Annotated in this window: 198 protein-coding genes, 5 tRNA genes, 3 rRNA genes, 1 pseudogene and 1 riboswitch (2 of these 208 only partly in view); of the genes and pseudogenes, 102 read left to right on the top strand and 105 right to left on the bottom strand. The window is 48.4% G+C overall.

The features are described 5' to 3' along the window. On the top strand, positions 1-1,121 hold the 3' portion of the coding sequence (locus CYJ98_RS01290) for a DUF2868 domain-containing protein (protein WP_101756133.1). Its footprint begins 220 nt before the window's first position; 1,121 of the gene's 1,341 nt are visible here — the last part of the coding sequence; its start codon lies off the left edge, out of view; it ends in the stop codon at positions 1,119-1,121. 73 nt (positions 1,122-1,194) lie between these two features. Here the strand turns inward: CYJ98_RS01290 and CYJ98_RS01285 are convergent, their stop codons facing one another. The 3 genes from CYJ98_RS01285 to grpE form a co-directional block, all read right to left on the bottom strand. After that, positions 1,195-1,413, bottom strand: a complete 219-nt coding sequence (locus CYJ98_RS01285) for a hypothetical protein (RefSeq protein WP_101756132.1) — start codon at positions 1,411-1,413, stop codon at positions 1,195-1,197. Between the two features lie 267 nt (positions 1,414-1,680). After that, a complete protein-coding gene (gene dnaK / locus CYJ98_RS01280) occupies positions 1,681-3,609 on the bottom strand; it encodes a molecular chaperone DnaK (RefSeq protein WP_101756131.1) in 1,929 nt (642 codons plus the stop codon). A gap of 300 nt (positions 3,610-3,909) precedes the next feature. Then, positions 3,910-4,470 (bottom strand): nucleotide exchange factor GrpE, encoded by a 561-nt coding sequence (grpE, locus tag CYJ98_RS01275; RefSeq protein WP_070735055.1) that lies wholly within the window; start codon positions 4,468-4,470, stop codon positions 3,910-3,912. A 150-nt stretch (positions 4,471-4,620) separates the two neighbouring features. On the opposite strand from grpE, the gene cysE reads away from it, so the two are divergent. Beyond that, the gene (gene cysE, locus CYJ98_RS01270) at positions 4,621-5,439 is read left to right on the top strand and encodes a serine O-acetyltransferase (protein WP_049331061.1); all 819 of its coding nucleotides are present in this window, start codon (positions 4,621-4,623) and stop codon (positions 5,437-5,439) included. 267 nt (positions 5,440-5,706) lie between these two features. Beyond that, positions 5,707-6,120, top strand: a complete 414-nt coding sequence (locus CYJ98_RS01265) for a hypothetical protein (RefSeq protein ID WP_049331062.1) — start codon at positions 5,707-5,709, stop codon at positions 6,118-6,120. Between the two features lie 273 nt (positions 6,121-6,393). Here the strand turns inward: CYJ98_RS01265 and CYJ98_RS01260 are convergent, their stop codons facing one another. Next, positions 6,394-6,984 (bottom strand): tyrosine-protein phosphatase, encoded by a 591-nt coding sequence (locus tag CYJ98_RS01260; protein ID WP_101756130.1) that lies wholly within the window; start codon positions 6,982-6,984, stop codon positions 6,394-6,396. 125 nt (positions 6,985-7,109) lie between these two features. On the opposite strand from CYJ98_RS01260, the gene mnmC reads away from it, so the two are divergent. Further along, positions 7,110-8,720, top strand: a complete 1,611-nt coding sequence (gene mnmC, locus CYJ98_RS01255) for an FAD-dependent 5-carboxymethylaminomethyl-2-thiouridine(34) oxidoreductase MnmC (RefSeq protein ID WP_101756129.1) — start codon at positions 7,110-7,112, stop codon at positions 8,718-8,720. A gap of 77 nt (positions 8,721-8,797) precedes the next feature. On the opposite strand, the gene CYJ98_RS01250 is transcribed toward mnmC, so the two are convergent. Together CYJ98_RS01250 and CYJ98_RS01245 are read right to left on the bottom strand one after the other, a co-directional pair. Continuing rightward, on the bottom strand, positions 8,798-11,170 hold the full coding sequence (locus CYJ98_RS01250) for a TonB-dependent hemoglobin/transferrin/lactoferrin family receptor (RefSeq protein WP_101756128.1): 2,373 nt from the start codon (positions 11,168-11,170) through the stop codon (positions 8,798-8,800). A gap of 171 nt (positions 11,171-11,341) precedes the next feature. Continuing rightward, positions 11,342-11,965: a biliverdin-producing heme oxygenase gene (locus CYJ98_RS01245; protein WP_003747519.1), complete on the bottom strand. Its 624-nt coding sequence runs from the start codon at positions 11,963-11,965 to the stop codon at positions 11,342-11,344. A gap of 396 nt (positions 11,966-12,361) precedes the next feature. On the opposite strand from CYJ98_RS01245, the gene CYJ98_RS01240 reads away from it, so the two are divergent. Genes CYJ98_RS01240 through CYJ98_RS01230 form a run of 3 tightly spaced genes read left to right on the top strand, consistent with a single transcriptional unit; the run spans position 12,362 to position 15,848 of the window. Further along, a complete protein-coding gene (locus tag CYJ98_RS01240; protein ID WP_084824337.1) occupies positions 12,362-13,672 on the top strand; it encodes a paraquat-inducible protein A in 1,311 nt (436 codons plus the stop codon). Beyond that, positions 13,669-15,330 carry an intermembrane transport protein PqiB gene (pqiB, locus tag CYJ98_RS01235; protein WP_101756127.1) on the top strand — a complete coding sequence of 554 codons (1,662 nt, stop codon included), beginning with the start codon at positions 13,669-13,671 and terminating at the stop codon, positions 15,328-15,330. Before CYJ98_RS01240 ends, pqiB begins: the two co-directional genes overlap by 4 nt. Further along, the gene (locus CYJ98_RS01230; RefSeq protein ID WP_004520659.1) at positions 15,330-15,848 is read left to right on the top strand and encodes a PqiC family protein; all 519 of its coding nucleotides are present in this window, start codon (positions 15,330-15,332) and stop codon (positions 15,846-15,848) included. The genes pqiB and CYJ98_RS01230 overlap by 1 nt, the downstream gene beginning before the upstream one ends. A gap of 55 nt (positions 15,849-15,903) precedes the next feature. Here CYJ98_RS01230 and CYJ98_RS01225 read toward each other — a convergent pair whose 3' ends face one another. After that, a complete protein-coding gene (locus tag CYJ98_RS01225) occupies positions 15,904-16,614 on the bottom strand; it encodes a GrxB family glutaredoxin (protein ID WP_101756126.1) in 711 nt (236 codons plus the stop codon). Between the two features lie 88 nt (positions 16,615-16,702). On the opposite strand from CYJ98_RS01225, the gene CYJ98_RS01220 reads away from it, so the two are divergent. The 4 genes from CYJ98_RS01220 (at position 16,703) to putA (ending at position 25,724) form a co-directional block, all read left to right on the top strand. Continuing rightward, the gene (locus CYJ98_RS01220; RefSeq protein WP_101756125.1) at positions 16,703-18,916 is read left to right on the top strand and encodes a RelA/SpoT family protein; all 2,214 of its coding nucleotides are present in this window, start codon (positions 16,703-16,705) and stop codon (positions 18,914-18,916) included. 198 nt (positions 18,917-19,114) lie between these two features. Further along, entirely contained in the window at positions 19,115-19,909 is a 795-nt protein-coding gene (locus tag CYJ98_RS01215; protein ID WP_036493807.1) for a formate/nitrite transporter family protein, read from the top strand. Between the two features lie 452 nt (positions 19,910-20,361). Next, positions 20,362-21,888, top strand: coding sequence for a sodium/proline symporter PutP (putP, locus tag CYJ98_RS01210; protein WP_101756123.1), 1,527 nt, complete (start codon positions 20,362-20,364; stop codon positions 21,886-21,888). A 230-nt stretch (positions 21,889-22,118) separates the two neighbouring features. Further along, positions 22,119-25,724 (top strand): bifunctional proline dehydrogenase/L-glutamate gamma-semialdehyde dehydrogenase PutA, encoded by a 3,606-nt coding sequence (putA, locus tag CYJ98_RS01205; protein ID WP_101756122.1) that lies wholly within the window; start codon positions 22,119-22,121, stop codon positions 25,722-25,724. A 57-nt stretch (positions 25,725-25,781) separates the two neighbouring features. Here the strand turns inward: putA and nth are convergent, their stop codons facing one another. The 4 genes from nth to CYJ98_RS01185 all read right to left on the bottom strand — a co-directional run bounded on the left by nth (position 25,782) and on the right by CYJ98_RS01185 (position 30,054). Beyond that, the gene (gene nth, locus CYJ98_RS01200) at positions 25,782-26,411 is read right to left on the bottom strand and encodes an endonuclease III (protein ID WP_101756121.1); all 630 of its coding nucleotides are present in this window, start codon (positions 26,409-26,411) and stop codon (positions 25,782-25,784) included. 136 nt (positions 26,412-26,547) lie between these two features. After that, on the bottom strand, positions 26,548-27,927 hold the full coding sequence (gene nhaC / locus CYJ98_RS01195; protein WP_070607613.1) for a Na+/H+ antiporter NhaC: 1,380 nt from the start codon (positions 27,925-27,927) through the stop codon (positions 26,548-26,550). A gap of 180 nt (positions 27,928-28,107) precedes the next feature. Then, on the bottom strand, positions 28,108-28,731 hold the full coding sequence (locus CYJ98_RS01190; RefSeq protein WP_101756120.1) for an alpha/beta fold hydrolase: 624 nt from the start codon (positions 28,729-28,731) through the stop codon (positions 28,108-28,110). A gap of 99 nt (positions 28,732-28,830) precedes the next feature. Then, entirely contained in the window at positions 28,831-30,054 is a 1,224-nt protein-coding gene (locus CYJ98_RS01185) for a sugar MFS transporter (protein WP_101756119.1), read from the bottom strand. A gap of 274 nt (positions 30,055-30,328) precedes the next feature. Here CYJ98_RS01185 and CYJ98_RS01180 point away from each other — a divergent pair, with 274 nt between their 5' ends. Next, positions 30,329-30,742, top strand: a complete 414-nt coding sequence (locus tag CYJ98_RS01180; protein WP_101756118.1) for a YqaA family protein — start codon at positions 30,329-30,331, stop codon at positions 30,740-30,742. A 66-nt stretch (positions 30,743-30,808) separates the two neighbouring features. Here CYJ98_RS01180 and CYJ98_RS01175 read toward each other — a convergent pair whose 3' ends face one another. The 4 genes from CYJ98_RS01175 to CYJ98_RS01160 all read right to left on the bottom strand — a co-directional run bounded on the left by CYJ98_RS01175 (position 30,809) and on the right by CYJ98_RS01160 (position 34,611). Further along, entirely contained in the window at positions 30,809-32,002 is a 1,194-nt protein-coding gene (locus tag CYJ98_RS01175; protein WP_070588069.1) for an amino acid aminotransferase, read from the bottom strand. Between the two features lie 98 nt (positions 32,003-32,100). Further along, the gene (locus CYJ98_RS01170; RefSeq protein ID WP_049352777.1) at positions 32,101-32,751 is read right to left on the bottom strand and encodes an HAD family hydrolase; all 651 of its coding nucleotides are present in this window, start codon (positions 32,749-32,751) and stop codon (positions 32,101-32,103) included. A 69-nt stretch (positions 32,752-32,820) separates the two neighbouring features. Beyond that, positions 32,821-33,765, bottom strand: a complete 945-nt coding sequence (locus CYJ98_RS01165) for a cation diffusion facilitator family transporter (protein WP_101756117.1) — start codon at positions 33,763-33,765, stop codon at positions 32,821-32,823. Between the two features lie 15 nt (positions 33,766-33,780). Beyond that, positions 33,781-34,611 (bottom strand): ferritin-like domain-containing protein, encoded by an 831-nt coding sequence (locus CYJ98_RS01160; protein ID WP_101756116.1) that lies wholly within the window; start codon positions 34,609-34,611, stop codon positions 33,781-33,783. A gap of 289 nt (positions 34,612-34,900) precedes the next feature. On the opposite strand from CYJ98_RS01160, the gene lolA reads away from it, so the two are divergent. Continuing rightward, positions 34,901-35,521: an outer membrane lipoprotein chaperone LolA gene (gene lolA, locus CYJ98_RS01155; RefSeq protein WP_003682545.1), complete on the top strand. Its 621-nt coding sequence runs from the start codon at positions 34,901-34,903 to the stop codon at positions 35,519-35,521. Between the two features lie 76 nt (positions 35,522-35,597). Here the strand turns inward: lolA and glmM are convergent, their stop codons facing one another. Together glmM and CYJ98_RS01145 are read right to left on the bottom strand one after the other, a co-directional pair. Further along, positions 35,598-36,935, bottom strand: coding sequence for a phosphoglucosamine mutase (glmM, locus tag CYJ98_RS01150; RefSeq protein WP_101756115.1), 1,338 nt, complete (start codon positions 36,933-36,935; stop codon positions 35,598-35,600). Positions 36,936-37,151: 216 nt separating this feature from the next. Next, positions 37,152-38,018 carry a c-type cytochrome gene (locus CYJ98_RS01145; RefSeq protein ID WP_101756114.1) on the bottom strand — a complete coding sequence of 289 codons (867 nt, stop codon included), beginning with the start codon at positions 38,016-38,018 and terminating at the stop codon, positions 37,152-37,154. Positions 38,019-38,303: 285 nt separating this feature from the next. Between CYJ98_RS01145 and CYJ98_RS01140 the strand changes: the two genes are divergently transcribed. Beyond that, positions 38,304-38,379, top strand: a tRNA-Arg gene (locus tag CYJ98_RS01140). A 91-nt stretch (positions 38,380-38,470) separates the two neighbouring features. Here CYJ98_RS01140 and CYJ98_RS01135 read toward each other — a convergent pair. Together CYJ98_RS01135 and CYJ98_RS01130 are read right to left on the bottom strand one after the other, a co-directional pair. After that, positions 38,471-39,664: an aromatic amino acid transaminase gene (locus CYJ98_RS01135; protein WP_101756113.1), complete on the bottom strand. Its 1,194-nt coding sequence runs from the start codon at positions 39,662-39,664 to the stop codon at positions 38,471-38,473. 110 nt (positions 39,665-39,774) lie between these two features. Then, positions 39,775-40,548 carry a FadR/GntR family transcriptional regulator gene (locus CYJ98_RS01130; protein WP_101756112.1) on the bottom strand — a complete coding sequence of 258 codons (774 nt, stop codon included), beginning with the start codon at positions 40,546-40,548 and terminating at the stop codon, positions 39,775-39,777. A 339-nt stretch (positions 40,549-40,887) separates the two neighbouring features. Between CYJ98_RS01130 and CYJ98_RS01125 the strand changes: the two genes are divergently transcribed. Further along, the gene (locus CYJ98_RS01125) at positions 40,888-42,873 is read left to right on the top strand and encodes a TonB-dependent copper receptor (protein WP_101756111.1); all 1,986 of its coding nucleotides are present in this window, start codon (positions 40,888-40,890) and stop codon (positions 42,871-42,873) included. A 127-nt stretch (positions 42,874-43,000) separates the two neighbouring features. On the opposite strand, the gene CYJ98_RS01120 is transcribed toward CYJ98_RS01125, so the two are convergent. From CYJ98_RS01120 to CYJ98_RS01105, 4 genes are all read right to left on the bottom strand, one after another. Beyond that, positions 43,001-44,338, bottom strand: a complete 1,338-nt coding sequence (locus tag CYJ98_RS01120) for a sodium-dependent transporter (RefSeq protein ID WP_101756110.1) — start codon at positions 44,336-44,338, stop codon at positions 43,001-43,003. A gap of 267 nt (positions 44,339-44,605) precedes the next feature. Beyond that, positions 44,606-45,511, bottom strand: a complete 906-nt coding sequence (locus tag CYJ98_RS01115; RefSeq protein WP_101756109.1) for a metal ABC transporter solute-binding protein, Zn/Mn family — start codon at positions 45,509-45,511, stop codon at positions 44,606-44,608. A 79-nt stretch (positions 45,512-45,590) separates the two neighbouring features. After that, entirely contained in the window at positions 45,591-46,466 is an 876-nt protein-coding gene (locus tag CYJ98_RS01110; protein WP_003685375.1) for a metal ABC transporter permease, read from the bottom strand. A gap of 76 nt (positions 46,467-46,542) precedes the next feature. After that, positions 46,543-47,268 (bottom strand): metal ABC transporter ATP-binding protein, encoded by a 726-nt coding sequence (locus CYJ98_RS01105; protein ID WP_180947886.1) that lies wholly within the window; start codon positions 47,266-47,268, stop codon positions 46,543-46,545. A gap of 270 nt (positions 47,269-47,538) precedes the next feature. On the opposite strand from CYJ98_RS01105, the gene CYJ98_RS01100 reads away from it, so the two are divergent. Next, positions 47,539-47,835 carry a DUF2288 domain-containing protein gene (locus tag CYJ98_RS01100; protein WP_101756107.1) on the top strand — a complete coding sequence of 99 codons (297 nt, stop codon included), beginning with the start codon at positions 47,539-47,541 and terminating at the stop codon, positions 47,833-47,835. Between the two features lie 66 nt (positions 47,836-47,901). Here the strand turns inward: CYJ98_RS01100 and apaG are convergent, their stop codons facing one another. The 12 genes from apaG to CYJ98_RS01040 form a co-directional block, all read right to left on the bottom strand. Then, entirely contained in the window at positions 47,902-48,270 is a 369-nt protein-coding gene (gene apaG / locus CYJ98_RS01095; protein ID WP_003682575.1) for a Co2+/Mg2+ efflux protein ApaG, read from the bottom strand. A gap of 96 nt (positions 48,271-48,366) precedes the next feature. Beyond that, complete coding sequence (locus CYJ98_RS01090) at positions 48,367-48,855, bottom strand: phosphatidylglycerophosphatase A (RefSeq protein WP_063068949.1); 489 nt, start codon at positions 48,853-48,855, stop codon at positions 48,367-48,369. Continuing rightward, complete coding sequence (gene thiL, locus CYJ98_RS01085; protein ID WP_101756106.1) at positions 48,848-49,804, bottom strand: thiamine-phosphate kinase; 957 nt, start codon at positions 49,802-49,804, stop codon at positions 48,848-48,850. Before thiL ends, CYJ98_RS01090 begins: the two co-directional genes overlap by 8 nt. A 187-nt stretch (positions 49,805-49,991) precedes the next feature. Then, positions 49,992-50,711, bottom strand: coding sequence for an SDR family oxidoreductase (locus CYJ98_RS01080; RefSeq protein WP_003747583.1), 720 nt, complete (start codon positions 50,709-50,711; stop codon positions 49,992-49,994). A gap of 95 nt (positions 50,712-50,806) precedes the next feature. After that, complete coding sequence (hpnE, locus tag CYJ98_RS01075; RefSeq protein ID WP_101756105.1) at positions 50,807-52,114, bottom strand: hydroxysqualene dehydroxylase HpnE; 1,308 nt, start codon at positions 52,112-52,114, stop codon at positions 50,807-50,809. Further along, positions 52,111-52,959, bottom strand: coding sequence for a presqualene diphosphate synthase HpnD (gene hpnD / locus CYJ98_RS01070; RefSeq protein ID WP_101756104.1), 849 nt, complete (start codon positions 52,957-52,959; stop codon positions 52,111-52,113). The genes hpnE and hpnD overlap by 4 nt, the downstream gene beginning before the upstream one ends. A gap of 433 nt (positions 52,960-53,392) precedes the next feature. Next, entirely contained in the window at positions 53,393-53,680 is a 288-nt protein-coding gene (locus CYJ98_RS01065) for a ComEA family DNA-binding protein (RefSeq protein ID WP_004520163.1), read from the bottom strand. A gap of 379 nt (positions 53,681-54,059) precedes the next feature. Then, a 5S ribosomal RNA gene (gene rrf / locus CYJ98_RS01060) occupies positions 54,060-54,173 on the bottom strand. A 95-nt stretch (positions 54,174-54,268) separates the two neighbouring features. Continuing rightward, a 23S ribosomal RNA gene (locus CYJ98_RS01055) occupies positions 54,269-57,157 on the bottom strand. Between the two features lie 348 nt (positions 57,158-57,505). Next, a tRNA-Ala gene (locus CYJ98_RS01050) sits at positions 57,506-57,581 on the bottom strand. A 5-nt stretch (positions 57,582-57,586) separates the two neighbouring features. Continuing rightward, positions 57,587-57,663 (bottom strand) — tRNA-Ile (locus CYJ98_RS01045). Positions 57,664-57,768: 105 nt separating this feature from the next. After that, positions 57,769-59,309 (bottom strand): 16S ribosomal RNA (locus tag CYJ98_RS01040). The 16S, 23S and 5S rRNA genes sit together here with 2 tRNA genes alongside, the layout of an rRNA operon. A gap of 526 nt (positions 59,310-59,835) precedes the next feature. Between CYJ98_RS01040 and CYJ98_RS01035 the strand changes: the two genes are divergently transcribed. Both CYJ98_RS01035 and coaBC read left to right on the top strand, forming a co-directional pair. Then, positions 59,836-61,065, top strand: a complete 1,230-nt coding sequence (locus tag CYJ98_RS01035; RefSeq protein ID WP_101755939.1) for a tetratricopeptide repeat protein — start codon at positions 59,836-59,838, stop codon at positions 61,063-61,065. A 45-nt stretch (positions 61,066-61,110) separates the two neighbouring features. Further along, positions 61,111-62,289, top strand: a complete 1,179-nt coding sequence (gene coaBC, locus CYJ98_RS01030; protein WP_162817331.1) for a bifunctional phosphopantothenoylcysteine decarboxylase/phosphopantothenate--cysteine ligase CoaBC — start codon at positions 61,111-61,113, stop codon at positions 62,287-62,289. 64 nt (positions 62,290-62,353) lie between these two features. Here coaBC and era read toward each other — a convergent pair whose 3' ends face one another. Further along, positions 62,354-63,283 (bottom strand): GTPase Era, encoded by a 930-nt coding sequence (era, locus tag CYJ98_RS01025; RefSeq protein ID WP_036493257.1) that lies wholly within the window; start codon positions 63,281-63,283, stop codon positions 62,354-62,356. A 64-nt stretch (positions 63,284-63,347) separates the two neighbouring features. Then, a complete protein-coding gene (gene rnc / locus CYJ98_RS01020; protein WP_003683027.1) occupies positions 63,348-64,067 on the bottom strand; it encodes a ribonuclease III in 720 nt (239 codons plus the stop codon). A 254-nt stretch (positions 64,068-64,321) separates the two neighbouring features. Between rnc and CYJ98_RS01015 the strand changes: the two genes are divergently transcribed. From CYJ98_RS01015 to nusB, 3 genes are all read left to right on the top strand, one after another. Continuing rightward, on the top strand, positions 64,322-64,645 hold the full coding sequence (locus CYJ98_RS01015) for a DUF2185 domain-containing protein (protein ID WP_003748560.1): 324 nt from the start codon (positions 64,322-64,324) through the stop codon (positions 64,643-64,645). A gap of 93 nt (positions 64,646-64,738) precedes the next feature. Next, entirely contained in the window at positions 64,739-65,218 is a 480-nt protein-coding gene (ribH, locus tag CYJ98_RS01010) for a 6,7-dimethyl-8-ribityllumazine synthase (protein WP_036493252.1), read from the top strand. A 121-nt stretch (positions 65,219-65,339) separates the two neighbouring features. Then, a complete protein-coding gene (gene nusB, locus CYJ98_RS01005) occupies positions 65,340-65,768 on the top strand; it encodes a transcription antitermination factor NusB (RefSeq protein ID WP_049350952.1) in 429 nt (142 codons plus the stop codon). Positions 65,769-65,876: 108 nt separating this feature from the next. Here nusB and CYJ98_RS01000 read toward each other — a convergent pair whose 3' ends face one another. Continuing rightward, positions 65,877-66,305, bottom strand: a complete 429-nt coding sequence (locus tag CYJ98_RS01000; protein ID WP_101755937.1) for a type IV pilin protein — start codon at positions 66,303-66,305, stop codon at positions 65,877-65,879. A 287-nt stretch (positions 66,306-66,592) separates the two neighbouring features. On the opposite strand from CYJ98_RS01000, the gene CYJ98_RS00995 reads away from it, so the two are divergent. The 10 genes from CYJ98_RS00995 to nagZ all read left to right on the top strand — a co-directional run bounded on the left by CYJ98_RS00995 (position 66,593) and on the right by nagZ (position 80,946). Continuing rightward, a complete protein-coding gene (locus tag CYJ98_RS00995) occupies positions 66,593-67,774 on the top strand; it encodes an efflux RND transporter periplasmic adaptor subunit (RefSeq protein WP_101755936.1) in 1,182 nt (393 codons plus the stop codon). An 81-nt stretch (positions 67,775-67,855) separates the two neighbouring features. Continuing rightward, positions 67,856-69,793, top strand: coding sequence for a MacB family efflux pump subunit (locus tag CYJ98_RS00990; RefSeq protein WP_101755935.1), 1,938 nt, complete (start codon positions 67,856-67,858; stop codon positions 69,791-69,793). Between the two features lie 63 nt (positions 69,794-69,856). Further along, a complete protein-coding gene (locus CYJ98_RS00985; RefSeq protein WP_101755934.1) occupies positions 69,857-71,239 on the top strand; it encodes a TolC family protein in 1,383 nt (460 codons plus the stop codon). A 112-nt stretch (positions 71,240-71,351) separates the two neighbouring features. Beyond that, on the top strand, positions 71,352-72,218 hold the full coding sequence (locus CYJ98_RS00980; RefSeq protein WP_070646300.1) for a DUF808 domain-containing protein: 867 nt from the start codon (positions 71,352-71,354) through the stop codon (positions 72,216-72,218). A 55-nt stretch (positions 72,219-72,273) separates the two neighbouring features. Beyond that, the gene (gene lnt / locus CYJ98_RS00975) at positions 72,274-73,821 is read left to right on the top strand and encodes an apolipoprotein N-acyltransferase (protein ID WP_101755933.1); all 1,548 of its coding nucleotides are present in this window, start codon (positions 72,274-72,276) and stop codon (positions 73,819-73,821) included. A 277-nt stretch (positions 73,822-74,098) separates the two neighbouring features. Then, the gene (gene rpoH / locus CYJ98_RS00970; RefSeq protein WP_101755932.1) at positions 74,099-74,962 is read left to right on the top strand and encodes an RNA polymerase sigma factor RpoH; all 864 of its coding nucleotides are present in this window, start codon (positions 74,099-74,101) and stop codon (positions 74,960-74,962) included. A 149-nt stretch (positions 74,963-75,111) separates the two neighbouring features. Further along, on the top strand, positions 75,112-76,365 hold the full coding sequence (hemA, locus tag CYJ98_RS00965; protein ID WP_036493228.1) for a glutamyl-tRNA reductase: 1,254 nt from the start codon (positions 75,112-75,114) through the stop codon (positions 76,363-76,365). A 245-nt stretch (positions 76,366-76,610) separates the two neighbouring features. Next, positions 76,611-78,110: a DegQ family serine endoprotease gene (locus tag CYJ98_RS00960; protein WP_101755931.1), complete on the top strand. Its 1,500-nt coding sequence runs from the start codon at positions 76,611-76,613 to the stop codon at positions 78,108-78,110. Positions 78,111-78,242: 132 nt separating this feature from the next. Continuing rightward, positions 78,243-79,763, top strand: coding sequence for a Na+/H+ antiporter NhaC family protein (locus CYJ98_RS00955; RefSeq protein ID WP_101755930.1), 1,521 nt, complete (start codon positions 78,243-78,245; stop codon positions 79,761-79,763). Positions 79,764-79,860: 97 nt separating this feature from the next. Beyond that, positions 79,861-80,946, top strand: coding sequence for a beta-N-acetylhexosaminidase (gene nagZ / locus CYJ98_RS00950; RefSeq protein WP_101755929.1), 1,086 nt, complete (start codon positions 79,861-79,863; stop codon positions 80,944-80,946). 75 nt (positions 80,947-81,021) lie between these two features. On the opposite strand, the gene CYJ98_RS00945 is transcribed toward nagZ, so the two are convergent. Beyond that, entirely contained in the window at positions 81,022-81,768 is a 747-nt protein-coding gene (locus tag CYJ98_RS00945) for an amino acid ABC transporter permease (protein ID WP_070459299.1), read from the bottom strand. Between the two features lie 327 nt (positions 81,769-82,095). Here CYJ98_RS00945 and yegQ point away from each other — a divergent pair, with 327 nt between their 5' ends. After that, the gene (yegQ, locus tag CYJ98_RS00940) at positions 82,096-83,451 is read left to right on the top strand and encodes a tRNA 5-hydroxyuridine modification protein YegQ (protein ID WP_101755928.1); all 1,356 of its coding nucleotides are present in this window, start codon (positions 82,096-82,098) and stop codon (positions 83,449-83,451) included. Positions 83,452-83,513: 62 nt separating this feature from the next. Here yegQ and hemC read toward each other — a convergent pair whose 3' ends face one another. After that, positions 83,514-84,449: a hydroxymethylbilane synthase gene (gene hemC, locus CYJ98_RS00935; RefSeq protein WP_101755949.1), complete on the bottom strand. Its 936-nt coding sequence runs from the start codon at positions 84,447-84,449 to the stop codon at positions 83,514-83,516. 118 nt (positions 84,450-84,567) lie between these two features. Between hemC and ybeY the strand changes: the two genes are divergently transcribed. The 5 genes from ybeY to CYJ98_RS00910 all read left to right on the top strand — a co-directional run bounded on the left by ybeY (position 84,568) and on the right by CYJ98_RS00910 (position 88,447). Next, positions 84,568-85,083 carry an rRNA maturation RNase YbeY gene (gene ybeY, locus CYJ98_RS00930; RefSeq protein ID WP_070826620.1) on the top strand — a complete coding sequence of 172 codons (516 nt, stop codon included), beginning with the start codon at positions 84,568-84,570 and terminating at the stop codon, positions 85,081-85,083. Position 85,084: 1 nt separating this feature from the next. Then, positions 85,085-85,927 (top strand): HlyC/CorC family transporter, encoded by an 843-nt coding sequence (locus CYJ98_RS00925; protein WP_070843481.1) that lies wholly within the window; start codon positions 85,085-85,087, stop codon positions 85,925-85,927. Then, entirely contained in the window at positions 85,924-86,661 is a 738-nt protein-coding gene (locus CYJ98_RS00920; RefSeq protein ID WP_070583450.1) for a methionine ABC transporter ATP-binding protein, read from the top strand. The genes CYJ98_RS00925 and CYJ98_RS00920 overlap by 4 nt, the downstream gene beginning before the upstream one ends. A 1-nt stretch (position 86,662) precedes the next feature. After that, the gene (locus tag CYJ98_RS00915) at positions 86,663-87,349 is read left to right on the top strand and encodes a methionine ABC transporter permease (RefSeq protein ID WP_101755927.1); all 687 of its coding nucleotides are present in this window, start codon (positions 86,663-86,665) and stop codon (positions 87,347-87,349) included. A gap of 186 nt (positions 87,350-87,535) precedes the next feature. Beyond that, positions 87,536-88,447, top strand: a complete 912-nt coding sequence (locus CYJ98_RS00910; RefSeq protein WP_101755926.1) for a MetQ/NlpA family ABC transporter substrate-binding protein — start codon at positions 87,536-87,538, stop codon at positions 88,445-88,447. Between the two features lie 591 nt (positions 88,448-89,038). Here the strand turns inward: CYJ98_RS00910 and CYJ98_RS00905 are convergent. From CYJ98_RS00905 to CYJ98_RS00860, 10 genes are all read right to left on the bottom strand, one after another. Then, complete coding sequence (locus CYJ98_RS00905) at positions 89,039-90,064, bottom strand: FAD:protein FMN transferase (protein ID WP_101755925.1); 1,026 nt, start codon at positions 90,062-90,064, stop codon at positions 89,039-89,041. 118 nt (positions 90,065-90,182) lie between these two features. Continuing rightward, positions 90,183-90,677: a nitrous oxide reductase accessory protein NosL gene (locus CYJ98_RS00900; protein WP_004519674.1), complete on the bottom strand. Its 495-nt coding sequence runs from the start codon at positions 90,675-90,677 to the stop codon at positions 90,183-90,185. Beyond that, on the bottom strand, positions 90,674-91,504 hold the full coding sequence (locus CYJ98_RS00895; protein ID WP_004519673.1) for an ABC transporter permease: 831 nt from the start codon (positions 91,502-91,504) through the stop codon (positions 90,674-90,676). Before CYJ98_RS00895 ends, CYJ98_RS00900 begins: the two co-directional genes overlap by 4 nt. Continuing rightward, the gene (locus CYJ98_RS00890) at positions 91,501-92,400 is read right to left on the bottom strand and encodes an ABC transporter ATP-binding protein (RefSeq protein ID WP_004519672.1); all 900 of its coding nucleotides are present in this window, start codon (positions 92,398-92,400) and stop codon (positions 91,501-91,503) included. The genes CYJ98_RS00895 and CYJ98_RS00890 overlap by 4 nt, the downstream gene beginning before the upstream one ends. A 56-nt stretch (positions 92,401-92,456) precedes the next feature. Then, on the bottom strand, positions 92,457-93,836 hold the full coding sequence (locus tag CYJ98_RS00885; protein WP_419150074.1) for a nitrous oxide reductase family maturation protein NosD: 1,380 nt from the start codon (positions 93,834-93,836) through the stop codon (positions 92,457-92,459). A 198-nt stretch (positions 93,837-94,034) separates the two neighbouring features. After that, positions 94,035-96,002, bottom strand: a complete 1,968-nt coding sequence (gene nosZ / locus CYJ98_RS00880) for a TAT-dependent nitrous-oxide reductase (RefSeq protein WP_036493194.1) — start codon at positions 96,000-96,002, stop codon at positions 94,035-94,037. 108 nt (positions 96,003-96,110) lie between these two features. Continuing rightward, positions 96,111-98,387 (bottom strand): NosR/NirI family protein, encoded by a 2,277-nt coding sequence (locus CYJ98_RS00875; protein ID WP_101755948.1) that lies wholly within the window; start codon positions 98,385-98,387, stop codon positions 96,111-96,113. Positions 98,388-98,872: 485 nt separating this feature from the next. After that, positions 98,873-99,934, bottom strand: coding sequence for a trimeric porin PorB (gene porB, locus CYJ98_RS00870; RefSeq protein ID WP_101755923.1), 1,062 nt, complete (start codon positions 99,932-99,934; stop codon positions 98,873-98,875). 313 nt (positions 99,935-100,247) lie between these two features. After that, positions 100,248-101,093, bottom strand: coding sequence for a tRNA pseudouridine(38-40) synthase TruA (gene truA / locus CYJ98_RS00865; RefSeq protein ID WP_101755922.1), 846 nt, complete (start codon positions 101,091-101,093; stop codon positions 100,248-100,250). Between the two features lie 231 nt (positions 101,094-101,324). Further along, on the bottom strand, positions 101,325-103,244 hold the full coding sequence (locus CYJ98_RS00860; RefSeq protein ID WP_101755921.1) for a FimV/HubP family polar landmark protein: 1,920 nt from the start codon (positions 103,242-103,244) through the stop codon (positions 101,325-101,327). 353 nt (positions 103,245-103,597) lie between these two features. Here CYJ98_RS00860 and CYJ98_RS00855 point away from each other — a divergent pair, with 353 nt between their 5' ends. From CYJ98_RS00855 to dtd, 6 genes are all read left to right on the top strand, one after another. Then, on the top strand, positions 103,598-104,131 hold the full coding sequence (locus CYJ98_RS00855) for a septation protein A (RefSeq protein ID WP_101755920.1): 534 nt from the start codon (positions 103,598-103,600) through the stop codon (positions 104,129-104,131). Further along, positions 104,131-104,421, top strand: coding sequence for a YciI family protein (locus tag CYJ98_RS00850; protein ID WP_101755919.1), 291 nt, complete (start codon positions 104,131-104,133; stop codon positions 104,419-104,421). Before CYJ98_RS00855 ends, CYJ98_RS00850 begins: the two co-directional genes overlap by 1 nt. Beyond that, positions 104,418-104,690 carry a BolA family protein gene (locus tag CYJ98_RS00845; protein WP_070460214.1) on the top strand — a complete coding sequence of 91 codons (273 nt, stop codon included), beginning with the start codon at positions 104,418-104,420 and terminating at the stop codon, positions 104,688-104,690. The genes CYJ98_RS00850 and CYJ98_RS00845 overlap by 4 nt, the downstream gene beginning before the upstream one ends. Before the next feature lie 70 nt (positions 104,691-104,760). After that, complete coding sequence (locus tag CYJ98_RS00840) at positions 104,761-105,633, top strand: peptidylprolyl isomerase (protein ID WP_101755918.1); 873 nt, start codon at positions 104,761-104,763, stop codon at positions 105,631-105,633. A gap of 43 nt (positions 105,634-105,676) precedes the next feature. Then, the gene (locus CYJ98_RS00835; protein WP_101755917.1) at positions 105,677-106,441 is read left to right on the top strand and encodes a peptidyl-prolyl cis-trans isomerase; all 765 of its coding nucleotides are present in this window, start codon (positions 105,677-105,679) and stop codon (positions 106,439-106,441) included. 99 nt (positions 106,442-106,540) lie between these two features. After that, on the top strand, positions 106,541-107,002 hold the full coding sequence (dtd, locus tag CYJ98_RS00830; protein ID WP_101755947.1) for a D-aminoacyl-tRNA deacylase: 462 nt from the start codon (positions 106,541-106,543) through the stop codon (positions 107,000-107,002). Positions 107,003-107,061: 59 nt separating this feature from the next. Here dtd and CYJ98_RS00825 read toward each other — a convergent pair whose 3' ends face one another. The 14 genes from CYJ98_RS00825 to hisC all read right to left on the bottom strand — a co-directional run bounded on the left by CYJ98_RS00825 (position 107,062) and on the right by hisC (position 117,570). Then, positions 107,062-107,580, bottom strand: a complete 519-nt coding sequence (locus CYJ98_RS00825; protein WP_101755916.1) for a gluconokinase, GntK/IdnK-type — start codon at positions 107,578-107,580, stop codon at positions 107,062-107,064. Positions 107,581-107,671: 91 nt separating this feature from the next. Then, a complete protein-coding gene (locus CYJ98_RS00820) occupies positions 107,672-109,057 on the bottom strand; it encodes a GntP family permease (RefSeq protein ID WP_070814810.1) in 1,386 nt (461 codons plus the stop codon). Positions 109,058-109,629: 572 nt separating this feature from the next. Then, positions 109,630-110,406, bottom strand: coding sequence for a twin-arginine translocase subunit TatC (tatC, locus tag CYJ98_RS00815; protein ID WP_039862097.1), 777 nt, complete (start codon positions 110,404-110,406; stop codon positions 109,630-109,632). Between the two features lie 15 nt (positions 110,407-110,421). Then, positions 110,422-111,084 carry a Sec-independent protein translocase protein TatB gene (tatB, locus tag CYJ98_RS00810; protein ID WP_101755915.1) on the bottom strand — a complete coding sequence of 221 codons (663 nt, stop codon included), beginning with the start codon at positions 111,082-111,084 and terminating at the stop codon, positions 110,422-110,424. Between the two features lie 3 nt (positions 111,085-111,087). Further along, positions 111,088-111,291 (bottom strand): Sec-independent protein translocase subunit TatA, encoded by a 204-nt coding sequence (tatA, locus tag CYJ98_RS00805; RefSeq protein WP_003679438.1) that lies wholly within the window; start codon positions 111,289-111,291, stop codon positions 111,088-111,090. Between the two features lie 35 nt (positions 111,292-111,326). Then, the gene (locus CYJ98_RS00800; protein ID WP_049329536.1) at positions 111,327-111,650 is read right to left on the bottom strand and encodes a histidine triad nucleotide-binding protein; all 324 of its coding nucleotides are present in this window, start codon (positions 111,648-111,650) and stop codon (positions 111,327-111,329) included. 117 nt (positions 111,651-111,767) lie between these two features. Continuing rightward, a complete protein-coding gene (locus CYJ98_RS00795) occupies positions 111,768-112,091 on the bottom strand; it encodes a phosphoribosyl-ATP diphosphatase (protein WP_101755914.1) in 324 nt (107 codons plus the stop codon). Between the two features lie 32 nt (positions 112,092-112,123). Further along, positions 112,124-112,531, bottom strand: coding sequence for a phosphoribosyl-AMP cyclohydrolase (gene hisI, locus CYJ98_RS00790; protein WP_419150073.1), 408 nt, complete (start codon positions 112,529-112,531; stop codon positions 112,124-112,126). 44 nt (positions 112,532-112,575) lie between these two features. Continuing rightward, complete coding sequence (hisF, locus tag CYJ98_RS00785) at positions 112,576-113,343, bottom strand: imidazole glycerol phosphate synthase subunit HisF (protein ID WP_003748652.1); 768 nt, start codon at positions 113,341-113,343, stop codon at positions 112,576-112,578. A gap of 40 nt (positions 113,344-113,383) precedes the next feature. Then, positions 113,384-113,701: a hypothetical protein gene (locus CYJ98_RS00780; RefSeq protein ID WP_036493171.1), complete on the bottom strand. Its 318-nt coding sequence runs from the start codon at positions 113,699-113,701 to the stop codon at positions 113,384-113,386. A gap of 168 nt (positions 113,702-113,869) precedes the next feature. After that, a complete protein-coding gene (hisA, locus tag CYJ98_RS00775) occupies positions 113,870-114,607 on the bottom strand; it encodes a 1-(5-phosphoribosyl)-5-[(5-phosphoribosylamino)methylideneamino]imidazole-4-carboxamide isomerase (protein ID WP_101755913.1) in 738 nt (245 codons plus the stop codon). An 88-nt stretch (positions 114,608-114,695) separates the two neighbouring features. Further along, positions 114,696-115,340: an imidazole glycerol phosphate synthase subunit HisH gene (gene hisH / locus CYJ98_RS00770; protein ID WP_101755912.1), complete on the bottom strand. Its 645-nt coding sequence runs from the start codon at positions 115,338-115,340 to the stop codon at positions 114,696-114,698. 168 nt (positions 115,341-115,508) lie between these two features. Beyond that, on the bottom strand, positions 115,509-116,465 hold the full coding sequence (hisB, locus tag CYJ98_RS00765) for an imidazoleglycerol-phosphate dehydratase HisB (RefSeq protein ID WP_101755911.1): 957 nt from the start codon (positions 116,463-116,465) through the stop codon (positions 115,509-115,511). Between the two features lie 19 nt (positions 116,466-116,484). After that, a complete protein-coding gene (gene hisC, locus CYJ98_RS00760) occupies positions 116,485-117,570 on the bottom strand; it encodes a histidinol-phosphate transaminase (RefSeq protein ID WP_101755910.1) in 1,086 nt (361 codons plus the stop codon). A gap of 217 nt (positions 117,571-117,787) precedes the next feature. Here hisC and CYJ98_RS00755 point away from each other — a divergent pair, with 217 nt between their 5' ends. The 9 genes from CYJ98_RS00755 to rplS all read left to right on the top strand — a co-directional run bounded on the left by CYJ98_RS00755 (position 117,788) and on the right by rplS (position 126,695). After that, positions 117,788-118,144 carry a DUF2069 domain-containing protein gene (locus tag CYJ98_RS00755; RefSeq protein WP_101755909.1) on the top strand — a complete coding sequence of 119 codons (357 nt, stop codon included), beginning with the start codon at positions 117,788-117,790 and terminating at the stop codon, positions 118,142-118,144. Beyond that, entirely contained in the window at positions 118,141-119,973 is a 1,833-nt protein-coding gene (locus CYJ98_RS00750; RefSeq protein ID WP_101755908.1) for a PglL family O-oligosaccharyltransferase, read from the top strand. Before CYJ98_RS00755 ends, CYJ98_RS00750 begins: the two co-directional genes overlap by 4 nt. 207 nt (positions 119,974-120,180) lie before the next feature. Beyond that, positions 120,181-120,858, top strand: coding sequence for a two-component system response regulator MisR (misR, locus tag CYJ98_RS00745; protein WP_003748666.1), 678 nt, complete (start codon positions 120,181-120,183; stop codon positions 120,856-120,858). Positions 120,859-120,873: 15 nt separating this feature from the next. Next, positions 120,874-122,271 carry a HAMP domain-containing sensor histidine kinase gene (locus tag CYJ98_RS00740; protein ID WP_036493156.1) on the top strand — a complete coding sequence of 466 codons (1,398 nt, stop codon included), beginning with the start codon at positions 120,874-120,876 and terminating at the stop codon, positions 122,269-122,271. A 55-nt stretch (positions 122,272-122,326) separates the two neighbouring features. Beyond that, positions 122,327-124,717: a bifunctional acetate--CoA ligase family protein/GNAT family N-acetyltransferase gene (locus tag CYJ98_RS00735; RefSeq protein ID WP_101755907.1), complete on the top strand. Its 2,391-nt coding sequence runs from the start codon at positions 122,327-122,329 to the stop codon at positions 124,715-124,717. Positions 124,718-124,792: 75 nt separating this feature from the next. Continuing rightward, entirely contained in the window at positions 124,793-125,041 is a 249-nt protein-coding gene (gene rpsP / locus CYJ98_RS00730) for a 30S ribosomal protein S16 (protein ID WP_003684452.1), read from the top strand. A 15-nt stretch (positions 125,042-125,056) separates the two neighbouring features. Beyond that, a complete protein-coding gene (rimM, locus tag CYJ98_RS00725) occupies positions 125,057-125,566 on the top strand; it encodes a ribosome maturation factor RimM (RefSeq protein ID WP_003748672.1) in 510 nt (169 codons plus the stop codon). Next, on the top strand, positions 125,566-126,315 hold the full coding sequence (gene trmD / locus CYJ98_RS00720) for a tRNA (guanosine(37)-N1)-methyltransferase TrmD (protein WP_101755906.1): 750 nt from the start codon (positions 125,566-125,568) through the stop codon (positions 126,313-126,315). Before rimM ends, trmD begins: the two co-directional genes overlap by 1 nt. Positions 126,316-126,329: 14 nt before the next feature. Further along, the gene (rplS, locus tag CYJ98_RS00715) at positions 126,330-126,695 is read left to right on the top strand and encodes a 50S ribosomal protein L19 (protein ID WP_003679470.1); all 366 of its coding nucleotides are present in this window, start codon (positions 126,330-126,332) and stop codon (positions 126,693-126,695) included. A gap of 207 nt (positions 126,696-126,902) precedes the next feature. Here the strand turns inward: rplS and CYJ98_RS00710 are convergent, their stop codons facing one another. Then, on the bottom strand, positions 126,903-128,312 hold the full coding sequence (locus tag CYJ98_RS00710) for a PepSY-associated TM helix domain-containing protein (protein WP_101755905.1): 1,410 nt from the start codon (positions 128,310-128,312) through the stop codon (positions 126,903-126,905). Between the two features lie 345 nt (positions 128,313-128,657). Between CYJ98_RS00710 and greA the strand changes: the two genes are divergently transcribed. Next, positions 128,658-129,134, top strand: a complete 477-nt coding sequence (greA, locus tag CYJ98_RS00705) for a transcription elongation factor GreA (RefSeq protein WP_101755904.1) — start codon at positions 128,658-128,660, stop codon at positions 129,132-129,134. Between the two features lie 98 nt (positions 129,135-129,232). After that, a pseudogene (locus tag CYJ98_RS00700) lies at positions 129,233-129,661 on the top strand (DUF4149 domain-containing protein). Between the two features lie 136 nt (positions 129,662-129,797). Here the strand turns inward: CYJ98_RS00700 and CYJ98_RS00695 are convergent. Continuing rightward, positions 129,798-130,559, bottom strand: a complete 762-nt coding sequence (locus CYJ98_RS00695; protein ID WP_063069187.1) for an OmpA family protein — start codon at positions 130,557-130,559, stop codon at positions 129,798-129,800. Between the two features lie 442 nt (positions 130,560-131,001). On the opposite strand from CYJ98_RS00695, the gene CYJ98_RS00690 reads away from it, so the two are divergent. Beyond that, positions 131,002-131,952 (top strand): CysB family HTH-type transcriptional regulator, encoded by a 951-nt coding sequence (locus CYJ98_RS00690; RefSeq protein WP_101755945.1) that lies wholly within the window; start codon positions 131,002-131,004, stop codon positions 131,950-131,952. Between the two features lie 86 nt (positions 131,953-132,038). On the opposite strand, the gene fnr is transcribed toward CYJ98_RS00690, so the two are convergent. Further along, the gene (fnr, locus tag CYJ98_RS00685) at positions 132,039-132,773 is read right to left on the bottom strand and encodes a fumarate/nitrate reduction transcriptional regulator Fnr (protein WP_039862092.1); all 735 of its coding nucleotides are present in this window, start codon (positions 132,771-132,773) and stop codon (positions 132,039-132,041) included. A 162-nt stretch (positions 132,774-132,935) separates the two neighbouring features. Between fnr and hemN the strand changes: the two genes are divergently transcribed. The 4 genes from hemN (at position 132,936) to CYJ98_RS00665 (ending at position 136,703) form a co-directional block, all read left to right on the top strand. Continuing rightward, positions 132,936-134,357 carry an oxygen-independent coproporphyrinogen III oxidase gene (hemN, locus tag CYJ98_RS00680; protein WP_101755903.1) on the top strand — a complete coding sequence of 474 codons (1,422 nt, stop codon included), beginning with the start codon at positions 132,936-132,938 and terminating at the stop codon, positions 134,355-134,357. 131 nt (positions 134,358-134,488) lie between these two features. Next, a complete protein-coding gene (locus tag CYJ98_RS00675; protein WP_049331146.1) occupies positions 134,489-134,821 on the top strand; it encodes a hypothetical protein in 333 nt (110 codons plus the stop codon). A 611-nt stretch (positions 134,822-135,432) separates the two neighbouring features. Continuing rightward, positions 135,433-135,678 (top strand): DUF1289 domain-containing protein, encoded by a 246-nt coding sequence (locus CYJ98_RS00670; RefSeq protein ID WP_101755901.1) that lies wholly within the window; start codon positions 135,433-135,435, stop codon positions 135,676-135,678. A 38-nt stretch (positions 135,679-135,716) separates the two neighbouring features. Then, the gene (locus CYJ98_RS00665; RefSeq protein WP_101755900.1) at positions 135,717-136,703 is read left to right on the top strand and encodes a TraB/GumN family protein; all 987 of its coding nucleotides are present in this window, start codon (positions 135,717-135,719) and stop codon (positions 136,701-136,703) included. Positions 136,704-136,802: 99 nt separating this feature from the next. Here the strand turns inward: CYJ98_RS00665 and argF are convergent, their stop codons facing one another. From argF to CYJ98_RS00630, 7 genes are all read right to left on the bottom strand, one after another. Continuing rightward, entirely contained in the window at positions 136,803-137,798 is a 996-nt protein-coding gene (gene argF / locus CYJ98_RS00660; protein ID WP_101755899.1) for an ornithine carbamoyltransferase, read from the bottom strand. Positions 137,799-137,932: 134 nt separating this feature from the next. After that, complete coding sequence (locus CYJ98_RS00655) at positions 137,933-138,688, bottom strand: methylated-DNA--[protein]-cysteine S-methyltransferase (protein ID WP_101755898.1); 756 nt, start codon at positions 138,686-138,688, stop codon at positions 137,933-137,935. A 98-nt stretch (positions 138,689-138,786) separates the two neighbouring features. Next, positions 138,787-139,920, bottom strand: coding sequence for a succinyl-diaminopimelate desuccinylase (gene dapE / locus CYJ98_RS00650; protein ID WP_101755897.1), 1,134 nt, complete (start codon positions 139,918-139,920; stop codon positions 138,787-138,789). A gap of 112 nt (positions 139,921-140,032) precedes the next feature. Next, a complete protein-coding gene (locus CYJ98_RS00645; protein ID WP_101755896.1) occupies positions 140,033-140,653 on the bottom strand; it encodes a glucose-6-phosphate 1-dehydrogenase family protein in 621 nt (206 codons plus the stop codon). Positions 140,654-140,687: 34 nt separating this feature from the next. After that, positions 140,688-141,197, bottom strand: coding sequence for a hemerythrin domain-containing protein (locus CYJ98_RS00640; protein ID WP_101755895.1), 510 nt, complete (start codon positions 141,195-141,197; stop codon positions 140,688-140,690). Between the two features lie 92 nt (positions 141,198-141,289). Next, positions 141,290-141,868, bottom strand: a complete 579-nt coding sequence (gene azu, locus CYJ98_RS00635; protein WP_003748712.1) for an azurin — start codon at positions 141,866-141,868, stop codon at positions 141,290-141,292. Positions 141,869-142,158: 290 nt separating this feature from the next. Next, on the bottom strand, positions 142,159-142,581 hold the full coding sequence (locus CYJ98_RS00630) for a DciA family protein (protein ID WP_101755894.1): 423 nt from the start codon (positions 142,579-142,581) through the stop codon (positions 142,159-142,161). 153 nt (positions 142,582-142,734) lie between these two features. Here CYJ98_RS00630 and secA point away from each other — a divergent pair, with 153 nt between their 5' ends. The 3 genes from secA (at position 142,735) to CYJ98_RS00615 (ending at position 147,276) form a co-directional block, all read left to right on the top strand. Then, the gene (secA, locus tag CYJ98_RS00625; protein ID WP_101755893.1) at positions 142,735-145,488 is read left to right on the top strand and encodes a preprotein translocase subunit SecA; all 2,754 of its coding nucleotides are present in this window, start codon (positions 142,735-142,737) and stop codon (positions 145,486-145,488) included. 132 nt (positions 145,489-145,620) lie between these two features. Continuing rightward, positions 145,621-146,721, top strand: coding sequence for a chorismate synthase (aroC, locus tag CYJ98_RS00620; RefSeq protein ID WP_101755892.1), 1,101 nt, complete (start codon positions 145,621-145,623; stop codon positions 146,719-146,721). A gap of 117 nt (positions 146,722-146,838) precedes the next feature. Continuing rightward, the gene (locus CYJ98_RS00615; protein ID WP_101755891.1) at positions 146,839-147,276 is read left to right on the top strand and encodes a ProQ/FINO family protein; all 438 of its coding nucleotides are present in this window, start codon (positions 146,839-146,841) and stop codon (positions 147,274-147,276) included. Positions 147,277-147,618: 342 nt separating this feature from the next. Here CYJ98_RS00615 and CYJ98_RS00610 read toward each other — a convergent pair whose 3' ends face one another. Then, entirely contained in the window at positions 147,619-149,193 is a 1,575-nt protein-coding gene (locus tag CYJ98_RS00610) for an inorganic phosphate transporter (protein ID WP_101755890.1), read from the bottom strand. Between the two features lie 153 nt (positions 149,194-149,346). Between CYJ98_RS00610 and CYJ98_RS00605 the strand changes: the two genes are divergently transcribed. Further along, positions 149,347-150,450 carry an anhydro-N-acetylmuramic acid kinase gene (locus tag CYJ98_RS00605; RefSeq protein ID WP_101755889.1) on the top strand — a complete coding sequence of 368 codons (1,104 nt, stop codon included), beginning with the start codon at positions 149,347-149,349 and terminating at the stop codon, positions 150,448-150,450. A 63-nt stretch (positions 150,451-150,513) separates the two neighbouring features. Here the strand turns inward: CYJ98_RS00605 and CYJ98_RS00600 are convergent, their stop codons facing one another. The 9 genes from CYJ98_RS00600 to rlmD all read right to left on the bottom strand — a co-directional run bounded on the left by CYJ98_RS00600 (position 150,514) and on the right by rlmD (position 159,150). Then, a complete protein-coding gene (locus CYJ98_RS00600) occupies positions 150,514-152,073 on the bottom strand; it encodes a TerC family protein (RefSeq protein ID WP_101755888.1) in 1,560 nt (519 codons plus the stop codon). Between the two features lie 260 nt (positions 152,074-152,333). Next, positions 152,334-153,125 carry a fimb protein gene (locus tag CYJ98_RS00595; RefSeq protein WP_101755887.1) on the bottom strand — a complete coding sequence of 264 codons (792 nt, stop codon included), beginning with the start codon at positions 153,123-153,125 and terminating at the stop codon, positions 152,334-152,336. 206 nt (positions 153,126-153,331) lie between these two features. After that, positions 153,332-153,407 (bottom strand) — tRNA-Asn (locus CYJ98_RS00590). 101 nt (positions 153,408-153,508) lie between these two features. Next, on the bottom strand, positions 153,509-153,868 hold the full coding sequence (locus CYJ98_RS00585; protein WP_003679682.1) for a roadblock/LC7 domain-containing protein: 360 nt from the start codon (positions 153,866-153,868) through the stop codon (positions 153,509-153,511). A 39-nt stretch (positions 153,869-153,907) separates the two neighbouring features. Beyond that, a complete protein-coding gene (locus tag CYJ98_RS00580; protein WP_003679679.1) occupies positions 153,908-154,549 on the bottom strand; it encodes a hypothetical protein in 642 nt (213 codons plus the stop codon). A gap of 1 nt (position 154,550) precedes the next feature. Beyond that, positions 154,551-155,087: a GTP-binding protein gene (locus CYJ98_RS00575; RefSeq protein ID WP_003748733.1), complete on the bottom strand. Its 537-nt coding sequence runs from the start codon at positions 155,085-155,087 to the stop codon at positions 154,551-154,553. A gap of 10 nt (positions 155,088-155,097) precedes the next feature. Continuing rightward, the gene (locus CYJ98_RS00570; RefSeq protein ID WP_101755886.1) at positions 155,098-156,201 is read right to left on the bottom strand and encodes a response regulator transcription factor; all 1,104 of its coding nucleotides are present in this window, start codon (positions 156,199-156,201) and stop codon (positions 155,098-155,100) included. A gap of 23 nt (positions 156,202-156,224) precedes the next feature. Beyond that, positions 156,225-157,700: a 23S rRNA methyltransferase gene (locus CYJ98_RS00565; protein WP_101755885.1), complete on the bottom strand. Its 1,476-nt coding sequence runs from the start codon at positions 157,698-157,700 to the stop codon at positions 156,225-156,227. Positions 157,701-157,824: 124 nt separating this feature from the next. Further along, positions 157,825-159,150, bottom strand: coding sequence for a 23S rRNA (uracil(1939)-C(5))-methyltransferase RlmD (gene rlmD / locus CYJ98_RS00560; protein WP_101755884.1), 1,326 nt, complete (start codon positions 159,148-159,150; stop codon positions 157,825-157,827). 139 nt (positions 159,151-159,289) lie between these two features. Between rlmD and CYJ98_RS00555 the strand changes: the two genes are divergently transcribed. Next, positions 159,290-160,351, top strand: coding sequence for a L,D-transpeptidase (locus CYJ98_RS00555; protein WP_101755883.1), 1,062 nt, complete (start codon positions 159,290-159,292; stop codon positions 160,349-160,351). A gap of 95 nt (positions 160,352-160,446) precedes the next feature. On the opposite strand, the gene queC is transcribed toward CYJ98_RS00555, so the two are convergent. Further along, positions 160,447-161,106, bottom strand: a complete 660-nt coding sequence (gene queC / locus CYJ98_RS00550; protein ID WP_101755882.1) for a 7-cyano-7-deazaguanine synthase QueC — start codon at positions 161,104-161,106, stop codon at positions 160,447-160,449. Between the two features lie 3 nt (positions 161,107-161,109). Continuing rightward, a riboswitch (PreQ1 riboswitch) is annotated at positions 161,110-161,155 on the bottom strand. A 71-nt stretch (positions 161,156-161,226) separates the two neighbouring features. Between queC and CYJ98_RS00545 the strand changes: the two genes are divergently transcribed. After that, entirely contained in the window at positions 161,227-161,826 is a 600-nt protein-coding gene (locus CYJ98_RS00545) for a CDP-alcohol phosphatidyltransferase family protein (RefSeq protein ID WP_101755881.1), read from the top strand. A 141-nt stretch (positions 161,827-161,967) separates the two neighbouring features. On the opposite strand, the gene CYJ98_RS00540 is transcribed toward CYJ98_RS00545, so the two are convergent. Continuing rightward, entirely contained in the window at positions 161,968-163,614 is a 1,647-nt protein-coding gene (locus tag CYJ98_RS00540; RefSeq protein WP_419150076.1) for a Pycsar system effector family protein, read from the bottom strand. Between the two features lie 381 nt (positions 163,615-163,995). Continuing rightward, the gene (locus CYJ98_RS00535; RefSeq protein WP_004519602.1) at positions 163,996-164,280 is read right to left on the bottom strand and encodes a PepSY domain-containing protein; all 285 of its coding nucleotides are present in this window, start codon (positions 164,278-164,280) and stop codon (positions 163,996-163,998) included. A 231-nt stretch (positions 164,281-164,511) separates the two neighbouring features. Between CYJ98_RS00535 and CYJ98_RS00530 the strand changes: the two genes are divergently transcribed. The 11 genes from CYJ98_RS00530 (at position 164,512) to ubiT (ending at position 175,082) form a co-directional block, all read left to right on the top strand. Then, entirely contained in the window at positions 164,512-165,282 is a 771-nt protein-coding gene (locus tag CYJ98_RS00530) for a PP2C family protein-serine/threonine phosphatase (protein WP_101755879.1), read from the top strand. Positions 165,283-165,438: 156 nt separating this feature from the next. After that, entirely contained in the window at positions 165,439-167,181 is a 1,743-nt protein-coding gene (locus CYJ98_RS00525; RefSeq protein ID WP_101755878.1) for a bifunctional alpha/beta hydrolase/class I SAM-dependent methyltransferase, read from the top strand. Between the two features lie 456 nt (positions 167,182-167,637). Then, positions 167,638-168,225 carry a hypothetical protein gene (locus tag CYJ98_RS00520; RefSeq protein WP_101755877.1) on the top strand — a complete coding sequence of 196 codons (588 nt, stop codon included), beginning with the start codon at positions 167,638-167,640 and terminating at the stop codon, positions 168,223-168,225. Between the two features lie 4 nt (positions 168,226-168,229). After that, entirely contained in the window at positions 168,230-169,516 is a 1,287-nt protein-coding gene (locus CYJ98_RS00515; RefSeq protein WP_101755876.1) for a phosphatase PAP2/dual specificity phosphatase family protein, read from the top strand. Positions 169,517-169,518: 2 nt separating this feature from the next. Then, on the top strand, positions 169,519-169,893 hold the full coding sequence (locus tag CYJ98_RS00510) for a hypothetical protein (RefSeq protein ID WP_101755875.1): 375 nt from the start codon (positions 169,519-169,521) through the stop codon (positions 169,891-169,893). A gap of 63 nt (positions 169,894-169,956) precedes the next feature. Further along, positions 169,957-170,664, top strand: coding sequence for a lysophospholipid acyltransferase family protein (locus tag CYJ98_RS00505; protein ID WP_101755874.1), 708 nt, complete (start codon positions 169,957-169,959; stop codon positions 170,662-170,664). After that, positions 170,661-171,650: a phosphatidate cytidylyltransferase gene (locus tag CYJ98_RS00500; RefSeq protein WP_101755873.1), complete on the top strand. Its 990-nt coding sequence runs from the start codon at positions 170,661-170,663 to the stop codon at positions 171,648-171,650. The genes CYJ98_RS00505 and CYJ98_RS00500 overlap by 4 nt, the downstream gene beginning before the upstream one ends. Positions 171,651-171,758: 108 nt before the next feature. After that, entirely contained in the window at positions 171,759-172,379 is a 621-nt protein-coding gene (locus tag CYJ98_RS00495) for a DUF2238 domain-containing protein (RefSeq protein WP_101755872.1), read from the top strand. A 334-nt stretch (positions 172,380-172,713) separates the two neighbouring features. Then, on the top strand, positions 172,714-173,721 hold the full coding sequence (gene ubiU / locus CYJ98_RS00490; RefSeq protein ID WP_003748766.1) for a ubiquinone anaerobic biosynthesis protein UbiU: 1,008 nt from the start codon (positions 172,714-172,716) through the stop codon (positions 173,719-173,721). Positions 173,722-173,731: 10 nt separating this feature from the next. Continuing rightward, positions 173,732-174,649 (top strand): U32 family peptidase, encoded by a 918-nt coding sequence (locus tag CYJ98_RS00485; protein ID WP_101755871.1) that lies wholly within the window; start codon positions 173,732-173,734, stop codon positions 174,647-174,649. Continuing rightward, the gene (gene ubiT, locus CYJ98_RS00480) at positions 174,636-175,082 is read left to right on the top strand and encodes a ubiquinone anaerobic biosynthesis accessory factor UbiT (RefSeq protein ID WP_101755870.1); all 447 of its coding nucleotides are present in this window, start codon (positions 174,636-174,638) and stop codon (positions 175,080-175,082) included. The genes CYJ98_RS00485 and ubiT overlap by 14 nt, the downstream gene beginning before the upstream one ends. Before the next feature lie 150 nt (positions 175,083-175,232). Here ubiT and ccoP read toward each other — a convergent pair whose 3' ends face one another. Genes ccoP through ccoN form a run of 4 tightly spaced genes read right to left on the bottom strand, consistent with a single transcriptional unit; the run spans position 175,233 to position 178,850 of the window. After that, positions 175,233-176,579 carry a cytochrome-c oxidase, cbb3-type subunit III gene (ccoP, locus tag CYJ98_RS00475; protein WP_101755869.1) on the bottom strand — a complete coding sequence of 449 codons (1,347 nt, stop codon included), beginning with the start codon at positions 176,577-176,579 and terminating at the stop codon, positions 175,233-175,235. Next, positions 176,579-176,776, bottom strand: coding sequence for a cbb3-type cytochrome oxidase subunit 3 (locus CYJ98_RS00470; RefSeq protein WP_003748776.1), 198 nt, complete (start codon positions 176,774-176,776; stop codon positions 176,579-176,581). The genes ccoP and CYJ98_RS00470 overlap by 1 nt, the downstream gene beginning before the upstream one ends. Positions 176,777-176,780: 4 nt before the next feature. Next, positions 176,781-177,392: a cytochrome-c oxidase, cbb3-type subunit II gene (ccoO, locus tag CYJ98_RS00465; protein WP_003748778.1), complete on the bottom strand. Its 612-nt coding sequence runs from the start codon at positions 177,390-177,392 to the stop codon at positions 176,781-176,783. A 24-nt stretch (positions 177,393-177,416) separates the two neighbouring features. Then, entirely contained in the window at positions 177,417-178,850 is a 1,434-nt protein-coding gene (gene ccoN, locus CYJ98_RS00460; RefSeq protein ID WP_180947883.1) for a cytochrome-c oxidase, cbb3-type subunit I, read from the bottom strand. A 332-nt stretch (positions 178,851-179,182) separates the two neighbouring features. Between ccoN and CYJ98_RS00455 the strand changes: the two genes are divergently transcribed. From CYJ98_RS00455 to CYJ98_RS00430, 6 genes are all read left to right on the top strand, one after another. Continuing rightward, positions 179,183-180,934, top strand: coding sequence for a M61 family metallopeptidase (locus tag CYJ98_RS00455; protein ID WP_101755867.1), 1,752 nt, complete (start codon positions 179,183-179,185; stop codon positions 180,932-180,934). A 78-nt stretch (positions 180,935-181,012) separates the two neighbouring features. Continuing rightward, entirely contained in the window at positions 181,013-181,453 is a 441-nt protein-coding gene (locus CYJ98_RS00450; RefSeq protein WP_101755866.1) for a TIGR01244 family sulfur transferase, read from the top strand. A gap of 422 nt (positions 181,454-181,875) precedes the next feature. After that, entirely contained in the window at positions 181,876-182,172 is a 297-nt protein-coding gene (locus tag CYJ98_RS00445; protein ID WP_003680870.1) for a helix-turn-helix domain-containing protein, read from the top strand. Between the two features lie 19 nt (positions 182,173-182,191). Beyond that, complete coding sequence (gene glnD, locus CYJ98_RS00440) at positions 182,192-184,750, top strand: [protein-PII] uridylyltransferase (protein WP_101755865.1); 2,559 nt, start codon at positions 182,192-182,194, stop codon at positions 184,748-184,750. Positions 184,751-185,540: 790 nt separating this feature from the next. Continuing rightward, positions 185,541-186,026, top strand: coding sequence for a pilin (locus tag CYJ98_RS00435; RefSeq protein ID WP_101755864.1), 486 nt, complete (start codon positions 185,541-185,543; stop codon positions 186,024-186,026). A gap of 96 nt (positions 186,027-186,122) precedes the next feature. Further along, the gene (locus CYJ98_RS00430) at positions 186,123-186,596 is read left to right on the top strand and encodes a pilin (RefSeq protein WP_101755863.1); all 474 of its coding nucleotides are present in this window, start codon (positions 186,123-186,125) and stop codon (positions 186,594-186,596) included. Between the two features lie 337 nt (positions 186,597-186,933). On the opposite strand, the gene CYJ98_RS00425 is transcribed toward CYJ98_RS00430, so the two are convergent. From CYJ98_RS00425 to CYJ98_RS00410, 4 genes are all read right to left on the bottom strand, one after another. Next, on the bottom strand, positions 186,934-188,460 hold the full coding sequence (locus tag CYJ98_RS00425) for a DHA2 family efflux MFS transporter permease subunit (protein WP_101755862.1): 1,527 nt from the start codon (positions 188,458-188,460) through the stop codon (positions 186,934-186,936). 101 nt (positions 188,461-188,561) lie between these two features. Next, positions 188,562-189,752 carry an efflux RND transporter periplasmic adaptor subunit gene (locus CYJ98_RS00420; protein ID WP_101755861.1) on the bottom strand — a complete coding sequence of 397 codons (1,191 nt, stop codon included), beginning with the start codon at positions 189,750-189,752 and terminating at the stop codon, positions 188,562-188,564. A 221-nt stretch (positions 189,753-189,973) separates the two neighbouring features. After that, a complete protein-coding gene (locus CYJ98_RS00415) occupies positions 189,974-191,380 on the bottom strand; it encodes an efflux transporter outer membrane subunit (RefSeq protein ID WP_101755860.1) in 1,407 nt (468 codons plus the stop codon). A gap of 49 nt (positions 191,381-191,429) precedes the next feature. Continuing rightward, positions 191,430-191,924, bottom strand: a complete 495-nt coding sequence (locus tag CYJ98_RS00410) for a MarR family transcriptional regulator (RefSeq protein ID WP_003748495.1) — start codon at positions 191,922-191,924, stop codon at positions 191,430-191,432. Between the two features lie 297 nt (positions 191,925-192,221). On the opposite strand from CYJ98_RS00410, the gene CYJ98_RS00405 reads away from it, so the two are divergent. Further along, the gene (locus tag CYJ98_RS00405; RefSeq protein WP_101755944.1) at positions 192,222-193,103 is read left to right on the top strand and encodes a prephenate dehydrogenase; all 882 of its coding nucleotides are present in this window, start codon (positions 192,222-192,224) and stop codon (positions 193,101-193,103) included. 108 nt (positions 193,104-193,211) lie between these two features. Here CYJ98_RS00405 and hisD read toward each other — a convergent pair whose 3' ends face one another. The 4 genes from hisD to CYJ98_RS00385 form a co-directional block, all read right to left on the bottom strand. Continuing rightward, entirely contained in the window at positions 193,212-194,504 is a 1,293-nt protein-coding gene (gene hisD, locus CYJ98_RS00400) for a histidinol dehydrogenase (RefSeq protein ID WP_101755859.1), read from the bottom strand. A gap of 71 nt (positions 194,505-194,575) precedes the next feature. Beyond that, positions 194,576-195,301 (bottom strand): oxygen-insensitive NADPH nitroreductase, encoded by a 726-nt coding sequence (gene nfsA / locus CYJ98_RS00395; protein WP_101755858.1) that lies wholly within the window; start codon positions 195,299-195,301, stop codon positions 194,576-194,578. Positions 195,302-195,349: 48 nt separating this feature from the next. Beyond that, entirely contained in the window at positions 195,350-196,003 is a 654-nt protein-coding gene (gene hisG / locus CYJ98_RS00390; RefSeq protein WP_101755857.1) for an ATP phosphoribosyltransferase, read from the bottom strand. Positions 196,004-196,084: 81 nt separating this feature from the next. Continuing rightward, complete coding sequence (locus CYJ98_RS00385) at positions 196,085-196,747, bottom strand: SCO family protein (protein ID WP_003680035.1); 663 nt, start codon at positions 196,745-196,747, stop codon at positions 196,085-196,087. A gap of 284 nt (positions 196,748-197,031) precedes the next feature. On the opposite strand from CYJ98_RS00385, the gene CYJ98_RS00380 reads away from it, so the two are divergent. From CYJ98_RS00380 to porB (CYJ98_RS00355), 6 genes are all read left to right on the top strand, one after another. Further along, positions 197,032-197,116, top strand: a tRNA-Leu gene (locus CYJ98_RS00380). Positions 197,117-197,505: 389 nt separating this feature from the next. Further along, positions 197,506-199,233 carry a biosynthetic-type acetolactate synthase large subunit gene (gene ilvB / locus CYJ98_RS00375; RefSeq protein WP_004521033.1) on the top strand — a complete coding sequence of 576 codons (1,728 nt, stop codon included), beginning with the start codon at positions 197,506-197,508 and terminating at the stop codon, positions 199,231-199,233. Between the two features lie 10 nt (positions 199,234-199,243). Continuing rightward, on the top strand, positions 199,244-199,735 hold the full coding sequence (ilvN, locus tag CYJ98_RS00370) for an acetolactate synthase small subunit (RefSeq protein WP_003748480.1): 492 nt from the start codon (positions 199,244-199,246) through the stop codon (positions 199,733-199,735). A 66-nt stretch (positions 199,736-199,801) separates the two neighbouring features. Then, positions 199,802-200,095, top strand: coding sequence for a putative quinol monooxygenase (locus CYJ98_RS00365; RefSeq protein ID WP_101755856.1), 294 nt, complete (start codon positions 199,802-199,804; stop codon positions 200,093-200,095). Between the two features lie 61 nt (positions 200,096-200,156). Continuing rightward, positions 200,157-201,170 carry a ketol-acid reductoisomerase gene (gene ilvC / locus CYJ98_RS00360; RefSeq protein ID WP_049349091.1) on the top strand — a complete coding sequence of 338 codons (1,014 nt, stop codon included), beginning with the start codon at positions 200,157-200,159 and terminating at the stop codon, positions 201,168-201,170. A 388-nt stretch (positions 201,171-201,558) separates the two neighbouring features. Then, the gene (gene porB / locus CYJ98_RS00355; protein ID WP_101755855.1) at positions 201,559-202,686 is read left to right on the top strand and encodes a trimeric porin PorB; all 1,128 of its coding nucleotides are present in this window, start codon (positions 201,559-201,561) and stop codon (positions 202,684-202,686) included. A 179-nt stretch (positions 202,687-202,865) separates the two neighbouring features. Here the strand turns inward: porB (CYJ98_RS00355) and pepN are convergent, their stop codons facing one another. From pepN to CYJ98_RS00340, 3 genes are all read right to left on the bottom strand, one after another. Continuing rightward, positions 202,866-205,487, bottom strand: a complete 2,622-nt coding sequence (gene pepN, locus CYJ98_RS00350) for an aminopeptidase N (RefSeq protein WP_101755854.1) — start codon at positions 205,485-205,487, stop codon at positions 202,866-202,868. Between the two features lie 155 nt (positions 205,488-205,642). Beyond that, the gene (locus tag CYJ98_RS00345; RefSeq protein WP_317869991.1) at positions 205,643-215,875 is read right to left on the bottom strand and encodes a YadA-like family protein; all 10,233 of its coding nucleotides are present in this window, start codon (positions 215,873-215,875) and stop codon (positions 205,643-205,645) included. 572 nt (positions 215,876-216,447) lie between these two features. Further along, a complete protein-coding gene (locus CYJ98_RS00340; protein ID WP_036491940.1) occupies positions 216,448-217,068 on the bottom strand; it encodes an L-threonylcarbamoyladenylate synthase in 621 nt (206 codons plus the stop codon). Positions 217,069-217,286: 218 nt separating this feature from the next. On the opposite strand from CYJ98_RS00340, the gene dusA reads away from it, so the two are divergent. From dusA to nqrM, 13 genes are all read left to right on the top strand, one after another. Next, on the top strand, positions 217,287-218,291 hold the full coding sequence (gene dusA / locus CYJ98_RS00335; RefSeq protein WP_101755850.1) for a tRNA dihydrouridine(20/20a) synthase DusA: 1,005 nt from the start codon (positions 217,287-217,289) through the stop codon (positions 218,289-218,291). Between the two features lie 213 nt (positions 218,292-218,504). Beyond that, on the top strand, positions 218,505-218,987 hold the full coding sequence (locus tag CYJ98_RS00330; RefSeq protein WP_003684427.1) for an Lrp/AsnC family transcriptional regulator: 483 nt from the start codon (positions 218,505-218,507) through the stop codon (positions 218,985-218,987). Positions 218,988-219,104: 117 nt separating this feature from the next. Further along, complete coding sequence (locus CYJ98_RS00325; protein WP_101755849.1) at positions 219,105-219,701, top strand: DUF1415 domain-containing protein; 597 nt, start codon at positions 219,105-219,107, stop codon at positions 219,699-219,701. Between the two features lie 14 nt (positions 219,702-219,715). Further along, on the top strand, positions 219,716-220,075 hold the full coding sequence (locus CYJ98_RS00320; protein WP_101755848.1) for a YbaN family protein: 360 nt from the start codon (positions 219,716-219,718) through the stop codon (positions 220,073-220,075). A 442-nt stretch (positions 220,076-220,517) separates the two neighbouring features. Next, on the top strand, positions 220,518-221,936 hold the full coding sequence (locus tag CYJ98_RS00315; protein WP_101755847.1) for a sodium:proton antiporter: 1,419 nt from the start codon (positions 220,518-220,520) through the stop codon (positions 221,934-221,936). Positions 221,937-222,273: 337 nt separating this feature from the next. Next, positions 222,274-223,617 carry a Na(+)-translocating NADH-quinone reductase subunit A gene (locus tag CYJ98_RS00310; protein WP_101755846.1) on the top strand — a complete coding sequence of 448 codons (1,344 nt, stop codon included), beginning with the start codon at positions 222,274-222,276 and terminating at the stop codon, positions 223,615-223,617. A gap of 2 nt (positions 223,618-223,619) precedes the next feature. Then, positions 223,620-224,852, top strand: coding sequence for an NADH:ubiquinone reductase (Na(+)-transporting) subunit B (locus CYJ98_RS00305; RefSeq protein ID WP_101755845.1), 1,233 nt, complete (start codon positions 223,620-223,622; stop codon positions 224,850-224,852). Beyond that, positions 224,845-225,621: a Na(+)-translocating NADH-quinone reductase subunit C gene (locus CYJ98_RS00300; RefSeq protein WP_101755844.1), complete on the top strand. Its 777-nt coding sequence runs from the start codon at positions 224,845-224,847 to the stop codon at positions 225,619-225,621. Before CYJ98_RS00305 ends, CYJ98_RS00300 begins: the two co-directional genes overlap by 8 nt. Next, entirely contained in the window at positions 225,621-226,247 is a 627-nt protein-coding gene (locus CYJ98_RS00295; RefSeq protein WP_049352534.1) for an NADH:ubiquinone reductase (Na(+)-transporting) subunit D, read from the top strand. The genes CYJ98_RS00300 and CYJ98_RS00295 overlap by 1 nt, the downstream gene beginning before the upstream one ends. A 3-nt stretch (positions 226,248-226,250) precedes the next feature. After that, complete coding sequence (gene nqrE / locus CYJ98_RS00290) at positions 226,251-226,844, top strand: NADH:ubiquinone reductase (Na(+)-transporting) subunit E (protein ID WP_101755843.1); 594 nt, start codon at positions 226,251-226,253, stop codon at positions 226,842-226,844. A 13-nt stretch (positions 226,845-226,857) separates the two neighbouring features. Further along, positions 226,858-228,075: an NADH:ubiquinone reductase (Na(+)-transporting) subunit F gene (gene nqrF, locus CYJ98_RS00285; RefSeq protein ID WP_004519569.1), complete on the top strand. Its 1,218-nt coding sequence runs from the start codon at positions 226,858-226,860 to the stop codon at positions 228,073-228,075. Positions 228,076-228,207: 132 nt separating this feature from the next. Then, complete coding sequence (locus CYJ98_RS00280) at positions 228,208-229,278, top strand: FAD:protein FMN transferase (RefSeq protein WP_101755842.1); 1,071 nt, start codon at positions 228,208-228,210, stop codon at positions 229,276-229,278. Positions 229,279-229,295: 17 nt separating this feature from the next. Next, positions 229,296-229,517: a (Na+)-NQR maturation NqrM gene (gene nqrM / locus CYJ98_RS00275; RefSeq protein ID WP_036492997.1), complete on the top strand. Its 222-nt coding sequence runs from the start codon at positions 229,296-229,298 to the stop codon at positions 229,515-229,517. 228 nt (positions 229,518-229,745) lie between these two features. On the opposite strand, the gene rpmG is transcribed toward nqrM, so the two are convergent. The 3 genes from rpmG to brnQ all read right to left on the bottom strand — a co-directional run. Next, complete coding sequence (gene rpmG, locus CYJ98_RS00270) at positions 229,746-229,901, bottom strand: 50S ribosomal protein L33 (RefSeq protein ID WP_003684373.1); 156 nt, start codon at positions 229,899-229,901, stop codon at positions 229,746-229,748. A 30-nt stretch (positions 229,902-229,931) separates the two neighbouring features. Then, positions 229,932-230,165: a 50S ribosomal protein L28 gene (gene rpmB, locus CYJ98_RS00265; protein ID WP_002216391.1), complete on the bottom strand. Its 234-nt coding sequence runs from the start codon at positions 230,163-230,165 to the stop codon at positions 229,932-229,934. Positions 230,166-230,415: 250 nt separating this feature from the next. Next, positions 230,416-230,686 carry the end of a branched-chain amino acid transport system II carrier protein gene (brnQ, locus tag CYJ98_RS00260; RefSeq protein ID WP_101755841.1) on the bottom strand. It continues 1,058 nt past the right edge of the window, so 271 of the gene's 1,329 nt are visible here — the last part of the coding sequence; its start codon lies off the right edge, out of view — the gene reads right to left on this strand; it ends in the stop codon at positions 230,416-230,418.

The following is a 230,686-nucleotide window of genomic DNA, read 5'->3' as shown; positions in this document are numbered from 1 at the left end:
TTGCGGCGACGTTGTTGTTTACGGTTGGTTTTTCCAGCACTTATCTTTTGATGGACAATCAGGGGCTGAACTTTTTTCTGGTATTGGCCGGGATTTTGGGCATGAATACAGTCATGCTGCTGGTGTGGCTGGCGACTTTATTCCTGCGTTTGAAAAATGTGCACTTTATCAGCAGTCCGGCAACTTGGCTCCGAGGTAAAGACCCGGTCAATCAGGCAATTTTGCGGCTTTATGTGGATGAATGGCGCAAACCGCAAACGCGTTGGCTGATTGGTGCAACTTCACACGGCCTGTGGCTTTGTACGCTGTCGGGAATATTGGTTTCTGTTTTGCTGCTGCTTTTGGTGCGTCAATATACGTTCAACTGGGAAAGTACGCTTTTAAGCAATACGGCATTGGTGAAAACGGTTGAGGCTTTGTCATGGCTGCCGGAACGTTTGGGCTTTCCTGTTCCTGACAGTCAGGCTGTGATTGCAGGCCGCCTGAACAATCATATCGAAGATGCACGCGCTTGGGCAGGCTTACTCATCGGCAGCATTGTCTGCTATGGCATTCTGCCGCGTTTGATTGCTTGGCTGGCTTGCAAGATTACTTTAAAAACCCTTCGCGAACGTTTGGATTTGAATCAGCCCTACTATCAAAACATCCTCCGCACATGGCAAACGAAGATTGTTGATGCCGATGATTTTCAGGAAAACATCGTTCCCGTTTCATCTAAAATTACGCTGAATAATGCGCCCAAATGGGCTGTTACACTGGAAACGGAATGGCCTGAGCCGCTTTGGTTTTCCGGCGTTCTGGCGCAAGAGTGGATAAACAAAGGCGTGGCCGCCGGCAGAAAAGATTTGGAACAATTAGAAGCCGAATTGAAACAAACTCCGGCGCAACTTCTCATCGGCGTACGCACGCAAACTGTTCCCGACCGCGGCATTTTGCGTCAAATCAGCCGCTTGGCCGAAGCTACGGACGGTGGCGTTATCATTCAACTTTTGAATCAAGACAGTTTCTCTGAAGATTTGGATACCAAACTGGATTATTGGCGCGATGCGCTGGCAGAAAGAAACATTGCCTGGCTGGAGCCGACCCGTTTGGCACAAGAAAAACGGCAAAGCGCTATTTGACAGATAAACCGAAGGCCGTCTGAAAACTGATGTTTGGGTTTCAGACGGCCTTATTTATTGTTGAGGGTTCATCTTAATGATGTTCGTGGCGATGCTCTTGATGCTGTTTGGGCTTGGCTGCGTGGTGTTTGGCTTTAGGTGCAGGTTTTTTCATTTTTTGCGGTTTGGCTTTTTTGTACATACGCTCTTGTTTCGGATGCATTTCATGTTTGCCGTGTGCAGAAGCGACTGGAGCCAATACCAAACCGGCAGCTGCAACCATCAAAGAGGTCATTTGAATCAGTTTTTTCATATTTATCTTCTTTCAAGTGGTTGATTTGAGGTAAAAATAAGAATTTATTCGCACTCAAGCGATGGACAAATATTAATGGCTTTGACTGTCAGCTGCTGTCAGCATTCGGCGAAATCTGTTCAAAATTCGGCAATAGAAGTATGGCGACACGATGATGTAGCATGGTTCTGAAAGTTTGCCGTCAATTTCGACAAAGCGTCTTTACACATTTCCCAAACGACAAAAAGCGCGAACCTTTCGATTCGCGCTTTTTTCAGACGGCATCAATTATTTTTTGTCGTCTTTTACTTCTTCAAAGTCGGCATCTACAACGTCGTCGTCTTTCTTAGCGGAAGACTCGGTTTGTGCGCCCTCGCCTGCTTGTGCTTCGGCTTGCGCTTGAGCGTAAACCATTTCGCCCAGTTTTTGGCTGGCTACACCCAAAGCTTCGGCTTTGGCATCGATAGCGGCTTTGTCGTCGCCTTTAACTGCTTCTTCAGCTTCTTTCAACGCAGCTTCGATTTTTTCTTTCTCAGCAGCGTCGAGTTTATCGCCGTAGTCAGCCAGAGATTTTTTCACAGAGTGAATCAGGGCTTCGGCTTGGTTGCGGGAAGCGACCAATTCAGTCAGTTTTTTATCTTCTTCAGCGTTGGCCTCGGCATCTTTTACCATGCGTTCGATTTCCTCTTCGCTCAAACCTGAAGAACCTTGGATGGTGATATTGGCTGCTTTGCCGGTGCCTTTGTCTTTGGCAGAAACGTGCAAGATACCGTTGGCGTCGATGTCGAAAGTAACTTCAATTTGTGGCATACCGCGTGGTGCAGGTGCGATGTCGGTCAAGTTGAACTGACCCAAAGATTTGTTGGCAGAAGCACGTTCGCGTTCGCCTTGCAGTACATGGATGGTTACTGCGCTTTGGTTGTCTTCGGCAGTAGAGAACACTTGAGACGCTTTAGTCGGAATAGTAGTGTTCTTTTGAATCAGCTTGGTCATCACGCCGCCCATGGTTTCGATACCCAAAGACAGAGGAGTTACGTCCAGCAGCAATACGTCGCTACGGCCGCCGCTCAATACTTCGCCTTGAATCGCCGCACCTACGGCAACAGCTTCGTCAGGGTTCACGTCTTTACGAGGCTCTTTACCGAAGAAGGCTTTAACGGCTTCTTGTACTTTCGGCATACGGCTTTGACCACCGACCAAAATTACGTCGTCGATGTCGCTGGTGCTCAAGCCGGCATCTTTCAATGCGATTTTGCAAGGCTCGATAGAACGTTGGATCAAATCTTCAACCAGGCTTTCGAATTTGGCACGGGTAATTTTCATGGCCAAGTGTTTAGGACCGGTTGCGTCCATAGTGATGTATGGCAGGTTGATTTCAGTTTGCTGACCGCTGGACAATTCGATTTTGGCTTTTTCAGCAGCTTCTTTCAGGCGTTGCAGAGCCATGACGTCTTGTTTCAAATCAATGCCTTGTTCTTTTTTGAACTCGTCAATGATGTAGTCGATCAAGCGTTGGTCGAAGTCTTCACCGCCCAAGAAGGTGTCGCCGTTGGTTGCCAATACTTCGAATTGTTTGTCGCCGTCGATGTTGGCAATTTCGATGATGGAAATATCGAAAGTACCGCCACCCAAGTCATACACGGCAATTTTACGGTCTTTGCTGTCGCCTTTGTCCATACCGAATGCCAAAGCGGCAGCAGTTGGTTCGTTGATGATACGTTTTACTTCCAAACCTGCGATGCGACCTGCGTCTTTGGTCGCTTGACGTTGGCTGTCATTGAAGTAGGCCGGAACGGTAATCACGGCTTCGGTGACTTTTTCGCCCAAGTAAGCTTCGGCTGCTTCTTTCATTTTACGCAAAACTTCTGCGGAAATTTGAGGAGGAGACAGCTCTTTGCCTTGCGCTTTCACCCATGCATCGCCGTTGTTGGCTTTGATGATTTCAAAAGGCATGGATTCGATGTCGCGTTGTACTTCTTTGTCTTCAAATTTGTGGCCGATCAAACGTTTGGCCGCATAAATAGTGTTTTTAGCGTTTGTTACCGCTTGGCGTTTTGCAGGCGCGCCGACGAGGATTTCGCCGCCGTCCAAATAAGCGATAACGGAAGGAGTGGTGCGTGCACCTTCTGCATTTTCGATCACTTTGGTTTGACCATTTTCAGAAATGGCCAAACAAGAGTTGGTTGTACCTAAGTCAATACCGATTACTTTTGCCATATTATGTTGCTCCTAATAAACTTTTCTAAATTAATAATCCTGTGGAACATTTCGTTCCGATGGCTTGTAAATAAGGTTGCTTCATTTTTTTTCAAGGCTTAATTTGAATTTTTTTTCAAATTAAATTCAAGTACTTGATTTATTTATCCACAAGCCGCTTATTCTTTTTTCAGACGGCCGGTTTTAATTTTCCGATTCCGGTTTATCGGAATGATTTTCCAATAGCGAAATATCGGGCTTTGAAACCGGATAAGGCCGTCTGAAAATTTTATGCCTGATAAACTTTATCAAGCGGTGCCTTCAATCTTCTTTTTTCGCCACAACAACCATCGCAGGACGCAGCACGCGGTCGGATAATGTGTAGCCTTTTTTCATCACACTGACGATGGTATTCGGCTCTTGCTCGCTGACGACTGCCTGCATCGCTTGATGTTGGTGCGGATCGAGTTTGTCACCCGGCTGTGGGTTGATTTCTTTAATGTGTGTGGCATCAAATGCTTTTTGCAGCTCGTTCAAAGTCATTTGCACGCCCATTTTCAGTGCATCGAAATTGCCGCTTTGGTCCAGCAGCGCCATTTCGAGATAATCTTTAACCGGCAACATTTCTGCTGCAAATTTTTGTCCGGCGAATTTATGGGTGTCGGCGATTTCCTGCTGATGGCGGCGACGCAGGTTTTGCTCATTTGCCAAACCGCGCAGCTCGCTGTCTTTGAGCTGACCTTCCAACTCGGCGACACGCGCCTGAAGCTCTTCGTAAGTCGGTTCTGCTTGTTCGGTTTCAACGGTTTCGGCAGTTTCTACGGCTGCCGCTTCTTCTGCTTCGTGTTGATGTTGTTCGTTATGCTCCGTCATTTCTGACATCCTTTTAGCGTGTTGATATTCGATGCTTCATATATAAGGCCGTCTGAAAAAACTTCAAGCATTTGAATACCGATTATCAAATGCCTTGTTAAAAGACGTTGGAAAACGGTAAGATAGCCATCTGATTTTATTCTTCAGACGGCCTCAAACATGAAAAAAGACCATTTGAATTCAACCGATTTTAATCTGTGGCACACCATCCGCGAAGAAACCGAAGCGGCCGCCGCGGCCGAACCGATGCTGGCAAGCTTCCTGCACCAAACCGTGTTACGCCACGATTCGCTCGATTCGGTACTTGCCTACCATCTTTCCAGCAAACTCGGCAGCCCGATTATGGACGTGCGCGCGCTGTTTGAAATTTATCAGCAGGCTTTGAGCGTGGACACCCGCATCAGCAAATGTGTCGAGGCCGACTTAAAAGCCATTTACGAGCGCGACCCGGCTTGTGATGAATATTCGCTGCCGCTGTTGTATTTCAAAGGTTTCCACGCCGTACAGGCACACCGCATCAACCACTGGCTCTATCAAAACGGCCGCAAAACGCTGGCGTATTTCCTGCAAAACCGCATGTCGGAAGTCTTCGGTGTTGACATTCACCCTGCCGCCCGTTTCGGTCACGGTTTGATGCTCGACCATGCCACCGGTTTTGTGGCTGGCGAAACCGCCGTCTTGGGCAACAACATTTCCATCCTCCACGGTGTAACACTGGGCGGTTCGGGCAAAGAAAGCGGCGACCGCCATCCGAAAATCGGCGACGGCGTGATGATTGGTGCGAACGCTTCGATTTTGGGCAACATCCGCATCGGCAAAAATGCCAAAATCGGTGCAGGCAGCGTGGTGGTTGCCGACGTACCGTCTTCGATTACCGTTGTCGGCGTACCGGCCAAACCGGTCGGCCGCTCTTCCAAAACTCCGTCTGCCGATATGGATCAAAGCATTCAATTATCATCTACGGATTTTGTGATTTAAACCGTCTGCCATTTAAAAGGCCGTCTGAAAAAACAAATCTTTCAGACGGCCTTTTAATGGTTTAAAAATTCATGGAAATGATGAAGTGGTAATCTGATTTTATAGAGAAAAATAATTCTTTGCTGGGAGAAGATAAAGAAAATGGAAGAAATTCTCGTATTGAAGGGGTTTTACGAACAGGCAAAGTCATATGTTTTGAGATACTATGTCCATAAAACTAGTTGCTCAATAAAAGTGGTATAAATAAGGCAAAAAGGCGGTTTGATTATGATAGATTATTTTTTGATTGGGATAAAATCGATGATGAAAAGCTCGGTTTTGACTTTTGCTATTTACTTTGTGTCCTTCCTTCTTTTACTGATTCTATGGCGCCGTTATATCATTGTGCGTCAAAGTGGTGGAAACTTTTTTGCCCCATTTCATATTGCTAAGGGAAGATTTTATATCCATAATGCTTATGTTTTTAGAAAGCGAATTATACCACTGAATAATATTAAAAAGATTGAGGTCCATTTTATTCCAAGTGTTAAATTGAATGGAGCTAGATATTTTTTGAGTATCCAACAAAAGAACGGAAAAGCTCTGGCCTTTTTCTTTGGCCAATCAAAAGAGAATGATAAGCTTGTCAGAAATCTAAAAAATGAAACGAAAAACTATCATATCAAAGTCATCATTCACTGACAATTCCAAATATTGGAGAGGGATAAAGATGGATAGGCTACAAATAATCAGAAATAATCAGCATTTAAAAAGATTACTTTTAGATGAGTGTGATATTTACTTTTATGATCACATTAGAGAGGTGCAGTTTTCTAACAACGATGAGGAATATTCTCTAGCTTGTCAGGCCTTTGCCCAGGACGGTAGTGGGGGAGAAATTGGCTTTATAGGGAGTGAAGGCCAAGTTGGTCGGGATGAAAACAGGCTTGAACTTCTATGTTTTGAATCTTGGCGTCAACCGCGTTTGCGCAAGGCTTCCAAATGCGTTTTAACCTGCTTGACTTTCTCTTCGGTAAACAGCTTGGCAATGTTTTTCCAAATGCTGTGATAACCGTAAGGACCATGTTGCATTTCGGCTTTTGCTTCTTCCACCGGCCAGCCTTGATAGATGATGCGGTACATTCCGGCAATCAAACCAGTGCGGTCCGCGCCGTGATAACAATGGATAAGTACCGCGCCATTTTGCTGTTGTTTTTCAATCAGGTATAGGATTTCCGCAATCTCTTTCGGCTTAATGCTCCATGACAGCAACGGACGGTTTAGCAAGGTTAAACCATACGCCTTCAAATGGTCGTCATCGTTGCGGTCGAAAAAGCGCAAGTTGATCACGCTTTGAATGCCCAGTTTGACGATGGCTTCCCCATCTTCGGCAACAGGCTGCTCGCTGCGGTAAAGCTTGTCGTCGATACGATAAAGGTTGGCATCGTGTTTGACGGGCGTTGCCCAGCGTTCGGACTGAACGGCTTTGCTGCCGTTATCCGTCGGTGCGGACGAACAAGCGATGGGCAAGCCGGAAGCGAGAAGGCACAATAAAAGACGGCGCATAAAATTCCTGTATGAAAATCAATTGAAAATCAAAATATCATGCGATTCTATCAAAACCCGTTCGGATATTCTATCCGCGCAAACCGCGTTACAATAAAGCCTCTTTTTTCAGACGGCCTTTCATCATGACCTGCCTTGCTTGGAACACCACGCCTTCCCTTGCTGCCCTTTGCCACGCTATCGAACAACATACCGCGCCGCTTTATTTGATTGTCTGTCTGCCTGAAAACCATATTCCCGATTTTCCGCTGTCAAATCATCCCTCCGAGCTTGAAGGCCGTCTGAACAACCGTCTCGCTCAAGCCATGAAATGTCTTCAGTTCAACAGCGTCAATGTTTTAGAAAACCTATTGCCTGATGTGCATCTCTGGCTGGTGCCGCCACACCGCGCCGACCGCTTACACGAACATTTCCATCATATCGAATGGCAAACCGAAGCCATACCCCAATCCGCCCCAACTCCCCTAAAACCTTGGTTCAGACGGCCTGAACATCAAGCCGCGCCCGAACACGTCCTGATTATCGGCGCAGGCATTGCCGGCGCGGCAACCGCGCGTAAACTGGCTGAACACGGCGTACGCGTTACGGTTTTGGAAGCAGGCAAAGCGGCGCAGGCAGGCAGCGGCAACCGCCAAGGCTTGCTCTACGCCAAAATATCGCCACACGATACCGAACAAACCGAGCTGTTGCTGACAGGCTACGGCTACACGCGCCGATTGTTGGAAGACTTGCTGCCTGATTCCGACGTATGGGGCGGCGACGGCGTATTGCATTTAAATTTTGACGGCAGCGAACGCAAACGCAATCAGGCCTTGGGTTTGCAACACCAGCATAAACACCTCTACCGCAGCGTATCTGCCGAAGAGGCTGCATCCATCGCAGGCATAGACGTATTTTCAGACGGCCTTTACTGGCCGCAAGGCGTATGGCTGAATCCGCCCGCCGTCGTACATACATTATTAAATCATCCACTGATCGAGTTGCACGAACACTCGCCACTGACCGCCGTATCGCATGATGGCACACAATGGACGGCACACACGCCGGACACGCATTTCAACGCCAGCCATATTGTTTACTGCATGGGCGCGCACAGCCCGACTGCCGCCGACACCAACGTCTCCGCCCTGCCTTTCCGCCAAATCCGCGGACAAACCGGCGTTGTATCCGCCAGCCCGTTTTCACAAAAACTGCGTTGCGCCATTTCCGGCGAAAGCTACATCAGCCCGAGCTGGCAAGGCCGCCACTGCTACGGCGCGACATTTGTGCTCAACAGCAACGATGAAACTTGGTATCCGCACGAAGAAACCGAAAACCGCGCCGCTCTGCAACAGCTCAATCCCCCATTGGCACAATCCCTATTTGAGCAAGATTCGTTTTCAGACGGCCTTCAAGACACACAAGGCCATGCCGCCCTACGTTGCGACAGCCTAGACCACTTGCCCGTTGTCGGCGCACTCGGCGACATCGCCGCCATGCAGTCCGCCTACGCCAAACTGGCATTGGACAAAAACTACCGCCTCGACAATATCCCCTGCCCTTACCTGCCCAATGCCTACATCAATACGGCACACGGCACGCGCGGACTGGCGACAGCCCCCATCTGCGCCGCCACCATTGCGGCCGAAATACTCGGCTTGCCCCATCCGCTATCGCAAAGGCTGAGAACCACGCTACACCCCAACCGCGCCATCATCCGCGCGATTGTTCGGCAGCAGCCGTTGTTATCCGTTTAAAGATTTCGTTTTAAATAAAAAAGGCCGTCTGAAAGTCATCAAAACTTTCAGACGGCCTTTAGCTATCCGTTAACTGCTTAGAATTTCCATTCCAGCGATACAGCGTAATTGCGGCCTGGGGCGCGATAGCGGTCTAAGCCTTTGCCATCGCGGTCAACCCCGTTGGTGGTGCTGTAGCTGTACAGGCCGCGCAGGGAGTCCCAAGTGGTGTATTTGCGGTTGAACATATTGTACACACCGGCACGCAAAGTCAGGTTTTTAGCCGGTTTGTAGAAGCCGTACATATCAAACACATAAGCCGATTTGTTCAGCCATGGATAATCTACTACTTTTTCTTGCAAAGGCGTACCCCAACCGGTGTTTTCAAACACGGTGTACTGCGCATCTTTGGCTTTTTTCGCACCCAAATAAGTCAGGCGGGAGAATACACCCCATTTTTCGCTCGGGCTCTCGTAATCGACACCGGCAATCACTTTCAGAGGCTGAGTGGACAACAGGCTGTTGTTGCCAGACAGTTTGCTCTTCGCGTAGCCGACAGAACCAAACAGTTTCCAGCCTTCAGGTACGAAAGAAACCACTTGTCCCAAATTCAGACGGCCTGTCAGCTCAAGACCACGGATTCGGGCCTTGTCGATGTTTTGCATCTGCCATTCCAGTTTTTCGGAATAAGGATTGCTACAAATACCATAGTAGTAATTCATCTGAGTACAGCCGACATCGCCACTGGTGGTCAGCTTCTGCTCTTCAGACAAGAAGTTGCGGTAATTGCTTTGATACAGGTTGGCATCCAAAGTACCTTTTTCGCTGCGGCCTTGCAGAGAAAGGGTATGGGTGGTGCTGCGCTCGGCTTTCAGGTTCGGATTAGGCAACCAGGTACCTGAGCCGTGGTTGTAAGTGAAATACACTTCAGACGCATTCGGCACGCGGAAACCGGAAGTTACATCGTAACCCAAACGCCATGTCTGACTCAGCTGTGCAGCCAAGCCGACAAAACCGCTCCAGCCTTTATAAGTGTTGGCTGCAGGTGGTGTTTTGTCACAAGCATGACACTCGGCATTCAGTTGCTGCGGCGTCATTTTGGTGTAGTCGTAACGGATACCTGCGCGGCTGCTGAACACGTCGTTCCATTGGATTTGGTCAGACAGCGAGAAACCGTAGTTGTTGGTTTTCACCGGATGCTGAATCGTGCTGGTCGTGCGCAAAATACGGCCGCTGAAGTAGTAATCGTCGCGGTTTAAGTTTTCAAACTCACGTTGGCTGGCAAATGTTTTAAACGACAGGCGGTGTTGCCCGCCCAGTTGCAACGGCTGGCTGTCCATACGCAGCGTAATGCGTTTGAAGGTTGTATCCATGCTGCGGTTGTAGATTTCGTCCAAATCCTTCTGGTTGTAGTTGCGCGTCCAGGTGGAATAATCCATCGGGAACGAGCCTTTGTAGTTAACTGCCGCCACTTTGGTTTTCTGATAATCGAAGTCCGCTTTCAACAACGACAACCAATTCGAATCGGGCGTCCACTCGTAAAACAGGTTGGCATTGCGCCGTCTGTTGACATCGTCGGCTTCGCGCCAAGAAGAAGCGGTCAGGTTATAAGACTCTTCAGTCGTGTAATTGTGGCCCTGCTGACCGTTGAGCGATGCGCCGATACGGTGGTTGTCGTTGATTTGATAAGCAATCTTACCCAAGAAGCTGTGGTATTTATGTTTGGACGGATCAGGAATACCGCGCGCAGAACCACGGATATTCGCTCCGCTTCCGGCACCCTCTACCGGATAGCCACGCTCGCCCGCGCTTTCGGTCTCATGGCCGCGACGTTGCGAATACAGCAAAGCGGCATCCACGCGGTCGTTGCTCACGCCGAAACCGAGTGTATTTGTCCATTCGCGGTTGCGGCTGCTGTAACCGTTTTTCATCATCACGCCGAACTGACGCTCAGGCAACAGCAAATCATGACCTTGCAGGGTTTGGTAATTCACGCCGCCACCCAAGGCACCGCTACCGGTATTAAAAGAGTCTGCGCCCTTCACGATTTCAATGTTGCGCACGAGTTCAGGGTCGATAGACAGACGCGAACTGTTGAAGTTGCCATAACGGGCATACAGTGAGTTTTCTTCCGAATCAGGCAGGCTCACGCCGTCAATGCTGACACCGACACGGTTGCCTTCCACGCCGCGCACAGCAAAGCCTTTTTGATGGCGGCCACTGTCGCTCAGGCCGACGTCGGTGGAATAACGTACCAAGTCTTTGTTGTCGCGTACCATTTCTTGTTGGATACGGCCAAGGTTGACACGTTCCACGGCTGCAGGCGCATTGCGCTGGCCTTTAACGCGGACTTCTTTTATCTCTGCTTTAACGGGTGTGGTTTCAGTTGCAGCTTCATCCGCTGCCAAGACTGGATTGCCGAAAATACTGCCGACCAGCGCGGCAATAGGGAGCATTTGTAATGGTTTCATATTATCAACTCAAGGTGTAATGGATTGTTCATCCATCAGTTAATGCATAATAAATTTTCTGATAATCATTAATATTTAATAAGACAGCAACCCGTACAAATAAATCTGTGTCGTGTAATTAAAGGTCTCTGCAAACATCCATGTCGAGACCTTGTTTTTTTTTCATTATTTTTAGTGTCTGTGCGGCGTCATGCCTTCGGGGGCTTCTGTGCCTTCCGGCAAACCGAAGGTTTCACGCAGAATCACTTTATAGAAGGCAAATGCTTCCTGCGCGCCTTGAATGGCTTCTGCTTCTGCTTCCGGAGTTAAGTTCAGGGCATTCAGGTGCTCGACGAAGGCGCGCCAGTGTTTGCCGCGGCCGTTGGGATGCGGGGCCAGGTGGCGTGCGCCGTGTTCGCCGTTGTATTCGAGTTTTTGAGCGTGTTTGAACAAGAAAGCGGCACCCAAATTTGAACCTTCGGCGCAATAGAGCCAGCCGATGGCTTTATTGCCTGTTTCATGCGGCAATTCTTTGTCGAATTTGTAAGGCTCTTCGCCCAAGTCTTTTAGGTCTTGGGTTACGGCATCGTAACGCGCCATGTATTCGAGTTCGGGAATGGCTTTGTTCAATTCGGCATCTTTATAGATGTGATCGACAGCTTTGTGGAAAACTGATTGGAGTTTCAAAAATTTGATGTAGTTTTCTTTGCTGACGAAAGGCTGGACAAACATAACCAAGTTATCAACGCTGTCGTGTGTAACTGTGGTTTGCTCTTTCAAGCGTTTGGCGAAAGTCAGCTCTTGTGTTTCACTCATGATGTTTCCTTTGAATAGGGGGCAAACGGCTTCAGACGGCCTCTATTGTTTTGAAATGCCGTCTTCTTTGAAAAAATCGTTTTAAAAATAAAGAATGTAACTTTTTAAATGCTTCCGGCTCAGTGTTGGCGTGCCTTTTGCAATTCAATAAGTCTCATCATTTTTTATAATTAGAATATATATCATTTTTATTTCAATGGCAATAAACTCAATTGGGTCTTATTAATAAAATCTAACGGCCCATAGCCAGCGTCTTCTGAAACCTTTGCTGCCTTTTCAGACGGCCTTCTTATGAAGCAGCCGCCATTCAACCAAATATCTGCTAAATTTGTGCTATCCTGCTGTTTTCATTTATAATGCGACACTCTTTGCACCTTCTTTACCCCCTGCCGAACCATGAAACGGATTCCTGCCTACCATCGCTGGTGGCGCTACAAGTCTTATCTTCCTGATGCGACGCTGCCTGCACATACGGTGGAATGCCCCGATTGCGGCTGCCGTATGGATATTCCGCGCCTGCGTCAGGGGCAGGAAGCGCATTGTCCGGTATGCAACCATGAAATCGTAGAGGTGGAAAACAATCCGTATATCGCGCCGATCGCCTATGCGCTGACAACCTTGATTCTGATGGCGTTTGCGTACAATATGGTGTATATCCGCGTCGATTTGTTCGGCGTGACATCGATTTTGTCGTTGCCGCAAATGATGCGGCTTTTGATTTCGCTGGATTATGGTTTTCTGGCGGAAGTGATGTTTATCCTTACTTTCGGTGCGCCTTTACTGTTTTTACTGCTCTGCCTGTATGTTTATACGGCTTTGATACGCGAAAAGGCCTACCCTGCGCTGCGCTTTGCGACGCGTGTATTGGTGCGGCTGCGTCATTGGATTATGGTGGATGTGTTTTTCATCTCCACTTTGGTGGCGTATATCAAGCTCTCGTCCGTTGCTACGGTAGAGTTCGGCTCGGCGTTTTATCTGATGTTTCCGCTGTCGGTCATGCTGATTCGGACTTCGGTATCGATTCCGCAGCATTGGGTTTATTATAAGATTCACCGTTTAACCGGCGGCCATGCGGTTCAGACGGCCTCTGAAGACAAAATCTGTTGCAGCCGCTGCCTGTATTTCCGCAATAAAGACGAGCAGCCTTGCGGCGTATGCGGCGCAGACTTATACCGCCGCCGCCCGAAAAGCCTGAGCATTTCGCTGGCGTTTTTAGTGGCGGCGTTTATCCTGTATTTCCCTGCCAACATCCTGCCGATTATGATTTCGTCCAACCCGACGGCTTTGGAGATCAATACGATTTTCAACGGCATTGTTTATATGTGGGACGAAGGCGACCGGTTGATTGCCGTGATTATCTTTAGTGCCAGTATTATGCTGCCGGTTTTGAAGATTATTGCGATGGCGGTTTTGATTTATTCCGCATACTTCAAACCTGTGATGAGCGCGGACAAAATGTCGGTTTTGTATCGGATTACCGAATCCATCGGCCGCTGGTCGATGATTGATATTTTTGTGATTATTCTTTTGATGAGTTCGTTCCACACCAATATGGCACGCGTCGTGCCGGGTGGTGCAGCGATTTACTTCTGCCTGGTCGTTATTTTGACCATGCTTTCTGCCTATTATTTCGATCCCCGTCTGATTTGGGACAAGCAACAGCAGCTTTCAGACGGCCTTGATTCTGACCAGACCTTAACACAATGAAAAAACACGATTCTTCACCCAATTATCACGCACCGGCGCGTGTCAAGAAAACCAATGTCTTCACGTCTGTCGTGTGGCTGATTCCGCTGATTGCGCTGATTGCCGGCGGCTGGCTTTTGGTTAAAGACATCCGCAACCGCGGCCCTGTCGTTACACTGTTGATGGACAGCGCGGAAGGCATCGAAGTCAACAACACCGTTATTAAAGTGTTGAATGTCGATGTCGGACGCGTTACCCGCATCAAATTGCGCGACGACCAAAAAGGCGTGGAAGTCACTGCGCAGCTCAGCGCCGATGCCAAAGACCTTATCCGCAGCGATACCCAATTTTGGGTGGTCAAACCGCGTATCGACCAAAGCGGCGTTACCGGCTTGGGCACTTTGCTTTCCGGTTCATATATTGCATTTACACCGGGCAAAAGCCAAGAAACCCAAGATGTGTTTGTCGTGCAGGACATTCCACCGATTGCCGCCATCGGCCAAAGCGGCCTGCGCCTGAATTTGATCGGCAAAAACGACCGCATCCTCAACGTCAGCAGCCCTGTTTTGTATGAAAACTTTATGGTCGGTCAAGTAGAAAGCGCGCATTTCGACCCGTCCGACCAAAGCGTGCATTACACCATTTTCATCCAAAGCCCCAACGACAAACTGATTAATTCGGAAAGCCGTTTCTGGTTGGAGAACGGCATCAATATCGAAACCACAGGCAGCGGCGTCAAACTCAACTCCGCCCCTCTGCCTGCCCTGCTGTCGGGCGCGATTTCGTTTGATTCGCCGAAAACCAAAAACAGTAAAAACGTCAAAAGCGAAGACAGCTTCACGCTTTATGACAGCCGCAGCGAAGTTGCCAACCTGCCTGACGAGCGCTCGCTGTATTACACTGCGTTTTTCAAACAATCCGTACGCGGACTGACTGCCGGTTCGCCCGTCGAATATAAAGGGCTTAATGTCGGCGTGGTTTCCGATGTTCCTTATTTCGACCGCAACGACAGCCTGCATTTGTTTGAAAACGGCTGGATTCCCGTGCGCATCCGCATTGAGCCTTCCCGTTTGGAAATCAATGCCGACGAGCAAAGCAAAGAGCATTGGAAACAACAATTTCAGACGGCCTTAAACAAAGGTCTGACTGCCACCATCTCCAGCAACAACCTGCTGACCGGCAGCAAAATGATTGAGTTGAACGATCAGCCTTCCGCCTCGCCCAAGCTGCGACCGCATACCGTTTATGCCGGCGATACCGTTATCGCAACCCAAGGCGGCGGTTTGGACGATTTGCAGGCAAAAGTGGCCGACTTGTTAGACAAGTTCAACAATCTGCCATTGGATAAAACCGTTGCCGGCTTGAACGGCTCACTTGCCGAACTCAAGTCCACACTCAAATCCGCCAATGCCGCTTTAAGCTCTATTGACAAACTGGTCGGCAAACCGCAAACGCAAAACATTCCGAACGAGCTGAACCAAACCCTGAAAGAGTTGCGTCAAACCCTGCAAGGTGTATCGCCGCAATCGCCTATCTACGGCGATGTACAAAATACGCTGCAAAGTTTGGACAAGACCCTCAGAGACGTTCAACCCGTGATTAATACTTTGAAAGAAAAACCCAATGCGCTGATTTTCAACAGCAGCAGCAAAGACCCTATCCCGAAAGGAAGCCGATAATGCGCCTCTTCCCGATTGCCGCCGCCCTGACGCTTGCCGCCTGCGGCACCGCGCAAAGCACACAATATTTCGTCCTACCCGACAGCCAATACATCCGTCCGGCTGCACAAGGCAACGAAATCGCGGTTAAAGTCAATCTTGCCGAACCGCTTGCCAACGGCGGCCTTGTTTACCAAACCGACGCCTATCATGTGAATCTGGCGAAAAACCACCTTTGGGCAGCACCACTCGATGGCGCGTTGGCAGCAAACCTCAGCAACAAGCTCAACCGCCTCAATCCGCATCGCACCTTTGTGCCTGCTTCACGCAGCCAAAGCAGCCAAACCCTGAAAGTCTATATCGAAGCCTTCCAAGGCAGCTATCAGGGGCAGACCACCATCAGCGGTTATGCACAATGGCCGGACGGACGCAGCAAACCGTTTAACGCCATTACGCCGCAACAAGGCGACGGCTATACCGCCATGCTTGAATCATTGGAAAACGGTTTGTCACAGGTTGCCGATACGATTGCCTATTAAACCAAAGGCCGTCTGAAAAACTTTCAGACGGCCTTTTTTATGTTTCAAACATTCATTACAACGCGCGGTCAAAATACAAAGCCACGCCGGAACGCTCGCTCATCGCCAACAAATAATCCATCAATTTTTGCGGCCATTGAATACCGCGCACAACGGTCAGGTTGCGCAAAATAGGGAACGTCAGGATATCTTCCAAACTAATTTCTCCACCCAAGCCCTCGCCTTCGCACACCAGCGCTTCCAGTTCTGCCAAGTCTTGATGCAGACGCTCCAGATATTGTGCCGTTTTATTCAGATTAGTCTCGAAATTGCCGATACTTTTCTCTTTTTTGTCGATAAAGTATTTTTTCGCTTCATCGGTCTCAAATTCGGGCAGGCCGATTTTAACCATGCGCGGCTGTACCAATTTGTTATTGTATTCGCCCACTTTATCCAACCAAGCCTGAACCTCGGGACGAACCTCTTCTTTCAGACGGCCTTGATCGATGTAACGGACAATATCCAAACTCTCACCCATAAACGAACCGTCTTCTTTTTGCAAAATCGGCACTTGTTTTGAGCCAATCATGCCAATCGGCGTAGCTTCGTCATCGTTTGCTAAAACGACCTCTTCCACCGCTACATCGCGCAAGCCGAAAATCATCCGCGCACGGACGCAAAACGGGCAATGGTCGTAAATATACAGTTTCATCGAAATGCTCCTTAAAATTTCAAAACGGTTAACCATAACACCCAAGGCCGTCTGAAACAAGGTGTTCTGAAACATAGTGCCACATTCGCATACAAATCTAGGGCTGCCGGCAATAAACTGTTACAATGGCAACGTTTTTATCAAAAAGAAAAAAACGCACGCCATGACCACTATTCGCCAAACGCCCCAAACATCGAGTGCAACGCTGGAAGGCCTCCTCGCTTGGTTCGACGGCTATGTTGCCGCGCTGCCCGATTCCGATAAAAACCTGATTCAGACGGCCTTTGACTTAGCTAAAGAACATTACCCCGCCGATGCACTAACGACTTACGGCGAGCCATTGCTGGAACATTTTCTCGGCTCGATGCAAATCGTCAGCGAACTCGACCTCTTGCCTGATGCCGTGGCCGCTACGATTTTGTCCGACATCGGCAAATACGTTCCCACTTGGCACGAATTGGTTACCGAACGCTGCAACAGCACCGTTTGCGAACTGGTCAAAGGTGTGGACGAAGTGCAGAAACTGACCCAATTCGCCCGCGTGGACAGCCTTGCCACACCGGAAGAACGCAGCCAACAGGCCGAAACCATGCGTAAAATGCTGTTGGCGATGGTTACCGACATCCGCGTCGTCCTGATCAAACTGGCCATGCGTACGCGCACCCTGCAATTCTTAAGCAACGTTCCCGACAATCCTGAAAAACGCGCCGTTGCCAAAGAAACCCTCGACATTTTTGCCCCGCTCGCCAACCGCTTGGGCGTGTGGCAACTCAAATGGCAGCTCGAAGATTTGGGCTTCCGCCATCAAGAGCCGGAAAAATACCGTGAAATCGCCCTGCTTTTGGACGAAAAACGCACCGAGCGCCTCGAATACATCGAAAATTTCCTCAATATCCTGCGTACGGAACTGAAAAAATACAATATTCATTTTGAAGTTGCCGGAAGACCGAAGCACATCTACTCCATTTACAAAAAAATGGTGAAGAAAAAGCTCACTTTCGATGGCTTGTTCGACATCCGTGCCGTACGGATTTTGGTGGACACCATTCCCGAGTGTTACACCACGTTGGGCATTGTCCACAGCCTCTGGCAGCCGATTCCGGGCGAGTTTGACGACTATATCGCCAACCCGAAAGGCAACGGCTATAAAAGTTTGCATACCGTCATCGTCGGCCCGGAAGACAAAGGCGTGGAAGTCCAAATCCGCACCTTCGACATGCACCAATTCAACGAATTCGGTGTCGCCGCCCACTGGCGTTATAAAGAAGGCGGCAAGGGCGATTCCGCCTACGAACAGAAAATCGCCTGGTTGCGCCAACTCTTAGACTGGCGTGAAAACATGGCCGAAAGCGGCAAAGAAGACCTTGCTGCAGCCTTTAAAACTGAGCTGTTCAACGATACGATTTATGTTTTGACCCCTCACGGCAAAGTCCTCTCCCTGCCTACGGGCGCCACCCCCATCGACTTTGCCTATGCCCTGCACAGCAGCGTGGGCGACCGTTGCCGCGGCGCAAAAGTCGAAGGACAAATCGTACCGCTGTCAACGCCTTTGGAAAACGGTCAACGCGTTGAAATCATTACCGCCAAAGAGGGAAATCCTTCCGTCAACTGGCTCTACGAAGGCTGGGTCAAATCCAACCGCGCCATCAGCAAAATCCGTGCCTACATCCGCCAGCAAAATGCGGATACCGTGCGCGAAGAAGGCCGCGCCCAGTTGGACAAACAGTTGTCAAAAATCTTCCCCAAACCTAATCTGCAAGCATTGGCGGAAAAACTCGGCTTCAAAAAAACTGACGAACTCTATACGGCCATCGGTCAGGGCGAAGTTTCCAACCGCGCCATCCACAAAGCCTGCGGCGCACTGAATGAGCCGCCTCCTGTGCCGATTGATGAAACCAATATCGTTAAGCAGTCCAAAATCAAAAAAGGCGGCAAAAACGGCATTTTGATTGACGGCGAAGACGGCCTGATGACCACGCTTGCCAAATGCTGCAAACCGGCACCTCCTGACGATATTGTGGGCTTTGTTACGCGCGACCGCGGTATTTCCGTCCACCGCAATACCTGCCCTTCTTTCCGCCACCTTGCCGAGCAGGCTCCGGAAAAAGTGTTGAATGCAAGCTGGGCAGCCTTGCAAGAAGGACAAGTATTTGCCGTCGATGTCGAAATCCGCGCTCAAGACCGCTCCGGTTTGCTGCGCGACGTTTCGGATGCGCTGGCGCGTCATAAACTCAACGTTACCGCGGTGCAAACCCAATCGCGCGATTTGGAAGCCAGTATGCGCTTTACCCTTGAAGTCCGCCAAGTCAACGACCTGCCGCGCGTATTAGCCAGCTTGGGCGACATCAAAGGCGTTTTAAGCGTAACGCGCTTATAATTCCCATTCCCCCATCTAAAGGCCGTCTGAAAGTATTGCTTTCAGACGGCCTTTCACACATCGGCTGCCAATATATAACCTACGCTTCTATCCTTACAATCAGCCGTTATTTCCTGTCCGCCATATTCTCAGGCAAACTCGCCATCTGCATGATAAAGAAAGATATTTTTATTCTTATATTAACCTTAAGGAAACTTCATGGACACACGAGACCTGTTCCCTCATGAAATTTTGCAGGACGCCATCGGCAAAAGTTGCGCCAAATCTGAATTCAGCATCAAGATGTTGGTGATTTTGAGTTTCTTGGGCGGCGGTTATGTCGGCTTCGGCTATCTTGCCTGCCTGCGCGTCATCAGCGGCATTCCAGCCGAATGGAACGGCCTGGCCGCCCTTTTGGGCGCATCCGTGTTCCCTATCGCACTGATTTGTATCTTAATCGGCGGCGGCGAGTTGGCAACAGGCAATATGATGATTATGGCTTTGGGCAGATTGACCGGCCGCGTCAGCACCCACAAACTGGTACGCAACTGGCTCATTGTCAGCTTGGGCAATCTAGCAGGCGCCGTTGCCATGGCCTATTTTCTCGGCCACTACGTCGGCCTTGCCGAAGGGCCGGCCACAGCGAAAACCATTGCTATTGCCGAAGCTAAAGTCAATATGGACTTCGGCCGCGCATTCGTTTCTGCCATCGCATGTAACTGGATGGTGTGTATGGGCATCTGGTTTTACTTCGGCGCACGCCATACTTCAGGACGAATCTTAGCCATGTGGTTCCCTGTTATGATCTTCGTATTAATCGGCTTTCAACACTTTGTTGCCAATATGTTCATCATTCCTGCCGGCATTTGGGCGGGCGCAAACGTCAGCTGGGGTCAATTTTTCTACAACATGATTCCCGTTTTCTTAGGCAACGTCCTGGGCGGGTCATCCTTTGTCGCAGCCTCTTATCTCTTTGCTTACAAACACTTACTAAAAGACGATTTTTCTATTTAATGTAGCCTTTTTTTCTAAAAACCCCGTATTTGCCCGACACAGATACGGGGTTTCTGCACAAGGCCGTCTGAAAGTCCAAGTCGTTTAATTACTTTTTCTCTTTAATCCCCAAAAAACATCAGGAAAGATAGTTTCACACACTTTCCTTCGTCATCATCGGTAAAAATTTATATATTTTTATGTTTTTAAATGACTTAGCCAAAAGGCGGCATCAATTTCGAATAAAGGCTGAGTTCTTCGCTTTGCAAAAGCGACTTTTTACGGTATGCTGGTTTAAATTATTTACAATTTAATGCATTAAAATTTCGTATTTTATTGTATTTGAAAATAATTTATCCTGTCTCTCTCGCAAAAAACAGGATTTTTAAGCTGTATTTTTATTAGAAAAAAGTTTGGGTATGAATTGCTTGCAATTTCAAACCCGTTTTAAAAGTTAGATGAGGAATAAGTACATGAATCCCATGTATATCACTTTCGCGATCTATTTGGTCGCCGTATTACTGATCGGCCTCGCCGCCTATTTTTCAACACGAAACTTCGACGACTACATTCTCGGTGGCCGCAGCTTAGGTCCGTTCGTGACTGCGATGTCTGCCGGTGCTTCCGATATGTCAGGTTGGCTTTTGATGGGTTTGCCCGGTGCCATTTACCTGAGCGGTTTGAATGAAGCTTGGATTGCCATTGGTCTGATTGTGGGTGCATACCTCAACTGGCTCTTGGTTGCAGGCCGTCTGCGCGTACATACCGAATACGCCAACAACGCGCTGACGCTTCCTGATTACTTCTTTCACCGCTTCGGTGCCGGCGGTCACTTGATGAAAGTGGTTTCTGCACTGATTATCTTGTTCTTCTTCACTATTTACTGTGCTTCAGGCATCGTAGCCGGTGCTACCCTGTTCCAAAGCCTGTTCCACGGTATGTCTTACACTCAAGCCATGTGGCTGGGTGCCGGCGCGACCATCGCCTACACTTTCTTGGGCGGTTTCTTGGCAGTAAGCTGGACCGATACCCTGCAAGCTTCTTTGATGATTTTTGCATTGGTACTGACTCCTGTCATGGTGTACTTGGGTTTGGGCGGTGCAGATCAAATGAACGCTGCCATCCAACAAGTTGCCGCTTCTACCGGTAAAGAATACGGCAGCCTGTTTGCCGGTACTACTTTCATCGGCATTATCTCTACCGCCGCTTGGGGCTTGGGCTATTTCGGCCAACCGCACATCTTGGCCCGTTTCATGGCTGCTGAAAGCGCTAAATCTTTGGTTTCTGCACGCCGTATCGGTATGACTTGGATGATTCTGTGTATGGCCGGTGCCGTGGCTGTCGGCTACTTCGGTATCGCTTACTTCGGTGCCAACCCTGCCCACGTTGATGAAATGAACGGCAACCACGAACGTATCTTCATCGCTTTGGCCACCCTGCTTTTCAACCCTTGGATTGCCGGTATCATCTTGAGCGCGATTCTCGCCGCCGTAATGTCCACCCTGTCCTGCCAATTGTTGGTTTGCTCCAGCGCGATTACCGAAGACTTCTACAAAGGCTTCCTGCGTAAAAAAGCACAACAAGCCGAGTTGGTATGGATTGGCCGTCTGATGGTTTTGGCGATTGCCGTGATTTCCATCCTGATTGCTTCTGATCCTAACAGCAAAGTATTGGGCTTGGTGGCTTATGCATGGGCAGGTTTTGGTGCCGCATTCGGTCCGGTTGTTATCCTGTCTGTACTGTGGAAACGCATTACTGCCTACGGCGCACTCTCCGGCATGATTGCAGGTGCACTGACTGTAGTAGTTTGGGCCGAGTGGATCAAAAAACCTGCTTTGGCCGCACAAGAAACAGGTTTCGCTACTGTCTATGAAATCGTTCCTGGCTTTGTCATTTGCACACTCGTGATTGTTTTGGTGTCCCTGATCGACAAAAAACCTTCACGCGAATTGCAAGAACGCTTTGAAAAAGCAGACGCAGAATACCGCGCCTCTAAATAAGACGTTTTCAGACGGCCTGCATGATTCAGTGCAGGCCGTCTGTCTGTGTTATGAAATAAACTGTTTCAAAATAATCTGAGCCTTGTCAGAAAAAACAGCAATTTATGCGGATGCATCTTGTATCCGCATCATAATTTTATTACGATATTACTATCCTTCAGAATGCTTGTTTTAGCAGTCTTAATTCAGGCCGTCTGAAACCATGAAAAAACCTTTGGAGAACATAAATAATGTTTAACTTCGCTTTTCCAACACAAACTCCTCTGCGTCAAGCTGTAACTGATGCCTACCGCCGTGATGAAATCGAGGCCGTTCAGGATATGTTGCAACGTGCACAGATGACCGACGAAGAACGCAATGCCGCCTCCGAGCTTGCCCGTCGTTTGGTTACCCAAGTCCGTGCCAGCCGTACCAAAGCCAGCGGTGTAGATGCTTTGATGCACGAATTCTCTCTCTCCAGTGAAGAAGGTGTTGCACTGATGTGTCTGGCTGAAGCCCTGCTGCGCATTCCGGACAATGCCACCCGTGACCGCCTGATTGCCGACAAAATCTCTGAAGGCAACTGGAAAAGCCACTTGAACAACAGCCCTTCCCTCTTCGTTAACGCGGCCGCATGGGGTCTGCTGATTACCGGCAAACTGACCGCGACAAACGACAAACAGATGAGTTCCGCATTGAGCCGTCTGATCAGCAAAGGCGGCGCCCCTCTGATCCGTCAAGGTGTGAACTACGCCATGCGCCTGCTGGGCAAACAATTCGTAACCGGTCAAACCATTGAAGAAGCGCTGCAAAACGGTAAAGAGCGTGAGAAAATGGGTTACCGCTTCTCTTTCGATATGTTGGGTGAAGCCGCATACACCGAAGAGGATGCCAACCGCTACTACAACGACTACGTTCAAGCCATTCACGCCATCGGTAAAGATGCCGCAGGCCAAGGCGTTTACGAAGGCAACGGTATTTCCGTCAAACTTTCCGCCATCCACCCTCGCTACTCACGCGCCCAACATGAACGCGTTATGAGCGAACTGTTGCCACGCCTGAAAGAATTGTTCCTTTTGGGTAAAAAATACGATATCGGTATCAACATCGACGCCGAAGAAGCCAACCGCCTCGAATTGTCTTTGGACTTGATGGAAGCTTTGGTTTCCGATCCTGACTTGGCCGGCTACAAAGGTATCGGTTTTGTTGTTCAAGCCTACCAAAAACGTTGCCCGTTCGTTATCGACTATCTGATCGACCTGGCTCGCCGCAACAACCAAAAACTGATGATCCGTTTGGTTAAAGGCGCATACTGGGACAGCGAAGTGAAATGGGCTCAAGTAGACGGCATGGAAGGCTATCCGACTTACACCCGTAAAGTCCACACCGACATCTCCTATCTCGCCTGCGCACGCAAACTCTTAGATGCGCAAGATGCAGTGTTCCCACAATTTGCTACCCACAACGCCTACACTTTGGGCGCGATCTACCAAATGGGTAAAGGCAAAGACTTCGAACACCAATGTCTGCACGGCATGGGCGAAACCCTGTACGACCAAGTGGTTGGCCCGCAAAACTTAGGCCGTCGCGTACGCGTGTATGCCCCGGTCGGCACACACGAAACCCTGCTTGCCTACTTGGTACGCCGTCTGTTGGAAAACGGTGCAAACTCTTCTTTCGTGAACCAAATCGTTGACGAAAACATCAGCATCGACCGCCTGATTAAGAGCCCGTTCGACACCATCGCCGAACAAGGCATCCACCTGCATCCGGCATTGCCTCTGCCGCGCGATTTGTATGGCAAAGGCCGTCTGAACTCCCAAGGCGTCGATTTCAGCAACGAAAACGTATTGCAAAATCTGCAAGAAAAACTCAACCAAGCTTCTTCCGAAGACTTCCACGCCGCGTCTATCGTCAATGGCGAAGCGCGTAATGTAGGCGAAGCTCAACCCGTCCGCAATCCTGCAGACCACAACGATGTTGTCGGCACTGTCAGCTTTGCCGATGCGGCATTGGCTCAAGAAGCTATTGGTGCAGCCGTTGCTGCCCTGCCGGAGTGGAGCGCCAAACCTGCTTCAGAACGCGCCGACTGCCTGCGCCGTTTTGCCGATTTGTTGGAACAACACACGCCTGCATTGATGATGTTGGCCGTCCGCGAAGCCGGTAAAACCCTGAACAACGCCGTTGCCGAAGTACGTGAAGCCGTTGACTTCTGCCGCTACTATGCCAACGAAGCTGAAAACACCCTGCCTAAAGATGCCAAAGCTGTCGGCGCAATCGTTGCCATCAGCCCATGGAACTTCCCATTGGCCATCTTTACCGGCGAAGTAGTTTCTGCATTGGCAGCCGGTAACACTGTTATCGCCAAACCTGCCGAACAAACCAGCCTGATTGCTACTTACGCCGTTTCCTTGATGCATCAAGCCGGTATTCCGACTTCTGCGCTGCAACTCGTACTTGGCGCAGGCGATGTCGGCTCTGCCCTGACCGGCGATGCCCGCATCGGCGGCGTGATCTTTACCGGTTCTACCGAAGTAGCGCGCCTGATCAACAAAGCCCTGTCCAAACGCGACGACAGCCCTGTCCTGATTGCCGAGACCGGCGGTCAAAACGCGATGATCGTGGACTCTACCGCCCTGCCGGAACAAGTCTGCCTCGACGTATTGAACTCTGCCTTCGACAGCGCGGGCCAACGTTGTTCCGCCCTGCGTATCTTGTGTGTTCAAGAAGATGTTGCCGATAAAATGGTCAACATCATCAAAGGCGCAATGGACGAATTGGTTGTCGGCAAACCGACCCAACTGACCACAGACATCGGCCCTGTCATCGATGCTGAAGCCCAACAAAACCTGTTGGCCCACATCAACAAAATGAAAGGCGTAGCTAAGGCTTACCACGAAATCAAAACTGCCGCCGACGTTGATGACAACAACTCTACCTTCGTTCGTCCAATCCTGTTTGAATTGAACAACCTGAACGAATTGCAACGCGAAGTGTTCGGTCCTGTACTGCACGTTGTCCGCTACCGTGCCAGCGAATTGGATCAGCTCATCGACCAAATCAACGCCAAAGGCTATGCTTTGACCAGCGGTGTACACAGCCGTATCGAAGGCACTGTCGACCATATCCGCGACCGTATCGAAGCCGGTAACATCTACGTTAACCGAAACATCGTTGGTGCTGTTGTCGGCGTACAACCTTTCGGCGGTCATGGCTTGTCCGGTACCGGTCCAAAAGCAGGCGGTTCATTCTATCTGCAACGCCTGGTTCGTACTCCTGAATGGGTTGCCCCAACCCTCAGCCGAATCGGCCAAGCAGACGAAGACGCACTCAAACGTTTGGAAACCCTGGTTCACAAACTGCCGTTTAACGCAGAAGAGAAAAAAGCCGCAGCCGCAGCTTTGGGTCACGCACGCGTCCGTACCCTGCGCAAAGCCGAAACCGTATTGGTCGGCCCGACCGGCGAACGCAACTCATTGAGCTGGCGCTCTCCAGAACGTGTTTGGGTACATGGCGGCAATCTGCTGCAAGCCTTCTCTGCCCTGACCGAGCTGGCAGCCGCAGGCATCCAAACCGTTGTTGAGCCAAACAGCCCACTGGCTTCCTACTCAGCCGATTTGGACGGTTTGTTGCAAGTCAACAGCAAACCCGAAAACGCAGGCATCAGCCATGTTGCCGCTATCGAGCCTTTGAGCAGCGAGCGCAAACAAGAGTTGGCCGGCCGCGACGGTGCGCTCATCCGCATCCTGCCTTCTGAACAAGGTCTGGATATCCTGCAAGTATTTGAAGAAATCTCTTGCAGTATCAATACTACCGCTGCCGGTGGTAACGCTAGCCTGATGGCAGTTGCCGACTAATCGTAGCCAAATCAAAGGCCGTCTGAAATTCAGACGGCCTTTTTTATGTTTTTTTATTTACATTTTTGCCGGATATTCGCACAAATCGTTAATCAAACATTTACTGCATTGCGGTTTCAAAGCCTTACACGTATAGCGGCCATGCAAAATCAACCAGTGATGGGCATCCATAAAAAATTCTTTGGGAATAAAGCGCATCAGCTTGTCTTCAACTTCACGCACATCCTTGCCCGGCGCGATTTTGGTGCGGTTGGCCACACGGAAAATATGGGTATCGACCGCCATAACAGGTTGCCCGAATGCAGTATTCAACACCACATTGGCTGTTTTACGGCCAACACCGGGCAAAGATTCCAAAGCCTCTCGGTCGGCAGGTACTTCACCGTTATATTTCTCCAGCAAAATACGGCAAGTCTGCATGATGTGTTTGGACTTGGTTTTGTAGAGGCCTATGGTTTTGGTGTATTCCATCACGCCGTCCAGCCCCAAATCCAACATAGCTTGCGGCGTATTGGCAACGGGAAAGAGTTTGGCAGTCGCTTTGTTCACGCCGACATCAGTTGCTTGTGCAGACAATAAAACGGCGATAAGCAGCTCAAATGGCGAGCTGAAATTCAACTCGGTAGTCGGATGAGGATTGGCAGCGCGGAAACGCTCGAAAATTTCTTGGCGGATTTGTTTGTTCATTGTTTGGATTATTTTTTTATTGGCGCAGCAATTATAGTGAAATCATGTTGATACGGCTACTTTAAGTAAACAAGGCCGTCTGAAGTTGTTTTCAGACGGCCTTGTTTTATAAAAGCATTGCTATTTTAAATGCTGTTTACTTCTTACTCAAAGTCAGTCCTGTCCAGCCAAACACCAGCGTCAGAGCCAAGCTCAAGTAGCAGAAGAAGGCGTAAGGCAGATATTCCCAAACAGGCACACCCAAGGCATGGCTGATGAATACGCCGCAGACGCTCCAAGGCACCAACGGGTTGATGACCGTACCCGCATCTTCCAGCGTACGGGCAAGGTTGCGCGAATGCAGGCCGAGTTTGTCATATACCGGCTTAAAGGTTTCGCCGGAAAGCAGGATACTTAAATATTGTTCGCCAATCAGGAAGTTGACGCCGACCGATGTCATGGCCACGCTGAAAGTAGCGCGTCCGGCATTGGTCAGGAACGCACGAATGGCCTCCAGCAAAGACGGAATCACACCAATGCTGAACAACAGGCCGCCCAAGCTCATGCCGAGTATCACGATGGTTTGCGTAAAGAACATGCTTTCTAAGCCACCGCGAGAAATCAAACGGGCAATGTCTTTAAATGCTTCGCCTTCGAGTTTGTATCCGCCGTAAAACCACGCGCCCAGCTGTTTCAAATCAGGCGTACTATGGAAGTAAGTCACAATCAGCGCCACCACAACGGTAAACAACATGGCCACAATGGCATTGACGCGCATCAGGGCGAGGACAACCAATAAAGCAAACGGAATCAGCGAGTAGGCATGCACCAAACCGGTTGCTTCCAATTGCGCGCGGAAAGCCTCGACGCTATTCATGTCATGCGCGGCAACATTGGGCAAGAGCCACAACATCAATGCCGCACTGATCAACCACGCAGGCACAGTGGTGTACATCATATTTTTGATGTGTTCGAACAAATCAATGCCGACAATCGAAGCGGAAATACCGGTCGTATCGGAAAGTGGCGACATTTTATCGCCAAAGAACGCACCCGACACAATCGCACCTGCCGTCATCGCCATATCGGCATGAAACGCAGCAGCCATACCCATAAATGCCACGCCGACAGTCGCACAAGTCGTCAAACTACTGCCGATGGAAATACCGATGATCGAGCAAAGCGCAAACGCCGAGAAATAAAAATAAGTCGGCGAAATCAATCCGAAACCGTAATACATCAGCGTCGGAATCGCACCACTCATCATTAGCGCGCTGACCATCAGGCCGATAAAGAAAAACAGATAAATCGCGCCCATGCCCTGCCCGACCGCGCCGATCATACCGTTTTGCATGTCTTGATATTTCAAGCCACGCATCAAACCGTACAAAAGCAAGACCACGATCGCCGTCACAATCGACATATGCGGCAGCCATTCAAGCGAAATAATCGTATAACCCATTGCCGCCACCAAAGCCAAGGCCACAGCGATGGCCTCAAAGCGCGGCATATTAAGTAAGGATTTGAAAGCAAACATTGTTCTTTGCCTTTTTAATAAGTATTTAACAGATTTTAGCATAACAGGCCGTCTGAAAAACCGGTTTCAGACGGCCTGTTGATTATTTTACGAAAACAACGCTCACAAATCCTTGCCATTTTCTTTAAAATAAACGAATTATTTAAAATAAAATATTTTTTAATTAAAATAAATGGAATTTTATTGCTTTTTAAAACGTCCATCATGTAAAAATGCCACTACTTGTTCGACCGTTTTACGGTTGAACAGCATACCGCTATGGCTGACAGGTAAAACGACATGATCGCGCATATTCGGACAATGCGTTTCGCTGACCAAAACCGTACCATCATGTTCGCCATGCAAACCTAAAACACGGCCCAGACCATACGGTTTGTTACCGGCGATACTGCCCAGCTCAACACCCTCTGGCAACTCAGGCATACTGCCGTCCAATGCCCCTTTGTAAGAGCCGCCCAATACCGGCTTTTGCAAACCCAAATTGAGCACACGTTGCGCGGCACGGCTGCCTTGATGCGGCGTACCCATGGTAACGATACGGCCGCTGACTTTATCCGGATATGCCGCTGCAAAATTGCGTAAGACCAGCCCGCCCAAACTATGGCCGACAAAGTGCAGCGTTTCATCAGCATGGTTCTCATCAATCCATCGCGCCAAGTCCTCAACATGCCGATTCATTGAGTGCAACACACTGCAATAATCGAACAGCACAACTTCAAAACCTTCTTGTTCCAGCAAATACGCCAGAGGTTTCATTACCCATGAATGCATGTGCAAGCCATGCAGCAAAATGATTTTGGCCATTTTTTCCTCCTGTCATTTAAATCATTATGCCACAAAGTAAAAAGGCCGTCTGAAAACCTGATTTCCAAGTTTTCAGACAACCTTCTGTTCAAACCATGCTTACTCGTCGGCTTTATAACCTTTGAGGGCAAAGAAGACGATGTAGAGGTAGCACACGGCAGGTGCAACATAAGAAATCATCATACCGAAATCATCAGCAATCTTACCTTGCAATAAAGGAATCAGCGCGCCACCAACGATGGCTGTACAAAGAATACCTGAAGCAGAATTGGTGAATTTACCAAGATTTTTGGTTGCCAGCGAGAAGATGGTCGGGAACATAATGGAGTTGAAAAAACCGATGGCAATCAGCGCCCACATGGCGACGTCGGCATTACCTTTACCAACCATGATGGCAATGACGAGCAAAGCAGTAGCAACTGAGGCATTAAAGGCAAGGTAGCGGTTTGGCGCGACTCGAGTCATAACTGCCGAACCGAGGAAGCGTCCGAACATTGCACCACCCCAGTAGTACGTCAGCATATCTGCACCTTCAGAATGACTCAATCCTTTCAGGAAGCCCAAAATATTGACCATGAAAGCGCCGATGGATACTTCCGCGCCAACGTAGCAGAAAATGCCGGCCATACCGAAAACAAGGTGTTTGTATTGCCACACGCTGTGTTTGCCGTCGTGATTATATTCGCTTTCCTCAACAGCAATTTTGCGTGCATCAGGCAGGCGAATCATTTTCACGAAGACGGCAAGGAGGATCAACAATCCCGCCAAACCTAAATAAGGGATTTGGACGGAAGCAATTTGCTCGGCTTTGCTAGCTTTCTGAGCCGCATCTGTAAAAATGAGAAGTGCACCGATTTTCGGAGCAATAGTCGTACCCAATGAATTGAATGCCTGCACCAAAGTCAGCGTTGCAGATTCTTTGCCCGGTTTCGCCAGCAGGGTCACATACGGATTACCCGAAACCTGCAACAGGGTTACGCCCGAAGCAAGAATGAAGAGCGCGCCCAAGAAAGTAGGATAAGATTGGCTGTCTGCGGCAGGATAAAACAACAAGCATCCGACGGCGGTCAGCAAGAAGCCGCTGATGACGCCATTTTTATAGCCGATTTTACCAACGAGAAAACCCATCGGAATCGACATGATGGCATAGGCGGTAAAGAAGCAGAACTGAACCAGCATCGCCTGAAAATTGGTTAGCGTGAAAATTTTCTGCAGATGCGGAATCAAAATATCGTTCATGCAGGTAATGAAACCCATCATGAAAAAGAGTGTGGTTAGGACAACCAGCGCAGGAGTATGATTTTGTTGTGAATGCGCAGACATGATTTGCCTTTCGTTTTGTTAAGATTTGCTGGAAAAATGAGCTTAAATCAGTTCATTAAACTTAACACCCATTAACAGCCGCCCGTATCATACTGATAATCCGTCACTTTGAAAACTATTTTCTAACAGCCGACTACATTATCCTTCAGTCGTTTAATTTTAAAAATTTCAATAATATTGGATTTATCTTTTATTAGATTAAAAAATAAAGGCATAATCCTCTTATTAAGCCTGTTATTTCTTTTTTACAATATCACTTGATGTAACTCAAAACATGCCCCCTCTTTACGCTTACCTTGCCCTGATTGCTTCTGCCTTCACTTCAGCCACACTACTTCCGGGTACATCCGAGGCAGCATACGCCGCATTTGTGTACCAATACCCTCAACATGCCCTCAGTGCATGTTTGTGTGCCGGTTTGGCAAATGGCTTGGGCAGTATGGTTTCGTATTACATGGGCAGAATGTTTCCGGCCAAGAAAAGGCCGTCTGAAAAAGTATTGGCGCGTATACAAAGATGGGGAATTTGGCCGCTATTATTTGCATGGTTGCCGATTATCGGCGATGCCCTCCCCCTTGCCGCAGGCTGGCTCAAGCTTAATGCCTTGCATTGCGCCATCATTCTGATTACAGGCAAACTGCTGCGCTATGCCATGATTTATTGGGGGATGAACATAGTTGCCGGATAAGTTTCGACAGTCAAAAATAAAGGCCGTCTGAACAATTCAGACGGCCTTTTGCCTTTAATTCGACAATTACAAAACTTTCACAATGCTCTCGCACAAATAATCGATGTTGTCATCAGTAATGCCGGCAACATTAATGCGGCCGGAACGGACGGCATAAATGGCAAACTCGTTTTTCAAACGGTCAACTTGTTCGGGAGTCAAGCCGCTGAAAGAGAACATGCCGTTTTGTTCGATAATGAAATCAAAGTCTTGGGTTGCACCTTTGGCTTTGAGCAACTCGACAAATTTTTGACGCATGGCTTTGATGCGGCCGCGCATTTCATCGAGTTCGGCAATCCATTGTGCTTTCAAATCATCATTTTTCAACACCAGCGCAATGGTGTTCGCGCCGTGTGAAGCCGGGTTGGAATACAAGGTACGGATGATGGTTTTGACTTGGCTGTGGGCGCGGGCTGCTGTTTCTTCATCTTCGGCCACCAAAGTGAACGCGCCGACGCGCTCGTTGTACATACCGAAGTTTTTGGAATAGGAACTGGCAATCAGCAATTCTGTATTGTGTTTCAAGAACACGCGCAAGCCGTAGGCATCTTCTTCCAAACCATTGCCGAAGCCTTGGTAAGCAAAGTCAAACAGCGGCAACCAGCCTTTTTCGGCAGAAAGTTTTGCCAAAGTTTCCCATTGTTCGGGCGTAGGGTCGATACCGGTAGGGTTGTGGCAGCAGCCGTGCAGCAGGACGATGTCGCCTTTTTGCGCTTGGCTCAAGTCTTCAATCATGCCGTCCCAATCCAAACCGTGTTTGGCGGCATCATAGTAACGATAAGGTTTATCTTGGATACCGACCGCTTTGGCGATGGCGTTGTGGTTTGGCCAAGTCGGATTGGAAATCCAGATGGTTTGCGCGTTCAACTGACGCTTGGCAAACTCGGCCGCAATGCGCAATGCACCTGTACCGCCAAGGCTTTGTGCTGTTTTTGCGCGACGGCTGGCAATGATTTCGTGGTCTTTGCCAAACAGCAGAATTTGGGTTTGTTCGTTGTAATCGGCAACGCCGTCGATGGTCAGGTAGTTTTTAGTTGTTTCGCTTTCCAACAGGCGTTTTTCAGCCTCTTTGACGGCTTTGACAATAGGCGTCGCGCCGGATGCGTCTTTGTACACGCCGATACCGAGATTGACTTTCTCCGGACGGGTTTCGGCTTTAAACGCCTCGCCCAAACCTAAAATCGGATCAGCAGGAGCAGCTTCGATATGCTTGAAGAACATGATTTTTCTCTTTACAAGTGTAAAACGGTTGAAAAAATACAAACTTAGTACGATTTTACGCCGTTTCAGGCCGTCTGAAAACGGATTATTACAGGGTTTTAACGCAAGATTGCCAACAAATCCAAAGGCGTGGCAATACGGAAATCGGCAAGCCAGTTTTCAGTTTGGTCTTCGGCAGAAATATAGCCCCAATCGGCAAGCACGGTCGTCATGCCTGCATTCTTGCCTGCCTGCATATCACGCTCTGCATCACCGACATAAAAACATCGCTGCGCCTCAACGCCAATCTGTTCGCACGCATAAAACATAGGCTTCACGCTGGGCTTGGGTTCATCGCAAGTATCGCCGCTGACAATGACGGCAGGAGGCACGGTAAACCCGAGCTTAGGCACGAGGACATCGGTAAAACGCATGGGCTTATTGGTGATAATGCCCCATTGGATACCGCGTTGGACTAAGGCTTCAAGCATTTCGTTTACGCCGTCGAACAAGATGGTTTGATCGGCATAACAGCGGCTATATTCATCCAAAAACTCTTTGCGCCATTGCATATAGTCCGGATGGTCGGGCGTAATGCCTGCACCAAGCTTGAGCAAACCGCTCGCACCGTGGCTGGCCTGCGGACGGATTTCATCCATGCTTTTTTCTGGCAAACCGTGTCGGCGCAATACCGTGTTGAGCGCGCCACCCAAATCAAGTGCGGTATCGGCAAGCGTGCCGTCAAGGTCGAATAATACGGCTTGGGTCATAAGTGTTCCTTTGATGATTTTAGAAGGCCGTCTGAACAATCCAACAAGTTTCAGACGGCCTGAATATGGTTAATGGTGATGATGTTCGTGCATTTCCTGCAAACACAACACTTCATCTTTATGCGGATGCTGTTCGCTTTCAATCTGAATCGTACAATGCCCGATGTTGTGATGCGCCAATCCATGTTCGATACGGTAGGCGATTTGTTCGGACTCTGCAACCGTCATGTTGCCATCTACGACAATATGGCAGGACAAAACGTGGATATTGCTGGTAATCGTCCAAACATGCAAGTCGTGAACGGACTTTACGCCCTCCGTATTGCGGATCACGCTGAGCAACTCATCGGTATGGATGTTTTCCGGCGCGCCTTCCATCAAAATGTGCAAAGTCTGTTTAAACAGCTTCCAGCCACTGCGCCCTACCAAAGCCGCCACCAATACGCTGGCAACCGTATCCGCCCATTGCCAACCATACGCCATCATCAGTACCGCTGCGACAATCGCCCCTATCGAGCCGAATAAATCGCTGATTACGTGCAGATACGCGCTGCGCATATTGACGTTTTCTTCGGTATCGCCATTTTTCAACATATAAACGGCGACGCCGATGTTGACCAGCAAACCGATGATACTGACCACCAACATGCCGCCCGTCAAAATTTCCGGCGGATAAAACAATCGTTTAACTGCTTCATAAAAAATCATCGCCGCAATCAACACCAGCGACAATCCGTTAAACATCGCCGTAAAAATTTCAAAACGCTTGTAACCGAATGTCTTTTGCAGCGTGGTCTGTTTCTCGCCAAGTTTGAATGCCCACAATGCTACGCCCAGCGAAAACGCATCGCTGAACATATGCCCCGCATCGGAAAGTAGGGCCAAAGAGTTGGTCAGCCAACCGCCGACCGCTTCAACCAGCATAAATCCGGCAATGACGAAAAAGGAAATACGCAATACCTGCTTATTAGCGGTATGCGTGTGCGCGTGCGAATGATCGTGATGATGTGCCATAATGATTTTACCGTTTCAGACGGCCTTTTTATCCTGTTTCAAACTTTTCTCAAAATCTTCCAACATATCCAGCTCAAAACGGCTGAATCCTGCGCGTTCCCGTGCTTCGATATTGACGTAGCCGCGGAAGATAAACATATCGTAACGCGCAATCAGGCTGCGGAACAAGGCAACCGGTTCCAAACCGCGCTCACGGCAAAGATGCTGATACCAATGATTGCCGATGGCGACATGCCCTACTTCATCGCGATAAATAATATCCAACACATCGCAGGTTTCCACATCGCCACGCTGCGCCACTTTTGCACGAATACCCGGCGTGACATCCAAACCGCGCGCTTCCAATACCCGCGGCACCAAAGCCATGCGCAATAAAGGATCGTAAGCGGTTTTATACGCCATATCCCACAAATGCCCATGCGCTTCAAAATCGCCGTAATCGTAGCCCAAGCTGTTCAGACGGCCACACATCAAGCCGAAGTGAAACACTTCTTCTTTCGCCACCCTTACCCAATCGCGTACAAACTGAAACGGCATATTGCGAAAACGATACGCTGCATCCAAAGCCAGATTAATCGCATTAAATTCAATGTGCGCAATCGCGTGCAACATCGCCGCATAGCCTTCGACCGTATTCATCTTGCGCGGCGTAACTTCCGAAGGCGCAACCAAACGCGGACGGGGCGGATGTCCGGCAAAACGACAATCCACAGGTTTTGACTCATCAACCGTCAAACCTTCCGCCTCGCCCAACTGCGCAAACAAGGCCTGCGTCAATCTTCCCTTTTCATCCGGATTGTCCGACAACAAAGCCTGTTCCAATAAAGGATAAGGATTTAGATACATACAAAATCATTGTTTTAAAAAGACAAATATTATAACCGTTTTAAAAAGCAAACAGAAAGACTATAATTTCAAGCTTTCCGTAAAATGACATTAAATACCACACCAAGCCCTTATGCGTTTCATTAAAAAAACGTCAAAACCAAATGCAGGCCGTCTGAAGAAATGAAATTATTTCAGATACTTGCTTGGATTTTTCATATTTACACAAATTAAACCCTCCATTCAGCCCCTTGCCTGTTACACCATAACGTCTATACTGAACCCATCTCTCCGAACAAGGAACCAAAACATGAAAACTACCCGACTGTTCACCCTGACCGCTGCCGCGCTGCTTTCTTCAGCCATCGGCTTTGCACAAGCCGGCGCAGTGGACGCTCTGAAAAAATTCAATAATGACGCCGACGGTATCAGCGGCAACTTCAGCCAAACCGTTCACAGCAAAAAGAAAACCCAAACCACACACGGTACATTCAAAATCCTGCGCCCTGGTTTGTTCAAATGGGAATACACCAAACCCTACAAACAAACCATCGTCGGCGACGGCAAAACCATTTGGCTCTATGACGTAGATTTGGCGCAAGTAACCAAGTCCTCACAAGACCAAACCATCGGCGACAGCCCTGCCGCCATCCTCTCCAATAAAACCGCATTGGACAGCAGCTACACGCTGAAAGAAGACGGTTCAGCCAACGGTATTGACTACGTTTTGGCTACGCCTAAGAAAAACAACGCCGGCTATCAATACATCCGCATCGGCTTCAAAGGCGACAACCTCGCCGCCATGCAGCTGAAAGACAGCTTCGGCAACCAAACCAGTATCAGCTTCAGCGGTTTGAACACCAAGCCTAACCTTTCCAGCGGTATGTTCAAATTCACGCCTCCTAAAGGCGTTGATGTCTTGAGCAACTAAGCTTCTAATAAAACACAAAGGCCGTCTGAACAACAGACGGCCTTTTATTTAGTTCAATTCAACATCAAACATACTGTTACTTTTGACCTTGAATGGCAGCGGCAATTTTTTCTGCGCCTTTTTTCGCCCAGTCTGCCTGCTTGGCTTCCACCATCACGCGTACGACAGGCTCGGTACCGGATGCACGCAAGACTACGCGGCCTTTGCCTTCGAGTTCTTTTTCCACTTCAGCCAAAGCCTCTTTGGAAGCGTCCTGCCAGTTTTGGCCTTTTTTGATGCGGACGTTGATCATGGTTTGCGGATACGGCTGCCAATCGGCGCAAACAGTGGCAAGGTCTTGATTCAAGGTTTGCAATGCCGCCAAAACTTGCAGCGCGGAAATGATGCCGTCGCCGGTATTGTGTTTGTCCATACACAAAATATGACCGCTGGCTTCGCCGCCAATCGACCAACCGCGTTGGTGGAGCTGTTCCAACACATAGCGGTCGCCCACTTTGGCGCGGCAGAAATCAACGCCCTGCTCTTTCAAAGCAATTTCCATCGCCATATTGGTCATCACTGTACCCACTACGCCGCCGATTTCCACGCCTTCGTGTGCGCGTGCTTTGGCAATCACATAAATCAGGCTGTCGCCGTCATACACTTTGCCATTGCGGTCAACCATCATCAAACGATCACCATCGCCATCCAAGGCAATGCCGTAATCAGCTTCATTTTGCAACACAGCCGCTTGCAAAGCTTTCGGATGGGTCGCACCACATTTCTCATTGATGTTGTAACCGTTTGGCTCATCACCGATACTGACCACTTGCGCGCCCAACTCGTGGAATACTTTAGGCGCAACTGCATAGCCTGCACCATTGGCGGTATCGACCACCAATTTCAGACCGCGCAAGTCTAAATGACTTGGGAAAGTGGATTTACAGAACTCGATATAGCGGTCATCCGCACCATTAATCCGGCGCGCGCGGCCAAGACGGCTGGACGGCTGGGTTTTCATTTCCTCATCGATTTTGGCTTCGATTTCCAACTCAATTTCATCGCTCAACTTCACACCGCCTTCGGCAAAGAATTTAATGCCGTTATCGGAATAAACATTGTGGGAAGCAGAAATCATCACACCGGCAGACAAACGCAAAGCACGGGTCAAATACGCCACGCCCGGAGTCGGCAGAGGGCCTGTTTGAATAACATTAACACCGGCGGCGGTAAAACCGGCAATCAGCGCAGCTTCCAGCATATAGCCTGAAATACGCGTGTCTTTACCGATCAAGACGGTCGGTTTGATTTCGCCTTCGTGCTGCACCAAAACCTGACCTGCCGCATAGCCTAATTTCAGGACAAAATCAGGATTGATAGGAAACTGACCGACTTCGCCACGCACACCGTCAGTACCGAAATATTTTTTTGCCATGAGATAACTCCGTGATTGTTTTGTCGTATGTGAATATTGTTGAACTTCTTTAAAAGAATCTTGATTGTATTCGAAAGCCGTCTGAATCTTTCAGACGACCCTTGATCATGAGAATAATTTACTACTTCAGTATTATAGCAAGATCCGGATTTCCTGCACAAAAAAAGCACATCCTTTTGCAGAATGCGCTTCCTATTCGAGATTCAAAATCAAATCTTAGAATTTAGCACCAGACTGATTAGCCATGTAATCAACTGCAGCTTTCACTTCATCATCGCTCAGGCTACCGTTACCACCTTTGGCAGGCATTGCGTTAAAGCCTTCGAGTGCGTGTTTGTGTAGGGTGTCTTTACCTTGTTTGATACGAGGAGCCCAGTCTTCTTTTTTACCTACATGGGGAACACCTGGAACTGCGCCGCCGTGACATGCTTGGCAGTTGGCTTCGTAAACTTTTTTGCCGTCTGCACCGCCGGCTGCTGGAGCTGCCACACCTTTGTTATCTGCTTTGGCCGCATCTGCTTTAGGGGCTTCTGCAGGAGCTGCACCTTCAGCCGCCGGAGCTGAAGCGGCTTCACCGGAAGCGGCTGCATCGGCAGGAGCTGCGGCATCAGGATCAGGGAAAGTACCGCCGGCTTTGTTGGCCATGTAAGTAATGGCGCGTTTCAATTCTTGATCGGTCAAATCAGCCGCACCGCCTTTGGCAGGCATTGCGTTGAAACCGTTCAAAGCGTGTTGGAACAAGGTATCAAAGCCTTGGGCGATACGAGGAGCCCAATCGCCTTTGTTTTCAAATTTAGGCGCATTAGGAACGATGCTGTCCGCCGCGTGACATTGGATACAGATTTTGTTGAAAATCTGGTCGCCTTGACGTTCGCCGACAGGAATACCGTCGCCCATTTTGAGTTGGCCGACTGGCTGGATACGGGTTTGAGTCGCAGCTTCGGTTGTTTCGGCAACATCGCCGAATGAACCGCTTCCCGCCAGTTTGATCAGGAAGTAAATCACTGCAATGACAATAACGATACCGCTCACAAGGGTGAACAATGCAGAGCCTTGGGCTTTGTGGTCGCGGAGTTGTTTCATTTGGTAGGCCTCGCCGTTAGGTTAGGTTGTGCTGTAAGTTATAGTTTATGTGTTAAACGCAGTTAACAATATTTTGCTGGATTATACTGAATTCGCAAAGGCTTTCCAATCCATCTTGAGAAAAAGATACGCAAAAATCCTCAAAAGGCCATCTGAATTCTGCTAAGCCTTTGTAGTTAATTGATTATTCCAGCCATACAAAAAAGTGACCGCCAATGCCACTTTCAGACACTTTCAAGATAAACTTTGCCAATAAAGCCAATATGCGTTAACCTTACGGCTTCCGCACCCATAGCTCAGTTGGAAGAGTGTCAGTTTCCGAAGCTGGAGGTCACAGGTTCGATCCCTGTTGGGTGCGCCAATTATAAAGAGGCCGTCTGAAAGATGAAAATTTTTCAGACGGCCTTTTGATTTACTTCAAATAAAACTACATTCAATTTCAGATTGAACGGCTATTGCAACACTTTGGCAAATGCTTCGGCCACATAATCGATATTCGATGCATTCAATCCTGCCACACACATCCTGCCCGAATCCAGCAGATAAACGGCAAACTCGTCGCGCAGGCGGTGTACCTGCTCTACGGTCAGGCCTGTATAGCTGAACATGCCGCGCTGTTTGATGAAATAACTGAAATCGCGATTAGGGATTTTGGCCGTCAAAACATCATAAAGTTTCTGACGCATGGCACGGATGCGGTCGCGCATGGCATAAACCTCGTGTTCCCACAAAGCACGCAAATCATCGCTGTTCATCACATCAGACGCAATATATGCACCATGCGCGGCAGGGCTGGAATAAATGCGGCGGACGGTAAATTTCAACTGTCCGAACACCAGCTCTGCTTCTTCCTTATTGGGACACACTACGCTCAAACCACCGACGCGCTCGCCGTACAGCGACAGGTTCTTCGAGAAAGAGTTGCTGACAAACAAAGGCAAACCAATTTCGACCGCTTTGCGGATTGCATAGGCATCGCTGTCTAAATCTTCGCCGAAACCTTGATAGGCAATATCCATAAACGGAATCAGCTTGTGCGTTTTAATGATGTCCAACACTTCATCCCATTGCGCTTGCGACATATCTACGCCGGTCGGGTTTTGACAGCATGGATGTAAAATCAAGACGCTGTTTTCCGGCAATGTTTTGAAAAACGCAGTCATCTCTTCAAATTTCACGCCAACGGTTTTAGAGTTGTAATAAGGATACGTCCCCACTTCAAAACCTGCCCCTTCAAAAATGCCTTTATGGTTGTCCCAAGTCGGATCGCTGACATAGGCTTTTGCATCGGGGAACCAACGGTGCAAAAAGTCGGCACCGACTTTCAATGCCCCCGATCCGCCTAAAGTCTGTACGGTCGCAACGCGCCCTTCTGCCAATACCGGATTATCCTTGCCAAACAACAAACGCTGAACGGCACTCCGATAAGTGTCCAAACCTTCCATTGGCAGATAAGGAGATGGGCGCGGTACAGCCGCACGCTCTGCTTCTGCCCGGCGGACAGATTCCAAAACCGGCATTTTGCCTTCGTCATCAAAATAAATACCTATGCTCAAATTGACTTTTTCAGGACGCTCGTCGCGTTTGAAAGTTTCAACCAAACTCAAAATCGGGTCGCCCGGATAATACTCGACATGACAGTACATGGTGCTTCCTTTGTTTTCAGACAGAATTGATGAAGATTGTGGCACTAAAAGGTCTTATTTGCAAAATCAGGCCGTCTGAAAAATTCAGACGGCCTGATTATTTTTAAACACTACCAATCTACCCGTTTCAAATCATTTTGCGCCAATACGTCCGCATGCTCACTGCGGCTTTGATATTCCCTGTCCTGCAAAATGCGGCGGGCGACATAATTTAAATGCAGTTTGGCCGCTTCCGCCGCCTCGGCCGGTTTTGCCTGGGCAATGGCTTCAAAAATAGCGCGGTGCTGTGCAATCAGTGTCGGGCGCGGGTCTTCGGTTTGATGGATATAGATAATGCCGCTGCGTGTTTGCTGATAAAGCATTTTCAACAGGCTGCTGGAAAGGTGGCTGAACAGGATATTGTGTGCGGCATCGGCAATGGTTTGATGGAAGCTGACGTCTGCTTCGGCTTGATGCTCCAAATTTCCGCTTTCACAGGCCGTTTCAAACTTCTGCCGCCAGAAATCAATGCGTTTCAAATCGGTGTCAGTCCGTCTTTCGGCAGCTAGTGCCGCCATACAGCCCTCAACGTGACAGCTGAAATCGAAAACGTCTGTTTCCCAATTGGTATGTTTGCCGAGCAACTCCTGCCAGCTTTGTAAAAAATCCTGCTGCGGCTTGACGGAAACATAATAGCCATCGCCCTGCCGCGCTTCCAAAACCTGCTTGGCAATCAAGATATTCAATGCCACCCTGACTGACGGACGCGATACGCCGAATTCTTCCGCAAGCGTACGTTCGGGAGGCAATTTACTGCCTTCTTCATAAATGCCGGTCGCGATACGTTCTTCCAAAACGGCTAAGACCTGATCGCTGATTTTTTGCGGACGAACCAATTTCGTCATGTTGTATTCCTGATGATTGAAGGACAGTTGTATTCAAACGGCCATAAATTGGATTGACCAATTGGCCGCCCATTCTAATCAATCCCCTATTTTTTCGTCAAGAAATGCCATTCTCTCCATCGCAAGCAGTTTAATTCAAACACATTCATTTTTATCAAGTAACCTCACCAATGCCTTCAAATCAATATTTTGGTATGACCAATCTTAATAAACAACCTATGCGCCCAAAATCTGAAAATATTGATTTAGATTAAAATCCCACTGCTTCTATTTAACTAGACTTTATATATAATACTTAGGTATTAGTTAACATAATTCCTAATAATAGAGAGAAACGATATGAAATACCCACCATTACTTATCTTACCCATTGCCTTAGCCGTATCCCAAGCATGGGCAGATACCGATCCTACACCTGAAGAAACGGTTACCCTTTCCCCTGTCACCGTCACCGTCACCGGCACACAACAAGAAAAAGCCAATCGCGTTACTTTCAACCCCAAAGCTGCTTTGCAACCCCTCCCTGCCGGAGACGGGGCAGACCTTTTACAATCCGTGCCCAACATGAGCATCATCCGCAAAGGCGGCAGCTCGGGCGATCCGCTGTTCCGTGGCTTGGGCGGCTCGCGCCTCTCCGTCAATGCCGACGATCAGTTTATTTATGGTGGTTGCGGTATGCGCATGGACCCGCCGACTGCCTATATTCACCCAAATTCATTTGACAAAGTCGTGGTCACCAAAGGCCCGCAAACCGTTACCCAAGGCATGGGTTTGGTCAGCGGCTCGGTGCAATTTATCCGTAAAGATCCTGATTTCACTGAAAAACCTTACAACATCAACGCAACCCTGACGGCAGGCAGCAACGACCGTCTTGACGGCTCGCTGGAAGCCGAGTTCGGCGGCAAATACGGCTATGTCCGTACCAATATCTCCCATAACAAAGCCGACGATTACAAAGACGGCGACGGCAACCGCATTCACTCCAACTTCAAACGCGACAGCCAAATGTTGCAACTGGGTGTTACCCCGACAGAAAATACCACCATTGCCGGCACATACGAGCGCAGCAGAGCCAAGGTTGCCTACGCCGACCGCATGATGGACGGCAGCAAATTCGACCGTGATGCGTGGAATATCCGTTTTACCCAACGCAACCTCACACCATGGTTCAGCGAGTTGGAACTGCGCTACGGTAAAAGCGAAATCGACCACGTGATGGACACATACAGCCTGCGTACCATCTACAATCCTGCCGGCAAGCAGATTAAAAATGCCAACAACCCTAAACGCAATACCGATACAGGCCGTCTGAAAGCCACTTTCGACTGGGACAAGCTCAACCTGCAAACCGGTTTGGATTATTTGGATGACGTCCACGTCGCGCGTCATGAGCGTGGTGGCGACGGCTACAGCCACAAGCCTTATATGCCCAACCAAAGTTTCAAACAATGGGGTATTTTCACCGAAGCTTCTTGGCAGCAAACCGACAATCAACGCTGGGTAGCAGGTTTGCGCCATGACCAAGTCAAAGCGCATTATGATACCGCGCGCGTTACCGACCCCGTTTTGAAACATCAAAAATTCAATTTGAACTCAGGCTTCCTGCGCTGGGAAAGAAATACGGACAACGGCCTAAAATACTATGCCGGCTTCGGTATTGCCGAACGCGCACCTGACTATTGGGAACGCCTGCGCTCTGAAAACAAAGCCATCCGCGCAGAGCAAAACCGCCAAATCGATGCTGGTGTAATCTGGAAACGTCCTAACCTCCACGCATCTGTATCCGTATTCGGCAGCAACATCAAAGACTTCATCATGATGGAGCGCCAAGGCATGATGAATTTCAACGTACGCAACATAAACGCTTCTCGCTTTGGCGGCGAAGCCGAAGTCAAATGGACATTTGCGCCTAACTGGGAAGTCGGCACCAGCCTCGCCTACACCCACGGCAAAAACCGTACCGACGGTAAACCTTTGGCACAAACTCCGCCGCTCGAGTGGAACAACACCCTCGCCTTTGACAACGGCAAATTCAGCGCGGGCGCATTATGGCGCGTCGTAGCCAAACAAAACCGTTACAGCAAAGGCCAAGGCAATATCGTCGGTCAAGACATCGGTGCCTCTTCAGGCTTTGGCGTACTCTCGCTCAACGCCGGTTGGAAATTCAGCAAATACGCCACATTGCAAGGCGGCGTGGACAACGTATTCAACAAAACCTATGCTGAATTCGTCAGCCGCGGCGGCGACCCGTCTGCCGGTACTCAAACCATGCGCGTGAACGAACCCGGCCGTACTGCATGGTTGAGACTGCAAGCGAAGTTCTAATCAGCCTCGCGCGTATATAAAAAGGCCGTCTGAAAAATTTTCAGACGGCCTTAATATTTTTAAGGATGTTTTTAAACAAACAGTCCGGCGAAGCAATGCAACGCCAGACTGTTTGCTCACTATCAGATTAAATCAAACCCAAAGAGTTGATGAACACCACAATAATCGCAATCGGCGCAAGATAGCGAAGCGCACCCAGCCACAGGTAAAGCAACTGTTTCGGAATGGTGCTACCCATGCCCGCATCACGTAAAACAGACTGTTTGTCCTGAACCCATGACGTAAACACAGCAACGCTCAATGCGCCAATCGGCATGATGACGGCGGAAATAATGAAGTCCCACAAATCAAAAATGGTTTTGCCGAAAATTTTAAACTCGCCCCAAACGCCAAATGACAGCGCCGAAGGGATACCGACTATGAAAATCGCAATGCCGGTTACCCAAGCGTGGCTGCTGCGCTTTTTCTCGTCTTGACGGATGGTTGCCGCGATCACGGTTTCCAGCATGGAAAACGCGGAAGTCAGCGTCGCAAAGACAACCAACAGCATAAACACGGCAAACAAATATGTACCCATCGGCATTTTCATGAATACCGCAGGCAATACGACAAAAATCAAACCTGGGCCCTGACCGGGTTCAAAACCGAAAGCAAATACCGCAGGGAAAATCACCAATCCGGCCAGCAGCGACACAAACAGGTTCATCCACATAATCATATGGCCGGAACGGAACATATCCTGATCCTTACCCAAATACGAGGCATAGGTAATCATCGCGGACACGCCGATACTCAAAGCAAAAAACGCCTGCCCCAAAGCAGTCAGCATCGTACCCGGTTTCAAATACGACCAATCCGGTTTTAACAAGAATGCCACGCCCTCCATTGCGCCGGGCAAGGTCAGCGAACGGATAGCCAGCGCGATAAAGAGGATAAACAAACCCGGCATCAACACGCGGTTTGCCTTTTCAATGCCGTCTGAAACGCCGCCTTTGACCACCCAAATGGTAATCAGCATGAACAAGCCTTGGTAAAACAGCGAACCAAACGGCGAAGAAATCGTTTTGCCGAACAAAGCTTCAAAGTCTGCACCGGCATGAATTTCGCCGGTAAAGCTGTGTACGACGTAGTTCAATACCCAACCGCCGACCACGCTGTAAAACGACAGCAAAATAAAACACGCGGCCACACCCATGCGGCCGACCCACGGCCACTGCGAACCCGGGCGCAATGCTTTGAAGGAATCGATGGCGTTTTTACCGCCCGTACGGCCGATGTAAAACTCGGCCAATTGAACCGGCAAGGCTACCAAAATAGTGAAAATCAAAAACAAAAGAAAAAATACGGCGCCGCCGTTGGTACCGGCTGTATAAGGGAATTTCCAAATTGCACCCAAACCGATGGCCGAGCCTGCCGCAGCAAGCACAAAGCCGATTTTAGATGACCAAGATGAATGGTTGCTCATGATGTAATATTAAGAAACGTGAAGATGCCGAATTGTAACAGGGTGAAGTCAAGCCGTGAGTGGCTGGCAGACAGTCGATAAGTAATTCGCACGGATGGTGCGTACTTACCAAGCAAATTAGCATGAATTTTTGATAATTAAACTTTCAATAGCATAAATTTTATTTTTATATTCTAAATTTGACGGTTTATTTTAAAAATAAGCATATAAAAGGCCGTCTGAAACCTTGTTTTTAAGGTTTCAGACGACCTTTATCCTTAAGCCGCTTTATTTTTTCATGGCATCGGTCATAACTTTGACATTGTAGCGGTACATGCCGATGTAGCTGTTGGCCGGTGCGCCACCCAATGCATCAGAATACAGGCGGCCGCTGACATTGACGCCGGTTTCTTTGGCAATACGGTCAATCATGCGCGTGTCTTTGATGTTTTCAGTAAAGACGGCTTTAATACCCTCGCGTTTGATTTGGCGGATAATGGAAGCCACTTGTTTGGCAGACGGCTCGGCTTCGCTGCTCACGCCTTGAGGGGCGATAAATTCAATATTGTAGCGTTTGCCCATGTAAGAGAACGCATCGTGTCCGGTCAAGACTTTTCGCTTGGCGGCAGGTACGGCATTAAAGGCAGCCTGCGCATCACTGTGCAGTTTTTTCAGCTGCATTTGATAGTTGCCCAAACGTTGCTGATAGTAGGTTTTGCCTTCAGGGTCGGCTTGAATCAGCGCATTGGCAACGTTTTGCGCATAAGTACCCATCAGGACGGGGTCGGTCCAAACGTGCGGGTCAAACTCGCCGTGATCGTGATGATGGCCTTCGTGATCGTGGTCATGATGATGGCCGCCCTCTTCTGATTTCAAAGCCTGAATGCCTTTGGTCGCTTCGGCGAAAGGAACTTTACTCTGTTTGACTGCACGCTGTACATCGGCGGCTTCCAAGCCCAAACCGTTGAGCAATACCAATTTGGCACTGCGGATTTTTTTGATGTCGCCACTGGTCATGTGGTAGGCATGGCTGTCTTGGTTAGGGCCCACCAAGCTTTGAACGGCCACACGGTCGCCACCAATCTGTTTGGCCACGTCGCCCAAAATACTGAAGCTGGTGACAACAGGCAGCGGAGCGGCATAAGCTGCACCAGTCAATAATGCGGCAACGATGCCGAGTTTCCAATGTTTCATATTCTCTCCAGTGATATAACGTAACATTAACATCATCATAAAACAGACCGCCTGATTATTCAAGCGGCCGTCTGAAAAATCATGCCGTGCGGTGTTTCTTGCGGCGCAGCCATTTTGCCAAAATGCCGCCTTCCCAACCGAACACAACGGAAATCAGGTAAAGCGTGCCGCAGCATAAAATAATCGCCGGGCCGGACGGGATTTCGATATGGTAGGAAAACAACAGTCCTGCCAAGCCGCAAAGCAAAGCCAATGCGACAGACAAAATCATCAGCCAACCCATGCTTTTTGCCCACAGTCTGGCGGTAATCGCCGGCAACATCATCAATCCTACCGACATCAGCGTACCCAATGCCTGAAAACCGGCAACAAGATTCATCACGACCAGCACCAAAAACAATACATGCCAAAAGCCGCCCTTACCGCCAACAGCCTTGAGGAACAAAGGGTCTATGCTTTCCAACACCAGCGGACGGAACATCACAGCCATCAGCAAAATAGTCACACTCGCAGAAACGGCAATCAGCTGCAAAGCCGGAATATCCACCGCCAACACCGAGCCAAACAGCAAATGCAGCAAATCGACGCTGCTGCCGTTTTTGCTGACCAAAACCACACCGATGGCAAGGCTGCTCAAATAAAATGCGGCAAAGTTCGCATCTTCTTTCAATGAAGTAAACCGGCTGACCAAACCTGCCAGCAAAGCCATCAGCAAACCGGCCGCAAAACCGCCGACACTCATCGCAGGCAAACTCAAACCGGCAAACATATAGCCAATGGCCGCACCGGGCAAAACCGCATGGCTCAAGGCATCGCCCACCAAACTCATGCGGCGCATCACCAAAAACACACCGACAGGCGCCGCGCTCAATGCCAGGCAGAAAATCGACGCCAAGGCATAGCGCATAAAGTCAAATTCGGCAAACGGCGCGACGACCAAATCATATAAATCCATGTTTTATCGCTTTTTTATTAATCTCTGAAAGCCTTAGGCCGTCTGAAAAACACTTACTTTCAGACGGCCTTGTCCATTAAACCGCGCACCAATCGGCCGCTTCCTGTTTCTGCATCATTCGGTTTGCCTGTGCCAAAAATTCATCGGTCAACACATTTTCCGTCGCACCGGCAGTCACTTTTTCACGCGCCAAAAGCAGCGTGTTGGCAAAATATGCCCGCACCTGCTCGTAATCATGCAACACGGCAATCACTGCCTGACCGTCCTGATGGCACTGGCGCAAAACTTCCAACAGCGCATAAGTCGTCCGCGCATCCACCGCGTTAAACGGCTCATCCAGCAGCAAAAATTTGGCATTCTGCACCAGCATCCGCGCAAACAATACGCGTTGAAACTGACCATTGGACAAGTGCGCGATTTGGCGCGTGGCAAAATCCTGCATTTCCACGCGTTCCAAAGCCGCCATCACACGCTTTTTCTGCGCCGCGTTCACACGCCCGAAAAAGCCGATTTCATACCACAGCCCCATCGCCGCCAGTTCAAACACCGTCATCGGCTGGCTGCGGTCAATGTCCGACTGCTGCGGCAGATAGGCAATGTCCTTGCGCGCCATATTTTCATAGCGCACGCTGCCCGTGTCCGTCTTCTGCAAGCCCATAATGGCTTTGAGCAAAGTCGATTTACCCGCGCCGTTCGGCCCGAAAATCGTCCACATCTTGCCATCTTCAAACACCATATCCACATGGTGCACTACCGGCCTGCGCTGATAGCTGACCGTCAGATTTTCCACCACGATACTCATGGCGACACCGCCCAAAAATATACAGCCCACAACGCCGCCAATGCGACAAGCGCAATCAGCAGCCTTTGCAGCAATCCGGTCAACAATACAGAATTCATAAGCCTAAAACCGCCCTTGCCCGAATACGGACTACAGGCCGTCTGAAAGAAAATTAAAACATTAAAATGATACTGTATAACGTTAACCCTGTAAATTTCTTTCGTTTTCAGACGGCATCGGGCAAAAGGCCGAATATCGGTTACAATCCATTTTTTATTTTATGATTGTCCTATGTCTATTCCACTCTTAAACGAAAAACTCAATACCGAAACCGCCCGCATTTCATGGGAAGAGCTGCAACCCCACTTCGCACGCGGTGCCGCCGTCTATGTTGCGCCCGATTTGGATTTGATTGCCGTCGCCCACCATGTTGCCGAAGATGAAGCCGCGCCATTGAAACAATGGATGGAACAAGGCAAATTCGGTGCCATCAGCGATGATATGGCGCGCACATTTTTAGCGGATAAGCAAGAAATGTGGGCGGTTGTCGTGGCGCCGTGGGTATTGGTACAGCCTTGCAAAGACTGATGAGGCCGTCTGAAAAAACAAAACCGGAACATTTCCCATGTTCCGGTTTTTCATTTTTCAGACGGCCTATTGCAAAGTAAAGCCTGCTTTGAATTCAAGCTTCGGCACCCCGATAACGAAACGTTTGCCGATGCTGTCTTCAAACTCATACGCGCCTTCGATGCTGCCCCAAGGCGTGCTGATTTGCGAACCACTGTTGTACTCATAGGCTTCGCCCGGGTACAAAACAGGTTGCTCTTCAATCAGGCCGGCATGACCAACCTGCTCTGTCTCACCGTGTCCGTCGGTGATTTCCCAAAAACGCTGACGCAAAGTAATGATTTCATCACTGCGGTTGCAGATGGTAATCAGATAATTGAAGGCATAGCGGTCGCGATAGACGTCGCTCTGACCGGCCATATAACGCGGCTCCACGTTAATCTCGATTTCATTCATAATTGTTTACCCCGTATGGTATTTATTTTATTTCAATCCGGATAATTCCGGCGTGCCCGCCCTATTTTTGCAAAGGGTCGAAACACTTAAAGCGCATCACGCGATCCAATAAAACAGGCCCAAGACCATCAAGGTCATCGCAGCCGCAATCAAATCATCAAGCATAATGCCCAAACCTCCATGAATCCGCCGGTCAAACCATTTGATCGGCCATGGTTTCAACGCATCAAACAAGCGGAAAATAACAAAAGCCGCCAGCCACCAGCTCCATTTAAAAGGAATCAGCGACAGCACCAGCAGCATCGCGACAATTTCATCCCAGACGATACCGCCGTAATCCTGAATACCCAGTTCCCTCTCGGTATAACCGCAAATGCGGATACCCCAGAAAAACAAGGCGATACACAATAAAAGCAATATCCAGCCGTCTATGCCCAACAGGCACAATACAAAAGCCAGAGGTAATGCTGCCAGCGTTCCGGCCGTACCCGGCGCAACCGGCGACAAGCCGCTGCCGAAACCGAATCCTAAAAAACACAATGGTTTGTGCAACAGCCAAGAAAAAGTAGGTTTACGTTCAGCCAAAATGATCAAATCCTAAAGAAGTCAGTTCCAATACGCCGCCTTTGGCATCCAAAATATTCAGACGGCCTGAGTCAGTAATTTTACCAATTCGGGCAACCGGTACGCCACTTTGTTCCGCTGCCTGACAAACGCGTTCACTGTCTTTTGGAGCAGCAGTAAAAATCAGTTCATAATCATCGCCGCCGGCCAATACTGCCGACAACCATTGTTCGCGCGACAAAACGTTTTTCAATTCAGGCAACGACGGCACACAATCGGCAAATATTTCTGCACCGACAGCAGAGGCTTTTAAAATATGCCCCACATCTTGAGCCAGGCCGTCTGAAACATCTTGCGCGGCATGGGCAAACGGCAACAATGCCTGACCCAATGAAACGCGCGGCTCCGGACGGAGCAATTTATCATCGCAAACTGCCATGATTTCAGACGGCAATTGATAATGCCCAAGATGTTTGTTCAACGCAGCAGCAGCCAAACCCAACCGACCCGATACCCAAATATCGTCGCCGACTTCGGCCGCATCACGCCGCAGGGCACGCCCTGTCGGAACTTCACCTACTATCGTTACATTAAAGACCAAATCACCTTTAGTGGTATCGCCACCAATCAACACCGTATCAAAACGCGCGGCCAAAGCAAAAAAGCTATCGCAAAAACGTTTGAGCCAGTCTTGATTCAATTCAGGCAAGGCAGCACTGAGCAACACCCAACGTGGCTTGGCACCCATTGCGGCCATATCGGACAAATTTACTGCAAGCATTTTCCATGCCAAATCTTCGGGCAAAACATCTTCAAAAAAATGTCTACCCTTAACCAACATATCAGCGCTAAAACATAAATCAAATCCGTTACTTGGGCGAATAATAGCGGCATCATCGCCTATGCCCAAAATCAAACCTTCCGATTTTTGTCGCTGCAAATATTGTCTGATAAAGTCAAATTCCGTCATATTTATCCAATATAACTATAACTTAGATTACTATATCTAATTTTGTGCCAGCCTAATGTTTGCCTGCTAAAACGTCAAACATCAAACTTCCATATTATTTAGATATAAAACTCAATAAGTTAAAGGCCGTCTGAAAATACAGATTTCAGACGGCCTCATGTTCTCAAACCACTCTGAGCAGGTAGATTTACAGATAGACGATTTCGCCTGTCCGCCCCCTGCTCTCTCGACTTGCCCACCAAATAAATTGCGGCAGGACATCTTCGTAGTTTTTACGTTCGCTTTTCGATTCGCCCGGATGGGATTTGATACGTTGCGGCGAATTGATGGCCCCCGGCACCAAAACATTGGCACGCAGATTGTCAAAACGTTCCCACTCGTCCGCGGCCACTTTACACAAATAATTAAGCGCGGCTTTAGAAGCTCCGAAACCGCCCCAATAGGCTTGCGGTTTTTCGCCGTGGCTTTCGCCGACAAAAATCACAGAAGCGTCTTCGGATTGCTTCAACAATGGGAACAGCGCACGGGTCAGGCCCATAGGCGCAACGGTATTGATACGGTATTGGTTGACCCATTCCGATACGGTTTGGAAATCCAATGGCGACAAGGCATAGAAATAGCTGGCGCAATGCACCACGCCATCCAATTTTCCGCCGGTAGCTTCATCAATGGTTTCCGCAAACTGTTTAAATTCTTTTTCCTCAGCGCTCATCAAATCAAAGCAGATGGCAAACGGCTCTGGGCTGCCCGCAGCCACAATGGCATCATATACTTTTTCCAAACGCTTTTGATGACGCGCCACCAAAATGACAGTCGCTCCGGCCGCCGCATAGGCTTTGGCAACCTGCTCGCCCAAGCCTTGGGATGCGCCGGTAACCAAGATGGTTTTGTCCGCTAATGTCGTCATGACTTTTCCTTGAACTTTATGGTTTCGGATATTGTATCGGCTTGGTAAGTTTTGTAAAGTCAAAAAGGCCGTCTGAACATTCAGACGGCCTCAGTTTATTCAAACCGCAAATCCAGCATAAGCTTTTCAGCCGCGGCAAAACCTGACTGAACCGCCGCTTCCAATGTTGCAGGATAGCGCGGATGGAGGTAGTCGCCGGCCGGATAAATACGGCGATGGTGCAGCCATGAGAAATCAGGTTGTACAAAATCAACCGTTGCCGCCGTAGTCGCGCGTTTTTCCGTAATAATGCGTACGGCTTCGGGTTTATCCAAATCCGGACAAACCCGCTTAATGTCCGCATGAATTTTCTCGGCTAAATCTTTATCCTTCCAAGCCTCGGTGTAATCGGAAACGCTGATGACAACCGCGACTTCATTATCCGGCAAACCCAATGCCCCCCGATGCAGCACCCATTGCGCCGTACCATCGTCAAGACCGGTTAAAGGCGCAGGTAGTTTGACTGTTTGGGCATAACGCAAATAAACCGTAGTAATCGCATGGTAATGCAACGATTGATAGGCCGTCTGAATATAGTCAGGCGTATCTTCAGGCAAAAGCGCGTCAACATGATATGGCGCAACAGCCAAAACAACCGCATCAAATACTTCGCCATTGATTTCAATTCGTCCATCAATATGATGGTTTAAATGGGAAACACGAGTTTCAAGATGTATCTTTGCACCATGCTTGTGCAGAAAATCCAAAGCCGGTTCGGCTACGATCCGCCCTAAATCCTGCTTAGGCAAAAGATAATCACTGTTCGCCTTTTCAGACCACACACCATCATTCAATACATTACATAAAATGCGCAACGATGCCTGTTCTAACGGTGTATTTAAAGCACTCCAAACCAAAGGTTGCCAAAATTGGCCAAGCAGGCTGCGCGGAACATTTCGTGTTCTCAACCACTTTGCAACCGTCAAATCGGTTTTATGATGAGCTGCCCAACGTCGCAATGCCGACATATCCGACAGCAATTTGATTTTCAATGAAAAAGAAAGATTTTTCACACGTAGGATGCCGACAAGCAAATGCCAAGGCGCAGGCAGAGAGGCCGTCTGAAACTGTAATCCTTCATGGATGTACCATTGCAAAGGCTGGCGTAAAAAGGCTGACTCGGGTTGAACGCCAATATGTTGCATCAAAGTTTGAACACCATGATACGCGCCCAACAAGATATGCTGCCCATTATCCAAAAAGCTGAATCCATCATTTTTCCCGGCTAAGGCACGCGCTCTACCGCCAGCCTGTCTCCCAGCCTCAAACAAAGCAATATCAGCTCGATGAATCAGAGAAACCGCCGCAGACAGACCTGCCCAACCGGCACCAATCACAGCAATTTTTGGACGCTGAGTATTCATGGTTTAAATCCAAACAGCCAAGTTTTCAAAGCAATACGTTTTTTACGGGGAGAAGGAATCGCAATTTTGTAAGTCAACACATTTTGCACACCATCGCGGTCGATTTCATTTAACAACGCATAATAAATAGCCGCCATAATCAGACCGACTTTTTGCGATTTCTTATCCGCAGCCGGCAAAAGCAACATAGCCTCACGATAAGTTTCACGCGCCCTATCCACTTGAAACTGCATTAATTTCGCAAAATTGTCTGTCGGTTTGCACTGCATAATGACGTTGGCAGGCACATCAAATTTCTGCATTTCCTCTATCGGCAGATAAATTCTTCCCTGCCGCGCATCTTCGCCCACATCACGAATAATGTTCGTCAACTGCAAAGCCAAGCCCATTTTGTCCGCATATTCCAAAGTTTGGGGATTTGAAAAACCTAAAATCCGTGCAATAAGACACCCCACTACTCCAGCAACACGATGACAATACAGTTTTAATTCATCAAAACTACCATAACGAGCCTGCTCCAAATCCATCTGCATGCCATCAATCAAAGCTTCAAATTCATTCTTCGGCAAATCAAAACTTGCCCGAATATCTTTTAAAGCTTGATGAACGGGATGCTCAGGCATCTCATTGTTGAATACTTTCTCCAAATCACTGCGCCACCAGTTCAACGTTATCTGAGCTACATTTAGATCGGTACAACCATCAACCACATCATCTAGTTCGCGACAAAAAGCATATAAAACAGTGATCGCATTCCGTTTTTCTACCGATAAAAAACGAAAGCCGGATAAAAAACTGGAATGGCTTTCTGCAGCCTTTTGGTGACAATAATCCAAAGCAAGCACTGTGTATCCTAAAAATATCGTTATAAATAATTAGCAGGGATTTTATCTGTATTTAAAAAAGTACGCCAATATCAAAAACTCATCTTACAACAAGGCCGTCTGAAAGCTAATTTTAAGTATCTTTCAGACGGCCTAATATCTTACGTCGCCAAGATCGAAACCAGCAGTATCACCACCAACAGCTGTATCAAAGAGTACCCCCTCTGCACAGTTGCTCCATTCCGTTTGCCAACAAATGTTTTTAAGTACATATCTTTAATTCCCTTTATCTTTTATATCCCTATCCAACAAGAGGCACCTTATCCGTTTATCCCTTTACCCAATATAAAGCCCCCAGTGGTCCAAGCTCTCATTGCCACCCCCAAACAAAGCCGCCCCGTGGCCCAACCGGCAAACGGTTCGGCCGCAGGGCGGCATATAGGCAGAGTCCGGCTTATTTTTTCACGGCAGGCTGTGCAGCCTTAGGCGCGGCAGAAGAAACCGTCGCCTCCGCCTTCAACTTGTTCAGCACCGCATCACCGATGCCCTTCACGTTTTTCAGCTCCTCCACCGATTTGAACGCACCGTTCTTCTGACGGTATTCCACAATCGCTTTCGCCTTAGCCGGGCCGATACCCGGCAATGCCTCCAGCTCGGCAGAAGAGGCCGTATTGACATTCACGGCAGCCAAAGAGAATGCCGTACACACGGCGGCAAAGACACCAAATAAAAATTTCTTCATCAGGGTTTTCCTATAACGTGTTGGATTGAATCAACCGGGCCGGCTGCAGGACGGTTTTACTTCCCCGCAGACACTGCCACACGACAGTAGAACACGGCCCTACTCCATATAAATGCATACGACATAATAACGCAAATACCGTTTAATTTCAAATATTCCAAACGGTTAACCGTAACTTTCGGTACTTTTGTGCAAGAATAACAACAGGGTAAATATTTCCGATTCCAATACCAAGATGCACGACTACTCCATAAACACCGGCACATCACTACCCCAATGTTTGGTCCCAACACCTGTTACCCCAATTCTGCCGCCAAACCGACAGAAACGACAGGCATGTAAAAAGCCCCCGACATCAGTCGGGGGCTTCGGAATGGGTGTTTGGCGGTGACCTACTTTCACATGGAAGAACCACACTATCATCGGCGCTGAGTCGTTTCACGGTCCTGTTCGGGATGGGAAGGCGTGGGACCAACTCGCTATGGCCGCCAAACTTAAACTGTTACAAATCGGTAAAGCCTTAATCAGTATAAATGGTGATGACTGAATCAGTCAGTAAGCTTTTATCTTTGAAGTTCTTCAAATGATAGAGTCAAGCCTCACGAGCAATTAGTATGGGTTAGCTTCACGCGTTACCGCGCTTCCACACCCCACCTATCAACGTCCTGGTCTCGAACGACTCTTTAGTGTGGTTAAACCACAAGGGAAGTCTCATCTTCAGGCGAGTTTCGCGCTTAGATGCTTTCAGCGCTTATCTCTTCCGAACTTAGCTACCCGGCTATGCAACTGGCGTTACAACCGGTACACCAGAGGTTCGTCCACTCCGGTCCTCTCGTACTAGGAGCAGCCCCCGTCAAACTTCCAACGCCCACTGCAGATAGGGACCAAACTGTCTCACGACGTTTTAAACCCAGCTCACGTACCACTTTAAATGGCGAACAGCCATACCCTTGGGACCGACTACAGCCCCAGGATGTGATGAGCCGACATCGAGGTGCCAAACTCCGCCGTCGATATGAACTCTTGGGCGGAATCAGCCTGTTATCCCCGGAGTACCTTTTATCCGTTGAGCGATGGCCCTTCCATACAGAACCACCGGATCACTATGTCCTGCTTTCGCACCTGCTCGACTTGTCGGTCTCGCAGTTAAGCTACCTTTTGCCATTGCACTATCAGTCCGATTTCCGACCGGACCTAGGTAACCTTCGAACTCCTCCGTTACTCTTTGGGAGGAGACCGCCCCAGTCAAACTGCCTACCATGCACGGTCCCCGACCCGGATTACGGGTCTGGGTTAGAACCTCAAAGACACCAGGGTGGTATTTCAAGGACGGCTCCACAGAGACTGGCGTCTCTGCTTCAAAGCCTCCCACCTATCCTACACAAGTGACTTCAAAGTCCAATGCAAAGCTACAGTAAAGGTTCACGGGGTCTTTCCGTCTAGCAGCGGGTAGATTGCATCTTCACAACCACTTCAACTTCGCTGAGTCTCGGGAGGAGACAGTGTGGCCATCGTTACGCCATTCGTGCGGGTCGGAACTTACCCGACAAGGAATTTCGCTACCTTAGGACCGTTATAGTTACGGCCGCCGTTTACTGGGGCTTCGATCCGATGCTTGCACATCTTCAATTAACCTTCCAGCACCGGGCAGGCGTCACACCCTATACGTCCACTTTCGTGTTAGCAGAGTGCTGTGTTTTTAATAAACAGTCGCAGCCACCTATTCTCTGCGACCCTCCAGGGCTTACGGAGCAAGTCCTTAACCTTAGAGGGCATACCTTCTCCCGAAGTTACGGTATCAATTTGCCGAGTTCCTTCTCCCGAGTTCTCTCAAGCGCCTTAGAATTCTCATCCTGCCCACCTGTGTCGGTTTGCGGTACGGTTCAATTCAAACTGAAGCTTAGTGGCTTTTCCTGGAAGCGTGGTATCGGTTACTTCATGTCCGTAGACACTCGTCGTCACTTCTCGGTGTTAAGAAGACCCGGATTTGCCTAAGTCTTCCACCTACCGGCTTAAACAAGCTATTCCAACAGCTTGCTAACCTAACCTTCTCCGTCCCCACATCGCATTTGAATCAAGTACAGGAATATTAACCTGTTTCCCATCGACTACGCATTTCTGCCTCGCCTTAGGGGCCGACTCACCCTACGCCGATGAACGTTGCGTAGGAAACCTTGGGCTTTCGGCGAGCGGGCTTTTCACCCGCTTTATCGCTACTCATGTCAACATTCGCACTTCTGATACCTCCAGCACACTTTACAATGCACCTTCATCGGCCTACAGAACGCTCCCCTACCATGCCAGTAAACTGGCATCCGCAGCTTCGGTTATAGATTTGAGCCCCGTTACATCTTCCGCGCAGGACGACTCGACCAGTGAGCTATTACGCTTTCTTTAAATGATGGCTGCTTCTAAGCCAACATCCTGGCTGTCTGGGCCTTCCCACTTCGTTTACCACTTAATCTATCATTTGGGACCTTAGCTGGCGGTCTGGGTTGTTTCCCTCTTGACAACGGACGTTAGCACCCGCTGTCTGTCTCCCGAGGAACCACTTGATGGTATTCTTAGTTTGCCATGGGTTGGTAAGTTGCAATAACCCCCTAGCCATAACAGTGCTTTACCCCCATCAGTGTCTTGCTCGAGGCACTACCTAAATAGTTTTCGGGGAGAACCAGCTATCTCCGAGTTTGTTTAGCCTTTCACCCCTATCCACAGCTCATCCCCGCATTTTGCAACATGCGTGGGTTCGGTCCTCCAGTACCTGTTACGGCACCTTCAACCTGGCCATGGATAGATCACTCGGTTTCGGGTCTACACCCAGCAACTGTTCGCCCTATTAAGACTCGGTTTCCCTACGCCTCCCCTATTCGGTTAAGCTCGCTACTGAATGTAAGTCGTTGACCCATTATACAAAAGGTACGCAGTCACACCACAAGGGTGCTCCCACTGTTTGTATGCATCAGGTTTCAGGTTCTATTTCACTCCCCTCCCGGGGTTCTTTTCGCCTTTCCCTCACGGTACTGGTTCACTATCGGTCGATGATGAGTATTTAGCCTTGGAGGATGGTCCCCCCATATTCAGACAGGATTTCACGTGTCCCGCCCTACTTTTCGTACGCTTAGTACCACTGTTGAGATTTCGAATACGGGACTATCACCCACTATGGTCAAGCTTCCCAGCTTGTTCTTCTATCTCGACAGTTATTACGTACAGGCTCCTCCGCGTTCGCTCGCCACTACTTGCGGAATCTCGGTTGATTTCTTTTCCTCCGGGTACTTAGATGGTTCAGTTCTCCGGGTTCGCTTCGCTTATCCTATGTATTCAGATAAGGATACCTCCTAAGAGGTGGGTTTCCCCATTCGGACATCGCGGGATCATAGCTTTATTGCCAGCTCCCCCACGCTTTTCGCAGGCTTACACGTCCTTCGTCGCCTATCATCGCCAAGGCATCCACCTGATGCACTTATTCACTTGACTCTATCATTTCAAGAACCTCTTTGACTTCGTTTGCCTACCCGTTGACTAGGGAAGCAAACTTGAAATTCCTACTTTGATAAAGCTTACTACTTTGTTGTGTCTTAATCCTGCCTTTTGTGTTTCAGGATTAAGTCGATACAATCATCACCCAAATACTGTGTTTGTTTTCTTTTCTCTTGCGAGAGATTTTTTATCCTTTGCAAAGAACAAAAAATCAAAACAAACTCATTGTCTTTGTTTGTTGATTTCGGCTTTCCAATTTGTTAAAGATCGATGCGTCGATATTTCACTTCGCAAATCAAAATAAGCTGCTAAGTATAGCAGGCTTCCTTTGATTTGTAAAGTTCTTGGTGGAGGCAAACGGGATCGAACCGATGACCCCCTGCTTGCAAAGCAGGTGCTCTACCAACTGAGCTATGCCCCCGTTCTTGGTGGGTCTGGGAGGACTTGAACCTCCGACCCCACGCTTATCAAGCGTGTGCTCTAACCAGCTGAGCTACAAACCCGGATTCTCTTCTTAAGCGAATCTTGTCTTCACTCAAGCTTTTCTCTTCCGCATCTTTTACAGTTTACCGATAAGTGTGAATGCATCAGACCTCTTCTTTCTCTAGAAAGGAGGTGATCCAGCCGCAGGTTCCCCTACGGCTACCTTGTTACGACTTCACCCCAGTCATGAAGCATACCGTGGTAAGCGGGCTCCTTGCGGTTACCCTACCTACTTCTGGTATCCCCCACTCCCATGGTGTGACGGGCGGTGTGTACAAGACCCGGGAACGTATTCACCGCAGTATGCTGACCTGCGATTACTAGCGATTCCGACTTCATGCACTCGAGTTGCAGAGTGCAATCCGGACTACGATCGGTTTTGTGAGATTGGCTCCACCTCGCGGCTTGGCTACCCTCTGTACCGACCATTGTATGACGTGTGAAGCCCTGGTCATAAGGGCCATGAGGACTTGACGTCATCCCCACCTTCCTCCGGCTTGTCACCGGCAGTCTCATTAGAGTGCCCAACTAAATGATGGCAACTAATGACAAGGGTTGCGCTCGTTGCGGGACTTAACCCAACATCTCACGACACGAGCTGACGACAGCCATGCAGCACCTGTGTTACGGTTCCCGAAGGCACTCCTCCGTCTCTGGAGGATTCCGTACATGTCAAGACCAGGTAAGGTTCTTCGCGTTGCATCGAATTAATCCACATCATCCACCGCTTGTGCGGGTCCCCGTCAATTCCTTTGAGTTTTAATCTTGCGACCGTACTCCCCAGGCGGTCAATTTCACGCGTTAGCTACGCTACTAAGCAATCAAGTTGCCCAACAGCTAATTGACATCGTTTAGGGCGTGGACTACCAGGGTATCTAATCCTGTTTGCTACCCACGCTTTCGAGCATGAACGTCAGTGTTATCCCAGGAGGCTGCCTTCGCCATCGGTATTCCTCCACATCTCTACGCATTTCACTGCTACACGTGGAATTCTACCTCCCTCTGACACACTCTAGTCACCCAGTTCAGAACGCAGTTCCCAGGTTGAGCCCGGGGATTTCACATCCTGCTTAAGTAACCGTCTGCGCTCGCTTTACGCCCAGTAATTCCGATTAACGCTCGCACCCTACGTATTACCGCGGCTGCTGGCACGTAGTTAGCCGGTGCTTATTCTTCAGGTACCGTCATCAGCTGTCGGTATTAGCAACAGCCTTTTCTTCCCTGACAAAAGTCCTTTACAACCCGAAGGCCTTCTTCAGACACGCGGCATGGCTGGATCAGGCTTGCGCCCATTGTCCAAAATTCCCCACTGCTGCCTCCCGTAGGAGTCTGGGCCGTGTCTCAGTCCCAGTGTGGCGGATCATCCTCTCAGACCCGCTACTGATCGTCGCCTTGGTAGGCCTTTACCCCACCAACTAGCTAATCAGATATCGGCCGCTCGAATAACGCAAGGCCCGAAGGTCCCCTGCTTTCCTCCTCAGAGAATATGCGGTATTAGCTAATCTTTCGATTAGTTATCCCCCATTACTCGGTACGTTCCGATATATTACTCACCCGTTCGCCACTCGCCACCCAAGAAGCAAGCTTCTCTGTGCTGCCGTCCGACTTGCATGTGTAAAGCATGCCGCCAGCGTTCAATCTGAGCCAGGATCAAACTCTTATGTTCAATCTCTAACTTATAACTTCTGGTCTGCTTCAAAGAAACCGACAGGACAATGTCTAAAACATTATCTTGTCTGTCTTTTAAACAGTGTGAGGCCTAATGCACTCACACTTATCGGTAATCTGTTTTTTAAAGAGCGAATCGAATTATACAGTACATTTAGCAAATGTCAACTAAAATTATCGAAAATTCTAACTAACTGTGTTATACTGTCTGCTTCGTTTTCTTCACCGCGTCAGCAGCGAAGAACCGAACTATACGCCTCCCAACAAAACCAGTCAACACCCGATTTTAAAAAAATTAAAAAATTTTTCACAACTATCTGTATTTAAATAATTTAAAATTTATTGGATTTTATCGTTCGATAGATAAAACAGATACCCAAAGATAAATAGTCCTGCGGCTTTACTCTTAATTGCCACATTCAAACACTCTATATCTCTATTATTACTGGCGCTTTAGCCCTATCTACTCTTACAATCTATACTTTCTCCAATAAAACAATCATAAATTTAGAATAGTCCCTATTATGAGTAACGAAAAGATTCAACAAAAATTTGAACAAGCATATCACTCTTTTATCGAAGAGGAAAATTACGAGGAAGCGCTAAAACGTGCCGAGATTCTTTGCCTTCTCAATCCGCAATCTGCAGAATTTCATCATAAAGTTGCTTATGCCTATCTGAAGCAATTGAAATGGGAAAAAGCCATTGAGGCTGAAATGAAAACGTTAGAGCTGGATAGCACCTATATTCCTGCTTTGGATTTACTTGCCCATGCTTATGGCGCTCTAGATAATTGGGAAAAAACCGGATTTTACGGTCATCAGGCTTTGGTTCTAAAAGATAAAGCCATCCCAGACCTAGAACATGAAATCATTCCAACACCAGCTCCAAAAAACGGCAAACGGATTATCTCCTTTTCTTTATTTGGCAATAATTCCAAATATATTGAGCCTGCCGTATTAAATACCCAGCTTGCGCCTGTGCTTTTCCCTGGTTGGACATGTCGTTTTTATGTCGACGATTCTGTATCGGCTGAAGCTATTCAACGATTTAGAAATAACGGTGCAGAAGTGATTAAGGTTGGCGCTCCATTGGACAACTGGCCGGGTACGATGTGGCGCTTTCTTGCCATCAATGATCCCGAGGTTGAATACGTTATTTTCCGTGATGCAGATTCTATTATTTGTTATCGTGATGCAGCGGCCGTATCCGAATGGATAAAAAGTGGCACCCTATTCCACACTATTCGCGACTCAGGCTCGCATACTGCCCTGATTCTTGCGGGTATGTGGGGGGCTAAAGCGGGTGCAGTCCCAGATATGCAGGAAAGAATTCAAAACTTTGTCGACGAAGGCTACCCTTCCAGACATTTTGCCGACCAAGATTTTCTAGAAAAAGAATTGTGGGCCTATATCCGTCAGAATCTGTTTGCACATGACAGATTATTTGATTTCTGTAATGCACACGAAATTCCCGGAGAGTTCTACTCTAATTATCAAATCGCTTTCAGCGAAGGGGTTACCAGCTTTAACGCAACGACTGATTATGAAGATGGCAGTCTGGCAAGATGGACGCTGTACTCCAGCGCTTCACCTTTGGTCAATCCGGACTACTCGCTCAATGTTGTTCCTGAATTTAAAGTCTGCAGTTATGTGACTGAAGTGAAAAACGGGGTGGTTTCAGCATTTTTGCCGAAGAGATATGGTAATGCGATTAAAGCAAAGCTGGCCAGAATCAACATCGAACAAATCTAATTTGATTTGATTCCTAATATATCTCATTTAATGAACCCGTTATTTATGAGCAAACACATTCTCCTCGGCATTACCGGCGGTATTGCGGCGTATAAATCTTGCGAACTGGTCAGACTACTGAAAAAGCAAGGACATTCTGTATCAGTGGTGATGACAGATTCTGCGACAGAATTTGTCTCCCCGCTGACTTTCCAAGCTTTAACCGGCAATCCTGTTTTATCGGATACCTATTCAGGTGCTTCCAATAATGGCATGGCGCACATCAATCTGACGCGAGAAGCCGACGCATTTCTTATTGCGCCTGCAACTGCCAATACGATTGCCAAAATTGCCAACGGATTGGCCGACAACCTGCTGACTACTTTGGCTGCAGCCAGAAAATGTCCTTTGGCCGTTGCGCCTGCAATGAATGTCGAAATGTGGAACAACCCTGCCAACCTGCGCAATATTGAGCAGCTGGTTTCAGACGGCATTACCGTGTTTGACCCAAACAGCGGCGAACAGGCTTGCGGTGAAACAGGCACTGGCAGGATGGTCGAAGCGGTCGATCTGGCTGATTTGCTAGAGGATTTATGGACACCCAAGCTGCTGAGCGGCAAAAAAGTTCTGATTACAGCCGGCGCAACGTTTGAAGCCATCGATCCTGTCCGCGGTATTACCAATATTTCCAGCGGACAAATGGGCATGGCTTTAGCACGTGCATGCCGTGCTGCCGGAGCGAAAGTCACGCTGATTTACGGTCAAATTCAGACGGCCTTACCCGCAGGCTTGGCTCATTCCGAACAGGCTGTCAGCGCAGAAGCCATGTATCAGGCAGTTCACCGCCATATCCATGAACAAGATGTTTTTATTTCCGTTTCAGCCGTTGCAGACTATAAAGTCAAAAACAGCAGCAACGAGAAACTGAAGAAAAACGGCAATCACCCCCCGGTTATCGAACTGACGGAAAATCCGGATATTCTTGCATCCGTTGCCACCCTGCCTTCTCCACCATTCTGCGTCGGCTTTGCTGCGGAAAGCCATCAGGTTTTGGAATTTGCCCGGGCAAAACGTTTGCGCAAAAACGTACCGATGCTGGTGGCCAACCAAGTCTCCGTTTCCATGGCCAAGCCAACCAACCAAATTACCATTATTGATGACCTTGCCGAAACCTCATTTCCGGAAACATCCAAACGCGAAGCCGCGGATGAAATCGTCAAACGCTTGGCTGAATTGTTGTCTTGATAAAACAAAAAAACAAAAGGCCGTCTGAAAATTTTTCAGACGGCCTTTGTTCAAACACATTAAATCACAAACCCAATTCGCGCAGAAAACGAATATCGTCTGCCCAACCGGATTTCACTTTCACCCAAATCTTCAAAAAGACTTTGGTATCAAACAATTTTTCCATATCAAGGCGGGCTTCAGTAGAAATTTTCTTCAACTTCTCCCCACCCTTGCCAATCAAAATCGCCTTTTGGCTGTCTTTATCGACCAACACCGCGATATAAATGCGGAACAATCCGCTTTCCTCTTCCTCAAACTGCTCCACTTCAACATTCATCGCATACGGCAACTCTTCGCCCAAATAACGGAACAGTTTTTCACGCACAATTTCCATCGCCAGGAATCGGCTGGATTTGTCCGTGACCATATCTTCCGGATACATCGGGATACTTTCCGGCAGATACGGCTTGAGCAGCTCCAGCAGATTGGCAATACGCAAACCATGTTTCGCGCTGACTGCCTCGCTGGCGGCAAACTCAAACTCTTGGCGCACTTCATTGATAAACGCCTCAAGTGCAAATTTGTCTTTGGCTTTATCTTTGTCGATTTTATTGACCACCAATACCACGGGCGTATGCTTAGGCAACTGCTTCAACACCACGCGGTCGGCATCGGTAAAGCGCATGGCTTCCACCACAAAAACCACTACGTCCACGCCGCTCAACGCTTCGGTTACGTTTTGATTAAGACGGTCATTCAAGGCATTGCGGTGATTGGTTTGAAAACCCGGCGTATCGACAAACACAAATTGCGCCGTGTCGTCGGTGTAAATACCGGTTACACGGTTGCGCGTGGTTTGTGCTTTTTTACTGGTAATACTGATTTTCTGACCGATTAAATGGTTCATCAGCGTGGATTTGCCGACATTCGGGCGACCCACGATGGCCACAAAGCCGCAACGATAATCCGTCGGGTGTTGCGACTCGTTTTGCAAAAAGGTTTCGATATCCATTTATATATGACTTTCTTGATTGTTTCAGACGGCCTTTGCATTTTCTCAAAGGCCGTCTGAAATATTATTTTTTAGCTTTTTTCAAAGGAAACTTCTGTTCCAACCACTCCAAGGCTTCACATGCCGCTTTTTGCTCGGCTACTTTCCGGCTGCTGCCGCGTGCATTGCAGATGAAACCAAGTTCGCCCAAATCGCAGGAAATCACAAACATCGCATCAGCCGTCTGCTCCGCCTGCTCTTCGATTCGGTATTTCGGCAGGGCAAAGCGGCGTGCCTGCAAGGCTTCCTGCAAAGCGGTTTTACTGTCTTTCTTGCCGATATTCAAATCCGCACGCTTCACGCGTTCCGCAAACAAATGGCGAACCACTTTTTCCGCCGCAGAAAAATCAGCATCAAAGCTGACCGCCGCAAACATTGCTTCCATCGCGTCGGCCAAAATCGAAGGCCGTCTGAAACCGCCGCTCTTCAACTCGCCGGCACCCAAATACAAACCGTCGCCGACATTCATTTCCAACGCGATTTCAGCTAACACGCCTTCATTTACCAAAGCCGCGCGCATCCGCGACAACTCGCCTTCCGACAATTTCGGAAACGCGTCAAACAACATCCGCGCCACAGAATAGTTCAAAATCGAATCGCCGACAAATTCAAAACGCTCATTGTGTTTGGCATTGTAGCTGCGGTGGGTCAAAGCCTGCTGAAGCAGCTCCATATTGCGGAACTCATAGCCCAGACGCTTTTGAATCGCTCGATGCGCCTGCTGTTTGAGCAAATCAGGTTTCATTCCATACTTTCAAAAAAACAGCCGGAAAGCACGCCTCATCCGCAGTGAAACAAAATAAAAAGGCTACACCGGCAACTTTTTTATTTTGGCTCATTGTTTCTTGCGTCCCTCAAGCCGATAAACAATCAAAAGCCGTCATGTTCAAACCTGACGGCACTTGCCGACATTGTACCATCAAACCGCCCCTGCACACATCCGTGCGGAAAAGCGGCGAATCGTGTAAAATCATGCCAAATCATCTCTTTGTCAACTCCATGAACAAATTTGCCCAAGCATTGGCCGCAGCGCTCGACCGCTGCATCGTTACCAACACCGTCGCCGAACAAGGCGAGCCCGTCGGCTTCCTCTACCGCGAAGCCCCCGTGTTTGAAAACGACAGCGGCTGGCGTATTTTCAGCGGCGACGAAACCGACGAATACACCGACAATCCCGACAATTTCAGCATTGTCAGCCTCTCCGCCATTACCGCAGACAATCCCGACATCGCGCCCCTGCTAACTCAGGCAGAAGGCAGCGCGTGGGAATTGAACGAAGACGGCGAGTTCCAAGCCGTTGCCGATTGGCAGCCGCAAGAATAATCCATCCCCATTTCGTTTCAGACGGCCTTCTTTATAACAAGGCCGTCTGAAACCGAGCCGAATCCCTATTTCACAAATATTGAAGGAATCATCATGAACATTATCGAACCACGCCTCGATGGCACCAACCTGCGCATCGGCATCGTTCAAGCCCGCTTCACCAACGAAATCGGCAGCGAAATGGTCAAAGTTTGCTGCCGCACCCTAAAAGAATTGGGCGTATCCGAAGACAACATCACGCTTGCCACCGTTCCCGGCGCGCTTGAAGTGCCTATCGCGCTGATGAACCTCGCTTCATCCGAACAATTCGATGCCCTGATTGCCATCGGCGTTGTCATTCGTGGCGAAACCTACCACTTTGAATTGGTATCCAATGAGTCCGGTGCAGGTGTCAGCCGCGTTGCCCTTGACTACAACATCCCTATCGCCAACGCCATCCTGACGACTGAAAACGACGAACAAGCCGTTGCACGTATCGAAGAAAAAGCCTCCGATGCAGCCAAAGTTGCCGTAGAATGTGCCAACTTGGTCAACCATCTTTTGTCAGAACAATACGAAGACGACGAAGAATAAACTTCTCCCCGTATTGAATACCGCATATTTTCAGACGGCCTCTCAATCATGATATTGAGGCCGTCTGAATCATTCAATATTCAGCCGACAACCATCGGCACTCTCTTCACAAGGAATACCCATGAAAAGCCCACGCCGCCGCGCACGCGAGCTTGCCGTACAAGCCATTTATCAAGCAGGCATCAACAAAACCGCCGCTCCTGAAATCGCTAAAAACATCCACGAACTGTCCCAAACATCCAATATGGATGAAGAGCTGTTCAACAAACTGTTTTTCGGCGCACAAACCCATGCCGAAGAATACATGGAAAAAATCAGCCCCCTGCTCGACCGCGACGAAAAAGACCTCAGCCCTATCGAACGCGCCGTTTTGCTGGTTGCCTGCCATGAGCTGAGCACTATGCCTGAGACCCCCTATCCTGTCATCATCAACGAAGCCATCGAAGTTACTAAAACTTTCGGCGGTACCGATGGCCATAAATTCGTCAACGGCATCCTCGACCAACTGGCTTCCCGTATCCGCCCTGACGAACCGCGCCGCAAAGGCTAAGATTGACTTCACATCAGGTCAAAATTACTGATCTTTGCCCTGTTTAGGCTCATCTGCTTATACAGCCAAACCATCAAAAAGGCCGTCTGAAATTCAGACGGCCTTTGTTTATTTCTCATCTGTGAGCGTTTCATAGCCGGGACAGTTTTGTTTATTGCTGTTTTTTGCCCAGGTAATACCGCTGTCGTTGTAATAAACGGTACAGGTTTCATTAGCGTTGGTTTCTTTATTGGGTTCAGCCTTCAAAATATAACCTGAATCGGAAGGATTAGGCATAGAAGCCGTACCTTCGGAAAAACTAATATTGAAATATTGATTCTGCTGTAAATTTTCATCAGAAAACCCTTCAAATGTACTTTTTTGAGTGTAGTAGCGTTCGAGCTGTTGGGCGTTATGCAGCATCTGCGTGCGGACGGCGGCAAGGCGCGTTTGGCGGATGTAGTTTTGATAAGACGGATATGCGATGGTAGCAAGAATGGCTGCAATCACAATGACTATCAGCAGCTCGATAAGCGTGAAGCCTTGTTGATGTTTCATTGTATTTATGTCGTGAATAATTAGAATAAGACGTGGATATTATAGTATTTCTTGCGGCTTAAATGTTCAGATTCGGAGGGAGTTTGGGAATTTATGTAAATGAGGTGCAAGTTCTGAAAAATGTTTCCAGCCCTTTATTTTCTATTTCAATAAGTTAAACTTCAATTTAAACCGACCGTCTCTTGGTTGGCCTTGGTCTTTACAGTAAAATCCAGTTGTTTTTTTGTTTCTATCAATACATTTGTTGCTTGTCTGCGACGTTATTTTATTGAATTGGTTCCTTTTATATGTCTAAAGTTTTCAAGTGGGCGGCCGGTACGGCTGTTATCGTGGCTGCGGCTTTCGGCGGCTGGTCTTTGATGAAGCCTGAGCCTCAGTCTTCTTTTATTACGGAAGTGGTCAAACGCGGCGATATCCGTCAAACCGTATCGGCAACCGGCGAAATCTCGCCTTCCAATTTGGTATCCGTAGGCGCGGAAGCTTCGGGTCAGATTAAAAAATTGTATGTGAAACTGGGCCAACAAGTGAAAAAAGGCGATTTGATTGCAGAAATCGACTCAACCAATCAGCTCAATACCTTAAATACCGAAAAATCCAAACTGGAAACTTATCAGGCAAAATTGGTTTCTGCCGAAATTGCGCTTTCCAGTGCGGAGAAAAAATATAAACGCGAACTTGCCTTATGGAAAGAACAGGCCACTTCCAAAGAAGATTTGGAATCTGCACAAGACTCTTTAGCCGCAGCCAAAGCCAATGTCGCCGAACTGAAGGCCTCCATCAAACAATCCAAAATCTCCATCAATACAGCCGAATCCGAACTGGGACACACGCGGATTACCGCCACCATGGACGGCACCGTAGTCGCCATTCCTGTTGAGGAAGGCCAATCCGTCAATGCGGCGCAATCTACGCCGACCATTATCCAACTGGCCAATCTGGAAACCATGTTAAACAAAATGCAGATTGCCGAAGGCGATATTACTAAAGTCAAAGCCGGTCAGGATATTTCGTTCACCATTTTGTCCGAACCGGACACCCCGATTAAAGCGAAATTGGACAGCGTCGACCCCGGCCTGACCACCATGTCTTTGGGCAGCTACACCAGCAGCACGGACACGACTTCCAATGCGATTTACTACTATGCCCGCGCCTTGGTGCCAAATTCCGACGGCAAACTTTCCATCGGCATGACCACTCAAAACACGATTGAAATCAACGGCGTGAAAAACGTCTTACTGGTACCGACACTGACTGTGAAAAAGCATAACGGCAAATCCTATGTCAGCATTTTGGGCGCAGACAATAAAGCGGTAGAACGCGAAGTAACCGTCGGTTTGAAAGACAGCATGAATACCGAAATCAAAAGCGGCTTGAAAGAAGGCGAAAAAGTGATCGTTTCTGAAATGAGCGCAGATGAAAAGAATAAGAGCAGCGAACGCGCGATGATGGGTGGCGGCCCTCCTCGCTGATTGATTAAGGCCGTCTGAAAGGTTTGGCTGTGTTTCAGACGGCCTTAGTTCCTGTATTTCTATTTTTCGCCCGGAAAGATTATGAATTTAATCGAATGTAAGAATATCAACCGTTTTTTCGGTAGCGGTGAAAACCGTGTGCACGTATTGAAAGATGTCAGCCTTTCTATTGAGAAAGGCGACTTTGTGGCAATTATCGGCCAGTCCGGCTCAGGCAAATCGACGCTGATGAATATCTTGGGCTGTCTGGATACCGCTACCTCCGGCTCTTATCAAATCGACGGCATCGAAACATCGAAAATGCAGCCGGATGAGCTGGCGGCTTTGCGCCGTGAGCGTTTCGGCTTTATTTTCCAGCGTTACAACCTGTTAAGCTCGCTGACTGCCCGAGACAACGTCGCCCTGCCTGCCGTATATATGGGCATGGACAGCAAAGAGCGCGCGGAACGTGCGGAAAAACTGTTGGGCGATTTGGGCTTACAAAATAAAGAAGGCAACAAACCCAGCGAACTTTCCGGCGGTCAGCAACAACGCGTTTCGATTGCCCGCGCGTTGATGAACGGCGGCGAAATCATTTTTGCCGACGAGCCGACCGGCGCATTGGATACCGCCAGCGGTAAAAACGTGATGGAAATCATCCACAAGCTGCACGAAGACGGGCATACCGTTATTATGGTCACCCACGATCCGGGCATTGCGGCAAACGCAAACCGCGTCATCGAAATCCGCGACGGTCAGATTATTTCAGACACGTCTAAAAATCCGGATATTCCGCCAAGCAAAGTGGAGAGGATTAAAGAAAAAGCTTCCTGGTCGTTTTATTACGATCAATTTATGGAAGCATTCAAAATGTCTGTGCAGGCAATTATGGCGCACAAAATGCGTTCGCTGCTGACCATGCTGGGGATTATCATCGGTATCGCTTCGGTGGTATCGGTAGTGGCCTTGGGTAATGGCTCGCAACAAAAAATCTTGGAAGACATCAACTCGATGGGCACAAACACCATCAGCATCTTCCCCGGCCGTGGTTTTGGTGACCGCCGCAGCGGACGAATCAAGACACTGACGATTAATGACGCAAAAGCCATCAGCCAACAAAGCTACGTCGCCTCCGCCACCCCTCAAACCAACTCCAGCGGCACCTTGACCTACCGCAACACCGACCTGACTGCCTCGCTTTACGGCGTAGGCGAACAATATTTCGACGTGCGCGGTTTGAAATTGGAAGAAGGCCGTCTGTTTGATGATGACGATGTAAAAAACGATGCCCAAGTCGTCGTTATCGACCAAAACACCAAAACCAAACTCTTCGGCGAAGGCGTCAATCCTTTAGGCAAAACCATCCTCTTCAAAAAACGCCCGCTAACCGTCATCGGCATTATGAAAAAGGATGACAACTCATTCGGCAATTCCGACTCACTGATGCTTTGGTCGCCTTATACAACGGTTATGCACCAAATTACCGGCGAAAGCCATACCAATTCCATCGTTGTCAAAATCAAAGACGATGCCAACACGCAAGTTGCCGAAAAAAGCCTGACCGAGTTGCTGAAAGCACGCCACGGTACAGAAGACTTCTTTATGAACAACAGCGACAGCATCAAAGAAATGGTTGAAAGCACGACCGGCACCATGACGCTGCTGATTTCTTCCATCGCAGTCATCTCTTTGGTGGTCGGCGGCATCGGCGTGATGAACATCATGTTGGTTTCCGTTACCGAGCGCACCAAAGAAATCGGCGTGCGCATGGCAATCGGCGCGCGGCGCAACAATATTTTGCAGCAGTTTCTGATTGAAGCCGTTTTAATCTGCATCATCGGCGGCCTGTCGGGCGTATTGTTGTCCGCAAGCATCAGCCTGGTGTTCAACTATTTTGTCACCGATTTCCCGATGAGCATTTCCATGGCTTCCGTCATCGGCGCAGTCGTCTGCTCCACCGCCATCGGCGTCGCATTCGGCTTTATGCCTGCCAACAAGGCTTCCAAGCTCAACCCGATTGATGCCTTAGCTCAAGATTGATTATGTTTCAGACGGCCTATTATCTTGGGGCCGTCTGAAATGCTGTTCCCCGAAAGATTTTTTATGAAGACGAAACCTTTTTCCCAAGTAGCCTTATCATTGGCTGTTGCCCTTGCCCTAAGTGCGTGCGCCGCACCTAAAGCCAATCCGAATCTAACACTGGAAGCAACCGGCCAAGTCATGAGCGCAGCGGAAACTGCCGAACGCTACGATGTAAACGGCAACTGGTGGGAAATCTACCAAAGCCCGCAGCTTAATGCGCTGATGGAGCAGGCGCTGGCGAACAATATCGATTTGAAACAGGCGGCCATCAGCGTCAACAAGGCTTTGTACCAAGCCAATATTTTGGGTGCGGATTTGGTACCTTCGTTCAGCGGCTCGTTGGGTGCGAATGCTTCTAAAAACCTGAAAACCGGCAGCCACGGCAATACCTTCAGCAGCCAGCTTGGCTTAAGCTACGAATTGGATTTGTGGCGCAAACTCAGCGCCACTGCCGATGCGCAGGTATGGGAATACCAAGCCACACATGAGGACATGGCCAACACACGCCTGACTTTGATTAATAATGTTGCCGATGCCTATTTCAATATCGCCTACCTGAACGAAGCCATTGAGTTGGCGCAAAAATCGCTGAAGCAATATCAGGAAATCAACCGCATTGCGAATGCCAAGTTCCGCTACGGTCGTGCCGACTCAAGCCAGCCGACCCAAGCCAAACAGTCATTGCTGAGCGCGGAAAACAGCCTGTTGTCTTTGCAAAACAATTTGGATACGCAAAAACAGGTTTTGCGTAATTTGTTGAATTTAAGGCCGTCTGAAAACATGGCCGCCGATCCGGCACAATTCCGCCTACTGCCGGTCAAAGGTGTGAACTTGGACGTACCGATTACCGTTTTGGCCAACCGCCCCGATCTGCGCGCCGCCGAATACCGCCTGCAAGCGTCGCAACAATCGGTCAACGCGCAAAAACGCAGTTGGTATCCGTCGATTACTTTGGGCGCAAGTTTGAGTACGTCTTCCGATAAAGCGAAAAGTACGTTCAATATCCCCATGTTGGGCGGCTCGGCCACCATCAATCTGCCTTTCCTTAACTGGCAGACCATGAAATGGAAAGACAAAACCGTACAAGCGGAGATGGACAGTGCCAAGCTGAATTTTGAAAAAGCCCTGACCACCGCGCTTAACGAGGTCAACACCAACTACCTTGCCTACAAAAACGCGCAGGCCAGTCTTGCCAATCAGGAACAACGTTATCAGTTGGACAAGAAAAACAGCCATTACTATCAAGTACGCTACCAACACGGTAAAAACGAGTTGAAAGACTGGCTGGAGGCTTTGAATTCAGAATACAGCTCGGCTCAAAACCTGCTGAACCAACGCTATGAAGCCTTAAAATACGAAAATATGGTGTATAAAGCCATGGCGGGACGTTATACGCCGAAATAGCATTTTCAGACGGCCTTTGGTTAATTTCCGTCAAAGGCCGTCTGAAAAACATTCAAGCAACTGAATTTTCATATATAATCGCGCGTTTATTTGATTTTATCCGGACAACATTATGGCCTTCGCCTCTCTCTTTACGCTTTTGGACGACATCACCGCCGTTTTGGACGACGTAGCGATGATGACCAAAGTCGCCGCCAAAAAAACTGCCGGCGTGGTTGGTGACGATTTGGCGCTCAACGCCAATCAGGTAACCGGCGTATCCGCCGAGCGCGAATTGCCGATTATTTGGGCGGTGGCAAAAGGCTCTCTGGTCAACAAGCTGATTCTGGTGCCGCTTGCGCTGTTGCTTTCCGCTTTCCTGCCTGCGCTGATTACGCCCTTGCTGATGATCGGCGGTGTTTATTTGTGTTTTGAAGGCGTGGAAAAACTGTTGCACAAATTTCTGCACCGCAATGAACACGAAGACGGACACGATGCCGAGCCTGAAGTCACAGACGAAAAAACAAAAGTAAAAGGCGCGGTCCGTACAGATTTCATCCTCTCCGCCGAAATCATCATTATCGCGCTGGGTGTTGTTGAAAAATATGACCTGATGACGCGTTCTTTGGTTATGGCTGCCATCGGTGTCGGCATGACTGCATTGGTCTATGGTTTGGTCGGCATCATCGTCAAACTTGACGACCTCGGTATGATGTTGATGCGCCAAAAAAGCGCCGCCGTACAAGGCATCGGACGCGGTTTGATTTCATTTATGCCTTGGTTTATGCGTGGCTTGAGCATTGTCGGCACGCTGGCGATGTTCTTGGTCGGCGGCGGACTAATCGCCCACAACCTTGGCTTTTTGCACGATTTCCTCCACGCGCAGCATTGGGACAGCGGCATGATGGAACATATCGCCAATCTGGTGGTCGGAGTAGCCGCCGGTGCCTTAGCTTGCGCAATCGTCCTGCCTGCAATGAAATTGTTTCAAAAAGATTGATTTTGTTTCCCTGCCGTCTGAAAACTTTTCAGACGGCCTCAATACCATTTAAAGCATGAATATTTTCCGTAAACTCGAACAATACTGGCAACACCCGCTGCTGTACTGGCCGCTGGTTATCTTGATTGCCGCCGCAACGCCGTTCACTTTCGCCCCGTATTATCATTTCTGGCTGATGCCGCTGTTGTTTGGCGCACTGATACGCCTGATTGAATTGCGGCCGCGCTTTGCCGTCATGACTGCCTATCTGTTCGGATTAATCGGTTATACAGCGCAGTTTTATTGGATACACACTGCCTTGCATGATGTTTCGGGGCTGCCGGATTCATACGCCATCCCCCTCACCTTCCTGCTGCCGGCATTTCTTGCGCTTTATCCGGCCATCTGTTTTTGGGTGTGGAGAAAATGCAACCTGGCTCGCTGGGCCAAAACCGGCCTCCTGCTGCCGATTTTGTGGACGCTGGCAGAATTTGCCCGCGAACGCTTCCTGACCGGATTCGGCTGGGGCGCCATCGGTTATTCCCAAATCATCAAAGACAGCCCGTTGGCAGGCTTCGCGCCGTTGGGCGGCATTCATATGGTTACGCTGGCAACCGCTTTCCTCAGCGCATGGCTGGTGTTGCTGATTGACAACCACGGCCGTCTGAAACACCGCCTTCTGGCCTTATTCCTTATCGTTGCGCTCTGCTCCGTCGGCTACATTTCCCAACAAACCGAATACACCCGCCCCGACGGCAGCACCAGCACCGTCGCCCTGATTCAAGGCAATATCGAACAAAATCTGAAATGGAAAGAAGAGCAAATCATTCCGACCATTCAGAAATACTACGAACAAATCAGCAAAACCAGTGCCGACATCGTCATCCTGCCTGAAACCGCCCTGCCGCTGATGCGCCAGGACCTGCCCGAAGGCATCTTGGAACAATTCGCCGAACAGGCACAAAGCAACGGCAGCGCATTGGCCATCGGCATCAGCCAATATACGCCCGACGGCAACGGCTACGAAAATGCCGTCATCAATTTGAGCGACTATCACAACAGCACTTCCGACACCATCCCCTACTACGCCAAGAACCACCTCGTTCCATTTGGTGAATACAAGCCATTGCCCATCATTACCGAGCGCCTCTATAAAATGATGGATATGCCTTTGGCTGACTTCCAAAAAGGCGGCGACAACCAAGCGCCTTTGACAATGAAAGATCAAAAAGTCGCCTTCAATATCTGCTATGAAGACGGTTTCGGCGACGAACTCATCGCAACAGCCAAACGCTCCACCCTGCTTGCCAACATCAGCAATATGGCGTGGTACGGCAAATCCAATGCCATGTACCAGCAGCTTCAACAGTCCCAAGCACGCGCAATGGAGCTGGGCCGCTACATGGTTCGCGCCACCAATACCGGCGCAACCGCCATTATTTCCCCTAAAGGCACGATTGTTGCCGAAGCCCAGCCGGATACAGAAACCGTCCTCGAAGGCCACGTCAAAGGCTACATCGGCGAAACGCCTTACATGAAAGCAGGCGGCTCAACCTGGCTTATCAGTATTTTGGCCACCATCAGCGTATTCCTTATCCTGATTGGCCGGAAGAAACCAGAATAAAATTTTTAAGGCCTTGTTATACAAGGTCTTTTTTATTGCTAAAACTATTTACATACAGAAATGTTTGTAATATACTTAGCCAAAACCTAGCAAATCACTCAAATTTTCTAAGACAATCAACCCTTGCGATTTAAGCAGTAAAAACTATTGAATCTATCGTTAATTTACAGAAAAAATCCAACCCATAACAAAACAAACCACAGGCAGTGTTATACTGCTTGTCACACAATAAACAAAAAGCCGTCTTCAGACGGCTCAATCAAGGAGAGCATCCTTTATGAATAAAGCTTTTGCATTACCCGTTATCCACAGCGGCAACGGTAGCCTCGAGCAATACATTCATACAGTCAACAGCATTCCCATGCTGACTGCCGAAGAAGAAACGCAACTGGCCGAACGTCAACAAAAAGGCGACCTCAACGCCGCCAAACAGCTTATTCTGTCCCATCTTCGCGTCGTCGTATCCATTGCACGCGGTTACGACGGCTACGGCCTCAACCAAGCCGACCTGATTCAAGAAGGCAATATCGGCCTGATGAAAGCCGTCAAACGCTACGAACCAAGTCGCGGCGCGCGCCTGTTTTCGTTTGCCGTGCATTGGATTAAAGCCGAAATCCACGAATTCATTTTGCGCAACTGGCGTTTGGTCCGCGTTGCCACAACCAAATCGCAGCGCAAACTGTTCTTCAACCTGCGCAGCATGCGTAAAAACCTGAATGCCTTGTCTCCAAAAGAAGCGCAAGAAATCGCCGACGATTTGGGCGTCAAATTGTCCGAAGTCTTGGAAATGGAACAACGCATGACCGGCCACGACATCGGCATCATGGCAGAAAACAACGATGACGAGGACAACTTCGCCCCTATCGACTGGTTGGCCGACCACGATGCAGAGCCTAGCCGTCAGTTGTCCAAACAAGCCCACTACGCCCTGCAAACCGAAGGTCTGCAAAACGCCTTGGCGCAACTGGACGACCGCAGCCGCCGTATCGTTGAAAGCCGCTGGTTGCAAGACGATGGCGGTTTGACCCTGCACGAATTGGCTGCCGAATACGGCGTATCTGCCGAACGCATCCGCCAAATCGAAGCCAAAGCCATGCAAAAACTGCGCGGTTTCTTGGCAGAAGAAGCAGAAGCCGTTTAAGCCTTTCTTGATAAAAAGGCCGTCTGAATCTTTTCAGACGGCCTTTTCGATGGCAAACCTCATCGTATCTTATCCCCCCAACACATTCATTTTAAAGCCCACTTAAGCTATAATAGCCACCACACACACTACCCGGTCATACCATAACCATGCAACTTACCGTCGTCGGACTCAACCACCAAACCGCGCCCTTGAGCATACGCGAAAAACTGGCATTTGCTGCTGCAAATTTGCCGGATGCCGTATCCAACCTCGCGCGCAGCGAGGCGGCGGAAGAAGCAGTCATTCTTTCTACCTGCAACCGTACCGAGCTTTATTGCGTCGGCGAATCCGAAAAAATCATCAACTGGTTGGCAAAATATCACAATCTGCCTGTCGAAGAAATCCGCCCCTACCTCTATACCCTAGATAACAACGAAACCGTCCGCCACGCCTTCCGCGTCGCCTGCGGCTTGGATTCCATGGTCTTGGGCGAACCGCAAATTCTCGGTCAAATCAAAGATGCCGTCCGCGTTGCGCAAGAACAAGAAAGCATCAATACCCACTTAAACGCCCTGTTTCAAAAAACCTTTGCCGTTGCCAAAGAAGTGCGCACCGATACCGCTGTCGGCGAAAACTCCGTCTCCATGGCTTCCGCATCGGTCAAAATGGCAGAACAAATCTTCCCTTCCATTTCCGACCTTAACGTCCTCTTTATCGGCGCAGGCGAAATGATCGAGCTGGTGGCCACTTATTTTGCCGCCAAAAATCCCAAGCTCATCACCGTTGCCAACCGTACACACCAGCGTGCGCAGGAATTGTGCGACAAACTCAGCGTCAACGCCGAAGCCTGCCTGCTGAATGAATTGCCCGATATTCTTCATGATTACGACGTGGTTGTTTCTTCCACCGCCAGCCAACTGCCCCTCGTCGGCAAAGGCATGGTCGAACGCGCATTGAAAAAGCGCCACAACATGCCTGTTTTCCTGCTGGATTTGGCCGTTCCGCGCGACATTGAAGCCGAAGTCGGCGAATTGGAAGACGCATATCTCTATACCGTGGACGACATGATGGATATTGTCCAAAGCGGTAAAGACGCGCGCAAAAAGGCAGCGGCGGCGGCTGAAAGCATGGTGGAAGAAAAGGTCAGCGAATTTATCCGCCAGCAGAAAAACCGCCAAAGCGTTCCGCTTATCCGTGCCTTACGCGACGAAGGCGAACGCGCACGCCGCCAAGTGCTGGAAAATGCCATGAAACAACTGGCAAAAGGAGTGTCCGCCGAAGATGTCCTCGAACGCCTCTCCATTCAGTTGACCAACAAACTGCTCCACTCTCCGACACGCACGCTCAATAAAGCGGGCTCGGACAACAGCGAATTAATCGATGCCGTAGCGCAGATCTACCATTTGGATCAACATGACTGACCACAATTTAAAGGCCGTCTGAAAGAAGCGAACCGACCGACAGGTCATATTCCAAAGCTTTCAGACGGCCTTCAAACAATAAAATCCCAATTATCATTTTTTCATTTAAAATGAAATGCTTGAAAAAAAACCGTTAAAGTGTAAAAATCCTACCTTATACATTTAAACAGCATTCAAACAATAAAACTGCCTGCCGGCTCAAACGCATGCCGACAATACGATAGGCACCGGCAAAAGGAACTTTCGTGAATATTAAAACAAACACATATCTGGCCCTTGCTGTCCTCTCAGCATCCCTTCTTTCAGGTTGCGACAAAGTCAGCACCTTTTTCGGTAAAGAAGAAAGCAAAGAACTCGTCCAACGCATAGAAACCAATACCGATGACGGTAAGGTCGGTATGCTGTTGCCCGATTTCGCCCAATTGGTACAAAACGAAGGACAGGCCGTCGTCAATATTCAAGCAACTCCGGCAAAACGCACTACAACACCGGATGACGACCACAGCATGGATCTGAGCCAATTCCCCGACAACGACCCGTTTTACGAGTTCTTCAAACGCCTCGTTCCCAATATGCCCGACATGCCTCAAGAAGAGGCCGAAAGCGATGATTTGAATTTCGGCTCCGGCTTCATCATCAGCAAAGACGGCTATATCCTGACCAATACCCACGTGGTTGCCGGCATGGGCAACATCAAAGTCCTGCTCAACGACAAACGCGAATACACGGCCAAACTGGTCGGCTCAGACGCCCAATCCGACGTTGCCCTCTTAAAAATCGAGCCGCAAGAAGACTTGCCGGTTGTCAAAATCGGCAATCCGAAAGATTTGAAACCGGGCGAATGGGTAGCCGCCATCGGCGCGCCTTTCGGCTTTGACAACAGCGTAACTTCAGGCATCGTCTCCGCCAAAGGCCGCAGCCTGCCGAATGAAAACTACACGCCGTTCATCCAAACCGACGTTGCCATCAACCCCGGCAATTCAGGCGGCCCGTTATTCAACCTCCGCGGCCAAGTAGTCGGCATCAACTCGCAAATTTACAGCCGCAGCGGCGGTTTCATGGGTATTTCGTTTGCCATTCCGATTGATGTTGCCATGAATGTGGCCGACCAATTGAAAGCCAACGGCAAAGTCCAACGCGGCCAATTGGGCGTGGTTATCCAAGAAGTTTCTTACGATTTGGCCAAATCTTTCGGTTTGGACAAAGCAAGCGGCGCGTTGATTGCCAAAATCATGCCGAACAGCGCAGCGCAACAAGCCGGTTTGCAAGTTGGCGATATTGTCCGCAGCGTAAACGGAGAAGAAGTCCGCGCTTCCAGCGATTTGCCGGTCATGGTCGGCTCGATGATGCCGGGTAAAGAAGTTACTTTGAGCATTTGGCGCGGCGGCAAACAAACCGATGTCAAAGTCAAACTTGGCAGCGCAGCCGAACAAACGGAAACATCGGCCAAAGAAACCGAACAGCCGCAACACGAAGGCGGCCATGACGGCTTTGCCGTTGAAAACGCAGGCCTGACTTTGCAGGTTGAAAACGCAGACGGCAAACAACGCTTGATCGTTCTGCGCGTTAGCGGTGCGGCCGAACGTGCCGGCCTCAAACGCGGCGACGAAATCATTGCCGTCAGCCAAATCAGCGTCAATGACGAATCCACCTTCCGCAGCGCCTTGGAAAGCGCAGGCAAAAACGTACCGCTTCTGGTGCAACGCGACGGCAATACCTTGTTCCTCGCACTCAATCTGCAATAGCAAGATTTTCAGACGGCATGATGATGCGTTAAATGATAAAATACCCATCTGTCAGAGGCGGTGGGTATTTTGTTATCCGTCTTCCAGTTTAGGCCGTCTGAAAATATTTCACCGCTTATATACAATATAATTATGCAACTTATTAATTATTCGAATTCTATTTTATCCATTGTTCCGGCAGCCATCGCGCTTGCCCTGGCCATTGCTACGCGCCGTGTATTGCTGTCCTTGGGTGTCGGCATTATCGTCGGCTCATTCCTGCTGGTAGGCGGTAATCCACTTGATGCCTTGATTCACTTAAAAGACATGGCTGTCAGCCTGACTTGGTCGGATGGCGATTGGTCTTTGGGCAAACCAAAAATCCTGCTCTTTTTGGTGCTTTTGGGGATTTTCACTTCCCTGCTGACACATTCCGGCAGTAACCAAGCATTTGCCGATTGGGCAAAACAGCACATCAAAGGCCGTCGCGGTGCGAAGCTGCTGACCGCCTGTCTGGTATTCGTTACCTTTATTGACGACTATTTCCACAGTCTTGCCGTCGGTGCGATTGCCCGCCCTGTAACCGACAAATTCAAAGTTTCCCGCGCCAAACTGGCTTATATCCTAGACTCCACTGCCGCACCGATGTGCGTTTTGATGCCGGTATCAAGCTGGGGCGCATCGATTATCGCTACTTTGGCCGGCCTTTTGGTAACTTACAACATTACAGACTACACGCCAATGGGCGCATTCGTGGCCATGAGCCTGATGAATTACTACGCCGTCTTCGCATTGATTATGGTGTTTGTCGTGGCTTGGTTCTCCTTCGATATCGGCTCCATGGCCAGTTTGGAACGCGCCGCTTTAAATGAAATTCATGATGAAACCGTTGAAACAGGCCATCCCAACGGCCGTGTATTTGCACTGATTGTGCCGGTTTTGGTACTGATCGTCGCCACGGTTTCCGCCATGATTTACACTGGCGCGCAAGCTTCTGAAACCTTCTCTTTACTCAGCGCATTTGAAAATACCGATGTAAACACTTCCCTCGTGTTCGGCGGCACTTGCGGCGTCTTGGCCGTCATCCTCTGCACCATCGGTACCATCAAAACCAGCGATTATCCTAAAGCCATTTGGCAGGGCATCATCTCTATGCGAGGCGCCATTACCATCTTGATTTTGGCATGGATCATCAGCACCGTTGTCAGCGAGATGCACACCGGCGAATACCTCTCCACATTGGTGGCAGACAATATCCACGCAGGCTTCCTGCCCGTGATTTTGTTTATGCTCGCAGGCGTGATGGCCTTCGCTACCGGCACAAGCTGGGGCACATTCGGCATCATGTTACCGATTGCCGCCGCCATGGCCGTCAAAGTCGAACCTTCGCTGATTATCCCTTGCATGTCTGCCGTAATGGCCGGTGCTGTATTTGGCGACCACTGCTCGCCAATTTCCGACACCACTATCCTCTCTTCTACCGGCGCACACTGTAACCACATCGACCACGTTACCTCGCAATTCCCTTACGCGCTGACCGTTGCCGCCTCTGCTGCCTCAGGCTACCTTGCACTGGGCATGACCGGTTCTGCGCCTTTAGGTTTTGTGGTAACCGGCATCGTGATGGTTGTGTTGATTTTGATCTTAAAAGACAAGAAAAAAGCAACTACCTAATTCAAAACCAATATTCAGACGGCCTGAGATATTCCTATACTCTCAGGCCGTCTGAACATAACGATTATCCAATAGATACATTATTCAGGACAAAACAATGAATACGCCTCATCTTCCACGCGGCCCAGTCATGGCCGACGTCGCCGCCTATCATCTGACCGAAGAAGAAAAACAACGCCTGCTCGACCCTGCCGTCGGTGGCGTTATTTTGTTCCGCCGCAACTTTGAAAATGTCTCCCAGCTCAAAGCTTTAGTTCAAGAAATCAAAGCCGTCCGTACACCTGAACTCATCATCGCCGTCGACCACGAAGGCGGACGGGTTCAACGTTTTATTGACGGCTTCACCCGCCTGCCGGCCATGAACGTATTGGGCGAAATTTGGGATAACGAAGGCGAAGAAGCCGCCTGTACCCAAGCAGAACAAGTCGGCTGGGTTTTGGCAACCGAACTCTCCGCCTGCGGTATCGACCTATCCTTTACGCCTGTATTGGATTTGGACTGGGGTCAATGCGCCGTCATCGGCAACCGCAGCTTCCACCGCGATGCCAACATCGTGACCCAGCTTGCCCTTGCCCTGCAAAAAGGCCTGAACAAAGGCGGCATGAAATCTTGCGGCAAACACTTCCCCGGCCACGGCTTTGTTGAAGGCGACAGCCATCACGTCCTGCCTTGCGACGAACGCAGCCGCGAAGAGCTAGAAGCCGCAGACCTTATCCCCTTCCGAGCATTGAGCCAAGCAGGCATGGCCGCAGTCATGCCTGCCCACGTCGTATACCCGCAAACCGACAGCCAACCTGCCGGCTTCTCCGAAAAATGGCTGAAACAAATCCTGCGCCAAGAAATCGGATTTAACGGCGTTATCTTTTCAGACGACCTGACCATGGAAGGCGCATGCGGTGTCGGCAGTATTAAAGAACGCGCCCGCCTTTCTTTTGAAGCAGGCTGCGATATTGTACTGGTGTGCAACCGCCCTGATTTGGTAGATGAATTGCGAGACGGTTTCCACGCACCGGCAAACGCCGACTTGGCAGCACGTTGGCAATACATGGCCAACACATTGACCGTACAAGAAGCTGCCGATATCATGGCAACCGAAGCATTCCAAGCCGCCCAACAAGCAACTGCCAAACTGGCAACACCAAAAGACATCGCAGGCGGTGTCAAAGTCGGCGAAGCATTCTGATTCAAGGCTGTCTGAAACATTGACGGCAAATAAAAAAGGAAGACTTGAAAAAGTCTTCCTTTTTTGTCTTCCTAATTAATGAAGTTTTACGTTATAGCGACGTTCCAAACGTAAGAATACCCATCCTAATACACTTGTCAATACAAGATAAATCAATGCAACCGTATAAAGTGGCTCTTGGAATATCGAATACTGACCTGTGATTGCTTTTTGAACAGACATAAGTTCAGGAACTGCAATAACAGACAGCAAAGAACTATCTTTCAAAAGTGTGATAAATTCACCTGCAAGTGGCGGCAACATACGGCGAAGAGCCTGAGGCAAAATCACATAACGCATCGCCTGGGTATAGGTCAGACCCAAAGAACGCGCAGCTTCCATTTGGCCTTTATCAATCGACTGGATACCGGCACGGAAAATCTCACAAACATATGCACCCGAGTTGGCAATCAAAGCCATTACACCTGCGATCAATGGACCATAAGAGCGACGAAAATTAATTGCAGATTCTCCGCTGATTAATGCACCATCGGTAGGATGTACAAAAAATGGGAAAATAACAAAAGCCCAAATAATAACTTGAGCAAGCAATGGCGTACCGCGGAACAACGCAACATACACAAAAGAAATCTTACGCAACACCCAAGCCAAGGCACGTATCGGCGCACCGGCTTTTTCCGGATTAACCAAACGAGCCAATGCCAGCAGCAAACCTAAAATCGAACCGCCAATCGTTGCAACCACTGTAATTCCCAGCGTTGCTAATACGCCGTAAAAAAACATCCAGCGGTATTCATAAATAATGTCAAAACGAAAATCCATAAACCTTCCGTCGGTCAAAATCGGTAACTAATCCGAATATTTTTTAAAATTAAGCTTGATATTTTACAAGAAAATACATTGCTTGAACGGTTTTTTGTTAAATTATTCCGCCAAACTCTGCTTTTTTTACATTTCCAATGAATTGCAGCCCCTTTTCTCCTTTGCCCATACAGGACATTTTCCGTATAAAAAACAAAGCGCAAACCCGACACAAAATTGACCGAAACACAAAAACAGCGGATAATCCGCCCATTCTTCAAACATCTTTCAGACGGCCTTCCCTCTTTCCTTGAGGGCCGTCTGAAAACATTTTAAAAAGCATAAAACATGAAAGCACCCGAACTCTTATTGCCTGCAGGTGGCCTCGAACGTATGCGCGCCGCCTACGACTACGGCGCAGACGCCGTTTACGCCGGCAGCCCGCGTTACTCCCTGCGCGCCCGCAACAACGAATTTGCCAAACTCGACGTTCTCGAGCAAGGCATTAAAGAAGCGCACGAGCGCAACAAAAAATTCTTCCTGACCGTCAATACGCTACCGCACAACTCCAAACTCAAAACCTTCGTTTCCGATATGGAGCCCTTGATTGCCATGAAACCTGACGCGCTGATTATGGCGGATCCGGGTTTGATCATGACCGTGCGCGAAAAATGGCCGGAAATGCCGATCCACCTATCCGTTCAAGCAAACACCACCAACTACTGGGGCGTAAAATTCTGGCAAAACATCGGTGTCGAACGCATTATTCTGTCGCGCGAATTGAGCATGGAAGAAATCGCCGAAATCCGCCAAGAATGCCCCGACATCGAACTCGAAGTCTTCATTCACGGCGCATTGTGTATCGCCTACTCCGGCCGCTGCCTGCTCTCCGGCTACTTCAACCACCGCGATCCCAACCAAGGCACCTGCACCAACTCCTGCCGTTGGGATTACAAGGTTCACAACGCCACTGAAAGCGATGCAGGCGATGCCCAGCTTCTGCAAGGTTTCAACTTTGAAAAAGCCCAAGAAGAAGCCAACCAAAACTTTGAAGGCATCAATGGTCAAAAACGCCACCCATACGCTGACAAAGTTTTCCTGATTGAAGAGTCCAACCGCCCGGGCGAAATGATGCCGATTATGGAAGACGAGCACGGCACCTACATCATGAACTCCAAAGACCTTCGCGGCATTGAAGTGGTTGAAAAACTGGCCAAAATCGGCGTAGACAGCCTCAAAGTCGAAGGCCGCACCAAATCACTTTATTATGTTGCACGCGTGGCCCAGTCCTACCGCAAAGCGATTGACGATGCCGTTGCAGGCCGTCCGTTTGACTACGGCTTGTTGAGCGAACTCGAAGGCCTTGCCAACCGTGGCTACACCAGCGGCTTCCTCGAGCGCCACCAAACTCAGGATTACCAAAACTACCTGACCGGCCACTCCATCGCCAAACAAAGCCAATATGTCGGCCACGTTACCGAAATCGATGAAAACGGCTGGGCGACCATCGAAGTCAAAAACCGCTTTGCCATCGGCGATTCACTCGAAATCATCCACCCGAGCGGCAACCAAACCATCAAATTGGAACAAATGACCCGCAAAGGCCAGCCTGTCGATGTTGCCCCAGGCAACGGCATTCAGGTCAAAATCCCTAACATGCAGGGCAAAGAAAAAGCTTTGGTTGCGCGGATTATGAATCCTTAAGCATCAACAAAATAAAGGCCGTCTGAAAGTTTCAGACGGCCTTTTAAATGATCTATGTTGTTTTAAGCCTGTTCTTGCAATACGGCGGCAATCAATTCTTCCGCACCATCATCCGCCAGTTTTTTGGCGACTGCACGACCCAAGGCATCGGCGTATTCGGCTGGGGCTTGCGCGTCCGCCTGCAAAATAACCGAACCGTCAGGATGGCCGACCAAGCCGCGCAAGGTCAGCAAGCCGTTTTCTTCAGTACAATATGCGGCCAGCGGCACTTGGCAGCTTCCGCCCAAAGCGCGCGCCAAAGCGCGTTCGGCCGTAACGCAGGCGTGTGTGGTATCGTGGCTCAAAGGCTTTAAGATTTCGTACAAATCTTCGCGATGCGCTGCAATTTCAATACCCAATGCGCCTTGTCCGGCGGCAGGCAGGCTGTCGGATTCTGTCAAAATCATGCGGATGCGTTCGTCCAATTCCAGACGCTGTAAACCGGCGGCGGCCAAAATAATCGCGTCGTATTCGCCGTTATCGAGTTTGGACAAACGGGTTTGCACATTGCCGCGCAAAGGTTTGATAACCAAATGTGGATAGCGCGCGCGCAACTGGGCTTCGCGACGCAGGCTGGATGTACCGACGACGGCGCCTTTGGGCATTTCTTCCAAACGCGCGTATTGGTTGGACACAAACGCGTCAAACGGATTGGCGCGTTCGCCGATGGCCGCAAGCGCGAAACCTTCAGGCAAATCCATCGGCACATCTTTAATCGAGTGCACGGCCAAGTCGGCCCGACCGTCATACAAAGCCTGTTCCAACTCTTTGACAAACAAGCCTTTACCGCCAACCTTTGACAAAGTTCTGTCCAAAATCTGGTCGCCGCGCGTGGTCATGCCCAAAATCTCGACTTCGCAATCGGGATACAGGGCTTTCAGACGGCCTTGGATATGTTTTGCCTGCCACATGGCAAGCAGGCTTTCGCGACTGGCGATAACGAGTTTTTTCGGGTTCATAATGGTTGCCTGAAAGATGGAAAACGGCATGAAGTCTATCATATTTTGGGCGGTTTTTCAGACGGCATGAGGGGGAATATGTTATATTTACATCTAAAAACCAAATTTTCGGGACAACATGAAACGCGCCAAACAATATCCTTTTTTATCCTTACAGCGGCAACGTTTTCATCTGAACTTTGAAAACGCTTCTTCCGCCGCCAACCTTCCTTCAGAGAACGACTTCTACCGCTGGGCGTGGTCTGCCTTGAAAAACGAATACCGCCGCGCAGACATCAGCCTGATTCTTCTGGACGAAGAAGAAGCCCGCGCCTACAACCGTGACTACCGCGGCAAAGATTACGCCACCAATGTATTGAGTTTCGCGCTCAACGAAGGCGAAATCCTGCCCGACCAGTTTTCAGACGGCCTGTATGGCGATTTGGTGATTTGCCCGCAAGTGGTTTTGAAAGAAGCCGCCGAACAAGGCAAAACACCCGAGCAGCATTTTGCCCACCTGACCATACACGGTACTTTACACCTGATGGGCTACGACCACATTGAAGACGATGAAGCCGAAATAATGGAAGCCGAAGAAATCCGCCTGATGCTGGCAGCAGGCTTCCCCAACCCCTACCAAGAGGACGAATATTAAAATGGACGGTACGCAGTCGAAACCCAAGTTTTTCGAACGCCTGATCTCCCGACTTGCCGGCGAGCCCGACTCCGCCGAAGACGTATTGACCCTACTGCGCCAAGCGCACGAACAGGAAGTTTTTGATGCCGACACACTGACCCGGCTGGAAAAAGTATTGGACTTTGCCGAGCTGGAAGTGCGCGATGCCATGATTACGCGCAGCCGCATGAACGTATTGAAAGAAAACGACAGCATCGAGCGCATCACAGCCTACATCATCGAAACCGCCCATTCACGTTTCCCCGTCATCGGCGAAGACAAAGACGAAGTTTTGGGCATTTTGCATGCCAAAGACCTGCTCAAATATATGTTTAACCCCGAGCAGTTCCACCTGAAATCCGTCTTGCGCCCTGCCGTTTTCGTTCCCGAAGGCAAGTCACTGGCCTCCCTTTTAAAAGAGTTCCGCGAACAGCGCAACCACATGGCGATTGTCATCGATGAATACGGCGGCACATCCGGCCTGGTAACCTTTGAAGACATCATCGAGCAAATCGTCGGCGACATCGAAGACGAGTTTGACGAAGACGACAGCGCCGACAATATCCACGCCGTTTCTTCCGAACGCTGGCGCATCCACGCCGCAACCGAAATCGAAGACATCAACGCCTTTTTCGGCACGGAATATAGCAGCGAAGAAGCCGACACCATCGGTGGCCTGGTCATTCAAGAATTGGGGCACCTGCCCGTACGCGGCGAAAAAGTCATCATCGGCAGCCTGCAATTTACCGTCGCACGCGCCGACAACCGCCGTCTGCACACCCTGATGGCCACACGAATTAAAGAAAACACGGATAAACCATGATTATTCTGGATCACGTCTCCAAACACTATCAAACACGCGACAAAAAAGACTTTGTCGCTGTCGAGCCGACCAGCCTCGAAATCAAACAGGGTGAAATCTTTGGCCTGATGGGCTACTCCGGTGCAGGCAAATCCACCCTACTGCGTCTGATTAACTTATTGGAACGTCCGGATACAGGTACCGTCAGCGTATACGGCCAAGAGCTGACCGCGCTCAACGCCACGCAACTGCGCCACGCCAGACAAAACATCGGCATGGTATTCCAACAGTTCAACCTATTGAGCAACCGTACCGTTGCCGAAAACGTCGCTTTTCCTTTAGAAATTGCCAAATGGCCGTCTAAAAAAATCCAAGCGCGTGTTGAAGAATGTTTGGAAATCGTCGACTTGCAAGACCGCGCCAACCATTACCCGTCCCAACTTTCCGGCGGTCAAAAACAACGTGTCGGCATTGCCCGTGCGCTGGCGCCGCAACCTCAAGTCATCCTCGCCGACGAACCCACTTCCGCCCTCGACCCAGCCACTACGCGCAGCGTTTTGAAGTGTTTGGAAGACATCAACCGACGTTTCAACGTAACCATCGTCATCGTTACCCACGAAATGAGCGTTATCCGCCGCCTGTGCGACCGTGCCGCCCTCTTGGACAAAGGCCGTCTGCTGGAAATCGTTGAAGTACACGGCAACCAAATCCATGCCCAATCCGAAATCGGGCAAGAGCTGATTCGAGAGGACTAATATGGCAGATTTAACATTTGAAAGTGCTGTTGCGACCATCGTCAGCATGAAGGGCGAAATTATCCAAGCCTTGGGCGAAACCTTTATTATGGTCGGCCTATCGACTACTTTCGCCGTTATCTTCGGTACGGTTTTGGGCGTATTGCTGTTTGTGACATCAAGTCATCAGTTGCACTACAACAAACAGCTGAATTTGTTTTTAGACAACCTGGTCAACCTGATGCGTGCATTCCCTTTCGTCATCCTGATGATTGCCATGATTCCTGTTACACGCGCCATCATCGGCACGACCATCGGCCCGGTTGCCGCCTCATTGGTATTGAGCGTATCCGGCCTGTTCTACTTCGCCCGCCTGGTCGAGCAAAACCTGCGCGAAGTACCCAGAGGCGTGATTGAAGCGGCCTCCGCAATGGGTGCTTCCCCCATGAGCATCATCTGCAAAGTGCTTTTGAATGAAGCACGCGCTGGTATGGTTTCCAGCATTACAGTATTGGCTATCGGCCTTCTGTCATACAGCGCGGCGGCAGGTATGATCGGCGGTGGCGGTTTGGGTGACCTTGCCATCCGTTACGGCTACTACCGCTATCAAATGGAAGTCATCATCTTCATCGTCGCCATCCTGGTTTTACTCGTTATCCTTATTCAAGGTATCGGCAACAGATTGGCACGCAAACTGGATAAACGTTAAGCAAACAGGCCGTCTGAAATGGACTTACTATTTTTCAGACGGCCTGTTATCTATTTAGGGCATATATTCCAAATAAATTTACAAAAAACGTCCTCATATTTCCAAAATAGATTTACAATTCCTCTTTTTTAACGGCGGCAGCTTGAGGCCGTCTGAAACCGTTTTATCATCCATCAGGAGCAAAATATGAAAACCAACACATTCTTCAAAACCCTTTCAGCCGCTGCGCTGGCCATCGTACTGGCTGCCTGCGGCGGTCAAAAAGACAGTACGCCTGCTGCTTCTGCCACATCTTCTGCCGACAACGGTACAGAGAAAAAAGAAATCGTCTTCGGTACAACCGTCGGCGATTTCGGCGATATGGTAAAAGACCAAATCCAACCGGCTTTGGAGAAAAAAGGCTATAAAGTCAAACTGATCGAGTTCACCGACTATGTACGCCCCAACCTTGCTTTGGCTGAAGGCGAGTTGGACATCAACATCTTCCAACACAAACCTTATCTGGATGACTTCAAAAAGGAACACAAGTTGGACATCGTTGAAGCCTTCCAAGTACCGACCGCACCTTTGGGCCTGTATCCTGGCAAATTGAAATCTTTGGACGAAGTGAAAGACGGCGTCAGCGTTTCTGCACCTAACGACCCATCTAACTTTGCCCGTGCATTGGTTATGTTGAACGAATTGGGCTGGATTAAACTGAAAGCCGACGTTGATCCGCTGACTGCTTCTAAAAACGATATTGCCGAGAATCCTAAAAACATCCAAATCGTAGAACTCGAAGCCGCCCAACTGCCGCGCAGCCGTGCCGACGTTGACTTTGCCGTCGTTAACGGCAACTACGCCATGAGCAGCGGCATGAAACTGACTGAAGCCCTGTTCCAAGAGCCAAGCTTTGCCTACGTTAACTGGTCTGCCGTCCGCACTGCCGACAAAGACAGCCAATGGCTGAAAGATGTAACCGAAGCCTACAACTCTGACGAGTTCAAAGCTTACTCACAAAAACGCTTTGCCGGTTACAAATATCCTGCTGCATGGGGTGAAAACGCAGCTGCAAGCGCTCAAGCCGAAGCTGCTTCTACTGCTTCTGCAACCAAATAAGTAACTTTTTGAAAAAAGGCCGTCTGAACCTTCAGACGGCCTTTTTCTATTGCTTATCTCTTCTCAAAGCTCAAAACAAGTTTTTTGATTAACGCCAAATACTTACATAATTCCCTTTTTAAACCAAATCAATATGTTGTAAAAAAGTTCAATAAGAAATCATGTTTTTATTCAATAGAATCAATCACTAAATGAATTATTCTACTTTTTTATAATATTCACTAGTAATGTTCCGCTTATCCTGATATTATACCGCTCATCTAAAGACATCCGGTTGTCCGCATTACAGACCGTTCATCTGAATTGCTTCAAACCACTTTGTCGGATTTTCCCATATTATGTTGTGTTTCTCCGTATCGAAGGGGTTTGAGCGGTCGAAATACCGTTTTGCTTAGATATTAAAGCTTCGTGCTTTGAAATGAGTGAATTTTTGTTTTAAGTGTCGTAATCTCTTGCTAATTACTCCCAGCTGCAAGAGTTTCAGGGTTGCCCCCTTGGGCAGCCCTTCTTTTTTATCTTCTATTTTTTCAGCAATCAAGCCTTCCCTGCCCTATACACATAGTCAAAACTGCAGGCAAGGCCGCCCTTCCCTCAGTCTCCAATCTTCTTCAATTCATTATTCGGCATCACCAGCCAAACCTGTGCCTTTTTAACTTGAGCCGCAGTACGGATGGCCGCCTCATCCATAATGGAGAATGCGGTAGAAAAGGCATCGGCAACCGCCGCACTCTCCGCCATGACACTCATGCTTTTATAACGCGGCTGGCTTCCGCCTGTGCGCGGGTCAAACAGATGGGTAAATTTGCCTGCCTCGTCCATTACCGTGCCATAGCCGCCCGATGTGGCAAACGCTTGATTTTTCATGGCAATGGTGGTCAAGATTTGGTCTTCTTGGTCGGGATTGCGAATGCTGACATTCCACTCGCGCTGGTTGGCATTATCAAAGCCGTAAATCTCTCCCATATCAATCAATGCCTGGGTAACGCCTTGCTGCTTTAATAACTCGACTACTTTATCAGTGATATAGCCCTGCGCAATGCCGTTGAGCGACAAGCCCATGCCTTTTTGGGCAAAACGGATTTCTTTGGTATCAAAATCGACTTTGTTGAAATCCACTAATTTAAGCGTGTCTTTGATACTGCGCTCAGATGGTGGCGTTTCGGTTTTTGGGTTTCGCCTGAAATGATCGGCATACAGATTCCACAATGGCTGAATGCTAGGATCAAATGCACCTTGCGTCAGCTGATGGATATCTCGGCTGATACTGAGCAGCTGTAAAAAATCGGATGGCGGATTTTTCAGACGGCCTTCTCGGTTTAAACGGCTGATTAGGCTGTCGTCCCGATACAGGCTGAAGATTTTTTCCAACCGTAAAACTTCCGCCAATACTTTGTTGACCAATATTTCCGCCTGCCTGCGCCCAATACCGAACAAACGCAATTCTGCACCCGAGCCTAATGCAATCCCTTTCCAGATAACAGGCTGCCCTTCTTGATTCGGGCCGGCTGAATGAGTCGGCCGATTGGTTTTTCGGCTGATGGCAAAGGGAATGCCGGCACCGGCGGCAAGTGTGGTGGCGATGGCAATGAAGCGGCGACGCGTTAAAGGGGTGGACATAAAGTATTCCTTAGATTTTTTATCTTTATATTGAAAGCCGCATTCATTAAATCATCAATCGACAGCTTCCAACACAAAGGCCGTCTGAAACTGTTTCAGACGGCCTTTATTGGTTGTTTTATTTGAAAATGTATTCGTCGGGCATCTCTGCAAAACCGACTACTCTGCCGCCTTTTTCTTTGGCGAATTTTTCAGCCTGAGCCTTGTCGGCAAACGGAAGCGCATCTTCCGCACCCATGCCGCCGATAAAGCTGCTTTCAATAACGTAATAGGCCTTTTTCGCATCTATCCATTCAGTGTCGGCATTGGGTTTTTCCCAATCTTTGACTTTACCCATATCGGTAACATAGATGGCATGAATGCCTTTAGGCTCTTCGGGCAGTTTGGTGTAACCGAACATCTGCTTGATAGTGGAAAACCAAACCGGTTTGTCAGGTTTGCCGTTCAAGAAGATTTGCGCTTTAGGGCCGTTGTGTTCAGTCAAATTCATGCTGCAGTAATGACCGACTGCGCTGTCGCTGATTTGTTGGGGCGCAGGCGGAGGGCTGTTATCCTGCTTGCTGCAGGCTGCTAATGCGATGAGTGTGAAGGTTGTCAATAATATTTTTCTCATATTTGTCGCTTTCCGAAAATCCAGGCGGCTAAAATCAAAGGAATGATAACCCATAATACCTGAGCCGTCAGCAAAATAGGCATACTCAGGCTGATTTGTTCGCTCAAACCTGCCATGCCGGCATACATGGCTGTATTTTCGTAACCCGTCAGGTTCAGCAGACGGTAAATGTCTGCGGGGTTGAACAAAAGAACGGTTTCCACTACAGGCGCGGTAATGACTTGTTCGGTATCGGCAACCAAAACACCCAAAAGCGCCATATCGAAAATAACGACAAAAAACAGCCATACGCCGATGGCGATACCGGCGGCTGTACCGCGTTCTTTAACTTTTGCGCTGATCAAATAGCCCATGGACAAAAAGGCTGCGCCAAGAATCACGCTGGCAGCAATCAAAAGGGCGAAAGGTTGCCATGCGGCAATATCAAAACCGCCGTTGGCAAGCTGAAGGGTAATACCTGCCAATCCGTAGCCTGCGGTGGTAGCAAGGGCAAGAATGATGAGGTGGCCGATAAATTTACCGGCAAGGATTTGGTTGCGCGAGATGGGGTAACTTAGCAACAACGCCATTGTACCGCGCTCGATTTCGCCGATCAGTGCATCATAAGAGAGCAACATCGCAATCAGCGGGATCAAGAAGATAGACAGGCTGGACAGACTGACTACAGTTACCGTCAAGGGATCAACCTTGACCGAACCGGTAGGCGAGCTGCCGAGAAAGCCTAATGACAGTGCCAATGCGGCAAGCAAAAGTGCGGCGGCAAGAACCCAACGGTTGCGCAGGCTGTCTCGGACTTCTTTGCCGGTAATAATCCAAACGGGGTTCATACGTCTTCCCTCTTCAAGAATTGCGCGTACATATCATCAAGTGTTGGCGTGTGGATATCGATGTAGGCAAGACTGCCCAAATCACCCAATTCGCTCAAAAGTCCCATACGCTCTTCGGCTTTACATTGCGCTTTATACGACAGGCCGTCTGAAAGCGGATGCCAACGCTCGCTCAACGGGCGCGCTTCTTTCAAGCGGACGTTGACGGTCAGCGGTAGACCGCTTTGAACATGCAACTCATCCATGCTGCCGTCAGCAACTTTCACGCCGTTTTTCATAACGATGATGCGGTCGGCGTGGCCGTCAAGCTCGGCCAGTGCATGGGTGCTGAGCAATACGGTTGCGCCGCGCCCATTGAGTTCGCGCACAACTTCGTAAAACATTTGACGTGAAGCCGGATCAAGGCCGGTAGTTGGCTCGTCAAACAATAAAACTTTAGGCTCGCCCAACAAGGCTTGTGCCAAAGCGAGGCGTTGACGCATACCTTTAGAGTAAGTGCCGACACGGCGGCGTGCGGCCTGGGAAATGCCGACACGCTCGAGCAATTCGCGGTTTTTACTCAGGGGCTGTTTTTTTAGTTTGGCATAGAAATCCATGGTTTCGATACCGGTCAATGAAGGGTGCAATGCAACCGTTTCAGGCAGGTAACCGATTTGGCTGCGACGCTGCGCCCCTGCTTTACTGCCGGTCGGCTCTCCCAAAAGCATCACTTCGCCCTCGGTCGGCGTAATCAGGCCGAGTATCAGCTTCATAATGGTAGATTTGCCTGCACCGTTGTGTCCTGCCATGCCGACGCTCTCGCCAGCCTTGAGAACCAGATCGACTTGGTTGACGGCCTTTTGGCTGCCAAACTGCTTGGTCACGTTTCTTAATTCAACGTGGTTGGTACTGCTCATGGATATTCCTCTAGTGAATGTTTCAGACGGCCTTTGATATTGGGCCGTCTGAAAGGTTACATATTGGCATTTCCGCCTGTCAACGCACCGTTTTCGGCATTACCCCATTCGGATTGGTGCGTTTTTGCTTCATGCAGCAATTCGTCCTTCATGGCTTCGTATTTGGTTGTCGTTTTATTGCGGACAGGGTTCATCAAAGGCTTGCTGTCAATTACGCCGCCGGGCAGGATGGCGGGAAATTGAGATTGCGCCCATTTGACAATGCTGATGGCAGGGCTGTTCATCAATAACCGGGCGACGGGTGCGCGCCAGATGATTTGGTCGATAATCCCATTGGGACGGTAGGCACTGTCGCCGAAGCCGTCGCCGTCAAGGTCAAAGGCGCTGTTATCGCTCCAATAGTTGCCGCGACCACCCTCGCCCCAATCAAGGAAACGGGTGCTGACGTATTTGACTTGGCTTTCGTTGTTGATAAACGAATTATTGAACAGGCTTGTGCCTTCAATGGCCGCGGTAAAGTGAATACCGATTTGACAGTTTTCAAAATGGTTGTCGAAAATTTTATTGTAGTTGGCATTGTAGGCAAACACGCATTTGCCTGCCTTGTTGATCACATTATCGTGAATTTCGGAATAATTGACGTAGTTGAGCATAATGCCTTGGTCGCGGCTGCCAACGGCAATGTTGCCATACACTTTCAGGCGTTCGGAAAACATCAGCACATAACCCATATTGTTGCCGACGGAGATATTGTTGCTGACTTCGCTGTCATTGGTGTACATATAATGGACGGCAAAGCGCAAGTCGCTAAAGCGGTTGCCTTTGTAGGTATTATGAGTACTGGTATTTGAAAAAATACCGTCACGGCCTTTGGAAATATCGTTATCGACCACTTGCGCACCGGGCGCATTCCAGACGGTTACGCCGTTGCCGCGTTCGTTGACGCGCAGGTTTGCATCGCCGATGATTTTATTTTCCCGCACCATGGATTCTGCCGCACCGTGAATATACACGCCGACGGAATTGTCAATGATGTTGTTATGCTCCACCAGCGCGCGCGTTGCCGTCTCTTCTAAATAGATACCGGCATCCATTGCCGGCAAACTCATACCGGAATGGGAAACAGTCAGATTGCGCAAAGTTACATCAGGCGCATGAACGGCAACCGTCCTCCCGCTCCGGTCGCCGACAATCTTGGCGGAACGGTCGGCAGGGCCTTCGATGGTAATGGGTTTGTCGATATAGAGTTTGGTTTTGTATGTACCGGAGGCAAGCTTGAGCGTATCGCCGGCTTGGGCGCGCGCCAAAGCATCATTGAGATTGTCTTGTGTGGATACGTTGATGACTGCGGCAAAGGCCGTCTGAACCATGCTGCCAAGCAGCAATACGAGTGCGGCACGTTGCCATTTGGAACGATGGATTTGTGTGTGCGTCATAATCATATCTCTATTTCAGACGGCCTGCTTGCCGCATGATAAACCGATGCGGAAACAGGTATTTTGGTGTTATAGCAAAGCTGTCTGATGATGGCTTTCATTTTGTGGCCATATCGGCCGACAAACAACTTTGCTATAAAGGCCGTCTGAAAGAATGTTTTTTCAGACGGCCTGAAGAATTAAATCATCAAACCGAAATTATTTTGGTTTAACAATCATTTGGCCAGACATTTCCATGTGCAATGCGTGGCAGAACCATTGGCAGTAGTACCAGTGTACACCTGGACGGACAGCTTTGAAGGTTACAGAAGATGTAGCTTGCGGGCCAATCTCCATAGCAATGCCATAACCTTCCAAAGTAAAGCCGTGAGTCAAGTCTTCAATGGTCTCAACGTTGGTTACATATACGGTAACTTCGTCGCCTTGATTCACTTCAAATTGAGGAACGCTGTAAGCAGGCGCAACGGCAGTCATGTACACGCGTACTTTGTTGCCTTCACGTACGACTTTGGCAGCTTTTTCAAGCTCAACACCGTCTTTTTGAGCTTGTTCCAAAGCTTCTTGCCAGAACCATGGGTCTTTGCGGTCCCAAGTTTTACTTGGGTTTACTTTAGACGCGGCAACCAAGCACAAGTCGTGTGGTTCGGCAAAAGTCGGATTGTCATGCACCAGACGCATTTCGTCGCCGGAGATGTCGATCAATTGGTCACACTCAGGTTTCAAAGGACCGGCATTCAAGAAGCGGTCTTTAGAGAACTTGTTCAAAGATACCAACCATTTACCGTCGGCTTCTTTGGTTTCGCCCATGGTAGTGTGGTTGTGGCCAGGTTGATAGTGAACGTCGAGTTTTTGTTTGATCGGATCGATTTTCTCGCCTTTATAGGCTTTAATCGCATCGTCGATGTTCCATTTCACCATTTGGCTGTCGATAAACAATGTGGTATAGGCATTGCCGCGACCGTCAAATGCAGTGTGTAATGGGCCAAGACCCAGTTGAGGCTCGGCTACGACAACATCGCGCTCTTTGATTTTACCTGCAAACAAGTCATCCAGTTTGCTGACATCCAATACGGTAACGGTTGGAGACAGTTTACCGTTGAGCATGATGTATTTGCCGTCAGGGCTTGCATTACAGCCGTGAGGAGAGTTAGGAACCGGGATGTAACGAGTGTATGGAGAGTTGGCTTCCGCACGACCGTCCAACATTTTCACGCCGTTAACTTCTTTGAAGTCGCCTTTTTTGATGCCTTCTTCGATGGCGGCCAGGTTAAATACCACACACCAGTCTTGCTCGTTAGAAGAAGCACCTTGTACAGTCAGAGCGCGTTCAGAGTTATAGCAGGTAGAGAAAGAGTATTTACCTTGGTAGTCGGCATCGCCATTATCCAAGTTACCGTCTACCAATACTTGCCATGCGATGTCCATGGTTTCGCCGTCAACTGCAGTATAAACGGCATTCCAAGTTTTAGGATCATCCCATTTGCCTACGCCGTCAACAGGAACGATATGCTCGCCGTTGGCAAATACGTAGCCAGTTTTCGGATAGCGTTGAGGACGCAGACCGTGAACACCTGAAACGTTTGGAATTTCAACGATTTTATCGGTTTTCATCACATCCAAGCGGATACGGCAAACGCGGTTATTTGCTTTATCGTTGGCATATGCATAGCGGCCGTCGTAAGTTTGATCGGTAAAAGACAAGTGCGGGTGGTGCAAGTCGCCGTTAGGGTAGCAGCGCAGACCGCTGTCTTGCAGGAATTTACGGGTTTCCGGCGTAATTTTTTCATTCAAAATACGCAGGCTCTCGTTGGTACGACCCCAACCAGTAGCGCTATCCATATTGAATACAGGGATACGCATCAACTCACGCATAGAAGGTACGCCGATCAAGCGCATTTCGCCTGATTGACCGCCTGACAAGAAACCGTAGTATTGGTCAAGTTCGCCCGGACCGACTTCGGAAGTTTGTTTGCCCGGCTCGGCAGAATGAGCAGCGGCTTTTTCGGCAGGTGCAGCACCGGAAGCAGCAGCTTTATCACCCTCGCCGTTAGAGCAACCGGCCAAGCCCAACAAACCGGCACCGGCAATACCTGCACCGGAAGCAGCGGCAGTACCTAAGAATGAACGACGGCTTAAGCCGTTTTGTTCTAATTTTTCGTCTGACATACGACACTCCTTGGATAAAATCTGGCGGCCGATTTTTCAGACGGCCTGCCGATGAAAAATTTTCTAAGTCGGGCTGCCGATACAGCCCTCTTTTTTATTGATAAATTACTACTTGTCGACACTGATTGCCGATTCTTTTTTAACAAACTGGACGACTTGTTCTTGAGCATTTTGCGTCGCTGCCGCATCATGCTGTTCAGCTTTTGCCGCCGCTTGTTTTTGTTTTTTCTTATTCGTTGCCACTACTTGAGGACAACGCGTATCGTGATGATACATTACCTGACAATGCAGACATTGGATACATTCGTTCGGATGAATGTCGCCTTCAGGTGCGATTGCCTGTACGGGACATTCGTGTGTACAAATCTGGCATGGGTTACCGCACATTTTATAACGGCGCAGCCAATCAAACACACGGAAGCGGCCCGGCAATGCAATACCTGCACCCAAAGGACACAGATAACGGCAGAAGAAACGTTCGATGAACAAGCCTGCAATCAGCAAAGCGGCGGCGAACATAACAAACCACCATTCACGCATGAATTTCAAAATAATCGCAGTTTTGAAAGGTTCAACTTCTGCAAATTTTTCAGCAGTGCCCAAGTCGTACAGGGAAATAGCCAGCAAACCGAAGAAGATAACATATTTAATGGCTGTCAGGCGCGTATGCAACAGATGTGGCACAGTAATTTGTTTTACGCCCAGTTTTTTAGCAAGGCGATTGGTCAACTCCTGCAATGAACCGAAAGGACACAGCCAGCCACAGAACGTACCCCTGTTCCACAACAGCATAGTTGCCGCTGTAAAGAGCCACAGAATGAACACCAGCGGATCCATCAGGAAGAATTCCCAGTGGAATTCAGTCAAAATTGCGGAGAACAAGGTTAATGTATTGACAACCGATAATTGCGCTTGCGCATACCAACCAATATAAACCAGGGTAAATGTCAGGAAGCAGAGGCGGAAACGGTCATACCATTTTTCGTAACGTACAATCCAGTCTTGGAACAAGAATACCAACAGGAGAATTGTCAAAGCAATACCGACAACAATAATTTGACCTTGTTTGGCTTTCCAAACTTGTTTCCAAAGTTGGTTGGAAACACCATCATCACCGGCAGTCGCATCTTCGGCAATACCCGTACTTTCAGGTGCTGAAGCTGCAGCCGCAACTTGCTCAACCGGCGCGCTGATTTCAACAGGTGGTGCTTTTGGATCATCGACATAGTAGCCTTTTGGCAATTCGTAATCCAAATCTGCAGTTACGAAAGCTTTATCGTTAACGCTCAACACACGTTGAATCATCAGTTGTAAACGCCATGGCTCGGCAGCATCAAATTCCACACCTTCAGGGATAGTAAACCAAGAAACCTCTTTAAATGCAGGCGCACCTTCCGCTGCCAAAGCAACTACACGCTCATGTTGTGCATCGGTAAAACGGAAGCTGGTATCGCCCTGAATCATTTCGATACGGTCGAAGATACCGCCACGCACATAGCCTGAGCCTTTCCAAGAGTATCGGCCTTCACCGGCAACCATAATTGCCTGTTGACCTGGTTGCAAACGTTTTTGCAGATTATTCCAACCGGCTTCACCTAAAAGGCTTTTACCGATAGAAGGTTGGCTGACCAAAGCAACATATAAATCAACGAATGTATCGTTACCATCTCCCTGCTCTGCATGATCTGCAACACCGGCTTTACCGCCTTTTTCAAACAGTTTGTTGATATCGTCAACAGAAATATGCAGATGACCAACAGCTTTTTGTTCTAACAACGCATTCCAAGACTGAATGTCTTGTTTATCAGGATTCACAGCACGACGGGGACGGGTTTGAACCGCAGGCTCATTTGCAGCCTGCTCACCAGAAGCGGCAGCAGCACCGGCTTGAGTCGCTTTATCCGTACCCAAATGATATTGATGAATAACCGATTTGACAGAACGCTGAATACTGTCATTAATCACCATCAACGTTACAGTCGCACCGCTGATGATATCAGCAGGAGCCACACCTGGCTGAGGAGGATTTTTAATAAAATTTAAGCCAATATATTTATCAATGAATTTATCGACACGGGATTGCGGAATACCAATCAGCATAATTGGTTCATGGTGTTCAACCAATTTTGCTCCCGCAATAGTGCCATCATTGGCCAATGCGACCATCGTATCAATCGGCTTACTCGAATAACCACGCGTATTGACCACATCAGTCGTGATATAAACCAAGCCAAGCTGCTCTTCGCCTTTATATACACGAGCAACCAAAGGCTTACCTTCAGGTTTGCCGTAACGATCAGCACCAGGAAAAATTTCAGAAGGCTGAATTTTTGCCAAGAAATCAGGCAAGCGCTCTGCGTAAGCAGGTAGGCTTACTATCATCATAGAAAATACAGCAAACAGCACAAGGATTCGTTTCCAAATGCCACTTAAGCACTTCATTTCAAGACAGGACATGGCTATTCCCGATATATCGATACTCTAAACACTTATATTATATGAATCATCTATCGGCAATAATTTGATTAAAATCAAATTTACAAATCTTAAAACCAAATTCTACATGCTAATAATACTTTAGAACTATAAAAATAAATCTTTTATTAGTAGACATGAAATATAGGAAAATCAACTTAATTCAATAACCATCTTTATATTGTTAACTTATTTATAATAATACTCAAAACAATTTCCAAAATTTTGTTTGGCATATATTTAATAGAATATAACCCGGTTTAGATTCCCATAGGCCGTCTGAAAAAATATCGAAAATACTTTAATCTGCTCCTGCAATAACAAAATACACTCCCTACGAAAACAAAAAGAGCCTGTATAAAACAGGCTCTTTTTCAGACTAATCTTAAATCAGATTAGAATTTGTGACGCAGGCCAACAGTACCAGCAGTTTTCTCGTATTTAGCATCGCCTTTGCCTTCTTTCAACCAGCCGGCAGACAACAGGGCAGAAGTGCGTTTAGAGAAGTCGTAGTCAGCACCAACGATAACTTGGTTGTACGCGCTGTTCTCTTGTTTCACGCCTTCTTCTTTAGCTTTGAAGCCGTGAGCGTAAGAAACACGAGGAGTTACGTTGCCGAAGCGGTAAGCAGCAGTTGCACCAACTTCAGTACGTTCGTTTTTCTTAGCACCAGCTACGTCAGCTTTAAAGCCTTCGTATTGGCCTACAACAGCAACCATCAGGTTGTTAGCATCGTAACCAGCAGTCAGACGGTGAGCTTGGTGATCTTTGTAAGTACCGGCAGCCAAAGTAGTGTTGTGGTTGAATGCATCCAGGTAACCAGAAGTCAAGTCAGCACGTTTAGCATAAGAACCAGCGTAGCGACCGAAGAAACCAGAATTTTCGTAGTTCAAGCCCAAGTCGTAAGATTCACGGCTTTTCACAGCGTGATCGTATTTGTCGCTAGGGTTAGCATTGTCGCGAGGTTGGTATTGTACGCTTGCACTGAAACCACCAAACACAGGAGTGTCGTAACGTACAGATACTTTACGAGTATCTACACGTTTGATTTTACCCAATTGCAGAGCGTCTGCGTTAGCATTACTAGATTCCCAAGGGTCGAAGCTGTCGCTGCTGTTTTTCAGAGAAGTATCCAATTTACCAGCACGAACTTTACCGAAACCGCCTTCCAAGCCCAAGAAAGATTCACGGGTCGCGAAACCAGAATCACCACCGGCGATAGAAGTGTTTTGTTCAACTTGCCAAATAGCATTCAAGTTGCTACCCAAGTGTTCGTGGCCTTTGAAGCCGATGCGAGAACCGTAGTCAGCAATCTCAGTAGCAGTTTTAGAAGTAGTCTTACCTTCTTTTACTTTAGAAATTTCAACGCCGGCTTTAACTTGACCGTACAGAGTCACATCAGCCATAGCTGCAACAGGCAGAGCTGCCAAAGTCAGAGCAATCAGAGATTTTTTCATTGCTGTATTCCTTTTCTATTGTGAAGAAATAACTTAAGCAGACCGGACAATCCGCTTAGGCTTACTTTATCGCTGGAATCAGCGATTCCATGACTGTTACTATAATTGCTCCTCTCTAAAAAAACAAACTTTATTCGACCAACCTCCGCTACCGCAGAAACCAAATAAAGGTGGAGATAACCCAAATAATGGAAATTTATTATTTAAAATCAATGATAAATTTCTTTAAAACCAAGATTTGCATTTTTACAACACTTTATCAATTTACACATCAATCACGCTATTTTGTTGCTTTTATACCAACAGTCCGCAGTCAGGTCGTCTGAAAACCATTACCCAAAACACTCATCCACTCAGGCAGAGGCAGTCTTACCACCCCAAACTCATCAGGATAATCAACGCCTGTCAAATATAAACCGTCAGACATAAAGGTCGGAGGCGCTTTCAATCTGCTTCTTGCATGAAAGATTGACTGAAATTCATCCACACTTATTCTGCCACTTCCTACATATACCAATGCGCCCATAATATTGCGCACCATATGATGCAAGAATGCATTTCCATGCAAATCAAGGCACAAATAACGAGGAGTCCCACTAATACTTGACCTATACAGCGTTTTTATAGGCGATTTTGCCTGGCACTCTGCCGCACGAAAGCTGGAGAAGTCATGTTCACCCTCCAATAAAGCAGCAGCCTGCCTCATCAGATTTAAATCTAATTTCAAATGCGTCCACCCCACCCTGCCGACCAACAACGGAGAGCGAACTGGAGATGACTCCAGCAAGTAACGGTAATGCCGGCCATAAGCATCAAATCGGGCATTGAAATGCGGTGCAACTTTTTGCGCAAGTAATACAGCCACACCGTCAGGCAAATGCGCATTGACTCCACGCACCCACGCCTGCTCCGGACGGCCTACAGATGTATCAAAGTGTACGACCTGAGCTGTCGCATGCACACCCGTATCCGTCCTTCCTGCAACAATCGTATTAATCTGCTCTCCTGCTATTGAAGTTAATGCCTGCTCTAAGGCCGTCTGAACAGTCGGCAGGTCTCCGGCCTGTTTTTGCCAACCATAAAAACGGCTCCCGTCATAAGAGAGGGTTAAAGCCCAACGCTGAATGGAACTTCCTGTTGTATTCGTTTGTTCGGTCATTTCTTATACTTCTTATAAATGGATATTGTTGTCCACGCTCAAATAACAAATATTAAAAGGCGTGATCATCACACGCCTCTCATCATATATTTCAGACGGCCTTTATCTTCGTCCACCATAGAACTGCCATGCAATACTGTCATATCTAAAAATGGATTCGGCCCAAATCTCATCTTTTAATTTACCATAAAAAAGATGCCGTCTGAAACGGCATCTTCATTTGACTGACACTTATGCGCCAAGTTCTTTCATCAGTTTTTGGGCTTTATATAGAATATCGCCTTCAGCTTCTTCAATCAGCCCTTGCAATGTTTCGCGAGCTGCCTCAGGATCACCGATCTCGATATACATCTTGGCCAAATCATATTTAGCCTCGAGCGGAGCAGTCATACCGACTGATTCTGAAACAAAGCCTCTTTCGCTATTGCTTTTATCGGCAGCTACTGAAACATCTTCAGCTTCCCATTCCAATGCACCTTCTTCAATCACAAACTCTGAAGCAGCTTCTTCTTTCTCTGCTTCTTCTTTGGTTTCTTGAATTTGCACGTCCTGATCTTGCTTGACATCGAATGGCGGCACATGGTCGTCTGAATTTTCAGGCGTTTCTACTGTAAACTCTAGCGGCTCTTCATTTCGCTCAGGCATAACAACAGATACCGGCTGATACGGATTCTCCGGCTCAGGCTCGTACACGCTTTCTGTTGATTCGATATTGTCCCAATCCGCATGACGACGTTGCTCTGTTTCTGCATCATGCGTTACCGCACTGGAAAGAATGCCTGCCTGACTATGGTCAATCTTGCCTAAGTCAAGTTTGACATCGTCAACATTGGAAGATTCTTCTACTTCATTGATAACGACATCATCTTCAAAATCATCTTCGACAAGCAAACCTTCTTGAGTTTTTTCAGACGGCGTTACTTTGCTTGCGGCAACCGCAGCGGTGGCTGAAGCAGCAACACTTTTCTGTACAGGCTTTTCTTCATCCTTACGGCTTGCAGACGCGGCTTTCGGCTCGTCTTTACGTTTACCGGCAGCTCTCAACAACAACCAAGCAGCAATAAGGGCTGCGCCGCCTGCCAACAACCATTTCCACAAATTACCATCTGATTCACTCTCTGACGGCTCTGCAGCAGAATCAGTCGTAGCAACAGGTTCCGAAGCCAATACATTCTCTTGATTATCGGAAGCCATAACATCTTGAACATCGGAAGCAGGAGCTGCTGATGCCGCATTTTCATTGACAGCCGCAGATGCTGCTTGCTCTGTTTGCGCAGCTGAAGCTTGTTTCACTTCTTCCTGTTGCGGAGGGTTTGCGCCGGCATCTTTAACCTGGGCTTCAGTTTGAGCCTCAGGCTGAACAACAGGTTTTTCTGTTTTAGCCTCTGTTGCATTAGCGGTTTCATTGGCTTTTTCTGTTGCCGTATTAGTTTTAACAGGAGCAGAAGCAGCCAAACGTTGCAATTCGCTACGGTTTGGAATATTCAGCACCTTACCTGCCAACATACGGTTGGCATTGTTATCAATAAACACATCCGGATTAGCATTAACCAACGCTTGAATGGTTTGATCCAAGGTCATACCTTGCGGACGGATGCTGGACGCAATGGCAATCAGGGTTTCACCCGTACGTACCAAATGCTGTCTGCCTGAACGTACGGCCGTATCGTTTTTAGCAGAGGCCGTCTGAACTTGTTTTTTCTCAGCCTTACGTTGCGCATCTTTACGCACTTGAGCTACCTGATTGCCTGATGCTTTATTGTTTTTTGTTGCAGGCTGTTGGGCATTGCGCGTCGGCTCGGAGGATTGAGATTCAGCAGCCGGACGAGTACGAACAGATGCAGCATCTTTAGAATCATATCCGGCCGGATCGATAATAGCGGTGTATTCACGCGATTGCGCACCGACACCTACTTGGAAAACCAAAACAGGATCTTTAATGGCTTTGGAAGAACGAATCGTAACGACTGCCTTATCGCCTGATTTGCGTACTGCCGCGCGCAAATTGCCATTTGAAATAGTGGCCTTACCGCCATTAAGCAGAGCCTGAGCTTCCTCGCCAGTCACAGTGATACTGCCTGTAAAAGGCTCACCCAAATGAGATTGAACGTTCAAGCCACCCAAACCTGCAGAGGCACTGAGCGATGTCATTAAAGCAATAGAAGCTGTAATTAATTTAATATTGTGATGTTTTTTCAAAACTGATCCCCTGTTCGGAAATTATGGTACTGACCAATGTGCGCGCATTTAACCATATATTTACTAGATATTACGTCATGATATATTTTTAACCCATTCCTGCCAAGCAATAGAGGTTATTCAGCCTAAAATTCCTTAGCAAATCTATTACTTTTGCATGCTTGTGTTTCTTTTTTACAAATTTCGCCAACCCAAAACAAATATTTCATATGGATATATGTGGTATTAAAGTCATAGGGAAAGGTGCAAAAAAACACATCTCCCTGTATGATTAGCATTTACTCAATTAGTTTCATCATTAACATATGAAGGTTTTGAGCGACTTATTCGCCGTATTCTTATTTTTCATTACATACATCATCACCAAAGACATGATTACCGCAACGGCTGTTGCGGTTGTAGTCGGCATAGCCCAAGCTGCGCTGACCTTTTGGAAACACCGCAAGCTGGACACCATGCAATGGATCAGCCTGATCTTGATTGTCTTTTTTGGCGGTGCAACGATTTTACTGAAAGATAACCGCTTCATCATGTGGAAACCGACCGTTCTGTTTTGGATCGGCGCGATCGTCATGCTGTTCAGCCATCTTGCCGGTAAAAACGGGCTTAAAGCCGTCATGGGCAAAGAAATGCAACTCCCTGATTTTGTATGGACACGCCTGACTTATGCATGGATTGGCTTCCTAATTTTTATGGGTGCGGCCAACCTCTTTGTCTTTACGTATTTTCCAGACCAATGGGTCAATTACAAACTGTTCGGCACATTGGGTTTCACAATCATTTTTTCCATCGCACAGGGTATGTATCTGATGCGTTTCCAGCCTAAGGAGGATCAATAATGGAATATTTTACGCTTTTGGCCACTGATGCCGAAGATGTCCACGAAGCACGCATGGCAGCCCGCCCTGCTCATTTGGCACGCTTGGAAGAATTGAAAGCGCAAGGCCGTCTGCTGACTGCCGGCCCCAATCCTCTACCAGACAATCCGGAACGCGTTTCCGGCAGCCTGATCGTGGCTCAATTTGAATCTTTGGACGCTGCACAAGAATGGGCTGAACAAGACCCTTACGTCGATGCCGGCGTATACGCAGAAGTATTGATTAAACCCTTTAAAGCCGTGTTCAAATGAGCAATATGCGTCAAATTATCGAGGAACGCCTGCAGGCGCTTGAGCCTGAGTTCTTCGATTTTGAAGATGAAAGCCATCTGCACGCCGGCCATGCCGGTAATAAAGGTGGAGGGCATTACGCCATAGTAGTGGTCAGCAACGCATTTGAGAACATTGGCCGACTCCAGCGGCAACGTATGATTAAGCAGCTTTTACAAGACCTGTTTTCAGACGGCCTGATTCATGCACTCAGTATCAAAGCGGCCACGCCGGACGAATACTTCCATTAAGATTACTACTCTTAAACTTTGATTTCTAATCATTAATTTATTTCCAATCATTATTTAAAAGAGAAATACGATGAAAAAAACCTACTTTGCTTCAGCCTTGATGCTTGCCCTGACTACCGGCACCCTGTTTGCCCAAACTTTGGTGACCGTCAACGGTCAAGCCATCGACAGCAGCGTTATCGATGACCAAGTTGCTTCCGTACGCGCCAGCAACCCGAACGTTCAAGACACTCCTGAATTGCGTCAAATGCTGACTGAACGCCAAGTTATCAGCACTGTTGTTACCCAAGAAGCTAAAAAATTAAAACTGGATCAAAGCGCTGAATTCAAAACTGCATTGGAGCAAGCGCGTGCCGATGCCGCCAAGCAAGGCGCAGATAAAAAAGCCACATTCAAAACCGAATGGGCAGTTTTCGAAAATGATTTGTTAGGCCAAGCTTTCGCGGCGCATATCGTCCGTCAATATCCTGTCCAAGAAAAAGATGTCAAAGCCGCTTACAACGACTTCAGCAACTTCTATAAAGGTACTCAGGAAGTCCAACTGGGCGAAATCTTAACCGACAGCAGCAGCAATGCCCAAAAAGCCATTGCCGATTTGGACGCGAAAAAAAGCTTTGTTTCGGTATTGAACCAATACTCAATTGACGAAGCGGCCAAAAAAGCCGGCGGCATCCCTAAAGCTTATGTTCCGCTTAAAGATTTGCAAGAATCAGCTCCTCCGCTTTACGCTGCTGTCAAAGACCTGAAAAAAGGTGCGCACACTAAAACGCCGCTGCAAAACGGTAATTTGTATGCCGTTTTCTATGTCAATGACCGTCGTAACGTTACCGTGCCTTCTTACGAAACCGCTAAAAACGAGATTGGCAGCGACTTACAGGCAGCCCGTGTTGATGCGGCCATTCAATCATTGCTGAAAAAAGCCAGCATCAAAGTCAACAAATAATATAACGTGCCCGCCGTGATAGCGGCGGGCAAAAGGAACTCACATGAACATCAAGCCCAAAACTGCCGTTTTGGCTATCCTCGCCCTGTCGACGATCGGTTTGGCAACCGCCAAAGCACCTGATATCGATCCCGCCCGCATCGACAGCATGGTTGCCGAAGTATTGAGACAGGCCGACCAGCATCCCAACCAAACTGCCAAACCCGATGGTCAGGCAATCCGCAAAGATGTGGTTACACGCTTGCAGACTTTGGAAATATTGAAAAATGAAGCCTTCAAAGCTGGTTTGGACAAAGATGCGGAAGTACAGAATCAGTTCAAAAACGTTGAAGCTGAGTTCTATGCCAACCAATACGCTGCTTATCTAGAACGTCAAACCGCAGTTGACGATGCCGAGTTGCGCCGTTTCTACGACCAGCAAACACGCATTATCAAGCTGCAACAAGTCAGCTTTGCCTCAGCCGACGAAGTACGCGCCGCGCAAGAACTGCTGCTAAAAGGCTTGTCATTCGAAGAGCTGATGAAGCGCTATCCTAACCCAGAACAAGAATTTGACGGCTTCATTTCTCCGCAACAGCTCCCTCCCCAACTGGCCGTTGCTTTTGCCGACATGAACCGGGGCGATGTAACGCACGAGCCGATTCAAATGGAAAACCGTTTTTATCTGTTTAAACTCAGTGCAGTAGAGCATGATCCGAATGCCGAACCTTTCGAGCTGGTACGCAACCAAATTGCCCAAGCTGTCAAACGGCAAAAAGTTAATAATCAGATCGAACGCATCTTAAAAGAAAACGGCATTAATCCGTAAATTGATTCAATGGTTTCAGGCCGTCTGAAACCATACTCCAACCCAAAGGGCGTGTCTTTTACGCTCTTTTTCACAAACTTCTTTATATCCAAAAACATCATGCGCGCCGTTATCCAAAAAGTTACCCAAGCCAAAGTTGACGTTTTGTCCGAAAACTCCCGCGAAACCTGCGGCAAAATCGACAACGGATTTATGATATTGCTCAGCGTTACCCATACCGATACAGAAGCAGACGCCAAATACATTGCGGACAAAACCGCCAACCTGCGTATCTTTGAAGACGAAAACGGCAAATTAAATTTATCGCTCAAAGATGTCGGCGGCTCGATATTATTGGTTTCCCAATTTACTCTTTACGCCGATGCGCGCAGCGGCCGCCGTCCGTCCTTCTCCAATGCTGCCCCTGCCGAACAAGCGGATAAACTCTATCAATATACTGCGCAACTTTTACGCGAACATGGACTGACTGTCGAAACCGGCAGATTCCAAACCCATATGCAGGTATCCCTTTGCAATGACGGGCCGGTTACCTTATTGCTTGATTCGCAAAAAACATTCTAAATCTCATCAAAAAAGGCCGTCTGAAAGATTTCAGACGGCCTTTTCATTTCTGTTCATTATTAAATCAAGCCTTGCGCTTTTACCCAATTCACAATATCTGCCTCAACGGCTTCAGGCGTACCCGGATTGTCGATTTTGACACCGTACTCATCCGCACCCAGCTCTTCCAAAATCTCCAGCTGCGAATCCAGCATTCCGGCTTTCATATAATGCCCCTGGCGCGACAGCATACGTTCGAGATTGATTGCTTGAGGCGGAGTCAGATGAATAAAAGCCACCTTCCCTTCCGCACAACGCAGAATATCTCGATAGTGATGCTTGAGTGCGGAACAAGTAACGATGGAATATTTTTCCCCGTTTTTTGCCTGCTCCGTCATCCAGTCACGCAAATTGCCCAGCCAAGGATAGCGGTCTTCGTCCGTCAACGGAATACCGGCACCCATCTTGTCGCGGTTGGCTTGGGTATGGAAATCATCGCCTTCGGCATAGGGACATTGATCAAGATATTTTTGCAATGAGAGTGCGGCCGTGGTTTTACCGCAACCGCACACGCCCATCATGACAAAATGTGTCGTCATTTTTCTACTCCTTGTTTATCTGGATTTTAACGGTATTTGAAAACAGGCGGATTGTGTTATCTCAAAAACACTATCCGCCGGCCGTTTTCGATTAAACCAAGATAAACAATACTGACGATAAAGCAAAACCGATGAGTGCGATAAGTGTTTGGTTGACCGTCCATGTCTTCAAGGTCGTCGGTACATCCATATCCAACAGACGGCCGACAAGCCAGAAGCCTGAGTCGTTAAAGTGGCTGCACCCAACGGAACCAGCCGCCGTCGCCAATACCACGCAAGTAATCTGCCAATCGCTGAAACCTGCCGCCGCAACGGCCGGTGCCATCAATGCGGCAGCGGTAGTCAATGCAACGGTCGCAGAACCTTGCGCAATACGCAAAGCCAAAGCCACCAAGAAACAGCCCAGTAAAACAGGAATACCCAAGTCAGCCATGCTGTCGGCCAAAGCCTTACCGATACCAGAGGCACGCAATACACCGCCGAACATACCGCCTGCGCCGGTAATCAAAATAACCGAGCAAACCGGGCCCAATGCGCCATCAATGGTTTTCTCCAAAGCGCTGGCTTTTTCGCCACGTTTGCTACCCAATACATACAGGGCCACCAAAACAGAAATCAGCAAAGCAATCGGTGTCGAACCGAGCATTCGCGCAAACTGCACCCAGCCTTCATCCGCACTGACCATTTTCTCGCTGATCAGAGTAGACAAACCAGTATTCAAGAAAATCAACAACATAGGAATCAGCATAATGCCGATGACTGTAGATGCTTTTGCAGGCGCTTTCGGTTGGTCGTTATCTTGCGTACCGCCGCTGAGCAGATCAGGAACGGGCACATGAATGCTGCGACCCAAAACTTTACCCAATAAATAGCCGCTGAAATACCAAGTAATCAAGGTAACCGGCAAACCCAAAATCAGCAGTTGACCAATATTTGCACCATAAAATTCAGAAGCGGCAATCGGGCCGGGATGAGGCGGAAGGAAGACGTGCATGACCGAAAATGCGCCAATAGATGCCAACGCATAGGGCAAAACAGTTTGCTTCATGCGGCGTGCTGTTGCAAACACAATCGGCAACATCACCACCAAACCGGCATCAAAGAAAATCGGAAAACCGAAAATCAAAGAAGCCACGCCTAAGGCAAACGGCGCACGTTTTTCACCAAAAATCCGAATTAGCGCATCCGCCAAAGATTGGGCACCGCCGGAAGTTTCCACTAAACGGCCGAGCATTGCGCCCAAACCTACCAGCAACGCTACGCTGCCGAGCGTGCCGCCAAAGTTTTTGACCAACACATCATTGACGATACTGCCCATAGGCAGGCCTGTTACGATAGCAGTCAGCAGGCTGACCAATACCAACGTCAGCAAGGCATGAACGCGCAGTTTTACAATCAAAATCAAGATCAGCAAAATCGCTGCGGCGGCGATACCGAGCAAGGTACCGGCACTCAACGTTTGAGTCCATCCATCCATTTTGAAGCCTTTCTCTGTAAGAAAAATACAAATTTATTAATGTTTTCTAACATATATGAATACGATAACACATTTACCCATGAAATCGTACGGCTAAATCCGGCCAAAATATAAGCACCTATTTTTCCAAACCCTTTTTGTAAGATGCTTGAAAATAAGGAGGACAAAGAAAAACAAGAACAATAAAAAGGCCGTCTGAAAAGTAGTTAATTTTCAGACGGCCTGACATCATACTTTTTAATAAAATAGAAACGAATATTTTTTCAATTACCTAAAATCAAGTATTTTCGGCTTATGCCTTGGTACAAATTACCCCATTTTCCAAACGTAATTCCGGCAGTTTGGTATTGAAATCATCTTCAGAGCAACAGACCATTGAGGCATGAGGGACTGTTACGCATTACTGCTTCGATTTCGGCAAAATCCTCGGTCGAAATTTTTAGTCACATTAAAAGATTTAGCGCTGTAACGTTTTTGCACGATTTACCGAACATCCATCATGCTTTTTCTTAAAAACTGAAAGTGCCATGATACAAAGGCCGTCTGAAAAATTCTTCAGACGGCCTTGATTCTTAAACTTCTGCCGGTGGTTGCGGTGTATCCTCATCTTCCTGCTGCGTTTTCGCTTTGGCAAAACGGCTGAACCAAATACCGGCTTCGTAGAGCAGAATCAGCGGAACGGCAAGCAGGGTTTGGGAAATTACGTCAGGCGGAGTGATGATTGCGGCCACGATAAACGCACCCACAATAACATACGGACGGGCGTTCTTAAGCTGAGCGGTCGAAACAATGCCCATTTTTGCAAGCAACACCACAACAACAGGAACTTCAAACGTCGTACCGAATGCGACAAACATGCCCAAAATAAAGGACAGGTATTTGTCGATATCAGTCGCCATATTGACACCGACAGGGGTTACACCGGCCAAGAATTTGAAAATAACGGGAAACACCAGAAAATAGGCAAACGCCATACCGACGAAGAAAAGCGTTACGCTGGACAACACCAGCGGCGTAATCAAACGCTTTTCGTTTTGGTATAAAGCCGGGGCGACAAACGCCCAGACTTGATACAGCGTGTGCGGCAACGACAGCAGAAACGCCGCCATCAAGGTAACCTTGACCGGCACAAAAAACGGCGCGATCACATCGGTCGCAATCATGCTGGTATCTTTAGGCAGATTGGCCATTAATGGTTCGGCAACAAAGGTATAGAGCTGCTGGGCAAACGGCATCATGCCCAAGAAGCAGACGACGATGCCGATGACGATCCACATCATGCGGCGACGCAGCTCGAGAAGATGCTCGATAAGCGGTTGGACGGGTTGTTCGTGTTGAGGTTCGGACACCGGTTGACTCACTTTTTACTTACGGACGCGCAGTTTGGGCTTGGCGTGGAATTTCGGGCGCATATCGCGTTTGCGGCTCATCGCCTGCTTACGCAAAGAAGTCGTATGCAGCGGAGGAACATCGGCAACAGGAGATTCAATATAGCTGACTTCAACCGCAGGAGCTGGGGAAACTGAAGCCGTCAAATACTCACGCCAAGCACGGTCTTGCTCGGACTCGGCATTTTTAGTCCCGACAGGCTCTTGAGTTTGCGCTGCCCCACCCTCTTCAGGAACTTGGGCCGCACTTTCATTTTCAGTGCTGCTTGGCGCCAAATCAGGCAGAGGATTGCCAAACTCATCCACACCGAAATCAGCAGGCGTTTTCTGTTCGGGCAGGCGTTCCCACGGCTTGAGGCCGTCTGAAATATCGCTCAGATTTTTTTGTGCATCGTTGCCCAAGTCTTTGATACCGTCGCGAAACTCAGATGCGGCGGTTTCAAATTCCTGCTTTACCTTGCGCAATTCGTCCAACTCAGCCTGAGTGTTGAGTTCCTGCTTGACGTTATTGACGAATCCTTGCAATTTACCGACCAAACGCCCGGCTGTGCGCGCGGCTTGCGGCAGACGTTCGGGGCCAAGCACTATCAGGGCGACAACGCCGACCAGCAGCAATTCGCCCAAACCGAAATCAAACATGGATTATGCTTTGTCTTCGTCTTTTTTGTGTTCGATGACTTCGTCTTTTTTGGCATCTTTGCCGTCAGTACCTTCGTTCAGGCCTTGTTTGAAGTCATGTACCGCACCGCCGAGGTCTTTGCCGACGTTGCGCAATTTTTTGGTACCGAATACCAAAACGACGATAATCAGTACGATAATCCAGTGCCAGAGAGAGAAGCTACCCATGATAAATCCTTGAATTTGTTAAAAATAGATAATAGTTATGCGGGCGTACCCATGATATGGATATGCAGGTGGAAGACTTCCTGTCCACCGCCTTTACCTGTGTTGATCAGGGTTTTAAAACCGTCGGTCAAACCTGCCTCATGGGCAATTTGAGGAACTTTCAACATCATTTTCCCCAACAGGGTTTGATGTTCGGCAGTGGCGTGTGCCAGTGAATCGAAGTGTACTTTCGGAATCAGCAGCAGATGCACCGGCGCGGCAGGACGGATGTCTTTGAAACAAAGCATCTCATCGTCTTCGTAAACAGTTTGTGCCGGAATATCTTTGGTTGCTATTTTGCAGAAAATACAATTATCCATAATGGCTCCAATGGCCGTCTGAAAACGGGCGTAACGGGTTTCGCTAAACAAAGTGAAATCGTTTTCCCCCAAGAGACGGATTCTGAAACAGGTCAAATACGGGATTGTAATATAAATTCAAGATTCTTTGCGAGAAGCTTTTTCCACTAATCCCGACAAACCTTGACGGCGCGCAAGCTCGTTTACTACATCTTCAGCGCGCAATCCGTGATGCGCCAATAAAACCATGGTGTGAAACCACAAATCCGCCACTTCGTAAACCATATGCTCGCCGCCGCCATCTTTAGAGGCCATCAAGGTTTCACCCGCTTCCTCGATGACTTTTTTCAAAATCTTGTCTTCGCCTTTGTGCAACAGTTGGGCAACGTAAGAAGCATCGGGATCGCCGCCTTTGCGCGAATCGATGACGTTTTGAATTTGGGTAAGGATAGTATCGGTCATGGTCGGTTTCTCTTATTTTCTTTCAGACGGCCTTAAGAATGTTTATGTCCGTAAATCGCTTCTTCGTCTTTCAACACGGCATCAACTGCCTGCCATGCGCCCTCTTGCCAAACTTTGTAAAAACAGCTTTCGCGCCCTGTATGACAGGCAATGCCGCCGTTTTGTTCAATCAGCATGACCACAGCGTCGCCATCGCAATCCAGGCGCAATTCATGTACTTTTTGTGTATGCCCTGACTCTTCGCCTTTCATCCATTGTTTTTGGCGGGAACGGCTGTAATAGTGGGCAAAACCGGTTTCTACGGTTTTTTGCAGGGCTTCGGCGTTCATCCAGGCAACCATCAGCACACGGCGTGTCTGCCAATCTTGGGCAATCGCGCAAACCAAACCTTTTTCATCAAATTTTACGGCATTCAGCAGCGTTTCGTTTATATTCGACATTCGCGTTTTTCTCCCATATTTTTCAGACGGCCTTTGGGTAGCAATCACAAACGCACTTCAATTCCTGCTTCGCGCATGGCCAGTTTTGCTTCGCGGATACTCGCTTCGCCAAAGTGGAAAATACTGGCGGCCAATACCGCATCGGCTTTCCCTTCTTTAATGCCGTCCACCAAGTGTTGAACCGAACCGACGCCGCCAGAAGCAATGACCGGAATATCGACCGCTTCGCTGACCGCGCGTGTCAAAGGCAGGTTGAAACCTTGTTTGGTACCGTCTCGGTCCATACTGGTCAGCAAAATCTCGCCTGCACCGCGCCGCTGCATTTCGACAGCCCATTCCACCGCATCCAAACCGGTCGGATTACGTCCTCCGTGGGTAAAGATTTCCCAACGGGTGTTTTCAGGGTTGACCGCTTTGGCATCCACGGCAACAACAATCGCTTGCGAACCAAAAAAACCGGCCGCTTCGTTTACCAAATCAGGATTGGTTACAGCGGCCGTATTGATGCTGGCCTTATCGGCACCGGCATTAAGCAGACGACGGATATCGGCAACCGTACGCACACCGCCGCCAACCGTCAATGGAATAAAAACTTGTGATGCAACTGCCTCAATAACGTGCAAAATAGTGTCGCGATTGTCGCTGGAGGCAGTGATGTCCAAAAAGGTCAACTCATCCGCGCCTTCATCGTTGTAGCGTTTGGCAACATCAACCGGATTGCCTGCATCGCGCAAACCCAAAAAGTTGACGCCTTTTACCACGCGGCCGTCTTTTACATCCAGACAAGGAATAATTCGTTTTGCCAATGCCATACCCAATACCTCTTATCTGTTATCAGGCCGTCTGAAACCGTCAGGCCAAAAATTTGCCCAACCAATCCGGCAAATGTTGCAACAGTTGAAAATAACCGATACCGGCCATCATCGCCAACACGCAGGAAATAATAAAATTGCTGTCGATACGGCCGACAATGGCGAAAATCAAACCGGCAAATGCCCATATTATCCCGTTGAAAATCATCCAATAGGTATCGATAATCGGCAAATCAAACGCCGTCAGCTGCCGCAATATCACTGCAATCAGTGTAAACCACAAACTTTCACTTAGCGGATATACTTCGCGATCGGATGACCAGATAATCCAAAAACCCAAAACAAACGCTTCAAGCATATTAATCCCTTAATAAAATATCGATTGGGTTATTTTTATAATTATTTTAAACAGATACAAACCCATGCATGACCTATACAGGCAATCCCTTTGAGTGCATTTTTGTGTGCTGCGTCAGCCGCTGCGTTTTAATGGCCTGAAAGGTCTTATCCGCACAATCCGACACACTTAAGCCAAAGAATCGGCCAGTTTTTGTGCCTGTGCGAAATCAATACTTCCCTCATAAATTGCGCGGCCGGTAATCGCACCGCTCACACCCTCTTTTTCAACGGCACACAATGCGTGGATATCGTCCAAATTCGTCAAGCCGCCGGAAGCGATAATCGGGATATTCACTGATTGAGCCAATTTGACGGTAGCCTCGATATTCACGCCGCTCATCATGCCGTCGCGACCGATATCGGTATAAATAATGCTGTTGACGCCATCGTCTTCAAAACGCTTGGCCAAATCGACAACATGATGCTCCGTTACCGTTGCCCAACCGTCTATCGCCACCATACCGTCTTTGGCATCCAAGCCGACGATAATCTGACCTGGAAATGCCTTACATGCTTCGCACACAAATTTAGGTTTTTTTACCGCGGCCGTACCGATAATCACATCAGTCAGACCCAAATCCAAATACTTTTCAATGGTGCCCAAATCACGGATACCGCCGCCAAGCTGTACCGGAATATCTTTAGCCACGGCGGCCAAAATTTCTTTAATCGCCGGAAAATTTTGAGGAACGCCTGCAAATGCGCCGTTTAAATCAACCAAATGCAAACGGCGTGCGCCTTGATTGCGCCAATGCAACGCCATCTCTGCCGGCGAATCGGAAAACACCGTCGCCTGCTCCATCAAGCCTTGTTTTAAGCGAACACAGCGTCCTTCTTTCAAATCGATGGCAGGTATCAACAGCATTTTTTCTCCTCTATTCAGTTTCAGTATATTTCAATTTCAGTATATTTTACACAAATTAGCGATTTTTAGTAGATTTATGTTAAAAGCCTCAAATCTGCCAATTTAAAAAATTACGCAGCAGCAACAATCCTGCCTGATGGCTTTTCTCCGTGTGGAACTGTGTGGCAAACACATTGTCCTTACCGACAATGCAGGCAAATTCATTCGGATATTCGCTGACGCCTAAAACAATCTCTTCATTTTTCGGTGCAAAATAATAGCTGTGAACAAAATAAAAATACTCGTTCTGCCCAATGTCTTGAAATAAAGGATGAGGACGGGTTTGGCGCACTGTATTCCACCCCATATGCGGCACTTTCAGACGGCCTCCTTGCTCATCGGTTTGATTGGGCAAAAACCGTTTTACTTGCCCTTCAAACCAACCCAAACCATCTGTATCGCCTTCTTCGCTGTGTTCAAACAATAATTGCGCACCTACGCAAATGCCAAAAAACGGCTTGTTTTTCAGGCCGTCTGAAACCGCCTCACCCAAACCGCTTGCCTTCAGCGCCGACATACAGTCCGGCATGGCACCCTGCCCCGGAAAGATTACCTTATCCGCCGCCATCACTTCTTCAGGCCGCGAAGTCAGATAAACCTCGGCATTTTGATTAGACAAAACCTGCGCCGCCTGAACAGATTTCAATACTGAGTGCAGGTTTCCCATTCCATAATCAACAATCGCTACTTTCATTGCTTCTCCTCAGGCCGTCTGAAAACATTTAATGATTAATATAATAATAAGAATGATTGTAGCAAAAGATGGTTTAAAACAAAATATTGTCGATATACAAGACAAATAATAAAGGCCGTCTGAAATCCCGATCGGTTTCAGACGGCCTTTATTCATTCACACGATGCTTTATTCTTCAGATGCGGCTTCTGCTTCTTCCTGAACAGACTCTTCGCTCAGCGTGCCTTTGGTAGAAGGCGTTTGACCCATCATGCGCGGATCGTATTCAACCGCCATGCGCAATGCGCGGCCGAAGGCTTTGAAAACAGTCTCGGCTTGATGATGTGCATTACGACCGCTCAAGTTATCGATGTGCAAAGTCATCATGCTGTGGTTCACAAGCCCATGGAAAAATTCTTCAAATAAATCAACATCAAAACGACCGATCAGGGCGCGGGTAAAGTCGATGTTGTATACCAAGCCGGGGCGGCCGGAAAGGTCGATGACTACACGGCTCAACGCTTCATCCAGCGGAACATAGGCATGGCCATAGCGGGTAATGCCGGCTTTATTGCCAAGCGCTTGTTTCAGTGCCTGACCCAATACGATACCGATGTCTTCAACCGTGTGATGGTCGTCAATGTGCAAATCGCCTTTGCAGGTAATATCCAAGTCAATTAAACCATGACGCGCTACTTGGGCAAGCATGTGTTCAAGGAAAGGAACGCCGGTATCCAAGCGGCATTTGCCGGTACCGTCAAGATTGAGGCTGACGGTAATTTGGGTTTCGCTGGTATTACGGGTAACGGTAACAAAACGGCCTTCGGTTGAAACACCAGCTTCGGCTGCTTCGACAGTTTGTTTTTCCAAACGCGCCGCTTCAACCGCTGCTGCTTTTTCTTGGTCTTTGCTGTGATCACGGTTCAACCAGCCTTTGCGTTTGTGCATGCCGGATTCCAACTTCGCAGCCAGGCTCGGACGAATGCCGCGAGCAGACTCATCGCCTGCTTGTTGTTCCAAACGGCGTTTGAGCTGAGACAAAGAGGCGGAGTTTTCATAACCGCATGCGCGTGCAAGCTTGGTCAATGAGCCGGCTTCTTCAACCAGTAACAAAAAATTGGTCAAATGCAATTGAGCTTTATTCATAATGGTAGTTTCCTTGAAATCAAAGATTGGGGTAAAGGTTTTTAATAACAGCCAAGACGGCATCATTTTGCGCTGCCGAGCCTATGGTTATGCGGACACACTGATCCAAAAGCGGATGGCTGCCATGCAGTTTTTTAATCAGTATGCGGTTTTGCTTCAATGTTTCAAACAGCCCGTTCGCATCAGGAACGCAAACGGTAATAAAGTTGGCTTCGCTCGGAAAAACTTCCAAACGGTTTAATTTCAACAATTCATTCATCACGCGCGAACGCTCATTTTTTAATGTATCAATGTTTTGCTGAATGATTTGATGATGTTTCAATGAGAATTTTGCCGCCGCCAAGCTTAATTGATTCATGTTGTAAGGCGGAAGAATTTTAGCCAGTTCACCCATAATGCTTGGACTTGCCGCCGCATATCCCATCCGCAAGCCTGCAAAACCGATTTTACTGATGGTGCGCATTACGACCAGATTTTCGACTTCGCCCGCCCACGGAAGGAAACTGTCATGATGAAACGCGCCATATGCCTCATCGACAACCACAATGCCGGTAGCCGCACGAATGACCTCCTCTACTTCTTCTCGTTTAAAGCACACGCCGGTAGGATTATTGGGATAGGCAATAAAAATTAATGACGGCTGATGTTGCTCGATAGCGGACAAAACGGCAGGGAGATTTAAAGTGAAATCCGTATTTAAGGGAACGCTGACATATTCCATGCCATAAAGCGCGGCATTATGACGATACATAACGAAACTTGGCTCAATACCCAATACACGCGCATTTGGTTTGGCAACCAGCATAGTCAAAAATTGGATAAGCTCGTCGGAGCCGTTACCCAACGCGATTTCCGCCTTATCGGGAATACCGAAAACCTCCCTCAATTCTTCATAAATACCGCTCTTGGCAGCATGGGGATACAAATGAATCGGTGCCTGCTTTGCCAAATCCGCCCATTCTGACAATAAAGATTCATACCCGGCGAAAGGATGATGCGGACACTCCATGGCGTCCAACTTAATAAAACCTTCCGGAAAATCGGCAACCTGATAGGCTGTCATTACTTTAATATCATCACGGATAACATCAGCAACGCGATTCATGGTTTTCTATCCTCCTGAGATAAAGTGTTTATAATAGTAGCACAATCTTTACTAGATATATATATTAATAAGACTATAAAACAAGATAAAGTTTCATTTGTTTGAAGAAAAACAATAAATCCTTTCTTCAGCATCTTTAAGCAATATTCTTGGCTTCTCCCGCCTTTTTAGCGGTATAATTTTGAGTTTTCCAGTACGGCTTTACGCCCTCAATATTGTGAACAATACACGCTCCCCATTACCGTATCTTGTAACTTCCATAAGCCTTATCCTGCTGATTCTGCTTTCCTTGTCATGGGAATTGTGGATCGCACCATTGCGCGAAGGCGGCTCATGGCTGGCACTGAAAGCCCTGCCGCTGTGCCTGCCGTTGACCGGTATTTTGAAAAAACGCATCTACACTTATCAATACAGCTCCATGCTGATTCTGATTTACTTTGCCGAAGCCTGTATGCGCCTGGCAGACACAGCCGTCGCCAGCCGGATTTGCGCCGCCGTTTCCGTATTATTGTGCATTACTTTTTTCCTTGGCTGCCTTGCATTTATCAAACAACAAAAACACACATCAAAATGACCTACCACACACTTTCAGACGGCCTGACCCAATCTTCAGTAAAACCCTTTTGGCCTTTATGGCTCAGTTTTCTTTGGATTTGCGCCGTCCCTTTTCTTTCACTCTACCGAGTCGGCCCATTGCCCAGCTTTTATCTGGAAGCCATCTCACTGAGCGGCTCATTGGTACTGACATTGATTAGCGCACACAAAGGCCTGCTGAATATCCGTCTTCCAGCACTCAGTCTCGGTTTGTTTGCCATGGCTGCATTTTGGTCGCTCCAAGCGCGCTTCATGCATTCCACCTACCCCGGTATGAGCGACATCACTGCCTGGACCTTTGTCATTTTGGCACTGGGCGCATGGTCGGTTCGCGGCTGGGTAGCAGCTTATGGACAAGAACGCATCGTCAGCATCTTTGCTTGGTCTTTATTGATAGGGGCAACCATACAGGCCGCTATCGTCTGGCTGCAATTTAAAGGCTGGTCCAACGTAGAATGGTTGGACGGCATCATTGCCCGAAGCAACGGCACCGTAAACGGCCAACTCGGCCAACGCAACCATTTGGGACATTATTTAATGTGGGGCATTTTGGCGGCATCCTACTTATGGACGGAGCGCAAAATGTCCAATGCAGCAGGTTTTCTGTTCGTATTGGCTTTGACTGCGACCCTCGGCCTTGTCAACTCGCGCACCATCTTAGGCTACATTGCCGCCCTATTCCTGATTACGCCGTTATGGTTTTGGCGTACCCATTTCCAACACAAACGCGCACTGTGCATTTTTCTCCTGACCGCCATCCTGGCCGCCGCTTTCCAATTCGGTATGGGCAGCCTGTTGGACTTGTTTGGCAACGTCAAATACGAAACCGCTGTCGAACGCGCAGGCACCAGCGGTTTTGAAGGTTCCATGCGCCAAATCGAATGGAGCAAGGCATGGATTGCCTTTCAATCCGCACCTTGGTTCGGCCATGGCTGGAACAGTTTTGCCCAACAAACCTTCCTGATCAATGCCCAACAACAATACTTCCCCAACAACATCCTCGGCGTACTATTTACCCATTCGCACAATATCGTCATGCAGTTATTGTCCGAAATGGGCATTGCCGGCACCTTGCTCGCAGCCTTAACCCTGCTTACAGCTGTGTGGCGACTATCGGGACGCAACCAAACACCGGCCTCGCTGTTTTTACTGACTGCCGCCGCCGTCAGCCTCTGTCACAGCATGCTCGAATATCCACTTTGGTATATCTACTTCCTTACCGTATTCAGCCTAATTCTGTCTCTGACACCTTCTTATCCGAAAGATGTTTCAGACGGCCCTTTATCTAGCCGAATCAGACAATGGGCAGGCGGTATAGCCGCTTTATCGATTTTAATCGGCATGGCAAACCTCAGCTGGGAATATCAAAATCTGACCCAATATAGCCGTGTAGGGAAAACCGATGATCAGCAAACAGTTCAAAATAAAATCGACGGCTTGCGGCAGCTCTCCAAAGAAAGCCCCATGCTTGCCTATTACGCCGATTTAAGTTTGAGCAAACGTGCCGACCCGACCGATGCCTACATCCGCCCGTGGGCAGAAGAAGCCGCACTCAAAGCCCTGACCTACCGCCCCTACTCCAGCGCCTATCAAGTCGGCCTCTACCTCTACCGACAAGGCAAAAAAGAAGAAGGTGCGCAATGGATGCAGGCAATGCAATATTATTATCCTTATATGATGTATTTCTACGCCGACAAAATACGCAGTCACCCGGCATTCGCTCCCTTGCTGCCCAAACTTTTGTCCGATTGCAAAGATTTCATCAACGCACCGAAACACCAAACCGCCCAATCATGCGACAAACCCTGAACAAAACACGCCCAATTGTCAGTTTGTCCTTACAGGCCGTCTGAAAATGTAAAGAGCAGCGAGTTTCTATGCAAAAAAGCGCAAAAGCACAGAAAATTACGCTATCAACAAAAGCAGATTGCATGTTAAGATTGAACACAACTCTATTTTAAGCGCCGCACCGCCTATTTAGTACCGCGGCGCATACAATCACGAAAAGGAAATTCCATGAGTCGCGTATTACTCGTAGATGACGATGCTCTCTTGACCGAATTGCTGACCGAATACCTGACTGCCGAAGGCCTCAACGTTCATAGCGTTCCCGACGGCGAAGCCGGCGTTCAAGAAATTCTGACCGGACAATACGATGTCGTCGTATTAGACTCCATGATGCCTAAAATGAACGGTTTGGACGTACTGAAAAACGTACGCACCCAAAGCACCGTACCCATCATCATGCTGACCGCGAAAGGCGACGACATCGACCGCATCATCGGTCTGGAAATGGGTGCGGACGATTACGTACCGAAACCATGCACACCGCGCGAACTCTTGGCCCGCATCAACGCCATCCTGCGCCGTGCGCAACACAGCAACGAACAAAACAACGCGCCTAACAGCATTTCCGTCAGCGACGTCGTTTTGTACCCGGCCAAACGCCAAGCCAGCATCAAAGACACTCCGCTCGAGTTGACCAGCACCGAATTCAACCTGCTCGAAGTTTTAATGCGCCACGCCGGACAAGTCGTCAGCAAAGAGACCCTGTCTATTGAGGCACTCGACCGCAAACTGGCTAAATTTGACCGCAGCATCGACGTACATATCTCCAGCATCCGCCACAAATTGGGCGATGCCTCCTTGATTCAAACCGTACGCGGCTTAGGCTACCTGTTTGTTAAAAACTAAAGATTAAACAGATCAATGAAACTGTTTCAACGCATCTTCGCCACATTTTGCGCAGTCATCGTCTGCGCAATCTTTGTGGCGAGTTTTTCATTTTGGCTGGTACAAAACACCCTCGCCGAAAACCAATTCAACCAACGCCGCACCATCGAAACCACATTGATGAGCAGCATCATCTCCGCGTTTAACTCGCGCGGAGACAGCGGTGCGCGCGAAATTCTTTCGGAATGGAAAAACAATCCGGTTTCCAATGCCGTTTATGTGATTACCGGCGACGATAAAAAAGATATTTTAGGCCGCAATATCGACAGCCTGTCCATCGAACGCGCCCGCATCTTTGCCATCAACAACCCCGAATCCGATTTAGCCCACATCGAATACGACCGTTTCGGCGAAGAATACCTCTTCTTCATTAAAGGCTGGGACAATCATCAAGCCCAACGCCTCCCTAGCCCGCTCTTCATTCCCGGCCTGCCGCTCTCGCCTATTTGGCACGAATTTATCATTCTGTCTTTCATCATCATCGTCGGCCTCTTGATGGCATATATCCTTGCCAACAACATCACCAAGCCCATTAAAATTCTTGGCGGCGGCATGGACAGAGTAGCCAACGGCGAACTCGAAACCCGCATTTCCCAACAAGTTGATGACCGTGACGACGAATTGTCCCACCTTGCCGTACAGTTCGACAAAATGGCCGAAAAGCTTGAAAAACTTGTGGCCAAAGAGCGTCATTTGCTCCACCACGTTTCTCATGAAATGCGCTCGCCGCTGGCGCGTATGCAGGCGATTGTCGGCCTGATTCAATCTCAGCCGCAAAAGCAAGAGCAATACCTCAAGCGGCTTGAAGGCGAGCTGGTGCGCATGGATACTTTGGTAGGTGAATTATTGACCCTCTCCCGCCTGGAGACCTCCAACATTCCTTTGGAAAAAGAAAACCTCAAACTCGTTCCGTTCCTGACCAACTTGATTGAGGACAACCAAAGCATTGCCCACCAAAACAATCAAAGCGTTACCCTGAGCATTGACCCTAAAATCCCTGAAAATGCCGTGATCAGTGCCAACGAAGGCTATCTGTACCGCGCCTTTGACAACGTTATCCGCAACGCCATCAACTACAGCCCGGAAGGCAGTACCATTCAGGCCCATATCGGACAAGACGGCAAACACTGGATTATCGATGTTACCGACAACGGCCCGGGGGTCGATGAAATGCAGCTTCCGCATATTTTTACCGCCTTTTATCGTGCCGACTCCAGCGCACACAAGCCCGGTACCGGCTTGGGACTTGCCTTGACGCAACACATCATGGAGCAGCACTGCGGCAAAATCATTGCTGAAAATATCAAACCCAACGGCCTGAGGATGCGTTTCATCCTTCCCAAAAAGAAAGCCGGAGACAAAAAAGAAGCCTAAAAATAAGGCCGTCTGAAACTTTTCAGACGGCCCAAAACACAAATAAGGAACCATCATGAATGCAACCGTCCAAACCGGCTACTTCTTCATGCCCGAACACATCATCCTTGTCGGCGCCAGCGAACGTCCGCACAGCCTTGGTGAACGCATTTTCAGCCACCTGCTCGGTTCCTCATATCAAGGCAAAATCACGCCCGTCAATCTCCGCCACAGCAGCGTCGCCGGCCTCCCTTCCTACTCCAGCCTCAGCAAAATTCCAGGCCAGGCCGACTTAGTTGTCGCCGTCATCCCGCACGACCATTACGACACACTGTTCAAAGCCTGCCGCAAAAAAGGCCTGCGCCACATTATCCTGATCCAAGATTGGGAAAACCTGCCGCCCGAATCCTGCAAAAACGCCCGTTCCATCATTCAAAAATATCACGGCGACGAATTAAACATTAGCGTATGTAACAGCGCAGGCGTCCAACTTCCCTCACTCAATCTCAATATCGGCACCCAAGCCGACTATCCGGCCGGCCATATCGCATTACTTACCGGCCACAGCACTGTCAGCCGCAACATCAACCACCTGCTGAACACAATGCATCAAGGCGTATCGCGCCACATCAGCCTCAACTACAACCTAAGCCCCACCACCTCCGCCGACTGGCTCAACCGCTTCGGCCACAACCGCCATACCAAAGTTGCCGTCATCCACTACAATCCGGCCGAAAACCAACGCGAGCTGTTCAGCGCCATCCGACACTTTACACGCCACACCCCGCTTATCCTGTTGTCCACACACCATACCAACGACACAGACAAAGCCGTCCTACACAGCCTCAGCCGCCATTGCAACTTCCTGCCGGTATTCAATATCAACGAACTCGAAGCAGCCTTAAAAGCCCATCTTTCCGGCATTCCCGTCATTACCCATCCCACTATTTTGTCCGATACGCCGATAGAATGGCTGCGCAGCACCGCCGATGCCTGCCAATTGACCCTCAACCTCCCAACCGACGCACCATCCATCCAACAAGGCTGCATCGGCAGCGACCCCACGCCCGCACGCATCCACCGCCTGGCACTCGAACAATTGCAAAATCCGCACACCCAAGCCCTGCTCGGCATTATTTCGCCGGACACACCAGATGCGTACGGCATTCATCAAACACTGAATAACTTAGCACAAAAAACCAGCAAGCCCATTCTCATCAGCCATCGTTTTTCAGACGGCCTGACCCGGTTCAACACCCCGGAAGAAGCCTTGCTGACACTTTATTTCCGCAATCAAACCGCCTGTTTGCAACAAGCGCAAAACACCCCCGCCCCGGCCAAAACAGGCCGTCTGAAAACGCCTAAAAACAAAAGTATCGATAAAGCCATTGCATCCGGTCAAACCGAGCTGATGGCAGAGGCCCTGTACCTGCCTCCGTGCCAAACCCAAAAGCATAATGCCGTTCAATTCCGATTCAGCCGTCATCCCATTTACGGCAATATCCTTACCGCCCATTACAACGGCCAAACCCAAGCCGCATTACCGCTCTTTACCACGCTCGATATCCAGCGTTTAAGCCAATTTGCAAAACTTGACAATACTTCCGTTCTCAATCAATTCCTGCATTCCCTAAACACGCTTATCCACAACAATCAGCATATCGGCGACATCATCCTCAACTACAACGGCAGCCAATACAGCAGCACCATCATTCCCGAAATTGTGGAAAAACCAGCCGCGCCGACAACCAAAATCCCCAAAAAAGCCGTCCAAACCTTAGAACAGGCCGCCGCCAAAATGCAAAGTGCCGCCGCCTACCTCCAACAAAAAAATCCGGCCGCAGCCGAGTTTCTACGCAACACCGGCGAAGCCGCGTCCGAACTGCTGCATCCTAAAACCGAAACGCCCGAAATACAAAACGTACTCGCCCCCTACCCGAACCAAACCGACACATTCACTCTACCCGACGGCAACACCCTGCACATTCGCGCACTAGAGCCTGAAGATGCCGAAGCCAAACAAAAATTTGTCCGTCAATTACCCGCGGCCGACCGCTATACGCGCTTCATGACCCACACCAACGAATTGCCGCAGCCCACACTCGCACGGCTGACCCGCCCCGATTTCCATAACGAATGCGCATGGGCCGCCTTCGCTTCAGACGGCCGTATCATCGCAGTCAGCCGTTACAGCCGCATCAATCGCAACGAATGCGAGTTCGGCATTACATTGGCTGCCGAAGCCCGCAAAACCGGCTTGGCCGGCAAAATGATGAGCCTCATTATCCAAACTGCCACACAACAAGGTTATCAAACCATGAATGCGGAAATCCTCAAAGAAAACACACCGATGCTCAAACTCGCTGAAAAATCAGGATTTACCGTTGCCCCGTCGGAAACCGACCGCGGACTGTATCAAGCAAGCCTCGATCTGAACGCATGGCAAAACAGCAACAAAAACAAATAAAAACTTGCATAACCCGTGTGAAATATCCTAAAATTAGCGGTTTCTATATATCCGCATTTTTCAAAAGGACTCAAAATGGTAGTTATCCGTTTGGCTCGCGGCGGCTCAAAACACCGCCCTTTCTTCAACGTAGTCGTAACTGACTCTCGCAACCGTCGTGACGGTCGCTTCATCGAGCGCGTAGGTTTCTACAACCCCGTTGCCAACGAAAAACAAGAACGTGTACGTTTCGACGCTGACCGCATCAACCACTGGGTCGCTCAAGGCGCGAAGGTTAGCGATGCAGTTGCCAAACTGATTAAAGAGCAAAAAATCGCTGCTTAATCAGCTGAAACGACCATGACAGACACTCAAAAACGGGTAGCCATGGGCTACATCAAAGGCGTATTCGGCATTAAAGGCTGGCTTAAAATTGCCGCCAATACCGAATACACCGACAGCCTGCTGGACTACCCCGAGTGGCAGTTGTGCAAGGATGGCAAAACCCTGAATGTCACGCTTGAGGCAGGTAAAATTGTCAATGGCGAACTTCAGGTCAAATTTGAAGGTATAGACGATCGCGATCAAGCATTTGCCTTGCGCGGCTATACCATCGAAATTCCCAGAGAGTCATTCGCCCCTACTGAGGAAGACGAATACTACTGGGCAGATTTAGTCGGCATGACCGTCATCAACAAAGAAAACATCGTCCTCGGCAAAGTCAGCAACCTGATGGAAACCGGTGCCAATGATGTTTTGATGATTAAAGGCGAACACGGGCAAATCCTGATTCCCTTCGTCTCCAACTATATCGAATCTGTCGATACCGACAGCAAAACCATTATCGCCGACTGGGGTTTGGACTACTGATGCTGATTCAAGCCATCACCATTTTTCCAGAGATGTTCGACAGCATTGTCGAATATGGCGTTACAGGCAGGGCAAGAAAACAAAACCTTTGGCAGTTTCAAGCCATTAATCCCCGAAAATTTGCCGACAACAAACTTGGCTATATCGATGATCGCCCCTTCGGAGGCGGCCCGGGAATGATTATGATGGCGCCGCCGCTTCAAGCGGCAATTGAAGAAGCTAAAACAAACTCGCAAAAACCTGCCAAAGTAATTTATCTCAGTCCGCAAGGTCAGCCGCTGACACACAAAAAGGCTGCAGAACTTGCCAAACTGCCCCATCTTATCCTTCTATGCGGACGCTATGAAGGCATAGATGAAAGACTGTTGCAACGCAGTGTGGACGAAGAAATCAGCATTGGCGACTTTGTTGTTTCGGGCGGTGAATTACCCGCCATGATGTTGATGGATGCCGTCTTAAGATTGGTACCGGGTGTATTGGGCGATATACAGTCAGCCGAACAAGACTCATTTTCAGACGGCCTTTTAGACTGTCCTCATTACACCAAACCCGTAGAATTCCAAGGCATGATGGTTCCTAAGGTCTTACGCTCAGGAAATCATGGCTTGATTGCTGAGTGGCGATTAAAACAATCGCTGCGACGCACTTTAGAGCGCCGACCCGATTTACTGGAAAAGCGCAGTTTAATCCCAAAGGAATCCCGCCTCTTAAAAGAAATCTTGCAAGAGCAACAGGAAATCCAATCATAACTTAGGAAAAACAAATGAACTTGATTCAACAATTAGAGCAAGAAGAAATCGCTCGCTTGAACAAAGAAATCCCTGAATTCGCTCCAGGCGACACCGTTGTCGTATCTGTACGCGTGGTTGAGGGTTCTCGCAGCCGTCTGCAAGCATACGAAGGTGTGGTTATCGCCCGCCGCAACCGTGGCCTGAACAGCAACTTCATCGTTCGCAAAATCTCTAGCGGCGAAGGTGTAGAACGTACTTTCCAACTGTACTCTCCTACCGTAGAAAAAATCGAAGTTAAACGCCGTGGTGACGTACGTCGCGCTAAACTGTACTACTTGCGTGGCCTGACCGGTAAAGCAGCCCGTATTAAAGAAAAATTGCCTGCTCGCAAAGGCTAATCAATTTTATCAAAAACCCACTTCAATGAAGTGGGTTTTTTGTTTTTATACAAGATCTCCTCGTCTTTCTTACACAATCCTGTAAGCCAATCACAATTCCCATCTCACGCATAAACTTAAACAGAATCATAACCCCCTACTTTTGACCTTTATAAAAAAGGCCGTCTGAAATAAAAGATTCAGACGGCCTTGAATTACATCAGACAGTTATTTAAACCATCCCGCCAATGCCGGGATACGCGACAACAACAGTGTATCCAAAATCCAAATAACAGCGATTGCGGCAATGGCTGTTGGAAAAATCACAGCCAAAATCAGCAGTGGCACAGCCATTGCCCACCATACCGGCAATTTGATTTTCTGTGCAGGAGGAATTAAACCTCGCGCTTCCGAAGGACGGCGTTTCCACCACATCACACAGCCGCTGACACAGATAAAAATAATCGCCAGGCAAAACACAACATTCGCCAACACGCTCCACCAACCCAGCGTACCCATATGCAAAGCAATGCTTGCCGCCATGAACTTGCCAAACCAGTTGTAATCGTCAAAATGAATATCAGCCAGGATTTTGCCACTGTATTGATCAATGTGTACCGTACGGTCGGCGGTCGGACTAACCATATCGTAGCTCATTGAGTCTTGCGACAGCGTCCATACGCCGGTTTCGCCTTTAGGCAGGTTCAACTGATAGCGGCCTTTAAAGCCAATTTCGCGTGCAAAGCGGTCAACCGTTTCCAAAGTCATCGGTTCACTTGGATTAATGCCGTTTTCGCCCAGTGTCGTACCGGAAACCGGCATAGGCGTCAGCTCTAAAATCCACGGCACTTCTTTGGATTTGCCATCATTCAACACATCACCATGGGTTAGCACGGAAGATACCGGGTTAGGCTCCACACCCCATTTGCCGGCTGGGAATTGACTCCATGCCTGCACAGCCTTACCACCCCAAATACCTGCCCAAGCAATACCAGACAAACAGAACAGCAGCAAAATCAAAGAAACCCAAGAGCCAAATGCACCGTGTAGGTTGCGCCACCAAGAACGACCTTTGCCTGCTTTAGGCAAAAAAACAGCCTTCAGACTACGCTGTTTTACCCACCACAAATAAATACCGGTCACAATCATGATGATGGTTAGCGACGCAGCGGTTTCCAACAGGTAGTCCCCTGTCGCCCCAATCATAATATCGCCGTGGATTTCATCCATCGTGTGATACCAGCCTTGACCGCGCGGCATCGTGTTCACGACTTTTGCCGTATAGGGATCAACAGCAACCATAGTGGCTTTATCGTCATTGTTCACGCGGAATACGGCAACCATATCATCTGCGCGCGGCGCAATATATTGCACCACAGAGGCAGTTTCCGGATTCACAAACTGTCTGGCAGCTTCAGCCTGAGCCGACAAAGGCTGAACCACTGCCTGCGGCGTAACATGTATGCGTTCGCCCTCTTTACCGGTGATATTGGCAAATAGCAGCATTCCCAACCCTGTAACAGCGAGCAGGGTTAAAAACGGCGCAACCAAAAGTCCGGCATAAAAATGCCATCGCCAAACAGTCAAATAACGGCGGCTAGCCTGTTGTTCATTTTGGGAAGTTGGTTTTGTTTCCATATATTCTCTTTATATAGTTAAAGCAGACTAATTATTACGAATTAGCATCAGACATTTTAATCAAAAACATTCATTTAAGAAACCGTTTTTCCGATGAGGCTTTGAAATACTTCAATATTTAGTTTTCAGGCCGTCTGAAAAAACAAAATAGAACAGAAAACAACACTTTACTGAAAATCCGTTTTAATCATTGCGGTTTCGGCAGAATTTGGTAGAATACAGGCATTACTTATTTATTCATCAAGCCGCCAAGCTTTGGCGGCTTGTATTTTTATTTCCAATCCGGCTACCGCGCGTGGCCGGATAAAATTTTAAAAGCATCATCATGCTTTCATGGAGAACTCAATGCAAAAAATCCCTTTGACCGTCCGTGGTGCAGAATTGTTGAAACAAGAACTTCAACACCTCAAAAGCGTAGCACGCCCAGAAGTCATTGAAGCCATCGCCGAAGCACGTTCGCACGGCGACTTGTCTGAAAACGCAGAATACGAAGCCGCCAAAGAGCGTCAAGGCTTTATCGAAGGCCGCATCGCCGAGTTGGAACACAAACTCTCTATGGCGCACATCATCAACCCTGCCGAAATCCACGCCGAAGGCAAAATCGTATTCGGCACAACTGTGACACTGGAAGATTTGGAAACTGAAGAACAAGTTACCTACCAAATCGTCGGTGAAGATGAAGCAGACATCAAAGAACGCAAAATCTACGTTGGCTCCCCCATTGCCCGTGCCCTAATCGGCAAAGAAGAAGGCGATATTGCAGAAGTTCAAGCACCCGGTGGCGTGCGTGAATATGACATCATTGCCGTGCAATATATTTAAATAAACAAAAGGCCGTCTGAAAACATTTTCAGACGGCCTTTTGCTGTACCTAAAAACACCATAATTAAAGAAAATAAAATCTTCCCAGGAGAAGCATAATGAATCTACTATACAAAATTATCCAAACCGCTGCCGCCATGTGGCTTGGTATGCAGCTGACAGCAGGCTATGTTACTGCCCTGATCCTGTTCCGCCTCCTGCCCAAAATGCAGGCAGGAGAAATTGCCGGCATTTTGTTTGCTATTACAGCGATATGTGGTCTAGTTATTTTTGGCGCAGCCTATGCCTTTTTCAGAAAACAGCTGGCCTCACTTTCTTGGTGGATCTTAGTACTTTAGCTACTCTTAGCCTGCAACCATCTTTTGGTTACGCCGGTTATCGAGGCACACAAGTACGGGCTGGATAACTGGCTGCTGTCCCTAGTAGGCGGAACATTCGGTGTTTGGCACGGCTTATCCAGTATCATCTTTTTGATTTGCACAATACTCGCCGCTGTTTGCGTATGGAAATGGCCCAAGCCAAACTAAGCTGTTTTAATAAAAGGCCGTCTGAAAATAAATCTTTCAGACGGCCTTTTATTTTGAATCATGAATTTCCTGATTATTCAAATATAAGCCATAAAAAAAATGCCCTGCATATTGCAGGGCATTTTTCACAAACCAATTAAGGTTTAGCGTAACCGTGAACGCCATTGTAAGGAGCTGGGATCCAACCTTCATCAGTAGCAGGCAATTCGCCTTGACCTTCGATAGTTTGACCTGGAGCAACTTGACGAGTAACAACGCTGCGGATTTTAACATCAACGCGACGGTCAGGTTCGATACAAGCGATAAGAGCAGCACGTTTCTTAGCTTTAGAAACTTTTTTGCCCAGTTTAGCAACTTCAGCTTCACAAGTAGCAGTCATTTGAGCTTGAGATTCGCCCAGACCTACTGCAGAGATTTTGCTAGAAGCAACGCCACGGCCTACCAAGTAGTTAGCAACTACGTTGGCACGACGCTCAGACAGAGCTTGGTTGTATTGTTCAGAACCCATGAAGTCGGTATGACCTTCAACACGTACGGTTTGTACGCTTTCGTTGCTCAGGCGTTGGGCCAAAGCGTTGAGGTTTTCTTGAGCTTCAGGACGGAGGTTGTCTTTGTCGAAGCCGAACAGAGTTTTAGAAGACAGGGAAACAGTTTCATCAACATACTCAGGAGCTTGTTGTACAGGAGCAACTGCTTCGCGGTCACCACATTCAACACGGCCTTGGGTAGCTTTGTCGAAGTAGCTGTTTTTCCAGCATTCGCCGTAGTTGTTACGGACGATTTCTTGAGATTGGCTGCTTACGGTGTAACCGTGTTTGGTATGCGCTTCGCTGGCCATAGCGGTGCCAGAGGCAACCAAGGCAACGAACAATGCGCTTAATTTCAGCTGTTTGGTCATTTTATTCCCTCATCAAATTGTTATGCGGCGGACTAGGAAAGCAACCGCTGCAAAGTACCAATATACAGGCCGCAGTATCAAAACAGCGGCAAATCGGATATATCAGGTTGCACTATAAAGAAGCGCAAGGCAAACTGTCAATACTCGATGCCTTCAAACAATTATGAAGTGCCTGCTTCCTAGTAGTTAATCATGCCGAAAAATCAATCTTGTGTCATTAATTTAGGGCAAAATCAGCCAATTCACCCGCTCCAAGTTGTACAAAAACAACAAAACTTCATCCCCCTTTCATTCACAGATTTCCTGTTTTCATATCATTAAAAGATATTTTCATTAAAAACAAGCGTTTTCAAAACTCAGGGCAAAACCGGGCAAAATATGTTAAATTACAGACCGTTTGTCGCACAAAATCCACAATAACAACGTATCCGATACTGCTACCATGAAACTGCAACAATTACGTTACGCCCTTGAAGTTTACCGGCACAATCTGAATGTCTCCGAGGCTGCCGATGCGCTTTTTACATCCCAACCCGGCATTTCCAAACAAATCCGCCTGCTTGAAGAAGAATTGGGTATCCAAATTTTTATCCGCAGCGGCAAGCGTGTGGTTTCCGTTTCGCAACCGGGCAAAGCCGTGTTAGAAATTTCGGAACGAATTTTGCGCGATGTACAAAACATTAAAAATATCGGCAGCGAGTTTACCGATCATGACAGCGGCTCGCTGACCATCGCGACAACGCATACCCAGGCGCGTTATGCCTTGCCCAAAATCGTTGCGGAATTTGTCAAAAACTACCCCAAGGTCAATTTGACCATCAAACAAGGCAGCCCTTCTGCCATTGCGCAAATGGTCAGCAGCGGCGAAGCTGATTTGGCAATTATTACCGAACAGATTGATGATCATCCTGAGTTGGGCAAACTGCCCTGCTATGAATGGAACCATGCCGTCATTGTTCCGCATGACCACCCTCTTTTGGACTGCCGCAATCCTTTAAGCCTTGAAGATTTGGCTTCTTTTCCGCTGGTTACTTACGAATTTGCTTTTAATTCCGGCAGCAGCATTGCGCGTACATTTAATAAAGCGCATATTGAGCAACCTGATGTTGCCTTATCGGCTGCCGATACAGATGTATTGAAGACGTATGTCCGCTTAGGTTTGGGCGTTGGGTTAATGGCGAAAATGGCGTACGATCCCGCAGTCGATCAAGATTTACAGCTGATTGATGCGGCACACTTATTTGAACCGTCACCCACTTGGATAGCCTTACGCACCGATACCTACCTGCGCGGTTACGCGTATGACTTTATCCAGATGTTTGCACCGAAACTGACCAGAGAAGTAGTCAACCGCATTCTGTACACGCCGGTTGTTGAAGATTTTTCAATTTAATATCTGACTATCACTTGCGTAACTTAACAATTATTCTTTAATTCTTGTTAAAAAGGCCGTCTGAAATATTTCAGACGGCCTAAGATTCAGATAGCGTGCGAACAACCGGAAACCATTTTCTTCAAGGTTGTCGCATCTAAGATTTTGATGTGCTTGTGTTCAACCGAAATCAAGCCTTCATGATGGAATTTAGACAAGGTGCGGCTGACTGTTTCCAGTTTCAGCCCCAAATAGCTGCCGATTTCCTCACGCGACATCCGCAAAATAAAATCATTAGCGGCAAAACCTCGTGAATAGAGACGCTGGGACAAGTTGAGCAAGAATGCCGCCAATCGCTCTTCAGCGCGCATATTGCCCAAAAGCAACATAACGCCCTGATCTCGAACAATTTCGCGACTCATTAAGCGGAAAAAGTGAGAACGAAGACTGGGAATATCCTGTCCAAGTTCTTCAATATGTGTAAACGGAAGCTCGCATACCTCGCTGTCTTCCAAAGCCACAGCATCACAGCTGTGAATATGGGAACAAATCCCATCCATACCGATCAGCTCGCCCGACATAAAAAAGCCGGTTACCTGATCTCGTCCATCTTGGCTGGCGACTGTTGTCTTAAAGAAGCCCGCACGGATGGCAAACAAAGAGGTAAACGGCTCGCCGGCACGGAACAGGTATTCACCTTTTTTCAGACGGCGGCTTTGACGAATAACCGCGTCTAATTGTGAAAATTCGTTAGGCATCAGTCCGACAGGCAAACACAGCTCGCGTAAAGAACATGTGGAACACAAGGTTTTCATTTGATGTGTTGCATTGTGTGTAGCCATAACGCACCTTTAATTTGCTTAGTTCTCTCAATCCCTGATTAAGCCGAATAACTATTGACCCATGTCAAAGTCGGCATATCATTATGAGGCATTCTACCAAACTATCGAAATTTTGACTAAAATTTTCCCTAATTTCCTTACTTCATACTACAAGCCCCGACCATGAAAATCATCCCCATCTCAAATAACACCAACACAAACAATGAATTACCGGAATTCGACCGCGAATTGATTGCCAGTTTGCCATCAAGCGGTCCACGTTATACATCCTATCCGACCGCCGACCGCTTCCATGAAGGCTTTAAAGAAGCCGAATATATCCAAGCTTTAAACCTGCGCAACATGGGCGCGCTCAACAAACCCCTTTCACTCTACATCCACATTCCCTTCTGCAATACCATCTGCTATTACTGCGGCTGCAATAAAATCATTACCAAAGACAAAAGCCGTGCCGATGCCTATATCCAGTATCTGGAAAAAGAAATGGAATTGCTGGCACCGCATTTAGGCGGAAGACACCAGCTCGCGCAGCTCCACTTCGGTGGCGGCACGCCCACATTCCTGAGCGACGACCAACTCGAACGCGTCTTCGAAATGATCCGCAAATACTTCCAGCTCATCCCCAACGGCGAATACTCCATCGAAATCGACCCGCGCAAAGTCAGCCGCGAAACCGTCCTCAAGTTGGGCAAACTCGGTTTCAACCGCATGAGTGTAGGCATTCAAGACTTTGACCCTAAAGTGCAGGCAGCCGTCAACCGTATCCAAAGCTACGAAGAAACCAAAGAAGTGATTGATGCCGCGCGTGAAGCCGGGTTTAAATCAGTCAGCGTCGATTTGATTTACGGCCTGCCGCACCAAAACACCGAAAGCATCAAAACCACCATCGATACGGTCTTATCCCTCGATCCCGACCGCCTTGCCCTTTACCACTACGCCCACCTGCCGCATATCTTCAAACCGCAACGCCGTATCGACACCAATGTTGTCCCCGGCAGCGAAGAAAAACTCGATATGCTGCAATATTGCGTCCAAACCCTGACTGAGCGCGGCTACGTTTTCATCGGTATGGACCACTTTGCCAAACCTGATGATGAACTCTCCATCGCCCTCAAAGAAGGCTTCCTGCAACGCAACTTCCAAGGCTACTCGACCTATGCCGACTGCGACTTGGTGGCGATCGGCGTCTCCTCTATCGGCAAAATCGGCAGCACCTACTCCCAAAACGAGCGCGACATCGATGCCTATTACGCCGCACTCGATGCCGGATATCTACCGATTATGCGCGGCTACCAGCTTAATCAAGACGACATTCTGCGCCGCAACATCATTCAGGATTTGATGTGCCGCTTCTCGCTTGATTATCAAATTTACGAAAGCGTGTTCGGCATTCCGTTTAGCCGCTATTTTGTAGCGGAACTGGAAGATATGAAACAACTGGAAACCCTCGGTCTGGTCCGCCTCAAACCGCACGGCCTGACCGTTACGCCGAAGGGCCGTTTCCTGATCCGCAACATCGCCATGGTGTTCGACTACCATTTGCGCCATAAAGAAACCAAAGCCAAATACTCGCAAACCGTATAAACAGAAATGGGAAAGGTCGTCTGAAAATTTTCAGACGACCTTTGTTTTTATTTTCAATACTTTCGGGTAACATAAAACCATATTTTCCGCTTTATCAGAATTCAAAGTTAATTTGTATAGGCGCGTATCCTATGGTTACCGAACAGCAAAACGATATCCTCAGCATCAATCAAGTACAGCTTCTCCTTGCTGAAAAACGCACGGCACTTGCTATCATGCGTACAGGTATTGCCGTTTTCGCACTCCCTTTGTCTATTTTCAGTGCGCTGATTGCGACATCGAAATGGTACGAGGCCGTTGATGTTTGGCCTTTGCTCGTACTGGTCAGTCTGATGAACATCAGCTTGATTATTTTCTCGGTCTATCTGATTACCCGCTCGCTCCGTAGAATGCACCAATATGACCGGCTGATTGCCGATATCAAATACAACAATCAGTCTTTGCGCAAACTGATTAAGTCATAAAATGCAGATAGTTGGGGCTACACATAGGTCGTCTGAAAATCAAAAAATAGCAGAACTCCAAATATGTATTAAAACATGATTCTGCCAAACATACCGTAATTGTTCTTGGAGATGTTACTAAACACTTTGCTCCCCCATTTGAATCGATACGATACCATTGCAGTACAAGATATAAAATGAATAACAAATATAAAGAATGGATAAAAATCTTACTCCTCCCTCATTTAATAACAGCCATTTTCTTAGGGCCGGCAATAATTGTTTTTTGGTCAGGTGGATTTGTCGGTCTCTATTCTGTTATAAACGTGTTCAGTGAATTAGGTTTGCTTAAATATTATATTTATATTGGAATTCCTTTAATTTTTATAATGTTCTTACTTGGGTTTTATTGGAAAAATCTGACGATAGGGAAGATACTGACTTCTTCTGCGATATATTTATGGTTTCTCTTAGGTTTTTTATGCCTAGGTTGGCAGATATAAACTTATTGAAATGATCAACTCAATTGGATATTAGGAACCCTGCTGGATACACCGATCGTGTTTAGATAAATACGAATGCAGTCTGCAATTTTGGTTTGTCCGGTCTCTTGTCTCAAACACTTTTAAAATATGGAACAACCTGATTTTTTCCCCATCCCCAGTCCCTGTATAGGTGTCTGCGAAGCCAATGCCAAAGGTTATTGCAAAGGCTGCCTGCGCAGCCGGGAAGAGCGCTTGTACTGGCTCCAGATGACCGACAGCCAAAAGCATCAAGTCATGCACCTTCTATCCCTCAGGAAAGCCAAAATCCGCAACCGCAAAACAGAAAAGCCCGACACGGGCGAACATCCGGTTCAAAACCTGCTCGATTTCTAAATTGCCCTTGCCTACCGCACACCACAATAAGGAAAAACATGAAAAAACTGCTTGCCTGCCTACTTGTGCCATTGACCGCCCTCGCCTTGGGTGCCTGCAAACCCTCCGCAACTTCATCCGACAACAAACCTGCCGAACTCAACTGGCAACAGCCTAAACTGACCAGCAATGTTTGGAAAATCAGCAAAGAAGGCCAACCAGACTCCTATCTGCTCGGCACCATCCACATGGGGCAAACCAATCAAACCTTGTCTCCCGATGCCCTCAAACTATTGCAATCCACCGACCAACTGACCACAGAAGTTGACGCATTGCCGGACAGCAGTCCGGAAACAAAAAGAATGTATCAAAAATACTTCAAAGAAGTCATGAGTACCGAACCGCTTAGCCGCAAGCTTGGCAAAACAGATTTCCGTCTTTTACAAGAAATCTATTCAAAAAATGAAGAAAGCCGACCCATTGCCCAAATTGCCGACAAACTCCATCCGTGGGCGGCATTAGTCTTTGTCGGCAGTTCATTTCCCCAAGGATATAGCGCAGAAACCGGTGCAGATATGTTGCTGACCAACGCAGCAGTCAATATCAACAAACCGCGTGGTTCATTAGAAAGCTTGGACGAAGTTTCCGCAATCTTCAAAGCACAGCCTGAAGAGACCATGCTCAACTTTCTGAAAGCCAGCATTAAAACCAATAAAGAAGAAACCGAAGATATCAAAAAACTCCATCAAGCCTATTCAGACGGCCGCTTTGAAGAACTCATTCCACTTTTGGAAGAAACCGAACAGCGCACCCTCAAACTTGTTGATACCAAGTACGCCAAAGCCATGTCCGATTGGCTGAAAAACGACCTCCTGATCCGCCGCAACCAGGCATGGCTGCCTGAAATCCGCAAGCAATCCGCCAAACAAAGCACCCTCTTTGCTGTCGGCATTGCCCATTTACCCAGCGAAAAAGGCTTAATCGAACTATTGCGCCAAGAAGGCTATCAAGTAACGCCCGAACCCAAAGTCCTGATTTGGCAATAAACCCCAATCAAACAACAAGGCCGTCTGAAAATCTTTCTTTCAGACGGCCTTTATTTAATCTCTATTAAATGAAGCAGTAAGCAGTGTTGAGCGCAAAACTCAATCGCCCAATGCCGCTACCATCACCGCTTTAATCGTATGCATCCGGTTTTCTGCCTGATCAAACACAATACTGGCTTCGCTTTCAAAGACTTCTTCCGTTACTTCCACACCATTCAGGCCGAATGTCTCATAAATCCATTCGCCGACTTTGGTTTCGCGATTATGGAAAGCAGGCAGGCAATGCATAAACTTGACTTGCGGATTTTCCGCCGCCGCCATCAATTCAGGCGTAACGCGGTAATTTTTCAGCAAATCGATACGTTCCTGCCAAGCCTCTTTAGGTTCGCCCATGCTGACCCACACATCGGTATGGATAAAATCCACGCCTTTCACGGCTTCCTGAGCATTCTCCGTCAACAGAATCCGTCCGCCGGTCTCTTTGGCAACAGCCTGCACCGTCTCGATAATGTTTTCAGACGGCCACAGGCTTTTCGGTGCACCAATACGCACGTCCATGCCCAGTTTTGCAGCCAACACCAGCAACGAATTGGCCATGTTGTAACGCGCATCACCGACGTAGGCAAACGCAATTTGGTTCAAAGGTTTGTTGCTATGCTCACGCATCGTCAGCGCATCAGCTAGCATTTGAGTCGGGTGGAACTCGTTGGTCAAACCATTGAATACAGGTACGCCTGCATACTTGGCCAGCTCTTCCACCACATCCTGTCCAAAGCCGCGATATTCGATACCGTCAAACATCCGCCCCAAAACACGCGCCGTATCCTTAATGCTTTCCTTATGCCCGATTTGGCTGGCAGACGGCTCCAGATAAGTTACCCCTGCACCTTGATCACGTGCGGCCACTTCAAACGCGCAACGGGTGCGGGTTGATGTTTTCTCGAAAATCAGAGCAATGTTTTTCCCCTTCATCCGCTGCACTTCGCGCCCTGCTTTTTTAGCAGCCTTCAATTCGGCTGCAAGGTCGAGATAGGTGGTAATTTCTTCCGGCGTAAAATCCAAAAGTTTTAAAAAATGGCGGTTTTTCAGGCTCATGTCTTATTTCTCTTTTTCTAGCGTGGGCATTGCCCAACATTTTTCTCCATGCAGATTTTTCCGGGTTTCCCCGACCTTCTGCTACTCAATTTTTCAGCGTGCGAAGCCTGCCCCTAATGCAGCCTCTTATCCTCTCAAAACAAGGCCGTCTGAACCTCGCCTCGCTCCAAGGCAAGCAACGATTGTTTGCGGTTCAAACCGCCTGCGTAGCCGGTCAGCTTACCGTCGCTACCGATAACGCGGTGGCAGGGAATCAAGATAGACACCTTGTTCTGCCCGTTTGCAGCGGCAACGGCACGAATGGCTTTAGGATTACCCAACTGTTGCGCCTGCTCCTTGTAGCTGCGCGTTTCGCCGTAAGGAATGGTCAGCAGTGCATTCCATACCTGCTGCTGAAAGGCTGTACCTATCGTTTCCAAAGGTGTCGCAAAAACTTTCAGACGGCCTTGGAAGTATAAATCCAATTCTTGGCGTAAAAGTTGCGTTTGCTCATTTTCTTGAAAAATAAACTGCCCGCGTAAAGCTTTTTGGACAGCCATGATTTCCTGTTCCATATGTTTCTGCCCGACAAATTCCAGCAAACACAAACCCCTGCTGCCGAACACCGCCAGCATCTCGCCCAAAGGCGTGACAATGGCGGCAGCGGTCAGTTCGTTCGGACTGTCGGGATAAATCGCTTCCAACAGACGGATGGCTCGGCGGATACGGACATATTCTTCGGGCGTGCAGCCGATACGGTCGATAAAATCCTGCTCGAACTGCTTGGCTTCGTGTTCCGTCAAACATTCATACATCAGGGTTTCGAGGTCGGTGGGAAAATCGGTTTCCAGTCGCTCGCGGATTTCATTCCACTTTAATGGAAGCTCGTTTAAAGAAGGCAGAGTAATCATATTTTGCCTTGTTCAATTATCGATAACTTAAGAGAAAACCGAAAGAGCAAAAGAATCGTATCGCCCTATCGTTTTTCAAAGCCTACGGTACGGCCTTTTCACTTCAACAGGCGTTTCAATATACCTTCATACACCGCCGACAACTTCGGAATATCGTCCAGCCGCACGTTTTCATTGATTTGGTGGATGGTCGCGTTAGACGGGCCTAACTCGATGAGTTCTTTGGCAATGGCTTTGATGAAGCGTCCGTCCGAAGTGCCGCCGGTGGTGGACAATTCGGCCTCAACACCACAAATCTCGGCAATGGCTTCGCGTGCCACGTCGGTCAGTTTTCCTGCCTGAGTTAAAAACGGCTGACCTGAGCAAGACCACTGCAAATCGTATTGCACGCCGTGCTTGTCCAAAATGGCGTGGACGCGTTGTTTCAGCTCTTCTTCGGTGGACTCGGTAGAGAAACGGAAATTGAATTTGACGTTCAGCTCGCCCGGAATGACGTTGGTCGCGCCTGTGCCGCCGTTGATATTGGAAATCTGGAAACTGGTCGGCGGGAAGTATTCGTTGCCTTCGTCCCAGACTTCCTGCGTTAACTCTAACAAGGCCGGTGCAAAAGTATGGACGGGATTGATTGCCAAATGCGGATAGGCAATATGGCCTTGCTTGCCTTTGACAGTCAGATTGCCCGACAGCGAGCCGCGCCGGCCGTTTTTAATCATATCGCCCAATTTGTCCACGGCGGTCGGTTCGCCGACGATGCAGTAGTCGATAAGCTCGTCGCGCGCTTTCAACACATCGACGACTTTGGTCGTGCCGTCCAGCGCGTCGCCCTCTTCGTCGGAAGTAATCAGAAGCACAATGCTGCCTTGATGATCGGGATATTCGGCAACGAAGCGTTCGCAGGCGGTAACGAAACAGGCGATGCTGGTTTTCATATCCGCCGCGCCGCGCCCGTATAATCTTCCGTTGCGCTCGGTCGGCTCGAACGGGGGCGAATCCCATTTTTCAACAGGGCCTGTCGGTACAACGTCGGTATGCCCTGCAAAACAGACGACGGGGGCTTTCGTGCCGCGTCGAAACCAGATGTTTTTGGTGTCGCCGAAATGGAGTTCTTCAGCCGCAAAACCGATTTTGTGCAGGCGTTCGGCAAGCAGTTTTTGGCAATCCCGGTCGTCGGGGGTAACGGATGGGCGGGAAATCAGCTCTTTGGCAAGCTCTAGGGATTGAGTTTCGGTCATATTTGTTCACTTTGAGAAACAGACCGTCTGAAACGTTCTGAATATAATTTTCAGACGGCCTTGAGTTTATTTGAAGATACTGAATAGGCAGTCTGCCTTTCGGTATTCTGAGTTATTTTCCATGGCAAGCTTCATAAAGCGGCAGTAATTCTTCCACTGTTTCCGCTATCCATTTCGCAACATCCTGCTTGCCCAAATCATCGCGTTCGATGTGCTTCCCGATACAGAAGAAATCTTTGTCGTCTCGAAGCTTTCTATCGCCGTCGCTTTGTTGGGCGACGGTGCGGTAGTCGTCATATTCGCTTTCCGCACCGTGCCACATATCGAATGAAGCGTATTTTTCAGTGTCAAAATTATCCAGCCAGCGGTTGTAATCAGGCAGCGCAATGGGGGAGACATCGGCTTTATAGCAATGCCAGTCCAAGCTGACGCTCAAACGGCGGCGGTTGAGCAAAATCGATAAAATCGCTGCGGAATTTTTATATTGTTCGTATTTAAAATAGGCAAAAAAATGAGCGCGTACCTGCCAGCCGTTACACCAGCGTTCGATATGCGGCGGCGCAAACGGTGCACCCAATTCGGCGGCAACCTGCTGGATTAGCTGCTGCCATACCTGCCAGTTTTCTTTATAGTCTGCCTTGATTTGCGGAATGCTTTCAGGCTGGTATTTTTTAAGCTGGGAAAACTGGAAAAAAGGGATATTGAACAAATCGCAACTTTTTGGGGTCAGCATAGTGTATTCCTTAAGACGATTGTTTCAGACAACCTTATTTGCGGCGACGTGCGGCCATAATTTCACCGATTTCGGTCAGTTTTTCTTTGGGGATAAAGGTTTTGCCCATATCAAACAGCGGCTCTTCAATCGCCAGATGAACATCATATCCCGCGACAAAGCGTTTGAACGTTTCCGCATCGGGGACATAGGCGTTGTCCGCTTCAAGCTTGGCAAATTCAGCCGCTACGCCGTCCCAGTTGTTGTGCAGACTGATATGTTGGCGCAAAAGCTCGTCAACGCTTTCTTGAGCTTGCGGCGCATATTGCAATAGAAGCGGGAAGAAATTTTCCTCTTCGTCTTCATGGTGCAACGGCGCGGCAACATTAAAATATTGGGCAATCTGGCGGATGGTTTGCAAAACGATTTGATTGCAGCCGTTTTCGGCAATATAGTCCGACAACATGGCAACCTGGCTGCAGAAACGGCGCACTTTGCCATGACAGGCGTACAGCATTTCAATGGGTTCGGCAAAAGTAACGCTTTTGGTTTCAAACGGATTCATGGTTTTGAGGTTTTATTCTTAAATTAATGTTTCCAGATTATAACAAAACAGCCTGCGCAAGGCAGGCTGTCTGTTTTTAAGCTTAATGCGGATTAGTCAACCAAAGTAACTTTACCATTCATCAAAGCACCGTGACCTGGGAAGGTACAAGCGAATTTGTATTCGCCGCCAGCCAATTTAGCAGGATCCAGAGTCAGGGAAGCTTCTTCGCCGCCGCCAACCAGTTTGGTGTGGGCAACAACGCGTGCGTCGTCAGGTTTAACGTAGTCAGTTGCAGCAGCACCGGCACCGTCTTTGAAAATACCGTCCATGTCTTCGGCTTTACCGATGACGATGTTGTGACCCATGCTTTCTTTAGGTTGGGTACCAGTGTGTTTCAAAGTGATGGTGAATTCTTTACAAGCTTTGCTTACTTGGATTTCTTTAGTGTTGAACTGCATAGCGTCGTTGGCTTCAACAGTAGTTGCGCAGTTGCCGGCAGCAGGAGCGGCGGCAGCATCGGCTGGAGCAGCTTCAGAGGCAGGAGCGGCATCGGCAGGTGCAGTAGTTTCTGCAGGAGCAGCTTCAGAAGCAGCGGAAGCAGCAGGTGCTTCAGCAGGTTTTGCAGCTTCTTGAGAGCATGCAGCCAAGCCGATAACGGCAGCGGAAATCAGAGCCAGATAAGCTTTCATTGATGTATCTCCTAATGATGAGAGTCTTGTTAAGTTCTATTAATAGAACCCGCGCGAATATATTAACAAAGGCAAATGCCAAACTTAAACTTATTCACGCAGAGCGATAAGAAATTCAGGCGTTATTTTGCTACAAACTTCACACGAAATCAAAGTTTCAGGCCAAGTTTACATCAGTTTACCTAAAAGAAAACAGTTACTGTTTAGGTCGTATTTCTTTAGTATTAGATGCTATCGGTCAAATGAAATAAGTTTTAACATTTATTAACCATAATCTCATTCGGCATAATTTAGCGGCTGTGCTTGCGTACCAATTCTGCCAATGCCGCTGCCAATTCGGGATGCTTACCTTCCAATTTGGCCGCAGCCGCATCGAAGCTGTCCAAAGCAGCCTCGCTCAATCGCAAGCTGTTGGTTTTCGGCTGAGGAGGAGGTTTGGGGACCACCCTGACCACCACTTCCCGTATTCCGTCATGCAATGCTTGCAACTTGGGCAACATGGCAGGCAGGATCATTTTCAAACGCGAAGCAGCCATATTGTTGGCAGCCAGCAAAACCAGTCTTCCGTCTTCAATACAGGCCGTCTGAAAATGCGGATGCAGGTTGGCCGGCAAAACCGTTTTGATTTTTGCATCCAATTTCCGCCATTGTTGCGATTGTTGCAACAAGCCCGCCAGTAAATGATCGCGCTTGCCTAATTGTGCTAAATCCATAGTTTCAGACGGCCTCTCAGTAAATTAACCAAACAATTACAATTGAAATACAGCAAAACCGCCTTTATTTCAAACAGCATTACCGCGTTATACAAGCGCTTGTGTTAAAATCCCAATTTCGCCCACTATTATATCAAGGCGCAGGAATTATTCATGCTGACAAACATTGCTAAGAAAATCTTCGGCAGCCGCAACGACCGCCTGCTGAAACAATATCGTAAATCCGTTGCTAAAATCAATGCACTCGAAGAACAGATGAAAGCGTTGAGCGACGCAGATTTACAGGCCAAAACCGCCGAATTCAAACAACGCCTCGCTGACGGACAAACGCTAGATGATATTTTGGTTGAAGCCTTTGCCGTCTGCCGCGAGGCATCCCGCCGCGTATTGGGCATGCGCCACTTCGATGTACAACTGATCGGCGGTATGGTCCTGCACAACGGCAAAATCGCCGAAATGCGTACCGGTGAAGGTAAAACATTGGTGGCCACCCTTGCCGTTTACCTGAATGCATTATCAGGAAAAGGTGTACACGTCGTTACCGTCAATGACTACCTCGCCTCCCGTGACGCAGGCATTATGGAGCCGTTGTACAATTTCTTAGGCTTGAGCGTCGGCGTGATTATAGCCGATTTGCAACCTTTCGAACGCCAAACCGCTTACGGTGCCGACATTACTTACGGCACCAACAACGAATTCGGTTTCGACTACCTGCGCGACAATATGGTTACCGACCAATACGACAAAGTTCAGCGCGAATTGAACTTTGCCGTTGTCGACGAAGTGGACTCTATTCTGATCGACGAAGCGCGTACGCCGCTGATTATTTCCGGCCAGGCAGATGACAACATCCAGCTCTACCGCGTAATGGATGCCGTTCCGGCCCACCTTATCCGCCAAGAAACCGAAGAAGGCGAAGGCGATTACTGGGTGGACGAAAAAGCACACCAAGTTATTCTGAGTGAAGCCGGTCACGAACACGCCGAGCAAATCCTGACCCAAATGGGCTTATTGCAGGAAAACGATTCGCTCTACTCTGCCGCCAATATTTCCCTGATGCACCATCTCATGGCGGCATTACGTGCGCACACCCTGTTCCACAAAGACCAACACTACGTCATTCAAGACGGTGAAATCGTGATTGTGGACGAATTCACAGGCCGTCTGATGGCCGGCCGCCGTTGGTCCGAAGGCTTGCACCAAGCCGTTGAAGCCAAAGAAGGCGTAGAAATCAAACGCGAAAACCAAACGCTTGCATCTATTACCTTCCAAAACTACTTCCGCCTGTACAGCAAACTGTCCGGTATGACCGGTACGGCCGACACCGAAGCCTTCGAGTTCCAAAGCATTTACAACCTCGAAACCGTCATCATCCCGACCAACCGTCCTGTCCAACGTAAAGACTTCAACGACCAAATCTTCCGCTCAGCCGAAGAAAAATTTGAAGCTGTTGTCAAAGATATCGCCGAATGCCATAAAAACGGCCAACCGGTTTTGGTCGGTACAACCAGCATCGAAAACTCCGAACTGGTTTCCCGCTTGTTACACGAAGCAGGTCTGCCGCATAACGTTCTGAACGCCAAAGAACACGAGCGCGAGGCATTGATTGTGGCCCAAGCCGGTAAAGTCGGCGCAATTACCGTTGCCACCAACATGGCCGGCCGCGGTACCGATATTGTCTTGGGCGGCAACCTCAAACATCAAATCGAAGCCATCCATGCCGATGAAACCCTGAGCGAACAGCAAAAACAAGCGCAAATTTCTACCCTTGAAAGCGGTTGGCAAGCCGAACACGACCAAGTTGTGGCCGCAGGCGGTTTGCACATTATCGGTACAGAACGCCATGAAAGCCGCCGTATCGACAACCAGTTACGCGGTCGTGCCGGCCGTCAGGGCGACCCCGGCTCCAGCCGTTTCTATCTGTCGTTTGAAGACCCATTGCTACGCCTCTTTGCACTCGACCGTGCCGCCGCCATCCTCAACCGCCTGGCACCTGAGCGCGGCGTTGCCATCGAACACGGCCTGCTAACCCGTCAAATCGAAGGCGCGCAACGTAAAGTCGAAGGCCGCAACTTCGATATGCGTAAACAGGTTTTGGAATACGATGACGTTGCCAATGACCAACGTAAAGTGATTTACCATCAACGTAACGAAATCCTGACGACTAAAGATGTCAGCGATTTGACCCGCGAAATCCGCGCCGACGTTGTCAGCGACTTGGTTGATTACCACATCCCGCCTGACAGCATGGAAGAACAATGGGACATTCCGGCACTGGAGCACCAACTTGCCGCCGATTTCCGCCTGCATGTCGATATTAAAGGCTGGCTGAAAGAAGACAGCACTTTGGACAACCAAGACATTAAAGAACGCCTCATCAAGCGTATCGAAGACGAATATGCCGAAAAAATCGAATTGGTCGGCAAACAGGCTATGTCTGACTTCGAACGCAATGTTATGCTGCAAGTTATCGACAACCAATGGCGCGAGCACCTCGCCGCTATGGACTACTTGCGCCAAGGTATCCATCTGCGCAGCTATGCTCAGAAAAATCCAAAACAGGAATACAAACGCGAAGCTTTCGCCATGTTTGAAAACCTGTGGCGCGGTATCAAACAAAACATTGCCGCTTTGCTGACTGCCGTTCAAATTGAGCGCAACAATGAATACGACCACACTGCCGCACAAAGCGTCAGCGATGTTCAAACCGTCCACTCCGATGCGCCTGATATGGAAGAATTGCTCGGTCAATCGCAAACCGATTTGGTTACCGAAGCGTTCGACCCAGACGGCACAGACTTCAGCCCTGAAGCGCTTGCACAAAACGGCCTGATTGTTCACCGCAACGATCCTTGCCCTTGCGGCAGCGGCCTGAAATACAAACAGTGCCACGGTAAATTGAACTAAGCAGTCATCTCAAAAGGCCGTCTGAACGGTGAAACGAGAATCTTTAATTTCGTTCTCACATCTGTTCAGACGGCCTGAGAATTATCCAAATAAGCAAAAAATTTCCAAACCCAATTTCAAAAGAGTATCCCTATGGCAGGCAATACCTTCGGACAAATCTTTACCGTTACCACTTTCGGCGAAAGCCACGGCGCAGGCTTGGGCTGCATCATTGACGGCTGCCCGCCTGGATTAGAATTGAGCGAAGCGGATATCCAATTTGACCTTGACCGCCGCAAACCCGGCACCAGCCGCCACGTTACCCAACGCCGCGAAGCCGACCAAGTCGAAATCCTCTCCGGTGTATTCGAAGGCAAAACCACCGGTACTCCCATCGCCCTCCTGATCCGCAATACCGACCAACGCAGCAAAGACTATGGCAATATCGCCACCAGCTTCCGCCCCGGACATGCCGATTACACCTACTGGCACAAATACGGTACACGCGACTATCGCGGCGGCGGTAGAAGTTCCGCCCGCGAAACCGCTGCCCGCGTTGCCGCCGGAGCAGTTGCAAAAAAATGGCTGAAAGAAAAATTCGGTACTGAAATTACCGCCTACGTTACCCAAGTCGGCGAAAAAGAAATCCAGTTTGAAGGCTACGAATATATTTCCCAAAATCCTTTTTTTGCAGCAAACCAAAGCCAGATTGAGGACTTGGAAAACTATATGGACAGCGTGCGCAAATCATTGGATTCTGTCGGCGCAAAACTTCATATCGAAGCAGCCAACGTCCCTGTCGGCTTGGGCGAACCGGTTTTTAACCGCCTCGATGCAGAAATTGCCTATGCCATGATGGGCATTAATGCCGTCAAAGGTGTAGAAATCGGCGCAGGTTTTGATAGCATAACGCAGCGCGGCAGCGAGCATGGCGACGAGCTCACGCCTCAAGGCTTCCTGTCCAACCACTCAGGCGGCATCTTGGGCGGCATCAGCACCGGACAAAACATTCATGTGAATATTGCCATCAAACCGACCAGTTCCATCGCCACACCGCGCCACAGCATTGATATAGAGGGCAACCCTGTCGAACTTGCCACACACGGCCGCCACGACCCCTGCGTCGGTTTACGCGCTGCTCCGATTGCAGAAGCCATGCTGGCATTGGTATTGATTGACCACGCCTTACGCCATCGTGCGCAAAATGCCGATGTACAGGTCAATACACCGGACATCGCCAAACTAGGAAAATAACCGTTTATTTCTGAATATTCTCAGAAAAATTTAGCCAAATCACAGTCTTTATACTACAATAGCACCTTATTGCCGTATGACGAAAATACGGATTTATATTAGAGGAATACAACCGCAATGGCACAAGAAACCGCTTTGGGCGCTGCGCTGAAATCTGCCGTCCAAACCATGAGCAAGAAAAAACAGACAGACATGATTGCCGACCACATTTACGGCAAATATGATGTATTCAAACGATTCAAACCGTTGGCCGTCGGTATCGACCAAGACTTGGTTGCCGCCCTGCCCCAATATGACCCTGCACTGATTGCACGCGTACTGGCCAACCACTGCCGCCGTCCGCGCTATCTGAAAGCCTTGGCTCGCGGCGGCAAACGTTTTGACTTGAACAACCGCTTCAAAGGCGAAGTCAGCACAGAAGAACAAACCATCGCCCAACAGCACCCAGCCGTTCAACAGGCATTAGCTGCACAAGCCGAACGCCAAGCCGCTAAAGCCGCCGCTGAAGCAGAAGCGGCTCCTGCTCAAGCTGAGAGCAACGAAGCTGCTGAATAATGTTCAGACGGCCGTAAAGGCTTACACTAAATAGAAAACCCCAATTCAATACGACACTTAAACGTCGATGAATTGGGGCTTTTTTATTGCCTTAACCTGATAGTGGGCTGATTAAAAATAGCTTTGTTTGCCCTAACTAAGCCAAGTTTTGAAACCAAAATCTTTTCTTAAGATATTCCCAATAAGGTATTTCTCTATTACCTTGATTATTCTTGTATCAGTTCAAACATTGAACAGCATGATTTATGCATCGTGAAAACAAATTAAAATTTATCCCTTACAAAATTAAGCAAAGGCCGTTTGAAATATCTTTCAGACGGCCTTTTTAAATCAAATAGTCAGTTAAAATACGGCTTGCAAAACCAAATAGCTGACAACAGACAAAACGGCAGCAGCAGGCAAGGTAATTACCCAAGCAAGGCCGATCGGTTTCATCAATTTCCAGTTGGCATTGCGGTTAACCAAGCCGATACCCAAAACTGCACCCACCAAGATATGGGTACTGGAAACAGGTAAGCCCATAAATGATGCGGCCATCACGACGGCGGCGGCAGAAAGCTCTGCTGAGAAGCCTGACGCAGGGTGCATTTCTGCCAAGCTGGTGCCTACGGTTTTAATCACTTCTTTGCCGACAAACCACAAGCCGACGATCAAAGCGATACCGAAAGTCAACATGGCAATCGGCGGCACGGCGTTTTGAGCGGTAATGCTGTTGGTACGCAACACATCCATAATCGCGGCAAACGGACCAATCGCATTGGCAATATCGTTCGCACCATGGCTGAATGCGAAACCGCAAGCGGTAAATACCTGCATCCATGAGAACATTTGGAAGGTTGATTTATCCAAATCTTTGCGTTTCAAACTTTTGGCGAATACAAACGTACCCATCCAAATAGCCGCACCGATCATGAAAATGGTCAGGAAGCTGTTGACATTGCTCATGCCCAAATGCAGATTTTTCAGACCTTTGAAAATCAACATGGCCGCAATCATCATACCGCCGACAGAAGCAATGAACGGCACCCAAGAATGCAGGGCTTTGTAAGAATCCACTTCGCCCTTACGGCTGTCAAAGCGGTACAGGCCGCGATAATACTCAGACTGCAACTCTTCGGGATCAAAGTCCGGCTCATCATAAATTTGGGCATCGTGCGCCATTTTGGTGGCGTATTCGACTTTTTCAGATTCACTCAAGGCTTCAAAAAACAGGCGATGCTCTTCTTTATAAGCTTTCTTCTCCAACTTGATGCCTTTGAGCGTATTATCGGCCCAAGAGTTGTAGTCCAAAACGTTTTTCTTAATTCGTGAAAACAACAGATAGGAAACGATGCCGCCCAATACCGGAGACAAAATCCAAGACAAGGCAATTTCGCCCAACTTGTCCCATTGAATCAACGCAACAGAATCCACACCGTTCAATGCCGCCATACACAAAGCACTACCGACGATACCGCCGATAATGGCATGCGTCGTCGAGACAGGAAGGCCTTTGTGCGAGGCAAAAAGCAGCCACAATGCCGCAGCCAAAAGCGCAGACATCATAATAAAGACAAATTGCATCGGATCCAGATGCATGCCGTTCAAATCGACAATACCCTTACGGATGGTATCTGTTACCTCGCCACCGGCAATCACTGCGCCGCTGACTTCAAATACTGCCGCAATCAGCAAAGCTTGCGGAATAGTCAATGTGCCGGAGCCGACACTTGTACCGAAAGAGTTGGCAATATCGTTACCACCCACATTAAACGCCATGAAGACGCCGAAAAAGGTAGCAAGGATAAACAGGCCGGAGTGGTTGTAGTGGGTATAACCCAGGCCCCAATAAATAAAATAGCCGACCATGCTCACAAGCATAGCGGCAAAAACCGTATTAATCAGCTTCAAGTTCGCACTCGACTGAGTTTGAGCCATGGAAAGTTTCCTTTTGGAAAACATGTTGAGTCGCGTTATTTTAACCTTTTTGTAATCTTTCTTGCACCAACTATTTACATTAAATGCCGAAATTCCCGTAAAAACGTCAAAAGGCGTTAAAATGCCGTTTTACCTTCTCTTTCTGTAACCGAAATGCAACCCCAATACTATATCGGCATCATGTCCGGAACCAGCATGGACGGTGCCGATGCCGTACTGATTCAAATGCAGGGCAAGCAATGGCAACGAGCCGTTGCCCACAGCTTTCTACCCTATTCAGACGGCCTGCGCCAAGAATTGTTGGCACTACAAGACATAGGCGAAAATGAATTGCACAGAAGCAATATCCTGGCGCAAATACTCAGTCGCCTATACGCCCAAACCGTCCAACAACTATTGGCAGAACAAAACCTGTCGGCTAAAGACATTGCCGCAATCGGCTGTCACGGACAAACCATCCGCCATGCACCTGAACACGGTTACAGCATTCAACTGGTCAACCTCTCGCTTTTAGCCGAACTGACCGGCATTTTCACGGTCGGCGACTTCCGCAGCCGCGACCTTGCCTGCAACGGTCAAGGTGCACCCCTCGTCCCCGCTTTTCACGAAGCGCTATTTCAAGATGCGAATGAAACCCGAGCCGTACTCAACATTGGAGGCATTTCCAATATCAGCATCCTCCCGCCCGACAGCCCTTCTTTCGGCTTCGATACCGGCCCCGGCAATATGCTGATGGATGCATGGATGCAACATATCTGGCAGCAGCCTTACGACAAAAACGGGGAAAAAGCCGCACAAGGCAAAATCCTCCCCGACCTGCTCGCTAACCTGCTCGACCATCCTTACTTCAGCCGCCCTTATCCCAAAAGTACAGGCCGAGAGTTGTTTTCCCTAAGCTGGCTTCAAGGCCGTCTGAAAGGTAATGAAAAGCCGGAAGATGTGATACGTACATTGGTCTTTTATACTGCACAAACCATTTTTGATGCGACCAAACAAGCTGCCCCGGCGATTCATCATCTTTATATCTGTGGTGGCGGCATCCGCAATCCGGTGTTAATGCATGACTTAGAAACCCTGTTTTCTCCCGACACCAAATTGCACAGCACAGCCAAGCTCCATCTTGACCCGCAATGGGTCGAAGCTGCCGCTTTTGCCTGGCTTGCCGCCTGTTGGTGCAATCAAGTTCCAAGCAATCCCCACCATGCAACCGGCGCACATTCACACCGAATCTTAGGCTCGGGACATTACGGCAACTAAAATTGAATCAATAAAAAGGCCGTCTGAACATTTTCAGACGGCCTTTACTATATTAGCTTTTACTTATTCTTCTTCCGGCAAACGATTGATTTTTACACGGGTAATCCGTTGTCCGTCCTTCTCAACCACTTCAAAACGCCAGCCATGGTAATCGATGAAATCGCCCACATCAGGAATACTTTGCAATTCTTCCATGATCAAGCCGGCAACGGTATGGAAGTCCGCGTCTTCCTCTTGAGCAGGCAGATTTAATTGTGAAGCCAATTCCACATACTCCAATGCACCATCCACAGACAGTGTTTCATCCTGACTGGCTGGAGCAGCTTCTTCTTCCTCACGCTCAAACTCTTCGGGAAACTCACCGGCAATGGTTTCCAACAAATCTTTCATGGTTACCATACCCAGCACCGCGCCAAACTCGTCCACCACCAACGCATAATCCGCGCTGCTTTGACGGAACAATTCTATAGCATTCAATGCCGTCGTACTGTCCGGCAAAATCAATGGTTGGCGCAAGGCCGTCTGAATATTGATTTCTCCCGATTCAAGCAGCTGGTTCAGCAAATCTTTTTTACTGATATATCCCAAAGGCTCATCTACACCTGCCTTACCGACAACCAACAAACGGCTATACGGCGTATTTTTCAGCTGCGCATTTTGCTCTTCCCGACTTTGGGAAATATCCAATTTCTCGATTTCCCGACGCGGAATCATCACGCCCATAATCGGACGCTCCGCCAAAGTCAGCACGCTGCGAATCATGGATTTTTCGTTTTCTTCAAAATGCTCGTCATCGCCGCCATTATCGCCTGCTTTTGCCAAAATGCTTTCGCGGATACCCATCATGCCCAACACATTTTCAGCGGTGCGCTTACGCCAAGAAGTGCTGATGTAGTCATTTTTGCGGGCATTCTTTTGCGAAACCTGATTAAACAGTTCGATCAAAATCGAGAAGCCGATCGCCGCATACAAATAGCCTTTCGGAATATGGAAATGGAAGGCTTCCGCAATCAGGCTAAAACCGATCATCAACAAGAAACCCAGACACAACATCACAACGGTCGGATGCTTGTCCACAAAGGCAGTCAACAGTTTGCTGGCGGAAATCATCACCGTCATCGCCACAACAACCGCACCCATTGCCACCACAATATGATCCACCATCGCCACTGCCGTAATAACAGAATCGATAGAGAAAACCGCATCCAAAATCAAGATTTGCGCCACAACGCCCCAAAAAGCAGAATGCTTCTTCTGCCCTTCAGCAACAGCAAATTGATTATGGCCTTCAAGGCGTTCGTGCAGCTCGGTAGTCGCTTTATAAAGCAGGAAAATACCGCCGGCAAACATAATCATGTCTTTGCCGGAAATCTCCAGACCGCCCAACTCAAACAAAGGACGCGTCAGCGTCATGATGTGCGCCATAAAGCCCAGCATGAAAATCCGAATAACAACGGCCAAACCCAAGCCCGTTATCCGCGCCCTATCCCGTTGCGACGGTTTGACCTTGTTTGCCAAAATCGCTACGAAAACAAGGTTATCAATACCTAAAACAACTTCCAAAACCAGAAGCGTGGCAAAGCCTATCCAAGTATGCGGCTCGGCCAACCAACTGAAATCCATAATGATTGCGTTCCTTTAAAATACAAAAAGGCAGCCGTTCCGCTTAAAACGGACAGACTGCCAAAGTTCGGACATAAATAAAGGGAAAGAAGCGATATAACAACTACTCTGCTCTGCGTCTTTCATAAAAAATTTATGCCTCGATCAACAATAATGGCAAACAGTTTATCAGTTTGACGAAAGAAAGGCAAAGTCTGACAGCATATTTTCTTTTAAAAACAGCCTATACCATCACTTACCAGCTTTCAGACGGCCTTTTCTTACTTGATAAAACCATCAATCGGCGCATAACCCAAGAAATCTGCCTGATCATTCAATATCACAATCCATTCTTTACTTCGCGCACTGGTAAACGGCAAGAAATACAACTCTTTCCCATCATTTATCAGCGAAGCCTGTTCCAAAATTGAGTCCTCATTCATACCACGGGCTTTTACCAAAATAAACAACGGTTTCATTGCCTTACGGATTTTCTCACGCTCTTGCTGCGAATCTGGCAACCACCAAGAAGGCCTCATACTCGGTTCAATACCTTTCAAAGACAAATCAAGACTTTGGTTAACCTCATCCAGACTCGTTGCTTCACGCAACCCAACACGGCGCACGCCAAACCAAGATAAATCCTGCAAATCCTTCGGGGCATGGCGCAAATCATCTACATCAATTTCTGCAGCAGTTACCACATTTATCCTATCGGTTTCGAATGCGGTAACCACCGGACGCGCCAAAGATACACTATATAAACCATAAATCAAAGCAGCCAGCTGAATCATGCCGATTAAGGAAAAATCAATAACCCTCTCTTTAAGTTTCTTGCTCGGACTGGCAAGAATCAAAGTCAGCAACGGGCCACAAACAATATCTACTGAAATGACCAGTTTATATAAAGCCAATCCGCTCGTTAGCTCGGCATACGGATAAGGATACCAAACTCCGAATACCAACAAAGCGGCCAATCCTGCCAAAATCAGACTAATCAACAAATGCCATGCCACATTTTTTAATGCAAACCGAAGGCGTGATGAAGAATGTAATGTATGTGCGCTTTCCATAGATAACAATAAGATATTATTTTCTCTATAAATATTATGTACAGCTTAAAAAAATAAATGAGATATTTAAATATATTGGCAGGTCGTCTGAAAATTGGAGCATTAAGTACAACCATCTCACCAAGCATTTCAATATCTGAAAAAGACTAACAAATGAATAATAGATAAAAATAAAAACCACCATACAAGATGGTGGTTTTCAAATCTGGCTCCCCGACCTGGGCTCGAACCAGGGACCTGCGGATTAACAGTCCGTCGCTCTACCGACTGAGCTATCGGGGAATTAAAGATGGAATTGTATAGAAAATATCAGAAGCCTGTCAAGCAACAATCTATATAAAAATAAAAATATTTTTATATTTTTTTAATTTATAAAGAAATTTTTATAATATTTCAGCAATTTGTTTGGCTGCACGTTTCGCATCCAACAAAATCAAGCCCAATTTACCGCTTTCTTTTGCCATCAATGCCAACACTGCATTTTCACCTGCTTGACTCAACAGAATATAGCCATTTTTACCTTTAACCATTACCTGATCCAACTCACCGCAAGCCAACTCATGTACGGAACGATTGCCCAATGCCAAAAGCGTTGCCGACATCGCACCTACACGGTCTGCATTCAAGTGGGAAGGCAGCATGGTTGCGATCGGCAGGCCGTCTGTAGAAATAACTGCAGAAGCAGTGATATCCGCAGAGGTATTGTTCAAATCGCTTAATACAGAGATTAATAGTTGTTGCATAGTCGCTCCATTCTAAAATAAATATCGGTCAGGCAAAAATCAACGGCTGCCGTATCGGTGGTACAGCACTTTAACCAAAGTAACAAAAGCCTCTTTATTTAAGTCAGGCATTCCGCCAATTACCAAAATCAGCTTGGTCATGCCAATATACAGAGGGAAAAAGGTCAATTCACTTTGGCCTGAAGGATCACAAATACCCCATGCGCTATTATTGATATGCAGGTTATTGCGAATCAAAAGACGGTGATTGTCTTCCATTTTGGCCACTTCGCTCGCCAAAAGGCCCAACTCTTCCGCAGCCTCATGATGGAAATTGGCATTGGCAAAATACAAACCGTTTTCATCAGCCAATAAAGCTTTGCCAGAATTAGACAACTGTTCCAACAATGTAGGCAATTGCTCGTCAGTCAAATGGATGTCGTCTGTGCTGATTTCCTCATCACCATACAAAAATTCCAAGCGTTGGAGGCGATACAGTAGGTTCAAAGCGGTATTGATGTCGCTGGTATCCGCCCACGCCAAGATTTTTTCGCTGCTGATGGTTTCAGACGGCTCTGCACGCAACAGACCATACAATAAAGTTCTGCTGGCACTGGGCGTATCACTTGAAACAGCATAATACGCACCCGCCGGTGTAATCTTAGGATATAAATTTGCTTGTAAAGAGAGTGTCGCTTCCATCTTATACCTCTAATCCGGGGTCAATTGAGAACAACATGGCAGTAACCAATTGTTTTACATCGTCTTCTCGACGCGCATCAATCTCAAAAACCGGTACATTAAAATTATTCTGTGCTAAATATTTTTGATAAACATCCACGCTTGGTAAGGATCGGATATCCATCTTTGTTACCCCTACAACCAGAGGCGCTTTTTTCAGCAACTCCCGGAATGCATCCAAGAAGAATTGCAAGTCTTTCAATGGATTGCTTCTTGTATTATCCAAAAGAAGCACCAAGCCCATACTGCCTTGGCTCAGAATTTCCCACATGAAATTAAAACGCTCCTGACCAGGCGTACCATAAAGGTGAACCTTAGTTTCCTCATCCAAATGAATGACACCGTAGTCCATTGCCACAGTCGTGTACCCCTTGCGGACAAGTGTCATATCGGATGCGGATGCATCGGTTTGAACCGGCGGTTCATCAGATAAAGCTGAAATTGCAGTGGTTTTACCTACGCCAACAGGACCGGTAAAGATAATTTTATTTTCTTTCATGACGTGTCCTTTACGATTTGCCCAGCAACTTACGCATCAGGCGTTGCAACAGGCCGCGAGGTTGTTCTTTAGACGGACCGGCAATTTTTTGAGCCTCTTTGCTCATTGCTGTTTCAGGTACATCTTTGCTATTCACATCAATCTGTTCATTCAACGAAGGCGCATTGTGCGCATCAGTTGCAAACTCTGTATCTGTCGCCAAAAAGCCTGTCATATATGTTGCCGATAAATAATTCAAAATATCAGGCATTTCTAAAGGCATGACTTTATAGAGGATGTTCAGATTAACAGATGTTTTCGTCAAAAATGCCGACAAACGCATAGATTCCGGAACATGTGCCAAACGGGTTAAGTTTGGCCAACGCTTGAGTGTAAAGACAGTTTGCGGCGTCATCGGATAAATCAGACGGCCTGATGCAGTCCAAATAGCCATTTGCCACAAGCATGACATAATAGTGACTTTGGCTTTTTCTTTCCATTGAGGATTATCAGGAACAGCCTTACACACGACAGCCAAGTTATCGTTCTTACACAATTTCTCCAACTCATTGGCACCAACTGTCAACAGTACACGCTGAATACTAGGAAACACGATTAATATCGGCTTACCTTCATGCAAAACAGCAACATCTTGATGTCCTTGACTGGCAAATTTCAGCGCACCCAACAAGCCTTTATTTGGATTAAATCTGCGAATGGTTGCTTTTCTTGTACCATCAGAATTGGATTGTCTTTTATTCTCTTCAGCCGCTTGTTGCTCAGACGGCTCAAAAACATTGCCACCTTGAGCCAGGCTGCGCAAAACAGGAAACAAGGTATCAAATTTGACCGGCTTAGCCAAATAAGGAGTCGTTACTGTCGGCAACTCGGAAGAAAACATAGCCACAGGTACTTCCGGATAAGTTTTCTTCGACTCTTTCCAAGCTTCTACACCTACCGGAGTATCGGTATCAACCAATACCAAATCCGGTTTTTCATCAGAATCAGGGGAAACGATGACGTAATTCGTCGTATTGTGCATTTTAAATGCCATACGGAATACCGCCTGCTGTTGCTCACCCATCTCCTGTAACATAACCCGTATGGTTTTAATTTTTGGTAAATGATTATTCATCACTCGTACTTTCTACGATTATCTTATTTTTTTGAATATTGGTTCATTCGTTGCAAGAGACGGCTCATTGCCAAGACAACCTCTTCAGGCAGGCTGACAACACGCTCACGCAACAAGCGCAGAAATTGTTCCAAACGTCCCCAATCTTCAACGCGTTCGTACAAATCAAACAAGATAATGTACAACTGCGATTCTTGAGGATACTGCAAAACAGCCTGTTCCAAAGTACCGATGGCCAAATCTAACTGACCGTAGGCCAACAAAGATTCCACTTCTTTCAGAGCTTCATCAGCAGGTGAAGAGCTGGCGCTGATAACCGAAGAGTCTTTTTGAACCAACTCACGATATTTGGCTTTCATCTGCAAAGAACTTGGCTGAATATAACCGCGCTTTAAGCCAATCTCTTTAATTTGCTGCTCAGACGGCCCTTTTTCCAAATCATCAAAAATTTCGTGATAACCAAGGCTATAACCCCAACCAAGCATACGTTCTTTTACTTGACGGCCATATTGACCCAAAGAGTGGTAAAGCTTCCACAGATGCTTGGCAAACTGCCCTACTTCTTCATTCTGATAATCCAGACGCAAGGCATCGATAATGAGACCAGCAGGCTTCGCAGAAGTTTGGATTGCTTTGTTGTATTGATGCAAAGCAGCCTCGTAGCTGATCTTGTCTTTCAGGATTTTTGCACTACGTTCCGGTTTGGCAAAACCAATAACCGCGCCCATCTCTTCAGGGCTGATTTCGCCAAAGTCTTTCTTGCCTAATACGATAGGCGCACGTTTGCCCATACCTGGCACGACAATGCGTTCAGCCGAATCGTTCTCAAAGGCAATATGCTCGTCGGAAGAAACTTCCAAACCGCTTTGCTCGCCAATTTGACGGTCCACTTCCTGCATATTCCAACCGAGATGATGCTCGGCGAAAACACGCAGGCGTAGGTTGGTAGAATCCAAAGCCAGACCGGCTTTCAGGTATTCGGCTACGCTGTCTTCAGAAAGGGAAGCACTATGGCGCTCAAGCGTATCCGCCAGCATATCGATATTGCCAACTCGCAGATTCAAACCAATTAATTCATGAACCAGCTTTTCCGGAGCACCGTCTTCCAAAGTATTGAGATAACCGGCCAAAGACTCTGCAGCCTTACTCTCATAGCCGAACTGTTTATAAACCTGATATTCGGTCAACGGATCGACTTCTTGTGCGGAGACAGAAGCTGTTGCATCGTTTGAGCCACTTCCACCCCATTCCCAGTCTTGATTATCCGCATTGGAAACTGTCTGGTTGACCTTCTCAATCCAGTCGTTTCCATCCTCAGAGGAGGCTGTATGAGCAGCAGATGTACGGCCGCTTTTTGATGCATGTGCGCTTTGTTTGTCTGAATTGTTACTTTGTTTATGACGAACAAAAAACAACACCAGCAAAAAAAGCACCAGCAAAAAAATAGTTAAAAGTTGATAGTTCAAGAACACCTCCCGGTCTTGTGCTGCAAACTGCATTTATTAACATCTGTTGCTTTACACGCAACTTCAACGTTATTCATTCCCCAAACGAATGATGATAACATGAATGCACTCATTTTTACATTAAAAACCCTACTCACATAAAGGACTTGATACCAATTTACAACTCGAACACACCGATGGATTCAACATGCGAGGTTTGTGCAAACATATTCATGATTCCCGCCGCCTTAAACTTATAGCCCTTATCAACCAAGACACCGGCATCTCGTGCAAATGTTGATGGATTGCATGAAACATATACTATCTTTTTGGGAAAAAACGGCTTATGTAGCGATTTGACAACAGCATAAGCCCCACTTCTCGGCGGATCCAGTAGCATCTTGTCAAATTGCCCCCATGACTCAACAGTCTTTTCATCGGTATCGAACAAGTCGGCAACAGAAAACGTCATATTCTCGGCACAATGATTTAGGTGGGCATTTTCCTTTGCCCTATCTACCAAATAATCAGCGCCTTCAATACCGACAACCGATGCGCCACTTTTTGCCAGCGGCAAACTGAAATTGCCCAAACCGCAAAACAGATCGGCAATCCGCTCCCCTTTTTGAGGATTTAAAAGCCTGACAGCCCTTGCCACCATCACTTCGTTCAGCTGCGCATTAATCTGCGTAAAATCACCGGGTTTGTAAGGCATTTCCACATCGAATTGAGCAAAAGTATAGTTCAGGGCAGGCACGTTCTCAGGGTAAAACGGCAAGGACTCGGCATGATCCTGCAGCCATATTTGCCATGCCTTTTCAGCACCTGACAATATCTTATCAAACCAATTACGCAATTCGCTTAATATTTGCCCAAACGGTTGATTTACGAAACGAATGTTGAGCACCGTCACATTTTTCCCGCAATAAAACTCAACAAATTTCACTTTTACACCATCATCATGCAGCTTTTGCAGCAAATTACGGACATCAGGCAATCTATCGGACACATGTTTAGGCAAAATATGGCAATGGCGGATATTGACGACATCATGGCTTTTTTTGGCCTGAAAACCGAGTTTCAGACGGCCTTGTTTATCCACCGAAACACTCAAACGCGCCCTATCGCGATAATACCAGGAGTAACCATATAAAGGAGGCAAAATTATCTCTGGCTTGACCTTACCTATCCGTTCCAACTGCTCTTCCAAAATCCGTTGCTTTAATGCAACTTGCGCTCCGAAAGAAACATATTGAAGCGAACAGCCGCCACATGTATCAAAATAGCAACATGCGGGCTCGACACGTTCGGAAGAAGCCTTCAAAACCTTTTCAACTTGAGCCTCTGCAAACTGCTTTTTCTCTTTATGAGTGGTAAACGTTACACGCTCCCTAGGCAGTGCACCGCCAATAAATACAGTCTTCCCATCGACTCTGGCAACACCCCTGCTCTCATAATCCAAAGAAAAAACTTCCGCCTCTTGATACTGTTCTTTCACACCCATACCGTTTCCGTCACTCAGCAGTTGCCCGACCGTTTGACTGTCTTCTAATACCGAAAGCGCATATTTTCTCACAAAAACACAGAGTTTCAGGTATCATGCGCCAAAAACTTTCATTTCAAACCCTACAAAAAAAGACGACATGAAAAAAATACTGTTCGGCCTGACAGCCGCCCTTTTAACTTCAGCCGCTGCTGCAAACACACTTATTCCAGACGTCTCCCCCGCCTCTTCCGGACAACACGTCGTTATCAATATTACGCAACAGCGTTTGTTCCTCTACGACAACGGTAAACTGAGCAAAATTTATCCTGTTGCCGTCGGCAAAGCCATGACCCAAACCAATCTGGGCGAACATAAAATCGGCGCAAAAGCCTACAACCCGGTTTGGCATATCCCTAAATCTATTCAAAAAGAACGCAATGACGGCGTAAAAAGCGTACCGGCCGGCCCAAACAATCCGCTGGGCCCGGTATTTGTCCGTCTTGGCGACCCTAAATTGAGCCTTGGCATTCACGGCACCAATGCCCCTGCCAGTGTACCCGGCGTCCGCAGCCATGGTTGCGTGCGCATGAAATCGCCTGATGCATTGGAATTCGCCAAAACCATCGCAACAGGTTCCCCTGCCTCCGTTATCTACCAAATGGCAAGCCTGAACGAAGATGCCAACCAAAACTTATGGCTGGCTGCCTATCGTGACCCATACGACAAGAAAAACCTTGATACGGCTACCCTGAAAAAAAGCATTGCCGCCTGGGCAAAAGCGCACGGTAAAACTATTCCTGCCGCGCGTGTGGATGCAATCCTGAAAGGACGCACCGGCGCAGCAAACTGTCTGACTTGCGCCAAAGGTGTAAAACTCAAATCTCCTTTGAAGTCTTTGGCATGGACCAGTGGCACGGATGCTTACAGCAAACCTAAAGTCATGCCGAAACCGGCTCCTGCTAAAGATGTGGTATTGCCTCAAGGCACTGAAATCGAAGTCGATGCTACCGACGATGCAAACAAGGTAGCGTCTGAACCGAAACAAAGCGTTCGTCCGACTCCGGTGAAACCGGTAAAACCTGCTATCAAACCGGCAACCACTCCGACTGATACTCCTGCTTCTGCACCTAAAGCCGCTTCCGAACCGGCTACTGCTCCTGCCTCTGCTCCTGTGAAAGATGCTCCGGCAAGCAGCGAACCGGCAGATTTGCTGTTCTAAGCAGAACAAAATACATAGCCAAAGGCCGTCTGAAATGAATTTTTCAGACGGCCTTTTCGTACAACTGGATATTGGAAATATATGCCCCTCTTAATTCAGACGGCCTTTTTACTTTCCAAATATTCCGACAAACCGCGCTCGCGCAAAATACAGCTTGGGCATTCATGACAACCACCAACCACGCCGTTATAACAGGTATGCGTATGCTCGCAAATATAATCCAACACACCCATTTCATCCGCCAATGCCCAAGTTTGCGCTTTGGTTAAATACATCAAGGGCGTGTGGATTTGAAAAGCGTAATCCATGGCCAGATTCAATGTAACATTCATCGACTTAACGAACACATCGCGGCAGTCAGGATAACCGGAAAAGTCAGTTTCGCACACGCCGGCAATGATATGGCGTATTCCCTGCCCTTTGGCGTAAATGGCGGCGTAAAGCAAAAACAAAGCATTGCGTCCATCTACAAATGTATTGGGCAGGCCGTCTGAAGCTGTTTCAATGGATGCCGTATCATCCATCAAGGCATTGTGTGTAATCTGTTGCATCAGGCTCAAATCGAGTACTGTCTGCTTCACGCCTAAATCTTGGGCAATCCAACGCGCGCGCTCCAATTCGATGGCGTGGCGTTGCCCATATTGAAAAGTGATGGCCTGCACATTTTCACGGCCATATGTTTGAATTGCCTGAATCAGGCAGGTTGTTGAATCCTGCCCGCCCGAAAAAATAACGAGGGCCTGCTGTTTTTCCATAGTAAATTCCTAGTTTTGTTAACGCGGGAGGTTTGCGAACCGCGTAATTCGAAGATTGACGGATTATAACGGATTTCGTCTATAATCACGGCACTTCATCGTCTTTTATATAGCATAATTATGAGTATCTACGCCCTGAAACCAAAATTTCAAAACCTGTTGCGTCCCATTGTTAAGCGACTGTATCAAAAAGGCATTACTGCCAATCAGGTTACCCTGTTTGCCTGCGTCGTTTCCATTTTGATCGGTTTGCTTTTAGCATTGTTTGCAGATATATCCACATTATTCTGGCTTTTGCCGATCTGGTTGTTCATCCGTATGGCGCTGAATGCGATGGACGGTATGCTGGCACGGGAGTTCGGCCAGCAATCGGCATTAGGCGGTTATTTGAATGAAATCACCGATATTGCCGCCGATGCTGCTTTGTATCTGCCTTTTGCCTTTATCGCGCCTTTCGGCGGCGTGCAAATTGCCCTGTTTATTTGGCTGGCGGCAATGACCGAGTTTTGCGGCGTTTTGGGACAAGTCCACGGCAACGGCCGTCGTTATGACGGGCCATTCGGCAAAAGCGACCGCGCATTCTTTATCGGCGCATTGGCAGTATGGTATGCAATCGCCGGCAGCTTCCATCCGACTTTCTATATCCTTATGTGGCTGGCCTGCGCGGCATTGGTTTATACCTGCTACAAACGTGTCATCAATGGCTTGAAGGCCGTCTGAAACTTGTCCACGTTCTTGGGTTAATCACCGTTGATTAGAGTATTCAAACCCATCAACCTGTTTTACTGAAAACAAAAAAGGCCGTCTGAAACCATAAAGTTTATGGTTTCAGACGGCCTTTTATTCAGTAGCCAAGATAACTTACTGTTTACCCAGTTGGCTGTAATCTACCAACATATACTTGGCAGTAATTTTCTGCGAAGCATTACCTTCGTCACCCATCAGAATCATTTGAGGCTTGCCGTTAACGATAATCGAATCGACGGCTTCAACGTTGGTGATGTGTTGCAGATTAGGCAGGGAGATTTTTTGCGGTTCATCGGTCGGATTACCGCTCCAAGTCCACAGTTGTGAGAATTTCTGTCCATTCTCATCCTTCACTTCATTGGCAATCACGTAGGTTTTCAACACAGGATCATAGTTGAGGGAACGGATACCGCCGCCATCAATATCAATCACCGCCACTTCATCAAACTCAGGTTTGGCATTGCGCTCAAACACATCTTTCGGATTGCTGATAAACGCAACAAAAGCCATGTTGTTGAACTCAGGATCACGGAACCCCAAAACAAGACGTTTTTTCACCGGATCAAACGCCATGCCCTCAATATTGATTTCGTCAAAAGAAACTTCTGCCTTGGTTCGCTCGCGAATCAAATCATGCAGCTTGTGATCGGTTTCCAAAACCTGCGTCAGATTGTCGTAGCTGGTCAGCCCCAACACGTTGCCGTCTTGGATTTTAAAGCGCATCAAGTGTTCGCGGTCAGGCGAGCGGTTGCCTTTACGGGTGCGCGAATGTGAAGTCAGCGCGTAGATAAAACCTTCCTCGTCGCGCGCCAAAGCCTCCAAGTCGCTGAGACGACGTTTGAAACCGGTAATCACGCGTGTATCCAATGCCTCGTCTTCCACAAACCTGCCGGTTTTATCAATGCTGATGATACTGAATGCATGGTTGGGTTCGTCTTCCGCAATCAGCAACTTACCATCCGGAAGCTGTTGTACGGCAGAAGGCTCAAATACGCCGTTAAACATATTGATACCCAGCGAACGCAGCTCTGCCGCGTTGTTGGCCGGAGGCATCAGCAATGACGGCAATGTTTTCACGCCGATAAACGCCACCAGTGAAGCCAGCAAGCCCCAGCGGAATACCGCGTAAGATAAGTTAATGTATTTGAACTGTTTATCCGCCAACAAACCAAGCCAGTAAAGATGGTCGCTCATCTTTTCATAGATTTGTTTACGGTCACCCATAATCTCCTGCATCATTTCCCAATATTGATCTTTTTGCAGCTTCACACGGTCTTCATAAATCAAAATATTGGGCTGGCTGCCGCCAAAAAAGCGCGTTTCGGTGCTGCTGAGGCGGGTTTTCAAATCCCGCAGTTTCGAACGGCCGCGGACAAAATCCTTCAACCATGTACGCGCCGCCTGCATTTTGCCGATACGTTCCGGCGAGGCAGAAAGCAATGCAAACACGATAGACGCGGCGGCAGTAATCATAAACGTACTGGCTGGAATCAAAAATTCGGGCGACGATGAAAAAATAAACGCACCCGAAATCATCAGAGCAGAAACAATAAAACCATTCAGCGAAATCATAATGTTCGCTTTGGTTGCCGCCAGCGCCAACAATTCCATCTCCGAGCGTACAGCGTTACGGAACATGGTTTCCACGCCCTTATTCGTACCCAACAGATCAGACGCATTCAAATCCTCAGCTTTATTTTTTTTCTTCTTCGCCTTATCTTTTTTACGTTTGGCCTTCTTCTCACTTTTTTCAGACGGCATCTCAGGATGTTCAACCACTTCCTGACCTTCTACTGCTTCCTGAATTTCTACCGCGTCAGCCACAACCTCAACTTCGTTTTCAACAACACCGTTTTGATTGTGATCCCAAAAATCAACATCCTGTTGGGATTCGGTAGCTGCACTATCGTTTAGAGGTTTTTCTTGGTCGCCCATCTGCTTCGGCCGACCATCTTCCTTCCAATCATTCAAACTCATATCATGACTCCCAACATCAAACACTTTGAATTAAATGGAAAATAAAAAGCATATTTAGTTCATTTATTTCAGATAATTTACATGCCATTTACATTCTTTAAATGCCTAAATAGCAAACTGTCGCAGGACCAAAAGCCCTGCGACAATCCACTTTATATCGAAATATTAATAATCGATGCGTTCTTTAATAATTTTCAAATCAGGGTAAGACAAAACAATGTCGTACTCACGACCATCTTTAAAAGCCTCGATATCCAATACAGGCTGGCCACGACGGCTATCGGCTTCAACATCGTGAACTTGATAGCCGCGTTGTTCCAAAATTTTTACGGCTTTAGCACGATTTTGCTCGAAGTTTTTATCGCTGTAGATTTTGTGTTCGATATAATCACTGGCACCGGCAGTAGCGGCAGACAAAGCAACGATGGCGGTCAATAAAAATTTTTTCATGTTTGATTTCCTTTTTAAATGTGTATTCGGGTTTCGATGGATGTATTAAAACATGACAAAATTAGCAGTTAATTAGTGCTTGGTTAAACGCAGTAAAGGCCGTCTGAAAACTGTTCAGACGGTCTTTAACCTTAATCATCAAATTTCAAACGTATTGCTCAAGTGTAAATCCGGAGGGTTAGAAACGATGAAAAGCCTGCAGCGAATATTCACCCAACAAATGGATAAATCATGAACAAATTTTGCGAAATTACCTTTTGCCAACAAATCGGCAGCAACAAACAACACAACCAAGATGCCCTTTTTAACGGCGAACAAGTGTTTCAATATAAACTCAAAACCGCTGAAACACGTCTTGAAACCCGTCCACACTTTATCATCGGGATAGCTGACGGCATTTCCAATAGCAACCATCCCGAAAAAGCCAGCAAATTAGCCATGCACCTATTAAGCCGTACAGCCAAACTCAGCCGTCAAACCATCAATCATATACAAGCCGCTTTATCTAAAGAGTTGGCGGAAGATTATTTTGGTTCCTCAACCACTTTTGTTGCCACAGAAATCGACCAAACCACCGGCAAAACCAAAATCATCAGCGTAGGCGACAGTCGCGCCTATTTGATTGATACACAAGGAAAATGGAAGCAACTGACCCAAGATCACTCGATACTCTCCGAATTGCTGGATGGTTTGTCGGATAAAAAAGAAGAAGAGTTCGCCACCATATATGGCGGCGTTTCTTCTTATCTAGCAGCGGATTATTCCGAATTCCAAGACAGAATGTGTCATATCGAACTTACGCTTAAAGCAGGAGAAAGCCTGCTGCTTTGTTCAGACGGCCTAAGTGATGCTCTTTCAGAAAAAATAAGAGAAAAAATTTGGCAACAATATGATAACGATAAGTCCCGTCTGACTGTGTTTCGTAAATTAATTGCAAAACAAAGAGTTTATGATGATATGTCGGTAGTAGTTTGTAAGGCTATCCAAACACCCTCTATCTAACCTTTTAACAATCACTGTCATCAGTTTTAAGTAAAATTTGAAACCATCTTTTACCATTTCTCTCCATCATTGCATTCGTCCGTCTATCGGATAGTCATTGCATTTATCCAATATGTCATGATACTGTTCAAAAAATATGACTATTAGGAGTTTCTCATGTCCGAACAGCAAAAATTCTTTTCTACCCAAGATGGGACTTCGCTTTTCTACCGCTATCGCCCTGCTGCTGATGGTTCTTCCGACAAAGCCATTGTGCTGTTCCATCGCGGGCATGAGCACTCCGGCCGGATGATGTTTGTGGCGGATGAGCTGGGTTTCAACGATTTTTCCTATTTCGCTTGGGACGCGCGCGGTCATGGTTACAGCCCCGGTGAACGCGGCGATAGTCCAAGTATCGGCACTTCGGTTTCAGACGTAGATGATTTTATCCGACACATTCAAAGCGAATACGGCATCAAACCTGAAAACATTTGCGTGATTGCGCAAAGTGTCGGAGCGGTATTGGTTTCTACTTGGTTGCACGATTACGCGCCGAAAATTCGTTGCGCCGTATTGGCTTCGCCTGCGTTCAAAGTCAAACTCTATGTTCCGTTTGCACGTACCGGTTTGAAAATTATGCAAAAATGGCGTGGCAATTTCTTTGTCAACAGCTACGTCAAAGCCCACTATCTGACCCACAATGTCGAACGTCAAAAAAGCTACGACAATGATCCGCTTATTGCCCGCGCTATTTCTGTGCGCATCCTGCTGGGTTTATATGAAGCGGCCGAACGCGTCGTTGCCGATGCACAAGCGATTACTACGCCTGTACAACTGTTGATTTCAGGCAGCGACTGGGTTGTTCATCACAAACCGCAACATGATTTCTACAATCGCTTAGGCAGCCATATTAAAGAACGCCATATCCTGCCCGGTTTCTACCACGACACCTTAGGCGAGCAAAACCGTGAAATCGCGTTTGTTGAAATGCGCCGTTTTATCCGCGAGCGTTTCAATCAGCCTTTGCAACAAGTCGATCTGACTCAAGCACACTTATTTGGAGACAGTCGTCGCGAAGCTGACGAACTGGCTACGCCTTTGCCTATTTGTACGCCTCGTAGCGCATTTTGGGCAACATATCGCGCCTCGCTCAAACTGGGTTCGCGCTGGAGTGAAGGTTTGAGAATCGGTCAAGAAACAGGTTTTGATTCGGGTAGCACGCTGGATTACGTCTACCGCAATCAACCGCAAGGCAGCAACGCTTTCGGTGTATGGGTGGACAAATACTATCTCAACGCCATCGGCTGGCGCGGCATCCGCCAACGCAAAGTTAATATCGGCAAAGCCATTCAGACGGCTTCAGCCAAACTGCGTGAAGCAGGCAAACCGGTACACGTTTTGGATATCGCGTCCGGTCATGGCCGCTATGTATTGGACGCACTGACTGCCGACACATTGCCTGATTCCGTACGCCTGCGTGATTACAGTCCGATTAATGTTGAAGCTGGCCGCAAGCTGATTGCAGAACGCGGCTTGCAAGACACGGTTACCTTTAACGAGGTCAATGCCTACGACCGCGCCAATTATCACGATTTACAGCCGCGCCCTACCCTAGGCATCGTCTCCGGCTTGCACGAATTGTTTGCCGACAATGATTTGATTTTGAACTCGCTCTACGGCTTCGGCGAAGCCATTGAAACCGGCGGCTACCTGATCTATACCGGCCAACCTTGGCATCCACAGCTCGAAATGATTGCCCGCGCCCTGACCAGCCACAAAGCAGGCAGCCCAAACTGGGTAATGCGCCGCCGCAGTCAACAGGAAATGGATCAGCTGGTTGAAAAGGCTGGTTTTGAAAAAATACATCAATGGATAGACGAAGACGGTATTTTCACCGTGAGTTTGGCAGTGAAGAAATAAAAAGAGCAGTTTATCAATTACCGTTGTTTCGCACACAGAAGAATTTTTTTGGATTTCTTCGTGTGCAAAATGGCGGTTGAAATATGCAAAAATTTTTAGTTTTGTCTGGCAATCGATAAAACAACGAAAGGTCGTCTGAAACTTTATGTCTGTTTTCAGACGGCCTCAATAAAGCTTAAACCGTTCATCTAAAATTAACAGCTAATACGAATAGGTCCGCAGTTTTTAAAGATAAAACAGTTACATATATCACTAATACCCTACCACATTTACGTGACGTTCAAATTTATAGCGATATTCAGTTTTTTACCATTGTCACATTATGATAAACAACATAGTCTGCAGGAGTACCAGTAGTAGATAAGAATTTCATCTAGTATGACTCCTAGCCATTCAAAGAAATTCTCGGGAAAAGTGATTACGCTTGTATAAATTTTAATAAATTGAAACTTCATAATGAAAAAACTACTTGCATTACTACTTGTTTCTACCTTTTCATCCGTCTGCTATGCCGATGCGGTTGACTGGACACTTTTGCTGCAATCTATGAAGAAGGGTTGTACGTTTGATTCTGAAGCCTTGCCTTATGGAAAGTCCGACATCGGCAAACTGCCTGCCAAATACCACGCATCCGTTGCCCGAAGCCACAGCAAGCAGACAGCGTCAGATGGTGAGGCATTCACTATTGAATTGAAAAATTCTGTTGCTTTTGGGCAGCCCTTATCAGCTTTGATCATTGAATCTAATGAAGGATACGGCTACGTCAAAATGAAATTTGCCCGAAATGCCGATGTATCTAAGCTTATCCCCTTATTCACAATACCAACCAATAAACAACGCGGTATGTTGGCCGTCGGCATGGCGAAGAATTTTTGTGCCAAAGATGCAAATGGGACGTTGACTGAATACCAATCTTCACAGCATCACTGGCGAGCCGTTTCAACAGATGGTCCGTGGCAGGAATTCCGCTACCATCCAAAAGAAAACGCTTTATCCTGCCTTCGCTCCGATCAATACGGCGATGAATTGAGATGTCCAAAATAAGTCCATGAAACCCACCCTCAAAACCTCCCTGCTCAAGCTGATTTTAGTCGGTATCCTGTTTTACACCAGCTACGGCCTATCCAATCATTATGCGGCATCGCTGGACTATGTGCCTGAAATCGCTTTTGCATGGGAGAGCAATATTCCGTTTTGGGCATGGACGATTGTGCCTTATTGGTCGCTGAACCTGATGTATGCCGCGGCATTTTTTCTTTGCCGTGATACACATGAACAAAACCGATATGTTGCGCACCTTGTAGCCGCCCAACTGATTGCGACTGCTTGCTTTGTGCTGTTTCCGCTGCGTTTCGGATGGCCCAAACCGCCCGCCGATGGGCTGTCAGGCTGGCTGTTTGATTCATTGGCTGCATTTGATTTGCCGTACAACCAAGCGCCATCTTTGCATATCGCGCTGGCGATTATCGTAGGTGCATTTTATTGGACGCGCTTTCCAAAAATCCGCCTGCCGCTTTTCTTATGGCAAAGCCTGATTGCCTTGTCGGTACTGACGACTTATCAACATCATTTTATTGACGTGCCGACCGGAGCATTGCTTGGCTGGCTGGTATTGTGGGCTTTCCCGCGTCAGATAACTTCGCCGTTAAGACTGGGCTCAAATGATGTACGCTCAAGAAAGATTGCGCTTCTGTATTTGCTTGGTGCGTGTTTGACTGCGTTACCTGCGCTGCTGGGTAGTGTGTGGCTGTGGTTGATATGGATTAGCGTGTCTTTACTGATGGTGGCTTTTGCCTATTTGACTGGAAATGCGGCCTTCTTCCAAAAACAGGCTAACGGTAAATTATCGGCGGCAGCGACGGTTTTGCTGTTGCCTTATCTGGTGGGCGTACGGCTAAACATGGCGTATTGGTTACGCGGTAAGGTGAAAACGGCACCAGTCCGCAATGATGTATGGATTGGCAGCGTTTTGGGGATTTCAAACCATTTGCCTGCCGTATTGGATATATGCGCCGAATATCCCTGCCGTAGCTATCCAAGAGAATATCGCGTCCTGCCTTTACTGGATATGGTAACGCCGTCTGAAAACGATTTGGTTCAGACGGCCTTGATATTGGAAACCTTACGCCAAAAACACGGTAAAGTGCTGGTATGCTGCGCTTTAGGTTATGGAAGAAGTGCCGCAGTGGTGCTGACGTGGCTGCTGGTCTATGGTGACTGCAAAAACTTGGAGCAAGCGAAGACCGAACTCAAACAGGCTCGGCCGCAAATAGTACTATCGCCGGCCACCGCCCAAGCAGTCGAAGCTGCAGCAAACCGTTTAAAACAAGGATAATGATGGACAACACAACCAATAGCCGTATTACTGCCCACCTGCTCTCTACCGCACATTATGTTGCCGCCTGCAATGCCTTGCTGCTCGCCTTGTCGGCAAAATATGGCGGCGCATGGTTTGTAGTGCAACTTGTCTTGGCAGCAGTTTTGCTGTACTGCCATATCCGCATTCACTTCGACCGTTGCGTGTTCCAAGACTTTGCCGACAACCACTACGCTCCTGAAGACTTCGACCACGCCTTACAGCAAAACGGTTTGCGTCAAACTTCAGGCAGCCGTACTTTGACCCAACGGATAAACGGCGCACTTTCCTTATGGCGCAAAAGCTTATACCTGACCGCCGCACAATTTTTAATTTTGCTTATCCAAAGCATTTGATTATTTTTGCTGATTTACCCAAACCAAATCTAGAGCGGTATCTCATTTCAAAAGGCAGAAACAATGAAAAACTTCCTCAAAAAACAACTTGCCTGGCTGACCGACCAAGCCTTATGTCTGTCGGTCTCTTTTCTTACGGGCGTACGCCCTAAAAGCCCGCGCGAGCTGACATTCAATCAGCACCAAAAAGTCTATTACGCCAATCACGGCAGCCATGGCGATTTTGTATTGGTGTGGATTTCTCTGCCCCGCCGCTGGCGCTTGTCCACGCGCCCTGTAGCCGGTTCGGATTACTGGCTGACGAGCAAACTCAAACGCTTCATCATTCAAAATGTTTTCAATGCCTTACTGATTCCGCGCCATAGCGATAATCCGCAAGCGATTACCGAACAGATGAAAGACGCGCTGAACGCAGGCGACTCTTTGATTATTTTCCCTGAAGGCACGCGCAACACTGACGATAACACCATCCTGCTGCCGTTCAAGTCCGGCATTTATCATCTGGCAAAAAGCAAACCCAATACCGAATTTGTGCCGATTTGGATCGACAACATCAGCCGCGTACTGCCCAAAGGCAAAATCCTGCCTATCCCGCTTTTGTGTGAAGTCCATATCGGACAGCCGCTTACTTTGCAGGAAAACGAAGACAAAGACAGCTTTTTGACACGTAGCCGTGAAGCGCTGCTGGCACTCAGGCCGTCTGAAAACGACCGCAGCGAGCTTCGCCAAAATGAACCTGAAGTTCAGCAAAACAAAGGAGGACAAGCATGAGCCTTTCTACGACTTCCCAACAAATCATTGTCGAACAAGCCGCCGCTCATCTGACTCCGCAAGCCAGCTATATTTTTGTCGGCGTATTTGCCGTATTGTGTTTTGCCAGCATCATCGGACAATGGCTCAAGCGCAAAAATGGCGCAGATAATGCCACCATTGCCAACCTCAACGCCCGTATTTACGCATGGTGGCTGATGACGCTGGTGTTGCTGGGCGCGTTTTGGTTCGGCAAAATCGGGACGGTTATACTGTTCTTCCTGATTTCATTTGCCGCACTGCGCGAATTTATGACCCTCGTCTATCGCCGCCGCAGCGACTATTACAGCATGGTGGTCTGCTTTTACCTGCTGCTGCCGGTGCAATACTATTTCGTCTATGACGGCTGGTACGGCATGTTCAGTATTTTTATTCCAGTTTACGGCTTTTTGATACTGCCGATTATTGCCAGCCTCAGCGGCCAAACCGCGCATTTTTTAGAACGCGCCGCCAAAACACAATGGATGGCGATGATTTGCATCTTCTGCCTGTCTCATGTTCCGGCGCTGATGTTTCTAGACTTGGACGGCTTCGATAACGGTAACAATATCCTGTTGCTGATCTTCCTGATTGGGGTGGTACAAGTATCGGATGTGTTGCAATACGTTTGGGGCAAACTGATTGGCGGTGCAAAAATCATGCCTTCGCTTTCCCCGTCCAAAACCATTTCCGGTACAGTCGGCGGTATTTTATCAGCCACAGCCATTGCCGCTCTGATGGCGCCGATTACGCCGTTCTCCCACAGCCAAGCAGCCGCTATCGGCTTTATTGTCTGCCTGATGGGTTTCTTTGGCGGCCTGGTTATGTCTGCCATCAAACGCGATTACGGTGTCAAAGACTGGGGCAATATGATACGCGGCCACGGAGGTATGCTTGACCGTGTGGATTCGATTTGTTTTGCTGCACCCGTGTTTTTCCACATCACCCGTTATTTTTGGAACGGCTAAACTTCAGGCCGTCTGAAAGCTGTTTTTCAGACGGCCTTGAATGTCTAAAACTGCAGCCCTGCCAATCCGTTATACAATACGCAACCATTATTACTACATACACACAACATGAATAAACCCTCTCCAATCTTTCCCATTTTTCTTGCTGCAATTATCTTCACCCTCATTGTTTGGTCAGGTATCAATCCCCATGACCGCGCAGTCTGGTACGCCGAAATCATCCCCGTAGCATCCGTATTCTTCCTTCTTGTTGCTACCTACCGCATTTTCCGCTTCAGCAACTTGGCCTACTTATTCATGAGTTTTTGGCTGATTATGCATTCCATCGGTGCATACTACACTTTTGCAGATGTACCGTTTGAATCCATCAACCACTTTGTCGAACCGATTTTGGGCGAAAACCGCAATCATTACGACCGTATTGCCCATTACATCATCGGCTTTTATGCCTATCCGATGGCCGAATGGCTGCTGCGCCGCAAGCTGTGTAATCTGCCGCTGGCTTTGTTTTTCGGCCTGTTCTTCATTATGAGCGTGGCTGCCGCCTATGAAATCATCGAATGGCAATATGCCGTTATCGACGGCGGAGAGGCCGGACTGGAGTTCTTGGGTTCTCAAGGCGATATTTGGGACGCGCAAAAAGACATGCTTGCCGATACTTTGGGCGCGTTAACCTCGCTGTTTATTTTTGTGTTTACCCGACCCGATAAGCGTTTGGGCCTCTCTTAAATATATCCCTTTAAAGCGAAAGGCCGTCTGAAACCAGATTTTCAGACGGCCTTTTTTCATTTTTCTATCGCCATTATTGTAAAAATTAATAAATGCGATAGTTAAAAACATAAGCCGATTTTGAAACAAAATTCGTCATCAAAATTTTTAAGCACATGAAATATATAAAAAACAACGTCTGTTAAGATTTTGTAAACAATATGCCTACGTCAATCTGAATTTTTCGATTTGATTTAAATCAGCATATCTTGTGCCATTAATCCATAAAATATCCGGAATTCTACAAAATATTGATTAACCCGATAGAGGTTATCATCAAGACGAGGAACACAAAATGCAGAAAATTCCAGAATTGGTCTGCCCCGCCGGCAATCTGCCTGCACTGAAAACCGCTGTGGACAACGGTGCGGACACGGTTTACATGGGTTTGAAAGATGCGACCAATGCACGAAACTTTCCGGGACTGAATTTCGATATGAAATCTGCGCGGGAAGGCGTAGCTTACGCCCATGCGCGCGGGCGCAATGTACTGATGGCCATCAATACGTTCGCACAAGCCGGTCAAGTGGAGCGTTGGCACGCTGCTGTGGATACGGCGGCGGATTTGGGTGCCGATGCGATTATTGTTGCCGACCCCGCCATTATGGCGTATGCGGCAGACAAACATCCGAATTTACGCCTGCATATGTCAGTACAAGGCTCGGCCACCAATTACGAAGCCATCAATATGATGAAAGAGCTGTTCGGCATCCGTCGTGCCGTTTTGCCGCGCGTGCTGACCATCGATCAGGTCAAACATGTAATTGACAATACTGATGTGGAAATTGAAGTCTTTGGCTTCGGCAGTTTGTGTGTGATGGTGGAAGGCCGTTGCATCTTGTCGAGCTATGCAACAGGCGAATCGCCCAATATGCAAGGTGTCTGCTCTCCGGCAAAATCCGTCCGCTGGGAACAACTGCCCGACCGCATGAACGTACGTCTAAACCAGGTATTGATAGACCAATACAAACCCAATGAACCGGCAGGTTATCCAACCTTGTGCAAAGGCCGCTTTGAAGTCAATGATGAAACCTACTATGCTTTGGAAGAACCGACCAGCCTGAATGTTTTGGAAATGTTGCCCGAACTCATCAAAATCGGTGTGTCCGCCATCAAAATCGAGGGACGCCAACGCAGTCCGATGTATACGGCACAAGTAACCAAATCCCTGCGCCAAGCACTGGATGCAGCCGCAGCCGACCCGTCGCATTTCAAAGTCAATCCGTCCTGGAACAATGCCTTGAGCAAAGTTTCGGAAGGTCATCAGACAACTTTGGGTGCATACAACCGCCCATGGAAATAAGGGGAAGAAAATGAATTCATTGAAATTGTCGCTGGGCCCTATTTTATTTTTCTGGCAAAAAGAAGCACTGCTGGAATTTTACGTTTCCATGCTGGATACGCCGTTGGACACTGTTTATTTGGGTGAAGTAGTCTGCTCACGCCGTCAGAAAATGCGCTTTGCCGACTGGTTCGGACTGGCTGAAGACTTGGCGGAAAGCGGTAAGGAGATTATTCTTTCTTCACAAGTCCTGCTCGAAAGCGAATCCGATCTGAAACGCCTGCGCAAAATTACGGAGCAGGGAAAGTTTAAAGTTGAAGCCAACGACATGGGTGCGGTCAAATTGGCACGCGAACACGGCATCCCGTTTGTTGCCGGCGCAAGCCTGAATATCTACAACGAAACTACTTTGGACGTATTCCGAAAATTAGGGGCATTCCGCTGGATTGCACCGTCCGAGCTGAGCCGCGATAAGGTTGCCGAAATCATCAAGGCTTCAGACGGCATTGAAACCGAACTCTTCGCTTGGGGCAAAATGCCACTTGCCTATTCATCACGTTGCTTTACCGCCCGCCATTACAATTTGAATAAAGACAGTTGCGAGTTCCGCTGCCTCGACCACGAGCACGGTATGGCCATGAATACGCGCGAAGGCCAGCCGTTTCTCACCATAAACGGCATCCAAACCATGTCTTACGGCTGCCAAAACCTACTGCCCCACCATGAAGACTTAAATAAAATCGGCGTGAATATGCTCAGACTGTCGCCACAAATGCACGGCATGGCTGAAATTATCCAAATTCACCGCGATGTATTGGACGGAAAAGCCACATGGGAAGATGTCCGCCCCGAGTTGGAACGACTGACTACCGGAACACTGGTTGACGGCTATTGGCGCAGTCAGCCCGGTATTGAAACCGTGAAGGAGGCATATTATGGCGCTGCCTGAAATCATATTACCCAAATGGATGACAAAAATCGGTACCAAACTTCCCGGCAAACCTCCACGCTTTGTTTTGGTCTCCGTATTGAATACCATGCTGAAAAAAGGTTTACTGCCTGCCGATATGGAACTTTTTGTCGGAAGAAAATTCGAAATCGAAGTTTTGGATGCCGGTATCAAAGTACGGTTTAGTGCCGATACGGAAAAATTCCTGGACGACAACTTCAGCGGCGCCCCCGATCTGAGGCTGGCGGCCAACGGTATAGACTTCATGCGCATGATGATGCGCGAGGAAGATCCCGATACCTTATTTTTCAACCGTAAATTGCAAATCGAAGGCGATACGGAACTGGGGCTAATTACCAAAAACTTACTCGACAGCGTCGAGTGGCCTTTCAGCGAATGGTTCCTGAAACGCAGTACGTCCACTTTGGATTGATTAATTTTGGTTGAACCAAGAACAAAGGTCGTCTGAATGTTTCAGACGGCCTTATATATTTTGCCTCTTTGATATGTCTTTTCTTATTGGTTTTATCAAATATAAAAAAGCGTACCTTGTTAGGTACGCTTTTTTCAATCCGACTCAAAATTAGAATTTTGCACCGGACTCATTTGCCATAAAGTCTACAGCCGCTTTAACCTCATCGTCACTCAAGCTGCTGTTGCCGCCTTTGGCAGGCATTGAATTAAAACCTTCAAGCGCGTGTTTGTGCAAAGTGTCTTTACCTTGCTTAATTCGAGGAGCCCAGTCGTCTTTTTTACCGACAACAGGTGCGCCCGGAATCATACCGCCATGACATGTTTTACAGTTGGCTTCAAAAACAGCTTTGCCGTCTACCTTAACCGGAGCCGCTTCTGCTTTTTCAGCAGGTTTGGCTTCAGCAGCCGGAGCAGCTTTAGCATCTGAAGCAGCTTTATCGGCAGCAGGAGCCGAAGCGGCTGCCGGAGCAGAAGCATCGGCAGGTTGAGCTGCCGGAGCAGGCTCGGCTTTTTTAGCAGGAGCTTTTTTACCGTCTTTGTTGGACAAACCCCAAACATAGGCGGTCATGATGTGCAGCTTGTCTTTATCAAGGAAGTGACCCCAAGCAGGCATTTGGCTGCTGCGGCCGTTGGTAATGGTTTCGGTAATCGCTTTTTGAGTACCGCCCCACAACCATACATCGTCGGTCAGATTTGGGCCGAGGCCTTGGATACCTTGACCTTTGTCGCCGTGACAAGTGAAACAGTTGGCAGGTGGGCCGCTAAACAGGACTTTACCGCGTTCGGCGCGTTCCTCATCGTATTGGCCTTTAGGTTTAGAAAGGGACATCACATAATGTGTTACGTTTTTCACGCCTTCTTCACCCAAAGCAGGACCCCAGGCCGGCATAGAGGCAGTACGGCCTTTTTCGATGGTTTCCTGAATCTTTTCAGGTTCGCCGCCCCACAACCAATCGTCGTCGGTCAAATTCGGGAAGCCTTTTGAGCCTTTGGCATCTGAGCCGTGACATTGGATACAGTAGGTATTGAAAAGGTTTTGTGCAATAGCACGGGCTTCAGGATCTTTAGCCACTTTCTCAATCGGCATATTGGAAAATTTAGCATACACTTTACCGTATTGCTGATTGGCTTTGGCAACTTCTTCTTCATATTGACCATGGCTGCTCCAGCCCCACAGGCCTTTGTAATCGCCGATACCTGGATACATAATCAGGTAGCCGACGCCAAACAGCCATGTGCAGACATAAAGCCAAAACCACCAACGTGGCAGAGGGTTGTTGTACTCCGAAATACCGTCCCACTCATGGCCTGTGGTTTTTACTTCTTCGCCTTTTTTAGGGCGTTTCACAACGTTTTGCGAAAGCAGAAGCCAAGCCAGGCCGATGAAGCTGAGCACGACGATAACGGCAATATATATACTCCAGAAACTACTGGTAAATTGGGATGTTGTGTTCATTATTTTGCTCCGTGATCACGGACTGACTGAGCTTGATCGTCCTTTTCAGACGGCCTTTGTTCGTCATTATCGAAAATACTGCTGGCAGCATCGTCATAGTTTTTCTTATTGCGTCTATTGAACACAATATAGAGGACTAAAATAAAGCTGATGAATACCCAAACAGTAAAGAGCGAGCGAGCCCAGTTAGCGTCCATGATGTTACCTTACGTTTTTCAATGCCAAGCCCAAGCCTTGCAGGTAGGCGATAACAGCGTCCAGCTCTGATTTGTTGGCCAGCATTTCAGGTGCTTTGGCAATTTCTTCATCGCTGTAAGGTGTACCCACTTTACGCAGGGCTTTCATATGCGCCACAGTTGCCTCGGCATCGACTTTATTGCGTGCGAGCCATGGGAATGCAGGCATATTGGACTCCGGCACAACGTCGCGCGGGTTCAGCAGGTGGATGCGGTGCCATTCATCGGAATAACGGCCGCCGACACGAGCCAAATCCGGACCGGTACGTTTAGAACCCCATTGGAACGGATGGTCATAAACAGACTCACCGGCAACAGAGTAATGACCGTAACGTTCAGTTTCTGCACGGAATGGACGAATCATTTGAGAGTGGCAGTTGTAGCAGCCTTCGCGCACATAAATATCGCGACCGGCCACTTGCAGGGCGTTATATGGTTTCACGCCGGGTGCAGGTTCGGTAACTGCCTTGGTGAAGAACAGCGGAACAGCCTCGATCAGAAGGCCGACGCTGACTACAAGCAGGGTGAATACAATCAGTACACCGACTTTTTCTTCAGCTAATTGTTGTAATTTCATTTTGGTAGCCTATCTTTCTTGTCATTAGTGGTGTTGAGTTTGAGAAACCGCAGGAATCTCAGCATCAACTGCTTTACCACTGATAGCAGTACGGTAAACGTTATATGCCATGATGCACATACCGCTCAGGTACAGAAGACCGCCGGTGAAACGAATCATGTAGTAAGGCATGGTACGTTTTACGGATTCAACGAAGGAATAAGTCAGCGTGCCGTCGTCATTCAGAGAACCCCACATCAGACCTTGCATTACGCCGGCAATCCACATTGCAGCGATATACAGAACCACGCCGATGGTCGCGATCCAGAAATGCGCCTCAACCAATTTGGTGCTGTACATTTCATTTTTGCCGAACAAGCGGGGAATCATATAGTAAACGGAACCGATGGTTACAAAGCCTACCCAGCCCAATGCGCCGGCGTGAACGTGTGCAACAGTCCAGTCGGTATAGTGGCTCAGAGCGTTAACGGTTTTGATAGACATCATCGGGCCTTCGAAGGTAGACATACCGTAGAAAGACAGAGAAACGATCAAGAATTTCAAAATCGGGTCGGTACGCAGTTTGTCCCATGCGCCGGACAGAGTCATGATACCGTTGATCATACCGCCCCAAGAAGGCGCAAACAGGATCAAAGACAATACCATACCCAAAGATTGAGTCCAGTCAGGCAATGCAGTGTAGTGCAAGTGGTGAGAACCAGCCCACATATAAGTGAAAATCAAAGCCCAGAAGTGGACGACGGACAAGCGGTAAGAGTAAATCGGACGGCCTGCTTGTTTAGGGACGAAATAGTACATCATACCCAAGAAGCCGGCTGTCAGGAAAAAGCCCACCGCATTGTGGCCGTACCACCATTGAACCATCGCATCAATCGCACCTGCGTAAACCGGGTAAGATTTCATCAACCCGGCAGGGATGCTGATATTATTGACGATGTGCAACAGCGCAACGGCCAAGATAAAGCCGCCGTAGAACCAGTTGGCAACGTAAATATGTTTGATTTTACGTTTGGCAATCGTACCGAAGAATACGATGGCGTAGGCAACCCACACCAGCGTAATCAAAATGTCGATAGGCCATTCCAACTCAGCGTATTCTTTACCTTGGGTGTAACCCATAGGTAAGCTGATGACCGCAGCCACGATGACAGCCTGCCAACCCCAGAAGGTAAATGCAGGCAGCCAACCACCAAACAGACGGGTATTACATGTACGTTGAACAACGTAGTATGATGTACCGATCAAACCGCAACCGCCGAATGCAAAAATAACCGCATTGGTGTGCAGAGGACGCAGGCGGCCGAAGTGGAACCAAGGTCCGATATTGGATAAATCGAGGGCAGGAGCAAAAAGCTGGGCAGCGACGATAACGCCGACCAACATGCCCACAATACCCCAAACTACAGTCATGATGGCGAACTGGCGCACCACTTTGTAGTTATAAGTTTGTGTGTCCATGGAAGTCTCCATAAATTATGGGTATAAAAAATTTTTATCTCACCCCAACCCCTGCATTTACGAAAAGCGCAATACGGCCAAGGCTCAAATTTTTCTAAATTTAACATAGACACCACAACATGCCAAGCAAAATTACATTCCATATTGCATAAAATATTTAGCAAGACATAAATTCATTTCTTTTATAATCAATAAATTATTAAAACATACGCATTAAATCGGACAGGGTATTTTTTCAAGCCCCCTTTTTCATACAGTTTTATTGATATAGATTAAGCCTTCCCTTTAAAACCCCTTCTTCTTAATAAACTTTAGCAAATTAACTAATAGCTATGATTAATTACGAAATTACTCCCAACTTTCTGTCTCATGAATGGCACATCACCTTATCATTCACTCAAACCAATGATTCAGAAACAGAAATCAGCTTACCCAACTGGGTTCCCGGCAGCTACCTCATCCGTGACTTTGCCCGCCACATCACACACATCAGCGCGCGCTGCAACGGCAAAGCCCAGCCACTGACACAAACCAGCAAAAACCATTGGCAAACCCCTGCCCTCAGTGGAGCGTGGGAAATTTACTACACTGTTTACGCATTCGACTTATCCGTTCGCGGCTCGTTCCTCAGCACCGAGCGCGGCTTTTTCGACGGCGCGTGTCTATTCTTAAAAGTCCACGGACAAGAACAACAACCACACCAAGTCGAATTTTCCACCCTGCCGCACACATGGCAGATAGCCACCACCCTGCCCCAAACCTCGGCGACCACTTTTCAGACGGCCTCATACGCCGAGCTTATCGACCACCCGGTTGAAACAGGCATCATCGAATTTCTCGAATTTGAAGCACAAGGCATTCCCCACCGTATTGCATTAAGCGGCATCTATCCCGATTTTGACCGCGCCCGCTTCCTCGCCGATATTCAAAAAATCTGCGAAACCGAGTTGGCGATGTTCCCCTCCCCTGCCCCGTTTACCGAATACCTTTTCTTACTACATCTAGGCGACAACCTCTACGGCGGGCTGGAACACATCAGCAGCACCGCCCTACTCGCCGACCGCCACAGCCTGCCACCCTATAATATGGGCGAGGCCGACAAAGTCTATACCGAACTGCTCGGCCTCTTTTCCCACGAATACTTCCACGCATGGAACGTCAAATCCATCAAACCGGCCGTATTCGCACCTTACAACCTCGACCAAGAAAACTACACCGAGCAACTTTGGGCATTTGAAGGCATTACGTCCTATTACGACGACCTCTTTCTTGCCAGAAGCAAAACCATCAGCCCCGAAGCCTACCTTACCCTGCTTGCACAAAGCATCACACGCGTCCAGCAGACGCAAGGCCGTCTGAAACAAACACTTGCCCAATCCAGTTTCAGCGCATGGGACAAGTTCTACAAACAAGACGAAAACAGCCCCAACGCCATCGTCAGCTATTATCAAAAAGGCGCACTGGCCGCACTTTGCCTCGACCTTATCATCCGTGAAAAAAGCCAAGGCAAATACACCCTCGACAGCGTGATGCAGCAACACTATCGCGACTGGTGCAACACCCATCAAGGCATACCTGAAAAACACTGGCAAACCCGTTGCCAAGAAATAACCGGTTTAGATTTAGAAACCTTCTTTCAGACGGCCTTATACAGCACCGAAGACCTTCCGCTTGCAGAATGCCTGCAAAGCGTAGGTGTCAAACTCGACTTTATCCCCCTACCCCGCCAACACGGAGGAGCATTTGCAAGCGAACCCCAATCGGTTGCTCCAGCCAACGATTTGGGTGCACGTTTTAAACAAAACAGCGACCATGCCGTCCTGACTCATGTATTTAATGGCGGCAGTGCAGAAAATGCCGGACTCTGCCCGCAAGACAAAATCATCGCCTTGGGCGGCTACGCCTGCAACGACCTTGCAGCACAGTGGGACAAACTGCCTATCGGTACGCGCACCACCATCCATTTCTTCCGCCAAGGCCTGTTGCGCGAGACCAGCATCACCGTCCAAGCAGCAGAAGCCAATACCGCCCTGCTGCACATTACCGATCGCCAAAAACTCGAAAACTGGTTGTACAATCATTAAATAAAACTTCAAACGGCCTGCTAATTCACAGACCGTCTGAAATCAACATATCCATTTAATATAAAGAAAGGAAAAACTATGCCCATCCGTAAACTGACCGACTCCCTCTATATCGCCCCCCAATTGACCGAAGCCGATGTCCAAGAAGCCGTACGTCTCGGCATCCAAACCGTCATCTGCAACCGCCCGGACGGCGAAGAAGAAAACCAACCGGTTTTTGCAGAAGTACAAAACTGGTTTAAAGAGGCCGGCATCAACCAATTCTCACACCAGCCCGTTGTCGCGCCTCAAATCAACGCAGCCGATGTCGCAGCCTTTCAAAATCTGTTGCAACAATCTCCGACTCCTATCCTTGCCTTTTGCCGTACCGGCACCCGTTGCTCCCTGCTTTGGGGTTATCATCAAGTGCAACACGGCGCATCCGTAGCCGAAGTGGTTGCCGCAGCCGAACAGGCAGGCGTTAACCTCAGCAACTTTGAAGCCCGCCTGCAAGAAGCCAAAGATAAAGGTTTGGCTTAATACCTAATTTATATATTAACTAGTAGCCCTTAAGGCCATCAGGCCGTCTGAAACCGATTATTCAGACGGCCTGATGGCCTTAGCTTATTTTTAATTTATTTCCACTATCTTGAAGATATATTTTCTAAATTAAAACAGAATTGACCTGTGTCAATACCCCAATCCTATTTTCATTTATAATGCCTTCCAATGATTCAGGGCCATGCCCGAATCCTCCAGTTTCCTCGATAAGAGCCAGCTCTCTTATTAAATGATTTTTCTTTCCTCTTGATGTGTGTGTGTTTGGGTGTGGCTGAGTGCCACCCCCTTTTTTTATACCTACCCTCTTGAAGGCCGTCTGAAACTTTCAGACGGCCTTTCCTTTCCCCTAGCAAAAATAGTATAAAATCCCCTTATCGTTCAAACCACAAACCCAAAACACCATGGTCAACAAACTCACTCCCCCTCCCAGCCTGCCCGATCCGCAAGACCTCCGCGCCGTTATCGCCTACAACATGCGCCTCTACCGCGTCAACCACGGCTGGTCGCAAGAAGAACTCGCACGCCAATGCGGACTCGACCGCACCTACGTCTCCGCCGTCGAGCGCAAACGCTGGAACATCGCCCTTTCCAACATCGAAAAAATCGCATCCGCACTCAAAATCGCCCCTTACAAACTTCTCCTTCCACCGCAAGAAATGCTCCGTCAAATGACCGAGCCTGCCGACACCCAAGCCTAATTCACAACCAGATACCATCATGACCGCCGCCCAACAAGCCATCCAAACCTACCGGCAGCAAAAAGCCGCAGCAGAAGCCGCCTACCGCCAAAACAACCGCCCTACCGCTTACTTCCGCGACCATATCGCCGCTGCCGAAACCCTGCTACAAACCCTCTGGCAAATCCACTTTCCCGACAGCAACGACATCAGTCTGATTGCCATCGGCGGCTTTGGGCGTTGCGAACTCTATCCTCATTCCGACTGGGACTTAGCGATTATTTCCACCGCACCATTTTCAGACGGCCTGCAACAGCAAACCGCCCAATTTATCCAAACCCTTTGGGACGCACGCCTCAATCCCGCCATCAAAAGCGGCAGCATAGAAGAAATCCTCCAAAGCACCCAAAACGACATTACCGGCGAAACCGCCTTTCTTGAAGCACGCCATCTACAAGGCAATCCCAACCTTACCGCCCAACTTCTAAACAAACTCAACACACGCCGCGACACAGCCGCCTTCATCGAAGCCAAACTCCTCGAAATGGAGCAACGCCACACCAAATCCCAAGGCACAGGCGCACAACTCGAACCCAACATTAAAACCTGTCCCGGCGGCCTACGCGACATCCACACCCTGATTTGGACAGCCAAAGCACAAGGCATAGACAGCAACCCCACCGCCCTCGTTACCGCCGGCGTCCTCACACGCACCGAAGCCGGCATGCTGGCCCACGGCTACCGCCGCCTCGCCAACATCCGCATTCACCTCCACCTTAGCGCCGACCGCCCCGAAGACAGGCTGCTTTTCGACTACCAGTCCCAAGTCGCCGAAAGCTTAGGTTATACCCAACCCGACATCCGCGGCAGAAGCGAAGCCCTGATGCACACCTTCTACCGCGCCACCAAAGCCATCAAACAACTCAACGGCATCCTCATTCCGATTCTCAAAAACCATCAAACCCCCGGCCGCCTCCAGCACATCCACCCCATCGACAGCCACTACAAACGCATCGGCCACCAAATCGCTGCCAACGACCTTGCCCTGTTCGAGCAAAACCCCGAACACATCTTCACCATCATCCAAACCATGCAGGAGCAAAACATCACCACCATCGAGCCGCAAACCCTGCGCGCATGGTGGGCGGCCACACGAAAAATCAACGCCCGTTTCACCCAAAATCCAGAAAACCGCCGCCGCTTCATCCAATTCTTCAAACACGGCACCGGCCTCACCCAAACCCTCCGTTTTCTCAACCTCTACGGCGTATTGGGCCGCTATCTCCCCGCATGGGAAAAAATCACCGGCCTGCTCCAACACGACCTCTTCCATATTTACCCCGTAGACGACCACATCCTGACCGTCGTCCGCAATATGCGCCGTCTCGCCATCGAAACCCACAGCCACGAAATGCCCGAGGCCAGCGCCATCATGCAGGCCTACCCACGACCGCACATCCTCTACACCGCCGCTCTGTTGCACGACATCGCCAAAGGCCGCGGCGGCGATCACGCCAAAGAAGGCATCAAAGACGCCCAACAATTCGCCGCCGACCACTACTACACCGACGAAGAAAGCCACCTCCTCGCATGGCTGGTTGAAAACCACCTACTCATGTCCACCGTTGCCCAAAAAGAAGACATCCAAGACCCGCACGTCCTCCAAGCCTTCTGCCGCCGTATTCCCACACGCGAATACCTCGACGCACTCTACCTGCTTACCATTGCCGACATCCGCGGCACCAACCCAAAACTTTGGAACACATGGCGCGCCAGCCTGCTCCAAACCCTCTACCACAGCACCGCCGCCGTTTTAAACAGCAAAAACCACGATCCCGAACGCCTCCCCAACCGACGCGAACAAGCCGCGGCCGACCAACTCACGCGCGCAGCCGTTCCCCTCAAAAATCAACAAAAACTCCGCCGCATCCTCGGCAGCGCATACTACGTCCGCCATCAAACGCGGGAAATCCTCTGGCACACCGCAAACCTCGCCTACGACACCCAAAGTCCGGCCGTCCGCAGCCGCATCCTCCCCCAAAGCAACAGCCTTCAAGTCATGGTCTTCATGCCCAACGGCGACCGCCTCTTCGCACGTCTCTGCCGCATCTTCAGCAGCCACCGTTTCGACATCCAAGCCGCCCGCGCCTTCATCACCGAGCACGACTACATCCTCGACACCTTTATCCTCCAACTTCCCGACAATCTCCCGCCAGAAGAATATCCCGACCGCCAAAGCGCACTCGAAGCCGAGCTCAACAGCTTCATCCACGGCAATACCACCGTCCAAAAACAAAGCGGCCGCCCGCACATCAGCCGCCGCATCCGCCACATCCCCATTCCGCCTACCGTGATCATCACCCCCGAAGAAGATTATCCCGGCTGGCACACCATAGACATCATCGCCGTCAACCGCCCCCACCTCCTCGCCGACATCGCCGAGACCTTCTTCGCACACAACATCAGCCTGCGCTACGCCAAAATCACTACCTTGGATCAGCGCATCGAAGACAGCTTCATTACCTACAGCCCGTCCCTCCAAGACCCGCAAACCCAAAATACCCTAAAACAAGCATTGATCGAAGTCCTGACCCCATAAAGGCCGTCTGAACATCTTAAAAATACAGGGTGAGCATTTTTTGCCCACCCTAATCGCATTCAATATATAAACATCCTGAATATACCCTTCTAAAACACTCAAGAAATCCAAAGCCTTAAAAATCAAAACCAGACTGCTCCCTGATATAAAACTACATTACAAAATCATAACCCAAATAAATATAATTCCAAATACAAAATTTCATTCATCTATTACACCAAACCCCTTTTCAAATCCCCTCCTTCCAAACCATTTCCCCATCAATATTCACACAAAATACATACCCAAAATAAAACCCATAAAAAACAAAAGAATAAAATCACAAAAAATCAGACCGACCGATTAAGCCATAAAAACACCGCCCGTCCAAACCAATTAACATATTATTGAATCAACCTAAAATTCTGACAAAAAACGTCACACACCCAAACTTGTCTCCCTTCCCTGTCACAAAAAACACAAAACTGACAAAAAACGTCAACCGCCCTATTTTCTAAAATCCTGAAACTTTCAAACAAAACCTCACAAAACTTAAAAATTGAAAAATAAACCCAATAAAAACAACAAATAAAAAATAAAAAATAAAATTTTCAGCTCATTTTCCACACTTGGCACACCGACTGCTTGAAACAACACGTCCGATAAGGCCCAAGCCTCAAAGCAGCAAGCCCGACGGAAGCTGTATATTCCTTCTTACTTTATGGTTTACTCATAATACATAGTGCCAAGCACATTACGGACTTTTTACTTAAACATAATTATTCACACTTTCAAACTGGAGTTTTAATCAATGAAAGCAATCCAAAAAGGTTTTACCCTGATCGAATTGATGATCGTCATCGCCATCTTGGGCATTTTGGCCGTAATCGCTCTGCCTGCATACCAAGACTACACCATCCGCGCCAAAATTTCAGAAGGTTTGAGCTTAGCCGAACCTGCTAAATTGGCAGTAGCAGAAACTTCTGCGGCTTTAGGTGGCTTGGGCCAGATTACTGCTACTAATACTGGTTACACCTTCCCTGCAGGTGGTACTAAATACGTTTCAAGCATCGCTATTGAAGCAGCTACCGGTAAAATTACAGTAACAACTCAAAAGACTGGTGCCTCTACTGATCCAGTGTTCACATTAACTCCGAAACAAGCTAACTCTGAATCTCCTATTACTTGGGAGTGTAAAGTTACTGGTGGTGAGGCTAAACACGTTCCAGCTAACTGTCGTCCCGCTCCTACTGCTGAAACCCCGGCTCAACCTGCTCCAGCTCAACCTGCTCCATAAGCTAACTTCACATATATTCTGAGAAAAGCAAATCCCATAAAGCAATTATGGGATTTGCTTTATAAAAATAAAAAAACTTAAAAACGATACGCTCAAATGAATACCCCATTTCAAGCCCAAAAAGGTTTTACCCTGATTGAGCTGATGATAGTTATCGCCATCCTCGGTATTCTGGTTATTGTCGCCATACCCACTTACCAAAACTATATCGGTAGGGCGCAAGCCTCCGAAGCACTATACCTTGCCGATGACCTGAAAACCGAAATCAGCATTGCCTCAGCGGTAAATAACCGCCTGCCCAATGCAGAGGATGTCAGCAAACAAGGCGCAATCGGCGTTACCGCTCAACGCATCGGCGGCACATACATCCAAAACGGTGGCGTAACTGTAGAAGCAGATACAGGCAAAATCAGTATTCCTTTCGATAAAGGGCAAAACAAAGGCAAAGTCCTGACCCTGACCCCTTATCGAATTAACAATGACTCGACTTGGTTGCTTAACTGGCAATGCGGCGGAACGCTGGATCCGATGATGATCCCCGCCATGTGCCGTGACAATTCAAACGGATAACAACCAAGCCCATACCCTACAAAAAACACAAAAATACATTGCGAAGAAAACATCCCAAGCAAAGCCAAATACAAACGCGGAAAACGAATCAAAGCAAAAGAACAAAACTCTCCAAAACAAGGTCATTAAGAGCCTGAATCATCACATTACGAGAATAAATGCCGTCTGAAATCCATTTTCAGACGGCCTCTTTATATCTAACATTCACTAAGGATTAGAATATGTAATTTCATTGAGCATTCCCAAGTAAAAACCCTCTACCCTATTCAAATGCTGAATATCATCTTCTCGCCAAAATCTTCCTTCCCCTTAACCAAGTCAACACAAGAACTTTTATTTAATGTCCTCCCCCGCTGGAGCCGTTAAATGGTGGCCTTGCCAGCCAAATAATGGGGATCATGCTGATGAATATGATGCTGCCTGCCAAGAAAATTTCATTTGAGCCAATAATAAAGCCTTGTTGGGAAATGGTACTATTTATCGCAGCCAGGGCTTGCTCTTTGCTCAGGCCATTGGCCATCATGCCTTGAATAGATTGGTTGCTGATTGAGGACAATGAATTGATATGTTCGGTCAGCTGAGTATGGTGCAGAGCTTCGCGCCGTTCCCACATGGTGCTGACAACGGATACTCCGACACCGCCCATAAAGACTCGCAAGAAGTTAGACAGGCTACTGGCCGAGGCAATTTGATTGCCTTTCATATGCGACAGCGTGATACTGGTCAAAGGCAGGAAGAACATGGCTACGCCCAAACCCTGCCAAAATTGCGGCCAAACGACGTTGCTCATATCCATGCCGGCATAGAAATCGGTTCGCCAATGGAATGTGTAGGCAAACACCAAGAAGCTGGCGCTGACAAACAAGCGCATATCGACGCGATTACCAAACTTACCGATAATCGGCGACAGAATAATCGGCAAAAAACCCACCGGCGCAGCAGCCAAACCTGCCCAAGTGGCGGTATAGCCGAGATTTGATTGCAACACCAAAGGCAGCAAGGTTAATGTACCCATATACACCATGAAACCCAAGGATGTCGCAACAACGCCTATCGTGAAGTTTCTATTTTTAAACAATGACAAATCGACAATCGGGTATTTCTCGCCCAGCTCCCAAACAATAAAATAGGTCAGAAACACCAAAGCGGTAACGCCCAAAACGATAATCTCTCCCGAGGCAAACCAATCCAACTCTTTACCCCTATCAAGCATCATTTGCAATGCGCCGATACCGACAATCATCAACACCAACCCGACATAATCAATCGGCGCCCTGATGATTTCGGTTTCCCTGTGTCTAAGCTGTTTCCAAGCAATGGAGGCGGATAAAATCCCGATTGGGATATTGATAAAGAAAATCCATCCCCAATGCCAGTTGTCTGAAATCCAACCGCCCAAAATCGGCCCCAATACAGGGGCAACAACGACGGTCATCGCCCATAAGGCCAGTGCCAATGTTCGTTTTTCAGGCGGATAGGAAGCCATCAACAGGCTTTGTGACAAGGGAATCAAAGGCCCAGCGATAAAGCCTTGCAACACTCGGAAAAAAACCAAGGCTTGAAGATTATGCGCCATACCGCACAGCCATGACGTTACGACAAAACCAATCACGGCAGCAATAAAGATTTTAACCTCGCCAAACCGCTTGGCCAAAAAGCCGGTCAGGGGGACGGAAATGGCATTGGCTACGGCAAATGAGGTAATCACCCAAGTGCCCTGCGTGGTCGCCGCACCCAAATCTCCTGCGATAACGGGCACGGCGACGTTGGCGATGGTGCTGTCCAAGACTTCCATAAATACGGCCAAGCTGAGCGCCAACGTTGCCAACACCAGCTTAAACCCTTGTAACGGCGGATAATTCATATTTTTAAACTATAAGACAACCGCCAAAGCGGTCGATTGAAGAGAATCAATATTTCAGACGGCCTGAGCCTTCAATAAAAGACCCAGGCCGTCTGAAAAGATTATTTTGCGTATTGCTCGAAGATTTTATCGACTAAAGCATCTGCGGCTTTCCAATCCACACTTTCCGTTTCCGGCAGCGCAGTATTTCGTTCTGCTTCGGCAGTCATGGCTTTACCGCTGCCCTTCTCGGCAACATCAACTTTAACAGTCATCGACAAACCGACACGGAGCGGATTTTTTTGCAATTCTTTGGCATCCAAACTGATGCGCACCGGCACGCGTTGTACGACTTTAATCCAGTTGCCCGTTGCATTTTGCGCCGGCAGCAATGAGAACGCACTGCCCGTACCGGCCGACAAGCCCATGACCTTGCCATGGTAAACCACTTTACTGCCGTACAAATCGGCTGTCATCTCCACGGGTTGGCCGATTTTCATTTTACGCAGTTGCGATTCTTTAAAGTTGGCATCCACCCACAATTCAGACAGAGGCACAACGGCCATCATCGGCGTACCTTGCGCGATACGTTGGCCGACTTGGACATTGCGTTTGGCAATTTGGCCACTGATTGGCGAACGGATTTGAGTACGTTGCAGATTCAGCCAAGCGTCTTTGATGTGGCTGATGGCCGTCTGAACCGCCGGTTGTTGGCGCAGCGGAATATTGCTGCCCAATGCTGCCTGAGCAGAAACTTCTTCCGCCTCAACCGCTTTCAACGCAGCCTGAGCCTGAACCACAGCGGCGCGTGCATGGCTGAGTTCTTCGCCGGAAACCGCTTCCGTACCCGCCAAAGATTCGCGGCGGCGCAAATCGGCTTGCGCACGGGCCAGATCGGCTTTACGCAACAATACTTGCGCTTTGGCTTTTGAATTGACCGCAGTTTGCTGCTTGTTTTGACGGATGGCCTGAATCAACTCATTTTGTGCGCGATCGTATGCCAGCTGAAAATCGCTGTCGTCCAAAGCCACCAGCACATCGCCTTTTTTCACGACATCCGTATCGTCATACATGACTTTGCGCACCGTACCATTTACCTGCGGCGTAATCATCACCAAATGACCGGCCACATAAGCATCTTCCGTTTCTTCTTCATGCTGCCAAAACAGAAAATACGCCAAAGCAACTGTGGCCGCCGTAATAAGAAATAAGAGTGTAACGATAACCAAATTGCGTTTGCGATGCGTTTTTGCGCCGGAAGCGGCCACTCCCGTTTCATTTTGGACATTATTTTTTTCTGATTGAGTATCCATAAGTCCCAACTTTAATTCTGCACATGTGATAACGATATTATTGTCTTGCCGGGCTGCTGGCTCCACCCTCAACCCAATACGCGCGCGAAACGCGCTAAGGGGTAATATTCTATAGTTACACTCTATTCATTACAATAATTTCTTCCGGTAGCAAATGTAAATCAGGTAAGGAAAAGGCCGTCTGAAATCCCTTTCAGACGACCTGCCGTTTGATAAAACGTTTATTTCTTATTTAATTTAAAGCCTCCGCCCAACTGGGCATTGAGGTTACTCCAAGCTGTCAGATATTCTGCATGGTATTGGACTGCCGACATTTTCGTACGCACAGCTTCGTCTTGTTTTTGCAAAGCGGTCAAGCCGTTATCCAAGCCTGCACGAACACGTCCTTTCGCATTTTGCACAGATTTATCTGCAATATTGACCATCTTGCTCCAAGTATCTTGTCGGCTTTTCAGGCTTTGATAGTCCACGACGGCATCTGCCGCCGCACGCATGGCGTTCAAAACAGTTTGGTCGTACACGGCAACCTGCTCGTTATATTGGGCGCGTTTGCCTGCCAATTTGGATTGCAGCGCGCCGGAAGTAAACAATGGCAGATTTAAAGCTGGAACAATGCCCAACATACCGGATGTCCGTCCGCGAATCAGATTGAACGCATCAATGTGCGTCATACCTGCCAAAACTTTCAACTCAATATTCGGATAAAACTCTGCTTCTGTCGATTTGACGATATGCCATTTCTCTTCAAGCAAGGCTTTTTGTGCCGCGATATCGGGGCGGGCCGCCAGCAAATCCGCTTCAATACGGCTAACCGGCAATGACGGCACAGCCGCCATTTTTTCCGGAACTTGTCCATTCAATGCACCCGGTACACGGCCGGTTAATACAGCCAGACTGTTGCGGATTTTCTCATTTTTCTGAGTCCATGCCGATTTTTCAAGCTGTAATTGCTGTTGCGCCATTTCCAGAGCGTGCAAGGCATCGGCAGAAGCCAGCTGCGCTTTAACGCGTTGTTGCATCAGTTTCAATGCCTTATCCGCTAACTCTATGCGCGTATCTAGCAGCGCCAGTTGTTCTGTCGCCATCTGCCACGCAAAATATTGGGCAGCAACGGCATGAGCCAACTCGGTGCGGATGTGCTGCGCTTCATATACTGCTGCCCGGCTTTTTCCCAAAACGGCTTGAATCTGCTCTCGGTTTTTACCCCAAAAGTCAAAAACCAAGCTGCCTTGCAAGGCTGCGTTCGCCAAAACCAATGTATGGTCGGTATCAACCATACCGGCTTGAGGTTTGGGTGAAACATAAGCACCCAGACCTGTAACGCCCAAGCCGACTTGCGGTTTGTTTGCGGCTCCTACAACGCCCAGCTGCGCCTGAGCCTGCTCAAACCTTGCCTTGACGACACGCAGATTGGTAGACGTCTGAATGGCAGAAGCAATCAAATTGTTTAATTTTTTATCTTTCAGCTTCATCCACCAGCCGTCTTGGGCAGTAGCGGCAGATTGGCCTTGCGGCAGCGGATAGGCTGTTGTCTCATCCAAAGGCGACTGTTTGCCGAACGGCGCACATGCCGCCAACAGCGAAACAGCGGCAACGCATACGCTTGATTTGACCAAACCTAATTTCATACAGACTCCGTTTATGTGTGCCTGCCGCAGACCATCAGGCCGTCTGTTGTCAATTGCCCAAACGGTTCAACAGTTTACCCAACAGGTGTTGCAGCGTATCATAATCCTCTTTCGTGAAATCTTCCCACGCTTGGCCGCTCTGACGGGCAATTTGCGGCCATACTTCGTGGATGAAGGTCTCACCCGAAGGGGTCAATTTTAGCACAATCTGACGGCGGTCTTTTTGATTGATATAACGCTCTACCCAGCCGCGCTCAACCATATCGTCCGACAGGCGTGTGGCACTGGTGCGCGTCAAGTCCATCAGGTCGCTCAAGCGCGAAGGCAGGATTTCGCTGTTTGGGCTGACGTAAACCGCCATCAGGGAAAACCACAGGTTTTCATTGATGCCGAACGCTTTCAGGTTTTCATTCAAATGGCTGCTCAAACGTTCGGTTACAATGCGCAACATGCGGGATACTTGGTTTTGCTGCTCGGGAAATTGAGGCAGGCGGGTAGAAAGCAAATGCATTGCATTGACTAATTCGGTTTGTGAAAAACTCATAAATTCCTTCTTTCTGAGTGAATTATTTTATCCGATACCAATCAGAATAAAATATGATGTAATAATTTACTTTAAGATACCAATTACTTACTTTAAGACGTTATACTAATTCAGATGATTATTTTAGTGTATGAAAATCTGATAATCGGTTACATGATCCTACTAAACGGATTTTTCTATGCCTAAATCATGAAAAATCGACCCTAAAAAAGGCCGTCTGAAACCTTGATTTCATCTTTCAGACGGCCTCGATGACAGATTAAAATAAGCTTTTCCATTTAAAACCGGATGCAAACCATGAACACTTCCGCCTTTTTCCCCCATATCACCCTTATCGGCGTCGGTTTAATCGGCGGTTCGTTCATGCTCGACCTCAAACGCTTGGGGCTGGTGCAAAGCGTTACCGGCATCGACACCAATGCCGACAACCTCAATTACGCGCTCGACTGCGGCATCATCGACCATGCCTACCCGAATATTTGCGCCGAAAGCATCAGCCGTGCCGATTTGGTTTTGATTGCCACGCCGGTCTCCGTCCTGCCTGACGTATGCCGCGACATCAAGCCTTTCTTAAAAGAAACGGCCTGCGTTTCCGATGTCGGCAGCACCAAACAATCGGCACTCGATGCCTTCCGCACCCACTTGTCCGAGCGCCTGCCGCAATGTTTTGCCGCCCACCCGATTGCCGGTTCGGATCAAAGCGGCGCAAAATCCGCGCGTTGCGGTTTGTTTCAAAACAGCCGCCTGATTATTACGCTACACGGCCAAGAAGCTTCAGACGGCCTGAGACGGCTGAAAAGCCTGTGGCAGGCGGTTGGTTCGCAGATTTTCACCATGAGTGCCGAAGAACACGACAATATTTTTGCCGCCGTTTCCCACTTGCCGCACTTGGCCGCCTTTGCCTATGTCCACGCTTTGGTTGACCATCCGCATGGCAAAGACTACCTCCCCTATGCCGCCACCGGCTTTCGCGACTTTACCCGCATCGCTTCCAGCCATCCTGCTGTTTGGACAGACATCTGCATGGCCAACCGCCCTGCCCTGCTCAAACTGACCGGAGATTTGAAAGAACAATTATCCAAATTGGAACAACTCCTTTCAGACGGCAATAAAACCGAGCTTTACCGCTATTTTGAAGAAGCCGCACAAATGCGTAATGACTGGCTGAAAAACCGTTAAACCTGTTTTCAGACGGCCTGATACCTTCTCAGCTAAAATCTTCATCACAATAAAAAGGGCATCTGTTTAGATGCCCTTTTTTGACTTCTTACGACTTCAACGTTTCACTCAGTCTTTCAAACGGAACTCAGCCGCTCTGGCGTGTGCGGTCAAGCTTTCGCCATGCGCCAACACGCTGGCGGTTTTACCCAACTTCTGCGCGCCTTGTTCTGAAACCTGAATCAGACTGGAGCGTTTTTGGAAATCATATGTTCCCAAAGGAGAAGAGAAACGCGCCGTGCGGCTGGTCGGTAAAACGTGGTTGGGGCCTGCGCAATAGTCACCAAGGCTTTCACTGGTATAGCGTCCCATGAAAATAGCGCCGGCGTGGCGGATTTTTTTCACCCACTCTTGCGGATTCTCAACCGACAATTCCAAGTGTTCGGGAGAAATATAGTTGGCGATTTCGCAGGCTTCGTCCAAGTCTTTAGCCAAAATCATTGCACCGCGGTTGCCCAATGAAGCTTCAATAATCGCACGGCGAGGCATGGTTTCAATCAGGCGGTTCATGGCCGTCTGAACTTCGTCCAAATACGCTTGAGAAGTACCGATCAAAATCGCTTGTGCAATTTCATCGTGTTCCGCCTGACTGAACAAATCCATGGCCACCCAATCAGCAGGCGTCGTGCCATCGGCAATCACCAAAATTTCAGACGGCCCTGCCACCATATCGATACCAACCACGCCGAACACGCGTCGTTTGGCCGCAGCGACAAAAGCATTGCCCGGGCCGGTAATCTTATCGACTTGAGGCACAGATTCCGTACCATAAGCCAAAGCCGCAACCGCCTGCGCTCCGCCGACCGTAAACACTTTAGTCACACCAGCCACAAAAGCAGCCGCCAACACAATATCGTTGCGCTCGCCTTTCGGAGTGGGAACGACCATGATGATTTCTTTCACGCCGGCAACGTGGGCAGGCATGGCATTCATGATGACGGAACTCGGATAAGCGGCTTTACCGCCCGGAACATAAATACCGACACGGTCAAGCGGCGTAATCTGTTGGCCTAAAAGCGTGCCGTCTTCGTCTTCGTAAGTCCACGACTCCATTTTTTGGTGTTGATGATAGCTTTCCACCCGTCGCGCGGCCGTTTTCAAGGCCGTCTGAATGTTTTCAGGCAAACGCTCAAACGCAGACTGCAAATCGTCTTGCGTCAGAATTAAATCGTCGATGGTTTGAGCGGATGTGCCGTCAAAGCGGTTGGTGTATTCAATCAGCGCCGCATCGCCGCGTTTTTGAACATCGGCGCAGATGTCGGCAACAATACGGTCGATTTCAGGGTTTTGCGCGGTTTCAAAAGCGAGTAATGCTTTGAGTTCGGCTTGAAAATCAGGGGATTGGGTGTCGAGTTTCTTCATGGTTTGCTCTCTTCCTTGTTTCGTTCCTATTGTTTTCAGACGGCACCAGCCACACACAGGCCGTCTGAACATTATTTTTTCAAAAAACCTTTTTTCTGCAAAAACGCCAACATATGCGGCCGCACAGGATTACCCAAGGTTTTGGCCAGCGATTCCTTCCAAGGTATCGGACTGCCCTTGCGCAACTCATAATAATCCGCCACTGCCTGATTATAGGCTTCAACGGCATCGGCATTCAGGCTCGGACAGGCATTTTCGGCATACACCATTTCCTTAGGTAGGCGCGGTTTGAGCGGCGGGTCTTGATCAGGATAACCGAGACACAGCCCCACCAAAGGCACGCAATAATCCGGTAGGCTCAATACGTCCGACACTTTTTGTGCATCATTTCGCAACGCACCGATATACACCCCGCCCAGCCCAAGCGATTCGGCGGCAAGCAATACGTTTTGCGCCATAATGCCTGCATCGACCGCACCAATCAGGGTAACTTCCGCCCAATCAATTTGTGCATCGGGAAACATTGCCTTGTGTTTGGAGAAATCGATGCAAAACAATAAAAATTCCGCACAATGGACAATATAAGGTGCGCTTCCAGCCGCTTCATGTATCCCTTGCCTCAGCGCAAGATCCGATACGCGAATAATGGAAACGCATTGCAGGTTGTTGGAAGTCGAAGCCTGCTGTCCGGCGCGAACCAGCGTATCGAGGATTTCATCGGCAATCGGTTCGGAAGTAAACCTGCGGATGGAACGATGGGAAAGAATCGGATCGAGTGTCGGTTTGCTTTGCATCATAACGGGGCTTTCAAACTGGGTTGGCAAACAGGTTTTACCAAAAACTTTTCAGACGGCCTTAGCGGCATTTTCAAATGCCTGAATAATCGGATTCAACAACGCATATTTGGTTTTCAAGGCAGCTTTGTTGACCACCAAGCGGCTGGAAATATCAGCCACATGTTCCACAGCTTCCAAACCATTGGCCTTCAATGTATTGCCGCTGGAAACCAAATCGACAATCGCGTCGCTCAAACCGACCAAAGGCGCAAGCTCCATCGATCCGTACAGTTTGATGATGTCCACATGCACACCCTTGCCGGCAAAATGTTCGGCGGCGATGTCGGGATATTTGGTGGCAATCCGCAAGCGGCTGCCGGGTTTGGACGCAGCGGCGTAATCAAAACCTTTTTTAACCGCAACCATCATGCGGCATGAGGCGATGTGCAAATCCAAAGGTTGATATAGGCCATCTCCGCCATGCTCGATCAGCACATCCTTACCGGCAATACCAAAATCCGCCGCACCATATTGCACATAAGTCGGCACATCGGTTGCACGTACAATTACCAAACGGATATTGTCATGATTGGTACCAATAATCAGCTTGCGCGATTTTTCTGGCTCTTCCGCAGGCACAATACCTGCAGCAGCCAACAGCGGCAGGGTTTCCTCAAAAATCCGTCCTTTGGATAAAGCAATCGTTAAAAGTGTGTCGGTCATTTTTTCTTTTCCTTTGCCGTATCAAAAGCAAAAAGGCCGTCTGAAATCCACAACCCATTTCAGACGGCCTTAACTACGGTTTTACAATAAAGTTTTCACATCAGCCGCAATCGTTTCCGGCTCGCTGCCATAAGGCGAGAAAATCGCCACTTCGCCGTTTTTATCAATCAAATATGCACCTGAAGAGTGGTCGACCAAATAGTTTTCGCTGTCTTCTTTTTGGTTGACTTTAGCCGATACCACACGGTATTGCTGTTTGATGACAGGCAGGCTTTGATCGCCGGTAGCCGTCAGGCCGATAAAATCAGGGTTGAACTGTTTGGCGTATTTGCCGATTACTTCAGGCGTGTCGCGCTCAGGGTCGATGCTGACAAATACTACTTTCACGTCTTTAGCCTGATCGCCCAATTGTTTTAAAGTGTCGCTGTAAGTCAGCAACTCGGTTGGGCATACGTCAGGACAGTGGGTATAACCGAAAGACAGGATAACCACTTTGCCTTTCAAATCACTCAGGCTGAAAGGTTTGCCGTCGCCATCGGTCAATGTGAAATCGCCGCCAATATCTTCTTTGCGCATATCAGTACCACGCGCTTGCACTTTGGGTGCAGACTCACCGGAAGCAGCCGGTGCGGCAGAAGCGGCAGGTGTCGAAGAAGCCTCCTTGGCCTCCTCTTTAGGCTGACAAGCAGCCAGAGCAGCCAACGCAAAAGCACTGAGTAAGAAAGTTCGTGTAACGGAAAGCATAAATTTTCTCCAAAACCGTTTCAAATAAATAAGGCCAAACAACCACCCGGCCAGTATAAAAACAAAACATCTTCATATTAACGCGTTTGACACATTAAAAGTAGCCCTTTTTGAAGATAAATCCCGCTTTTTTTGTTTTAAAAATCTGCCTTCCATTTAGATAACCATCAAACGTAAAAAGTTTAATTCATTAAAAATCAAACAAATATAAAAATAATCCGATTTTTTTTCAATTACTGCTTTACAAGATTCGAGAACTCGCTATAATGACGACTTCTTCGCTAGCCCAGGTGGCGAAATTGGTAGACGCAGGGGACTCAAAATCCCCCGCCGCAAGGTGTGTCGGTTCGAGTCCGACCCTGGGCACCAAATTTAAAAAACCTCTTGATTCAGTCAAGAGGTTTTTTGCTATTCTTCATTTGCAAAAACCTTCTCCTTACTCAAACTGTCAACAATCCATCCACACCAAGATCAATAAAACTGTTTTTTTATTTCTTTAAAATCAACCTTCAATCTATTTTCTCGTTTCAAATGTTAAAAGATGAAAGATTTTATCTTGATTGAACAGTCGGTTTGCGTTATCGTTTCTACTCTTTTTCACAAACTCTGTGTTCCTTTCCAATTGTTTGGACAGTCTGACTGTCGCCGTATTCCCTCAATGCGCGTACCCTAAATCGCTGCTTGGCGGAATTGCATTACAGGTGCTGTGGTGAAGCGGATTGTTCCTATTGGTTAGAAACCGCATAAAAGAGGTCAATATGCAATTATCAGGCGCACAAATCGTCGTGCAAAGTCTCAAAGCCGAAGGTGTTGAATACGTATTCGGCTATCCCGGTGGTGCGGTTATCGAAATCTACGATGCCATTTTCCAACTCAACAAATTCAAGCACATTCTGACCCGCCATGAGCAGGCAGCCGTACATGCGGCAGATGCCTATGCCCGCGTCAGCGGCAAAGTCGGCGTGGCCTTGGTAACTTCCGGCCCGGGCGTAACCAACGCATTGACCGGCATTGCTACCGCGTATAGCGATTCCATCCCACTGGTCATTATCAGCGGCCAAGTGGGCAATTCCCTCATCGGTACAGATGCGTTCCAAGAAGTGGATACGGTCGGCATTACCCGCCCTTGTGTCAAACACAACTTCCTAGTTACCAATATTGGCGAGCTGGCTGATACGATTAAAAAAGCCTTCCAAATTGCCGCCAGCGGCCGTCCGGGCCCCGTTGTCGTCGATATTCCTAAAGATGTTACTCAAGCGATGGCCAAATTCAGCTATCCGCAAGAAGACATCTTCATCCGCTCCTACCAACCGGTTGTACAAGGTCACATCGGCCAAATTAAAAAAGCCGTACAAATGCTGGCTTCTGCCAAACGCCCCATCGTTTACTTCGGCGGCGGCGTGGTATTGGGCAATGCCTCCGAGGAAATGACCCAATTTATCCGCATGACCGGCGTACCCTGTACCGGCACATTAATGGGTTTGGGCGCTTACCCTTCCAGCGACCGCCAATTCTTGGGTATGCTGGGTATGCACGGTACTTACGAAGCCAACCTCGCCATGCAGAATGCAGACGTTGTACTGGCAATCGGTGCGCGCTTCGATGACCGCGTTGTTTCCGTACCGTCAAAATTCTTGGACAAACCCAAAAAAATCATCCATATCGACATCGACCCGTCCAGCATTGCCAAACGCGTTAAAGTGGACATTCCGATTGTCGGCGATGTCAAAAACGTATTGACCGAAATAATTCATCTGTGGGGCAAACAAGAAACTGCGCCTTCAGCAGACTCATTGGACAAATGGTGGAAAACCATCGAAGAATGGCGTTCGCACAACTGCCTGTGGTTTGAAAACGACAGCGAAATCATTAAACCGCAATACGTTGTTCAAAAACTGGCAGAAATTACCAAAAACTCAGCCATTATTACTTCCGACGTTGGCCAACACCAAATGTTTGCTGCTCAATATTATCCATTCGAGCGTCCCCGCCAATGGCTCAATTCCGGCGGTCTGGGTACGATGGGTGTAGGCCTACCTTATGCCCTCGGTGCCAAACTGGCGGCTCCGGAACAAGACGTCTTCTGTATCACAGGCGAGGGCTCTATTCAAATGAATATCCAAGAGCTGTCCACCTGCTTCCAATATAATGTCCCCATCAATGTCGTTACATTAAACAATGGCTATTTGGGTATGGTTCGCCAATGGCAGGAGCTGTATTATGGCAACCGCGAATCGGAAACCTATTTCGATTCATTGCCCGACTTTGTCAAACTGGCCGAATCCTACGGCCATATCGGCATCCGTGTGGACAAAAAATCCGATGTAGAAGGCGCTTTACTGGAAGCATTAAACCAAAAAGACCGTCTGGTATTCCTCGATTTCTTGACCGACAAGAAACAAAACGTACTGCCTATGGTCGGCAACGGCAAAGGTTTGGATGAAATGGTTCTGCCGCCGCATATGCGCGATATTGCAAAAGCGTAAGGAGAAAGAAATGCGACATATCTTATCTATTCTGATGGAAAATGAATCAGGTGCGATGAGCCGTGTGGTAGGTTTGTTCTCCGCACGCGATTACAACATCGACTCCCTGGCCGTAGCCCCAACCGAAGACAAAACCTTGTCCCGTATGACCATTGTTACCCACGGCGATGAGCACGTCATCGAGCAAATCACCAAACAACTCAACAAACTGATTGAAGTTGTCAAAGTGGTTGACTTGAACGAAAGCCGTTTTGTCGAACGCGAACTGATGTTGGTAAAAGTCCGCGCCGTCGGCAAAGACCGCGACGAATTCCTGCGATTGACCGAAATCTACCGCGGCAGCGTTATTGATGTAACAGACCGCAGCTATACCATCGAAATCACAGGCTCTACCGAAAAACTCGACTCTTTCCTCGAGACAGTCGGTCGTGCTCAAATTTTGGAAACCGTCCGCACAGGCGCAGCCGGCATCGGCCGCGGTGAGCGTATTTTGAAAATTTAACGCTGTATCGTTCAGACGGCCTTTTACTTTCAACAAAGGCCGTCTGAAAAACAGTAGGAGACAAACATGTCAAGCATCCAAATCGTTGCATTAGTTACCGTCAAACCCGAATACACCGAGGATCTGGCTGCGCAGTTTAAAGAATTGGTCAAAGCCAGCCGTGCAGAAGAAGGCAACATCAGCTACGACCTGCACCAAGAAATTGGCAAACCCAACCATTTCGTATTCGTAGAAAGCTGGAAATCCCAAGCAGCTATTGACGAACACAATGCCAGCGAACATTTCCAAAACTTCGTCAAATCCATCGAAGGAAAAACCGAAGCATTGGAAATTGTCTTGATGAACCAAGTCCCCGCTTAACCCCTTATTACTTTTAACTCAACCCGGATTGTCCGGAACCCTCTTACACTAAGGAAATAAAATGCAAGTTTATTACGATAAAGACGCTGACCTTTCTCTGATCAAAGGCAAAACTGTTGCCATCATCGGTTACGGTTCACAAGGTCACGCACACGCAGCAAACCTGAAAGATTCCGGCGTAAATGTCGTCATCGGTCTGCGCCAAGGCGGATCTTGGAAAAAAGCCGAAGCAGCCGGCCACGACGTGCGCACCGTTGCCGAAGCAACCAAAGCAGCCGACGTTGTAATGATTCTGTTGCCTGACGAAAACCAACCTGTCGTATACAAAAACGAAATCGAGCCTAACTTGAAAGAAGGCGCAGTTTTGGCGTTTGCTCACGGCTTCAACGTACACTACAACCAAATCGTACCCCGCGCCGACCTCGACGTTATCATGGTTGCCCCTAAAGGCCCAGGCCACACCGTACGCAGCGAATTCCTGAAAGGCGGCGGCGTACCTTCCCTAATCGCCGTTTACCAAGATAAAAGCGGCAAAGCACGCGACATCGCCCTGTCTTACGCCGCAGCCAACGGCGGTACCAAAGGCGGCGTGATTGAAACCAACTTCCGTGAAGAAACCGAAACCGACCTCTTCGGCGAACAAGCCGTATTGTGCGGCGGCGTGGTTGAATTGATCAAAACCGGCTTCGAAACCCTGACTGAAGCAGGCTACGCCCCAGAAATGGCCTACTTCGAATGCCTGCACGAAATGAAGCTCATTGTTGACCTGATTTACGAAGGCGGCATCGCCAACATGAACTACTCCATTTCCAACAATGCAGAGTACGGCGAATACGTAACCGGCGTCGAAGTCATCAACGACAAATCCCGCGAAGCCATGCGCAATGCCCTCAAACGCATCCAAACCGGCGAATACGCTAAAATGTTCATCCAAGAAGGTGCCGTCAACTATGCCAGCATGACAGCCCGTCGCCGTCTGACCGCTGATCATCAAATTGAAAAAGTCGGCGCTCAACTGCGTTCCATGATGCCTTGGATTGCCAAAAACAAACTGGTTGACCAAGACAAAAACTAATCTGTCTTTCCAGCAAATCAAACCTGCCCGAGCAATCAGGCAGGTTTTTTATATATTTGCAGGCCCAATACACTATAAGTCTCACTCAACAAGGCCGTCTGAAAACAATATAAACAACATTTAAACTCAAACCTCAATAAGCCGTCTTTTATGATTCTCCTAAAATTTCCTTTTAGAAAAACATATTACGAAATAAACGACTATTTCCCATACCTACTCTGTCTGCAAAAAACAACGTTTCCCAACAAAATACGCCTAAAACAAGAGGAAAATTTGTTTTCTTAAGCCATAACCTTTATATTATGGTCATGGAATCGTTGAAACAGAACGATATCGTAATAAGAAGAACGAATGCTCGCTTCTTCACACTTAAAAAAGGAAAACAGCAATGAAAAAATCTCTGATTGCCCTGACTCTGGCGGCTCTGCCTGTTGCAGCTATGGCTGACGTAACTCTGTACGGTCAAATTAAAGCTGGCGTTGAAATATCCAAAGTAAAATTGGGTGAACAAACTGCTGCTAAACTGGGTCACGAGAAAAGCTCTAAAACTGCTACTGAAATCGCTGACTTCGGTTCACGCATCGGCTTCAAAGGCCACGAACACTTGGGTAACAACCTGAATGCTATTTGGCAAGTTGAACAGTCTACTTCTATCGCCGGTGGCGACAAAGAGTGGGCCTCTCGCGAATCTTTCATCGGTTTGGAAGGTGGCTTCGGTAAAGTTCGTGCTGGTAAACTGGACTCTACTGTTAAAGACTCTAGCGACAATGTTGACCAATGGGAAAGCAGCAACGGCGCTTTGAATATGTCTGTATTTACCCGTGTTGACGAACGTGCAGTTTCTGTACGCTACGACAGCCCTGTATTCTCAGGCTTCAGCGCAAGCGTACAATACACTCCACGCGACAACGCTAACCCTTCTGACAAATACACTCACAACGACGCTACCCGTGACACTTACTACGCTGGCCTGAACTACGAAAACTCTGGCTTCTTCGGTCAATACGCCGGTGGTTTCCGTAAAAACGCCGTTTCTGAAAAAGACGGTCACGTACACCGCTTGGTAGGTGGTTACGATGCTAACAACCTGTTCGTATCTGTAGCCGGTCAATACGCTAAAAACTGGGAAACTTTGGGTGACTACGCTGAAGCCCAATCTAACGGTGTTGTAACTTCTGCTATGCGTGCTGCCGGTACTAACGCTTCTAACGTAGTATTCGGTACTGCTGCTGGCTTGGACAGCCGTCCTGCTGAAACCATCGAAGTTGCCGCTACTGCCGCTTACCGCGCCGGTAACGTAACTCCTCGCGTTTCTTACGCTCACGGCTTCAAAGCTAAAGTTGACGGCGAAAAACTGAAAGGCACTCAATACGACCAAGTTATCGTTGGTGCTGACTACGACTTCTCTAAACGCACCACTGCTCTGGTTTCTGCCGGCTGGTTGCGTGGTGCTGAGTCTGGCCCTCACAAAGTTGAAACCATCTCTGGTTTGGTTGGCCTGCGTCACAAATTCTAATCTTCGGATTAGTATGAAAAAGAGCCTGTTTTATGCAGGCTCTTTTTTTATTCCCATTACCTACCCTCAACGAAAATTAATTTAAGTGTTGATATATAAAAAGGCCGTCTGAAACCAATTGGTTTCAGACGGCCTTTAGTCTATCTATCCCAATTTACAATAAGTTCAACAGACAAACTTTATTTTTCATTCAAAATCTTACCGACAATCTCGCCTACATCTTTGGACAAACCTTCTTGTGCATTGATGCGTTGCAATTCTTTGGTCATGACGGCTTTTCGGTTGGCTTCCAATTTGTTGCATATGTTGAAAGCCTGCACCAGTCGGGCGGCAACTTGCGGGTTAAAGCGGTCGATTTCCATCACTTTATCGGCTATAAAGCGGTAGCCGCTGCCGTCTTCTGCATGGAAATGCGGAATATTGCGGCTGAAGCTGATCAACAAAGAACGGGCTTTATTCGGGTTTTCGATGCTGAACTTAGGATGTTTCAAGGCCGTCTGAACTTGCTGTAAAGTATCTTTGCGGCGACTTGAAGCAATCAGGGCAAAGTATTTATCCATTACCAAGGCATCATCGGCGAATTTATCGGCAAATTGCGTCAACAAACGATCGCGGATTTCGCTTTCATTGCTGTTGATTGCAGATAAGATACCCCACTCGTGGGTCATGTTTTGCGCCATTGCTTCGTAATTCTCCGCAACGTGTTCGATATGCGCAGCTTCAGCACGAAGGATAAATGCTCTGCAAGCATTGCGCAAAGTACGCCAGCCAGCCAATTCCGGGCTGTATTCATAACGAACAGCGGCATCAGCCTGATTTTCTTGCTCGGCAGCCTGACGATTCAACTCACGCCATTGAGGCAGGAACTTGACGGCAACGGCATTGAGCAAGGCTTCGCGCGCTTGATGAACTTGAATCGGGTCAATATTTTCTTCTTCCGCCCATACATCGGTTTCAGACGGCATTTGCAGCAAAATGGCACGGAATGCCGGGTCGAAATTACCGGAAACCACCAAAGCCAAAGCATCCATCAATGCTTTGTGTTCCGGTAAAGGATGGCCTTCCGCCAATGCCTGACGGTTGGCATTAATGGCGCGATGGTACAAGGTTTGAGCAGCTTCCCAGCGTGCAAACTCATTTTCATCTGCCGCCAGCAAAGTCGCCAATTCTTGCTCGCTGTACGGATAGTTCAGGGTAACCGGCGCAGAGAAATCTCGCAGCAGAGACGGGATAACCGGCTCATTGACGCCGCCCAACACAAAAGTCTGCTCCGCTTCAGTCAATACCAAAACCGCCTCTTTCACCCGTTTGCCTTGATATTCAAACTCAACCGCTTCGCCTTTTTCATTTAGCAAACCGGTTTTGACCGGAATCATCATCGGCTGTTTGTCTGCCATATCGGGCGTAGCCGGAATGGTTTGTTTGATGGTCAATTCAAACGCACCATCTTTCAGACGGCCTTGAGCATCTAAAACCGGCGTACCGGCTTGGCTGTACCACAAAGCAAACTGATCAAGATTGATGCCGTTTGCGTCTGCCATTGCGGCACGGAAATCATCACAGGTTACCGCCTGACCGTCGTGGCGTTGGAAATACAGCTTCATGCCTTTTTGGAAGCCCTCTTCTCCGAGCAAGGTGTGATACATGCGCACGACTTCCGCACCTTTTTCATAGACAGTCATGGTGTAGAAGTTGTTCATCTCCTCATAGCTGGCCGGGCGGACAGGATGCGCAGTCGGGCCCGCATCTTCAGGGAATTGGAACAGGCGCAGCATGCGGACATTGTCGATACGGCGTACCACGCGGCTGGCTCGGTCGCCGGAAAACTCTTGATCACGGAATACGGTCAAACCTTCTTTCAGCGACAATTGAAACCAATCACGGCAGGTCACGCGGTTGCCCGTCCAGTTGTGGAAATATTCATGGCCGACAACAGATTCAATGCCTTCAAAGTCGGTATCGGTCGCGGTACGGCTGTTGGCCAGCACGAACTTGGTGTTGAAAATATTCAAACCTTTGTTTTCCATCGCGCCCATATTGAAATCGCCCACGGCAACGACCATGAAAATATCCAAGTCGTATTCCAAGCCGAAGCGCGTTTCGTCCCATTTCATCGCATTTTTCAACGATTCTACTGCAAAACCGACTTTAGGTTTGTCTGTCTCAGTAGTGTAGAACTCGATTTTGACCTTACGGCCGCTCATGGTCGTAAAATAATCTTCCGTTACCGCCAAATCGCCTGCCACCAAAGCAAAGAGATAGCTCGGCTTGGCAAACGGGTCTTCCCATTTCACCCAATGACGGCCGTCTGAAAACTCGCCGCCATCGATTTTATTGCCGTTAGACAGCAACACCGGATAGCGTTTTTTATCCGCAACAATGGTGGTGGTAAATTTAGACATGACATCCGGACGGTCGATGTAGAACGTAATTTTGCGGAAACCTTCCGGTTCGCATTGGGTGAACAGGTTGCCGCCGGAAGCATACAGACCCATCAAAGATTTGTTCTCAGCAGGCAGAATTTCGGTTTCCACTTCCAGCGTGAAGTTTTCAGACGGCACGCCGGCAATCGTCAGTTTTTCGTCTTCCAGCACATAATCTACGGCCCGGCCGTTTACTTTCACAGACAGCAGTTTTGCCGAACCATCCAATACCAATGGCTCCCCTACTCTTTCAGGTTGAACGGTCAGACTGGATTTGACGATGGTTTGCGGTTCTAAAATATCGAAATGCAGGTCGGTTTTCAGAATACGGTACGCTGGCGCGGCGTAGTCTTTCAAATAATGGACGGTTTTGCTCATTTGTTCTCTTTCGGGGTTATTCGGTAAACAGATGAAGCATATCGTTTCAGATAGCCTAAATTCAAGTGTTTTCAGAAAAAAAGGCCGTCTGAAACCTAAAATTTCAGACGGCCTCCCTATTCAGGCAGCAAATCTAGTTGCCTGTCATTGCCAACTTACCACTGATACAGCGCACCGGCACCGACACCGACATGACCGTCGGTATTGGCCGAGAAGTTGCCTTTGACAATCCAGTTGCCGCCGTCGCTCATCGCAGACACGCCAATGGCCATGGCAGACTGGCCGCCATAGTAGCCGCTGCCGACACCGATACCGGTCGCACCCGGACGGGTTACTTGCGGAATCGAGCCTTGGGCAATCGCACCGGCCACACCCGCGTAGGCTTTCTTACCTACTTGGTTGATGTTGTTCTGCAACTCGGTACCCAAACCAATCAACTGGTTCACGTTTGCCGCGTCTGTACCGTCTTTACCCGGAGCCACATTGGTAATGCGTTGGCCGCCGTTGTTCAGACCGACAGGAGACAATTTGACTTGGTTATTCGGATTGTTTTCAGTCGGTGCAGCGATGGTTACGCCGTCGTTGTTGACCACGGTATTGCCTGCGGTCAGACCGTCTTTGTTCAACGCAACTTTATCGCCGACTTTCACGCCGTCTTTATTCATCACAGTATCGCCTGCTTTGAAAGTATCGGCATTCACGGTCTTCACGCTGATCTCGTCAGCCAACTTCAGCTGAGCGCCACCGGCAACGGTTTCGCTGATGATGTTGCTGTCGCCTTTGACGTTGATGGTAGAACCCAACGCGTAGTTGTTGCTGCCGGTCGTACCGCCGAAGTTAATGCCTTTGGCGATAGTCGCAGCATTGTTGGCTACGTTTTGGTTGGTTACGTACAACTGGCTGCCGTTGACGGCATCTTTGCTGTTTGCATTGAGATCGCCATCCGCTACGTTGGTTACTTTGTTGCCCGCATTATCCAAGCCGTCTTTCGTCAGGTTTACCTTGCCTGCTTTCAAGCCGTCTTTGTTTAATGCAACATCGTCACCCACTTTGACACCGTCAGTATTCACTGTGGTATCGCCGGCTTTCACGCTGTCAACATCCAAGTCCTTATCGGTTGCCACCTCGTAAACAGTTTGACCCTTGTCGCCTGTTTTCTGAGTCACAACGATGTTCTTACCTTGAACGACTTCAGTCTTAGACGCAGCGGCAGCTTGTTTCAGTTGGGAAACATTGACTGCATCGGTGTCATCCGTACCGGCTGCAACGTTGGTAATCTTATTGCCGCCGTTGTTCAAGCCAGCTTTGGTCAGGTTCACATCGCCTGCTTTCAAGCCGTCTTTGTTCAATGCAACATCATCGCCAACTTTCACACCGTCATTATTCATCACGGTATCGCCTGCGGTAACGCTGTCGACTTTCAGATTTTTATCGGTCGCCACTTTGTAAATGGTTTGACCATTGGCGCCGACATCCTGAGTCACAACGATATTATCGCCTTGAACGACTTCAGTCTTAGCCGCAGCTGCAGCTTTGTTCAACTGAGCAACATTCACCGCATCAGTGTCATCAGTACCAGCCGCAACATTGGTAATCTTGTTGCCGCCGTTGTTCAAGCCGGCTTTAGTCAGGTTGACATCACCAACTTTCACGCCGTCAGTATTGACTGTGGTATCGCCGGCTTTCACGCTGTCAACTGCCAAGTCTTTAGCCAATTTGACTTCCAACTTATCAGAGCCATTCGCTACAACGCCGATATTGCCGTCTGAAAGTTTGGCTGCATCGGTTTGACCGCCAACAATATTCAGCTTCGTACCCGGTTTGCGTTCAACATCTTTGCCGCTGTCGCCGCCGAAAGTCAAAGGCAGATTGGCAGTTGCATTGACGGCTTTGATTGCATCGTGGATATTGTTCTCACCCGTACCGCCAATATCGGTCATGCTGATGTTGCCGCCATTATTGGCCGCATTGCCACCCAATACATTTACCAACTGATCTTGGGCTGCATTCAGCTGCTCTTCAGTCGCCGCACGTTTGCCTTTGGCAAAGTCGCTGCCGCCCAAAGTCGTATTGCTCAAGCCGCTGACTTCGCCTTTATCACCATCGATTTTCACCGGAGCCGCTTGACCGACATTCAACACATCGGCCAGTTTCAGCTGTGCACCACCGGCTACGGTTTCGCTGATGATGTTGCTGTCGCCTTTGACATTGATGGTGTCGCCCAATGCGTAGTTGTTGCTGCCGGTGGTACCGCCGAAGTTGATGCCTTTGGCGATATTGGCGGCGTTGTTGGCTACGTTTTGGTTGGTCGCAAACAGTTGGCTGCCGTTGACGGCGTCTTTGCTGTTGGCATTGAGGTCGCCATCCGCTACGTTGGTCACTTTGTTGCCGGCGTTGTTCAAACCGTCTTTGGTCAGTTTGACATCGCCTGCTTTAACGCCGTCTTGGGTCAATGCGACATCGTCGCCTACTTTCACACCGTCGTTGTTAACGGTGGTGTCGCCGGCTTTGACGCTGTCTACCACCAGGTCTTTGTTCAGCTTGACGGTTACTTTATCGTCTTGGGCTTCGGTGGTGATGTTGTCGTCGCCGGCAACGGTCACGGTGGAGCCGAGTTTTTCGACATTGGTGCTGCCGCTGTCGCCGTTGAAGGTCAGGCCTTTGGTGTCAACGGTGGTTTTGGCATCTACACCTTTTTGGATGTCGTCTTTGGTGTCTTGCGCCAAGTCGATGCTGTAGTCGGTCACGTTGTCGGCATTCTCGGCGGCGGCGGTAACGGTCACTTTGTCGGAACCTGCGCTCGCAGTCGTGCCTTTGGCGTTGACGGTGTAGATGTCTTGGCCGTTGGCGCCGGTCGTTTTAACCACGTCTTTGATGTTGGTACCGGCTGCAACCTCGGTACGGGCGGCGGCGCTTTGCTGTTTCAGCTGGCTGTAGTTGACGGCGTCGGTGTCATCGGTACCCGGGGCAACGTTGGTGATCTTGTTGCCGGCGGCATCGATGCCTGACTTGGTCACACTTGGGCCACCGGTAATGGTGAGGCCGTCTGTATTCAGTTTGCTGTCGCCTGCGGTAACGCTGTCAACGGTGATGTCTTTGGCCAGTTTGAAGTCAATCTGGTTGTCAGACACGGTGGTCACGATGTTTTTGTCGCTGCTGCGGTAGGCAACGGTTTCGCCCAGTTGGACGTTGTCGTCGTTACCGTTGTCGGCGGCAATGTTCAGACCTTTGGCCACGTTAGCGTTGGTTTCTTTCAGCTGACCGTAGTTAACGGCGTCGGTATCTTCGGTACCGGCGGCTACGTTGGTCACTTTGTTGCCGGCGTTGTTCAAACCGTCTTTGGTCAGTTTGACATCGCCTGCTTTAACGCCATCTTGGGTCAATGCGACATCGTCGCCTACTTTCACACCGTCGTTGTTAACGGTGGTGTCGCCGGCTTTGACGCTGTCTACAACCAGGTCTTTGTTCAGCTTGACGGTTACTTTATCGTCTTGGGCTTCGGTGGTGATGTTGTCGTCGCCGGCAACGGTCACGGTGGAGCCGAGTTTTTCGACATTGGTGCTGCCGCTGTCGCCGTTGAAGGTCAGGCCTTTGGTGTCAACGGTGGTTTTGGCATCCACGCCTTTTTGGATGTCGTCTTTGGTGTCTTGCGCCAAGTCGATGCTGTAGTCGGTCACGTTATTCGCGTCTTCTGCTGAAGCAGTGACGGTCACTTTGTTCGAACCTGCGCTCGCAGTCGTGCCTTTGGCGTTGACGGTGTAGATGTCTTGGCCGTTGGCGCCGGTCGTTTTAACCACGTCTTTGATGTTGGTACCGGCGGCAACTTCGGTACGGGCGGCGGCGCTTTGCTGTTTCAGCTGGCTGTAGTTGACGGCGTCGGTGTCATCGGTACCGGCGGCAACATTGGTAATCTTGTTGCCGGCGGCATCGATGCCTGACTTGGTCACACTCGGGCCACCGGTGATGGTGAGGCCGTCTGTATTCAGTTTGCTGTCGCCTGCGGTGACGCTGTCAACAGTGATGTCTTTGGCCAGTTTCAACTGTGCACCACCGGCTACGGTTTCGCTGATGATGTTGCTGTCGCCTTTAACGTTGATGGTGTCGCCCAATGCGTAGTTGTTGCTGCCGGTCGTACCGCCGAAGTTGATGCCTTTGGCGATAGTCGCAGCATTGTTGGCTACGTTTTGGTTGGTCGCAAACAGTTGGCTGCCGTTGACGGCGTCTTTGCTGTTGGCATTGAGGTCGCCGTCGTCCACGTTGGTCACTTTGTTGCCTGCGGCATCGATACCGGACTTGGTCAGGCTAGGACCGCCTGCGACTTTCACACCGTCGTTGTTCACGGTGGTGTCGCCAGCTTTGACGCTGTCTACAACCAGGTCTTTGTTCAGCTTAACCGTCACTTTATCGTCTTGGGCTTCGGTGGTGATGTTGTCGTCGCCGGCAACGGTCACGGTAGAACCGAGTTTTTCGATATTGGTGCTGCCGCTGTCGCCGTTGAAGGTCAGGCCTTTGGTGTCAACGGTGTTTTTGGCATCCACACCTTTTTGGATGTCGTCTTTGGTGCTATCAGCCAAGTCGATGCTGTAGTCGGTCACGTTGTCGGCCTTTTCAGCGGCAGTGACGGTCAATTTGCTCGAACCGGCGCTCGCAGTCGTGCCTTTAGCGTTGACGGTGTAGATGTCTTGGCCGTTGGCACCGGTCGTTTTAACCACGTCTTTGATGTTGGTACCGGCGGCAACCTCGGTACGCGCTGCGGCACTTTGCTGTTTCAGCTGGCTGTAGTTGACGGCGTCGGTGTCATCGGTACCGGCGGCAACGTTGGTGATCTTGTTGCCGGCGGCATGGATGCCTGACTTGGTCACACTCGGGCCACCGGTGATGGTGAGGCCGTCTGTATTCAGTTTGCTGTCGCCTGCGGTGACGCTGTCAACAGTGATGTCTTTGGCCAGTTTCAACTGTGCACCACCGGCTACGGTTTCGCTGATGATGTTGCTGTCGCCTTTAACATTGATGGTGTCGCCCAATGCGTAGTTGTTGCTGCCGGTGGTACCGCCGAAGTTGATGCCTTTGGCGATGTTGGCGGCATTGTTGGCGACGTTTTGGTTGGTCGCAAACAGTTGGCTGCCGTTGACGGCGTCTTTGCTGTTGGCATTGAGGTCACCGTCGGCTACGTTGGTCACTTTGTTGCCTGCGGCATCGATACCGGACTTGGTCAGGCTAGGACCGCCTGCGACTTTCACACCGTCGTTGTTAACGGTGGTGTCGCCGGCTTTGACGCTGTCTACCACCAGGTCTTTGTTCAGCTTGACGGTCACTTTATCGTCTTGGGCTTCGGTGGTGATGTTGTCGTCGCCGGCAACGGTCACGGTAGAACCGAGTTTTTCGATATTGGTGCTGCCGCTGTCGCCGTTGAAGGTCAGGCCTTTGGTGTCAACGGTGGTTTTGGCATCCACACCTTTTTGGATGTCGGCTTTGGTGCTATCAGCCAAGTCGATGCTGTAGTCGGTCACGTTGTTCGCGTCTGCTGCTGAAGCAGTGACGGTCACTTTGTCGGAACCTGCGCTCGCAGTCGTGCCTTTGGCGTTGACGGTGTAAACGTCTTGGCCGTTGGCGCCTGTCGTTTTCACCACGTCTTTGATGTTGGTGCCGGCGGCAACTTCGGTACGGGCGGCGGCGCTTTGCTGTTTCAGCTGGCTGTAGTTGACGGCGTCGGCGTCATCGGTACCGGCGGCTACGTTGGTGATCTTGTTGCCGGCGGCATTGATGCCTGACTTGGTCACACTCGGGCCACCGGTAATGGTGAGGCCGTCTGAATTCAGTTTGCTGTCGCCTGCGGTGACGCTGTCAACGGTGATGTCTTTGGCCAGTTTGAAGTCAATCTGGTTGTCGGACACGGTGGTGACGATGTTGCGGTCGCTGCTGCGGTAGGCAACGGTTTCGCCCAGTTGGACGTTGTCGTCGTTACCGTTGTCGGCAGCAATGTTCAGACCTTTGGCGATATTGGCGGCGTTGTTGGCGACGTTTTGGTTGGTCGCAAACAGTTGGCTGCCGTTGACGGCGTCTTTGCTGTTGGCATTGAGGTCACCGTCGGCTACGTTGGTCACTTTGTTGCCTGCGGCATCGATACCGGACTTGGTCAGGCTAGGACCGCCTGCGACTTTCACACCGTCGTTGTTAACGGTGGTGTCGCCGGCTTTGACGCTGTCTACCACCAGGTCTTTGTTCAGCTTGACGGTCACTTTATCGTCTTGGGCTTCGGTGGTGATGTTGTCGTCGCCGGCAACGGTCACGGTAGAACCGAGTTTTTCGATATTGGTGCTGCCGCTGTCGCCGTTGAAAGTCAGGCCTTTGGTGTCAACGGTGTTTTTGGCATCCACACCTTTTTGGATGTCGTTTTTGGTGTCTTGCGCCAAGTCGATGCTGTAGTCAGTCACGTTAGAGGCATTGTCAGTGGCGGCGGTAACGGTCAACTTGTCGGAACCTGCGCTCGCAGTCGTGCCTTTGGCGTTGACGGTGTAGATGTCTTGGCCGTTGGCACCGGTCGTTTTCACCACGTCTTTGATGTTGGTGCCGGCGGCAACTTCGGTACGGGCTGCGGCACTTTGCTGTTTCAGCTGGCTGTAGTTGACGGCGTCGGCGTCATCGGTACCGGCGGCTACGTTGGTGATCTTGTTGCCGGCGGCATTGATGCCTGACTTGGTCACACTCGGGCCACCGGTAATGGTGAGGCCGTCTGAATTCAGTTTGCTGTCGCCTGCGGTGACGCTGTCAACGGTGATGTCTTTGGCCAGTTTGAAGTCAATCTGGTTGTCGGACACGGTGGTGACGATGTTGCGGTCGCTGCTGCGGTAGGCAACGGTTTCGCCCAGTTGGACGTTGTCGTCGCTGCCGTTGTCGGCGGCAATGTTCAGACCTTTGGCCACATTGGCGTTGGTCTCTTTCAACTGACCGTAGTTAACCGCGTCGGTGTCGTCGGTACCGGCGGCTACGTTGGTAATCTTGTTACCGGCGTTGTTCAAACCGTCTTTGGTCAGTTTGACATCGCCCGCTTTAACGCCGTCCTGGGTCAATGCGACATCGTCGCCTACTTTCACCCCGTCGTTGTTCACGGTGGTGTCGCCGGCTTTGACGCTGTTCACTACCAGGTTTTTGTTCAGCTTAACGGTCACTTTATCGTCTTGGGCTTCGGTGGTGATGTTGTCGTCGCCGGCAACGGTCACGGTGGAGCCGAGTTTTTCGATATTGGTGCTGCCGTTATCGCCGTTGAAGGTCAGGCCTTTGTTGTCAACGGTGGTTTTGGCGTCTACGCCTTTTTGGATGTTATCTTTAGTGCTTTGAGCGAGATCGATACTGTAATTAGTTGTGACTGCGCCATCGGATGCAGTTGTAGTATTAGAGGTCAAATTCAAAGCATTGGAAACTTGTACCGTTGCTTTATCTGCGCTGACGGTATAAGTGGTTTCTTTGCCTGAAGTTGTTTTATTAACGTGCGCGTTATTGCCTGCCTCCACCTTGGTTGTGGTTTTGGCATTATTGATGGCATTGGCTACATCACCAGTAGTCGCCACACCGGCAGTCGGTGCGGAAACTGTGCCATTATTATTGACAGACAATGTGCCTTGAGTGACGTTGATTTGGACTTTTGATGCATTCTCGCCATCGGTGACCGCAACGGTCGTCAAGTTGCCATTAGCGTAGTTGACTGTACCGTTGTTGTTGATACGGGATTTGTCTGTACCGTTTTGTTGGATATTGTGTCCAACATTGTTCATCACTGTGTACAGTTGGCTACCATTAACTGCATCGGTTGAAGTGGCGGAAATACGGCCTGCAGCAACATTCTGGATTTGGCGCTCATTACCTGTGCTGCCTACAGAAACTGCGCCTGTTTTGGCAGATGAAGAAGCAGCATAGCTGACATTGGTCACAGCGCCACTATCGTTTTTGAATGAGGCATTTTTAGCTGTTGCGTCAAAATTATTGGCCGCACCGACAGCACCATTGCCCAAAGCAACAGAGCTACCAACCGTAGTTGTCGCACCATTACCCAACGCAACTGAATCGCTTCCCGTTGCTTTTGCATTATTACCACCGGCAAAACTACTATGTCCGGTTGCTTGGGCTGAGGAACCAATAGCAGTGGAATAAAGGCCTGAACTGTTTGCCTGCTTACCAATGGCGATAGAATAAGCTTGCGTTGTCTGCGCCTGATGACCGATTGCAACAGAATCATCACCGACTGCATTTGACAAATAGCCCATTGCCGTACCGTTATTTTGTGCCGTTGCCCTTGCACCGACAACAGTTGCATTTTCGTAGTTGGCTCTACTGTGAGCACCGACGACTATAGAGTAATTGCGATCATTTTCTGTGTTCAAACCTATGGCAATAGAGCCTGTACCGCGGGAATTGGCATTAGAGCCTAAAGCCACGGCTCCCACAGTTCCTGAAGTTACAGTTGCATTTGGGCCAACGGAAACAGAAGACGAACCAAGTACGTTGGCATTATAGCCCAAGGAAACACTACCCGTCGCACCAGTACTTGTTGCCGCATTCGGTCCGATGGCAATCGAATTGGTTGCTTTTGCGCCATCATTGTTCCAGTTTTTCGTACCGTCAGTTTTGCCTTCTTCTGACTTAACAGAGAAATAGCGGACACGCTCAATTGCACTCAAAACACCATAAAGTTGAGAGCCGTTGATGGCATCAGTAGAAGTAGCAGAAATATCGCCGGGGGATACATTGATGATTTGGCGTTCATAGCCTTTGGAACCGACAGACACAACATCACCGGCATCGGTAGTTTGACCGCCTGCCCAAGTGTAGGTTACACCCATAATTTCGCGTTGAACGTATGCCTGACCTTCTTTATCGGTTTTAGAAGCCGTACCCAAAGCCACAGAGTTCAGCAAAGTAGCCTTCGCACCTGTACCCAAAGCTACACCACCAAAGGCAGTGGCCTGAGATTTGGTACCGATAGCCAGAGACAAATCGGCAGATGAATTAGACTGCACACCTAATGCAACAGAACCTTGACCGGCAATAGTATTACCATAAGAACCGTGATTCATCGTATCACCAGTCATCTCTTTATAAATATCACGCAGACTTTTACCGTTCAGCGTATATTCACCGGTCTTTGCACCTTTTTCATTATATTTGATGAATTTATCCGTTGCATTGCCAGAATATCGAGTACCACCTACCGAATCTAAATCATCACCACCAATAGCAACAGATGAATTACCATTAGCCAAGACATTGCCGCCAACCGCAATAGATTGGTCTCCCTTTGCCCACGCACCCTCAGGTCTGCCCTGTGGATCAACACGGTTACCTGAACCAATAGCAATAGACTGAGTTATCTTAGAACTACTTGAATCGCCTACTCGAGCCGTATTACCAATAGCAATATTATTGTGAGTTACATTCACATTCATAATATTTTGCGAAAGAACCCCAGATGCACGTCCAATAGCAATCGTACCAAGTCCTGTTGCATTCGCGTCTGCACCAAGTGCAATAGCACTTGATGCTGCATTACCTGAAGCTGGAGAATTTGCCACTGCACTTTTACCGATGGCAATGGTATTTCCAGTTTGAGCTTGGGCTGAATTACCTATGGCAATAGACTCACTTTGATAACCCACTGCATTGGTACCGATTGCAATGGCATTTTGCGCATTGGCTGCAGCCTGACTGCCGCTGCCAATTGCAATGCCGTCTTGACCTCTTGATGTGCTGGATTGGCCCAAAGCCATTGAGCCTATACCAAATGCTTGCGCCGAATTACCCAATGCTGTTGTGTTCGTATTATTGGCAAGAGCATTCTTACCTACCGCTGTCGCTTGCGTACCATTTGCTTTGGAATCTGCACCCAATGCTGTTGAATCTGCAGAAACAGCATTGGCACTTTTACCTATCGCTGTTGCATATGAACTACTTGCACTTGTATCTGCACCCATTGCAACAGCATGAGTTTGAGTAGCTTTAGCATTGGTACCCACGGCCAGGCTGTTATTATGTGTTGCATTTGCACTCGTACCTACCGCAACTGCACCATTAGCCGTAGCATTGGCTGATGCTCCTATTGACAGCGCACCAATACCGGTCGCTGTTGCACCGCTGACCGCAGTAGCACTGGTCGGAGGATCAACCGCAATTTGTCCTCGTCCCGCAGTTGCCGCATACGAATTACCTGCACCCAAAAGAGCTGCCGAAATTACTGTCAATCTGAAAACTGTCGCGATACCATTTTTACCGGATTCAGCAGATACATCTGTACTGTTTTGTTCTGCAGACGATTTCACTCGGCCTTTGGCCAATTCGGACGTTACAACGAAAGATTGAATCGTACGGTTCCAAACGACTTTAAATATCTTATTCATTAGTGTGTCTTTCTCTTTTTATGATGGGTAAAAGCGTAGGCGTGAGCATGACGCTACTTTAAAAATCTATTGCGGAGGATTTCCCAGCAAAATGCTTATCTCAAGCTGACGTTTATTGTCACTTTGAGACGAAATTTAGGTCTTTTACTATCTCGAAGTGAAATAGTATTTCATACTTACTAAATATCCGCTAGTCAGAAATATCAACCGATTATCTTTAATTTCTAAATAAAATTACGACTTTCAACCAGAAAAACCAATTATCAAAAGGGCTCCAGCCATGTTTCTATTAATAAGCAGTGTGTTGTATTCCGTTGACAAGTCATAAGCAAGTACAGTAATCATGCAAACTATATGCCAATTATTTGGAATATTATTTGAAATGAATTGTTTATTAAAAAACGAAAGAAAAAGGCCGTCTGAAATGTTTCAGACGGCCTTTAATGAAATGATATTGAAAAACTACTTGCTTAAATAATTTAGTTTTTAAGCTATCAATAAAATCGGCAATATGCTTTTAATACATAATAGAAATAACACGCATATCCCTACTTATACAAACGCGGATGGTTTTACAAACCGAATACGGCAATATCGCCCTTGCCTTGACGAATCAGCTCGGTGCCATCAGTCATATCGATAACCGTCGTCGGCTCAGTACCGCACCAGCCGCCATCAATAACCAAATCGACAGCATGCTCAAGACGATCTCGGATTTCGTATGGATCGGTCAATGGCTCTTCGTCTTCAGGCAGCATGAGGGTGCAACTTAAAATAGGTTCGCCCAATTCTTGCAAAAGTGCCAAGGCAGTAGCGTTATCGGGAACACGTAGGCCGATGGTTTTGCGCTTGGGGTGAAGCGTGCGATTGGGTACTTCTTTGGTTGCCTGTAGGATAAAGGTGTAGCTGCCGGGCGTAGCTGCTTTGAGCTGGCGGAATTGGGCATTATCTACTTTGGCGTAAGTCCCCAATTCGCTCAAATCGGCACACATCAGGGTCAGATGGTGTTTTTGATCGATTTTGCGAATCGCGAGAATGCGCTCCATTGCGTTTTTGTCGCCGAGTTTGCAACCCAGCGCGTAGCAGGAGTCTGTAGGGTAAACGATAACGCCGCCACTGCGGACAATGTCGGCGGCTTGTTTGATGAGGCGGTCTTGGGGATTATCGGGATGGATGGCGAAAAATTGAGCCATGTTTTTTTTCCTTATCATTCTAATGGTTTGCCGTTTGGTATTTTAAAACTTATTTGGCCGTCTGAATATTGGATTTCCACCACCATGAATGGATTTAGCCTCATCTACAACACGGCCGCATCCAGTGATGCCCTATATATAATTTTGATTTACCGGCCGATATCGAAAGTCAATTTGATACACTATATAATGCGTTATTTTGTTTGAAAGCCATCTCAATGTCTGCTTCTTCCCTACCTTCACGCCGCTTGTCTGTTGCCCCCATGCTCGATTGGACAGACAGACACTATCGCTTTATGGCGCGACAAATTACGCGCAATGCTTGGCTTTATAGCGAAATGGTCAATTCAGGCGCGGTAGTTTACGGAGATAAAGACCGCTTTTTGAGTTTCAACGAAGGCGAGCAACCGGTAGCTTTACAGCTTGGCGGCTCAGATCCGCATGACTTGGCAATCGCTGCCAAAGCGGCTGAGGCGTATGGCTATAACGAAGTCAACCTAAATTGCGGCTGCCCCAGCCCACGCGTTCAAAAAGGCGCTTTCGGCGCTTGCCTGATGAATGATGTAAATTTGGTGGCAGATTGTTTGAACGCAATGCAGGATGCAGTTGAAATTCCGGTAACGGTCAAACACCGCATCGGCGTAGACAGACAAACAGAATATCAAGTCGTAGCAGATTTTGTAGGAACACTTCGCGAAAAAACATCCTGCCGCACATTTATCGTCCATGCACGCAATGCTTGGCTGGATGGTTTATCCCCGAAAGAAAACCGCGAAGTCCCGCCACTCAAATATGAATACGTCTACCGCTTGAAACAAGAGTTCCCCGACTTGGAAATTTTAATTAACGGCGGCATCACCAACAACGAAGAAATCGCCGAACACTTAAAATTTGTCGACGGCGTCATGATCGGGCGCGAGGCTTATCACAATCCAATGCTGATGCGCGATTGGGATGCACTGTTTTACAACGACACACACGAACCAATCCAATACGCAGATTTAGCAGCTTGGCTATACGCATACAGCCGCGAACAAATCGCCTCAGGGCGCGGTACCATCCTACGCCACATCGTCCGCCATGCACTGGGCTTGATGCACGGCCTAAAAAATGCCCGCACTTGGCGCCGTATGCTCTCAGATGCCGCTTTGCTAAAAGACAACGACGGCAGTCTGATTCTAGACGCATGGAAAGAAGTCGAACGCGCAAATATTTGGGACTAATGTCATATCGTGCGAATAAATGAAAGGCCGTCTGAAATATCCATTTTCAGACGGCCTTCATCTTTTCACCACTACATAAAACAAATTCGCAACACTCCTTATAAGACAATTTGTCGCCTATCTGAACTCAATATATAATTTAACCATACAAGTCTTTATTTTTAAGCATTTTTCATTTTTAAAACATACATTGTCTACATTGGGAGAACCATCATGCCTCATCTAAACTTGGATAAAACGGATTTAAAGATTCTGCAGGTTTTGCAGGAAAATGGGCGGTTGAGCAATGTTGAGCTTTCTGAAAAGGTGGCGCTATCCCCTTCTCCCTGTCTGCGCCGTCTCAAACAGCTTGAAGATGCAGGCATTATTCAAAAATACGCAGCCCAGCTTTCTCCTGTATCTTTAGGCTTGGGTTTGCAGGCTTTTATCCGTGTATCGATTAGCAAGGCAAAAGATGCGCGCGAGGATTTTTCCGAATCTGTCCGCGCCTGGCCGGAAGTATTAAGCTGCTTTGCTTTAACGGGTGAAACCGACTATCTGCTCCATGCCTTTTTTACCGATATGAACGCGTTTTCCCATTTTGTTTTGGACACGTTGCTTTCACACCACGGCGTGCAAGATGCGCAATCAAGTTTTGTGTTGAAAGAAATTAAAAACACGACTGCTCTGCCTTTGGTTCATTTAGTTCAGGATTGATGATTTGAAACTGATAAAGGCCGTCTGTTGTTCAGACGGCCTTTTAAATTCCAATGGTTTGCTTTCACGTCCATACACTTGTATACTTTTTAAGAATAATTCACATAAGCTTTTACTATGACTGACACCGCCCATCTCGATATCAATACTGTTTCAGAACATACCAAACAATGGTTGGAAAAAGCCGTTATCGGCCTGAATCTCTGCCCGTTTGCCAAAGCGCCGCACGTTAAAAACCTAGTTCGCATCGTTGTCAGCGAAGCCCGTCATTTGGACGGTTTCCTTGAGGACTTGGATCGTGAATTGCAGCTTCTGGGCAATAAGCCCGCTTCGGAATTGGAAACCACTTTACTGGTTCATCCGACGCTATTCCCTGATTTTGAAACCTTCAACCAAATGCTGGAAATTGCCGACGATGCCGTTGTAGAAAACGAATTGGAAGGCATTGTCCAAATTGCGCCGTTCCATCCCGATTTTCAATTTGAAGGCACGGAAGCCGACGACATCAGCAACTACACCAATCGCTCTCCCTATCCGACTTTGCACTTGATTCGTGAAGACAGTATTGCCAAAGCGGCTGAAGCATTTCCCGATGCCTCGGCAATTTTCGACCGCAATATTGCGCTGCTGGAAAAAATAGGACATGAGGGCTGGGATAAATTAGACATTCCGCGTTGTCCATTTCCACATCACAAGCCGTCTGAAAACAAATAATTGGTGATGGGAAGATGGTTCGCTATTTGTTGATTTTTTGCGGCGCATTGTCGCTTATCTTGGGCATTATCGGCATTTTCCTGCCATTACTGCCGACTACGCCTTTCATTTTATTGACCGCCGCCTGCTGGGCAAAAGCTTCGCCGCGCTTTCACAATTGGCTCTATCATCACCGCTATTTCGGCCCGATCATACAAAACTGGGAAAATAACGGCGCCGTACCACGCAAGGCAAAATTCTTCGCTATCGGCATGATGACCGTTTCTTGCCTGTTTATGTTTTGGCAATTTCCAGAACGCTGGTGGATGGGTGCTGTTTCATCAATCTTCTGTAGTTGCGTGGCAGTGTGGATGTGGTTACGGCCGGAAGCATAAAATAAAACAGGTGGGCATTTTCGCTCACCTGCTTTTTGTTTTCAAATCTAATTTATCCATAAAAACAATCAGTAAGAACCAAAATACCCTATTCCACCCTCATTTTTCAGACGTCCTCCATTTATTCAATCAAATGTAAATTTTAGCTAAAATTAATTCAAACCATTTTTTTGATAGCATTATTTTCAAGGTTTCAAGCTCCTGTTTCAAAAACATTTTTTTACTACTTCCAACTACTCCCATCGCTTTTATTTCTTTATTTGTATCAACATTTCTTTTGATTCCAATATTCTAAACCATCCCTTAACACTTGCTTTGCGTTATACTTTCCCCTGACACAACCGCGCAGTTCGTCTGGATATCTTCAGACGGCCTGAATATTTCACCGCCGTGCTTTCTCAACGAAGTTCCTCACGGCGCCACAGAATAAAAAGGAAATACTATGCGCTATCTCTCATTTTTACTGCTTCTTGCCGCCTTTCCTGCTGCGGCATCCGATTTTGACGGCTCATCCGCAAGCCTGCTTTGGGGTCTGCCGTTTGCACTGATTCTCTTGTCCATTGCACTCGGACCTCTGTTTTTCTCCCGTATTTGGCACCATCACTTCGGCAAAATTACAGCGTTTTGGACACTGCTGTTTTTAACGCCGTTTATCCTAACCTTTGGTTTCGGAGCAGGTGTGCATACCGTTGCCCATGCGTTGGTTGAAGAATATATTCCCTTTATCCTGCTGCTTTTGGCGCTCTATACCATTTCAGGCGGTATTTTTGTTAGCGGCGATTTGCACGGCTCGCCCAAATTGAACACAATCCTGTTGGCAGTCGGCACGGCTTTGTCTTCCATCATGGGGACGACAGGCGCGGCGATGTTGATGATTCGTCCACTTTTGAAAGCCAACCATAAACGCCACTACCGCGTTCACATCGTGATTTTCTTCATTTTCTTGGTAGCGAATATCGGCGGCGGTTTGACTCCTTTAGGCGATCCTCCTCTGTTCTTAGGATTCCTGAAAGGCGTAGATTTCATGTGGACGGTCAAACACATGCTGATGCCTGTATTGATCAGTTCTGTGGTTTTGCTGGCCGTTTTCTACATCATCGACAGCCGACACTTCAACCGTGAACAAAGCGAACACCTTGCTCCTGCTCCTTCCGATAAAGAAGACAAAGTCAAAATCTACGGCAAATGGAATTTTCTGTTACTGGCCGGCGTAGTCGGCGCAGTTTTGCTGTCCGGTTTGTGGAAACCAAATCATCCGGGCTTTGAAATCTTGGGCAGCCATTACGCCTTGCAAAACCTGATGCGCGATGGCATTTTGCTGGCTTTGACCGCTGTATCTTGGATTATCACGCCCAAACAGGTACGCGCAGGCAATGAGTTCAACTTCGAGCCGATTGCCGAAGTGGGCAAACTGTTTTTGGGTATTTTCATTACCATTTCACCTGTTTTGGCGATTTTGAAAGCCGGCGAAACAGGCGCATTGGCTTCCGTTGTTTCTTTGGTTCACGACGCGGCAGGCAATCCGATTAATGTGATGTATTTCTGGATGAGTGGCATTTTGTCGGCATTCTTGGATAACGCGCCGACTTATTTGGTGTTCTTCAATATGGCCGGTGGCGATGCCCAAGCCTTGATGACAGGCCACCTGTTCCATTCGCTGCTGGCAGTATCCATGGGCTCTGTATTTATGGGTGCGCTCACTTATATCGGTAATGCGCCAAACTTCATGGTCAAAGCCATTGCCGAACAACGCGGCGTGCCGATGCCTTCCTTCTTCGGCTATATGGCATGGTCGGTAATTGTATTGGTACCGCTGTTTGCCCTGCATACGATGATTTTCTTCGTTTGGCAGCTCTTTTAAACTTAGAGGCCGTCTGAATTTCAGACGGCCTTTTATTTTCAGCTATATCATCAAATATAGCGTTTAAATATCAATCAGTTAAAAATTATTTCTCTTAACACTCGATTACACATTCCTACTTTTTTCCCACTTTTCCCGTAAAAATAAGCGTAAAACTGACATAAAGCAGCCTATACCTGATAAAATCTAAAGCTTAGTTGTTTGCGTTTATTCGTTGTTTTTATAGCAAACCTCTGCTTTTTTCAGACGACCCATCCTTTGTTTCAAAGCATTACATGCCGTCTGAAAAAACAATCCAACATCCGAATCTCAACCCACCAAAAAGTAACGCATCCTTATGATTAAGATAAAAAAAGGCTTAGACCTGCCTATCGCAGGCAGACCGGAGCAAGTCATTTATGACGGCCCGGCCATTACCGAAGTCGCGTTGCTTGGCGAAGAATATGTCGGCATGCGCCCCTCGATGAAAATCAAGGAAGGCGAAGCCGTCAAAAAAGGCCAAGTGCTGTTTGAAGACAAAAAGAATCCGGGCGTAGTATTTACTGCTCCGGCTTCAGGCAAAATCGCCGCGATTCACCGTGGTGAAAAGCGCGTACTTCAGTCAGTCGTGATTGCCGTAGAAGGCAACGACGAAATCGAGTTTGAACGCTACGCACCTGAAGCGCTGGCAAAATTGAGCAGCGAAGAAGTGCGCCGCAACCTGATTCAATCCGGTTTGTGGACTGCGCTGCGCACCCGTCCGTTCAGCAAAATTCCTGCCGTCGATGCCGAGCCGTTCGCCATCTTCGTCAATGCGATGGACACCAATCCGCTGGCTGCCGATCCTACGGTCATCATCAAAGAAGCTGCCGAAGACTTCAAACGCGGCCTGTTGGTATTGAGCCGTCTGACCGAGCGTAAAATCCATGTATGTAAAGCAGCCGGTGCAGACGTGCCGTCTGAAAATGCTGCCAATATCGAAACACATGAGTTTGGCGGCCCGCATCCTGCCGGTTTGAGTGGCACGCACATTCATTTCATCGAGCCAGTCGGTGCGAACAAAACCGTTTGGACCATCAATTATCAAGACGTGATTGCGATCGGACGTTTGTTCGTAACAGGTCGTCTGAATACCGAGCGCGTGGTTGCTTTGGGCGGTCCGCAGGTCAATAAACCGCGCCTCTTGCGTACCGTGTTGGGCGCAAAAGTATCGCAAATTACCGCCGGTGAATTGGTTGACGCAGACAACCGCGTGATTTCCGGTTCGGTATTGAACGGCGCGATTGCACAAGGTGCGCATGATTATTTGGGACGCTACCACAATCAGATTTCCGTTATCGAAGAAGGCCGCAGCAAAGAGCTGTTCGGCTGGGTTGCGCCGCAGCCGGACAAATACTCGATTACGCGTACGACCCTCGGTCATTTCCTGAAAAACAAACTCTTCAAGTTCACGACAGCCGTCAACGGCGGCGACCGCGCTATGGTTCCCATCGGTACTTACGAGCGCGTGATGCCGCTGGACATCCTGCCTACCTTGCTTTTGCGCGATTTAATCGTCGGCGATACCGACAGCGCGCAGGCTTTGGGTTGCTTGGAATTGGACGAAGAAGACCTCGCTTTGTGCAGCTTCGTCTGCCCGGGTAAATACGAATACGGCCCGCTGTTGCGCAAGGTGCTGGAAACCATTGAGAAGGAAGGCTGATTATGGGCTTGAAACATTTTCTGGAAAAAATCGAACCGCACTTCCTGCCGGGCGGCAAACATGAAAAATGGTATGCCCTCTATGAAGCTGCGGCGACGATTTTCTACACATCCGGCGCGGTAACGCGCAAAGCGGCGCACGTCCGCGACGCGCTCGACTCCAAGCGCATGATGATTTTGGTGTGGCTGGCTTTGTTCCCCGCCATGTTTTACGGTATGTACAATGTCGGTGCGCAGGCATTCGGTGCGTTAACGCCTGATTTGCTGCAAAAAAGCATCGCCAACGACTGGCATTACGCCCTTGCCAACGCTTTGGGCATCAATATGTCGTCTGAAGCGGGCGTGTTGGGCAAAATGCTGTTCGGCGCGATTTACTTCCTGCCGATTTACGCGACCGTATTTATCGTCGGCGGTTTCTGGGAAGTTTTGTTCGCCACCGTGCGCAAACACGAAATCAACGAAGGTTTCTTCGTAACTTCTATTCTGTTTGCTTTGATCGTTCCCCCTACCCTGCCTTTGTGGCAAGCGGCTTTGGGTATTTCTTTCGGCGTTGTGGTTGCGAAAGAGGTGTTCGGTGGTACAGGTAAAAACTTTATGAACCCTGCTCTGGCAGGCCGTGCCTTCTTGTTCTTCGCTTATCCTGCCAATATTACCGGCGACACCGTTTGGACGGCGGTTGACGGCTATTCCGGTGCCACTGCTTTGGCGCAATGGGCGGCACACGGTGCAGACGGCCTGAAAAACGTTGTAACCGGTCAAAATATTTCTTGGATGGACGCATTTATCGGTAATGTGCCCGGCTCAATCGGCGAAGTATCCACTTTGGCGCTCTTAATCGGCGGCGCGTTTATCGTGTTTGCCCGCATCGCTTCTTGGCGCATTATCGCCGGCGTGATGATCGGTATGATTGCCATGTCTTCGTTGTTTAACTTCATCGGTTCGGACACCAACACCATGTTCTCCATGCCTTGGTACTGGCACTTGGTAGTCGGCGGCTTCGCCATCGGTATGCTGTTTATGGCGACCGACCCTGTTTCCGCTTCCTTTACCAATGTCGGCAAATGGTGGTACGGCGCGCTTATCGGTGTAATGTGCGTGTTGATCCGCGTGGTCAACCCTGCTTACCCCGAAGGCATGATGTTGGCGATTCTGTTTGCCAACCTGTTTGCCCCGATTTTCGACTATTTCGTCGCACAAGCGAACATCAAACGCAGAAAGGCGCGCAGCAATGGCTAAGAAATTCGATAAAGACAGCTTCAGCGGCACGCTGATTGTGGTATTGGTTGTCAGCCTGATTTGTTCCATCATCGTTGCTGGTGCGGTCGTCGGCTTGAAACCCATCCAAGAGAAACAAAAACTCCAAGACAAACAAGGCTATATCTTGAGCGTAGCTGGTTTGATGGATAAAAACACCGACATCAGCAAAACCTTTGCCGAACGTATCGAGCAACGTGTCGTGGACTTGGCAACCGGCGAATACGTCGCCGATGCGCCTAAAGACTTCAGCGCACGCGTCGCCGGCAAAGACCCTGCCCAAAGCATCCAAATCAAACCTGAAGACGATTTGGCAGGCATCAAGAGCCGCGCCAAATACACTGAAGTTTATTTGGTAAAAGGCGATGACGGCAAAGTCAGCCAAATCATCCTGCCTATGCACGGCAACGGTCTGTGGTCAGTCATGTACGGCTTCGTCGCCATCCAACCTGACGGCAACACCATCAACGGCATTACCTACTACGACCAAGGCGAAACTCCGGGCTTGGGCGGCGAAATTGGCAATCCGTTGTGGCAACAAAAATTCGTCGGCAAAAAACTCTTTGACGAACAAGGCAAACTTGCCCTGCATGTTTCCAAAGGCGGAAGCTCGGACAAAGAGCATGGCGTAGATGCCCTTTCCGGCGCATCGCTGACTTCCAAAGGCGTACAAGGCTCGTTTGCCTACTGGTTCGGCGAAAACGGCTATATCCCCTACCTGAACAAATTGAAATCAGCAGGAGCACAATAATGGCTGATATGAAACGCTTGAAACATTTGATGTTTTCACCCTTTATCGACAACAACCCGATTGCCTTGCAGGTTTTGGGGATTTGTTCGGCGCTGGCGGTTACCACCAAACTTCAGACGGCCATCGTGATGGGTATTTCCGTCAGTTTGGTAACCGGTTTTTCCAGCTTCTTCATCTCATTGGTACGCAACTACATCCCCAACAGCATCCGTATTATTGTGCAAATGGCGATTGTTGCTTCCTTGGTAACGCTGGTTGACCAACTGCTTCAAGCCTTTGCTTATGAGCTGTCCAAACAGCTGTCCGTATTCGTCGGTCTGATTATTACCAACTGTATCGTGATGGGCCGTGCCGAAGCATTTGCCATGAAAGAGCCTCCTTTGGAGAGCTTGGTTGACGGTATCGGCAACGGCGCAGGTTACGGCATGATGTTGATCATCATCGCAACCATCCGCGAACTGATCGGCTCTGGCAAGCTCTTTGGCTACACCATTTTCCAAACTGTACAAGATGGCGGCTGGTATCAAACTAACGGCTTGTTCCTGCTCGCTCCCAGCGCGTTCTTCATCATCGGTTTCTTGGTATGGGGTCTGCGCACTTGGAAACCTGAACAGGCGGAGAAATAAGACATGGAACATTACTTAAGCCTCTTTGTAAAATCCGTCTTTCTGGAAAACATGGCACTTTCCTTCTTCTTAGGGATGTGTACATTTTTGGCGGTATCTAAAAAAGTATCCACTGCATTCGGTTTGGGCGTTGCCGTAACTTTCGTACTCGGCCTGTCCGTCCCAGCCAACCAACTCGTTTACTCGCTGTTGAAAGACGGCGCGCTGGTTGAAGGCGTGGATTTGACCTTCCTGAAATTCATCACCTTCATCGGCGTGATTGCCGCTTTGGTGCAGATTTTGGAAATGTTCTTGGACAAATTCGTCCCTGCCCTCTACAACGCATTGGGTATCTACCTGCCTCTGATTACCGTAAACTGCGCGATTTTCGGTGCCGTATCGTTTATGGCGCAACGCGAATACGACTTCGGCGAGTCCGTTGTATACGGTTTCGGTGCAGGTCTGGGCTGGCTTTTGGCTATTGTCGCTTTGGCGGGCATTACCGAAAAAATGAAATATTCGGATGTCCCTAAAGGCCTCAAAGGCTTGGGCATTACCTTTATCGCCGCTGGCCTGATGGCAATGGCGTTTATGTCGTTCTCCGGCATCCAGTTATAAGAAAGGAATCGGCATGGAGATTATTTTAGGTATCGTGATGTTTACCCTCATCGTCTTGGTGTTGGCACTGATGATTCTGTTTGCCAAATCCAAGTTGGTGAGCGAAGGCGACATCACCATCAAAGTCAATAACGAAAAAGAGCTGACGATGCCTGCCGGCGGCAAACTGTTGGGTGCGCTTGCCAGCCAAGGCATCTTCGTTCCTTCCGCCTGCGGTGGCGGCGGCTCATGCGGTCAGTGCCGCGTTGTCGTGAAAAGCGGCGGCGGCGACATTCTGCCAACCGAGTTGTCACACATCAGCAAACGCGAAGCGCGCGAAGGCTGCCGTCTGTCTTGTCAGGTCAACGTCAAAACCGACATGGACATCGAAGTACCGGAAGAAGTGTTCGGCGTGAAAAAATGGGAATGTACCGTCATCTCGAATGACAACAAAGCCACGTTCATTAAAGAACTCAAACTTGCTATTCCCGAAGGCGAAGAAGTTCCTTTCCGCGCCGGTGGCTACATTCAAATTGAAGCTCCTCCTCACACTGTTGCCTACAAAGACTTCGACATTCCTAAGGAATACCACGAAGACTGGGACAAATACAATCTGTGGCAATACGTTTCCAAAGTGGACGAGCCGATTTTGCGTGCCTACTCTATGGCTTCATACCCTGAAGAAAAAGGCATCATTATGCTGAACGTTCGTATCGCTACGCCTCCTCCTCGCGTACCTGATGCGCCTCCGGGACAAATGTCTTCCTACATCTGGTCGCTCAAACCCGGCGACAAAGTAACCATCTCCGGCCCGTTCGGCGAATTCTTTGCTAAAGATACCGATGCCGAAATGGTATTTATCGGCGGTGGTGCGGGTATGGCGCCGATGCGCTCCCACATTTTCGACCAGCTGAAACGTTTGAACTCCAAACGTAAGATTACCTTCTGGTATGGTGCACGTTCTAAACGCGAGATGTTCTATGTCGAAGACTTCGACCAACTCGCAGCAGAATTCCCGAACTTCACATGGCACGTCGCCCTGTCCGACCCATTGCCTGAAGACAACTGGGACGGTTACACAGGCTTCATTCACAACGTGGTTTACGAAAACCACCTGAAAAACCACGAAGCACCGGAAGACTGCGAATTCTACATGTGCGGCCCTCCAATCATGAACCAGTCCGTGATCAAAATGCTCAAAGACTTGGGCGTGGAAGACGAAAACATCCTTTTGGACGATTTCGGCGGCTAACAGACAAAAAGGAAGAAACTTCGGTTTCTTCCTTTTTTATTGCCAGGTCGTCTGAAAACCATACTTTCAGACGGCCTGAACCTTTCTTTTACGATACAATAAAGGCTTCAAAAAATAATCCGCAAATCCCTTATGCTGTTTCTTTCTAATTCGTTTTACCGTCCGATAATCGGCTACACCGTTGCCATCGTTTCCGCACTCACGCTCTCTGCCTGCCAACCCGAAAAACAACAACAAACCATCACCCTGCAAGGCGAGACCATGGGCACGACCTATACCGTCAAATATCTTTCAGACGGCCAAGATAAACTCCCCTCCCCTGCCGAAATACAAAAACGCATTGATGACGCGCTTAAAGAAGTCAATCGGCAAATGTCTACCTACCAGACCGATTCCGAAATCAGCCAATTCAACCAGCTGCGCACCGTCAATCAGGCCATGCCCATTTCCCAAGACTTTGCCTATGTGACCGGAGAAGCCTTGCGTTTAAACAAACTGACGCACGGCGCACTGGACGTAACCGTCGGCCCTTTGGTCAACCTCTGGGGATTCGGCCCGCAAAAAGAAATTACGCACGAACCGACTGCACAAGAAATCCAACATGCTTCAGAAATGGTCGGTACGGACAAACTCAAACTTTCCCAAGACGGACAACGGCCTACACTTGCCAAAACCCACCCCGAAGTCTATTTAGACCTCTCCTCCATCGCCAAAGGATTCGGCGTGGATAAAACCGCCGCCGAACTTGAAAAACTCAATATCGGTAATTATTTGGTAGAAATTGGCGGCGAGTTGCATGGCAAAGGCCGCAATGCGCAAGGCAACCCTTGGCGTATCGGCATCGAGCAACCCAATATCGTTCAAGGCGGCGCCACTCAAATTACCATTCCATTGGACAATAAATCACTGGCCACATCCGGCGACTACCGCATTTTCCATGTTGATAAGTCAGGCCGTCGCCTTTCCCATATCATCAACCCCAAAACCAAACAACCCATCAGCCACAACCTCGCCTCCATCAGCGTAGTAGCAGAAAACGCCACACTTGCAGACGGCCTTTCCACCGGATTGTTTGTTCTCGGAGAAACCGAAGCGCTTAAACTTGCCGAGCAAGAAAATCTCGCCGTTTTCCTTATCATCCGAACCCCGCAAGGCGGCTACCATACTAAAATGTCCAGCGCATTCAAGAAATTATTAAACTAACCTTCAGGAATACACACATGAAAACCCTCCTTCTGACTTTCGGCATCTTTATCATTGTCATCCTCGGCATGGCAATCGGCTATATCTTCTCCAAACGCACCATCAAAGGCAGCTGCGGCGGCATTTCCTCTCTCGGCATGAAGAAAATGTGCGATTGCGACACGCCATGCGATACCTTGCAAAAAGAGCTGGATAAAAAACAACATTCCGACAATCAAGGCATCAAGGTCGATCATTAAGTCGTTGTTGAATGTTTATTCATAACTCAAGGCTGTTTATCCCCCATCAGGCCGTCTGAAAAACAAAAGAGCGTGATCCCAATGGATATACGCTCTTTTGTTTTGCCTCTTCCAAAGCAATCCAAAAATATCTTGCCCACCCGTTTAAATCAAAACCACTCCAAACCAATCATGAAACAAAAAGAAAAGCTCCTGCAAAACAGGAGCTTTTTCTTGGAAGAAACCGGATTATTTCAATTTAGTTTCTTTGTAAATAACGTGTTTACGGGCTACTGGGTCAAATTTTTTGATTTCCAGTTTGCCAGGCATAGTACGTTTGTTTTTAGTAGTTGTGTAGAAGTGACCAGTACCAGCGCTGGACTCCAGTTTGATTTTATCGCGCATTGCAGTAATCCTTAATTAATGGTGTTTAAATTAAGCTTCGCCGCGAGCACGCAAATCAGCCAATACGACATCAATGCCTACTTTATCGATGGTGCGCAATGCAGCGTTAGAAACGCGCAGGCGAACCCAGCGGTTTTCACTTTCTACCCAGAAACGACGTGATTGCAAGTTAGGCAAAAAACGACGTTTGGTTTTGTTGTTGGCGTGTGATACGTTATTGCCAGACATCGGGCGCTTACCGGTCACTTTGCAAACTCGTGCCATGGTTAGTCTCCAAACTTCTAAAATAGTAAAACGCGATTTATACCACGAAATCCGCCTTCAGTTCAAGTCGTTTACTGAAAAAACAGAATTTGTGGAAATAAACCTTCTCAATATGTTGCATCTGCGAAACGGTATCTCGCAAAGCCTTAACTTTTCAATTATAACGGATTTCTTCAAAAAAATCATCTGTCGTTTGCGCGGTCGGTGAAATAAACAGGCCGTCTGAACATTTCAGACGGCCTGTTTGTCATCATGCTTTTTTCTTCAACGCCTCATTCAAAATGCAGCCGAGTATAAAGCAGGCTAAAGAAGGAACAACCCACCCCAAACCGATATTGTAAAACGGCAATGCGCGCTCGATGGCGGCAGCGGTGTCGGCATCCAATCCAAACGCGGCCTTATAGGCATCGAGCAAACCGACCATAAGGGCCGCCATCATGGTGCAAAAATAGACAATACGGCTGCCGCCAAACAGTTTATCCGTCAAAGCCAGCAGAATGATGACGATGGTCAGCGGATAC

The sequence above is a fragment of the Neisseria perflava genome (assembly GCF_002863305.2).
Classification (GTDB): domain Bacteria; phylum Pseudomonadota; class Gammaproteobacteria; order Burkholderiales; family Neisseriaceae; genus Neisseria; species Neisseria perflava_A.
Note: the sequence above shows the minus strand (reverse complement) of the source record. Positions and strands in the feature narration are given on the sequence as shown.

Excerpts from the sequence above, each read along its gene's own strand:
- CYJ98_RS01285 (WP_101756132.1), bottom strand. The coding sequence starts at position 1,413 with ATGAAAAAACTGATTCAAATGACCTCTTTGATGGTTGCAGCTGCCGGT.
- dnaK (WP_101756131.1), bottom strand. The coding sequence starts at position 3,609 with ATGGCAAAAGTAATCGGTATTGACTTAGGTACAACCAACTCTTGTTTG.
- grpE (WP_070735055.1), bottom strand. The coding sequence starts at position 4,470 with ATGTCAGAAATGACGGAGCATAACGAACAACATCAACACGAAGCAGAA.
- cysE (WP_049331061.1), top strand. The coding sequence starts at position 4,621 with ATGAAAAAAGACCATTTGAATTCAACCGATTTTAATCTGTGGCACACC.
- CYJ98_RS01265 (WP_049331062.1), top strand. The coding sequence starts at position 5,707 with ATGATAGATTATTTTTTGATTGGGATAAAATCGATGATGAAAAGCTCG.
- CYJ98_RS01260 (WP_101756130.1), bottom strand. The coding sequence starts at position 6,984 with ATGCGCCGTCTTTTATTGTGCCTTCTCGCTTCCGGCTTGCCCATCGCT.
- mnmC (WP_101756129.1), top strand. The coding sequence starts at position 7,110 with ATGACCTGCCTTGCTTGGAACACCACGCCTTCCCTTGCTGCCCTTTGC.
- CYJ98_RS01250 (WP_101756128.1), bottom strand. The coding sequence starts at position 11,170 with ATGAAACCATTACAAATGCTCCCTATTGCCGCGCTGGTCGGCAGTATT.
- CYJ98_RS01245 (WP_003747519.1), bottom strand. The coding sequence starts at position 11,965 with ATGAGTGAAACACAAGAGCTGACTTTCGCCAAACGCTTGAAAGAGCAA.
- CYJ98_RS01240 (WP_084824337.1), top strand. The coding sequence starts at position 12,362 with ATGAAACGGATTCCTGCCTACCATCGCTGGTGGCGCTACAAGTCTTAT.
- pqiB (WP_101756127.1), top strand. The coding sequence starts at position 13,669 with ATGAAAAAACACGATTCTTCACCCAATTATCACGCACCGGCGCGTGTC.
- CYJ98_RS01230 (WP_004520659.1), top strand. The coding sequence starts at position 15,330 with ATGCGCCTCTTCCCGATTGCCGCCGCCCTGACGCTTGCCGCCTGCGGC.
- CYJ98_RS01225 (WP_101756126.1), bottom strand. The coding sequence starts at position 16,614 with ATGTTTCAGAACACCTTGTTTCAGACGGCCTTGGGTGTTATGGTTAAC.
- CYJ98_RS01220 (WP_101756125.1), top strand. The coding sequence starts at position 16,703 with ATGACCACTATTCGCCAAACGCCCCAAACATCGAGTGCAACGCTGGAA.
- CYJ98_RS01215 (WP_036493807.1), top strand. The coding sequence starts at position 19,115 with ATGGACACACGAGACCTGTTCCCTCATGAAATTTTGCAGGACGCCATC.
- putP (WP_101756123.1), top strand. The coding sequence starts at position 20,362 with ATGAATCCCATGTATATCACTTTCGCGATCTATTTGGTCGCCGTATTA.
- putA (WP_101756122.1), top strand. The coding sequence starts at position 22,119 with ATGTTTAACTTCGCTTTTCCAACACAAACTCCTCTGCGTCAAGCTGTA.
- nth (WP_101756121.1), bottom strand. The coding sequence starts at position 26,411 with ATGAACAAACAAATCCGCCAAGAAATTTTCGAGCGTTTCCGCGCTGCC.
- nhaC (WP_070607613.1), bottom strand. The coding sequence starts at position 27,927 with ATGTTTGCTTTCAAATCCTTACTTAATATGCCGCGCTTTGAGGCCATC.
- CYJ98_RS01190 (WP_101756120.1), bottom strand. The coding sequence starts at position 28,731 with ATGGCCAAAATCATTTTGCTGCATGGCTTGCACATGCATTCATGGGTA.
- CYJ98_RS01185 (WP_101756119.1), bottom strand. The coding sequence starts at position 30,054 with ATGTCTGCGCATTCACAACAAAATCATACTCCTGCGCTGGTTGTCCTA.
- CYJ98_RS01180 (WP_101756118.1), top strand. The coding sequence starts at position 30,329 with ATGCCCCCTCTTTACGCTTACCTTGCCCTGATTGCTTCTGCCTTCACT.
- CYJ98_RS01175 (WP_070588069.1), bottom strand. The coding sequence starts at position 32,002 with ATGTTCTTCAAGCATATCGAAGCTGCTCCTGCTGATCCGATTTTAGGT.
- CYJ98_RS01170 (WP_049352777.1), bottom strand. The coding sequence starts at position 32,751 with ATGACCCAAGCCGTATTATTCGACCTTGACGGCACGCTTGCCGATACC.
- CYJ98_RS01165 (WP_101756117.1), bottom strand. The coding sequence starts at position 33,765 with ATGGCACATCATCACGATCATTCGCACGCGCACACGCATACCGCTAAT.
- CYJ98_RS01160 (WP_101756116.1), bottom strand. The coding sequence starts at position 34,611 with ATGTATCTAAATCCTTATCCTTTATTGGAACAGGCTTTGTTGTCGGAC.
- lolA (WP_003682545.1), top strand. The coding sequence starts at position 34,901 with ATGAAAACTACCCGACTGTTCACCCTGACCGCTGCCGCGCTGCTTTCT.
- glmM (WP_101756115.1), bottom strand. The coding sequence starts at position 36,935 with ATGGCAAAAAAATATTTCGGTACTGACGGTGTGCGTGGCGAAGTCGGT.
- CYJ98_RS01145 (WP_101756114.1), bottom strand. The coding sequence starts at position 38,018 with ATGAAACAACTCCGCGACCACAAAGCCCAAGGCTCTGCATTGTTCACC.
- CYJ98_RS01135 (WP_101756113.1), bottom strand. The coding sequence starts at position 39,664 with ATGTACTGTCATGTCGAGTATTATCCGGGCGACCCGATTTTGAGTTTG.
- CYJ98_RS01130 (WP_101756112.1), bottom strand. The coding sequence starts at position 40,548 with ATGACGAAATTGGTTCGTCCGCAAAAAATCAGCGATCAGGTCTTAGCC.
- CYJ98_RS01125 (WP_101756111.1), top strand. The coding sequence starts at position 40,888 with ATGAAATACCCACCATTACTTATCTTACCCATTGCCTTAGCCGTATCC.
- CYJ98_RS01120 (WP_101756110.1), bottom strand. The coding sequence starts at position 44,338 with ATGAGCAACCATTCATCTTGGTCATCTAAAATCGGCTTTGTGCTTGCT.
- CYJ98_RS01115 (WP_101756109.1), bottom strand. The coding sequence starts at position 45,511 with ATGAAACATTGGAAACTCGGCATCGTTGCCGCATTATTGACTGGTGCA.
- CYJ98_RS01110 (WP_003685375.1), bottom strand. The coding sequence starts at position 46,466 with ATGGATTTATATGATTTGGTCGTCGCGCCGTTTGCCGAATTTGACTTT.
- CYJ98_RS01105 (WP_180947886.1), bottom strand. The coding sequence starts at position 47,268 with ATGAGTATCGTGGTGGAAAATCTGACGGTCAGCTATCAGCGCAGGCCG.
- CYJ98_RS01100 (WP_101756107.1), top strand. The coding sequence starts at position 47,539 with ATGTCTATTCCACTCTTAAACGAAAAACTCAATACCGAAACCGCCCGC.
- apaG (WP_003682575.1), bottom strand. The coding sequence starts at position 48,270 with ATGAATGAAATCGAGATTAACGTGGAGCCGCGTTATATGGCCGGTCAG.
- thiL (WP_101756106.1), bottom strand. The coding sequence starts at position 49,804 with ATGACGGAATTTGACTTTATCAGACAATATTTGCAGCGACAAAAATCG.
- CYJ98_RS01080 (WP_003747583.1), bottom strand. The coding sequence starts at position 50,711 with ATGACGACATTAGCGGACAAAACCATCTTGGTTACCGGCGCATCCCAA.
- hpnE (WP_101756105.1), bottom strand. The coding sequence starts at position 52,114 with ATGAATACTCAGCGTCCAAAAATTGCTGTGATTGGTGCCGGTTGGGCA.
- CYJ98_RS01065 (WP_004520163.1), bottom strand. The coding sequence starts at position 53,680 with ATGAAGAAATTTTTATTTGGTGTCTTTGCCGCCGTGTGTACGGCATTC.
- CYJ98_RS01035 (WP_101755939.1), top strand. The coding sequence starts at position 59,836 with ATGAGTAACGAAAAGATTCAACAAAAATTTGAACAAGCATATCACTCT.
- coaBC (WP_162817331.1), top strand. The coding sequence starts at position 61,111 with ATGAGCAAACACATTCTCCTCGGCATTACCGGCGGTATTGCGGCGTAT.
- era (WP_036493257.1), bottom strand. The coding sequence starts at position 63,283 with ATGGATATCGAAACCTTTTTGCAAAACGAGTCGCAACACCCGACGGAT.
- rnc (WP_003683027.1), bottom strand. The coding sequence starts at position 64,067 with ATGAAACCTGATTTGCTCAAACAGCAGGCGCATCGAGCGATTCAAAAG.
- CYJ98_RS01015 (WP_003748560.1), top strand. The coding sequence starts at position 64,322 with ATGAACAAATTTGCCCAAGCATTGGCCGCAGCGCTCGACCGCTGCATC.
- ribH (WP_036493252.1), top strand. The coding sequence starts at position 64,739 with ATGAACATTATCGAACCACGCCTCGATGGCACCAACCTGCGCATCGGC.
- nusB (WP_049350952.1), top strand. The coding sequence starts at position 65,340 with ATGAAAAGCCCACGCCGCCGCGCACGCGAGCTTGCCGTACAAGCCATT.
- CYJ98_RS01000 (WP_101755937.1), bottom strand. The coding sequence starts at position 66,305 with ATGAAACATCAACAAGGCTTCACGCTTATCGAGCTGCTGATAGTCATT.
- CYJ98_RS00995 (WP_101755936.1), top strand. The coding sequence starts at position 66,593 with ATGTCTAAAGTTTTCAAGTGGGCGGCCGGTACGGCTGTTATCGTGGCT.
- CYJ98_RS00990 (WP_101755935.1), top strand. The coding sequence starts at position 67,856 with ATGAATTTAATCGAATGTAAGAATATCAACCGTTTTTTCGGTAGCGGT.
- CYJ98_RS00985 (WP_101755934.1), top strand. The coding sequence starts at position 69,857 with ATGAAGACGAAACCTTTTTCCCAAGTAGCCTTATCATTGGCTGTTGCC.
- CYJ98_RS00980 (WP_070646300.1), top strand. The coding sequence starts at position 71,352 with ATGGCCTTCGCCTCTCTCTTTACGCTTTTGGACGACATCACCGCCGTT.
- lnt (WP_101755933.1), top strand. The coding sequence starts at position 72,274 with ATGAATATTTTCCGTAAACTCGAACAATACTGGCAACACCCGCTGCTG.
- rpoH (WP_101755932.1), top strand. The coding sequence starts at position 74,099 with ATGAATAAAGCTTTTGCATTACCCGTTATCCACAGCGGCAACGGTAGC.
- hemA (WP_036493228.1), top strand. The coding sequence starts at position 75,112 with ATGCAACTTACCGTCGTCGGACTCAACCACCAAACCGCGCCCTTGAGC.
- CYJ98_RS00955 (WP_101755930.1), top strand. The coding sequence starts at position 78,243 with ATGCAACTTATTAATTATTCGAATTCTATTTTATCCATTGTTCCGGCA.
- nagZ (WP_101755929.1), top strand. The coding sequence starts at position 79,861 with ATGAATACGCCTCATCTTCCACGCGGCCCAGTCATGGCCGACGTCGCC.
- CYJ98_RS00945 (WP_070459299.1), bottom strand. The coding sequence starts at position 81,768 with ATGGATTTTCGTTTTGACATTATTTATGAATACCGCTGGATGTTTTTT.
- yegQ (WP_101755928.1), top strand. The coding sequence starts at position 82,096 with ATGAAAGCACCCGAACTCTTATTGCCTGCAGGTGGCCTCGAACGTATG.
- hemC (WP_101755949.1), bottom strand. The coding sequence starts at position 84,449 with ATGAACCCGAAAAAACTCGTTATCGCCAGTCGCGAAAGCCTGCTTGCC.
- ybeY (WP_070826620.1), top strand. The coding sequence starts at position 84,568 with ATGAAACGCGCCAAACAATATCCTTTTTTATCCTTACAGCGGCAACGT.
- CYJ98_RS00925 (WP_070843481.1), top strand. The coding sequence starts at position 85,085 with ATGGACGGTACGCAGTCGAAACCCAAGTTTTTCGAACGCCTGATCTCC.
- CYJ98_RS00920 (WP_070583450.1), top strand. The coding sequence starts at position 85,924 with ATGATTATTCTGGATCACGTCTCCAAACACTATCAAACACGCGACAAA.
- CYJ98_RS00915 (WP_101755927.1), top strand. The coding sequence starts at position 86,663 with ATGGCAGATTTAACATTTGAAAGTGCTGTTGCGACCATCGTCAGCATG.
- CYJ98_RS00910 (WP_101755926.1), top strand. The coding sequence starts at position 87,536 with ATGAAAACCAACACATTCTTCAAAACCCTTTCAGCCGCTGCGCTGGCC.
- CYJ98_RS00905 (WP_101755925.1), bottom strand. The coding sequence starts at position 90,064 with ATGTCCACCCCTTTAACGCGTCGCCGCTTCATTGCCATCGCCACCACA.
- CYJ98_RS00900 (WP_004519674.1), bottom strand. The coding sequence starts at position 90,677 with ATGAGAAAAATATTATTGACAACCTTCACACTCATCGCATTAGCAGCC.
- CYJ98_RS00895 (WP_004519673.1), bottom strand. The coding sequence starts at position 91,504 with ATGAACCCCGTTTGGATTATTACCGGCAAAGAAGTCCGAGACAGCCTG.
- CYJ98_RS00890 (WP_004519672.1), bottom strand. The coding sequence starts at position 92,400 with ATGAGCAGTACCAACCACGTTGAATTAAGAAACGTGACCAAGCAGTTT.
- CYJ98_RS00885 (WP_419150074.1), bottom strand. The coding sequence starts at position 93,836 with ATGACGCACACACAAATCCATCGTTCCAAATGGCAACGTGCCGCACTC.
- nosZ (WP_036493194.1), bottom strand. The coding sequence starts at position 96,002 with ATGTCAGACGAAAAATTAGAACAAAACGGCTTAAGCCGTCGTTCATTC.
- CYJ98_RS00875 (WP_101755948.1), bottom strand. The coding sequence starts at position 98,387 with ATGATGATAGTAAGCCTACCTGCTTACGCAGAGCGCTTGCCTGATTTC.
- porB (WP_101755923.1), bottom strand. The coding sequence starts at position 99,934 with ATGAAAAAATCTCTGATTGCTCTGACTTTGGCAGCTCTGCCTGTTGCA.
- truA (WP_101755922.1), bottom strand. The coding sequence starts at position 101,093 with ATGACCGAACAAACGAATACAACAGGAAGTTCCATTCAGCGTTGGGCT.
- CYJ98_RS00860 (WP_101755921.1), bottom strand. The coding sequence starts at position 103,244 with ATGACATCGCTCAGTGCCTCTGCAGGTTTGGGTGGCTTGAACGTTCAA.
- CYJ98_RS00855 (WP_101755920.1), top strand. The coding sequence starts at position 103,598 with ATGAAGGTTTTGAGCGACTTATTCGCCGTATTCTTATTTTTCATTACA.
- CYJ98_RS00850 (WP_101755919.1), top strand. The coding sequence starts at position 104,131 with ATGGAATATTTTACGCTTTTGGCCACTGATGCCGAAGATGTCCACGAA.
- CYJ98_RS00845 (WP_070460214.1), top strand. The coding sequence starts at position 104,418 with ATGAGCAATATGCGTCAAATTATCGAGGAACGCCTGCAGGCGCTTGAG.
- CYJ98_RS00840 (WP_101755918.1), top strand. The coding sequence starts at position 104,761 with ATGAAAAAAACCTACTTTGCTTCAGCCTTGATGCTTGCCCTGACTACC.
- CYJ98_RS00835 (WP_101755917.1), top strand. The coding sequence starts at position 105,677 with ATGAACATCAAGCCCAAAACTGCCGTTTTGGCTATCCTCGCCCTGTCG.
- dtd (WP_101755947.1), top strand. The coding sequence starts at position 106,541 with ATGCGCGCCGTTATCCAAAAAGTTACCCAAGCCAAAGTTGACGTTTTG.
- CYJ98_RS00825 (WP_101755916.1), bottom strand. The coding sequence starts at position 107,580 with ATGACGACACATTTTGTCATGATGGGCGTGTGCGGTTGCGGTAAAACC.
- CYJ98_RS00820 (WP_070814810.1), bottom strand. The coding sequence starts at position 109,057 with ATGGATGGATGGACTCAAACGTTGAGTGCCGGTACCTTGCTCGGTATC.
- tatB (WP_101755915.1), bottom strand. The coding sequence starts at position 111,084 with ATGTTTGATTTCGGTTTGGGCGAATTGCTGCTGGTCGGCGTTGTCGCC.
- tatA (WP_003679438.1), bottom strand. The coding sequence starts at position 111,291 with ATGGGTAGCTTCTCTCTCTGGCACTGGATTATCGTACTGATTATCGTC.
- CYJ98_RS00800 (WP_049329536.1), bottom strand. The coding sequence starts at position 111,650 with ATGGATAATTGTATTTTCTGCAAAATAGCAACCAAAGATATTCCGGCA.
- CYJ98_RS00795 (WP_101755914.1), bottom strand. The coding sequence starts at position 112,091 with ATGACCGATACTATCCTTACCCAAATTCAAAACGTCATCGATTCGCGC.
- hisI (WP_419150073.1), bottom strand. The coding sequence starts at position 112,531 with ATGTCGAATATAAACGAAACGCTGCTGAATGCCGTAAAATTTGATGAA.
- hisF (WP_003748652.1), bottom strand. The coding sequence starts at position 113,343 with ATGGCATTGGCAAAACGAATTATTCCTTGTCTGGATGTAAAAGACGGC.
- CYJ98_RS00780 (WP_036493171.1), bottom strand. The coding sequence starts at position 113,701 with ATGCTTGAAGCGTTTGTTTTGGGTTTTTGGATTATCTGGTCATCCGAT.
- hisA (WP_101755913.1), bottom strand. The coding sequence starts at position 114,607 with ATGCTGTTGATACCTGCCATCGATTTGAAAGAAGGACGCTGTGTTCGC.
- hisH (WP_101755912.1), bottom strand. The coding sequence starts at position 115,340 with ATGAAAGTAGCGATTGTTGATTATGGAATGGGAAACCTGCACTCAGTA.
- hisB (WP_101755911.1), bottom strand. The coding sequence starts at position 116,465 with ATGAATAAAGCTCAATTGCATTTGACCAATTTTTTGTTACTGGTTGAA.
- hisC (WP_101755910.1), bottom strand. The coding sequence starts at position 117,570 with ATGAATCGCGTTGCTGATGTTATCCGTGATGATATTAAAGTAATGACA.
- CYJ98_RS00750 (WP_101755908.1), top strand. The coding sequence starts at position 118,141 with ATGACCTACCACACACTTTCAGACGGCCTGACCCAATCTTCAGTAAAA.
- misR (WP_003748666.1), top strand. The coding sequence starts at position 120,181 with ATGAGTCGCGTATTACTCGTAGATGACGATGCTCTCTTGACCGAATTG.
- CYJ98_RS00740 (WP_036493156.1), top strand. The coding sequence starts at position 120,874 with ATGAAACTGTTTCAACGCATCTTCGCCACATTTTGCGCAGTCATCGTC.
- CYJ98_RS00735 (WP_101755907.1), top strand. The coding sequence starts at position 122,327 with ATGAATGCAACCGTCCAAACCGGCTACTTCTTCATGCCCGAACACATC.
- rpsP (WP_003684452.1), top strand. The coding sequence starts at position 124,793 with ATGGTAGTTATCCGTTTGGCTCGCGGCGGCTCAAAACACCGCCCTTTC.
- rimM (WP_003748672.1), top strand. The coding sequence starts at position 125,057 with ATGACAGACACTCAAAAACGGGTAGCCATGGGCTACATCAAAGGCGTA.
- trmD (WP_101755906.1), top strand. The coding sequence starts at position 125,566 with ATGCTGATTCAAGCCATCACCATTTTTCCAGAGATGTTCGACAGCATT.
- rplS (WP_003679470.1), top strand. The coding sequence starts at position 126,330 with ATGAACTTGATTCAACAATTAGAGCAAGAAGAAATCGCTCGCTTGAAC.
- CYJ98_RS00710 (WP_101755905.1), bottom strand. The coding sequence starts at position 128,312 with ATGGAAACAAAACCAACTTCCCAAAATGAACAACAGGCTAGCCGCCGT.
- greA (WP_101755904.1), top strand. The coding sequence starts at position 128,658 with ATGCAAAAAATCCCTTTGACCGTCCGTGGTGCAGAATTGTTGAAACAA.
- CYJ98_RS00695 (WP_063069187.1), bottom strand. The coding sequence starts at position 130,559 with ATGACCAAACAGCTGAAATTAAGCGCATTGTTCGTTGCCTTGGTTGCC.
- CYJ98_RS00690 (WP_101755945.1), top strand. The coding sequence starts at position 131,002 with ATGAAACTGCAACAATTACGTTACGCCCTTGAAGTTTACCGGCACAAT.
- fnr (WP_039862092.1), bottom strand. The coding sequence starts at position 132,773 with ATGGCTACACACAATGCAACACATCAAATGAAAACCTTGTGTTCCACA.
- hemN (WP_101755903.1), top strand. The coding sequence starts at position 132,936 with ATGAAAATCATCCCCATCTCAAATAACACCAACACAAACAATGAATTA.
- CYJ98_RS00675 (WP_049331146.1), top strand. The coding sequence starts at position 134,489 with ATGGTTACCGAACAGCAAAACGATATCCTCAGCATCAATCAAGTACAG.
- CYJ98_RS00670 (WP_101755901.1), top strand. The coding sequence starts at position 135,433 with ATGGAACAACCTGATTTTTTCCCCATCCCCAGTCCCTGTATAGGTGTC.
- CYJ98_RS00665 (WP_101755900.1), top strand. The coding sequence starts at position 135,717 with ATGAAAAAACTGCTTGCCTGCCTACTTGTGCCATTGACCGCCCTCGCC.
- argF (WP_101755899.1), bottom strand. The coding sequence starts at position 137,798 with ATGAGCCTGAAAAACCGCCATTTTTTAAAACTTTTGGATTTTACGCCG.
- CYJ98_RS00655 (WP_101755898.1), bottom strand. The coding sequence starts at position 138,688 with ATGATTACTCTGCCTTCTTTAAACGAGCTTCCATTAAAGTGGAATGAA.
- dapE (WP_101755897.1), bottom strand. The coding sequence starts at position 139,920 with ATGACCGAAACTCAATCCCTAGAGCTTGCCAAAGAGCTGATTTCCCGC.
- CYJ98_RS00645 (WP_101755896.1), bottom strand. The coding sequence starts at position 140,653 with ATGCTGACCCCAAAAAGTTGCGATTTGTTCAATATCCCTTTTTTCCAG.
- CYJ98_RS00640 (WP_101755895.1), bottom strand. The coding sequence starts at position 141,197 with ATGAATCCGTTTGAAACCAAAAGCGTTACTTTTGCCGAACCCATTGAA.
- azu (WP_003748712.1), bottom strand. The coding sequence starts at position 141,868 with ATGAAAGCTTATCTGGCTCTGATTTCCGCTGCCGTTATCGGCTTGGCT.
- CYJ98_RS00630 (WP_101755894.1), bottom strand. The coding sequence starts at position 142,581 with ATGGATTTAGCACAATTAGGCAAGCGCGATCATTTACTGGCGGGCTTG.
- secA (WP_101755893.1), top strand. The coding sequence starts at position 142,735 with ATGCTGACAAACATTGCTAAGAAAATCTTCGGCAGCCGCAACGACCGC.
- aroC (WP_101755892.1), top strand. The coding sequence starts at position 145,621 with ATGGCAGGCAATACCTTCGGACAAATCTTTACCGTTACCACTTTCGGC.
- CYJ98_RS00615 (WP_101755891.1), top strand. The coding sequence starts at position 146,839 with ATGGCACAAGAAACCGCTTTGGGCGCTGCGCTGAAATCTGCCGTCCAA.
- CYJ98_RS00610 (WP_101755890.1), bottom strand. The coding sequence starts at position 149,193 with ATGGCTCAAACTCAGTCGAGTGCGAACTTGAAGCTGATTAATACGGTT.
- CYJ98_RS00605 (WP_101755889.1), top strand. The coding sequence starts at position 149,347 with ATGCAACCCCAATACTATATCGGCATCATGTCCGGAACCAGCATGGAC.
- CYJ98_RS00600 (WP_101755888.1), bottom strand. The coding sequence starts at position 152,073 with ATGGATTTCAGTTGGTTGGCCGAGCCGCATACTTGGATAGGCTTTGCC.
- CYJ98_RS00595 (WP_101755887.1), bottom strand. The coding sequence starts at position 153,125 with ATGGAAAGCGCACATACATTACATTCTTCATCACGCCTTCGGTTTGCA.
- CYJ98_RS00585 (WP_003679682.1), bottom strand. The coding sequence starts at position 153,868 with ATGCAACAACTATTAATCTCTGTATTAAGCGATTTGAACAATACCTCT.
- CYJ98_RS00580 (WP_003679679.1), bottom strand. The coding sequence starts at position 154,549 with ATGGAAGCGACACTCTCTTTACAAGCAAATTTATATCCTAAGATTACA.
- CYJ98_RS00575 (WP_003748733.1), bottom strand. The coding sequence starts at position 155,087 with ATGAAAGAAAATAAAATTATCTTTACCGGTCCTGTTGGCGTAGGTAAA.
- CYJ98_RS00570 (WP_101755886.1), bottom strand. The coding sequence starts at position 156,201 with ATGAATAATCATTTACCAAAAATTAAAACCATACGGGTTATGTTACAG.
- CYJ98_RS00565 (WP_101755885.1), bottom strand. The coding sequence starts at position 157,700 with ATGCAGTTTGCAGCACAAGACCGGGAGGTGTTCTTGAACTATCAACTT.
- rlmD (WP_101755884.1), bottom strand. The coding sequence starts at position 159,150 with ATGGGTGTGAAAGAACAGTATCAAGAGGCGGAAGTTTTTTCTTTGGAT.
- CYJ98_RS00555 (WP_101755883.1), top strand. The coding sequence starts at position 159,290 with ATGAAAAAAATACTGTTCGGCCTGACAGCCGCCCTTTTAACTTCAGCC.
- queC (WP_101755882.1), bottom strand. The coding sequence starts at position 161,106 with ATGGAAAAACAGCAGGCCCTCGTTATTTTTTCGGGCGGGCAGGATTCA.
- CYJ98_RS00545 (WP_101755881.1), top strand. The coding sequence starts at position 161,227 with ATGAGTATCTACGCCCTGAAACCAAAATTTCAAAACCTGTTGCGTCCC.
- CYJ98_RS00540 (WP_419150076.1), bottom strand. The coding sequence starts at position 163,614 with ATGCCGTCTGAAAAAAGTGAGAAGAAGGCCAAACGTAAAAAAGATAAG.
- CYJ98_RS00535 (WP_004519602.1), bottom strand. The coding sequence starts at position 164,280 with ATGAAAAAATTTTTATTGACCGCCATCGTTGCTTTGTCTGCCGCTACT.
- CYJ98_RS00530 (WP_101755879.1), top strand. The coding sequence starts at position 164,512 with ATGAACAAATTTTGCGAAATTACCTTTTGCCAACAAATCGGCAGCAAC.
- CYJ98_RS00525 (WP_101755878.1), top strand. The coding sequence starts at position 165,439 with ATGTCCGAACAGCAAAAATTCTTTTCTACCCAAGATGGGACTTCGCTT.
- CYJ98_RS00520 (WP_101755877.1), top strand. The coding sequence starts at position 167,638 with ATGAAAAAACTACTTGCATTACTACTTGTTTCTACCTTTTCATCCGTC.
- CYJ98_RS00515 (WP_101755876.1), top strand. The coding sequence starts at position 168,230 with ATGAAACCCACCCTCAAAACCTCCCTGCTCAAGCTGATTTTAGTCGGT.
- CYJ98_RS00510 (WP_101755875.1), top strand. The coding sequence starts at position 169,519 with ATGGACAACACAACCAATAGCCGTATTACTGCCCACCTGCTCTCTACC.
- CYJ98_RS00505 (WP_101755874.1), top strand. The coding sequence starts at position 169,957 with ATGAAAAACTTCCTCAAAAAACAACTTGCCTGGCTGACCGACCAAGCC.
- CYJ98_RS00500 (WP_101755873.1), top strand. The coding sequence starts at position 170,661 with ATGAGCCTTTCTACGACTTCCCAACAAATCATTGTCGAACAAGCCGCC.
- CYJ98_RS00495 (WP_101755872.1), top strand. The coding sequence starts at position 171,759 with ATGAATAAACCCTCTCCAATCTTTCCCATTTTTCTTGCTGCAATTATC.
- ubiU (WP_003748766.1), top strand. The coding sequence starts at position 172,714 with ATGCAGAAAATTCCAGAATTGGTCTGCCCCGCCGGCAATCTGCCTGCA.
- CYJ98_RS00485 (WP_101755871.1), top strand. The coding sequence starts at position 173,732 with ATGAATTCATTGAAATTGTCGCTGGGCCCTATTTTATTTTTCTGGCAA.
- ubiT (WP_101755870.1), top strand. The coding sequence starts at position 174,636 with ATGGCGCTGCCTGAAATCATATTACCCAAATGGATGACAAAAATCGGT.
- ccoP (WP_101755869.1), bottom strand. The coding sequence starts at position 176,579 with ATGAACACAACATCCCAATTTACCAGTAGTTTCTGGAGTATATATATT.
- CYJ98_RS00470 (WP_003748776.1), bottom strand. The coding sequence starts at position 176,776 with ATGGACGCTAACTGGGCTCGCTCGCTCTTTACTGTTTGGGTATTCATC.
- ccoO (WP_003748778.1), bottom strand. The coding sequence starts at position 177,392 with ATGAAATTACAACAATTAGCTGAAGAAAAAGTCGGTGTACTGATTGTA.
- ccoN (WP_180947883.1), bottom strand. The coding sequence starts at position 178,850 with ATGGACACACAAACTTATAACTACAAAGTGGTGCGCCAGTTCGCCATC.
- CYJ98_RS00455 (WP_101755867.1), top strand. The coding sequence starts at position 179,183 with ATGATTAATTACGAAATTACTCCCAACTTTCTGTCTCATGAATGGCAC.
- CYJ98_RS00450 (WP_101755866.1), top strand. The coding sequence starts at position 181,013 with ATGCCCATCCGTAAACTGACCGACTCCCTCTATATCGCCCCCCAATTG.
- CYJ98_RS00445 (WP_003680870.1), top strand. The coding sequence starts at position 181,876 with ATGGTCAACAAACTCACTCCCCCTCCCAGCCTGCCCGATCCGCAAGAC.
- glnD (WP_101755865.1), top strand. The coding sequence starts at position 182,192 with ATGACCGCCGCCCAACAAGCCATCCAAACCTACCGGCAGCAAAAAGCC.
- CYJ98_RS00435 (WP_101755864.1), top strand. The coding sequence starts at position 185,541 with ATGAAAGCAATCCAAAAAGGTTTTACCCTGATCGAATTGATGATCGTC.
- CYJ98_RS00430 (WP_101755863.1), top strand. The coding sequence starts at position 186,123 with ATGAATACCCCATTTCAAGCCCAAAAAGGTTTTACCCTGATTGAGCTG.
- CYJ98_RS00425 (WP_101755862.1), bottom strand. The coding sequence starts at position 188,460 with ATGAATTATCCGCCGTTACAAGGGTTTAAGCTGGTGTTGGCAACGTTG.
- CYJ98_RS00420 (WP_101755861.1), bottom strand. The coding sequence starts at position 189,752 with ATGGATACTCAATCAGAAAAAAATAATGTCCAAAATGAAACGGGAGTG.
- CYJ98_RS00415 (WP_101755860.1), bottom strand. The coding sequence starts at position 191,380 with ATGAAATTAGGTTTGGTCAAATCAAGCGTATGCGTTGCCGCTGTTTCG.
- CYJ98_RS00410 (WP_003748495.1), bottom strand. The coding sequence starts at position 191,924 with ATGAGTTTTTCACAAACCGAATTAGTCAATGCAATGCATTTGCTTTCT.
- CYJ98_RS00405 (WP_101755944.1), top strand. The coding sequence starts at position 192,222 with ATGAACACTTCCGCCTTTTTCCCCCATATCACCCTTATCGGCGTCGGT.
- hisD (WP_101755859.1), bottom strand. The coding sequence starts at position 194,504 with ATGAAGAAACTCGACACCCAATCCCCTGATTTTCAAGCCGAACTCAAA.
- nfsA (WP_101755858.1), bottom strand. The coding sequence starts at position 195,301 with ATGATGCAAAGCAAACCGACACTCGATCCGATTCTTTCCCATCGTTCC.
- hisG (WP_101755857.1), bottom strand. The coding sequence starts at position 196,003 with ATGACCGACACACTTTTAACGATTGCTTTATCCAAAGGACGGATTTTT.
- CYJ98_RS00385 (WP_003680035.1), bottom strand. The coding sequence starts at position 196,747 with ATGCTTTCCGTTACACGAACTTTCTTACTCAGTGCTTTTGCGTTGGCT.
- ilvB (WP_004521033.1), top strand. The coding sequence starts at position 197,506 with ATGCAATTATCAGGCGCACAAATCGTCGTGCAAAGTCTCAAAGCCGAA.
- ilvN (WP_003748480.1), top strand. The coding sequence starts at position 199,244 with ATGCGACATATCTTATCTATTCTGATGGAAAATGAATCAGGTGCGATG.
- CYJ98_RS00365 (WP_101755856.1), top strand. The coding sequence starts at position 199,802 with ATGTCAAGCATCCAAATCGTTGCATTAGTTACCGTCAAACCCGAATAC.
- ilvC (WP_049349091.1), top strand. The coding sequence starts at position 200,157 with ATGCAAGTTTATTACGATAAAGACGCTGACCTTTCTCTGATCAAAGGC.
- porB (WP_101755855.1), top strand. The coding sequence starts at position 201,559 with ATGAAAAAATCTCTGATTGCCCTGACTCTGGCGGCTCTGCCTGTTGCA.
- pepN (WP_101755854.1), bottom strand. The coding sequence starts at position 205,487 with ATGAGCAAAACCGTCCATTATTTGAAAGACTACGCCGCGCCAGCGTAC.
- CYJ98_RS00345 (WP_317869991.1), bottom strand. The coding sequence starts at position 215,875 with ATGAATAAGATATTTAAAGTCGTTTGGAACCGTACGATTCAATCTTTC.
- CYJ98_RS00340 (WP_036491940.1), bottom strand. The coding sequence starts at position 217,068 with ATGGCTCAATTTTTCGCCATCCATCCCGATAATCCCCAAGACCGCCTC.
- dusA (WP_101755850.1), top strand. The coding sequence starts at position 217,287 with ATGTCTGCTTCTTCCCTACCTTCACGCCGCTTGTCTGTTGCCCCCATG.
- CYJ98_RS00330 (WP_003684427.1), top strand. The coding sequence starts at position 218,505 with ATGCCTCATCTAAACTTGGATAAAACGGATTTAAAGATTCTGCAGGTT.
- CYJ98_RS00325 (WP_101755849.1), top strand. The coding sequence starts at position 219,105 with ATGACTGACACCGCCCATCTCGATATCAATACTGTTTCAGAACATACC.
- CYJ98_RS00320 (WP_101755848.1), top strand. The coding sequence starts at position 219,716 with ATGGTTCGCTATTTGTTGATTTTTTGCGGCGCATTGTCGCTTATCTTG.
- CYJ98_RS00315 (WP_101755847.1), top strand. The coding sequence starts at position 220,518 with ATGCGCTATCTCTCATTTTTACTGCTTCTTGCCGCCTTTCCTGCTGCG.
- CYJ98_RS00310 (WP_101755846.1), top strand. The coding sequence starts at position 222,274 with ATGATTAAGATAAAAAAAGGCTTAGACCTGCCTATCGCAGGCAGACCG.
- CYJ98_RS00305 (WP_101755845.1), top strand. The coding sequence starts at position 223,620 with ATGGGCTTGAAACATTTTCTGGAAAAAATCGAACCGCACTTCCTGCCG.
- CYJ98_RS00300 (WP_101755844.1), top strand. The coding sequence starts at position 224,845 with ATGGCTAAGAAATTCGATAAAGACAGCTTCAGCGGCACGCTGATTGTG.
- CYJ98_RS00295 (WP_049352534.1), top strand. The coding sequence starts at position 225,621 with ATGGCTGATATGAAACGCTTGAAACATTTGATGTTTTCACCCTTTATC.
- nqrE (WP_101755843.1), top strand. The coding sequence starts at position 226,251 with ATGGAACATTACTTAAGCCTCTTTGTAAAATCCGTCTTTCTGGAAAAC.
- nqrF (WP_004519569.1), top strand. The coding sequence starts at position 226,858 with ATGGAGATTATTTTAGGTATCGTGATGTTTACCCTCATCGTCTTGGTG.
- CYJ98_RS00280 (WP_101755842.1), top strand. The coding sequence starts at position 228,208 with ATGCTGTTTCTTTCTAATTCGTTTTACCGTCCGATAATCGGCTACACC.
- nqrM (WP_036492997.1), top strand. The coding sequence starts at position 229,296 with ATGAAAACCCTCCTTCTGACTTTCGGCATCTTTATCATTGTCATCCTC.
- rpmG (WP_003684373.1), bottom strand. The coding sequence starts at position 229,901 with ATGCGCGATAAAATCAAACTGGAGTCCAGCGCTGGTACTGGTCACTTC.
- rpmB (WP_002216391.1), bottom strand. The coding sequence starts at position 230,165 with ATGGCACGAGTTTGCAAAGTGACCGGTAAGCGCCCGATGTCTGGCAAT.